General features: G+C 64.1%; 163 protein-coding genes (1 of these 163 only partly in view). 70 read left to right on the forward strand and 93 right to left on the reverse strand.

Going from position 1 to position 179,476, the window contains the following annotated elements:
• From ABCR88_RS32105 to tagH, 13 genes are all read right to left on the reverse strand, one after another.
• Position 1, reverse strand: a 1-nt sliver of a protein-coding gene (locus tag ABCR88_RS32105) for a hypothetical protein (protein WP_015637475.1). Its footprint begins 383 nt before the window's first position; a 1-nt sliver of its 384-nt coding sequence is all that appears in the window; only part of the start codon is in view: it crosses the left edge, with 1 base visible at position 1; its stop codon lies off the left edge, out of view.
• Between the two features lie 140 nt (positions 2 to 141).
• Complete coding sequence (gene tagQ, locus ABCR88_RS32110) at positions 142 to 1,071, reverse strand: type VI secretion system-associated lipoprotein TagQ (protein ID WP_011064242.1); 930 nt, start codon at positions 1,069 to 1,071, stop codon at positions 142 to 144.
• An 83-nt stretch (positions 1,072 to 1,154) separates the two neighbouring features.
• Positions 1,155 to 2,837, reverse strand: a complete 1,683-nt coding sequence (locus ABCR88_RS32115; RefSeq protein WP_350024160.1) for an SUMF1/EgtB/PvdO family nonheme iron enzyme — start codon at positions 2,835 to 2,837, stop codon at positions 1,155 to 1,157.
• A gap of 22 nt (positions 2,838 to 2,859) precedes the next feature.
• Positions 2,860 to 4,062: an ABC transporter permease gene (locus ABCR88_RS32120; RefSeq protein WP_015637478.1), complete on the reverse strand. Its 1,203-nt coding sequence runs from the start codon at positions 4,060 to 4,062 to the stop codon at positions 2,860 to 2,862.
• Positions 4,062 to 4,778 (reverse strand): ABC transporter ATP-binding protein, encoded by a 717-nt coding sequence (locus ABCR88_RS32125; protein WP_011064245.1) that lies wholly within the window; start codon positions 4,776 to 4,778, stop codon positions 4,062 to 4,064. The genes ABCR88_RS32120 and ABCR88_RS32125 overlap by 1 nt, the downstream gene beginning before the upstream one ends.
• Positions 4,778 to 7,861: a serine/threonine-protein kinase gene (locus ABCR88_RS32130; protein WP_053154566.1), complete on the reverse strand. Its 3,084-nt coding sequence runs from the start codon at positions 7,859 to 7,861 to the stop codon at positions 4,778 to 4,780. The genes ABCR88_RS32125 and ABCR88_RS32130 overlap by 1 nt, the downstream gene beginning before the upstream one ends.
• A 2-nt stretch (positions 7,862 to 7,863) precedes the next feature.
• A complete protein-coding gene (locus ABCR88_RS32135; protein ID WP_011064247.1) occupies positions 7,864 to 8,598 on the reverse strand; it encodes a protein phosphatase 2C domain-containing protein in 735 nt (244 codons plus the stop codon).
• Positions 8,599 to 9,252, reverse strand: a complete 654-nt coding sequence (gene tagF / locus ABCR88_RS32140; protein WP_011064248.1) for a type VI secretion system-associated protein TagF — start codon at positions 9,250 to 9,252, stop codon at positions 8,599 to 8,601.
• A complete protein-coding gene (gene tssM, locus ABCR88_RS32145) occupies positions 9,249 to 12,755 on the reverse strand; it encodes a type VI secretion system membrane subunit TssM (RefSeq protein ID WP_053154574.1) in 3,507 nt (1,168 codons plus the stop codon). Before tssM ends, tagF begins: the two co-directional genes overlap by 4 nt.
• A complete protein-coding gene (locus tag ABCR88_RS32150; RefSeq protein ID WP_015637481.1) occupies positions 12,752 to 14,077 on the reverse strand; it encodes a DotU family type VI secretion system protein in 1,326 nt (441 codons plus the stop codon). Before ABCR88_RS32150 ends, tssM begins: the two co-directional genes overlap by 4 nt.
• Before the next feature lie 6 nt (positions 14,078 to 14,083).
• Positions 14,084 to 15,418: a type VI secretion system baseplate subunit TssK gene (gene tssK / locus ABCR88_RS32155; RefSeq protein ID WP_011064251.1), complete on the reverse strand. Its 1,335-nt coding sequence runs from the start codon at positions 15,416 to 15,418 to the stop codon at positions 14,084 to 14,086.
• A 15-nt stretch (positions 15,419 to 15,433) separates the two neighbouring features.
• Entirely contained in the window at positions 15,434 to 15,940 is a 507-nt protein-coding gene (tssJ, locus tag ABCR88_RS32160; protein WP_041120398.1) for a type VI secretion system lipoprotein TssJ, read from the reverse strand.
• A gap of 64 nt (positions 15,941 to 16,004) precedes the next feature.
• A complete protein-coding gene (gene tagH, locus ABCR88_RS32165) occupies positions 16,005 to 17,483 on the reverse strand; it encodes a type VI secretion system-associated FHA domain protein TagH (RefSeq protein WP_350403878.1) in 1,479 nt (492 codons plus the stop codon).
• Between the two features lie 393 nt (positions 17,484 to 17,876).
• On the opposite strand from tagH, the gene tssA reads away from it, so the two are divergent.
• From tssA to ABCR88_RS32225, 12 genes are all read left to right on the forward strand, one after another.
• On the forward strand, positions 17,877 to 18,896 hold the full coding sequence (gene tssA / locus ABCR88_RS32170; RefSeq protein WP_350403879.1) for a type VI secretion system protein TssA: 1,020 nt from the start codon (positions 17,877 to 17,879) through the stop codon (positions 18,894 to 18,896).
• Positions 18,897 to 18,977: 81 nt separating this feature from the next.
• Positions 18,978 to 19,493, forward strand: coding sequence for a type VI secretion system contractile sheath small subunit (tssB, locus tag ABCR88_RS32175; protein ID WP_011064255.1), 516 nt, complete (start codon positions 18,978 to 18,980; stop codon positions 19,491 to 19,493).
• A 16-nt stretch (positions 19,494 to 19,509) separates the two neighbouring features.
• Positions 19,510 to 21,003 carry a type VI secretion system contractile sheath large subunit gene (tssC, locus tag ABCR88_RS32180; protein ID WP_011064256.1) on the forward strand — a complete coding sequence of 498 codons (1,494 nt, stop codon included), beginning with the start codon at positions 19,510 to 19,512 and terminating at the stop codon, positions 21,001 to 21,003.
• 118 nt (positions 21,004 to 21,121) lie between these two features.
• A complete protein-coding gene (locus tag ABCR88_RS32185; protein ID WP_011064257.1) occupies positions 21,122 to 21,610 on the forward strand; it encodes a type VI secretion system tube protein Hcp in 489 nt (162 codons plus the stop codon).
• A 160-nt stretch (positions 21,611 to 21,770) separates the two neighbouring features.
• The gene (gene tssE / locus ABCR88_RS32190; RefSeq protein ID WP_011064258.1) at positions 21,771 to 22,286 is read left to right on the forward strand and encodes a type VI secretion system baseplate subunit TssE; all 516 of its coding nucleotides are present in this window, start codon (positions 21,771 to 21,773) and stop codon (positions 22,284 to 22,286) included.
• Positions 22,283 to 24,142, forward strand: a complete 1,860-nt coding sequence (gene tssF, locus ABCR88_RS32195) for a type VI secretion system baseplate subunit TssF (protein ID WP_041120401.1) — start codon at positions 22,283 to 22,285, stop codon at positions 24,140 to 24,142. The genes tssE and tssF overlap by 4 nt, the downstream gene beginning before the upstream one ends.
• A complete protein-coding gene (tssG, locus tag ABCR88_RS32200; RefSeq protein ID WP_041120403.1) occupies positions 24,106 to 25,158 on the forward strand; it encodes a type VI secretion system baseplate subunit TssG in 1,053 nt (350 codons plus the stop codon). The genes tssF and tssG overlap by 37 nt, the downstream gene beginning before the upstream one ends.
• A complete protein-coding gene (gene tssH / locus ABCR88_RS32205) occupies positions 25,151 to 27,826 on the forward strand; it encodes a type VI secretion system ATPase TssH (protein ID WP_041120406.1) in 2,676 nt (891 codons plus the stop codon). Before tssG ends, tssH begins: the two co-directional genes overlap by 8 nt.
• Before the next feature lie 130 nt (positions 27,827 to 27,956).
• Positions 27,957 to 29,894: a type VI secretion system tip protein VgrG gene (locus ABCR88_RS32210; RefSeq protein ID WP_350403880.1), complete on the forward strand. Its 1,938-nt coding sequence runs from the start codon at positions 27,957 to 27,959 to the stop codon at positions 29,892 to 29,894.
• Positions 29,895 to 29,912: 18 nt separating this feature from the next.
• Positions 29,913 to 30,338, forward strand: coding sequence for a DcrB-related protein (locus ABCR88_RS32215; RefSeq protein ID WP_232643657.1), 426 nt, complete (start codon positions 29,913 to 29,915; stop codon positions 30,336 to 30,338).
• Between the two features lie 9 nt (positions 30,339 to 30,347).
• Positions 30,348 to 34,808: an RHS repeat-associated core domain-containing protein gene (locus ABCR88_RS32220; protein WP_350403881.1), complete on the forward strand. Its 4,461-nt coding sequence runs from the start codon at positions 30,348 to 30,350 to the stop codon at positions 34,806 to 34,808.
• A 15-nt stretch (positions 34,809 to 34,823) separates the two neighbouring features.
• Positions 34,824 to 35,450 (forward strand): hypothetical protein, encoded by a 627-nt coding sequence (locus tag ABCR88_RS32225; protein ID WP_350403883.1) that lies wholly within the window; start codon positions 34,824 to 34,826, stop codon positions 35,448 to 35,450.
• A gap of 19 nt (positions 35,451 to 35,469) precedes the next feature.
• Here the strand turns inward: ABCR88_RS32225 and ABCR88_RS32230 are convergent, their stop codons facing one another.
• The 7 genes from ABCR88_RS32230 to ABCR88_RS32260 form a co-directional block, all read right to left on the reverse strand.
• Complete coding sequence (locus ABCR88_RS32230) at positions 35,470 to 35,733, reverse strand: hypothetical protein (RefSeq protein ID WP_350403885.1); 264 nt, start codon at positions 35,731 to 35,733, stop codon at positions 35,470 to 35,472.
• A gap of 54 nt (positions 35,734 to 35,787) precedes the next feature.
• Complete coding sequence (locus tag ABCR88_RS32235; RefSeq protein ID WP_011064267.1) at positions 35,788 to 36,222, reverse strand: DcrB-related protein; 435 nt, start codon at positions 36,220 to 36,222, stop codon at positions 35,788 to 35,790.
• Positions 36,223 to 36,333: 111 nt separating this feature from the next.
• Positions 36,334 to 36,705, reverse strand: coding sequence for a hypothetical protein (locus ABCR88_RS32240; RefSeq protein ID WP_041120416.1), 372 nt, complete (start codon positions 36,703 to 36,705; stop codon positions 36,334 to 36,336).
• Positions 36,693 to 37,217 (reverse strand): hypothetical protein, encoded by a 525-nt coding sequence (locus tag ABCR88_RS32245; RefSeq protein ID WP_041120418.1) that lies wholly within the window; start codon positions 37,215 to 37,217, stop codon positions 36,693 to 36,695. Before ABCR88_RS32245 ends, ABCR88_RS32240 begins: the two co-directional genes overlap by 13 nt.
• A 164-nt stretch (positions 37,218 to 37,381) precedes the next feature.
• Complete coding sequence (locus ABCR88_RS32250) at positions 37,382 to 37,657, reverse strand: HU family DNA-binding protein (protein WP_011064269.1); 276 nt, start codon at positions 37,655 to 37,657, stop codon at positions 37,382 to 37,384.
• Positions 37,658 to 37,846: 189 nt separating this feature from the next.
• Positions 37,847 to 38,995, reverse strand: coding sequence for an FAD-dependent oxidoreductase (locus ABCR88_RS32255; protein WP_011064270.1), 1,149 nt, complete (start codon positions 38,993 to 38,995; stop codon positions 37,847 to 37,849).
• A gap of 42 nt (positions 38,996 to 39,037) precedes the next feature.
• Complete coding sequence (locus ABCR88_RS32260; RefSeq protein WP_011064271.1) at positions 39,038 to 39,205, reverse strand: rubredoxin; 168 nt, start codon at positions 39,203 to 39,205, stop codon at positions 39,038 to 39,040.
• 215 nt (positions 39,206 to 39,420) lie between these two features.
• Between ABCR88_RS32260 and ABCR88_RS32265 the strand changes: the two genes are divergently transcribed.
• Both ABCR88_RS32265 and ubiA read left to right on the forward strand, forming a co-directional pair.
• Positions 39,421 to 39,984: a chorismate lyase gene (locus ABCR88_RS32265; protein ID WP_161466439.1), complete on the forward strand. Its 564-nt coding sequence runs from the start codon at positions 39,421 to 39,423 to the stop codon at positions 39,982 to 39,984.
• The gene (gene ubiA, locus ABCR88_RS32270; protein WP_041120421.1) at positions 39,984 to 40,874 is read left to right on the forward strand and encodes a 4-hydroxybenzoate octaprenyltransferase; all 891 of its coding nucleotides are present in this window, start codon (positions 39,984 to 39,986) and stop codon (positions 40,872 to 40,874) included. Before ABCR88_RS32265 ends, ubiA begins: the two co-directional genes overlap by 1 nt.
• Positions 40,875 to 40,971: 97 nt before the next feature.
• On the opposite strand, the gene ABCR88_RS32275 is transcribed toward ubiA, so the two are convergent.
• Positions 40,972 to 41,355 carry a hypothetical protein gene (locus ABCR88_RS32275; protein WP_011064274.1) on the reverse strand — a complete coding sequence of 128 codons (384 nt, stop codon included), beginning with the start codon at positions 41,353 to 41,355 and terminating at the stop codon, positions 40,972 to 40,974.
• A gap of 151 nt (positions 41,356 to 41,506) precedes the next feature.
• Between ABCR88_RS32275 and phoB the strand changes: the two genes are divergently transcribed.
• The 3 genes from phoB to ABCR88_RS32290 all read left to right on the forward strand — a co-directional run bounded on the left by phoB (position 41,507) and on the right by ABCR88_RS32290 (position 45,075).
• The gene (gene phoB / locus ABCR88_RS32280; RefSeq protein WP_003177195.1) at positions 41,507 to 42,196 is read left to right on the forward strand and encodes a phosphate regulon transcriptional regulator PhoB; all 690 of its coding nucleotides are present in this window, start codon (positions 41,507 to 41,509) and stop codon (positions 42,194 to 42,196) included.
• A gap of 128 nt (positions 42,197 to 42,324) precedes the next feature.
• Positions 42,325 to 43,617, forward strand: a complete 1,293-nt coding sequence (gene phoR / locus ABCR88_RS32285; protein WP_232643850.1) for a phosphate regulon sensor histidine kinase PhoR — start codon at positions 42,325 to 42,327, stop codon at positions 43,615 to 43,617.
• A 117-nt stretch (positions 43,618 to 43,734) separates the two neighbouring features.
• Complete coding sequence (locus ABCR88_RS32290) at positions 43,735 to 45,075, forward strand: hemolysin family protein (protein WP_011064276.1); 1,341 nt, start codon at positions 43,735 to 43,737, stop codon at positions 45,073 to 45,075.
• A gap of 37 nt (positions 45,076 to 45,112) precedes the next feature.
• Here ABCR88_RS32290 and ABCR88_RS32295 read toward each other — a convergent pair whose 3' ends face one another.
• From ABCR88_RS32295 to ABCR88_RS32340, 10 genes are all read right to left on the reverse strand, one after another.
• Positions 45,113 to 46,009, reverse strand: coding sequence for a M23 family metallopeptidase (locus ABCR88_RS32295; RefSeq protein WP_015637495.1), 897 nt, complete (start codon positions 46,007 to 46,009; stop codon positions 45,113 to 45,115).
• Between the two features lie 61 nt (positions 46,010 to 46,070).
• Positions 46,071 to 46,385 carry an XRE family transcriptional regulator gene (locus ABCR88_RS32300; protein ID WP_011064278.1) on the reverse strand — a complete coding sequence of 105 codons (315 nt, stop codon included), beginning with the start codon at positions 46,383 to 46,385 and terminating at the stop codon, positions 46,071 to 46,073.
• A complete protein-coding gene (locus ABCR88_RS32305; protein WP_011064279.1) occupies positions 46,378 to 46,713 on the reverse strand; it encodes a type II toxin-antitoxin system RelE/ParE family toxin in 336 nt (111 codons plus the stop codon). The genes ABCR88_RS32300 and ABCR88_RS32305 overlap by 8 nt, the downstream gene beginning before the upstream one ends.
• A gap of 682 nt (positions 46,714 to 47,395) precedes the next feature.
• Positions 47,396 to 48,346: a response regulator gene (locus ABCR88_RS32310; protein ID WP_015637499.1), complete on the reverse strand. Its 951-nt coding sequence runs from the start codon at positions 48,344 to 48,346 to the stop codon at positions 47,396 to 47,398.
• Positions 48,347 to 48,512: 166 nt separating this feature from the next.
• The gene (gene phoU, locus ABCR88_RS32315; protein WP_015637500.1) at positions 48,513 to 49,274 is read right to left on the reverse strand and encodes a phosphate signaling complex protein PhoU; all 762 of its coding nucleotides are present in this window, start codon (positions 49,272 to 49,274) and stop codon (positions 48,513 to 48,515) included.
• 121 nt (positions 49,275 to 49,395) lie between these two features.
• Positions 49,396 to 50,229 carry a phosphate ABC transporter ATP-binding protein PstB gene (gene pstB / locus ABCR88_RS32320; protein ID WP_092317750.1) on the reverse strand — a complete coding sequence of 278 codons (834 nt, stop codon included), beginning with the start codon at positions 50,227 to 50,229 and terminating at the stop codon, positions 49,396 to 49,398.
• Positions 50,230 to 50,398: 169 nt separating this feature from the next.
• The gene (pstA, locus tag ABCR88_RS32325) at positions 50,399 to 52,069 is read right to left on the reverse strand and encodes a phosphate ABC transporter permease PstA (RefSeq protein ID WP_350403889.1); all 1,671 of its coding nucleotides are present in this window, start codon (positions 52,067 to 52,069) and stop codon (positions 50,399 to 50,401) included.
• Positions 52,070 to 52,084: 15 nt separating this feature from the next.
• Entirely contained in the window at positions 52,085 to 54,118 is a 2,034-nt protein-coding gene (locus ABCR88_RS32330; protein ID WP_232643849.1) for an ABC transporter permease subunit, read from the reverse strand.
• A 485-nt stretch (positions 54,119 to 54,603) separates the two neighbouring features.
• On the reverse strand, positions 54,604 to 55,587 hold the full coding sequence (locus ABCR88_RS32335) for a phosphate ABC transporter substrate-binding protein PstS (RefSeq protein WP_011064285.1): 984 nt from the start codon (positions 55,585 to 55,587) through the stop codon (positions 54,604 to 54,606).
• A gap of 241 nt (positions 55,588 to 55,828) precedes the next feature.
• Positions 55,829 to 57,118 (reverse strand): MFS transporter, encoded by a 1,290-nt coding sequence (locus ABCR88_RS32340; RefSeq protein ID WP_169892549.1) that lies wholly within the window; start codon positions 57,116 to 57,118, stop codon positions 55,829 to 55,831.
• A gap of 403 nt (positions 57,119 to 57,521) precedes the next feature.
• Between ABCR88_RS32340 and ABCR88_RS32345 the strand changes: the two genes are divergently transcribed.
• A complete protein-coding gene (locus ABCR88_RS32345; RefSeq protein ID WP_003229628.1) occupies positions 57,522 to 57,926 on the forward strand; it encodes an acyl-CoA thioesterase in 405 nt (134 codons plus the stop codon).
• 58 nt (positions 57,927 to 57,984) lie between these two features.
• Positions 57,985 to 58,884 carry a D-hexose-6-phosphate mutarotase gene (locus ABCR88_RS32350; RefSeq protein ID WP_041120428.1) on the forward strand — a complete coding sequence of 300 codons (900 nt, stop codon included), beginning with the start codon at positions 57,985 to 57,987 and terminating at the stop codon, positions 58,882 to 58,884.
• Between the two features lie 92 nt (positions 58,885 to 58,976).
• Here the strand turns inward: ABCR88_RS32350 and ABCR88_RS32355 are convergent, their stop codons facing one another.
• The 5 genes from ABCR88_RS32355 to ABCR88_RS32375 all read right to left on the reverse strand — a co-directional run bounded on the left by ABCR88_RS32355 (position 58,977) and on the right by ABCR88_RS32375 (position 62,814).
• Positions 58,977 to 59,513: a DUF3299 domain-containing protein gene (locus ABCR88_RS32355; RefSeq protein WP_236186808.1), complete on the reverse strand. Its 537-nt coding sequence runs from the start codon at positions 59,511 to 59,513 to the stop codon at positions 58,977 to 58,979.
• Between the two features lie 137 nt (positions 59,514 to 59,650).
• Positions 59,651 to 59,896 carry a GlsB/YeaQ/YmgE family stress response membrane protein gene (locus tag ABCR88_RS32360; RefSeq protein WP_011064289.1) on the reverse strand — a complete coding sequence of 82 codons (246 nt, stop codon included), beginning with the start codon at positions 59,894 to 59,896 and terminating at the stop codon, positions 59,651 to 59,653.
• A gap of 107 nt (positions 59,897 to 60,003) precedes the next feature.
• The gene (locus ABCR88_RS32365) at positions 60,004 to 61,086 is read right to left on the reverse strand and encodes a 5-(carboxyamino)imidazole ribonucleotide synthase (protein ID WP_350403893.1); all 1,083 of its coding nucleotides are present in this window, start codon (positions 61,084 to 61,086) and stop codon (positions 60,004 to 60,006) included.
• 11 nt (positions 61,087 to 61,097) lie between these two features.
• Positions 61,098 to 61,589 carry a 5-(carboxyamino)imidazole ribonucleotide mutase gene (gene purE, locus ABCR88_RS32370; RefSeq protein WP_011064291.1) on the reverse strand — a complete coding sequence of 164 codons (492 nt, stop codon included), beginning with the start codon at positions 61,587 to 61,589 and terminating at the stop codon, positions 61,098 to 61,100.
• A 310-nt stretch (positions 61,590 to 61,899) separates the two neighbouring features.
• Complete coding sequence (locus ABCR88_RS32375) at positions 61,900 to 62,814, reverse strand: LysR substrate-binding domain-containing protein (RefSeq protein WP_253128993.1); 915 nt, start codon at positions 62,812 to 62,814, stop codon at positions 61,900 to 61,902.
• Positions 62,815 to 62,995: 181 nt separating this feature from the next.
• On the opposite strand from ABCR88_RS32375, the gene aspA reads away from it, so the two are divergent.
• The 13 genes from aspA (at position 62,996) to ABCR88_RS32440 (ending at position 77,470) form a co-directional block, all read left to right on the forward strand.
• Entirely contained in the window at positions 62,996 to 64,420 is a 1,425-nt protein-coding gene (gene aspA / locus ABCR88_RS32380; RefSeq protein WP_041120431.1) for an aspartate ammonia-lyase, read from the forward strand.
• Between the two features lie 481 nt (positions 64,421 to 64,901).
• The gene (locus ABCR88_RS32385) at positions 64,902 to 65,258 is read left to right on the forward strand and encodes a DUF3077 domain-containing protein (protein WP_041120433.1); all 357 of its coding nucleotides are present in this window, start codon (positions 64,902 to 64,904) and stop codon (positions 65,256 to 65,258) included.
• 204 nt (positions 65,259 to 65,462) lie between these two features.
• On the forward strand, positions 65,463 to 66,188 hold the full coding sequence (locus ABCR88_RS32390; protein WP_350403896.1) for a hypothetical protein: 726 nt from the start codon (positions 65,463 to 65,465) through the stop codon (positions 66,186 to 66,188).
• Positions 66,189 to 66,286: 98 nt separating this feature from the next.
• Entirely contained in the window at positions 66,287 to 66,931 is a 645-nt protein-coding gene (locus tag ABCR88_RS32395; RefSeq protein WP_041120437.1) for a hypothetical protein, read from the forward strand.
• Between the two features lie 36 nt (positions 66,932 to 66,967).
• Positions 66,968 to 67,987 (forward strand): beta-ketoacyl-ACP synthase 3, encoded by a 1,020-nt coding sequence (locus ABCR88_RS32400; protein WP_350403898.1) that lies wholly within the window; start codon positions 66,968 to 66,970, stop codon positions 67,985 to 67,987.
• Entirely contained in the window at positions 67,987 to 68,994 is a 1,008-nt protein-coding gene (locus tag ABCR88_RS32405) for an NAD(P)-dependent oxidoreductase (protein ID WP_350403899.1), read from the forward strand. The genes ABCR88_RS32400 and ABCR88_RS32405 overlap by 1 nt, the downstream gene beginning before the upstream one ends.
• A complete protein-coding gene (locus tag ABCR88_RS32410; protein ID WP_350403900.1) occupies positions 68,991 to 69,845 on the forward strand; it encodes an MBL fold metallo-hydrolase in 855 nt (284 codons plus the stop codon). Before ABCR88_RS32405 ends, ABCR88_RS32410 begins: the two co-directional genes overlap by 4 nt.
• A complete protein-coding gene (locus ABCR88_RS32415; protein WP_350403901.1) occupies positions 69,835 to 71,193 on the forward strand; it encodes a F390 synthetase-related protein in 1,359 nt (452 codons plus the stop codon). The genes ABCR88_RS32410 and ABCR88_RS32415 overlap by 11 nt, the downstream gene beginning before the upstream one ends.
• Complete coding sequence (locus ABCR88_RS32420; RefSeq protein ID WP_350403902.1) at positions 71,181 to 72,335, forward strand: ATP-grasp domain-containing protein; 1,155 nt, start codon at positions 71,181 to 71,183, stop codon at positions 72,333 to 72,335. Before ABCR88_RS32415 ends, ABCR88_RS32420 begins: the two co-directional genes overlap by 13 nt.
• Positions 72,332 to 73,471, forward strand: coding sequence for a hypothetical protein (locus ABCR88_RS32425; protein WP_350403903.1), 1,140 nt, complete (start codon positions 72,332 to 72,334; stop codon positions 73,469 to 73,471). The genes ABCR88_RS32420 and ABCR88_RS32425 overlap by 4 nt, the downstream gene beginning before the upstream one ends.
• A complete protein-coding gene (locus ABCR88_RS32430; RefSeq protein ID WP_350403904.1) occupies positions 73,468 to 74,484 on the forward strand; it encodes an aromatic ring-hydroxylating dioxygenase subunit alpha in 1,017 nt (338 codons plus the stop codon). Before ABCR88_RS32425 ends, ABCR88_RS32430 begins: the two co-directional genes overlap by 4 nt.
• A 437-nt stretch (positions 74,485 to 74,921) precedes the next feature.
• Entirely contained in the window at positions 74,922 to 76,361 is a 1,440-nt protein-coding gene (locus ABCR88_RS32435) for an alanine/glycine:cation symporter family protein (RefSeq protein ID WP_350403905.1), read from the forward strand.
• A gap of 104 nt (positions 76,362 to 76,465) precedes the next feature.
• Positions 76,466 to 77,470, forward strand: a complete 1,005-nt coding sequence (locus ABCR88_RS32440) for an asparaginase (protein ID WP_041120451.1) — start codon at positions 76,466 to 76,468, stop codon at positions 77,468 to 77,470.
• A 72-nt stretch (positions 77,471 to 77,542) separates the two neighbouring features.
• Here ABCR88_RS32440 and ABCR88_RS32445 read toward each other — a convergent pair whose 3' ends face one another.
• On the reverse strand, positions 77,543 to 78,088 hold the full coding sequence (locus ABCR88_RS32445; protein ID WP_041120452.1) for a hypothetical protein: 546 nt from the start codon (positions 78,086 to 78,088) through the stop codon (positions 77,543 to 77,545).
• Between the two features lie 197 nt (positions 78,089 to 78,285).
• Between ABCR88_RS32445 and ABCR88_RS32450 the strand changes: the two genes are divergently transcribed.
• From ABCR88_RS32450 to ABCR88_RS32470, 5 genes are all read left to right on the forward strand, one after another.
• A complete protein-coding gene (locus ABCR88_RS32450) occupies positions 78,286 to 79,278 on the forward strand; it encodes an AraC family transcriptional regulator (RefSeq protein WP_053154648.1) in 993 nt (330 codons plus the stop codon).
• 184 nt (positions 79,279 to 79,462) lie between these two features.
• The gene (locus ABCR88_RS32455) at positions 79,463 to 81,259 is read left to right on the forward strand and encodes an ankyrin repeat domain-containing protein (protein ID WP_350404921.1); all 1,797 of its coding nucleotides are present in this window, start codon (positions 79,463 to 79,465) and stop codon (positions 81,257 to 81,259) included.
• A 100-nt stretch (positions 81,260 to 81,359) separates the two neighbouring features.
• Complete coding sequence (locus tag ABCR88_RS32460) at positions 81,360 to 83,285, forward strand: ankyrin repeat domain-containing protein (protein ID WP_350403906.1); 1,926 nt, start codon at positions 81,360 to 81,362, stop codon at positions 83,283 to 83,285.
• A 164-nt stretch (positions 83,286 to 83,449) separates the two neighbouring features.
• A complete protein-coding gene (locus tag ABCR88_RS32465) occupies positions 83,450 to 84,481 on the forward strand; it encodes a histone deacetylase family protein (protein ID WP_350403907.1) in 1,032 nt (343 codons plus the stop codon).
• 12 nt (positions 84,482 to 84,493) lie between these two features.
• The gene (locus ABCR88_RS32470) at positions 84,494 to 85,594 is read left to right on the forward strand and encodes a polyamine ABC transporter substrate-binding protein (protein WP_041120460.1); all 1,101 of its coding nucleotides are present in this window, start codon (positions 84,494 to 84,496) and stop codon (positions 85,592 to 85,594) included.
• A gap of 113 nt (positions 85,595 to 85,707) precedes the next feature.
• On the opposite strand, the gene ABCR88_RS32475 is transcribed toward ABCR88_RS32470, so the two are convergent.
• Positions 85,708 to 86,919, reverse strand: a complete 1,212-nt coding sequence (locus tag ABCR88_RS32475; RefSeq protein WP_325985369.1) for a YeeE/YedE family protein — start codon at positions 86,917 to 86,919, stop codon at positions 85,708 to 85,710.
• Between the two features lie 39 nt (positions 86,920 to 86,958).
• Entirely contained in the window at positions 86,959 to 88,509 is a 1,551-nt protein-coding gene (locus ABCR88_RS32480; protein WP_041120462.1) for a PLP-dependent aminotransferase family protein, read from the reverse strand.
• A 105-nt stretch (positions 88,510 to 88,614) separates the two neighbouring features.
• On the opposite strand from ABCR88_RS32480, the gene ABCR88_RS32485 reads away from it, so the two are divergent.
• From ABCR88_RS32485 to ABCR88_RS32495, 3 genes are read left to right on the forward strand one after another with little or no spacing between them, the layout of a single operon-like run.
• Positions 88,615 to 89,238 (forward strand): FMN-binding negative transcriptional regulator, encoded by a 624-nt coding sequence (locus ABCR88_RS32485; RefSeq protein ID WP_350403908.1) that lies wholly within the window; start codon positions 88,615 to 88,617, stop codon positions 89,236 to 89,238.
• A gap of 30 nt (positions 89,239 to 89,268) precedes the next feature.
• Positions 89,269 to 89,715: a GNAT family N-acetyltransferase gene (locus ABCR88_RS32490; protein WP_015637527.1), complete on the forward strand. Its 447-nt coding sequence runs from the start codon at positions 89,269 to 89,271 to the stop codon at positions 89,713 to 89,715.
• 19 nt (positions 89,716 to 89,734) lie between these two features.
• Positions 89,735 to 90,406: a GNAT family protein gene (locus tag ABCR88_RS32495; RefSeq protein WP_350403909.1), complete on the forward strand. Its 672-nt coding sequence runs from the start codon at positions 89,735 to 89,737 to the stop codon at positions 90,404 to 90,406.
• Between the two features lie 66 nt (positions 90,407 to 90,472).
• Here the strand turns inward: ABCR88_RS32495 and ABCR88_RS32500 are convergent, their stop codons facing one another.
• A complete protein-coding gene (locus ABCR88_RS32500) occupies positions 90,473 to 91,372 on the reverse strand; it encodes a homocysteine S-methyltransferase family protein (protein ID WP_041120467.1) in 900 nt (299 codons plus the stop codon).
• Between the two features lie 110 nt (positions 91,373 to 91,482).
• Here ABCR88_RS32500 and ABCR88_RS32505 point away from each other — a divergent pair, with 110 nt between their 5' ends.
• Both ABCR88_RS32505 and ABCR88_RS32510 read left to right on the forward strand, forming a co-directional pair.
• Positions 91,483 to 92,304: an ABC transporter substrate-binding protein gene (locus ABCR88_RS32505; protein ID WP_350403911.1), complete on the forward strand. Its 822-nt coding sequence runs from the start codon at positions 91,483 to 91,485 to the stop codon at positions 92,302 to 92,304.
• A complete protein-coding gene (locus tag ABCR88_RS32510; RefSeq protein ID WP_011064319.1) occupies positions 92,301 to 93,137 on the forward strand; it encodes an amino acid ABC transporter permease in 837 nt (278 codons plus the stop codon). Before ABCR88_RS32505 ends, ABCR88_RS32510 begins: the two co-directional genes overlap by 4 nt.
• Before the next feature lie 3 nt (positions 93,138 to 93,140).
• Here the strand turns inward: ABCR88_RS32510 and ABCR88_RS32515 are convergent, their stop codons facing one another.
• The 4 genes from ABCR88_RS32515 to ABCR88_RS32530 all read right to left on the reverse strand — a co-directional run bounded on the left by ABCR88_RS32515 (position 93,141) and on the right by ABCR88_RS32530 (position 98,149).
• On the reverse strand, positions 93,141 to 93,410 hold the full coding sequence (locus ABCR88_RS32515; RefSeq protein WP_011064320.1) for a helix-turn-helix transcriptional regulator: 270 nt from the start codon (positions 93,408 to 93,410) through the stop codon (positions 93,141 to 93,143).
• Positions 93,407 to 94,681 (reverse strand): HipA domain-containing protein, encoded by a 1,275-nt coding sequence (locus tag ABCR88_RS32520; protein ID WP_350023407.1) that lies wholly within the window; start codon positions 94,679 to 94,681, stop codon positions 93,407 to 93,409. Before ABCR88_RS32520 ends, ABCR88_RS32515 begins: the two co-directional genes overlap by 4 nt.
• A gap of 232 nt (positions 94,682 to 94,913) precedes the next feature.
• A complete protein-coding gene (gene oadA / locus ABCR88_RS32525) occupies positions 94,914 to 96,722 on the reverse strand; it encodes a sodium-extruding oxaloacetate decarboxylase subunit alpha (protein ID WP_053160502.1) in 1,809 nt (602 codons plus the stop codon).
• 11 nt (positions 96,723 to 96,733) lie between these two features.
• Complete coding sequence (locus tag ABCR88_RS32530) at positions 96,734 to 98,149, reverse strand: acetyl-CoA carboxylase biotin carboxylase subunit (protein WP_015637534.1); 1,416 nt, start codon at positions 98,147 to 98,149, stop codon at positions 96,734 to 96,736.
• Positions 98,150 to 98,339: 190 nt separating this feature from the next.
• Here ABCR88_RS32530 and ABCR88_RS32535 point away from each other — a divergent pair, with 190 nt between their 5' ends.
• Entirely contained in the window at positions 98,340 to 99,302 is a 963-nt protein-coding gene (locus ABCR88_RS32535; protein ID WP_041774538.1) for a LysR family transcriptional regulator, read from the forward strand.
• Here the strand turns inward: ABCR88_RS32535 and ABCR88_RS32540 are convergent.
• The 3 genes from ABCR88_RS32540 to ABCR88_RS32550 all read right to left on the reverse strand — a co-directional run bounded on the left by ABCR88_RS32540 (position 99,244) and on the right by ABCR88_RS32550 (position 103,540).
• A complete protein-coding gene (locus ABCR88_RS32540; RefSeq protein ID WP_081002137.1) occupies positions 99,244 to 99,456 on the reverse strand; it encodes a hypothetical protein in 213 nt (70 codons plus the stop codon). The two genes, ABCR88_RS32535 and ABCR88_RS32540, sit on opposite strands and share 59 nt — an antisense overlap.
• 185 nt (positions 99,457 to 99,641) lie before the next feature.
• A complete protein-coding gene (gene hexR / locus ABCR88_RS32545) occupies positions 99,642 to 100,508 on the reverse strand; it encodes a transcriptional regulator HexR (RefSeq protein WP_011064325.1) in 867 nt (288 codons plus the stop codon).
• A gap of 167 nt (positions 100,509 to 100,675) precedes the next feature.
• Positions 100,676 to 103,540, reverse strand: coding sequence for a GGDEF domain-containing phosphodiesterase (locus tag ABCR88_RS32550; RefSeq protein ID WP_011064326.1), 2,865 nt, complete (start codon positions 103,538 to 103,540; stop codon positions 100,676 to 100,678).
• A 247-nt stretch (positions 103,541 to 103,787) separates the two neighbouring features.
• Between ABCR88_RS32550 and uvrD the strand changes: the two genes are divergently transcribed.
• The 4 genes from uvrD to ABCR88_RS32570 all read left to right on the forward strand — a co-directional run bounded on the left by uvrD (position 103,788) and on the right by ABCR88_RS32570 (position 108,129).
• Complete coding sequence (gene uvrD / locus ABCR88_RS32555) at positions 103,788 to 105,971, forward strand: DNA helicase II (RefSeq protein WP_011064327.1); 2,184 nt, start codon at positions 103,788 to 103,790, stop codon at positions 105,969 to 105,971.
• A 117-nt stretch (positions 105,972 to 106,088) separates the two neighbouring features.
• Positions 106,089 to 106,529 (forward strand): EamA family transporter, encoded by a 441-nt coding sequence (locus tag ABCR88_RS32560; RefSeq protein WP_350404922.1) that lies wholly within the window; start codon positions 106,089 to 106,091, stop codon positions 106,527 to 106,529.
• A 180-nt stretch (positions 106,530 to 106,709) separates the two neighbouring features.
• Positions 106,710 to 107,585, forward strand: a complete 876-nt coding sequence (locus tag ABCR88_RS32565; protein WP_047290098.1) for a Tim44 domain-containing protein — start codon at positions 106,710 to 106,712, stop codon at positions 107,583 to 107,585.
• Positions 107,586 to 107,721: 136 nt separating this feature from the next.
• Positions 107,722 to 108,129 (forward strand): SMI1/KNR4 family protein, encoded by a 408-nt coding sequence (locus tag ABCR88_RS32570; protein WP_011064330.1) that lies wholly within the window; start codon positions 107,722 to 107,724, stop codon positions 108,127 to 108,129.
• Positions 108,130 to 108,200: 71 nt separating this feature from the next.
• Here ABCR88_RS32570 and ABCR88_RS32575 read toward each other — a convergent pair whose 3' ends face one another.
• Positions 108,201 to 109,964, reverse strand: a complete 1,764-nt coding sequence (locus ABCR88_RS32575; RefSeq protein ID WP_011064331.1) for a cation:proton antiporter — start codon at positions 109,962 to 109,964, stop codon at positions 108,201 to 108,203.
• A 289-nt stretch (positions 109,965 to 110,253) separates the two neighbouring features.
• Between ABCR88_RS32575 and ABCR88_RS32580 the strand changes: the two genes are divergently transcribed.
• Both ABCR88_RS32580 and ABCR88_RS32585 read left to right on the forward strand, forming a co-directional pair.
• On the forward strand, positions 110,254 to 110,739 hold the full coding sequence (locus tag ABCR88_RS32580; protein WP_011064332.1) for an acyl-CoA thioesterase: 486 nt from the start codon (positions 110,254 to 110,256) through the stop codon (positions 110,737 to 110,739).
• A gap of 254 nt (positions 110,740 to 110,993) precedes the next feature.
• Positions 110,994 to 112,406, forward strand: a complete 1,413-nt coding sequence (locus tag ABCR88_RS32585; RefSeq protein WP_350023409.1) for an APC family permease — start codon at positions 110,994 to 110,996, stop codon at positions 112,404 to 112,406.
• A gap of 7 nt (positions 112,407 to 112,413) precedes the next feature.
• Here the strand turns inward: ABCR88_RS32585 and pdxY are convergent, their stop codons facing one another.
• Entirely contained in the window at positions 112,414 to 113,286 is an 873-nt protein-coding gene (pdxY, locus tag ABCR88_RS32590) for a pyridoxal kinase PdxY (protein ID WP_325985376.1), read from the reverse strand.
• A 117-nt stretch (positions 113,287 to 113,403) separates the two neighbouring features.
• Between pdxY and ABCR88_RS32595 the strand changes: the two genes are divergently transcribed.
• The gene (locus ABCR88_RS32595) at positions 113,404 to 113,796 is read left to right on the forward strand and encodes a DUF3301 domain-containing protein (protein WP_015637540.1); all 393 of its coding nucleotides are present in this window, start codon (positions 113,404 to 113,406) and stop codon (positions 113,794 to 113,796) included.
• Positions 113,797 to 113,819: 23 nt separating this feature from the next.
• On the opposite strand, the gene ABCR88_RS32600 is transcribed toward ABCR88_RS32595, so the two are convergent.
• The 4 genes from ABCR88_RS32600 to dksA form a co-directional block, all read right to left on the reverse strand.
• The gene (locus ABCR88_RS32600) at positions 113,820 to 114,782 is read right to left on the reverse strand and encodes a CobW-like GTP-binding protein (RefSeq protein WP_325985377.1); all 963 of its coding nucleotides are present in this window, start codon (positions 114,780 to 114,782) and stop codon (positions 113,820 to 113,822) included.
• A 145-nt stretch (positions 114,783 to 114,927) separates the two neighbouring features.
• Positions 114,928 to 115,629 (reverse strand): DUF1826 domain-containing protein, encoded by a 702-nt coding sequence (locus ABCR88_RS32605; protein WP_125062485.1) that lies wholly within the window; start codon positions 115,627 to 115,629, stop codon positions 114,928 to 114,930.
• A complete protein-coding gene (zigA, locus tag ABCR88_RS32610; RefSeq protein ID WP_041120476.1) occupies positions 115,629 to 116,837 on the reverse strand; it encodes a zinc metallochaperone GTPase ZigA in 1,209 nt (402 codons plus the stop codon). The genes ABCR88_RS32605 and zigA overlap by 1 nt, the downstream gene beginning before the upstream one ends.
• A gap of 30 nt (positions 116,838 to 116,867) precedes the next feature.
• On the reverse strand, positions 116,868 to 117,272 hold the full coding sequence (gene dksA / locus ABCR88_RS32615) for an RNA polymerase-binding protein DksA (RefSeq protein WP_011064339.1): 405 nt from the start codon (positions 117,270 to 117,272) through the stop codon (positions 116,868 to 116,870).
• Positions 117,273 to 117,393: 121 nt separating this feature from the next.
• Between dksA and ABCR88_RS32620 the strand changes: the two genes are divergently transcribed.
• The gene (locus ABCR88_RS32620; RefSeq protein ID WP_015637544.1) at positions 117,394 to 117,771 is read left to right on the forward strand and encodes a hypothetical protein; all 378 of its coding nucleotides are present in this window, start codon (positions 117,394 to 117,396) and stop codon (positions 117,769 to 117,771) included.
• A 109-nt stretch (positions 117,772 to 117,880) separates the two neighbouring features.
• Here the strand turns inward: ABCR88_RS32620 and ABCR88_RS32625 are convergent, their stop codons facing one another.
• Positions 117,881 to 119,104 (reverse strand): N-acetylmuramoyl-L-alanine amidase, encoded by a 1,224-nt coding sequence (locus tag ABCR88_RS32625; RefSeq protein ID WP_350023410.1) that lies wholly within the window; start codon positions 119,102 to 119,104, stop codon positions 117,881 to 117,883.
• A 129-nt stretch (positions 119,105 to 119,233) separates the two neighbouring features.
• Here ABCR88_RS32625 and folE2 point away from each other — a divergent pair, with 129 nt between their 5' ends.
• The 8 genes from folE2 to thrS are packed head-to-tail and all read left to right on the forward strand — an operon-like array spanning position 119,234 to position 126,797.
• The gene (gene folE2 / locus ABCR88_RS32630; RefSeq protein ID WP_015637546.1) at positions 119,234 to 120,127 is read left to right on the forward strand and encodes a GTP cyclohydrolase FolE2; all 894 of its coding nucleotides are present in this window, start codon (positions 119,234 to 119,236) and stop codon (positions 120,125 to 120,127) included.
• Entirely contained in the window at positions 120,127 to 120,792 is a 666-nt protein-coding gene (locus ABCR88_RS32635) for an ATP-binding cassette domain-containing protein (protein WP_161466454.1), read from the forward strand. The genes folE2 and ABCR88_RS32635 overlap by 1 nt, the downstream gene beginning before the upstream one ends.
• Entirely contained in the window at positions 120,792 to 121,658 is an 867-nt protein-coding gene (locus ABCR88_RS32640; RefSeq protein WP_350403915.1) for a metal ABC transporter permease, read from the forward strand. Before ABCR88_RS32635 ends, ABCR88_RS32640 begins: the two co-directional genes overlap by 1 nt.
• An 11-nt stretch (positions 121,659 to 121,669) precedes the next feature.
• Complete coding sequence (locus ABCR88_RS32645) at positions 121,670 to 122,554, forward strand: metal ABC transporter substrate-binding protein (RefSeq protein ID WP_123472586.1); 885 nt, start codon at positions 121,670 to 121,672, stop codon at positions 122,552 to 122,554.
• Positions 122,551 to 122,994, forward strand: a complete 444-nt coding sequence (gene hisI, locus ABCR88_RS32650; RefSeq protein ID WP_019093405.1) for a phosphoribosyl-AMP cyclohydrolase — start codon at positions 122,551 to 122,553, stop codon at positions 122,992 to 122,994. Before ABCR88_RS32645 ends, hisI begins: the two co-directional genes overlap by 4 nt.
• Positions 122,984 to 123,544: a carbonate dehydratase gene (locus ABCR88_RS32655; RefSeq protein ID WP_011064347.1), complete on the forward strand. Its 561-nt coding sequence runs from the start codon at positions 122,984 to 122,986 to the stop codon at positions 123,542 to 123,544. The genes hisI and ABCR88_RS32655 overlap by 11 nt, the downstream gene beginning before the upstream one ends.
• A gap of 2 nt (positions 123,545 to 123,546) precedes the next feature.
• Positions 123,547 to 124,881: a dihydroorotase gene (locus ABCR88_RS32660; protein WP_015637551.1), complete on the forward strand. Its 1,335-nt coding sequence runs from the start codon at positions 123,547 to 123,549 to the stop codon at positions 124,879 to 124,881.
• A 26-nt stretch (positions 124,882 to 124,907) separates the two neighbouring features.
• Complete coding sequence (gene thrS, locus ABCR88_RS32665; protein ID WP_041120486.1) at positions 124,908 to 126,797, forward strand: threonine--tRNA ligase; 1,890 nt, start codon at positions 124,908 to 124,910, stop codon at positions 126,795 to 126,797.
• Positions 126,798 to 126,838: 41 nt separating this feature from the next.
• Here thrS and ABCR88_RS32670 read toward each other — a convergent pair whose 3' ends face one another.
• Positions 126,839 to 127,363, reverse strand: a complete 525-nt coding sequence (locus tag ABCR88_RS32670) for a DUF3617 domain-containing protein (RefSeq protein WP_011064350.1) — start codon at positions 127,361 to 127,363, stop codon at positions 126,839 to 126,841.
• A 131-nt stretch (positions 127,364 to 127,494) separates the two neighbouring features.
• Here ABCR88_RS32670 and cls point away from each other — a divergent pair, with 131 nt between their 5' ends.
• Entirely contained in the window at positions 127,495 to 128,934 is a 1,440-nt protein-coding gene (cls, locus tag ABCR88_RS32675; protein WP_015637553.1) for a cardiolipin synthase, read from the forward strand.
• Between the two features lie 9 nt (positions 128,935 to 128,943).
• Here the strand turns inward: cls and cfaB are convergent, their stop codons facing one another.
• From cfaB to ABCR88_RS32715, 8 genes are all read right to left on the reverse strand, one after another.
• Positions 128,944 to 130,131, reverse strand: a complete 1,188-nt coding sequence (gene cfaB, locus ABCR88_RS32680; RefSeq protein ID WP_015637554.1) for a C17 cyclopropane fatty acid synthase CfaB — start codon at positions 130,129 to 130,131, stop codon at positions 128,944 to 128,946.
• An 84-nt stretch (positions 130,132 to 130,215) separates the two neighbouring features.
• Positions 130,216 to 131,004 carry a DNA-binding domain-containing protein gene (locus ABCR88_RS32685; protein ID WP_350403917.1) on the reverse strand — a complete coding sequence of 263 codons (789 nt, stop codon included), beginning with the start codon at positions 131,002 to 131,004 and terminating at the stop codon, positions 130,216 to 130,218.
• Complete coding sequence (locus tag ABCR88_RS32690) at positions 130,995 to 131,840, reverse strand: DUF692 domain-containing protein (protein WP_350403918.1); 846 nt, start codon at positions 131,838 to 131,840, stop codon at positions 130,995 to 130,997. Before ABCR88_RS32690 ends, ABCR88_RS32685 begins: the two co-directional genes overlap by 10 nt.
• A gap of 65 nt (positions 131,841 to 131,905) precedes the next feature.
• The gene (locus ABCR88_RS32695) at positions 131,906 to 132,157 is read right to left on the reverse strand and encodes a membrane protein (protein ID WP_011064355.1); all 252 of its coding nucleotides are present in this window, start codon (positions 132,155 to 132,157) and stop codon (positions 131,906 to 131,908) included.
• 118 nt (positions 132,158 to 132,275) lie between these two features.
• Positions 132,276 to 134,180, reverse strand: coding sequence for a cation-translocating P-type ATPase (locus ABCR88_RS32700; protein ID WP_350403919.1), 1,905 nt, complete (start codon positions 134,178 to 134,180; stop codon positions 132,276 to 132,278).
• Positions 134,177 to 135,235: a protease modulator HflK gene (locus tag ABCR88_RS32705; RefSeq protein WP_350403920.1), complete on the reverse strand. Its 1,059-nt coding sequence runs from the start codon at positions 135,233 to 135,235 to the stop codon at positions 134,177 to 134,179. The genes ABCR88_RS32700 and ABCR88_RS32705 overlap by 4 nt, the downstream gene beginning before the upstream one ends.
• Entirely contained in the window at positions 135,232 to 136,272 is a 1,041-nt protein-coding gene (locus ABCR88_RS32710) for a protease modulator HflC (RefSeq protein WP_350403921.1), read from the reverse strand. The genes ABCR88_RS32705 and ABCR88_RS32710 overlap by 4 nt, the downstream gene beginning before the upstream one ends.
• Positions 136,269 to 138,218, reverse strand: coding sequence for a protease modulator HflK (locus ABCR88_RS32715; RefSeq protein ID WP_350403922.1), 1,950 nt, complete (start codon positions 138,216 to 138,218; stop codon positions 136,269 to 136,271). Before ABCR88_RS32715 ends, ABCR88_RS32710 begins: the two co-directional genes overlap by 4 nt.
• Before the next feature lie 246 nt (positions 138,219 to 138,464).
• On the opposite strand from ABCR88_RS32715, the gene ABCR88_RS32720 reads away from it, so the two are divergent.
• The 6 genes from ABCR88_RS32720 to ABCR88_RS32745 are packed head-to-tail and all read left to right on the forward strand — an operon-like array spanning position 138,465 to position 144,214.
• On the forward strand, positions 138,465 to 139,088 hold the full coding sequence (locus ABCR88_RS32720; RefSeq protein WP_011064360.1) for a CDP-alcohol phosphatidyltransferase family protein: 624 nt from the start codon (positions 138,465 to 138,467) through the stop codon (positions 139,086 to 139,088).
• A gap of 10 nt (positions 139,089 to 139,098) precedes the next feature.
• Positions 139,099 to 140,856, forward strand: a complete 1,758-nt coding sequence (locus tag ABCR88_RS32725) for a bifunctional alpha/beta hydrolase/class I SAM-dependent methyltransferase (protein ID WP_011064361.1) — start codon at positions 139,099 to 139,101, stop codon at positions 140,854 to 140,856.
• Positions 140,856 to 142,202: a phosphatase PAP2/dual specificity phosphatase family protein gene (locus ABCR88_RS32730; RefSeq protein ID WP_350403923.1), complete on the forward strand. Its 1,347-nt coding sequence runs from the start codon at positions 140,856 to 140,858 to the stop codon at positions 142,200 to 142,202. The genes ABCR88_RS32725 and ABCR88_RS32730 overlap by 1 nt, the downstream gene beginning before the upstream one ends.
• Positions 142,192 to 142,647 (forward strand): hypothetical protein, encoded by a 456-nt coding sequence (locus ABCR88_RS32735; RefSeq protein WP_015637562.1) that lies wholly within the window; start codon positions 142,192 to 142,194, stop codon positions 142,645 to 142,647. The genes ABCR88_RS32730 and ABCR88_RS32735 overlap by 11 nt, the downstream gene beginning before the upstream one ends.
• A 9-nt stretch (positions 142,648 to 142,656) precedes the next feature.
• Complete coding sequence (locus ABCR88_RS32740) at positions 142,657 to 143,280, forward strand: lysophospholipid acyltransferase family protein (protein ID WP_041120493.1); 624 nt, start codon at positions 142,657 to 142,659, stop codon at positions 143,278 to 143,280.
• A 1-nt stretch (position 143,281) separates the two neighbouring features.
• The gene (locus ABCR88_RS32745; RefSeq protein WP_041120494.1) at positions 143,282 to 144,214 is read left to right on the forward strand and encodes a phosphatidate cytidylyltransferase; all 933 of its coding nucleotides are present in this window, start codon (positions 143,282 to 143,284) and stop codon (positions 144,212 to 144,214) included.
• 5 nt (positions 144,215 to 144,219) lie between these two features.
• Here the strand turns inward: ABCR88_RS32745 and ABCR88_RS32750 are convergent, their stop codons facing one another.
• Positions 144,220 to 144,693, reverse strand: a complete 474-nt coding sequence (locus ABCR88_RS32750; protein WP_011064366.1) for an Lrp/AsnC family transcriptional regulator — start codon at positions 144,691 to 144,693, stop codon at positions 144,220 to 144,222.
• 144 nt (positions 144,694 to 144,837) lie between these two features.
• Here ABCR88_RS32750 and ABCR88_RS32755 point away from each other — a divergent pair, with 144 nt between their 5' ends.
• A complete protein-coding gene (locus ABCR88_RS32755) occupies positions 144,838 to 145,467 on the forward strand; it encodes a LysE family translocator (RefSeq protein WP_350403924.1) in 630 nt (209 codons plus the stop codon).
• Positions 145,468 to 145,640: 173 nt separating this feature from the next.
• Here the strand turns inward: ABCR88_RS32755 and ABCR88_RS32760 are convergent, their stop codons facing one another.
• The 6 genes from ABCR88_RS32760 to ABCR88_RS32785 form a co-directional block, all read right to left on the reverse strand.
• On the reverse strand, positions 145,641 to 147,791 hold the full coding sequence (locus ABCR88_RS32760; protein ID WP_015637565.1) for a hypothetical protein: 2,151 nt from the start codon (positions 147,789 to 147,791) through the stop codon (positions 145,641 to 145,643).
• The gene (locus ABCR88_RS32765) at positions 147,778 to 148,983 is read right to left on the reverse strand and encodes a DUF3142 domain-containing protein (protein WP_350403925.1); all 1,206 of its coding nucleotides are present in this window, start codon (positions 148,981 to 148,983) and stop codon (positions 147,778 to 147,780) included. Before ABCR88_RS32765 ends, ABCR88_RS32760 begins: the two co-directional genes overlap by 14 nt.
• Positions 148,984 to 149,199: 216 nt before the next feature.
• A complete protein-coding gene (locus tag ABCR88_RS32770; protein WP_212805812.1) occupies positions 149,200 to 151,239 on the reverse strand; it encodes a pyridoxamine 5'-phosphate oxidase family protein in 2,040 nt (679 codons plus the stop codon).
• A 23-nt stretch (positions 151,240 to 151,262) separates the two neighbouring features.
• Entirely contained in the window at positions 151,263 to 151,892 is a 630-nt protein-coding gene (locus ABCR88_RS32775) for a glutathione S-transferase (protein WP_015637568.1), read from the reverse strand.
• A gap of 126 nt (positions 151,893 to 152,018) precedes the next feature.
• A complete protein-coding gene (locus ABCR88_RS32780; RefSeq protein WP_011064372.1) occupies positions 152,019 to 152,921 on the reverse strand; it encodes a LysR family transcriptional regulator in 903 nt (300 codons plus the stop codon).
• Between the two features lie 70 nt (positions 152,922 to 152,991).
• The gene (locus tag ABCR88_RS32785) at positions 152,992 to 153,312 is read right to left on the reverse strand and encodes a hypothetical protein (protein WP_183001271.1); all 321 of its coding nucleotides are present in this window, start codon (positions 153,310 to 153,312) and stop codon (positions 152,992 to 152,994) included.
• Positions 153,313 to 153,663: 351 nt separating this feature from the next.
• Here ABCR88_RS32785 and ABCR88_RS32790 point away from each other — a divergent pair, with 351 nt between their 5' ends.
• The 3 genes from ABCR88_RS32790 to ABCR88_RS32800 all read left to right on the forward strand — a co-directional run bounded on the left by ABCR88_RS32790 (position 153,664) and on the right by ABCR88_RS32800 (position 156,025).
• Complete coding sequence (locus ABCR88_RS32790; RefSeq protein ID WP_350023424.1) at positions 153,664 to 154,890, forward strand: PAAR domain-containing protein; 1,227 nt, start codon at positions 153,664 to 153,666, stop codon at positions 154,888 to 154,890.
• A gap of 5 nt (positions 154,891 to 154,895) precedes the next feature.
• The gene (locus tag ABCR88_RS32795; RefSeq protein ID WP_011064375.1) at positions 154,896 to 155,357 is read left to right on the forward strand and encodes a hypothetical protein; all 462 of its coding nucleotides are present in this window, start codon (positions 154,896 to 154,898) and stop codon (positions 155,355 to 155,357) included.
• Between the two features lie 281 nt (positions 155,358 to 155,638).
• Positions 155,639 to 156,025 carry a hypothetical protein gene (locus tag ABCR88_RS32800; protein WP_350023425.1) on the forward strand — a complete coding sequence of 129 codons (387 nt, stop codon included), beginning with the start codon at positions 155,639 to 155,641 and terminating at the stop codon, positions 156,023 to 156,025.
• A 93-nt stretch (positions 156,026 to 156,118) separates the two neighbouring features.
• On the opposite strand, the gene glmS is transcribed toward ABCR88_RS32800, so the two are convergent.
• The 23 genes from glmS to rpmH form a co-directional block, all read right to left on the reverse strand.
• The gene (gene glmS, locus ABCR88_RS32805) at positions 156,119 to 157,951 is read right to left on the reverse strand and encodes a glutamine--fructose-6-phosphate transaminase (isomerizing) (protein ID WP_019095991.1); all 1,833 of its coding nucleotides are present in this window, start codon (positions 157,949 to 157,951) and stop codon (positions 156,119 to 156,121) included.
• Positions 157,952 to 157,961: 10 nt separating this feature from the next.
• The gene (locus ABCR88_RS32810; protein ID WP_169892547.1) at positions 157,962 to 158,732 is read right to left on the reverse strand and encodes a DeoR family transcriptional regulator; all 771 of its coding nucleotides are present in this window, start codon (positions 158,730 to 158,732) and stop codon (positions 157,962 to 157,964) included.
• 160 nt (positions 158,733 to 158,892) lie between these two features.
• Positions 158,893 to 160,260, reverse strand: coding sequence for a bifunctional UDP-N-acetylglucosamine diphosphorylase/glucosamine-1-phosphate N-acetyltransferase GlmU (gene glmU / locus ABCR88_RS32815; protein ID WP_041120503.1), 1,368 nt, complete (start codon positions 160,258 to 160,260; stop codon positions 158,893 to 158,895).
• Positions 160,261 to 160,376: 116 nt separating this feature from the next.
• On the reverse strand, positions 160,377 to 160,802 hold the full coding sequence (locus ABCR88_RS32820) for a F0F1 ATP synthase subunit epsilon (protein WP_011064380.1): 426 nt from the start codon (positions 160,800 to 160,802) through the stop codon (positions 160,377 to 160,379).
• 45 nt (positions 160,803 to 160,847) lie between these two features.
• Positions 160,848 to 162,224: a F0F1 ATP synthase subunit beta gene (gene atpD / locus ABCR88_RS32825; RefSeq protein ID WP_011064381.1), complete on the reverse strand. Its 1,377-nt coding sequence runs from the start codon at positions 162,222 to 162,224 to the stop codon at positions 160,848 to 160,850.
• A gap of 27 nt (positions 162,225 to 162,251) precedes the next feature.
• Complete coding sequence (atpG, locus tag ABCR88_RS32830) at positions 162,252 to 163,112, reverse strand: F0F1 ATP synthase subunit gamma (RefSeq protein ID WP_011064382.1); 861 nt, start codon at positions 163,110 to 163,112, stop codon at positions 162,252 to 162,254.
• Between the two features lie 50 nt (positions 163,113 to 163,162).
• Positions 163,163 to 164,707, reverse strand: coding sequence for a F0F1 ATP synthase subunit alpha (atpA, locus tag ABCR88_RS32835; RefSeq protein WP_011064383.1), 1,545 nt, complete (start codon positions 164,705 to 164,707; stop codon positions 163,163 to 163,165).
• A gap of 21 nt (positions 164,708 to 164,728) precedes the next feature.
• Positions 164,729 to 165,265: a F0F1 ATP synthase subunit delta gene (locus tag ABCR88_RS32840; protein ID WP_011064384.1), complete on the reverse strand. Its 537-nt coding sequence runs from the start codon at positions 165,263 to 165,265 to the stop codon at positions 164,729 to 164,731.
• Positions 165,266 to 165,277: 12 nt separating this feature from the next.
• On the reverse strand, positions 165,278 to 165,748 hold the full coding sequence (locus ABCR88_RS32845) for a F0F1 ATP synthase subunit B (protein WP_011064385.1): 471 nt from the start codon (positions 165,746 to 165,748) through the stop codon (positions 165,278 to 165,280).
• Between the two features lie 57 nt (positions 165,749 to 165,805).
• Entirely contained in the window at positions 165,806 to 166,063 is a 258-nt protein-coding gene (gene atpE, locus ABCR88_RS32850) for a F0F1 ATP synthase subunit C (protein ID WP_002555987.1), read from the reverse strand.
• Positions 166,064 to 166,195: 132 nt separating this feature from the next.
• The gene (gene atpB, locus ABCR88_RS32855; RefSeq protein ID WP_011064386.1) at positions 166,196 to 167,068 is read right to left on the reverse strand and encodes a F0F1 ATP synthase subunit A; all 873 of its coding nucleotides are present in this window, start codon (positions 167,066 to 167,068) and stop codon (positions 166,196 to 166,198) included.
• Positions 167,069 to 167,084: 16 nt separating this feature from the next.
• A complete protein-coding gene (locus tag ABCR88_RS32860) occupies positions 167,085 to 167,492 on the reverse strand; it encodes a F0F1 ATP synthase subunit I (protein WP_015637573.1) in 408 nt (135 codons plus the stop codon).
• Between the two features lie 148 nt (positions 167,493 to 167,640).
• Positions 167,641 to 168,513: a ParB/RepB/Spo0J family partition protein gene (locus ABCR88_RS32865; protein WP_011064387.1), complete on the reverse strand. Its 873-nt coding sequence runs from the start codon at positions 168,511 to 168,513 to the stop codon at positions 167,641 to 167,643.
• 9 nt (positions 168,514 to 168,522) lie between these two features.
• A complete protein-coding gene (locus ABCR88_RS32870) occupies positions 168,523 to 169,320 on the reverse strand; it encodes a ParA family protein (RefSeq protein ID WP_011064388.1) in 798 nt (265 codons plus the stop codon).
• A gap of 18 nt (positions 169,321 to 169,338) precedes the next feature.
• Positions 169,339 to 169,974, reverse strand: coding sequence for a 16S rRNA (guanine(527)-N(7))-methyltransferase RsmG (gene rsmG / locus ABCR88_RS32875; RefSeq protein WP_015637574.1), 636 nt, complete (start codon positions 169,972 to 169,974; stop codon positions 169,339 to 169,341).
• 5 nt (positions 169,975 to 169,979) lie between these two features.
• Positions 169,980 to 171,872, reverse strand: coding sequence for a tRNA uridine-5-carboxymethylaminomethyl(34) synthesis enzyme MnmG (gene mnmG, locus ABCR88_RS32880; RefSeq protein WP_011064390.1), 1,893 nt, complete (start codon positions 171,870 to 171,872; stop codon positions 169,980 to 169,982).
• Between the two features lie 545 nt (positions 171,873 to 172,417).
• Positions 172,418 to 173,239, reverse strand: coding sequence for a phytanoyl-CoA dioxygenase family protein (locus tag ABCR88_RS32885; protein WP_183001273.1), 822 nt, complete (start codon positions 173,237 to 173,239; stop codon positions 172,418 to 172,420).
• Positions 173,240 to 173,242: 3 nt separating this feature from the next.
• Complete coding sequence (locus ABCR88_RS32890) at positions 173,243 to 174,655, reverse strand: amino acid permease (protein WP_350403934.1); 1,413 nt, start codon at positions 174,653 to 174,655, stop codon at positions 173,243 to 173,245.
• A gap of 311 nt (positions 174,656 to 174,966) precedes the next feature.
• Entirely contained in the window at positions 174,967 to 176,337 is a 1,371-nt protein-coding gene (mnmE, locus tag ABCR88_RS32895) for a tRNA uridine-5-carboxymethylaminomethyl(34) synthesis GTPase MnmE (RefSeq protein WP_350403935.1), read from the reverse strand.
• Positions 176,338 to 176,416: 79 nt separating this feature from the next.
• Complete coding sequence (gene yidC, locus ABCR88_RS32900; protein WP_350403937.1) at positions 176,417 to 178,117, reverse strand: membrane protein insertase YidC; 1,701 nt, start codon at positions 178,115 to 178,117, stop codon at positions 176,417 to 176,419.
• Positions 178,118 to 178,119: 2 nt separating this feature from the next.
• Positions 178,120 to 178,365: a membrane protein insertion efficiency factor YidD gene (yidD, locus tag ABCR88_RS32905; RefSeq protein WP_003213574.1), complete on the reverse strand. Its 246-nt coding sequence runs from the start codon at positions 178,363 to 178,365 to the stop codon at positions 178,120 to 178,122.
• On the reverse strand, positions 178,358 to 178,759 hold the full coding sequence (gene rnpA, locus ABCR88_RS32910) for a ribonuclease P protein component (protein ID WP_026020269.1): 402 nt from the start codon (positions 178,757 to 178,759) through the stop codon (positions 178,358 to 178,360). The genes yidD and rnpA overlap by 8 nt, the downstream gene beginning before the upstream one ends.
• Before the next feature lie 16 nt (positions 178,760 to 178,775).
• Positions 178,776 to 178,910, reverse strand: a complete 135-nt coding sequence (gene rpmH, locus ABCR88_RS32915; RefSeq protein ID WP_003213577.1) for a 50S ribosomal protein L34 — start codon at positions 178,908 to 178,910, stop codon at positions 178,776 to 178,778.
• Positions 178,911 to 179,476: the final 566 nt, after the last annotated feature.

The following is a 179,476-nucleotide window of genomic DNA, read 5'->3' on the forward strand; positions in this document are numbered from 1 at the left end:
TGCACGGCGCCTCAGTGGAATTATTGGATGGCCGGCGCAGTTTAACCTGTAACTCGAAGAGCGCCAGCCGATCTGTTCGATTTCTCGGAGATCGGCTGGCGTTCAACGCTTATCGCGACATCTTGTCAGACAATCGCCAACTCAGACGTTAGGGCAAGGCACCGGTGCCCAGTCACCCAGGTCCGGGTTCTTGCACATGCTGTTGACCTGGGTCTGGCCGGTGGTCGCGACCTTGTTGCTCTCGGCCTGCTTGATCTTGGCATCCTGGATCGACCTCTCGGTGCTCACCGCTTCCTGAGGCACGGTCGGCAGCTTGGGCTGCTTGACCTTCTGTGGCTGTTTTCTCTTGCCACCGGTGGTCACCGTGGTGGTATCGGCGGTGGCGACTTTCACCACGTCGGTACGCTGCACGCCCACTTGCTGCAGATCCTGCTCGTAGGCCTGGTTGTACTTGCTCAGGTCTTCGCTGGCACGGCCGTTCACCGCGGTGATCAGGTCGTTGGACTCCTTCAGGCCGCTGACGATTTCCGCCAGGCGCTTGCGCCCTTCCACGTCATTGATGGTGTTGGCCTTGCGGGAGCTGATCAGGCTGTCGAAGGCGCGCTGGTAGCAGGTCTGGGAAGCGCGGGCATAGGCCGTGCTGCGGTCGATGTCGGCCGCGCTCTTGTTGACGTCGGCAGCGTAGGAAGCGATGCGCTGGTTGTCGTCGGCGATCTGCTTCTGGCGCTCGGTGTAGTAACCGGCTGCGCCACCGGCCAGGGCACCGCCTGCGGCACCGATGGCGGCGTTGCGGCCACGGTGGTCGCCGTCACCGGTCAGGGCACCGAGCAAAGCGCCGCCGGCAGCGCCCAGGGCAGCACCGGTGACCACCGACTTGGTCATGTCCGAATCCGTGGCGCGCAGGTGCTGCACCGGCTCGTAGCAGCTCGGGTAGTACTCGACCTTGGTGGTCGAGGCGACCTTGGACACCGGAGAGGTCGCGCAACCGGTCAATACGGTGCTGAACCCGGCGGCAACCAACAGCAGGTGACGCTTGGACGTTGAAGCAAATGGGTTGCGGGAAAAAAGCATGTTCGTGATCTCGATTAAGTTTGACCAACTCGGCGCGACGCAATGTCGTCCGAGATCCTCCAGGCTCGACAGACAGCGGCCGGTCATGACTTCTGACCGGTCGATGCGAGCAGTTCCTTCAAAATCGTCGCCGGGTCGGCTCGCCGTTGCTGGCGATAATTCCCGACATGGCGAACGAATAACGTAGCGCGCGTCACCAGGCTCTTGCCGAGCACCGGCTTGCGATTGAGCTCTTCCTTGATTCGTTGAAATTGCGCCTGGATCACCGCGTCGGTGTAACGGGTGCCCGTGGCCAGGTTGTCGATGTAGATCGCCACCGCCCCGTCCAGCGCGCTGCGGCCGTTGTCGATGGCTTCGGCGAACAGCTTGGCGCTGGGCTCGTCCTTGGCATCGATGGCCTGCTGCTGGCTCTTCTTCAGGTTGGTCAGGCGGATGTTGTAGTTGTTGATGGTCTCGGCCACCAGGGCCGACGACTGGATCAGGTTGCCGGCCGCCTCCTCGCGCTGCTGGGCGATCAGCGAGACGTTGCGCTTGAGCTCTTCGTTGACCAGCCCCAGCTCCGCCTGCAGGCGCGGGTCGACGCTGGCGGCGATGATGGCGTCCAGGCGCTTGGTGGGGTCCTGCGCGTCGTCGATGGCATCGGTCAGGGACGCCAGGCGGCCCTCCTTCTGCCACTGGGCGAACAGCTCCTTGTAGCGCGAACGGGGCGCCGACAGCGCGCCGATGGCCACCCGGAAACCGGTGGTTTCGTTGCTCTGCTCAGTGCCGTCGGCGCCAAACAGCGGGTACTCGCGGCGCATCCCGGTGAACAGCGTGCCTTCGCCTTCCAGGTAGTTGCCGCCCTTGACCACGAAACCGCCGTAGGTGCCCTGGCGGCGCCCGGCGCGCACCAGCTGGAAGGACTCCTGGACCATCTCGGCAGCGTTGCCGATCACGTCGAACAGGCCGATGGGGTTGGGCAGCTTGGTGCCGATGGGCATCAGGCGCGCGGCCTGGCCGGTACCGCCGGCCACCTGGTTGAACACTGCCCAGTCCGCCAGCGGGCCGTCGTCTTCGCTGCCCTCCACGCGCCGCGGGAACAGGCGGCCTTCCAGCTCCTGGCGGCTGACCGCCTGGCCGCCGCGGGCGGCGTATTCCCACTCCACCTCGGTGGGCAGTCGCACAAAGCCCAGGCCACCATCTTCCGAGGAACTGCCACGGCCGCTGACCGGCAGCAGGTCGCGGTGGTTCTTCATCAGCCAGGCGCTGTACACCGCGGCAAAGCGCTCGGCCTCGAAGCGCGACAGCTTGACCTTGGGCAGGCGCCCTTGCATGCCGTCCGGCGCCTCGCAGGCCGGGGCCGGCTCGCCACTGGCCAGGGACTGGGCCTGGGCCATGACCTGGGCGTACTGGCGGGCAGTGACTTCGTACTTGCCGATGAAATACAGCATTGGCTTGAGGGGCACCCCGGCGCCGCTTTTCGGCAGCGCCGGGCCAATGGTCTTGCCCCAGGCACTGGGCAGGTCCTTGAGGGTGAACTGGCCGTTGATGTAGTCCCGGCGGTAACCGGAAATGAACGACTGCTGGTAACCGCTCTCGCCCTCGCTGAAGGGGTAGCCGAGGTTCACCTCACGGTCGTCCAGGGTGCCCTGGGCCAGCACGTAGACGTAGCGGAACACCATCTCGCCGTCGCAGGGCAGCGGCAGGCTGACGTCATCCGGCAACGGCTTGGGGTTGTCCATCTTGTTCGCCGGCTCTTCGGCCCACACGGCCCCGGCCAGGGTCATGGCCAGCACGGTGCTGATCAACTTATACATCGCGAATTCCTTCACAGGCTTCTATGCGTGACACCCGCCAGCCGCCCAGCGCGGCGGCCAGGGTACTGACGCCCAGCGTCGCCAACAGGGCCAGCCCGTAATGGGCCGGCAGCAGGTGGCTGGCGTATTCGCCGGGCGCCTGCATGAACAAATGATTCAGCCCGGCCTGGGCCAGGCCATACAGGGCGCCGCTCAACAGCGCGGCAAAACCGGCGCTGTACAGCGCCTGGGCCACCACGAACAGCAGCAGCGCACCGGTGGAAAACCCCAGCAGGCGCAACACCGACAGCTCCCGGCGCTTGCGCTCCACCGCCGCCAGGGCCCCGGCGAAGATCGCCGCGAAGGCACCCGCCAGGGCCAGCCCGGCGATCACCCAGAAGACGATGGCCAGGTTGCGGCTCAAGGACTGCACCTGGGCTATGGTCTGGGCCTGGGTCGACACCAGCAGGCCACGCTCGGCGAAATACAGACGCAATGGCTCGACATCCCCCAGGTCGCGGGCGTACAGGCGAAACGCCGGGTAAACCCGCTGCCCGGCGGTTGCCTGGGCATCGCCGAGCCAGCCCAGGGCCGCCACAGCGCGTCCGTCGCGGTAATCCTCGGCGGCTTCCAGCAGCGCCAGCGGGGCGAACAGCGCGTCCCGGGCAAAGGCCTCCAGCGGCAGAACGCCCTCCACCTGGACCCGGGTCCGCTGTACCTCGCTGCGCCCCGCCACCTGCCGGCCAAAGGTCGCCTGCAACCAGTCCCCCGGCTGCACCCCAAGCTTCTCGGCGGCGGTGCGGCTGAGCAGCACGCCACTCATGCCCCGGGGCGCCGGCAAGCGCCCGAGCAAGGGGTCGCCGGCCGCGGTGGGGAGCATTTCCACGGTCAGGCCGATATCCCCCGTGCCCCGGGACAGGTCCGCGGTGGCGGCGATCTGCCGGGTACGCGGCAAGGCAAAGGCCACGTCCGGACGCTGCCCCAACTGGGCGATGAAGTCGGCGCTGAAGCGCCCGCCGCCCAGGGGAATGATCTCGCGCACCGCCGGGTCCTTTTCCAGGCGCTCGGTGAGGCTGCTCACCAGCCCGAACTTGAGCCCGAACAGCACCAGCAAGGGGGCGATCACCGCCACCAGGGCCAGCACCGAACAGGCCGACAGCCAGCTGTCGGCCCGGTAGTCCTGCCAGGCCAGTGCCGCGGTCAGGGAGGCGCGCATCAGCAGGCCTCCCCAAGCGTGGCAGTGACTCCGCCATCGGCGTCGCGCTGGCAGGCGATGCGGCGCACCTGCAAGCCGTTGGCCCGGGCCAGGGGTTCGTCGTGGGTGGCGATCACACAGCACACCCCCTGGTCCCGCGACTGCTGCACCAGCAGTTGCATCACCCGCTGGGCGTTCAAGGGGTCCAGGGCCGCTGTCGGCTCGTCCGCCAGCAATACCTGAGGGTTGTGGGCCAGGGCCCGGGCGCAGCTGACCCGCTGGCGCTGGCCCACCGACAGCGCGGCGGGTTTCTTGTGCAGCTGGTCGGCGATCTCCAGGCGCTCGGCCAGGCGCCGGGGAATGCCCTCGTCCGCCAGCCCTAGCAACTGCCGGGGCAGGCTGATATTCGCGCGCACGTCGAGAAAGCCCAGCAGGCCGCCGGTCTGCAGCACATAACCCAGGTGCCGGCTGCGCAACTGCGCCAGCGCGCTGTGGCCGTCGCCGCGCCAGATCCCGGCAATGTCGATGGCATCCCTGGCCGGGGAGAACTCGAAGCGCGCCGCCGAATCCGGGGCCAGCACCAGCGCCAGCAGGTCCAGCAGCGTGCTCTTGCCGCAACCGCTGGGGCCGACCACCGCCAGTTGATCACCGGCACGCAGTTGCAGCCTGGGGATCACCAGGCTGTAGCGTTGGCGACCCTCGCCGCGGCTCTTGTGCACCTGCGCCAGATTGAGCATCACGGCAGGGTCGACAACGGAACGCGGTACAGGGCATCACCCGGCTCGGCATCACCGAAGCGCACCCAGTTGGCCAGATCGTTATGGAAGGTTTCGTAGAGGCGGATCTTCGAATCCAGCTCGTCGATGAAGTCTTCCTGCTCGGCCACGCTCAGGGACAGCCACAGGTCCTGGGTCATGTTCAGCGACTTGCTGCGGTACGGCAGGCCTTCCAGGTATTCCCCCAGCACGCCGCCGTCGGCCAGGTTGCCGCCCTTGCGCAGGGCCGACGGGTCGCGGCTCATGTAGGCACTGGCGCTGGCGATTTCCTGGAAGAAATCCTTGGGCGAGGTCTGGGTCTTGCGCGCCGCGTCGACGATCAGTTTCAGCGACTGCTGCAAGTCGTTGAGTTGCAGCTTGGTGAGCATCACACAGACCTGGAACGCCGGCAGCGCCGGGTTGGTCAGGTCGCGGTCGGCGGTCCAGGCGCTGACCAGCTGGGGCGCCTGGCTGGCGGACTTGCGGCCGAGGAAGTCCATGTGCATGGCGTAGCCGATGGCCGCCGACTTCTGCGCGATGCTCGGCGCCGCCGCCAGCACCGGAACTTCCTGGCTCTGGTTGCTGCGCACCTGATGCACCAGGTCGGCGAACACCGTGCCGATCTCGTCGACCCGCTCGCCGAACTTGCCCACATCGCCGCCGGGCACCGGAATGTACAGGTCGCCGATCTTCGGGTTGGCGTCGGCGGTCAGCACCCGGTACTGGGTTTCCGCCTGGGCGTGGTTCTTCTTGCCGGCATCGGTACGCAGGTGCAGGGCGTAGATCTTGATCTGCTTGCCCAGGGCTGCCTGGCGCACTTCCGCCTCGTTCATCTGGGTGCGGCTGTAAGGGTCGTTCTTGCGCAGCGCCCCGGCATCGCTGACCAGCAGGATCAGGCGGCCGCCATAGCCCTTCCAGTCCATGCCCTCCACGGCCTGCATCACGCCGGCAAAGGCGTCTTCGTTGAACGAATGGCTGGAGACACTGGTGGCCTTGACCTGGCTCACCAGCTCCTGGAAGCGCTGGGGATCGCGACCCTGGTCCAGGGTCACCAGGGTCTTGGTCACGTACTCCAGGCCCGGGGTCTTGCTGGTGTTGTTGCGAAAGCCCACCAGGCCGAAGCTGACGCTGTCCAGCTCGCCGCGCTGGGCGATCTTGCTTTGCAGCTCGTGCACCACATCGCGCACCTGGTCGATGTAGGGCTGCATCGACACCGAGGTGTCCACCACCAGCACCACCGCTGTGCGGAAGGCATCGCCGGCCGCCGGAGGAGTATTGGCCGGCAGGCGCTTGCCGCTACTGTCGCTGATGCTCTGCGGGCTGTTGCCCGGGTCGATGGAAGCCACATTGAGCAACTGCACCGGCTGGCCGTTCTCGTCGAAACTCTCCTTGGAATCGAAGATCGGCAGCAGGTAGAACTGGTCCTGGGGCACCGCGCTGGCATTGGGCTCCAGGGCCAGCACCTGCTGTTCGTCCTGGGGATTCTTCTGTGCCTTGAGCAGCAGGTTCTTGGCCGCCGCAGGGTCCGCTAACAAACGCTCCAGCTCGCTGGCCTGACGCACGAACATCACCGGTGCACGACCGGAACGCTCGGTGAATTTCAGCACCAGGCTCTGCTTCCAGTCGCTGACCTGTTCGGCCGGCAACCAGCCGGCGCTGCGACCGTCACTGGCGGCCCCCAGGCGCAGCCAGGAGCGGCCGTCGAGGTTCTTGCGCTGATAGACGTAGAGCACCGAGAACGCCGGCACCGCCTGGCCTGGCGCAGCCCCAGGCTCGCTGGAGAAACTCGCCCCTGGCTTGCTCAGCACCCGCTGAAACAGGGTTTTCTTGCCCGGCATCAGCAGCGGTCGCTGGCCGCCGTCGACATCCGCGGCCACCGGCTGACTGGCCGGGGGCGCCACCACCGCAGGCGTGGTGCCGGCTGTCGAGGCGGTCTTGGGTTCTGGCGCCGGGCTGTCGCCCGACAGCCACCAGTAACCGGCGCCCGCCACTGCCAGGGCCACCGCCACGGCGACCCCGGCCAGGGCCAGCACCGGGCCGCGCCGCTGTTCGGAAGGCCCGCTGCCGGCTGGCGGCAGATTGGCCGTGCGCGGCGGCGCAGGCGGCTCCTCGGGCGGCTCGCGGCGCGGCGCCGGCCGGGGCGCCTGCTGCGGGATCTCGATGGACACCGGGGTCAGCCCGGCCAGGTCGTTGCCCTGAGGTACAGGCTGCGACGCAGCCTGGGGTGGCAGCGGCAAGGGCTGGATCAGCGTCGCTTCCACCTCGGCGGTGGCGGTCGGCAGGTTGTCCAGGGCCGCCAGCAAGGCGGCGGCATCCGGGTAGCGCTCGGCCGGGTCCTTGGCCAGCAGCTTGCGCAGGATGTGCTGGTAGCGACCGTGGTGCAGCGGCAGCTCCGGCAGCGGCTCGGTCAGGTGGGCCAGGGCCGTGGACAGCGCGTCGGTGCCGTTGTAAGGCAGCTCGCCCACCAGGATTTCATACAGCACCACCCCCAGGGCATAGAGGTCGGCGCGGCCGTCGATGTCCTGGCCACGAGCCTGTTCGGGGCTCATGTAGCTCGGGGTGCCGACGGCAAAACCGGCCTGGGTGAACTGGGTACGGTCGTCCAGGGACTTGGCGATGCCGAAGTCCGAGAGCACCGCGGTGCCGTCGGCGCGGAACAGGATGTTGGCCGGCTTCACATCGCGGTGTACCAGCCCCTGGGCATGGGCATAGCCCAGGGCCGAGGCGATCTGGCGGATATAGGTCAGGCCCTGCTCCGGGGTCAGCCCGGCGGCGATGCGCTCTTTCAGCGTGCCGTTGGGCAGGTACTCCATGGCCATGTAGTACAGCTCGCCGACATTGCCGATGTCGTGGATGGTCACGGTGTGCGGGTGCGACAGCCGCGCCAGGGTCTTGCCCTCGCGCAGGAAGCGCTCACAGAAGCTCGGGTCGGCGGCCAGCGCCGCGGCCATCACCTTGAGTGCCACCTTGCGTTCCAGGGAACGCTGGGTCGCCAGGTACACGCTGGCCATGGCGCCTTCGCCAATTTCGCCCTGGATGTCAAAGCCGGGAATCAGAATGTCCATGGTCAGTGTCCTGCGGCCTTGATCACGATGGCGGTGATGTTGTCCGGAGCGCCCCGGGTCAGGCCCAGGTGGATCAGGCTGCGCACCACGTCATTGGGCTCGCTGTGGCTGAGCACGTCACGCAGCTCAAAGTCCTCGGCGGTCTTGTTCAGGCCGTCGCTGCACAGCAGGAAGGTGTCACCGTCCTGCACCTGCAGGTCGATCTGGGACAGCTCCAGCTGGGCCTCGACGCCAATCGCCCGGGTCACGATGTTGGCCCGCGGGTGCACCCGCGCCTCGGCCTCGCTGAGCAGGCCGCTGTCCTGCAGATCCTGGACGTAGCTGTGGTCCCGGGAAATGCCTTCCAGCTGTTCGTCCCGCAACCGGTACAGGCGGCTGTCGCCGGCCCACAGGCACACGGCCCGGGCCCCGCGTACCGCCAGCAGCACCACGGTGCTGCCCATCATGGTCACCCCACGGTTGGCGGTTTCCTCGCGCACTGCGGCGTTGACCGCGGCCAGGCCGTTGCGCAGCGCGGCGACATAGTCGTCCAGGCTGTCGGCGGCCGGAACCGCCCGCAGGCTGTCGACGATCAGGCTGCTGACATAGTCCCCGGCGGCGTGCCCGCCCATACCGTCGGCCACCAGCCACAGGCCGGTCTCCGGGGCTTCGAGCCAGGCGTCTTCATTGATTTTCCGCACCATGCCGACATGGCTGTAGCTGGCGGACTGGTAGGACAGTTGCGGCGCTGAACGCATTTAGACGGCACCCTCTTGTCCGAGCAAAAATTGCGCAAATTCACTGGCCGGCGGCAGGCCCTGGCAGCGCAACAGCATTGGGCTGATGTACTGCGAACCGCGCCCCCACCAGGCACTCGATCCCGCGCAGGCCTGGGCCGCGAGTACCGCGCCCCGGGCCTGTGGATCGCTGACGTAAAACCGCTGCAGGCCGGCGTAGTGGCTGCCTTCGATCCGGCTGGCCGGGCTTGGCGCGCCCAGGGCCTGCAAGCCCTCTTCCAGGGCTTCGAAACTGGCGCCCTCTTCCAGGGTCGCCAGCAACAGCTCTTCCACCTGTTCGAACCACTGCTCCGGGCCGCCGACCAACGAAGCCAGGTCAGCCTCGGGCTCCAGCAGCGCAGCCACGGTCAGGGGGAAATAGCGCCCCACCCGGTCGATGCTCGGCATCACCACCCCGACCGCCGCCTGGGGCCCGCAGACCCCGGGGGCCAGGGCGAAGCGCCACAACGGGCTGATCAGGTATGCGTTCAGCCACTGCTCGCCCAGGGCGTTCTGGCTGGCCAGCAGCCCCGCCGCCAGCCAACTGTCCCAGGGGCCGATGAAACTCTGCGGCAGGCCACGGCTGACAAAATCGCCGCGGCTGGCCAACTTGCCGTACAGGCCCGGCGCCGTCATAGCCGCTCCGGCAGGCTGAAGCCACTGAGCACCCGGCTCTTGAACGGGTTGAAGGCGCTGCTGGCCCGCAGCTCGTAGGAAATGCTCGCACCGTCCACCCGTAGCCGCAGGTTGAAGCGGTCCGGCGAATTGGTGGCGGTCAGGTCCGACTGCTCCAGCAGGCGGAACCAGGCCCAGGGGCCATCCAGGGTGATCCCGGAACGCCCGGTGGCCGAAGGCGGCATGATCGACAGGCGCACCACGCCGATGCTCCCCGGGTTGGGCCATTGCATGGCCACCGGCCGGCTCGGGCCGTGGTCGTAGCTCAGTTGCTGGCCATCCAGATCGAGGAGGAACTGGCTGATATTGGCGTCCATCGCCACCGGTTTGAGTTCGAAACGCACGGCCGGCTGGGTACCGCCACTGGAGCGGAAGAAGGCGTCGCGAATGTTCGAAGCGCGCTGGAAGGTCTGCAGCACGCCAGGGGAAATCCCCAGCTTCTGCGCCGCGCCTGGCTGCCAGCTCCAGGTGGTGGTCGAGGTGTTGACGTAGGGCTGCAGGTACTTGCGGAAGTAGTTGTCCATCACCCCGCCGGTGCCGAAGAACTGGCCGAAGTCTTCCAGGGTCGCGTCCCGGGAGCTGCCCGGCGACATCGGATAACGGCCGCTCAGGGACTGGCGATAGACGTTCACCACTTCGCTGACCCAGGCCGCGTTCAGCTGGTTGCGCACCCCGCCCATCATGGTGTTGGTGGTGGAGCCCACCACCGACTTGACCAGCCCCTGGACCACCGGAGGCTGGCGCTCGGCGGTCAGGCTGACCCGCGCCGCAGCGGCGCTGGCCTGGTTCTTGGCCTCGCCCAGCAGCGCGTCGCCGCTGGCCCCGACCATGGCGCTGACCTGCACGTACAGGGCGTTCATGTCCGCCAGCAGGCCGTCGATGGCCGCCGGCTCGCCCTCGCCCTTGCTCACCAGGCTGTTGAGTTCGGCAAAATGCGCGCTCACCGGGTCTTCGCTGCTGGCCACGGCAGCCGGGTTGGCCGACTGTTCCTGGCCCAGCAGGGTACCCAGGCGTTGCTTGAGCTGATCCACACCGCCCTCGACCTTCTGGCCCTGGGCCGCCAGCAAGCGTTCTTCCTGTTGCAGGTCGGTTTCCTTGGCCACGGCCACCAACAGCTTCTTCAAAGGCGAAGTGGGCCCGGAAAGAATCCGCAGCACGTCGGCGGCCTGGGCCACGCTGGTGATCGGCACGAAGTCGATGTCCGCCAGCAAGGCGTCCCACTGACGCAGGTAATCCTGGAAGTACAGGCGGCGCACGTCGGCGGCAAGGCTGGCGACGTTCTGCTGGTCGGCCTGATCGCGACCCAGCACCCACTGCTCCTCCGCCAGGGTGCCTGCCTGGTTGAGGCTGGCCAGGAGGAAGCCCTGGCGGTAGCCCTTGGCGGTGAACAGCCCGCTCAGGGGCTCGCTCAACGGCTTGCCGCTCTTGCGGGTGAACACCAGCGCGGCGTCACGGCCACCGGCCTCGCTGAGGCGAAAGTCCGGCACGCCGTCCGGCAGCTTGGCGCGCTTGACCCGGTCATACACCCGCTGGGCCACCGGCAGCTGTTGCAGTTGGCGGCGCAGGTCGTCGATCAGGCGCTGGTCCAGACGCGCGTTCGGTGGATGTTTTTCGAACAGCGCCTGCAGGTGCCCGGTCAGGGCCTGACGCTGGTCCGGCGGCAGGTCGCGGGCCAAGGTGTGATCCCAGTCCAGGGTGATCCAGGCCTTGATGAAGTCCGGGTCGTAGTGCTCGCTGTCCGCCAGCATCAGGTAGGCCTTGAGCCCCTCGTAGAGGAAGTCCGAGTTGCCGCCGCTGTGCAGTTGCTCTTCGATGCGGGTCATCAGCCGTGGGGCGAACACCGCCACCAACAGCTTGCGATAGACGCTGGCGGACTCGGCTTCGAGCATGTCGCCCTGGTACAGGCCCAGGCCTTCGGCCCAGCCCGGGGCGTCGCCGGCCAGGTGGCGGGTGGCGTTGAGCAGCGGCAGCACCGCCAGCACATCGCGCTGGGCCGGGCTGAGGTTCTGCACGTCCTGGCGCACCGGGCCGACGCGCTGGTCGACCTGGGCAATGTAGGCCTGGTTGGCCCTGTAGCTGATGATCCACAAGGTGCTGACCACCAGCACCAGGGCTACGGTGCCAGCCAGGGCGCCACGGGCGATCCATTTGCGCCGGCGCTCGACCTTGGGGTTGACCCCCACCAGCCCGCGCTCGGCAAAGGCCACGGCACTGAACAGCTTCTCGATGAAGTAGCTGCGCCCGGTGCCGGTCTGCCGCGCCAGGTGCTGGCGGTCCAGGTTCATGCTCTGGGCCATGGCGCCGATCAGGCGGTCGATCGGGCTGCCTTCCTGGGTGCCGCTGGTGAAGTACACCCCGCGCAGCAGTACCCGCTCTTCGAAGGCATTGGGCTTGAACACCCCTTCCAGGAAGCTCTGCAAGGATTCCTTGAGCGCTGCGAACTGCTGCGGGAAGCCGTAGATCAGGTCGCGCCGCGCCGGGTCGCGTTCCTGCTGCAGGCGCTCCACCAGGCGCTCGTTGAGCCGCTGCTCCAGGGCCGCCAGTTCCGCCGGCAGGTGAGCCAGGGGGCTGTCACCGCTCTTGCCGTCGTCCAGGGCGAAGGTCATGCCCCAGACCTGGGCCCGCTCTTCCTTGCTCAGGGAGTCGAAGAACTCCATGAAACCCGGCACCAGATCGAGCTTGGTGAGCATCAGGTAGATCGGGAAGCGCACTCCCAGCTGGGTGTACAGCTCCTGGATCCGCAGGCGGATCGCTGCGGCGTGGGCAGCGCGCTCCGCTTCGCTGCCCAGCAGCAGGTCGGAGAGGCTGATGGCAACGAAGGCGCCATCGATCGGCCGCCGCGAGCGCTGGGTTTTCAGCAGGTCGAGAAAGCCCAGCCAGGCTGCCTTGTCCACCGTGGCATGGCTGTCCTGAGTGGTGTAGCGGCCGGCGGTATCGAGCAGCACGGCCTGGTCGGTGAACCACCAGTCGCAGTTGCGGGTGCCGCCCACGCCGCGTACGGCACCGGCGCCCAACTGGGCGGCCAGGGGGAAATGCAGGCCGGAATTGACCAGTGCGGTGGTCTTGCCGGAACCCGGCGGACCGATGATCACGTACCACGGCAGCTCGTAGAGATTGCGTCGCTCGTCACCGCCGAGCTTGGCCTTCTTCAGCAGCGCCAGGGCTTCGTCCATGCGCTGGCGCAGGGCGGCCAGTTCCTCGGCAGTGGCCACGCTGTCCGGGTCCGGCGGGGTGTCGGCGGCCAGGCTCTGCAAGACCTTGGCCGCATTCCGACGGGCCTGGATGATGCAAAACACCCGGTAGCCGATCCATAGCGCGAAGATGAAAATGATCAGCGCCCAACGCCGGCCTTCCGGTACCAGGAACTCCAGCAACGGGCCAATGAACCAGATGATCAGGCTCAGGGCGATCAGCCCCAGCAGCGGGATCACCCAGCGAATCACAAAACTGAAAAACGCCTTCACTCGACCCCCTCCGCCAATACGCTGATTTCTACCCGACGATTACGTGCCCGCCCTTCGGCGGTGGCATTGGTTGCCAGTGGCTCGGTGTCGCTGCGGCCTTCGGCGCTGAAGCGCTCCGGCTGCCCGGTCTTCGCCGCGAGGATCTGCAGCACCGATTCGGCGCGCGCCTGGGACAGCTTCCAGTTGGACGGGAAGCGCAAGGTGGCGATCGGTCGGTTGTCGCTGTGGCCGGTGATCCGCACCTGGCCCTTGACCTTGCGCACGGCGTCGGCGATGCGCAGCATCAGCGGCTGGTAGTCGTCGAGGATGCTGGCGCTGGCCGAGGCGAACAACTCGTCGCCACGGATGGTCACCACCGAACGGTCGACGGCATCTTCCACCGCCACCCGCCCGGCCTTGATGTCCTCGGCGAGGAAGCCCGCCAGGCGCGGACGCTCGACAATCTTCGGCTGGATCACCGGGCGGTCCAGGGTCTGCACCGGGATCTCGCCCAGGGCATGGATGTTCTTGAACACCGGCTCGGCGTCCGCCGCCAGTTTCAGGCGCAGGCCGAACAGCAGCGCCAGGAGCAGGGCCACGCCGATGGCGATGCCGACCCAGGGCGGCATGAACTGGGCCAGCCGGTCACGAGCCACGCTGACCCCGCGCCAGTGTGGCGACAGCTCGCGCTCGTGCTCGCCACGGGCGCTGCGGATGGTGGCCGCGGTGCGCTCGCGCAGGGCCTCGAGCTGGCTGCGACCATCGATCATCACCCGGTAGCGGCCTTCGAAACCCAGGCACATGCACAGGTACAACAGCTCCAGCAGGTACAGGCGCTCGCGCGGGCTTTGCAGGCAGTGCTCCAGCAGCTGGAAGACCTTCTCGCCGCCCCAGGCCTCGTTGTGCACGGTGATCAGCAGGCTCTGCTTGCCCCAGTCGCTGGTGCTGCCCCAGGGCGTGCTCAGCACGGCTTCATCCAGGGCAGTACAGAGCGCATAGCGCGCCAGCAGCACGTCGTTGCGCGGCACGCCGGCGGCTTCCGCGCGCTCCTCGAACTGGCGCAGGTAGGCCAGCAGTTGCGCCCGCAGGCTGGCCGGCGCCGGGTGCGCCAGGGTGCTGCGCAGCCTTGTGAGCAAGGCCAGCAGTGGGCCCGCGGCGCTTTCCAGGGGGTTCAGGCCACGGGCCTGGCCGGCCGGCAGCGGCGCCGCCGGCATGGCCAACGACGGCGCGGGCGCAGCAGCTGGGCGCCCGGGCTCGGGAGCACGGCCACCGGGGCGCGGCATGAATTGGGTACGGTCGTTGGGCGGGGACGGCTGCCCTGGCGAATCGTCGAAAGGATGCATCGCGACTTATCCTCGAATGGCCCAGAAGGCCAGGTTCAAGCCCGGGAATTCTCCCGCGACGTGGAACGCGAAGCCGCCGGAGTGAACCAGTTGTTTCCAGTGCTCGCTGCCACGGTCCAGCTCGTAGTAGGTCGAGCCTGCGTGGTACGGCAGTTGCCGCGGCGCCACCGGCAGCGGCAGCAGGCCGATGCCCGGCAGCTGCAGGTTGACCAGGTCGCGGATGTGCTCCACCGAACCCACCTTGCTCTGCTGGGCGAAGCGCCCGCGCAGGGTTTCGCCCGGCACGTCGGCACGCACCACCAGGATGAAGCTGGCGTTCTCCAGCAGGGTGCGGTCGGCCAGCATCGCCACGTGTACGCCGTAGGCTTTCTCGACGATGGGGATCGGCGTTGCCTTGCTGTCGATCAGCATCGACAGCGCTTCACGCAGGGCCTGCATCACCGGGGCGAAACTCATGGCCAGCTCATCGTGCTGGTACTGCGGGTATTGCTCAGGGCGCCGGGCGCTGTGGGTGAAGGTCGAGAACTCGCCGGCCAGGCTCACCAGCTCGCTGAACAGGCGCTCGGGGTGCAGCGGGCTGATCTGGCTCAGGTGGTTGACCAGGGGCTGGGCGCGGTTCACCAGTTGCAGGAGCATGAAGTCGGCGATTTCCGAAGCGCCCCCCGCGCCCGATGCCACCACGCGCCCGGCCAGGGCCTCGCCGCGCTGGTGCAGCAGGCCCAGCAGTTCGCTGCGAAAGGCGCTCAACGGCTTGGACGCGGCCACGTCCAGCACCGGCGGAATGTAGCTGTCGTCCAGCACCAGAGCACGATCGGCGCGTTTCTCCTTGACCCGCACCACGCCAATGGCGGCGTAGTCGCTGAGGCCGTCCTGGGCGGTGAGCAGGCGCAGGGCCCGAGAGCCCACGGCCACCGGCGCGCGGTTCTCGAACGGTGCGTTGTCGTCACGCACCTCGCGCACCTGGCTCAGGTAGCGGGCACCGCCCAGCTCTTCGCCCTCGTCCACGGTGTCCCGGGCGCCGGCGCGCTTGAGGGGCAGCGCCAGGTACACCAGGCCGTCACGCAGGTTGTCGTCGATGCACAACGGGCTGGGCGCCAGGTCGTCATGGGGAATGTTGAACGGCGTGCCGTCGGGCAGCAGGCCACGGGCGCTGACGATGGCCAGCTTGCCCTGGGCCAGCAGGCCCTGATCGATACGCAGCTCGGAGAACCCCCAGGCTCCCGTCGACAGCGGGCGGCTGCGGGCGTCGATGAGGTTTTCCAGGTAACGGTCATGCTGCTGGAAGTGCTGGGTTCCAATGAACATGCCTTCCGACCAGACCACGCGATTGTTCCAGGACATGGTTGCTCCGATTGCCTATTGGGCAGGACTGGATGGGGATGCCACGAGCTCGGCGCTGACCGCGCGGACGTCGAGGACGATCTGATATTGGTTGTTCAGGCGCTGCGCGGTGTTGACCCCGACCCGCCACAGGGCCTGGTCCACTTCGCGATAGCCCACCAGCAGGCCGACCTGACGGGTGGCCGGGTCCAGGGTGCGCTTGAGGGTGAACTGGTCGCCGGGCTTGACCAGCACTTCATCCTGGTCGATCAGGTCCGGGCCGAGGGTCGCCGGCGCCCGCTCCGCCAGGGCGAAGTAGTCGGCGCGCATGAAGGTGGCCGGATTCTTCAGCTCGAAGATCCGTACCCGCACCGGCGTGCTCTGGCCATCAGGCCCGGGGTTGAGCCCGCTGACCGCCTGGAAATGCAGCTCCACAGTCGTGGCGCCGGGCGCTTCCTTGGCCGGTTCGCCGGGAGGTGGTGTGTCCTTGGCACAGGCCGCCAGTACCAGCATGGCAACCAATGTCAGCAATCGTTGAATCATCCTGCGTCCTCAATGACGTATCAGCTGTCCGTGTATCCGTATTTTTCGGGTGTTCCAGGCGCACTCAGGAACGGCGCAGCCGGTGGGTGTGTTCTTCATAGGCGCGGCTGAACTCGCGACCGAAGAGGTCCTGGAAATCGTCCTGGGCCTCTTGGGAAATCTGTTTGTAGAGTGCAGTGAACTGCTGCCAGTTCTGCGCCTGGCGCGAGCCGCTGAACAGGTTGCCCAGGCCGCCGGGGCGAGCCATGCGGGCTTCCAGTTCAGTGGGCTCGAAGCGCCCCAGCAGGTGCTTGATGGCCGCTTCCACACCGGCCATGACCGCCAGCTGGTGGGCCCGCAGGTCATCGAAACTGTCCTGCACGGCCTGATCCGGAGCCATGAATGCCTGGTTGCTGTGGCGCAGCAGCAGGAGCATGGCCTCGTCCACATTGGGGGCGAACTTCAGCGGGTTGTTTTCCACCGGGCGGATCATCGTCTGCTGCATGCGGAACTCGCCCTTGAGGCTGCTGCGGGCACGCAACACATCGATCAGGCCCTCGACCATCAACCGGTAGCTGCGGCCCAGGCTTTCCATCTGGGCCTGGGCCTGCTGCGGCTCGATACGCAGTTGATCGAGCCCGGCCCCGCGCAGGAAGGCCTGGAGCAGATCCACCTGGGGAGCGACCGGGGCCGGCGCGGGCGTGACAACAGGAGCCAGCTCCACTTCGGAAACCACCGGTGCCACGGGCGCCTGGGCGATCGGCTGCGGCTGCGGCTGCGGCTGCGGCTGCGCGGGTTCTGCCGCGAACGGGGCCTGGTGGGCAACCGGCGCGACGGCAACCACCGGCGGGGCAATCACGGGCGGCGCACTGGGCACTGGCGCAGGGCTTGCGGGCGTCGAGCCGAACAGGTCCCAGTCCTCCGGAATCATCGCCCCGCCTTGGGGCGCCGATGGCTCAGGTGGTGCCACGGGCTGGGGCACCGCGGTGGGGGTCGGCGGGCGAAAATCGTGCTGCTCGGCCGGCACGTGGTCCGGCTGGGTGGCCGGCGGGGTCGCGCTGGGGGCGAGAAAGTCGAACAGATCGGGAAAGGTGTCCTGGGCCGAGGCACCCTGGAAGTGCGCCACCGGGGCCATGGAAATCGGTTCGATAGGGGTCGGCGACGCCGCCTGACGCCCCATCAGCGCCTCGAAACTATTGGAGCTGTCCCCGGAAAAGGGTTCAGCCCCAGGGCGGTTCAGACTGAAATCGATGCGCGCACTGATTTCATAATCGCCAATGCGAATAACCTCGCCATCTTCCAGAGGCTCGCTGCTACCCCGGCGCATACGAATACCGGCACGGACTAACTCCACACCATTAGTACTGTTATCGGTCAGATAATAACGGCCATCCTTGTATTGGATGACACAGTGCCGCGCGGAAACTAAGCGTTCGGGATCAGGAAGTACCCAGTCATTATCGGAACTGCGGCCAATTGCCATCATTCCCTGGTCCATTAGTTTTTCAGGGCATTGACCGGGGGTAATCTTGTGATAACTAGTGATAGTCAAACACAGCGACATCGCGCCTCCTTGCTGTACTTCCGCGTGCGAACCGGCGAAGGGAAAAAAGTTCCGTGAAAAAATGAAAAGTCCGCAAAAAATCCTTTAAACAGCGCCGTTCACAGCATGATCGCTCAACTTAAACTACACGCATGACAAAAGCCTTTCGTACCGCCCCGATCTGACTCGCCGGTCAAGGAACTAATAAGGCGACATAACACTGTCATGCGGGGCGAATAGCTTACCTTGACAAGGCACAACTACTACACCAAAAATGCACAACTTCTTGAACACGGATGATGGCTCACTAGTATCAACGAGTCCATATAAACCAAGAAATGTGCGCGAGTTCACAAACAAACTAGTGCATTAATTGCCTGACTGTCCTGCAGGCTGATAGGGAGATCAAACCAGGTGGATGTACCGATGTTGCTCGCCGCGGTTTCAGCAACTTCGCCTTGTGGCGAAGACCTGGAATATGACGCGGATTTCTTGCACTTGGAGCGGGCCGCACAGGGCCAGCCCGAGCGCAGCATGGGCGACTCGATCCTGCCGGCCGAGCCGCCGGACTGGCGCAGCATCCAGCAACAGAGCCTGGACCTGCTGGCGCGCAGCAAAGACCTGCGCATCACCCACTTCCTCCTGCAGAGCACCCTGGCCCTCGAAGGCCTGCCGGGCCTGGCCACCAGCCTCGAACTGATCGACGGCCTGCTCCGGGATTACTGGGCGGACCTGCATCCGCGCCTGGACGCCGACGACGACAACGACCCCACAGTGCGCATCAACGCCCTGGCCGGCCTGGCGTCCGACACCACCATCGGCCTGCTCCGCGAAGCCATCCTGACCCGTTCCCGGACCTTCGGCCCGGTGAGCCTGCGAGCCGCGCTGAACGCCGCCGGCCTGCAGCACTTTTCCGGCGAGAGCCTGGGCTCCGACCACCTGGCCGGCGCCCTGCAAGACAGCGACCCCGAACACCTGGATGCCATTCGCAGTGCCTTGAGCGCAGCCCGCTCGGCGGCCGAAAGCATCGAGAAACAGGTCAGCGAACAAGTAGGCTCGGCCAGCGGTGTAGACCTCACGGCCCTCAAGCAACCCCTGCGCCTGGCGCTGCAGGTGCTGGGCCAGCACGCCCCGCAAGGCGTGCAGAACGCGGTCGAGGAACACGCCGATGGGCCGTCCACCGAAGAGCCCGGTGCGCCCGCAGCGCCAGCCCCGGTACGGATTTCCGGCGAGATCAGCAGCCGCGAAGACGTGCTGCGCAGCCTTGACCGGCTGCTGGCCTACTACAGCCGCCACGAGCCTTCGAGCCCGTTGCCGGTGCTGCTCAACCGGGCCAAGAACCTGGTCAACGCCGACTTCGCGGCCATCGTGCGCAATCTGATTCCCGACGGCATGTCCCAATTTGAAAACCTGCGCGGCCCTGAATCCGACTAACCCCGGAACAGCCGAGCAGTATCGTCAGCGGCAACCACCGACCGACGCCAACACCGTCGCAGCAGCGACCAGGAGCACAACGTGGCGAAGCAAAGTTCTCAAAAGTTCATCGCGCGCAACCGCGCGCCCCGGGTGCAGATCGAGTACGACGTCGAACTCTACGGCGCCGAGAAAAAGGTCCAGCTGCCCTTCGTCATGGGCGTGATGGCCGACCTCGCCGGCAAGCCCGTGGAGCCCCTGGCGGCCGTGGCCGATCGCAAGTTCCTGGAAATCGACGTCGATAACTTCGACTCGCGCCTCAAGGCCATGCAGCCTCGGGTGGCCTTCCACGTGCCCAACGAACTGACCGGCGAAGGCAACCTGAGCCTGGACATCACCTTCGAGAGCATGGACGACTTCAGCCCGGCGGCCGTGGCGCGCAAGGTCGATTCGTTGAACCAGTTGCTGGAAGCCCGCACCCAGCTGGCCAACCTGCTGACCTACATGGACGGTAAGACCGGCGCCGAAGAAATCATCATGAAAGCCATCAAGGATCCGGCGTTGCTCCAGGCCCTGGCCAGTGCGCCAAAGCCTGCTGACTCCGAGCCGAACGCGTAAATCAGGACCAACGATCATGACCGAATTGATGCGTGACAATCAGGCGCAACCCGGCGCCACCGAGCAGGCCAGCGAATTCGCATCGCTGCTGCTGCAGGAATTCAAGCCCAAGACCGAGCGTGCTCGCGAAGCCGTGGAAACCGCGGTGCGGACCCTGGCCGAACAGGCCCTGGCGCAGACCGACCTGGTGTCCAACGACGCCATCAAGTCGATCGAGTCGATCATCGCCGCCATCGACGCCAAGCTCACCGCCCAGGTCAACCAGGTGATCCATCACCCGGAATTCCAGAAGCTGGAAAGCGCCTGGCGCGGCCTGCACTACCTGGTGAACAACACCGAGACCGACGAGCAGCTCAAGATCCGCGTGCTCAACATCTCCAAGCCGGAGCTGCACAAGACCCTGAAGAAATTCAAGGGCACGGCCTGGGACCAGAGCCCGCTCTTCAAGAAGATGTACGAAGAGGAATACGGCCAGTTCGGCGGCGAGCCTTACGGCTGCCTGGTGGGCGACTACTACTTCGACCAGTCGCCACCGGATGTCGAGCTGCTGGGCGAGCTGTCCAAGGTTTGCGCCGCCATGCACTCGCCGTTCATCGCCGCGGCTTCGCCGACCGTGATGGGCATGGGCTCGTGGCAGGAACTGTCGAACCCGCGCGACCTGACCAAGATCTTCACCACCCCGGAATACGCCGGCTGGCGCTCGCTGCGTGAATCGGAAGACTCGCGCTACATCGGCCTGACCATGCCGCGCTTCCTGGCGCGCCTGCCATACGGCGCCAAGACCGACCCGGTGGAAGCCTTCGCCTTCGAGGAAAACACCGACGGCGCCGACAGCTCCAAGTACACCTGGGCCAACGCCGCCTACGCCATGGCCGTGAACATCAACCGTTCGTTCAAGCATTTCGGCTGGTGCTCGCGGATCCGCGGCGTGGAGTCCGGCGGCGAGGTGGAAAACCTCCCGGCCCACACCTTCCCCACCGACGACGGTGGCGTGGACATGAAGTGCCCGACCGAGATCGCCATCTCCGACCGTCGTGAAGCGGAACTGGCGAAGAACGGCTTCATGCCACTGCTGCACAAGAAGAACACCGACTTCGCCGCCTTCATCGGCGCCCAGTCGCTGCAGAAGCCGGCCGAATACGACGACCCGGACGCCACCGCCAACGCCAACCTGGCCGCGCGCCTGCCGTACCTGTTCGCCACTTGCCGCTTCGCTCACTACTTGAAGTGCATCGTGCGCGACAAGATCGGCTCCTTCAAAGAGAAGGACGAGATGCAGCGCTGGTTGCAGGACTGGATCCTCAACTACGTCGACGGTGATCCGGCGCACTCCACCGAAACCACCAAGGCCCAGCACCCACTGGCCGCGGCGGAAGTGGTGGTCGAGGAAGTCGAAGGCAACCCCGGCTACTACAACTCGAAGTTCTTCCTGCGCCCGCACTACCAGCTCGAAGGGCTGACCGTGTCGTTGCGCCTGGTATCCAAACTGCCGTCCGCCAAGGGCGCCTAACCCATAACCGACTCAAACCTGCGGCCGCAGCCACAGGCCGCGCGAGGTCCACAGGACCTCGCGCAGCGGCGACAGAAGCTGAATCAACATCGTGGCAAGTGCCACACAGGGAGAAAACATGGCTGTTGATATTTTCATCAAGATCGGTGACATCAAGGGCGAGTCCATGGACAAAGCCCACAAGGACGAAATCGACGTGTTGAACTGGAGCTGGGGCATGTCCCAGTCCGGCAACATGCACGTTGGCGGTGGCGGCGGCGCGGGCAAGGTGAACATCCAGGACCTGTCGCTGACCAAGTACGTGGACAAGGCATCGCCGAACCTGATGATGCATTGCTCCAGCGGCAAGCACATCGACAAGGTGCGCCTGACCGTGCGCAAGGCCGGCGGCGAAAGCCAGGTCGAGTACATGATCATCGACCTGGAAGAAGTGCTGATCACTTCGCTGAGCACCGGCGGTTCGGGCAGCGATGACCGCCTGACCGAAAACATCACCCTGAACTTCGCTCAGGTGATGGTCGAGTACCAGCCGCAGAAAGCCGACGGCACCAAGGACGGCGGCCCGATCAAGTACGGCTGGAACATCCGCTCCAACACCAAGCGCTGATCCGCTTCGGTCGCCGCCCCGTGGCGGCGACCGGCCCGGCCCTCGCGTTGCGCCTGGCGCAACGCGAGGACGGTTGGCCAGGACCGCGTCCTCGTGAGTCTTTGGTTATGCCCCTTTTCGTGACGTCATGCCTGCGCAATCCGATCCTGGAGCGACCCCCTTGGTAACCGACATCGCCGCCCGCGATCGCTTGCAACCCTCCCTGCTGGATCGTCTGACCGACGATGAACCCGGCAACCTGAAAGAAAGCCCGGACAAACGCGTGCTGTCCCTGAGCCAGCTCAAGGCCTCGGTACTGCGCGACCTGGCATGGCTGCTCAACACCACTTCCCTGCTGGAAGCCGACGCGACCCTGCACACCCCCGCCGGTACTTCGGTGGTCAACTACGGCCTGCCGGCCCTGGCCGGGTACAGCGCTTCGAGCATCGATATCCCGGCCCTGGAGGCGCTGATCCACCAGGCCATCGCCACCTTTGAGCCGCGCATCCTGCGCAGCACCCTGCGGGTACGCGCACGCACCGCTCCCGGGGAAATGAACCACAACGCCCTGAGCTTCGAGATCGAAGGCGACCTCTGGGCTCAGCCGATGCCGCTGCGTCTGCTGCTGCAAACCGACATGGACCTGGAATCGGGCCACGTACGAGTGGTGCACGCCGACTCCCGGAGGCGCTCATGAACCCGCGCCTGCTGGAGCTGTACAACCAGGAACTGCACCACGTGCGCGAAAGCGCCGCGGAGTTCGCCAAGGAATTCCCGAAGATCGCCAGCCGCCTGACCCTGTCGGGCATGGACTGCGCCGACCCCTATGTCGAGCGCCTGCTGGAGGGCTTCGCCTACCTGACTGCCCGGGTGCAGCTCAAGCTCGACGCCGAGTACCCGACCTTCACCCACAACCTGCTGGAGATCGCCTACCCGCACTACCTGGCACCGACCCCGTCGATGACCGTGGTGCAGTTGCAGGCCGATCCCGACGAAGGTTCGCTGAGCAGCGGCTTCACCCTGGAGCGCGACACCAGCCTGCGCGCCGCCCTGGGCCGCGATACCCAGACCTGCTGCGAATACCGCACCGCGCACTCGGTGACCCTGTGGCCACTGCAAGTGGCCCAGGCCGAATACTTCGGCAACCCGTCGGCAGTGCTCGGGCGCCTGGCCGCCAGCGAGCCCAGGGCCAAGGCCGGGCTGCGCCTGACCCTGCGCACCGGCGCTGAACTGCCGTTCAACAGCCTGGCCCTGGACGAGTTGCCGCTGTACCTGAACGGCAATGACGAACAGCCGTTCCGCCTCTACGAACAACTGCTGGGCAACGTCTGCGCGGTGTTCGCCCGGGCCCCGGGCGGCGACTGGGTCGAGCGCCTGCCCCCGGACGCCCTGCGCTCGCGCGGTTTCGACGACCGCGACGCGGCGCTGCCGGTGGTGCCCCAGGCCTTCCAGGGCTACCGCCTGTTGCAGGAATACTTCGCCCTGCCCAACCGCTTCCTGTTCGTCGAATTCGCCCAGCTGGGGCGCGCGGTCAAGCGCTGCGCCGGCCAGGAGCTGGAGCTGATCGTGCTCTTCGAGCGCTTCGACCAGAGCCTGGAAGGCAGCGTCGGCACCGCTCAGTTCGTGCCCTTCTGCACCCCGGCGATCAACCTGTTTCCCAAGCGCCTGGACCGTATCCACCTGTCCGACCGGGTCAACGAGCACCATGTGATCGCCGACCGCACCCGACCGATGGATTTCGAGGTCCACTCGCTGACCGCCATCAGCGGCCACGGCACCGGCCCGGAACAGCCGTTCCTGCCGTTCTACGCCGTGCGCGATCCATCCCGCTACGGCCGCGACCAGTCCTACTACATCGTCCGGCGCGAGCCGCGGGTGCTGTCCAGCGACCAGCGTCGCAACGGCCCGCGCTCCACCTACATCGGCAGCGAATCCTTCGTCAGCCTGGTGGACAGCCAGCAGGCGCCCTATCGCCACGACCTGCGCCAGCTCGGGGTCAGCGCGCTGTGCACCAACCGCGACCTGCCACTGTTCATGAACACCGGCAACGGCAAGACCGACTTCACCCTGGCCGACAGCGCCCCGGTACAGGCCATCCGCTGCCTGGCGGGCCCGAGCCGGCCGCGCCCCAGCCATGCCCACGACGGCAAGGCCTGGCGCCTGATCAGCCAGCTGTCGCTGAACTACCTGTCCCTGAGCGAACAGGGCCAGGGCGCGGCGGCCCTGCGCGAACTGCTGCGGTTGTACGGCGACAGCAACGACGCGGCCCTGCAGTTGCAGATCGAGGGCCTGCGGGAAGTCAGCAGCAAGGCGGTGACCCGGCGCCTGCCGATGCCCGGGCCGATCGTCTTCGGCCGGGGCCTGGAGATCACCCTGGAGTTCGATGAAAACGCGTTCCGCGGCACCGGGGTGTTTCTGCTCGGCGCGGTATTCGAGCGCTTCCTGGCACGTTATGTGTCGATCAACAGTTTTACCGAGACGGTGATCCGTACCACCGAACGCGGCGAGATCATGCGATGGAAAGCCAAGCCCGGACGTCGTCCGACTCTTTGAATACGCTGACGGCGATGCACGCCGAGCCCTGGGAGTACGACTTCTTCCAGGCCCTGCGGCGTATCGAATGCCTGTCGCCGCAACTGCCGCGCTTCGGTCACTCCGTGCGCCTGGCGGACGATCCGCTGCGCCTGGGACAGCAGGCCGACTGCAGCTTCGCCCCGGCCACCCTGGCCTCGGTCACCCCCGGCAGCGACGGCGCCGCGACCCGCCTGGAGCAGTTCTTCTTCGGCCTCGGCGGGCCCAACGGGCCGCTGCCGCTGCACATCACCGAATACGTGCGCGAGCGCCAGCGCAACAACGCCGACAGCACCAGCAAGCGTTTTCTCGATGTGTTCCACCACCGCTTGCTGAGCCTGTTCTACCGGGCCTGGGCCGAAGCCCGGCCGACGGTGAGCCACGATCGCCCGGACGACGACTACTGGTCGGCGCGGCTGGCGGCGCTGTCGGGCCGGGGCATGCCCAGCCTGCTCAAGCAGGGTCTGATCGCCGACACCGCCAAGCTGCATTACAGCGGCCACCTGGCGGCCCAGACCCGCTACCCGGACGGCTTGCGGGCGATCATCAGCGAGTATTTCGGCCTGCCGGTGCAGATCGAGGAATACGTCGGCCAGTGGCTGGAATTGCCCGAGCGCAGCCGGGTCGGGGTGCAATCCCATCAGCTGGGGGTGGATTTCTGCCTGGGCAGCCACGTCTGGGACCGCCAGCACAAGTTCCGCATCCGCCTCGGCCCGATGAAACTGGACGACTACCTGGGAATGCTGCCCGACGGCCAGCAATTCCATGAACTGGTGGCCTGGGCCGCCGAATACCTGGGCTTCGAGCTGGACTGGGACCTGAACCTGGTCCTGCTCAAGGACGAAGTGCCCAAGCTGCAACTCAACGGCCGCCAGCGCCTGGGTTTCAACACCTGGCTCGGCCAACCCGGCAGCGATGCCAAGGATCTAATACTGGCCCGGCACTACGCCGACCTGGCCACTACCTCACGTACACCAAGGAGCACAGAGCATGGGTGAAATCAGTCGCGCGGCGCTGTTCGGCAAACTCAACAGCGTTGCCTACAAAGCCATCGAAGCCGCCACGGTCTTCTGCAAATTGCGGGGCAACCCCTATGTGGAACTGGCCCACTGGTTTCACCAGTTGCTGCAACTTACGGACTCGGACCTGCACCGCATCATCCGCCAGTTCAACCTGGAGCCGGCGCGCCTGGCCAAGGACCTGACCGAGGCCCTGGACCGCCTGCCCCGGGGCTCGACCTCGATCACCGACCTGTCGTCCCACGTCGAGGAGGCGGTGGAGCGCGGTTGGGTCTACGGCAGCCTGATGTTCGGCGAAAGCCAGGTGCGCACCGGCTACCTGGTGATCGGCATCCTCAAGACCCCGAGCCTGCGCCATGCGTTGCTGGGGCTGTCCCGCGAGTTCGACAAGATCAAGGTCGAGACCCTGTGCGAGCGCTTTGACGAATACATCGGCGACTCGCCGGAAAACGCCCTGAGCGCCAGTGACGGCTTCAGTGCCGGTGCGGTGCCCGGCGAAGCCAGCGGTGCCATGGCCCCCAGCGCCCTGGGCAAGCAGGAAGCCCTCAAGCGCTTCACCGTCGACCTCACCGAGCAGGCCCGCAGCGGCAAGCTCGACCCCATCGTCGGCCGTGACGAAGAGATCCGCCAACTGGTGGACATCCTCATGCGCCGCCGGCAGAACAACCCGATCCTCACCGGTGAAGCCGGGGTGGGCAAGACCGCGGTGGTGGAAGGTTTCGCCCTGCGCATCGTCGCCGGAGACGTGCCGCCGGCGCTCAAGGACGTTGAACTGCGCAGCCTCGACGTTGGCCTGCTGCAGGCCGGCGCCAGCATGAAGGGCGAGTTCGAACAGCGCCTGCGCCAGGTCATCGAGGACGTCCAGGCCTCGCCCAAGCCGATCATCCTGTTCATCGACGAAGCCCACACCCTGGTGGGCGCCGGTGGCGCCGCCGGCACCGGCGACGCGGCCAACCTGCTCAAGCCGGCCCTGGCCCGTGGCACTCTGCGCACCGTGGCCGCCACCACCTGGGCCGAGTACAAGAAGCACATCGAGAAAGACCCGGCCCTGACCCGGCGCTTCCAGGTGGTGCAAGTGGCCGAGCCTTCGGAAGACAAGGCGCTGCTGATGATGCGCGGCGTGGCTTCGACCATGGAACAGCACCATCAGGTGCAGATCCTCGACGAAGCCCTGGAGGCCTCGGTCAAACTGTCCCATCGCTACATTCCCGCGCGCCAGTTGCCGGACAAATCCGTCAGCCTGCTGGATACCGCTTGCGCCCGCGTCGCCATCAGCCTGCACGCCGTGCCGGCCGAGGTGGACGATAGCCGCCGGCGCATCGAGGCCCTGGAAACCGAGTTGCAGATCATCGCCCGGGAACAGGCGATTGGCGTTGCCATTGGCAATCGCCAGGTCAACAGCGAGAACCTCCTGGCTGCCGAGCGCGAGCGCCTGGCCGAGCTGGAAAGTCGCTGGGCACAAGAGAAGACCCTGGTGGACGAACTGCTGGCAACCCGCGCCCAATTGCGGGAAAACGTCGGCCTGGTGGACAGCGACGTCGGTGACGACAGCCACGGCCTGCGGGAAAAACTGGTGGACCTGCAACAGCGCCTCAGTACCCTGCAAGGCGAGACCCCGCTGATCCTGCCGACCGTGGACTACCAGGCCGTGGCCTCGGTGGTCGCCGACTGGACCGGCATTCCAGTGGGGCGCATGGCCCGCAACGAGCTGGAAACCGTGCTCAACCTGGACCAGCACCTGAAGAAACGCATCATCGGCCAGGACCACGCCCTGCAGATGATCGCCAAGCGCATCCAGACCTCCCGCGCCGGCCTCGACAACCCCAACAAGCCAATCGGCGTGTTCATGCTGGCCGGCACTTCCGGGGTGGGCAAGACCGAAACCGCCCTGGCCCTGGCCGAAGCCATGTATGGCGGTGAGCAGAACGTCATCACCATCAACATGAGCGAGTTCCAGGAAGCCCACACCGTGTCCACCCTCAAGGGCGCCCCGCCGGGCTATGTCGGCTACGGCGAAGGTGGCGTGCTCACCGAAGCGGTACGGCGCAAGCCCTACAGCGTGGTGCTGCTGGACGAAGTGGAAAAGGCCCACCCGGACGTGCACGAGATCTTCTTCCAGGTATTCGACAAGGGCGTCATGGAAGACGGCGAAGGCCGCATGATCGACTTCAAGAACACCCTGATCCTGCTCACCACCAACGCCGGCACCGAGCTGATCGCCAACGTCTGCAAGAACCCGCAGGCGGTGCCCGAGCCGGAGGAAATCGCCAAGGCCCTGCGCCAGCCACTGCTGGAGATCTTCCCGCCGGCACTGCTGGGGCGCCTGGTGACCATTCCCTACTACCCGCTGAGCGACGAGATGCTCAAGGCCATCACCCGCCTGCAACTGGGGCGGATCAAGAAGCGCGTGGAAAGCACCCACAAGGTGGATTTCGATTTCGACGACGAGGTCATCGACCTGATCGTCTCGCGCTGCACCGAGACCGAAAGCGGCGGGCGGATGATCGACGCCATCCTGACCAACAGCCTGCTGCCGGACATGAGCCGCGAGTTCCTCAACCGCATGCTCGAAGGCCGCGCCCTGGCCGGGGTGCGCATCAGCCAGCGCGACAACGAACTGCACTACGACTTCAGCGAGCCGGCCTGACCCCGCGCCCTGCGCAGGAGCCGGCTTGCCAGCGAAGCGACCGCCACGGTGATGGACCTGGCGCCTTCGCGAGCACGCTCGCTCCTGCAGGGGGCTGGCCTGGCACACCACGCATTCAACGAGACTGACGATGTTATTTCAGCAATCCACACGACTGGCACAGGTCAACTGCCCCCTGGGACCGGACGTCCTGCTGCTCAAGAGCCTGGGCGGCGGCGAGGAGCTGGGGCGGCTGTTCGACTACCAGCTGCAACTGACCTCCACTGACGCCAACATCGACCTCAACCAGTTGCTGGGCAAGCCCATGGGCCTCAGCGTACAGCTGGACGGCGGCGGCCAGCGGCACTTCCACGGCATCGTCGCGCGCTGCAGCCAGAACATCGACACCGGCCAGTTCGCCAGCTACGAGGTGACGCTGCGCCCCTGGCTGTGGCTGCTGAGCCGCACCTCCGACTGCCGGATTTTCCAGAACCTGAGCATCCCGCAGATCATCAAGCAGGTGTTCCGCGACCTGGGCTTTTCCGATTTCGAAGACGCCCTGAGCCGCCCCTACCGGGAGTGGGAGTACTGCGTGCAGTACCGCGAGACCAGCTTCGATTTCGTCAGCCGGCTGATGGAACAGGAAGGTATCTACTACTTCTTCCGCCACGAGAAGGACCGCCACGTGATGGTGCTGGCCGACGCCTATGGCGCTCACAGCAGCGTGCCCGGCTACGCCTCGGTGCCCTACTACCCGCGAGACGAGCAGCAGCGCGAGCGCGACCACATGTTCGACTGGCACCTGGCCCAGGAGGTGCAGCCCGGCTCGCTGGAGCTCAACGACTATGATTTCCAGCGCCCCAGCGCCCGGATCGACGTGCGCTCGGCCATGCCGCGGCCCCACAGCGCCGGCGACTACCCGCTCTACGACTACCCTGGCACCTACGTGCAGAGCAGCGACGGCGAGCACTATGCCCAGACCCGCATCGAGGCCCTGCAAAGCCTGCATGAGCGCATCGAGCTCAGCGGCAACGCCCGGGGGTTGGGGGTGGGCAACCTGTTCAGCCTCACCGGCTTCAGCCGCCAGGACCAGAACCGCGAATACCTGATCGTCAGCATCCGCTACTACCTGGTCCAGGAAAGCCTGGAGAGCGGCGCTGGCGGCGGCTCGGCGCAATTCGAGAGCCACCTGACCTGCATCGACGCCCAGCAGAGCTTCCGCCCCCTGGCCACCACCCACAAGCCCATGGTCCAGGGCCCGCAGACCGCGCGAGTGGTGGGCCCGGCCGGGGAAGAGATCTGGACCGACCAGTACGGCCGGGTCAAGGTGCACTTCCACTGGGACCGCCACGACCAGTCCAACGAAAACAGCTCGTGCTGGATTCGCGTGTCCCAGGCCTGGGCCGGGAAGAACTGGGGCTCGATGCAGATCCCGCGCATCGGCCAGGAAGTCATCGTCAGCTTCCTGGAAGGCGATCCCGATCGCCCGATCGTCACCGGCCGGGTCTACAACGCCGAACAGACCGTGCCCTACGACCTGCCCGCCAACGCCACCCAGAGCGGCATGAAGAGCCGTTCGAGCAAGGGCGGCAGCCCGGCCAACTTCAATGAAATCCGCATGGAAGACAAAAAGGGCGCGGAGCAGCTGTACATCCACGCCGAGCGCAACCAGGACATCGTGGTCGAGGTCAACGAAAGCCATTCGGTGGGCAACAACCGCAACAAGAGCATCGGCCACGACGAGTACGTGACCATCGGCAACAAGCGCACGCGCATCGTTCAGCACGTGGATGAGCTGACGGTGGGCGAGAAGAAGCTCGACAGCGTCGGCCAGAGCTACGTGATCGAGGTCGGCGAGCGCCTGCGCCTGGTATGCGGGGCCAGCATCCTGGAGCTCAACGCCAGCGGCCAGATCAACCTGTGCGGGGTCAACATCAGCGTGCATGCCTCGGCCGATGCCGAGATCAATACCGGTGGCGTGCTGCACCTGAACAACGGCGGCGGCCCGGGCACCACCACCGAGGGCCAGGGTGTGCAGGGCACCATCAGCGCCAAGGCCAAAGCCCCCTTTTCCGCCCCCAAAGGCTAATGAACGGACGCCCAGGCCATGACCTATCGCCTCAATGAATTGCAGTTCCAGCTGCCTGCCGGCGAACTGCAGGACGCTTCGATCAATATCCTCAAGTTCCCGGCCCTGGGCACTTCGCTGATCGTCAGCCGCAGCCTGCTGGGGGACGGCGAAACCCTGGAGAGCAACCTGGCCAGCCAGTTGCAGCGGCTGGAGCAGCAAGTCCAGGACCTGCGCTGCCAGGCTCCGCAACCGGTGCTGCTGGGCCCGGCCCAGGACATCCAGGGCCTGGAGCTGCGCAGCCAGTTCAACAAGGGCAAAGAACAGGTGTTCCAGTACCAACTGGCCCTGGTGCTGCCCGGCACCCGGCAGATGCTCGCCATGAGCTACGTCAAGGCACAGAAGCTCGGCGACGCGGAAGCCGCCCATTGGGCGCAGATCAAGAACACCCTGGTGCTGGGCTGAGGCAGGGCCATGTCTGATGCACTGTGGGCCGCACGCCTGGGCGATGGGCTGGAACACACCTCGATGATGGCCGACATTCTCGGCGGCGTGCTGGAGGTGGCGGCCAACGTTGCCATCGGCGCCCTGGCGACCATGGCAGTAGCCGCGGCAGCAGGCATCACCGTGGCCACCGGCGGCCTCGGCGCCTGTGTGCTGGGGCTGGTGGTGGGCGTCGTCGTCGGCGTGGTCATGAGCAAGACCGGAGCCGACAAGGGCCTGAGCAATTTATGCGAGGGCATCGCCAACGCCCTGTTCCCGCCCTCGATCCAGGCCACCATCGCCAGCGGCTCGAAAAAGGTCCTGACCAACAACAAGCCGGCGGCCCGCGCGGCCGGCATCGCACCGCCGACACAGATCAGCGGCGACGGCGCCGAAGAAGGCGAAGCCACCGACACCCCGTCGGCAACGCCCGAGGAAGGGCCCGGTTTCCTCGACATGGCCAAGGAATTTTTCTCGCAGATGTGGCGGCCCACCGTGGCCTCCCCGGCGCCAGGCTCCCAGACCAAGGAACTGGACCTGGTGACCTGCACCAAGCACCCGCCGATGCCGGTGCAGTATCTGGCTGAAGGCTCGGAAAAGGTCAGCATCGACGGCCAGCCGGCAGTACGCAGCGGCGACCGCAGCACCTGCGATGCCAAGGTAGTGTCGGCCGGGCCTATCTCCCCGAACGTGACCATCGGCGGTGGCTCGGTGGTGGTGCGCGAGATCCGTAGCGGCAAGACCCCGGGGGTGGGCCTGGCGGTGACCGTGCTGATGATGCTCAAGGGCGGCAAGGGCAAGTTCCTCAGCAACCTGCCGTGCATGCTGATGGCGGGGGTCAATTCCTTTGTCGTCAGCCAGGCCACCAATGCTTTGACCCAGGCCGTCGTCGCCTCGACCCACCCGGTGCATGCGGCAACCGGGGCCAAGGTGCTCGGAGCCGACGACGATCTGGATTTCACCCTGCCCGGGCTGATGCCCATCGAATGGCAACGCTTCTACAACAGCCGCGACGAACGTCGTGACGGCCTGCTCGGGGCCGGCTGGAGCTTGCCTTACGAGATCAGCGTCCAGATCGAGCCCCACCCCGAAGGTGGCGAGCGCCTGCTCTACATTGATGAGCAAGGACGCCGCATCGACATGGGCTCCATTGCCCTGGGTGCAGGAGCCTTCAGCCCCGGTGAAGGCTTGAGCGTACGACGCAACGAGAACGGACAGTTGCTGATCGAAAGCAGCGACGGTATCTACCGTCTGTTCGAGCCGCTGCCGGGCGACTCCTCGCGGCTGCGCCTGAGCCAGTTGGGGGACCGCAACGAAAACCGTCTGCACCTGGAGTACGACTCGTCCGGACGCCTCTGGCTGCTGCGTGACACCTTTGAACAGGCGCAACTCGAACTGAGCTACAGCACGCTCTGGCCCGGTCGGATTGCCCAGGTTGAACGGCTGTACCCCGACCAGCAACGGGAAGTGCTGGTCAGCTACGACTACGATGCGGCAGGAGACCTGGCACAGGTGCGCGATAGCGAAGGCCAGGTACAGCGTCGCTTCGCTTATGACGCCGGCCACCGGATGACCGAACATCAATTGGCCACCGGGCTGCGCTGCTTCTATCAATGGACACAATTTGCCGACCAGCAGTGGCGAGTGACCCGTCACTGGACCGACGAAGGCGATAGCTATCAGTACGACTATGATCTGGAGGCGGGAATCACCCAGGTCACCGACAGCCTGCAACGCCTCAGCCGCCGCCGCTGGAACAGCCAGTTGCAGATCGTCGAGTACACCGACAACCTCAACCAGACATGGGCCTTCGAATGGAACGATGAGCGCCAACTGCTCAGCGCCACCGACCCCTTGGGAGGACGCTATGCCTATAGCTACGACGAAACCGGCAACCTGATAGCCGAGACCGATCCTCTGGGGCACAGCCATTCGACCTTGTGGCTGGAGCACTGGTCGCTGCCACAGACCCTGACCGATCCCGCCGGAGAAAGCTGGCACCTGCGCTACGATCCCCGGGGCAACTGTATCGCCGAAGTAGACCCGCTGGGCCAGGTGACCCAGTACCGCCATGACGCGCACGGCCAGGTGGTGGAGATCATCGATGCCGCGGGAAGAAGCCGGAAGATGCGCTGGAACTCGTCCGGGCAACTGCTTGAACACCTGGACTGCTCGGGCTATCCAACCCGCTTCGAATACGATCGACGCGGCAACGTGAAAGCCATCATCGATGCCCTTGGCGAGCACACCCGGTTCCATTACGACTGCCAGGGACGGTTGCTGAGCAGCCAACTGACCGATGGGCGCGCCGAGCATTTTCAACGCAGCAGCAACGGCCAGCTACAGGGCTACACCGACCCTTCCGGCTACACCACGCTCTACCAGTACAACCGGCGCGGGCAGATACGCCAGCGCATCGACGCTCACGGCCGACAGGTCCGGTTCGACTATGACGCGTACGGACGGCTGCTGGCGCTCACCAACGAGAACGGCGAAAGCTATCGCTTTGCCTGGGACGCCGGCAACCGCCTGAGCGAACAGCAGGACCTCGACGGCAGTGCCAAACGCTATGGCTATGACCTGCTGAACAACGTCGTCGAACTCCAGTCCCACCCCGCCCCTTATGGCACCGGGCTGAGCGCCGTGCCCGTGCAACCTATCGCGCCGATCATCCACCGGTTCGAGCGCGATGCCGTGGGGCGGCTGCTGGCCAAAATCACAGACGATGGCCGCAGCCAATACACCTACGACCCCTTGAACCAACTGACCGCCGCCAGCTTTACCGACAACCTCGGCAACCAGCAGGCACTGAGTTTCAGCTACGACGCCCTGGGCCAATTACTCGAAGAACACACCGCGGCCGGCAGCCTGATCCATCGATACGACGAACTGGGCAATTTGACTCAGACCCAGCTACCGGACAAGCGTTGGCTCAACCGGCTCTATTACGGCAGCGGCCATCTGCACCAGATCAATCTCGATGGCCAGGTAGTCAGCGACTTTCAACGTGACCGCCTGCACCGTGAGGTGCTGCGGACCCAGGGTCAGATCAGCACTCGCAGCGAATACGACCGGTGTGGCCGCCTGCGCGCACGCCTGCAGCATTCCAGCCTGCTGGCAAACACCTTGCCAACAGCCCCGGAGCGACACCTGGAGTACGACGATAGCGATAATCTGGTGGGCCTGGCCGAGCGACATGCCACCGGGCAACATCGGCAACTGTTCCATTACGACGCGACCGGGCGAATCATTGCCAGCCAGGACGGCCTGCAGGGCCAGAAAGAAACCTTCGCCTATGACGCCGCCGCCAATTTGCTTGATGGCCCGAAGGCGGGCGCCGGGCTGGTGGTGCACAACAAATTGCTGACCTACCAGGACAAGCGCTACCGCTACGATGCCTTCGGGCGAATGATTGAAAAACGCAGTGGTCGGCGAGGCGTGCAACGTTTTGCCTACGACGCCGAACACCGGTTGATCGAAGTGCGCAATCAGACCTCCAGCGGCGAAACCCTGGTCAGGATGCGCTACGACGTCTTGGGTCGCCGCATCAGCAAGAGCGAGTACGACAGCCAGGGCAACCTTCTGGGTGAAACGCGATTCGTCTGGGATGGCCTGCGGCTGCTGCAGGAACAGCGTCATCAACAGACCAGCCTCTATGTCTATGAAGACCTGGGACATGCGCCCCTGGCGCGGGTCGACGGCCTTGGCGCGCAGCAGAAGATCCGCTACTACCACAACGACCTGAATGGCCTGCCTCAACAGCTTTGCGAGCCTGACGGCCATAGCGTCTGGCAGGCCCGCTATCAGGTCTGGGGCAACACTGTCGAAGAAATACGCGAGCCCTACTACATCGAGGAACAGAATCTCAGGTTCCAGGGCCAGTACCTGGACCGCGAGACTGGGCTGCACTTCAACACGTTCCGTTTCTACGACCCGGATATCGGGCGCTTCACCACGCCGGACCCCATCGGCCTGGCCGGAGGCTTGAACCTTTATCAGTACGCTCCCAACCCAATCGGTTGGATCGATGCGCTGGGCTGGATCTGCAAATCGGCCTACAGCGGCAGAAGGGGCACTACAAAAGCCAAAGCTGACCTCGAGAGGAACGGTTTCACTGTGGTAGGTGAAGAATTGACCATGAAGGTCAAACACCCTGTCACCCAGAAGTCCTATCGCATCAGGGCAGATATCATCGCCAAGGACAAAGCCGGCAACTACCACGTGTTCGAAGTCAAAAATGGCAGCGGCAAACTGACCAAGAACCAACAGGGATCGGGAATGTTCGACATGAGCAATCCGGCCAATACCAACGGTGGTCTGGGCGGTGGCCTGATCAAACCGTCGGGCGCTACCCAAGGCCAGTTCGAAGTTGCGACCAAAACCGCCAGAGGTACCCAGTTCGGTGGCAATGGCGCACAGCATTCGGCCACCTTCTGGCTTCTTCGCTATTGAACGAGTAATCGAGAAATGAAAGCAGACACCAAGGAATTGCGCAGCAACTTTGAAAAGGCGCTCCAGCTTTTTTTGAAGAGCGAGCTCTCGGGTTACCCCGGAGTAAAAGTCACCAAGAACAAAGTGGTGGTTGCACAGAAAGAATCGGGCGCCGTGGCGACCCTGCATTTCGAATACCTGGCCAACACCCGCGCCTACGAAATCATCATCTTCGTCGAACACCCGGCCCTGCAGGCCGAAATCGACCAGATAAACCCGCCCTACCCGTCCAACCTGGCCAATCCGAAATTTATCTACAGCTTGTCGACGGTCAGTGAAAAAGCTGCCTGCCCGCTACTGCCCGTGACAGAGCAAGGTATTGAAAATACCTGCCAGGTGATTCTGCGCCAGCTCCAGGATGTTCACCTGCCTATTCTGTTCAACCTCTTCAACGTCAGCCCCGCGCTGGTGCGCGATGTCATAGACAGGCCAAAGTATTACTCCTATCCGGTCCCACTGATTTTTATCGCCTTGAAAACCAACAAAATCAAACCGGACGAAGAAACGCTAGCGAAGATCATGAGCGAGCAGACCCTGGGCTACACCGGTCATCAAGACCTGAAAGAGTCGTTCAACAAGCAACTACTGGCAGCACTGAACTGAGCGCCTGCTGGAGGCCGGGTCAAATCGCCGAGCCGCGATTCTTGCCCGGCTTGATGATCAGCAACGCGTCCAGCTCGCGCTTTCTGGCGCGGCTGATGAACGCCAGCGCGGCCTGCAGATCCTGTTCGAACAGTTCGAAGGTCGCGCGCTCGATGGCGTAGTACTCCTCGTAGTCGACCACCCCAAGGCTCACCGGAAAGGTCAGGTAGTACTGGCCGGTGGATTCCTCGATGCCCATCGAGAACATCTCCTCGCGACTGACGAACAGATCGTTGAGCTTCATGTCGGTTCCTAGAGTTCGGCTACCGGGCAATGCGTCTCAGGGCGGGTTGACCGATCAGGCTTTCGAAGGCTGCGGCTTGAGGCTCTGCATGGCCTGTTTCCAGGCCGGCTCATGATGCACCAGGTCGTTGACCGTGGTGGTCAGGGTGGTGATCAGCACGGCCGGCTTACGCTCGATGAAGACCTGGCGCAGCATCAGCTCGCGCCCTTCGCGTTTCCAGCTGTAGTCCAGCAGCACGGCGGCATGGCCTTGCATGTCGAAGTCCCAGCGCTTGATCAGGTTGAAACCTGGCAGTTGCTGCTCGGCAGCATTCAGCTGCGCGGCGACATAATCGGCAAAGGCGGCGTCGCCCTGGCTCGGGTCGCGGCTGATGACGAAGCTGGCTTCCTGGGCACCGCCAACGGCTGGCAGCTTGAAGATATTGATGCTCTGGTCCTGCCAGGCGTCAGGAATATCGAGATCGGCTTCTTGAATGCGGTAGGTGGACAAGAGTTTGGCGTTCCATGCTGAAAGGGTGATTCGGAGAGTGGCAAATATTCAGGCAACGGCCAGCAACAATCAAGGAACCACTCGGCAACTCTGCGCAGCGGCCGTGGCCCCTCAACGCGCTTCCAGACAGGACGCGTAGGCACGGGCGAAGCCTTGATCGAACTTGAGGGCCTGGGGCTCTTCGGGGTCGATGCTGACGTTCCACAGGGCCTGCTGCGGCACGTCGTAGCGGACCCAGCCGATGATCCCGCTGCCGGAGGTTTCGTAGAACAGCTGCAAGCTCAGCTGGTCGCCATCGTCGCGGTCGATCAGCAGCTTGAGGTGCTCCGGGGTGGTGAAGTCGCGGTAGGGAAAATCGCTGCTGCGCACCAGTTCGGTGAGGTAGCCGTAGCAACCCTTGCCCGGGTTCGATTCATCCGCCAGGGCGGGCGTGGCCGCGCAGGCGATCAGCAGGCCCAGGCCTGCCAGGTTCAGGTACCGCATGATTGCCCCTTGAGGGTGAGGGTTTCGACCTGGTCGTTCATCTCGATGCGCGCCAGCACCTGGCGGTCGTGAGACTCCTGGTACTCGCTGAAATTGTTGCGCTTGAGGATGTTCAGGGTGACCCGGATATGAGCGCCGGTGCTCTGGTACTCGCTGCGTTCCGGGCCCTGGGCGGCGCCGGTGAGTTCCACCAGCTGGCCGGCGGTCTTGAGGTAAAGAAAGCGCTGGTCCACTTCCACCAGCAGGCGCGGAGCCCTGGGCGCCACGCTGTAGTCCTCGCGGGCCAGGGAATAGCCGCAGAGCCAGGCGCCGGAACTGTCGTATTTCTGGCTGTGGAACCAGCTGAGGGCCTCGCGATAGCCGATCTGCTCCAGTCGCGAGTCGTTGCCGGCAGCGGCCGATGACAGGCCAAGGCTGAACAGGCAGCCCACGACCAGGGCAACTAAACCGGGGCTTGCCAGGCCGTGCAGCAGGGCGGCCCATGAAAGGGGGCTGTCAGTGGGGCGGGTCATCCTTGGCCTTAGATCAAAAATCGAACGATCGCGCATCCTAGCCACGCCAAAGCGGCTTCGCAAGAACATCTGCGGGCAAACGGCAGGCAAAAAAATAGGCACCCGATGCGCTCGGCGTGCCTATTTCCCCTGCGTGCTTCCGCTGCCGGGAGCCCGCTCAATGCTTATGGGTTGACGCTGTCTTTCAGCGACTTGCCCGGTTTGAATGCCACGGTGTTGCTGGCCTTGATCTTTACCGGCTCGCCGGTCTGCGGGTTCTTGCCGGTGCGGGCGCCACGGTGGCGTTGCAGGAAGGTGCCAAAACCAACCAGGGTGACGCTGTCTTTGCGGTGCAGAGCCCCGGTGATCTCTTCAAGAATGGCGTTGAGCACGCGATTGGCCTGCTCTTTGGTCAGGTCCGCTTTTTCAGCAATGGCTGCGGCGAGTTCTGGTTTACGCATAGTGTGAAGCCTCTTTGACGGTTTTTTGTTGTTATGTCCGTGCTGTTCACGGGAACAGCGCCCAAGGCGCCGCAGGCTCTACGCTGCGGCAGACGGGTGTGAGGATGGCACGCGCTTGAGAGTGGCGCCAGTCTCCCCGCGACCTTTGTGAGGGCAAGAACCGGGTTATTCCGACAGAACGACCGGTATTTAAGCCAGCAGCGCAGGAAGTTCCTTGTTCAGGGCCAGTTTTTCCATCACCGCGGCCCCGGTCAGGGCGTAGCCCAGCAACTGGCCATCGGCGTTGCGGCACAGGACCTTGATGTCGGCCCCCTGCCCTTCTGCGGTCCATACGCCTTCGGCGCCACGGGGCGGCGGCGACACCACCAGGGGGCAGACCGGAGTCTTGACGGTGATCGGCATCGGCCCGTAGCTGACCGCCGTCGGCTTGCCCGCCAGGGTCTGCGCCAGCGCACGGGCGCAGCTCATCAGCGGCATCACGTACAGCAGGTTGAGACCGTCGACCTCGGCGCAATCGCCCAGGGCGTAGATATTGGCGTGGGAGGTTTTCAGCTCGCGGTCCACCACCACTCCGCGATTGACCACCAGCCCGGCGGCAGCCGCCAGGTCGATGCGCGGGCGCAGGCCAATGGCCGAGACCACCAGGTCGCAGGCGATCACCTGGCCATCGGACAGGTGGGCCTCCAGGCCGTCGGCGCTGCGCTGCAGGCGGTTGAGCACCGGGCCCAGGTGGAAGCGCGCGCCCAGGCTCTCCAGCCCGGCCTGGACCGCCGCCGCAGCGGCCGGGTGCAGCAGGGTCGGCATCACCTGCTCGCAAGGTGCCACCAGGTCCACGCTGTAGCCGCCGAGGATCAGGTCATTGGCGAACTCGCAGCCGATCAGCCCGGCGCCCAGCAGCAGCACCCGACGCTTGCCGGCCGCGGCGCTGCGAAAGCGCGCGTAGTCTTCCAGGTCATTGATGGGGAAAATCAGCTCGGATGCGTCGCCCTGCACCGGCACCCGCACGGTTTCCGCGCCCCAGGCCAGGATCAGGTCGCGATAGGCCACCGCTTCCTCGCCGATCCACAGGCGCTTGTGGCCCGGGTCGATGCCGCTGATGCGGGTGTGGGTGCGGACCTCGGCCTTGAGCTGCTCGGCCATGGCGCCGGGCTCGGCCATGCTCAGGCCGTCGGCGTCCTTGTTCTTGCCGAAGCCGGTGGACAGCATCGGCTTGGAGTAGGAACGGCCATCGTCGGCAGTGATCAACAGCAGCGGCGTCTCGCTGTCGAGCTTGCGAAACTCCCGGGCCAGGTTGTAACCCGCCAGACCCGTCCCCACGATCACTACCGGTGCGCTCATTCCCTGCTCCTTGTTATTGGTTGTTCAAGCCACAAAAATCGATCAAGCGATCTCGATCATTTCGAAATCCATCTTGCCCACGCCGCAGTCCGGGCAGAGCCAGTCCGCGGGCACATCTTCCCAACGGGTACCCGGCAAAATACCGTCGTCCGGCCAGCCTTCCGCTTCGTTGTAAATCAGGCCGCAGACCACACATTGCCACTTTTTCATTGATGCATTTCCTCAAGGGTTCAGGCTTCGCCGGTGGGTCGGTCGATGGATCGACTCTAGAAGGCCACGCTGATCAGCGTCCGGCACTGGGGTTTTTTACTGATCACTACCGGCAGATGCAAGCACGTTCGTGCCGCCGGGCGTCCTGGATCAATCAAAACCGGCGATCGCCATGCTAAGCTCGCCGCCTCATTTGCTGCCAATACTGACCCACTGTGCCGCACTCAATGCCCCCCGCCCCGGCCCCCACCTGGCTGGTGCAAAGCCGTTTGTCCCCCTTCCCCGGCGCAGCCGTTGCCAACTGGCTGTTCGATGAAGGGTCGCTGACCCGGCGCCTGACCCGGCTGTCCCATAACGCCTTCAGCGTCACCCCGCTGGTGCAAGAGTGGCAAACCCTGCGCAGCGACGAATGCGCCGCCCTGGGCCTGCCCGAACAGAGCGAAGGCTGGGTGCGCGAGGTGTATCTGCGCGGGCACGGCCAGGCCTGGGTATTCGCCCGTAGCGTCGCCGCCCGCAGCGCCCTGCTCGAAGGCGGCCTGAATATCGACGAACTGGGCAGCCGCTCCCTGGGCGAGTTGCTGTTCTGCGACCAGGCCTTTACCCGCCAGCCCATCGAAGTCTGCCGCTACCCCCGGCACTGGCTGCCCGCCGCCGTTGCCGACAACGGCCTGTGGGGCCGTCGCTCACGCTTTGACCGCGGCCCCCTGAGCCTGCTGGTGGCGGAAATCTTCCTGCCCAGCCTGTGGACCGCCATAGACGCCCGACCGGAGGCCTGCTGATGTACCTGAGCCTGCTCAAATCCCTCAATCGCCTGCACCCGCGGGCCTGGGACTTCCTGCAACTGGCGCGCATGGACAAGCCCATCGGCATCTATCTGCTGCTATGGCCAACCCTGGTGGCGCTGTGGATCGCCGCCGAGGGCCAGCCGTCCCTGAGCCATGTGCTGATCTTCACCTTCGGGGTGGTGCTGACCCGCGCCGGCGGCTGCGCCATCAACGACTTCGCCGACCGCAAGGTGGACGGCCAGGTCAAGCGCACCGACCAGCGGCCCCTGGCCACCGGCAAAGTCAGCGCCAAGGAGGCCCTGGCACTGTTCGCGGTGCTGATGGGCGCCGCCTTCCTGCTGGTGCTGTGCACCAACGCCACCACGGTCTGGCTGTCGTTCGGCGCCCTGGCCCTGGCCGCCTGCTACCCCTTCATGAAGCGCTACACCTATTACCCGCAGGTGGTGCTGGGGGCGGCGTATTCCTGGGGCATCCTGATGACCTTCACCGCGCAGAACGGCGAACTGCCGGCCAGCGCGTGGCTGCTGTACATCGCCAACCTGCTGTGGACCGTGGGCTACGACACTTACTACGCCATGACCGACCGTGACGATGACCTGAAAATCGGGGTCAAGTCGACGGCGATCCTGTTCGGCGATGCCGACCGGGTGATCATTCTCACCCTGCAGGGCTTGTCCCTGGGCTGCCTGCTGCTGGCCGGGGCACGGTTCAATCTGGGGGGCTGGTTCCACCTGGGGCTGGCGGTGGCGGCGGCGTGTTTCGCCTGGGAGTTCTGGTACACCCGCGATCGCGACCGGATGAAGTGCTTCAAGGCCTTCCTGCATAACCACTGGGCGGGCCTGGCGATCTTTGTCGGGGTGGTGCTGGACTACGCGCTGCGCTAGACCGTCAAGCAAGGCCCTGCGGGCCTTTTCGCAGCTTCGCAGGCTCGGCAGCGGCTACAAGGTGTAGCCGCTGCCGAGGGGAGAATGTCAGGCAGGATCAATCGGATTTGGCGACCTTCCAGGCGCCGTCCATCTTGCCTTCGCCGGTCATGTCACCGGCCTTCTTGTCCATCACGAAGCCGTACAGCGGCTTGCCGTCGTAGGCCCACTGCATCTTGCCGTCGTCACGCTTGATCACCGTCCACTTGCCCATGGCCTTGTCACTGCCCTCGGCCATCAGCGGCGGCCAGTTGGCAGCGCATTTGTCATTGCACATGGACTTGCCGTCGGCATCCTTGGCAAAGGTGTAGAGGGTCATGCCCTTGTGGTCCACCAGCACGCCGTCCTTGCTCATTGCCGGATCGGCGGCCATGGCGAATGTCGGCAAAGCCAGGACAGCGCCTACCAGCAGGACTTTCAACGATTGCTTGAACAGAGTCATGGAAACCTTCTTTTGTGGTTGTCAGGAATCGGACTCAAAGCTTAGTCCACGAAGCAGCACCCCGCCCCGCGACCTGAAATACTGTCACACGACTGCAATAATTCCGTTATCTAATGCGGCGCAAGACAGTTAAATGACAAGAGGTTCAAGCATGGTTGGCAGAAGCATTCTGATCGTTGACGACGAAGCGCCTATTCGCGAAATGATCGCCGTTGCGTTGGAAATGGCCGGCTATGACTGCATGGAGGCAGAGAACTCTCAGCAGGCCCATGCCATCATCGTCGACCGCAAGCCGGACCTGATCCTGCTGGACTGGATGCTGCCCGGCACTTCCGGCATCGAGCTGGCGCGGCGCCTCAAGCGCGACGAGCTGACCGGGGACATCCCGATCATCATGCTCACCGCCAAGGGTGAAGAGGACAACAAGATCCAGGGCCTGGAAGTCGGAGCCGACGACTACATCACCAAGCCGTTCTCCCCCCGCGAACTGGTGGCCCGCCTCAAGGCCGTGCTGCGCCGTGCCGGCCCTACCGATGGCGAAGCACCAATCGAAGTCGGCGGCCTGCTGCTGGACCCCATCAGCCACCGGGTGACCATCGACGGCAAGCCCGCGGAAATGGGCCCTACCGAATACCGCCTGCTGCAGTTCTTCATGACCCACCAGGAGCGTGCCTACACCCGTGGCCAGCTGCTGGACCAGGTCTGGGGTGGCAATGTGTACGTCGAGGAACGCACCGTGGACGTGCATATCCGCCGGCTGCGCAAGGCCCTGGGCGATGCCTACGAGAATCTGGTACAAACCGTGCGCGGCACCGGCTATCGTTTTTCCACCAAGGCCTGACGGCAGCGGCAAGCGACAAGCGGCACGCCGATGAGTGACCGCTTCAACACTTGCAGCTTGGAGCTGCGCCACCCTCCACGGACGTGTTTCAAGTGAATCAAAACTGGCATGGCACCCTGATTCGCCACATGCTGCTGTTGGTCACCGCCTGCCTACTGGTGGGCCTGATCAGTGGCTACTACGGCTGGAGCCTGGCCGCTGGCTTAGGGCTCTACCTGGCCTGGACCCTCAAGCAGTTGCTGCGCCTGCACGAATGGCTGCGCCTGCATCAACCCGACGAAGCGCCCCCCGACGGCTATGGCCTGTGGGGCGAGGTGTTCGACAGCATCTACCACCTGCAACGCCGCGATCAGCGGGTGCGCGGGCGCCTGCAGGCGGTGATCGACCGGGTCCAGGAGTCCACCGCGGCCCTTAAGGACGCGGTGATCATGCTCGACAGCGACGGCAACCTGGAATGGTGGAACCGCGCCGCCGAGACCCTGCTGGGGCTCAAGACGCCCCAGGACAGCGGCCAGCCGGTGACCAACCTGGTGCGCCATCCGCGCTTCAAGGAATACTTCGAGCAGGACAGCTACGCCGAGCCGCTAGAAATCCCCTCCCCGGCCAACGACCGGGTACGCATCCAGCTCTATATCACCCGCTACGGCAACAACGAGCACCTGATGCTGGTGCGCGACGTGACCCGCATCCACCAGCTGGAACAGATGCGCAAGGACTTCATCGCCAACGTCTCCCACGAGCTGCGCACGCCGCTGACGGTGATCTGCGGCTACCTGGAGACCCTGCTGGATAACGTCGAGGAAGTGAACCCGCGCTGGAGCCGCGCCCTGCAGCAGATGCAGCAGCAAGGCGGGCGCATGCAGACCCTGCTCAACGACCTGCTGTTGCTGGCCAAGCTGGAGGCCACGGACTACCCGTCGGACAACCAGCCGGTGCCCATCGACGTGCTGCTGCAATCGATCAAGAGCGACGCCCAGGCGCTGTCCGGGGAGCGCAACCAGCGCATCACCCTGGAAGCCGACGCGTCGGTGCAACTCAAGGGCAGCGAGGCGGAGTTGCGCAGCGCCTTTTCCAACCTGGTGTTCAACGCGGTGAAATACACCCCGGCCGAAGGCAATATCCGCATCCGCTGGTGGGGCGACGAACAGGGCGCGCACCTGAGCGTGCAGGACTCGGGGATCGGCATCGACAACAAGCACCTGCCGCGCCTCACCGAGCGCTTCTACCGGGTGGATTCGAGCCGCAACTCCAACACCGGCGGCACCGGCCTGGGCCTGGCCATCGTCAAGCATGTGCTGCTGCGCCACCGTGCGCGCCTGGAGATCAGCAGCGTGCTGGGCCACGGCAGCACCTTCACCTGCCATTTCGTTCCGGCCCAAGTGAAGAAAAACCGCACCCAGAGCCTGACCGACCAGCGCTGACAGCCACTCGCCCCTAGGCAATTGCCCTGTCAGCCGCTACATTGCGTAACTTGTGCCTGCCTTTCAGGCACCGCATTTCCTTCCTTTTCGAATACACGGAACCCGCAAAACTCCATCATGGACCCTTCCCCTGGTTTTACCCTCGCGTCTCTTTTCGCCGACTTCGGCATGATTCTTTTTGCTCTGATCCTGGTCCTGCTCAACGGCTTTTTCGTTGCGGCGGAGTTCGCCATGGTCAAGCTGCGCTCGACCCGGGTCGAGGCCATTGCCCACAAGAACGGCTGGCGCGGGCAGATCCTGCGCACCGTGCACAGCCAGCTCGACGCCTACCTCTCGGCCTGCCAGCTGGGCATCACCCTGGCCTCCCTGGGCCTGGGCTGGGTCGGTGAGCCGGCCTTCGCCCATCTGCTGGAGCCGCTGCTGGGCGCCCTGGGCGTGAGCTCTCCGGAAGTGATCCGCGGCGTGTCGTTCTTCACCGCGTTTTTCATCATTTCCTACCTGCACATCGTGGTCGGTGAGCTGGCGCCCAAATCCTGGGCGATCCGCAAGCCGGAGCTGCTGTCGCTGTGGACGGCGGTGCCGCTGTACCTGTTCTACTGGCTGATGTACCCGGCCATCTACCTGCTCAACGCCAGCGCCAATACCATCTTGCGCATCGCCGGGCAGGGCGAGCCCGGCCCGCACCACGAACACCACTACAGCCGCGAAGAACTCAAGCTGATCCTGCACTCCAGCCGCGGCCAGGACCCCAGCGACCAAGGCATGCGCGTACTGGCCTCGGCGGTGGAAATGGGCGAACTGGAAGTGGTGGACTGGGCCAATTCCCGGGAAGACCTGATCAGCGTCGAGTTCAACGCGCCGCTCAAGGAAATCCTCGCCCTGTTCCGCCGCCACAAGTTCAGCCGCTACCCGGTCTACGACAGCGAGCGCAACGAATTCGTCGGCCTGCTGCACATCAAGGACCTGCTGCTGGAACTGGCGGCCCTGGACCACATTCCCGAGTCGTTCAACCTGGCCGAGCTGACCCGCCCGCTGGAGCGCGTATCCCGGCACATGCCGCTGTCGCAGTTGCTGGAGCAGTTCCGCAAGGGCGGCTCGCACTTCGCCCTGGTGGAAGAAGCCGACGGCAAGGTCATTGGCTACCTGACCATGGAAGACGTGCTTGAAGTGCTGGTGGGCGATATCCAGGACGAACACCGCAAGACTGAGCGCGGCATCCTGGCCTACCAGCCGGGCAAGCTGCTGGTGCGCGGTGACACCCCGCTGTTCAAGGTGGAACGCCTGCTGGGCATCGACCTGGACCACATCGAGGCCGAAACCCTCGCCGGCCTGGTGTACGAAACCCTGAAACGGGTGCCGGAAGAGGAAGAAGTACTGGAGGTCGAAGGCCTGCGCATCATCATCAAGAAGATGAAGGGACCGAAGATCATCCTGGCCAAGGTGCTGATGCTGGATTGACGGCCCTTTCGCCGCCAAGCCGGCTCCTACGGGCAGGTTATTGGTTGCCCAGGGCAAAATTCGGCAGATCCCCCAGGGGCTGGTTGAACTGATAGGGAATTGACACCAGCCCCAACCCGGTATTGCGCTGCACCACGAAATGCAGGTGCGGCCCACTGCTGTTGCCGGTGTTGCCCGACAGCCCCAGGGCACTGCCCACCGCCACTCGCTGGCCCTCCCGCACGCTGACCGAACCCTGCTTGAGGTGCAGGTACACGCCCATGGTGCCGTCGTCGTGCAGCACCCGGACGAAATTGCCCGCCGGGTTATTGCCCCGCCCGTTCTGGGCGTTCTCGGTCTTCACCACCACCCCGCCCCGGGCGGCAATGATCGGCGTCCCCACCGGCATGGCGATATCCATCGCATAGCGGCTCTTGGGGCTGAAATGGCTGTATTGGCCATTGGCGCCCTGGGTCAGGCGAAACGGCCCGCCACGCCAGGGCAGCGGATAGCGATAGGCCTGGGTGGCGCCTGCCGGATCCCCCAGGGAATAACGGAACCTGGGGGCATAGCTCAGAGGCTGGTCGGCGCGAATCGCCGTGAGCAGCGCCAGGCGCTGCCTGCTGCGTGCCGGCAGCACCTGGCGGATCGGCTGCCCCGGAGCGCCGCTGACATTGTTCAACCCGGCAAAGCTCAACTCCACTTCCACCGGGGCATACAGGTCATTGCGCACATACACCGCATCCACCCCCCTGTGCTTCTGGATATCCAGGCGCACCTGGCGCTCAAGGTGCTCCACCATGCGGTCGCGGAACACGAACTCCTGGGCCCCCGGCGAAGGCCGGTCGCTGTAGGAGACCACGCCATGGGCGTCGATGGACTTGTACACAGTCATCGCCGCCAGCGACGTGGCGGCTAAAGACAATCCACAGAAAAACAGCAGGCGCACAAACATTCGGCAGCTTCTTGGCAGAGGGTGGAATCACGCTAGCAGCCTGATATGGAGCTTGTATGAATCAGGCGGGCGCCAAGGGTTCAATGCCGCCAGCGTCGAAGTGGATGTCCACCCCCAGTTGCGCCGCCTCGCAGAGGTTGACCAGCGCATCGAGGGAGAACTTGTTGATCTTGCCGCTGAGCACATCGTTGAGCCGGGGCTGGGTGATATTGAGGCGCCTGGCTGCCTCCTTCTGCGACACCCCCCAGGCCTGCACGGTCTTGCCCAGTTCCAGCATCAGCTTGGCCCGCAGGCGCATGTTGGCGGCCTCCTGGGGAGTGGCTTCAAGGGCATCCCAGACACTGGCAAAGCGCTGGTTGATCGGTTGGTCAGTCATGGCGTGAACCTGTTTCCTGATATCTGGCACGAGCCAGCTCGATATCCCGCGCCTCGGTCTTGCGGGTGGTCTTGCGCACCGCGTGCAACACATAAATGGCCGCGGCCCGCCGGACCACATAGAACAACCGAAACGCCCCTGAATCCTCATGGATCCTGATCTCGAAAACGCCCGGGCCAATGGTTTTCACCGACCTGCAATCGTAGGGCTGTTCACCCTGCTGCAGCAGATCCAGCTGGAAACCGGCGGCCCGACGGGCATCTTCAGGGAACGCCCTGAGATCCCGCAGCGCGCTCCCGACAAACACCACATCCTTGTGCCTGGGCATCGAACCTCTCCTGTTAATGACCAGGAACAAGGCTAATCAACACGGCCAGGACCCGCCGCGCCGGGTTGTTTCAAGGCATGGCCGCGAGGGGTGAGCAATAAAGAGCGCCACCTGAAATCTATATCCAAACAGATATAAATCAAGCGCAAAGAAATTAATCTGACGTACGGCGGAAAGTACCGAGGGGGGCGGAGCACGCCTTGTGGCTTGAGGGTTACAGCCTATGTTGCGAGTTGCTCGCTCGATAGCGGGATGACGCAGCAGCCCGCCTCGGCGGCCGGCAAAAGCCCGCAGTGGGAAAGTGTTTTCAGCAGATTTCCGCTGCCTCCCCTCACCGTAGGAACCGGTTTGCCGGCGAAGAGGCCTTCAAGCCTTGTGCTGCCCTTGCGGGCGCCTTCGCTGGCAAGCCAGCTCCTACACAGCAAGAGGGTGTTCTCGCGGCTTACGCACCTGCCGCCGCAGGAACCGGCTTGCCGGCAAAGAGGCCTTCAAGCCTTGTACTGCCCTTGTGGGCGCCTTCGCTGGCAAGCCAGCTCCTACACAGCAAGAGGGTGTTCTCGCGGCTTACGCACCTGCCACCGTAGGAGCCGGCTTGCCGGCGAAGAGGCTATCAAGCCTTGTGCTGCCCTTGCGGGCACAATCGCTGGCAAGCCAGCTCCTACAGCGAGGCGGCCGGCAAGGATCAGGCACCTGGAACGAAGTGCTTCTGGGCGGTGCCGCGGGCGATCAGGCGGGAGATGTAGTCGAGCTTCTGGGCATCCTGGTCCACGAAACGGAAAGTCAGCTGCAGCCACTCGCTGTCCGGCTTGGGTTCAAAGGCCACCACCGCATGCAGGTAGCCATTGAGCCGCGCCACTTCGGCGTTGTCGCCCTGCTCCAGGTCCAGCACCGCGCTCTCCAGCACCTGGGGCAGGCTGTCGGTGCGCTTCACCACCAGCAAGGCTTCCTTGATGCTCAGGGCCTTGATCACACACTGCTGGTTGCCGCTGGACAGCCGCAGTTGGCCCTGGCCACGACCGCCACTGACCGCTGCCGCGGGCGCCGGGGCCTTGACTGGAGGGCTGTTGAGCAAGCCGCGGGCCGGCGCTGCTGCCGCTGGAGCCGGGGCGGCGGCCGGTTTGGCGAACGGATTGACCGGAGCGGAAGCCGCCCCCACCACCGCCGGCTTGCCGCCAGTCAGGGCGCTCAGGGAGTCGTTGCCAAAGGCCGAGTTCATCTTGGTCGGCGCGCTGTTCATCAAGGTGTCGAGCTTGCCGACCTTGTTCAGCGCCTGCTTGACCTTGGTCAGCAGCTGTTCGTTGGTAAAAGGCTTGCTCACATAACCGGAAACCCCGGCCTGGATCGCCTGCACCACGTTTTCCTTGTCGCCCCGGCTGGTGACCATGATGAACGGCATGGCCTTCAGCGCATCTTGCTCGCGGCACCAGGTCAGCAGTTCAAGGCCGGACATTTCCGGCATTTCCCAGTCGCACAGGACCAGGTCGAAGGCTTCACGGGCGAGCATCGCCTGGGCCTTCTTGCCATTGATCGCGTCTTCGATCTTGATGCCAGGGAAGTAGTTGCGCAGGCACTTCTTCACCAGGTCACGAATGAACGAAGCGTCATCCACCACCAACACACTTACCTTACTCATCGACCACCCCTTTAAAAATCCCGGCAAGCATAACGCTGGCTGATGGCACTTTGCCAAAACTCTTCAGTCACGCCGGGACTTTTCGTTCGCGGGTGCTGCTTTTCAATTTCCAGGAGCACAAACAAAAACGCCCGGCCAAAAGGCCGGGCGCTCTTCTCGGGCACTCTTACTTATCGTCAGTTTCATCCAGAACATTAGCGGATTCGCCACTGGTACCTTCAACTTCCTGCTTCATGCGCTTGAGCCCCAGGTGACGAACATCGGTGCCGCGCACCAGATAAATCACCAGCTCGGAAATGTTGCGCGCGTGGTCGCCGATCCGCTCCAGCGAGCGCAGCACCCAGATAATGCTCAGAACCCGCGAGATAGAGCGTGGGTCTTCCATCATGTAGGTGGCCAGCTCACGCAGCGCGGTCTTGTATTCGCGGTCGATGATCTTGTCGTACTGGGCCACCGAAAGTGCCAGGTCGGCATCGAAGCGGGCAAAGGCGTCCAGGGCATCGCGCACCATGTTGCGCACCTGGTCGCCGATATGCCGCACTTCCACGTAGCCACGCGGGGCCTCGCCCTCTTCGCAGAGCTGGATGGCCCGGCGGGCGATCTTGGTGGCTTCGTCGCCGATGCGCTCCAGGTCGATTACCGACTTGGAGATGCTGATGATCAAACGCAGGTCCGAGGCCGCCGGTTGGCGACGGGCGAGAATGCGCAGGCATTCCTCGTCGATATTGCGTTCCATCTGGTTGATCTGGTCGTCGATCTCGCGCACCTGCTGGGCCAGGCCGGAGTCGGCCTCGATCAGCGCTGTGACCGCGTCATTGACTTGCTTCTCCACCAGCCCGCCCATGGCCAGGAGGTGGCTGCGTACTTCTTCCAGCTCGGCATTGAACTGCTGGGAGATGTGATGGGTTAAGCCTTCCTTCGAAATCATCGTGTTCGCTCCGCGAAAGTTGCAAGCTTCAAGCCGCAAGCTTCAAGCAGTTAAATAGTGATCCGGATGTCGCGCACCGCCTCTGTTGCGCCGCGTGAAACCTGCGGCTGGCAGCTGCTTTCTAGCCATAGCGCCCGGTAATGTAGTCTTCGGTCTGCTTCTTCGCCGGGTTGGTGAACAGCGTGTCGGTATCGCCGAACTCCACCAGTTTGCCCATGTACATGAAGGCGGTGTAGTCGGAAACCCGCGCCGCCTGCTGCATGTTGTGGGTCACGATGACGATGGTGAACTTGGACTTGAGCTCGTAGATCAGCTCCTCGACCTTCAGGGTCGAGATCGGGTCCAGGGCCGAGCAGGGTTCGTCCAGCAGCAGCACTTCCGGCTCCACGGCGATGGTGCGGGCAATCACCAGACGCTGCTGCTGACCGCCGGACAGGCCCAGGGCCGAATCATGCAGGCGGTCCTTGACCTCGTCCCACAGCGCCGCGCCCTTGAGCGCCCATTCCACGGCTTCGTCGAGCACGCGCTTCTTGTTGATGCCCTGGATGCGCAGGCCGTAGACCACGTTTTCATAGATGGTCTTGGGGAACGGGTTGGGCTTCTGGAACACCATGCCGACCCGGCGACGCAGCTCGGCCACGTCTTCGCCCTTGCGATAGATGTTGTTGCCGTAGAGGTTGATCGCACCCTCTACGCGGCAGCCGTCCACCAGGTCGTTCATGCGGTTGAAGGTCCGCAGCAGGGTCGACTTGCCGCAGCCGGACGGGCCGATGAAGGCGGTCACGCGCTGCTTGGGGATGTTCATGCTGACGTCGAACAGCGCTTGTTTCTCGCCGTAGAACAGGCTCAGACCGGGCACTTCGATGGCCACGGTTTCCTGTTCCAGGCTCAGGCTCTGCTTGTCGCGGCCCAGGGCGGACATGTTGATGCCATGAGTGTGTGCTTCGTGTTGCATGGGATGCTCCCTGTGCTACCAATTCGTTTGTCGTGAACCGCAGGCATCAGGCCTGCGGTGACATCATTCTGTTTGTAGGCGCCGGCTTGCCGGCGAAGAGGCCTGCAGGCCTTGTGTCGCCCTTGCGGACGCCTTCGCTGGCAAGCCAGCTCCTACACGAGCCAGCCGATCAGCTGTCCAGTGCTTTGTATTTTTCACGCAGGTGGTTACGGATCCACACCGCCGACAGGTTCAGGGTGGCGATCACCAGCACCAGCAGCAGCGCGGTGGCGTACACCAGCGGCCGCGCCGCCTCGACGTTGGGGCTCTGGAAGCCGACGTCGTAGATGTGGAAGCCCAGGTGCATGATCTTCTGGTCCAGGTGCAGGTACGGGTAGTTGCCGTCCAGCGGCAGCGACGGCGCCAGCTTCACCACACCCACCAGCATCAGCGGCGCCACTTCACCGGCAGCGCGGGCGACCGCGAGGATCATCCCGGTCATCATCGCCGGGCTGGCCATGGGCAGAACGATCTTCCACAGGGTCTCGGCCTTGGTCGCACCCAGGGCCAGGGAACCTTCGCGCACGGTGCGGGGAATCCGCGCCAGGCCTTCTTCGGTGGCCACGATCACCACTGGCACCGCCAGCAGCGCCAGGGTCAGGGAAGCCCAGAGCAGGCCCGGGGTGCCGAAGGTCGGCGCCGGCAGGGCTTCGGGGAAGAACAGACGGTCCACGGAGCCGCCCAGCACGTAGACGAAGAAGCCCAGGCCGAACACACCGTAGACGATGGCCGGAACCCCCGCCAGGTTGTTCACCGCAATGCGGATCACCCGGGTCAGGGTGTTCTGCTTGGCATATTCACGCAGGTAGACCGCTGCCAGCACGCCGAACGGGGTGACGATCATGGCCATGATCAGGGTCATCATCACGGTGCCGAAAATGGCCGGGAAAATACCGCCCTCGGTGTTGGCTTCGCGCGGGTCATCGCTGAGGAACTCCCAGACCTTGCTGAAGTAGAAACCGATCTTGGTAAAAGTGCCCATGGCGTTCGGCTGGTAGGCGTGTACCACCTTGCCCAGGCCGATCTCCACTTCCTTGCCGTTGGCATCACGGGCGGTCAGGCTGTCGCGGTTGAACTGGACGTGCAGGTCGCTCAGGCGCGCCTCGATGTCCTGGTAGCGGGCATTGAGTTCGGCGCGCTCGGCATCCATGTCGGCCTGGGCCGCGGCATCCAGCTTGCCGTCCAGCTCCAGCTTGCGGCCGTGCAGGCGGATGCGTTCCAGGCCGGCGTTGATGGCGCCGATGTCGGATTTCTCCAGGGTCTTGAGCTGGGCGGCCAGCTTGTTCACCCGGTCGATCCGCGCTTGCAGCTCGGGCCAGGCGGCTTCGCCTTCGGCGATCACCTTGCCGCTTTCCTTGACGTTGACCAGGTAGCCGTAGAAGTTGCCCCACTCACGGCGCTCGATGGCCATCAGCTCTTTGGGGTAGCTCTGGTTGGTCAGCCACTCGCCGACGATCCAGGTGAAGTCGTTGCCGTTCAGGTCACGGTTGCCGACCTTGATCAGCTCGCGGGTCATGAACTCCGGGCCCTGGTCGGGCACCGGCAGGCCGGCACTCTTCAGGCGCGCCCGGGGCACTTCTTCCTTCTGCACCACTTCACCGATGACCAGGTGGTTGGCCTGGCCCGGAACGTCGTAGTTGGCGTGCACCAGGTCGGCTGGCCAGAAGTGGCCGAGGCCACGCACGGCGATCACCGCCAGCAGGCCGATGGTCATGATGACCGCGATGGACACCGCGCCACCGCTGATCCAGACGCCGGGGGCGCCGCTCTTGAACCAGTCTTTTAGGGAGTTCTGTTTCACAGACTTCTACCTTTCTTAAAGCGACGAGTATTTCTTGCGCAGACGCTGACGGATCAGCTCGGCGAGGGTGTTCATGACGAAGGTGAACAGCAGCAGCACCAGCGCCGAGAGGAACAGCACGCGGTAGTGGCTGCCGCCGACTTCCGATTCGGGCATTTCCACCGCGACGTTGGCGGCCAGGGTGCGCAGGCCTTCGAACAGGTTCATTTCCATGACCGGGGTGTTGCCGGTGGCCATCAGTACGATCATGGTCTCGCCCACGGCGCGGCCCATGCCGATCATCAGCGCCGAGAAGATCCCCGGGCTGGCGGTGAGGATCACCACCCGAGTCATGGTCTGCCACGGCGTGGCGCCCAGGGCCAGGGAGCCCAGGGTCAGGCCCCGCGGCACGCTGAACACGGCGTCTTCGGCGATCGAGTAGATGTTCGGGATCACCGCAAAGCCCATGGCCAGGCCCACTACCAGGGCGTTGCGCTGGTCGTAGGTAATCCCCAGGTCGTGGGAGATCCACATGCGCATGTCACCACCGAAGAACCAGTTCTCCATGAACGGGCTCATGTACAGCGAGAGGAAGCCGACGAAAATGATCACCGGGATCAGGATCGCGCTTTCCCAGCCGTCCGGCACTTTCAGGCGCAGCGACTCGGGCAGGCGGCTCCAGGCGAAACCGGCCACCAGGATGCCGATCGGCAGCAGGAGCAGCAGGCTGAAGATGCCTGGCAAGTGGCCTTCGACATAGGGCGCGAGGAACAGGCCGGCGAAGAAACCGAGGATCACCGTCGGCATCGCCTCCATCAGCTCGATCACCGGCTTGACCTTGCGGCGCATGCCCGGGGCCATGAAGTAGGCGGTGTAGATCGCCGCCGCCACCGCCAATGGCGCCGCCAGCAGCATGGCGTAGAACGCCGCCTTCAGGGTGCCGAAGGTCAGGGGCGAGAGGCTCAGCTTGGGTTCGAAATCGGTGTTGGCCGCGGTGGATTGCCAGACGTATTTAGGCTCGTCGTAGTTCTCGTACCAGACCTTGCTCCACAGCGCGCTCCAGGACACTTCCGGGTGCGGGTTGTCGAGCACCAGGGGCTGCAGCTTGCCGCCGGCCTCGACGATCACCCGGTTGGCCCGTGGCGACAGACCGAACAGGCCCTGGCCGTCTACCACCTGGTCCACCAGCAGGGTGCGGTGGGCGGTGCTGTGGAACACCCCGAGCTTGCCGGCGGCGTCCAGGGCAACGAAGCCCTTGCGACGCTCTTCGGCGGTGATTTCAACAATGGGCGCAGTGCCCATCTGGAAGGTGCGGATCTGCTTCAAGCGCAGCTCGCCGTCCGGGTCGCGGGCCATGAACCACTGGGCCAGGCCGCCCTTGGATGTCCCGATGATCAGCGAGATGCCACCCACCAACTGGGTGCTGGCGGTGACTTCGGTATCGGCGTCTTCCAGCAGTTTGTAGCGACCGTTGAGGCTCTTGTCCCGCAGGCTGAAGACGTCGGCCTGGGCGCGCCCGTTGATCACGTACAGCCACTGCTGGCGCGGGTCGATGTACATGGCCTTGACCGGCTCGGTCATCTGCGGCAGCTCGATGCGGCTCTGTTCGCTGGTGACCTCGCCGGTCATCATGTTTTCTTCGCGGGTCAGCTTCAGCACATGCAACTGCGCCCCGGTAGAACCGGCGACGATCAGCGACGAATCGCTGGCATTGAGATTGACGTGCTCCAGGGCACCGCCCTGCTCGTTCAGGGTGATCGGGGTTTCGCCGTAGGGGTACTCGATGGCCGGCGAGATGGTCTTCTTGCCGTCCGGGTAGCTGACCTTGTAGGTATGACGGAACACCAGGGCCTGGCCGTTGGACAGGCCGACCACCACCAGCGGGTTGCCGGGCTGGTCCTTGCCGATGGAGGTGACGCTGGCGCCCGCCGGGATCGGCAGGTCGACCTTGCGCAGCTCGGCGCCACTGTCGATGTCGAAGAACAGCGCCTGGCCCTTGTCGGACACGCGCATGGCCACCTGGTTCTGCTCTTCCAGGGAGAACATCAGCGGCTTGCCGGCGTCCTGCATCCAGGCGGGGGTCAGAGGGTCCTTGGCGGTCAGCTCGGCGCCCTGGAACAGCGGCGCGACGACATAGGCGAGGAAGAAGAAGATCAGGGTGATAGCACCCAGTACCGCGAGGCCGCCGACAAGGACGTACCAGCGGGTCAGGCGGTCTTTGAGCGCGCGGATGCGGCGCTTGCGTTGCAGCTCAGGCGTATTGAAGTCAATGCGCTTGGGGGGAGAAGTCGTAGTCATGGTGGAGTTGGCCAGATCATTCATGCGCACACCCTAGCGATCCTGTATGACAGAAAGATGACAATGCAGTGACGCAACAAATCCGCCGCGTAGCAGAGCTGGCAGCGGACAGAAAAATGAGGTTGTAGGAGTCGGCTCGCCGGCGAACAGGGCCTTGAGCCTGAGTGCCCTTTGGGGCGCTTTCGCTGGCAAGCGGAACGCCGCCCGGCCAGCTCCTACGAGGAAGGGCCCGGGGAGCCGGACCCTTCTGCGGCGGCTTATGCGCCTTCTTTCAGGCCCAGGTCAGCCAGTGCCTTGGCGGCCACCTTGGCTGGCAGTGGGATGTAGCCGTCTTTGACGACCACTTCCTGGCCTTGTTTGGACAGGACCAGTTTCACGAACTCGGCTTCCAGCGGGGCCAGAGGCTTGTTCGGGGCCTTGTTGACGTAGACGTAGAGGAAGCGCGACAGCGGGTACTTGCCGTTCAGGGCGTTTTCTTCGGTGTCTTCGATGAAGTCGGTGCTGCCTTTCTTGGCCAGGGCCACGGTCTTCACGCTGGCGGTCTTGTAGCCGATGCCCGAGTAGCCGATGCCGTTCAGCGAGGAGCTGATGGACTGCACCACCGACGCCGAACCAGGCTGTTCGTTGACGTTAGGCTTGTAGTCGCCTTTGCACAGGGCTTCTTCCTTGAAGTAGCCGTAGGTGCCGGATACCGAGTTGCGACCGAACAGCTGAACCGGCTTGTTGGCCAGGTCGCCCTTCACGCCCAGGTCGCCCCAGGTCTTCACTTCTTCCTTGGCGCCGCACAGACGAGTCGAGGAGAAGATTGCGTCGACCTGTTCCATGGTCAGGTGCTGGATCGGGTTGTCCTTGTGCACGAACACCGCCAGGGCGTCCACGGCCACCGGGATAGCGGTTGGCTTGTAGCCGTACTTCTGCTCGAAGGCCGCCAGTTCCGTGTCCTTCATCTTGCGGCTCATCGGGCCCAGGTTGGAGGTGCCTTCGGTCAGCGCGGGTGGCGCGGTGGCGGAGCCGGCGGCCTGAATCTGAATGTTGACGTTCGGGTATTCCTTTTTGTAGTTCTCGGCCCACAGGGTCATCAGGTTCGCCAAGGTATCGGAACCGACGCTGGACAGGTTGCCCGACACACCAGTGGTCTTGGTGTAGCTCGGGATAGCAGGGTCAACAGCGGCAACCGCGTGGGCAGTCGCAACGCCAGCGGCGACAAAGGTCATTGCCGCCATCAAACGCTTCAGTTTCATGCCTTACTCCTAGCAGATAGGGTGTGTTAAGTCGGGGCCAAGTATCTGTAGGCCGTGTGAACACTCTATGTCCGGAATATGACAATTAGATGAAAGGCCAGCATCCCTGAACGGAAGCTGGCCTTTCTTTGTTCGGCGATAAAAACCTCTGTAGCCGCTGCCGCAGGCTGCGATCGACCCGCAGGGTCGCGGCGCCCTTCAGCGCACAGCAGGGCCTGCGGCAGCGGCTACAGGGTGGTGGTCAGCGGCCCTTGGCCCACAGGTACAGCCCCACCAGCAGGCCGATGCCGCAAATAATTGCAACATAATAGGCCGGACCCATGGGGCTTTCCTTGAGCAGCCAGGTCACCACCATCGGCGTGAGGCCACCGAAGATCGCGTACGCCAGATTGTAGGAAAACGACAGGCCGCTGAAGCGCACCACTGCCGGGAACGCCTTGACCATCACATAAGGCACCGCACCGATGGTGCCGACGAACAGGCCGGTCAGGGCATACAGCGGGAACAGCCACTGCGGGTTGTCCAGCAGGCCGTGATAGAAGGTCCAGGAAGTGACCAGCAACAAGGCGCTGCCGAACACGAACACCTTGCCCGCACCGAATCGGTCCGCCAGGGCACCCGAGGCCACGCAGCCCAGGCTCAGGAAGATAATGGCCAGGCTGTTGGCCTCCAGGGCGGTGATGGCCGGGAATTTATAGACCGTCTGCAGCACGGTGGGGGTCATCAGGATCACCACGATGATCCCGGCGGACAGCAGCCAGGTCAGCAGCATGGAAATCACGATCGCCCCGCGGTGATCACGCAGCACCGTGCGCAGCGGCAGTTCCTCGGCCAGGGCCTTGCGCAGTTGCAGTTCGGCGAACACCGGGGTTTCGTGGAGCAGGCGGCGCAGGTACACCGAGAACAGGCCGAACACCCCACCCAGCAGGAACGGGATCCGCCAGGCGTAATCCGCCACTTCCACCGGGGTATAGATGCTGTTGATCGCAGTGGCCACCAGCGACCCCAGGAGAATCCCGGCAGTCAGGCCCGAGGTCAGGGTGCCGCAGGCATAGCCGATATGCCGCTGGGGCACGTGTTCGGAAACGAACACCCAGGCCCCGGGCACTTCACCACCGATGGCCGCCCCCTGGATCACCCGCATCAGCAACAGCAGGATCGGCGCCCACATGCCGATCTGCGCGTAGGTCGGCAACAGGCCCATGATCAGGGTCGGCACCGCCATCATGAAGATGCTCAGGGTGAACATCTTCTTACGCCCCAGCAGGTCGCCAAAGTGGGCCATGACGATCCCGCCCAGGGGCCGCGCCAGGTAACCGGCCGCGAAGATCCCGAAGGTCTGCATCAGGCGCAGCCACTCGGGCATGTCCGCCGGGAAGAACAGCTTGCCGACCACGGTGGCAAAGAACACGAAGATGATGAAGTCGTAGAACTCCAGCGCCCCGCCCAGGGCAGACAGGGACAATGTCTTGTAGTCACTACGGGTCAGCGGACGGGCGGGTTGCGCAGGCTGCGCGGCGCTCGAGGGCACAGTGGTCATGGCAAGGGCTTCTCTTATTAGTCGGTTCTGGAAGCCGCAACAGCGCTGGTTGGGGCCTGGCAGGTTCGGCACGATAGCAAATTGTTCGAATGCGTACACAGCGGCGCACAAATGACTCACAAATTTGCGAACTGGACGGGTCGTCGCGGAGTCTATCGACCGATATACTCGCAGACCTCGAAGCGCAAAGCCGCTTCTGGCAAGGGTTGCTGTGCGAAAACGCTGCTGCGCGCCCCTGGCCCTGGCCAGCGCCAGTCGATTTCGCAGAGTTTCCCTTTAGCACGCCTTAGAAAGAACGTGACGAACGTAGTATGTTCGGGCTGAATCGTTTTTCCTGAAGACGGCTATTCACCTGAAGTACCCATGAAGCGTCACGGGTCAGAGGCCCCCCGGCATGATAGAACTCGAACAAGAAGATCCAATCCCGCAAGGCGACCTGGCCTTGCAAATCACCGCACTGCCCCGTGAAACCAACGGCTTTGGCGATATTTTCGGCGGCTGGCTGGTCGCGCAGATGGACCTGGCGGGCACCGCCATGGCCAGCCGCGTGGCCGGCGGCCGGGTGGCCACGGTGGCCATCGACCGCATGGCGTTCCTGGTGCCGGTGGCGGTGGGCGCGCAGCTGTCCTTCTACACCCAGACCCTGGAGATCGGCCGCAGCTCGATCCAGATGATGGTGGAAGTGTGGAGCGACGACCCGCTGTCCAGCGAATGGCGCAAGGTCACCGAGGCGGTGTTCGTATTCGTCGCCATCGATGGCAGTGGCCGCACCCGCTCGGTTCCGCCGCGCGCGCGCTAAACCTGATGACCGTTCTGCGGTCCATAGCAGCCCACACCTTGCGAACGAGAACAGCAGCATGCCTATGCCCCAGGTCGAAACGGTAAAACTGGATGAACTGAACTGCTGGCGCATCCGCCACGGTGACGCCGAACTGCTGGTGGCCCAGCAGGGCGCGCACATCCTCAGTTATCAAGTGGCCGGGCAACAGCCGCTGATCTGGCTCAACGACGAGGCCGTGTTCAAGCGCGGCAAGAGCATCCGCGCCGGGGTGCCGGTGTGCTGGCCCTGGTTCGGCAACTTTGCCCGCAACCCGCAGGCGGTGCAGGCCATGCGCCAAGGCACTGACCCGGCGCCGGCCCACGGCCTGGTGCGGGCCACCGACTGGGAACTGCTGGGCATCGAAAGCCAGGGCGACAGCCTGCTGGTTGAGCTGCACCTGCCCTGCCCCGCGGGTGGTTTTCCCGGCTGGCCCCATCAAGTGGAACCACGCCTGAGCATCCGCCTCGACCAGCAACTGCACATCAGCCTCAGCAGCCACAACCTGGGCACTGAAAGCGTGAGCATCAGCCAAGCGCTGCACAGCTACTTCGCGGTCAGCGATGTGCGCCAGGTGCAGGTCGAAGGCGTGGACGGGCTGAGCTACATCGAGACCCTGGAAGACTGGAAGACCAAGGTCCAGAGCGGCAGCCTGCACTTTACCGGCGAGACCGACCGCATCTACCTGAACGCCCCGACGCAGCTGGAGATCGTCGACCCGGACTGGCAACGGCGGATCCGCCTGCGCAGCGAAGGCTCGCGCACCGCGGTGATCTGGAACCCCTGGATCGACCGCGCCGCCCAATTCAGCGACATGGCCGACGACGGCTGGCAGCGCATGCTGTGCATCGAGACCGCCAACGTGATGGACGACATCATCACCCTGGCCCCGGGCGCCAGCCACACCCTGAGCGTCAGCATCAGCGCCGCCCCGCTCTGACTCCACCTGCCCCGTAGGAGCTGGCTTGCCAGCAAAGAGGCCCTCAACGGCAAGCCGGCTCCTACCGTTCAGCGGCGTTCAAATGCGCTGCTTCAGAGATCCGATTCCTGAACCACCCGCACCTTCGCCGCATCCAGGGCGTAGGCGGCATCGGCCAGGTCGTTGCTGACCTTCTCGATCTTCAGGGTGCCGGTCACCCACAGCGGCGTGTAGATGTCGTCCAGCTTCAAGCCCTTGGGAAAACGCACCAGCACCAGCTGGTTGGGCGGCGGTGGCGGCACGTGGATGCAGGCGCCCGGGTACGGCACCAGGAAGAACAGCGTGCTGCGCCCCTTGGCATCGGCTTCCAGCGGCACCGGATACCCGCCGATGCGAATCTGCTTGTCGTTCATCGCTGGTACGGTCTTGGTGGAATACATCACCGCCGGCAACCCCTTGCTCTGCTTCAGGCCGCCCTTTTCGGTGAAGGTGCCATTGGCTTCCGGGGAGTTGTGGTCGATTTCCGGCATCTGCTCCAGGGCCTTCTGGTCCGACTTGGGCATCAGCTCCAGCCAATCGGTTTCCGGCAGTTCGCCAGCCTGGGCCAGGCCGCAGCCCAGCAGAACAAAGGTCAATAGAAGACGGCGCATGTGAGGGTGGCTCGGTCAAAAGGGAAGGACGGGAAAACCCGGGCATTCTAGTACCCAGACCGTCAGATGCGTTGAAGTTTCAGATGAAGAAAAAGGCTCCCCTCCGCGCGGACGGCAGAGGGGGCTTGTAGCGTGGTTCAGCTCTTCTTGACGAAGCCGTAGATCACCAGCAGGACGATCGCGCCCACCAGTGCACCGATGAAACCGGCGCCCTGGCCAGCCTGGTAGATACCCAGCGCCTGGCCGCCATAAGTGGCCGCCAGCGAACCGCCGATACCCAGCAGGATGGTCATGATCCAGCCCATGCTGTCGTCTCCCGGTTTGAGGAAGCGCGCCAGCAGACCAACGATCAAGCCGATGAAAATGGTTCCAATAATGCCCATGGCTGTTCCTCTGTAAGGGGGGATCAAGCCAAAGCCTAGCCAGCACTTTGGCATCCTGCTATCAGAGAACGGCGGGAAACGAAGGTTCCCGCCAGCCGGAGGATTTGTTACTCGGCGATCAGCGCTTGCACCTTGATGATCTGCGCTTGCAGGGTCGCCTGATCGGCGCAGCGCAGGTTGGCGTGGCCGACCTTGCGCCCGACCTTGAAGGCCTTGCCGTAGTGATGCAAATGGCAGTCGTCAATGGCGATGACTTTGTCCACCGGCGGCACTTCGCCGATGAAGTTGATCATGGCGCTCTCGCCGACTTTGGCGGTGGAGCCCAGGGGCAGGCCGGCCACCGCCCGCAGGTGGTTTTCGAACTGGCTGCACTCGGCGCCTTCGGTGGTCCAGTGCCCGGAGTTGTGCACCCGCGGCGCGATCTCGTTGGCCTTGAGGCCGCCGTCCACTTCGAAGAACTCGAAAGCCATTACGCCCACGTAATCCAACTGCTTGAGCACCCGGCTGGAGTAGTCCTCGGCCAGGGCCTGCAACGGGTGGTCGCTGCTGGCCACCGACAGGCGCAGGATGCCGCTGTCGTGGGTGTTGTGCACCAGCGGGTAGAAACGGGTTTCACCGTCACGGGCGCGCACGGCGATCAGCGAGACTTCACCGGTGAAGGGCACGAAGCCTTCCAGCAGGCAAGGCACGCTGCCCAGTTCGGCGAAGGTGCCTTCGACGTCGGCGGCGCTGCGCAGGACCTTCTGGCCCTTGCCGTCGTAACCCAGGGTGCGGGTCTTGAGCACGGCCGGCAGGCCGATGCGCGCCACGGCGGCGTCGAGATCCGCCTGGGACTGGATGTCGGCAAACTCCGGGGTAGGAATCCCCAGGTCCTTGAACATGCTCTTCTCGAACCAGCGATCGCGGGCGATGCGCAGGGCTTCGGCGCTCGGGTAGACCGGCACGAACTGCGAGAGGAAGGCCACGGTTTCCGCCGGCACGCTCTCGAATTCGAAGGTCACCAGGTCCACTTCATCGGCCAGCTGGCGCAGGTGGTCCTGGTCGCCGTAGTCGGCCCGCAGGTGTTCACCGAGGGCGGCGGCACAGGCGTCCGGCGCCGGGTCGAGGAAAGCGAAGTTCATTCCCAGCGGAGTCCCCGCCAGGGCCAACATGCGGCCCAGCTGGCCGCCACCGATTACACCGATCTTCATCGTCAACAACCTCAGGCGACGCGCGGGTCTGGATTGTCCAGGACGCTGTCTGTCTGTTCAGCACGGAATTTTTTCAGCACCGCATGGAACTGCGGGTGCTTGGCGCCCAGGATGCTCGCCGAGAGCAGCGCCGCGTTGATCGCGCCGGCCTTGCCGATGGCCAGGGTGGCCACGGGGATGCCGGCCGGCATCTGCACGATGGACAGCAGCGAATCCACGCCCGAGAGCATCGACGACTGCACCGGCACGCCCAGCACCGGCAGGTGGGTCTTGGCCGCGCACATGCCCGGCAGGTGCGCCGCGCCGCCGGCACCGGCGATGATCACCTCGATGCCTCGCGCCTCAGCCTCATCGGCGTACTGGAACAGCAGGTCCGGGGTGCGGTGTGCGGAAACCACCTTCACCTCGTAAGGGATGCCGAGCTTTTCCAGCATATCGGCGGTGTGGCTAAGGGTGGACCAATCGGACTTGGAGCCCATGATCACGCCAACCAGTGCACTCATCGTCGTGCCTCTTCTCTCTGGGCGCCCGCAGGCGCGTCAAAAACAACAAGCCACGCGAAATGCGTGGCTTAAATTGTACGAATTATGGCCAGGCGAACCGGCCGAAGGCCGCGCAGTATACCGAAAAAGGCGCGTTAAACGCACTTTCGCCGACCATCTGCAAAACAAAGTATTTCCAGCGCAAAACCCCGGTTTTATTGACTCCAAGGTCAATCCAGCCCCCCCCCTCGCAGGCGCTGTCTTGCCAGCGAACAGGCCCACCCTGCGATCACCGCCCTCCCGGCCGACGCCTTCGCCGGCAAGCCGGCTCCTACGTGGCCGCAGCTTGCGCGGCAGCGCCTTCCAGCTTGCGCCACAGCAAGCGTACGTTGGCCTTGCGCACCAGGGCGCAGCGGTACAGGCGAATCTCCAGCGGCACATGCCATTGCGCCCCGCCGCAGACCACCAGCTCGCCCCGGGCCAGCTCGGCGCGCACGCTCAGTTGCGGCACCCAGGCAATGCCCAGGCCTTCCAGGGCCATGCTCTTGAGGCTGTCGGCCATGGCGGTCTCATAAACCGTGGTGAAACGCAGGTTGCGCTGGCGCAGCAGCAGATTCACCGAACGCCCGAGAAAGGCCCCGGCGCTGTACGCCAGCAACGGCACGCTGGCCTCGCCTTCCAGGTCGAACAGCGGCTTGCCCTGGGGGTCGGCGGCACACACCGGGAGCATCTCGGTGTGCCCCAGGTGCAGCGAGGGGAAGATTTCCGAATCCATCTGCAAGGCCGCGTCCGGGTCATAGAAGGCCAGCATCAGGTCGCAGCCGCCTTCGCGCAGGGCGTGCACCGCATCACCCACGTTGGTGGCCACCAGCCGCGTGGCGATGTTCAGCCCTTCGTTGCGCAGTTGGGCGATCCAGCGTGGGAAGAAGCCCAGCGCCAGGGAGTGGGCAGCCGCCACCTGCATCACCTCGCCCTGCCCGCCTTCCAGGTGGTGCAGGTGACGCACCACCTCGCCGAGCTGTTCGACCACGGTGCGCGCGGTCACCAGGAACAACTGCCCCGCTGCCGTCAGCTCCACCGGCGTGCGCGAGCGGTTGACCAGGGTCAGGCCCAGGGCCGCTTCCAGGCTGCGGATCCGCCGGCTGAAGGCCGGCTGGGTCACGAAACGTCGCTCGGCAGCCTGGGAAAAGCTGCGGGTGGCGGCCAGGGCACTGAAGTCCTCGAGCCATTTGCTTTCCAGATTCATCACGTCCTCCCGGACACGCACCATTTTAGGTCACACGCTCGCCGGCAACCCGGCGTCACACCGGCATTATGCCGAATATGCATAGCCCAGTGTTTAACAGCATTGGCCCAAAAAATCCCTTCGGCCTAGGATTCGCAGCGTTCCCGGCACAGACCGGGTCCCTACCGAGATGATCTCCGTCATGTCCTCCGCTGCATCTTTCCGCACAGAAAAAGACCTGCTTGGCGTACTCGAAGTACCGGCTCAAGCGTATTACGGCATCCAGACCCTGCGAGCGGTGAACAACTTCCGCCTCTCCGGCGTTCCGATTTCGCACTACCCAAAACTGGTCGTGGCCCTGGCAATGGTCAAGCAGGCAGCTGCTGACGCCAACCGCGAACTGGGTCATCTGAGCGAAGCCAAGCATGCAGCCATCAGCGAGGCCTGTGCCCGCCTGATCCGCGGCGACTTCCACGAAGAGTTCGTGGTGGACATGATTCAAGGCGGCGCTGGCACTTCGACCAACATGAATGCCAACGAAGTCATCGCCAACATCGCGCTGGAGGCCATGGGCCACAGCAAGGGCGAATACCAGTACCTGCACCCGAACAACGACGTGAACATGGCGCAGTCCACCAACGACGCCTACCCGACCGCGATCCGCCTGGGTCTGCTGCTGGGTCACGACGCGCTGCTGGCCAGCCTCGATAGCCTGATCCAGGCGTTCGCCGCCAAGGGCCAGGAATTCAGCCACGTCCTGAAGATGGGTCGTACCCAGCTGCAAGACGCCGTGCCGATGACCCTCGGCCAGGAATTCCACGCCTTCGCCACCACCCTGGGTGAAGACCTGGCTCGCCTCAAGACCCTGGCGCCGGAAGTGCTGACCGAAGTCAACCTGGGCGGCACCGCCATCGGTACCGGCATCAACGCCGACCCGCGCTACCAGCACCTGGCCGTACAACGCCTGGCCACCATCAGCGGCCAGCCGCTGGTACCGGCCGCCGACCTGATCGAAGCCACTTCCGACATGGGTGCCTTCGTGCTGTTCTCCGGCATGCTCAAGCGCACCGCGGTCAAGCTGTCGAAGATCTGCAACGACCTGCGCCTGCTGTCCAGCGGCCCACGCACCGGCATCAACGAAATCAACCTGCCAGCGCGTCAGCCCGGCAGCTCGATCATGCCCGGCAAGGTCAACCCGGTCATCCCGGAAGCGGTCAACCAAGTGGCGTTCCAGATCATCGGCAACGACCTGGCCCTGACCATCGCGGCCGAAGGCGGCCAGCTGCAACTGAACGTGATGGAGCCGCTGATCGCCTTCAAGATCTTCGACTCGATCCGCCTGCTGCAACGCGCCATGGACATGCTGCGCGAGCACTGCATCACCGGCATCACCGCCAACGAAACCCGTTGCCGCGAACTGGTGGAGCACTCCATCGGCCTGGTCACCGCGCTGAACCCGTACATCGGCTATGAAAACGCCACCCGTATCGCCCGCATCGCCCTGGAAAGTGGCCGTGGCGTACTGGAACTGGTGCGCGAAGAAGGCCTGCTGGACGACGCCATGCTCGACGACATCCTGCGTCCGGAAAACATGATTGCCCCGCGCCTGGTTCCGCTGAAAGCCTAACCGCCGCGACACCGAAACATGCAACACCGCTCACCAGGTTGAGGGACTAGACACCTCTCACCTTTTGAGGGCTTGGAGATACGTCTCCAGGCCCTTTTTTTTGCCTGGAGAAAAGCAGAGTTTGTAAGGGGATGCCGCCCCGCAACGAAGCAGAATCTCTTTGTTTTGTAGGGCAAATCCGAGAGAATCCCCCACGCCTTTGAGCGCCTTGTACCCCTTCGAACGATCAGGCAGTCTCCCTGAGCCGCTGCCAAATCAGTGGCCCGGATGTGGAAGTCTGGGATAAAGGACGTGCAGTCGTCTCATTCGAACACCCTTGCCGATGCGGCTTCGGTGAGCTCGATTTATGGCGGCTGTGCGTAGGGCACCCTCGGGTGCGCCGGTTCCTTTAGCCCGGTCTTCCACACCTGCGCACGGCTGCCACCCTCTCATGTGGAAGTGAGATCCGGCGGTTTCTTAAATTGCTAAAGGAACCAGTCCCATGAAAAAGCTCGTCCCCGATCCACCGTTATCCACCGATCATCCGCGCCGCGACCTGGAGCTAGACCGCACCAACGCCAACCTGCTGGCCGCCTTGCACGGCACCCGCCATCGCCCCTTCGGCCTGCGCGATGGCCGGGGCCATCCGCTGTTCGCCGTAGAGCCCCAGGTGAATGCCGAAGACGCCTTGATGCACGTTTCCTTACTGCTCAAATGCGCCGAAGAGGTGTCCGATGAAATCACCGAACGGGCCAGCGGCATCGAACGCGGACTGATCTGGTCCATGGTGCACTCGGTTGAAATGGCCCGCGCCGTGGTTGACGCCCTGCTCGACGGCGCCCGCCCCGGCCCCGCCTAAAACTCCGCCCCGTAGGAGCTGGCTTGCCAGCGAAGAGGCCCGCCCTGCCTTCACCGGCATCCCGGCCGACGCCTTCGCCGGCAAGCCGGCTCCTACAGGTCTTGCGAACATCGTGGGGCCCTTGTTTTAAACCAGCACAATCCATCGCCCAAGGTGGATAATCGCCCCTCCCAAACATCCGCCATCCCCGAGGCACCGCAGTCGATGGACCCGACGCACACCCAAGCCCTGCAACAGCTACGCAAGCTGATCCCCATCGGCCTGCGCCACGCCCAGGCCCTGCTGGAGCGCTGCGCAGGCGATCCGCAGCAAGCCGCCGAGCTCTACAAAGCCGAGCTGTTGCAGGTGCTGGTAGACAAATCCGGCTTGCCCCCCGAGCACGCCCAGGAATACCTGCTCAACGCCGGCTACGACCTGAATCGCGCTCTGCACGCTATAGAAGAAGCGCGCTTCACCCTGACCCAGCGCATTCTGCGCAAGCATCACCGGGACCCGGGCCAGGCCCTGGACCTGATCGCCCAGGCCCTCGAAACCGCCGAGCAGCTGCCCCGCCAGTATTGGCTGGATTTCGCGCGACTGGAGGCGCTGGCCCCGGCACCGCGCTGCTTCATGATCGTGCACGAGTGGCTGGCCTTCGAGGGCTGGGAAGGTTTCGACAGCGCCCTGCACTTTCACCTGCCCCAGGCCATCGCCCAATTGCGCCACCTGCAACTGGATACCCTGGCGGACACCCTGGAGCACGCCGATCAGCGCCAGCAGCAACTAAGAGCGGCCCACGCCGAAAGCGAAAGCCCCATCGAGTTGAGCATGCGCATCAACCAGGACCCGCTGTTCAACCGCTACCAGGACCAATTCAACCAGCAGCGGCCGCAGCTGGAGCAACACCTGTATCAATGGGTGGAGCGATACATCGAACAGTTCCCAACCTGAGCAGCGAACGGGGGCTTGCGCGCACGTCGCAGATACCCGCCCCCGAGAAATCGGTAAACTGCCGCCCTCACCGAACACGGACCTCGGATTCAGCCGCCATGGAATTGCAGTACCGCCTCACCCCGGCCCACACCGAAGCCCGGCTTGCCGAAAAACTGCCCCAGGCGCTGCTTGAGCACGACCAGTTGCAGTCGCGGATCTCCAACGCCACCTCGCGCTGGCAGGGGCGCCTGCTCGGCCCGCTGATCCTGCTGCTGTGCCTGATCGCCGCGCCCCTGGCGCTGTATTTTCCCGAGCGGCGCTTTACCCCGGAAAAGATCATCGCCCTGGTGCTCTGCGCGCTGATCTTCATCCCGCTCTGGTGGCGTTTTTCCGGGCGCCTGATCCAACGCCTACAGGCCCGCACCCGGCACCGGACACCGCTGCGCGGCCTGAACCACCGCCTGATCGAGGCCCGCCTGCGGGCCCCCTTGAAGGCTGTCGAGGGCACTTACCACCTGAGCTTCGACGACCAGGGTTTCACCCTGAGCAAGCCTCCCAGAGCCAAGAGCAGCATGACCTGGGAGCAGGTCGTGTACCTGCGTGAAGCGGCCAACTTCTATGACGTGGCCAGCGCCGAAATGCAGCGCAAAGGCCAGGCCTGCCGCATCGCCAAACACAGCGAACTGATGGACGCAGAGGAGTATCAGCAAGGGCTGCAAGCCTTTCTGAGCCAATGCCCGGTCCCGCCGTCCGCCACCTGATCAAGCCTCCCCCGACGCCCCACACACGGAATTTGCATGCACACATCAGCGTCCTCCCCCCGCCCGGCCCGCGCCCTGGCCATCCTCGGCACGGGCCATGCCCTGCCGCAACGGGTGGTCACCAGCGCCGAGCTGGACAGCCAGCTCGGCCTGGAAACCGGCAGCGTGGCGCGCATCAGCGGAGTGCAGCAGCGCCACGTCGCCGGCCCCGCGGACACTGCCGCCAGCCTCGGCGCCAGCGCCGCGCTCCAGGCCCTGCACGCGGCGGGCCTGGAGCTGGATCAGCTGGACCTGATCGTCTGCGCCAGCGGCACCATGGACCAGGGCATGCCCTGCAATGCGGCGCTGCTGCAACGGGAACTGGGCCTGGGCCAGTCAGGCATTCCGGCCATGGACATCAACGCCAGTTGCCTGGGCTGTATTGCCGCCCTGGACACCCTGTCCTGGCCGATCCAGGCCGGGCATTACCGGCGCGTGCTGCTGGTGTGCGCCGACATCGCCTCCTGCGGCCTGGACTGGCAGCAGGTGGAAGTCTGCGGCATCTTCGGCGACGGTGCGGCAGCGGTGGTGCTGGAAGCGGGCGACGGCGGCCCGAAGATCCTCGCCTCGCGCCTCAGGACCTACGCCGAAGGCGCCGCGCTGTGCCAGATCCCAGCCGGCGGTTCGCGCTTTCATCCGCGGCGCATCCAGGTGCCGTTCGAGCCCCTGACCAGTTTCACCATGCAGGGCAAAGGCGTGTTCCGCCTCGCGGCCAAGCACCTGCCCGAACTGATGGACGATTTGCTGCAGCAAGCCGCACTGTCCCTTGCGCAGATCGACTGGATCATCCCCCATCAAGCCAGCCAACAGGCCATGCAGCATGCGGCCAAACGCCTGAGCCTGGGGCCGGAGAAAGTCATCGATATCTTTGCCCGGCATGGCAATCAGGTGGCGGCGTCACTGCCCACCGCTCTGGACATCGCGGTGCGCGACGGGCGCATTCAACGCGGACAAACCCTGATGCTGATCGGCACCGGCGCGGGCCTGTCCCTCGGCGGCATGATCCTGGAGTTTTGATGAAGATCCTGGTCACCGGCGGCACCGGTTTTATCGGACGGCATCTGGTCTGGAAGCTAGCCGCCGAAGGCTGCGAGGTGCAGTTCAGCGGGCGCAACCCCGAGGCGGCGGCGCAAGTCATTGCCCACAGCCCGGCGCCCGTGCGCTGGCTACCCCTGGAGCACGGCAGCCCGTTGGCCAAACGCCTGCTGGCCGATGCCAGCCGCGAGCATGACGCCATCGTCCATTGCGCTGCGCTGTCTTCGCCCTGGGGTTCGCCCCAGGCGTTTGCCCGGGCCAACCTCGACTCCACCGCCGAGGTGATCCACGCCTGCAGCAAGAACCGCATTGCGCGGCTGGTGCATATCTCCACCCCGAGCCTGTACTTCAACTTCAGCGACCGCTTGGGTATCCGCGAAGACCAGCCGCTGCCAGCCCCGGTGAACGACTACGCCCGCAGCAAGGCCCAGGCCGAAACCCTGCTGGCAGACGCCAAGTTGCCCGAATGCGTGATCCTGCGGCCCCGGGCGGTGTTCGGCCCCTGGGACGCGACCCTGATGCCGCGCCTGCTGCGGGTGATGCAGCGCGGGGCGATTCCGCTGATGCGCGGCGGCCAGGCACAGCTGGACCTGACCTGCGTCGACAATCTGGTGCACGCCGTGTGGCTGGCGCTGACCCGGCCCCTGCCGCGCCCGCTGTGCGTCTACAACCTGAGCAACGGCACGCCCCTGGCCTTCAAGGACCTGCTGCAACAGATGGCCGAGCACTTCCGCCTGCCCCTGCGCACCCGTCGCCTGCCCTGGCCTCTGGTGCATGGCGTGGCGCGCCTGCTGGAGCTCAAGGCGCGCCTGGGCAACGGCGCCGAACCCTTGATTACCCGTTACGGCGCAGGCGTCCTGGCCTTCAGCCAGACCCTGGACATCAGCGCCATCCAGCGCGAGCTGGGCTACCGCCCGGTGATCAGCCAGGAACAGGGCATCGCCCAGCACGCCCAATGGTGGCTGGCCCAACAGAGGCAACGAGCATGAGCCGCAGCGTGAGCTTGAAGATCCTCCGGGCCGGCTGGTGCCAGCACCTGGAATGCATGGCCGACCGCGGCGGGCGCCTGGCGCCGGTGCAGTTTCCGGCGCTGTGCGGGCTGATCCAGCACCCGGACCACGGCTGGATTCTGTACGACACCGGCTACGCCGAGCACTTCTTCCAGGCCACCCGCGCCCTGCCCGAGCGCCTGTACCGCAGCGCGGTGCCGGTGCAGTTGCCGGTGGTCGAACAATTGGGCGCGCAGCTGCATGAGCTGGGCATCGGCCCGGGGGATATCCGCCATGTGATCATTTCCCACTTCCACGCCGACCATATCGCCGGGCTGCGGGATTTTGCCAATGCGCGCTTTATCGCCCTGGAAGCCGATTACCGGCATATCGACAGCCTGCGCGGCCAGCGTTGGCGCGCCACCCTTGGCGGCCATCTGCCGGGCTTGCTGCCGGACGACTTCAGCGCCCGCCTGCGCCTGGCCGAAGCCAGCCCCAGCTGTGCGCTGCCAAGCTGGATGGCGCCCTTCGAGCAGGGCCTGGACCTGTTCGGCGATGGCAGCCTGATCGGCGTGCCGTTGCCCGGGCACAGCGAAGGCCAGCTGGGTCTGTTCATCCCCGATGCCCAGGGCCGGCCGGTGTTCCTGGTGGCCGACGCCTGCTGGTCGGTGCCGGCCTGCCGCGCCGAGCGCCTGCCCGCTGCACCGGCACTGTGGTTTGCCAGCGCCGACCGTCAGCAATACGTGCGCACCTACAGCGGCCTGGGCCAGCTGATTCGCCGCGAACCGGCGGTGGCGGTGCTGCCGTCCCATTGCACCCAGGCCTGGGAGGCGTTCGCCAATGAACAGTGAGCGCCTGCTGGGCACTCTGCGCAGCATCGGTTCATTCGTGTTCAGCCGCTACGCCCTGCGCTTTCGCCGCCGTGAGCGGCTGGAAGCCTGGCAGGCCCGGCGCCTGCGGCACTTCATGGCCAAAGTCCTGCCCCGTGGCCAGCGCTTCAACGGGCTGACCCAAGACGGCCTGCACAGCTTGCCGCTCATGGACAAAGCCGCCCTGATGAGCGACTTCGCCGCCTTCAACACCCGCGCCCTGAGCCTGGAGCAGGTGTTGCCGGTGGCCCTGCAGGCCGAGCGTTCCCGGGACTTCAGCCCGACCCTGGGGGACATCACCGTGGGCCTGTCCAGCGGCACCTCGGGGGCCCAGGGGGTGTTCCTGGTCAGCAGCGTGGAACGCCAGCGCTGGGCCGGCATCCTGCTGGCGCGCACCCTGCCCCGGGCCCTGCTGCCACGGCTGCTGTGCCCCTGGCTGGCGCCGCTGCGGATCGCCTTCTTCCTGCGGGCCAACAGCCGCCTGTACACCACCCTGGCCAGCCGCCGCATCGACTTCGCCTTTCATGACCTGACCCTGGGCCTGGCCGCGTCCCTGCAACGCCTCAACCAGCAGAACCCGGACGTGCTGGTGGCCCCGGCTACGGTGCTGCGGGGGCTGGCCCAGGCGGCCCTGGCCGGGCAGCTGACGATCCGCCCACGGCACATCCTGTCGGTGGCCGAAGTGCTGGAAAGCACCGACGCCGAGCTGGTCCAGCAAGCCTTCGGGCGCAAGCCGCAGCAGATCTATCAGGCCAGCGAAGGCTTCCTCGGCTACACCTGCGAGGCCGGCACCCTGCACCTGAATGAAAGCCACCTGCACATCGAGCCGCAATGGCTGGACGCGGAACGCACGCGTTTTCAGCCGATTATCACCGACTTTTCCCGGCGTACGCAGCTGATCGTGCGTTATCGCCTCAACGACATTCTGCGGGTGGCCAGCGCGCCCTGCCCCTGTGGCCGTGCGGAGCGGGCGATTGCCGCCGTGGAAGGCCGCGCCGACGAGATCCTCTGGCTGCCGCGGCTCGACGGCCAGCAGCTGGCACCGCTCTACCCTGACGTATTGCGCCGGGCCCTGCTGATGCTGGGGGCGGAACTGGAGGAATACCAGATTCACCAGCGCGGGCTGCTCTGGCAGGCCAACCTGCGTACCTCGGGCGACTACCACGGGCTGTGCCAGCGCTTGAGCGAAGCCCTGGCCGAACTCTGCGCGCAACAAGGGCTGCAGGCGCCGCAGCTGAGCTTCGGCCACTGGCAGGCACCACCGCCACAAACAAAAAGACGGCGCCTGCTGATGCTGCAACTACCCGAGGGACTGTCATGCGTGTATTGATTCTCGGCGCCCGGGCCCCGGCCTGCCTGGAGTGGGCCCGGGCCTTTAGCCAAGCCGGCTGGACGGTGACCGTGGCCGATTCCCTGGCCCAGCCCCTGAGCCGCTTCAGCCGCGCCACCGAGCACTTCGTGCGCCTGCCGGAACCCCGCCACGACCCCGAGGCCTGGATCGAAGCCCTGGCCGGAGTCATCCGCCAGCAGGCCATCGACCTGCTGCTGCCCACCTGCGAAGAGGTGTTCTACCTGGCCCACGGCCTGGAGCGCCTGCGCCCGCTGTGCCGGGTGTTCACCAGTGATTTCGAGCTGCTGCACCGCCTGCATCACAAGGGCGACTTCGCGGCCATGACCCAGGGCTGGGCCGTGGCCGCGCCGCCGACCCGGGTGCTACATGACCCGGCCGCGTTGCAGGCCCTGGCCGCCGAGCACGATGCCCTGGTGTTCAAGCCGGCCTATTCGCGCTTCGCCTCCCAGACCCTGATCCGCCCGAGCCCGGCGCAACTGGCCAAGGTCCGACCCAGCACCGAGGCGCCCTGGGTGGCCCAGCGTTTTGTCCCCGGCCAGGAATACTGCAGCTTCAGCGTGCTGGTAGACGGCCAGTTGCGCGCCCACAGCAGCTACCAGCCGCGCTACCGGGTCGGACGCGGCTCGGGGATCTACTTCCACAGCTGCGCCCCGGCGCCGATCCGCGCCTTCCTGGAGCAGTTCGGCCAGGCCACCGGCTACACCGGGCAGGTGGGTTTTGACTTCATCGAGGACCGCCAGGGCCGCTTCCACGTGCTGGAGTGCAACCCCAGGGCCACCAGCGGCGTGCACCTGTTCGACGACCAGCGCGTGCCGTTGGTAGCGGCGCTGGGCAGCGAAGCCGACGCAACGCTGGAGGCGACCCTGGAACCGCGGATGATCGCCCTGGCCATGCTGCTTCTGGCTGCGCCGCAACGGGCCTTGAGCCGTACGTTCTGGCGCGACTACCAACAAGCCCGGGACGTGATAGTGCAGGACGGCGATCGCGGCCCGCTGACCGCACAACTGCTGAGCCTGTGCGAGATCATCGGCCGCGCCCTGACCCACCGCTGCGGGCTGCTGGCCGCCTCCACCGCCGATATCGAGTGGAACGGCCAGCCTCTGGGGGCACTGCGCCCATGAAACTGTTGCTGCCCGAGCAACTGGCCCTTGAGCCCCCGAGCGCTGGCGATAGCCACGCCCGGCAATACGTGCGCACCTGCGCCGGCGGCGCGCTGATCGGCAACGTCAGCACCGCCCTGGCCCTGCTGGACACCGGCCATCATCAGTTCCCGGTGAGCATCAACCACGGCCACGACCCTGTGGATAACTGCTACGTGGTCTCGCCGCAAACCGCCTACAGCGGCTACGCCCGGGAAGAACTGCAACGCCTGAAACGGCCCTGGCTGGCCTGGCCCTTGAAGCTGCTGACCCGGGGCGTGGACCGGTTGCTGAGCGCGGCCAAGGTCAACCGCCTGGTGCAGGTCAATAACTGGCTGCTGTCGACCAACCTCTACCCCGCCGATTGGGATGGTTCGGATTTGCCGGCGATCACCGAACTGCTGCGCCGGCAGTTTCCCGACCACGGCTTTGGCTTTCGCTCGCTCAACGACTTCAGCAACCTCGAACTGCGAAAGCGCCTGCAAGCCCTAGGCTACCTGGCGATTCCCAGCCGTCAGGTGTACCTGTTCGACGGCCGCGACGGCGAGGATTCAGCCTTCCTGCGCCACCACAACACCCGCCTGGACGCCACCCTGCTGCGCCGCAGCCCGTATACGGTGGTGCCCGGCAGTGAACTGAGCGAGGCCGACTTCCAGCGCATCGAGCAGCTGTACAACCTGCTCTACCTGGACAAATACAGCCGCCTGAACCCCCACTACAGCGCCCAGTGGCTGCAACGCGGGCAGGCCGAAGGCTGGCTGGACGTGCGTGCCCTGCGCAACGCCGAAGGGCGCATTGACGGCGCCTTGGGCTGGTACGCCAACAGCGCGCTGATCAGCACCCCCATCGTCGGCTACGACACCGCCCTGCCCCAGCGCGCCGGCCTGTATCGGCAACTGACCAGGCTGTGCCTGCAAGAGGCGGCGAAACGCCGTCAGGTGCTCAACTTCAGCTCCGGCGCCGCCGCCTTCAAGCGCCTGCGGGGCGGCGAGCCAGAGATCGAATACAGCCTGATCCACGTCGCCCACCTGACCTGGCCGCGGCGCCTGGTGTGGCAACTGATGGGCCTGCTGCTGCAACGAATCGGCGTACCGCTGATGAGGAAGCTCAAACTGTGAACAGTCACGCGGGCTGGTGGCCCGTCGCCCTGAGCCGGCAGCTGCAACGCCAACCCCTGGCCTGCACCCTGCACGGCGTACCGCTGGTGCTGTTTCGCGATGCCGACGGCGCCGCCGCCGTGCTGCCGGACCGCTGCCCCCACCGCTTTGCGCCACTGAGCGCCGGGCGGGTGCGCGACGGGCAGATCCAGTGCCCCTACCACGGTTGGCGCTTCGACCCCCAGGGCCGTTGCACTCAGCTGCCCGGCCAGGAGCAGCAGCGGTGCAGCCAGCCCTTGTTGCAGCCGCTGCACAGCTGCGAAGCCCAGGGGCTGGTGTGGGCCAGCCTCGCCAGCGAGCGGCCGAATGCCCCGCCGGTGGCCGCCGCCGAGCAGGCCCAGGCCCTGGATGTGTTCTGGATCAGCGACCGGGTGCGCTGCAGCTTGCAGGACGCTGCGGAGAACTTCCTCGACGGCTTCCACACCCACTTCGTGCATGCCGGCTGGATTCGCCACGACCGCCAGCGCCAGCGGATTCGTGCCTGGGTGCATCAGCTCGAAGACGGGGTTGAGGCGCAGTACAGCGAAGAAGGCACCCAATCTGGGCTGATATCGCGGCTGTTCGAAGGCGAGCGCGGCCTCAGCATGGGCCGCTTTCGCCTGCCGGGGCTGGCGGAAATCGAATACCGCGACCGTCAGGGCCGGCTCAACCTGCTGGTCAGCGCCTGGCTGAGCCCGGCCGCCGAGGGCGAACTGCGCCTGTTCGCGTGCATCGCCACGGCCCGCGGCCGCTTGCCGGGCTGGCTCAAGCGCGCTGTGCTGCAGCCCTTGTTCAAGGTGATCCTCAAGCAAGACCGGCAGATCCTGGAAAAAGTCAGCGCCAACCAGCAGCGCTTCGCCCAGGTGCCGCTACGCTGGCAGCGGCCCATCCCCCTGGACAGCTCGCTGGATCTGCTGGGGCCGTGGATTCGCCAGTTGCTGGAACAGGGCGAGTTGCAGGGCTTCCAGGAGCGGCATGAGGAGTTCCTGCTCTGACCCGTAGGAGCCGGCTTGCCGGCGAAGGCGGTCTCACGGGCCTCTTCGCTGGCAAGCCAGCTCCTACAGCTGGCAGGGAGATCGCGGGGAGTCCGTAGGAGGGCGGCGGGGCAAGGGGGAAAAGGCCCCGGCCCTGGGGCTTTGCGGGCCGTGAAAAGAACCGTTTCAGCCTCCCGCCCCGCCTGCCGTTCCTCGACTCGACGCGCTATATGCAGACGGCGAGCCCGCGCACCGGTATAGTGCGCCCCCTCTTCACGTGGACAGCCGTCGGTAACAAGGCTCAAACCCACGGGAAACCCGAACTAATAACAACCCGCGAATAGAGAACCGGGACGAACAATCGCCCCACCGCTTTGCCGTGCGTGCAATCAGCGGTGTAACAGAATGTTTCCGTCCGCTCTGCTTTTGCCTACACAAAAAACAGCGAGGAATAATCCATGCTCGAAGTCATCAACGACTTCCTCTCAGGGAAAGTGCTGATCGTGCTCATTGTCGGGCTCGGCAGCTACTTCACGATCCGCTCGCGTTTCGTTCAATTGCGCCACTTCCTCCACATGTTCGCGGTGTTCCGCGACAGCCTGAAAAGCAGCGGCGGCCAGCTCAGCTCGTTCCAGGCGCTGATGCTCAGCCTCGCCGGCCGGGTCGGCGCGGGCAACATTGCAGGCGTCGGCATCGCCGTGACCCTGGGCGGCCCTGGCGCGGTGTTCTGGATGTGGGTGACCGCGCTGGTCGGCATGTCCAGCAGCTTCTTCGAATGCACCCTGGCCCAGGTCTACAAACGCGCCGACGGCGACGGCCTGTACCGCGGCGGCCCGGCCTACTACATCGAGCACGGCCTGAAGCTCAAAGGCATGGCGGTGGTGTTCTCCATCCTGCTGCTGGTCACCTACGGCTTCGCCTTCATCGGCCTGCAGTCCTACACCGTGACGCACTCGCTGCAGGATGCCTTTGCCTTCGAGCCACGCCACACCGGTATCGTCCTGGCGGTACTGCTGGCCATCACCTTCATCGGCGGCATCAAGCGCATCGCTGCGGTGTCCGACCTGCTGGTCCCGATCAAGACCCTGGCCTACATCGCCGTGACCCTGTACGTGATCGGCACCCAGATCGAACAAGTGCCGGCCATGCTGGAAACCATCATCAAGAGCGCCTTCGGCCTCGACCCGGCCTTCGGCGGCCTGCTCGGCAGCGCCATCGTCATGGGCGTGAAGCGTGGCGTGTTCGCCAACGAAGCGGGCCTGGGCAGTGCGCCCAACGTCGCCGCCGTGGCCGCCGTGAAGCACCCGGGCGCCCAGGGCGTGGTCCAGGCCTTCAGCGTGTTCCTCGACACCTTCGTGATCTGCACCTGCACCGCGCTGCTGATCCTGCTGTCGGGCTTCTACACCCCGGGCTTCGAAGGCGACGGCATTGTCCTGACCCAGAACTCGCTGGCCGCCGTGGTCGGTGACTGGGGTCGCCTGTTCGTCAGCGTCGCGCTGTCGCTGTTCGTCTTCACCTGCATCCTCTACAACTACTACCTGGGCGAGAACAGCCTGCAGTTCCTCACCCGCAACCGCACCGTGCTGATGCTGTTCCGCGGCCTGGTGCTGGCGCTGGTGGTATGGGGTTCGATGCAGGACCTTTCGACCGTGTTCGCCTTCGCCGACATCACGATGACCTGCCTGGCCTTCGTCAACCTGGTGGCCCTGGCCATGCTGTTCAAGGTCGGCCTGCGGGTGATGCGCGACTACGACGAGCAGCGCCGAGCCGGCGTCGCCCAGCCGGTGTTCGACTCGCGCAAGTTCGCCGATCTGGACCTGGACCTGAAGGCCTGGCCCGCCGAACCTTCGGCCCCTGCCCAGGCCGAGCCGCAAGGCGTGCCCGCAGCGCAACGCTGACGGGTGAACGACGGGCGCATCCTCTGCACCCGTCGGTTACAGTGCGATAAATGTCGGAGCGGGCTTGCCCGCTCCCACAGGAACTCACCGTTTCGGAGAATCCCATGAACCCTTCGACCTACCCTGGCGCCCAGCACGTCATGGTGCTCTACACCGGTGGCACCATCGGCATGCAGGCCAGCGCCGACGGCTTGGCCCCGGCCTCCGGCTTCGACGTGCGGATGCGCGCCTACCTCGACAGCCAGCCCGAGTTGGTGGTGCCGGCCTGGCGCTTTCGCGAGATGGCGCCACTGATCGACAGCGCCAACATGACCCCCGACTACTGGCAGCGCCTGCGTGAAGCGGTGGTCGAAGCCGTTGAGGTGCAGGGCTGCGACAGCGTGCTGATCCTCCACGGCACCGACACCCTGGCTTACAGCGCCGCCGCCATGAGCTTCCAATTGCTGGGCCTGCGCGCGCCTGTGGTGTTCACCGGTTCGATGCTGCCGGCCGACGTGCCCGACAGCGACGCCTGGGAAAACCTCAGCGGCGCCCTGTTGGCCCTGGGCCAGGGCCTGGCGCCGGGGGTGCACCTGCACTTCCACGGCGAACTGCTGGCACCGACCCGCTGCGCGAAAATCCGCAGCTTCGGCCGGCACCCGTTCGCCGCCCTGAAGCGCAATGGCGGCGGCGCCAGGGCCGAGGCGATTCCCGCCGGGCTGGATTACCGCCAAGCCAGGCAACTGGCCAAGGTCGGCGTGCTGCCGCTGTTCCCCGGCATCGGCGCCGAGCTGCTGGACGGCGTGCTCGACAGCGGCATCCAGGCCCTGGTCCTGGAATGCTTCGGCAGCGGCACCGGTCCTAGCGACAACCCGGCGTTCCTGGCCAGTCTCAAGCGCGCACAGGAGCAAGGCATCGTGGTGGTGGCGGTGACCCAGTGCCATGAAGGCGGTGTGGAGCTGGACATCTACGAAGCCGGCAGCCGCCTGCGCGGCGTGGGCGTGCTGTCCGGTGGCGGCATGACCCGCGAAGCGGCGTTCGGCAAGCTCAATGCGCTGCTCGGTGCCGGGCTGGAAAGCGCCGAAGTGCGGCGCCTGGTGGAACTCGATCTGTGTGGCGAGTTGAGCTGAAGCTCGCGCTCGGGAGCCGGTGGCTACTGCGGTAGCTGCCGGCTCGACGGCGAGCAGAGGGTGGCTGTCAGGTTACTTTTTGACCGAGTAATCCTGGCCCCAGACCCGCACCGAACTCGAGCTCTCGATCGGCCCTTCAAACACGAACTTCTGCCGCACTGCCGCCTTGGCCGGGATGGTGACTTCGTCCGGGTTGTCGAGGCTGACAGTCAGGTTGTTGGCGTAACCGTCCTGGTCAATCGCCAGCAGGGCGCCGGTCTGCTTGAGGTTGATCAGTCGCAACTGGCTGTCGCTGCTGTTCTTGAAGCCCAGGGTAACGTTGAAGCTGTCGCCGACGGCTTCAGTCTTCAACACCTGAACGTCGACGCGGCCTTTCATTTGCTCGCGAGAGGAAATGATCGAGGCACCGTCGACGCCTTGCGCCGATTGGCGACCGTCGAGCACACCTTCGCTGACGCCGCCCAAGAGGTTCTTGCCTGCCGAAATGGCTGATGAGACGGCTGACTTGGCAGAGTCCTTGATGGTGCTTTCGCTGCCTGGCTCAGCCTCGGCCAGGCACAGCGAACTCAGGAGCAAGCCGGAGACCAGAAGCAGGGAACGCGCAGGGATGAGGGTCATACATAGTCCTTTATCGAGGTTGCTGCACCGCCACTTCAGGCGATGAATGGCAGGCAGGTTGCACCAATCAAAGCGCCAAGTCACTAGCCACACAACGCTCGGAATGCCACATCCCACCGGCCGGTAAACCACGGTCTGATCGCGGGCGGCATGCAAATTGCTCCTGTTCCCGGTCTTTCCCAGGCTGGAATCTGCGCATGCTGCACTCGCACCTCACCACCCTCAATGCGGTTTCCCTGATCCTCAACACCTTCAAGGACCATGGCCAGGACGGCGGCGCGCTGTTGGCCGGCAGCGGTATAAATCCCGCCGACCTGAGCCGCGCCGACACTCGCATCACCACCAACCAGGAAATGCTGGTGTGCGCCAACGCCGTGGCCTTGCAACGGGACATCGGCCTGGAACTGGGCCGGCGCATGCACGTTTCCTCCTACGGCATGCTCGGCTACGCCCTGCTCACCAGTGCCACCTTAGGTGACGCTTTGCGCCTGGCGCTGCGCTATCCGGCGCTGATGGGAACACTTTTCGAACTGAGCCTGGAAACCGACGGTTCGCGCATTTGGCTGACCGCCGCCGACTACCGCGAAAGCCCGGCCCTGGCCGCGTTCAATACCGAGTTCTGCCTGGTGTCGCTGAAGGTCATCTGCGACGACCTGCTGGGCCACGCCCTGCCGCTACTGGGCGCGCGCTTCGACTACCCGGCCCCGGACTATCAGCAACGCTACCGCGAACCTTTCGACTGCCCGCTGCAATTCAACGCCAGCAGCAACGCCTTCGCCTTCGACCAGCGCTGGCTGGACCAGCCCCTGCCCCTGGCGGACGTGATCACCCACCAGGCCATGGCCGAACGCTGCCGCAAGCAGAACACCGAGTTCACCGGGCGCCAGGCCTGGCTGGGGCGCATCCGCCAGTTGCTGGCGGCGCAGCTGGACGCCGCACCGGGCCTGGAAGGGCTGGCGGAACAGATGAACTGCTCGGCCCGGACCCTGCGCCGCCACCTGCGGGACCTGGGGTGCAGCTATCAGGAACTGCTGGACGAGCTGCGCTTCGAGCGCGCCAAGCAGATGCTCTGCGAAGACCAGATGCCCATCTACCGCATCGCCGAGGCCCTGGGCTTCAGCGAAACCGCGAGCTTTCGCCATGCTTTCATCCGCTGGAGCGGCGTGGCGCCGAGCCAGTTCCGGCCCTGACAAAAACCCCGGCACAACGCTGGTGATTGCATTACATTGCCGACCTTTCTACCGGCAAGGGACTGCACGCTTGAACCTATTCACAGACGCCATCGGCATTCGCGGGCTTTGCCTGGCACTGGTGCTGCTGGCTGGCGTCCCCGTCGCCCAGGCGTTCGACCTGTCCAAGATCCGCTGGTGGGAGATGCAGAGCGACATCCTCCTGGACGACCCGGAAACCGCCACGCTGCAACTCGAACCCTTTCCCCTGCCCGGGCTGGCCCAGGCGCCGGCCCGAGTGATCCTCAGCCAATACCAAGGGTTGTTCTACCTCAACGGCTATGCGGATGGGCAGTACCGGCAGCGAGTCTACAAGTCGCCGCCCTTGCCGCTGTTCGATGCCCAGGCGCTACAGGTCTGCGCGCCCGAGCAGCGACCCGTTGAGGCCACCGACAACTGGCCGCCGAGCAAGCAACTGGAAGCCGCCCTGAGCCTGACCAAGCTGAGTTTCGACTGCCAGAGCCCAGGCTGGGAGTTGAGCAATCGCTACTTGCTGGTGGACAGCCGCGATCCCCAGCGGCCGTTGCTGGCCATCGGTCAGCGCCAGGGCGAGGCACGGATCGACTTCACCCCGCAGCAACCGACCAGCCCCGAACTGCAGCAGCAATGGCTGCAAGCCCTGCAGAAGTACCCGAAGCTGCTGGAACCCTTTGACGCCAGCAGCGGCCAGCTCAGCGTCAAGCCCTATGCGCCGCCGCCCAGCGCGGAGCAGGTCTGGACAGAATTTCGCCAGTTGCACACGCAATTGCGCGATGCCAAAGACAAGGCCCCGGGCATCGCCCGGGTGGAAGAGTTCTTCAGCCGTCATGACTTTCGCGCGATCGCCCCCGAGCGCAGTAACTACCCGGGCCTGCTCAACGACATCGCCTATTGGGCCACCGAGGCCGGCCAGTTGCAGAGCGCCCGCCCCTGGCTGGCGTACGTGCTGCGTCGCGACCCGGGGCGCATGCCGACCTACCTCAATCTGGCGGACCTGGATTGGCGCCTGTACGAACAGCAGCCCGCGGACACCCGGCACCGGGGCCGGGCCATGGAGAACTATCGGCTGTATTGCGGGCTGCGCCTGCAACGCCAACTTGGGGTCCCTGCCAGGGTCACCCAACGCCTGGACCTTGAGGCACCCAGCGAACCGGCCTGCCAAAGCGCCTGGCCGCTGGTGACGGCGGTGGACCAGGGTGACGCGGGCGAAGTCCGGCGCCTGCTGGAGAACGGCCTGAGCGGCGACGTCATCGCCGCCGACGGGCGCCCGGTGCTGTTGCACGCGCTGGACAAGCCAGACCTGGACATCGCCCGGCTGTTGCTGGCCCATGGCGCCCGCCCCGACGGCCAGTACAACGGCCGAACCCAGGTGGTCCTGGCCATGCGCCGCGACCTCAAGGACAACCCCGACCTGAACCGGGCCAAGCGCCTTGGGTTCCTGTTGCAGGCCGGCGCCGCCATCGATGAGCAGGACGCCCAGGGTGGCACCGCGCTGCAGGAAATGGCGAAAAACCGCGAGGACATCGAGCGCTTCAACTGGCTGCTGCAGCACCCCCAGGACCTCGACAAACGCAGCGGGCCAGACGGCGTAACCGCGCTATTCCTGGCGCTCAAGGGAGGCAACTACGCTGCTGCCCGGCAACTGGTGGCGGCCGGTGCCAACCTCAACCTGAGCTACGGCCGCGATTTCTGCGCACAGCAGCCGATTCGCGAAAGCCTGCTGATGATCGTCGCCGAACAGGGCTCGCCCGAAGTCATCAATCCCTGGGTCAGCCAGCAAGAGAGCCTGGACATGTTCACCCTGCTGCTACAACGTGGCGCCGACCCCAACGTCGGCCGCTACTGCAAGAACAACGGCTACACCTGGCTGCTGGAGATCATGGCCCGGCGCAAGCGCGACGACATGCTCAAGGTGCTGCAAGGCTTTGCGCCGCCACCGCCGGCGACGACGTTTCGTCTTTGAGGCGTGGCGCCGAACCCGCTGCGCCCCTGAAACAAAGCCCGGCACAACAGCGCCGATTGCATTACATTGCCGGGCTTTCTATCGGCAAGGGACTGCAACGTTGAAGCTATTCTCAGGCGCCATCGCCCGGCGCATCGGCATTCGCGGGCTTGGCCTGGCGCTGACACTGCTGGCTGCCACTCCCGTGGCCCAGGCCTTCGACCTGGACCTGGCCTGGTTCAAATGGTCGGGAATGCGCCGCAACTTCGTCCTCGACTACCCGGAAACCGCCACCCTGGAGCTCAAGCCGTTCCCCCTGCCGGGCCTGGCGCGGATGCCGCTGCGGATTGTCCTGAGCCAGTACCGCGGGCTGTTCTACTTCAATGCCTATCAGGACCTGCAGTACCGGCAGCGGGTCTACAAGTCGCCGCCGATGGCTCTGTTCAGCCCTGAAGAGCTGCGGGCCTGTGTGTCCCCGGGCGATGACATCCAGGTCAACGATATCTGGCCCACAACCAACAGCCTGGTTCCCGGCATCACCCTGACGCCCCTGAGCTTCCAGTGCAAGGAGCCATCCGAGTGGCAACTTAGCGGGCGCTACCTGCTGATCGACCAGCGCGATCCGCAACATCCGCTGCTGGCCATCAGTCACCGCCAGGACCTTGGCCAGATGGAATTCACCCCGTTGCAACCCATCAGCGAGGAAACCGGGCAGCAGTGGTTGCAGGCCCTGGAGACATTCCCGCCGTGGTTCCGCCCCTTCACCCAAGGCAGCGGGCCGATCACCGTCAATGCCTTTGTGCCTGCGCCAGCCTCGACCCCGGACAGCCTGTGGAAAGAGTTCCGCGCGCTGCACGAACAACTGCGCACGGCCAAGGACAAACTGCCGGGCATCCGCGAAGTGGAAGACTTCTTCGTCACCCATGACTTTCGCAGCATCGCCACCGAGCGCCGTGAATACGCCGGCCTGCTCAACGACATCGCCTACTGGACCAGCGAAGCCGGGCAACTGCAAACCGCCCGCCCCTGGCTCAAGGAAGTGCTGCGCCGCGACCCGGGGCGCATGCCGACCTACCTCAACCTGGCGGACCTGGACTGGGCGATCTACCAACAACGCACGCAGGACAACATCCACCAGGGCCGGGCCATAGAAGGTTATCGGGTGTATTGCGGCCTGCGCCTGAAGCGCCAGATGAGCATCCCACCCCGGGTGCTGCAGCGCTTGGGCCTGAACGCCGCCAACCCCCGGGACTGCCAGGCCTTCTGGCCGCTGGTGGACGCGGTGGATGCCGGCGACCTGAGCGAAGTGCAGCGCCTGCTGGCCAGTGGCATCAGCGGCGAGGTCATGGCCGACGATGGCCGCAGCGCCTTGTTGCACGCCCTGGACGCACCGCACCTGGATATCGCCCGGCTGCTGCTGGAGCACGGCGCCCACACCAGCGGCCTGTACAACTGGACCACCCTGGCGACCCTGGCCATGCGCCGCGACCTGGGCGACAGCCCCGACCTGAGCCAGGGCGGGCGCCTGAAGTTCCTCATCGAGGCTGGCGTGGCCATCGACGAACCCGACAGCCAGGGCGTGACGCCACTGATGCAGATGGCCGAGAACAAGCGCAGCCTGCAAGGCTTCAGCTGGCTGCTGCAGTACCCGCAGAACCTCGACCTGCGCAACAAGAATGACGGCGAAACCGCACTGTACCGGGCCTTCTCGGGCAACAACTACGTGGCCATGAAGCAGTTGATAGCGGCCGGCGCCAACCTCAACCTGAGCTACGGCCGTGCCGTTTGCAACAACCAGCCCGTCGGCGAAAGCCTGCTGACCCTGGTCGCCGACAAGACCTCCGCCGACGCCCAGTCGCCCTCCGTCAGCCAGCAGGACACCCTGGAGATGTTCACCCTGCTGCTGGAGAAAGGCGCCGACCCGAATGTCGGCCAGCACTGCGAGAAAAAGGGCTACGCAATATTGCTGGAAGCCATTGCCCGGAAAAAACGCGAGGACATGCTCAAGGTCCTGCAGCGCTACGCCCCTACCCCGCCTACCAGCTGAAACCGGATGGCGCCCCGCAACGGGGCGCCATGCCTCTTTAAGGGGCGAATTTCGGTCAAACACTTTGGCCACATCAATCCCCTTTTGGCCGCTCCTGCCGTTCTCCCAAACCCCGCGCCCCGCAAGACTGTGCTCCACCGAATCAGCCTGCGGAGAACAAGAAAATGCTGACGATCTACTCGGACGATCACCACCTGCACCACGGCCGTTGCGAACTCATCGACGGGCAACTGATGCCCTGCTTCGAAATGCCTTCCCGGGCCGACCACGTGCTGGATCGGGTGAAACATCAAAACCTGGGGCCGGTAGAGGCACCCAAGGACTTCGGCCTGGAGCCCATCGAGCGCATCCACAGCCGGTCCTACCTGGACTTCTTCAAGGGCGCCTGGGCGCGCTGGGCGGCACAGGGCATCGACGGCGACCTGCTGCCCTACACCTGGCCCGCACGCACCCTGCGCAGCGTGATTCCCACCAGCCTCCATGGCCAGCTCGGCTACTACAGCTTCGACGGCGGCGCGCCGATCACCGCCGGCACCTGGCAGGCGGCCTATAGCGCGGCGCAGGTGGCGCTGACCGCCCAGGCCCATATCCAGAATGGCGCCCACAGTGCCTTCGCCCTGTGCCGGCCACCGGGACACCACGCCGCCGGCGACCTGATGGGCGGCTACTGCTACCTGAACAACGCGGCCATCGCCGCCCAGGCGTTCCTCGATCAGGGCCACAGGAAAGTCGCGATCCTCGACGTCGACTACCACCACGGCAACGGCACCCAGTCGATCTTCTATGAGCGCAGCGACGTGCTCTTCACCTCGATCCACGGCCACCCGGAAGCCGAGTTCCCGTTCTTCCTGGGCTATGCCGACGAATGCGGCGAAGGCGCCGGGGAAGGCTTCAACTTCAACTACCCACTGGCCGCCGGTAGCGGCTGGGATGCGTGGAGCGCGGCCCTGGAACAGGCCTGCAACGAAATCCAGCGCTATGGCGCGGACATCATCGTGGTGTCCCTGGGCGTGGACACCTTCAAGGACGACCCGATCTCGCAATTCAAACTCGACAGCCCGGATTACCTGGCCATGGGCAAGCGCATCGCCGCCCTCGGCAAGCCGACGCTGTTCGTCATGGAAGGCGGTTATGCGGTAGAGGAAATCGGCATCAACGCCGTCAACGTTCTCGAAGGCTTCCAAAGCGCCCAGTGAGGGATTCGCATCATGCAAAGACTCAAACGCTTAATGATCCCCGCCCTGTGCGCCAGCCTGCTGGGGACCGCCGCCCACGCCGAAGAACGCACCCTGCGGGTGTACAACTGGTTCGACTACATCACCCCCAAGGCCCTGGAAGACTTCAAGGCCCAGAACAGCCAGGTGAAGCTGGTCTACGACATCTTCGACACCAACGAAGCCCTGGAGGCCAAGCTGCTCACCGGCAACTCCGGGTATGACGTGGTGGTGCCGTCCAACGTGTTCCTGGCCAAGCAGATCGAGGCCGGGGTGTTCCAGCCCCTGGACCGTAGCAAGCTGCCCAACTGGAACCACCTGGACCCCAAGCTGATGAAGCTGATCGAGGCCAACGACCCGGGCAACAAGTTCGCCGTGCCCTACATGTACGGCACCATCCTGATCGGCTTCAACCCGGACAAGATCAAGGCCGCCTTGGGGGACAAGGCGCCGGTGGACAGCTGGGACCTGATCTTCAAGGAAGAGAACATCAGCAAGCTCAAGCAGTGCGGCGTGGCCCTGCTCGACTCGCCTTCGGAAATCCTGCCCCTGGCCTTGCAACACCTGGGCCTGGACCCCAACAGCAAGAAACCGGCGGACTATGAGAAGGCTGAAGCGCTGCTGATGAAGATCCGGCCGTACATCACCTACTTCCACTCGTCCAAGTACATGGCCGACATCGCCAATGGCGATATCTGCGTGGCGGTGGGCTACTCGGGGAGCTTCTCCCAGGCTGCCAACCGGGCCAAGGAAGCCAAGAACGGCGTGACCGTGGACATGCGCCTGCCCAAGGAAGGCGCGCCGATCTGGTTCGACATGCTGGCGATCCCCAAGGGCGCGAAGAACCCGGAAGATGCCTACACCTTCATCAACTACCTGCTGCAGCCCCAGGTGATTGCCCCGGTCAGCGACTTTGTCGGTTACCCGAACCCGAACAAGGATGCCACCGAGCTTGTGGCCCCTTCGATCCGCAATAACCCCAACCTGTATCCGACAGAAGCGGCCATGAGCACCCTGTACACGCTGCAGCCGTTGCCCCGTGATGCAGAGCGGGCGCGGACCCGGGCCTGGACCAAGATCAAGTCCGGAACCTGATCCGGCGCAAGCACACGGGCGGTGTTCTGGTGGGCGGCGAACGACGAGGACGCGGCGGGTGATAGACCGCGTCGCCGCTGTTCGCCGGCAAGCCGGCTCCTACACAGTGGCGTTTAGCAGCCGGTGAGGCGTTGGGGGCTGCGCTCTTCGGCGAAGAACCAGGGCCGCAGGCGCACGCCCACGCCATTGCCGATGAAGGCCGCCACCAGCCACAGCCAGCCATGCAGGCTGCCGGAGGCGATGCCGCTGAAGTAGGCGCCGATGTTGCAGCCATAGGCCAGGCGCGAACCGTAGCCCAGCAGCAGGCCGCCGATTACCGCCGCCACCAGGGAACGGGTGGGGATTCTCAGGTTGGGGGCAAAACGTCCCGCCAGCCCTGCCGCCAGCAAGGCACCCAGGACGATGCCGATGTCCATGACGCTGGTGATGTCCTGCCACACCGGTGCCGCCAGCGCCTTGGCATTCGCCGCGCCCTGCCAGAACACCCAACTGCCTACGTCCACCCCCAGCCCGCTGGCAACCTTGGCGCCCCAAAGGGCGAACGCCGAGGTAATGCCCCATGGGCGCCCCGCCAGGGCCAGGGTGGCGAAGTTCAGCAGAGCCAGGGCTACCGCGCCCCAGGCCAGCGGCCAAGGGCCGCGCAGCAGCCGGCGCCAGCCCTGGTGCTCGCTGGTGACCGGAGCTTCAAGGCTGCCATGACGACGCTTTTCCAGGGTCAGGGTGAGCACCGCGATCAGCGCGAACAGGCACAGGCTCAGGCCCAGCGCCGGGCCTACACCAAAACTCTGGACGATAGAGATGGGCGGCAGCGACGGCAGCGCAAACCACCAGTCGACGTGATGGGTGGCGATCAGCGAACCGCAAATGAAGAACGCCAGGGTCACCAGCATCCGCGCATTGCCGCCGCCAACGGTGAACAGGGTGCCCGAGGCGCAACCGCCGCCCAGCTGCATGCCGATGCCGAAGATGAAGGCACCGAAGATCACCGAGACACCGGCCGGCGCCACCAGCCCCACCACCGGCTGGCCGAACAGGCTGCCCGCCCCCAGCGCGGGGAAGAACAGCAGCACCGCCAGGGCCAGCATGACCATCTGCGCTCGCAGGCCGGCGCCACGCCGGTCGCGGATGAACACCCGCCAGGCCGAGGTGAAGCCGAAGGCCGCGTGGTACAGGGTCAGCCCCAGGGCAGCGCCCAGCAGCAACAGCAGCACCTGGCGGGCACCCACCTGGGCTTGCAGGAACAGAGCACCGGCCACCAGCATCAGCAAGGCGAACAGCGGGGCGCCGAACTTGCGTTCAGGCGCCAGGGAGAGGGTCTGGCTCATGGGGGTTCTCGCGCGGGAAATGCTCGCGAGTATACCGCGTCAGGCCCGCCAGGCCTGGCGCAAACGGCTTACCGCAGCCTGTATGTCGGCTTCCGGCACAGCCGCGAAGCCCAGCACCAGCCCGGCCCGCTGGTCTTCGGGCAAGGTGGTTTGCGGCAGCCAGTAGCTGCTCAGGCCGGCGACCTCGACCTCCACACTCGCGGCCTGGGCCAGCAGTTCCTGTTCCCGCGCCAGGCTGTCCACCCGCACCGTCAGGTGCAGCCCCGCCGCCACGCCGGGCAGCGGCCCGACGCCGCCGATCGCCTGCGGCCAGGCCGCCAGCAAGGTGTTGCGCCGGCTCAGGGCCGCCCGGCGCATGCGCCGGATATGCCGCTGAAAGTGCCCGGCCGCCATGAACTCGGCCATCACCGCCTGGGTACTGACCTCGGAATGGCGCACGTCCACCGCCCTGCGCTGGGCGAAGGCCTGGACCAGGGTTGGCGGCAGCACCAGGTAGCCCAGGCGCAGGGCCGGAAAGGCGACCTTGCCGAAGGTACCGACGTAGATCACCCGGCCCTGGCGGTCCAACGCCGCCAGGGGGGCCAGGGGCGCACCGCTGTAGCGGTACTCGCCGTCGTAGTCGTCCTCGATGATCCAGCCCTGGCTGCGTTCGGCCCAGGCCAGCAGCTCCAGGCGCCGGGCCAGGCTCATGATCACCCCGGTGGGGTACTGGTGGGACGGCGTGACATAGGCCAGGCGGCAGCTGTCCAGCTGCTCCAGCTGGCGGCAGTCGATGCCGTCCTGGTCCACCGCCACGCCCTGCAACTGCGCACCCGCCAGGGCGAACGCATGCCCCGCGGCGCGGTAGCCGGGGTTTTCCACAGCCACCCGGTCGCCGGGCTCCACCAGCAGCTGTGCACAAAGGCTGATGCCCTGCTGCGCGCCACTGGTGATCACAATTTGTTCAGCCGTGCAGTTCAGGCCCCGAGCGCTGCGCAGGTAGGCGGCGATCAGGCTGCGCAGCCGCGGATCGCCCGCCGAGTCCCCGTAGCACAATTGCCCGAGGTCTGGCCTGCGCCAGAAAGCCGCATTCAGCTTGGCCCAGACCTCGAACGGGAACAGATCGAAGGCTGGCACGCCAACCCGAAAAGCCCTTGGCGGCCCCTTGGGCGGGGTACTCAAATGATGGGTTTGCAGGCGCTGCCAGCCACTGCTGTGGATAACTTTACTGGATAAATCACCAGCCATTTCTGTCTGTTTTGTGGATAAACCTGTGGGTAAGCCTGTTGAAAACCCTGTGGATACTTTTGTGGATAGTTTTTTGATCGGCAATCGGGTTTCCGGCAATTGCGCCACATAGGTGCCGTCACCGACCCGCCCTTCGATAAAACCCTCGGCGTACAGCTGGTCATAGGCCCGCACCACGCTGTTGCGGGAAATCCCCAGGGCGGCGGCCAGGTCGCGGCTGGCAGGCAGGCGCGTACCACTGGCCAGGCGTCCGTCCAGCACCCGCTGTCCCAAGGCCTGGTACAGCTGGCGACTGAGGCCCTGGCGGCGGTCCAGCTCGATACCGGCCGGATTGAAGGACAACGGGGGTACGGCACTGTTCATCGAGGTTCACCTGGGCAATTGGACCCACAAAATAGACCAGAGATGGCTCTTACAACGAACCATTAGCCTGCCTAGGATGCAGCCACTCGCCAAGGATTTTTTTACATGTACCTACCCCGCGCTTTCGTCGATGAAGACCTCACCCGCCTGCAGCAACTGATCCTGGGCAGCCGCCTGGCGACCCTGGTGACCTGGGGCGCCCTGGGCCTGCAGGCCAGCCACCTGCCCCTGCTGCTGGACTCCGAACAGGGGGCCAATGGCACCCTCTACGGGCACCTGGCCAAGGCCAACCCGCAATGCGCCGAGCTGGCCAGTGGTGCCGAAGCCCTGGTGATTTTCACCGGCGAAGACGCCTACGTCAGCCCGTCGTTCTATCCGAGCAAGGCCGAACACGGCAAAGTGGTGCCGACCTGGAACTACGTGGCGGTGCACGCCTACGGCCAGCCCGAGGTATTCACCGACCCGCAGCGGCTGCTGAAGGTGGTGGAGGGCCTGACCGAGCGTCACGAAGCCGGTCGCCCACAACCGTGGAAGGTGGCCGATGCCCCGGCCGACTACCTCGACAGCATGCTGCGGGCGATTGTCGGCTTTGCCTTGCCGATCCAGCGGCTGGAAGGCAAGCGCAAGCTCAGCCAGAACCGCAGCGCCGAGGATATCGCCGGGGTGCGCGAAGGCCTCGCGGCCAGCGCCGACCTGCGCGACCAACAACTGTCGCGACTGATGAGCTAGGTTTTCGTCCAGAACAATAAAGGAGCTTTCATGCGCCAGATCCAGATCCGCCCCGTTACCGCCGCCGACCACAGCGCCTGGCTGCCCCTGTGGCAGGCCTACCTGCGCTTCTACGAGACCGAGCTGGCGGATGCCGTGACCCAGAGCACCTGGCAGCGCTTTCTCGACCCCAGCGAACCCACCCACGCGGCCCTGGCCTGGGACGGCGAGCGCGCCGTGGGCCTGGTGCATTTCATCTACCACCGCTCCAACTGGAGCATCGAGAATTCCTGCTACCTGCAGGATCTGCTGGTGACCCCCGACCAACGCGGGACCGGCGTGGGCCGCCAGCTGATCGAGTTCGTCTACGCCCAGGCCAAGCAGGACGGCTGTGCCAAGGTGCATTGGCTGACCCACGAAACCAATGCCACGGCCATCCAGTTGTATGAGCGCATCGCCGAGCGCCCGGGTTTCATCCAGTTCCGCAAACCCCTCTGAGTTGCCAAGGAGCCACTGCATGTCGATTTCACTCGCCGATTGGAAAGGCGTTCCCGCCCCCTCGGCCACCCTGCTTGCTGGGCGCTTCATCCGTTTGGAAAGGCTCGACCCGGCGCGCCATGGCGACGATCTGTTCCAGGTGCTGCAAGGCCCTGGCGCTGACCCCGTACTGTGGAACTACCTGCCTTATGGCCCCTTCCCCGAGCGCACGACGTTCGATGCCTGGCTCAGCGGCCATGCCGCCGCCAGCGACCCGTACTTCTTTACCGTGATCGACCGCGCCAGCGGCCAGGCCCAGGGCATCATCAGCCTGATGTCCATCGTCCCGGCCCAGGGCCGCATCGAGATCGGCCACGTGACCTTCGGCTCCCCCATGCAGCGTTCGCCAAAGAGCACGGAAGCGGTGTACCTGCTGGCCAAGGAAGCTTTCGCCCTGGGTTACCGACGGCTGGAGTGGAAGTGCAACAACGCCAATGAGCGCTCGCGCTATGCCGCACAGCGCTTGGGTTTCAGCTTCGAAGGGGTGTTTCGCCAGCACATGGTGGCCAAGGGACAGAACCGCGATACCGCGTGGTTCTCGATCCTGGACGGGGAATGGCCGGCAATCGCCAGGGGCTTCGAGCAGTGGCTCAGCGATGAAAACCAGAGCGGCTCGGGGCAGCTCAAGTCGCTGGCGGAGTGTCGCGGCTAAGCGGGATTTTCGCCGGCAAGCCGGCTCCTACAGACCTGTGTAGGAGCCGGCTTGCCAGCGAAGGACTCAACCGAGCTTCTGCGCCAGCACCGCAATATGCTCCGGCCCGATGCCGCAGCACCCGCCCACATGGCTGGCCCCGCGCTGGTGCCAGTCCGCCACCCATTGCAGATAACCCGGCGGGTCCAGGTCCTCGCGCAGCGGGCACAGGCCGTCGTTGGCGGTGGCATCCTCGGGTTGCGGCGGGAAGGCGTTGGCGTACACACCAATATGGATCTGCACGCCCAGGCGCTCGAAGGTCTCGCGAGCCGCATCCACCGCAGCCCCAATCACTTCCGGCTGGCTGCAGTTGAACAGCAGGGTCTGCACCCCCAGTTGCGCCGCCACCGCCGCCGCGTCAGCCACCGGCTCGCCGGAACGCAGGCGCGGCACTTCGTCGACCTCTTCATCCTTCAGGGTGAAGGACAGCCAGAACGGCTTGCCGTCCTTGGGCAATCCTGCGTGGATGGCCCGCGCTTCGGCGATCGAGCTTTGGGTTTCTGCGAGCCACAGGTCCACGAACGGTGCCAGTCCTTTAACCAGCGGGCTCAGCACTTCCTCGACCCGGGACGCATCGAACAGATCCGGGCGATAGGAGCCGAACAGCGGCGGCAATGAACCCGCCACCCGCACCGGCTTGCCGGAGGCCTCCACCGCGCGGCGCGCCAGCTCACCGGCCAGGGCCGCCAGGGCCTGGCCTTCGGCGGCAAAGCGCTCTTCACCGATGTGGAACGGCACCACGGCGTAACTGTTGCTGGTGATGACGTTGGAACCGCTGGCGATATAGGCCGCATGCACCGCCTCCACCGCCTGGGGGTCTTCGCTCAACGCCAGGGCTGACCACTCGGGCTGCCGGAACGGCGCGCCACGGCGCTGCAACTCACGACCCATACCGCCATCCAGAATTACCGTGCTAACTGCGCCCATATGCTTTTTACTCATATGCTTATGAAAATAACTCACTACCGGAGTCGTTCTTATAACTATTAAATACGCACCATTCGGTTAATAACAACTCTTTTTCAGTCAGGATTCCGATGAATTTCAAACCGCTGCTGGCCCTCGGCCTGACCGTACTTGCCGCCTCCTCCCAAGCCTTCGCCGGCGCCACCTTGGAGCGTATCGAGCAGAAAAAGGAGCTGGTCGGGGTGCTGATGGAAAGCTACCCGCCCTTCTCCTTCCTCAATGAGCAGAACCAGCTGGACGGTTTCGACGTCGACGTGGCCAAGGCCGTGGCTGACAAGCTTGGGGTCAAGTTGCGCCTGGAAACCCCGTCCTGGGACGTGATCGCCGCCGGACACTGGAGCGGACGCTACGATATCTGCATCTGCTCCATGACCCCGAGCAAGGCCCGCGCCGAGGTCTTCGACTTCCCGGTGCAGTACTACGCCTCGCCGGCGGTGATCGTGGTCAACGCCAAGGACGAGCGGATCCACGGCGCCAAGGACCTGAGCGACAAGAAGGTCGGCCTCACCGCCGCCTCCAGCTACGAGAGCTACCTGAACAAGAATCTGGTGATCGAAGGCGCTGAAGACACCCACCTGCAATATCCCTTCGAGAACGTGCAAATCGCCCCCTACGACACCGACAACGTGGCCTTCCAGGACCTCGGCCTGGGCCCGGGCGTGCGCCTGGATGCGATCCTCACCAACCTGGTCACCGCGCAACCGCGGCTGACCCAGGATGCGCGCTTCAAGCTGGCCGGCGAGGCGCTGTATGCCGAACCCAACTCGGTGGCCATCGAGAAAGGCGATGCCCAGTGGGACGCCAAGGTGCGTGAAGTCTTCGCCCAGCTGAAGCAGGACGGCACCCTGAGCAAGCTGTCGCAGAAATGGATCGGCGCCGACATCAGCCAATGACCGCCTACACGCCACCGCCGCAGCCACCACAATCGGTGGCTGCACCGTTGCTCAAGCGCCTGCTGGGCTTTCGCACCCGCCTGTACCTGACCTGGGCCGCGTTGCTGGTGCTGTTCGCCAGCTTCTTCCTGAGCTTCGAGCTGAAATTCTCGATCATCCTCGACAAGCTGCCGAACCTGCTGGGCCTGCACCTGTCCCCCAGTGGTTTCCTCCAGGGCGCGGCGCTGACCCTGTTCCTCTGCGCCTGCTCCATCGTCGCCTCGTCGCTGCTGGGCTTCGTCACCGCCCTGGCGCGGCTGTCCTCGAGCGCCGTGGCGTTCGGCATCGCCAGCTTCTACGCCTCGTTCTTTCGCGGCACGCCGCTGCTGATCCAGATCCTGCTGATCTACCTCGGCCTGCCGCAACTGGGCGTGGTGCCGGGCGCCATTACCGCCGGGATCATCGCCCTGTCGCTGAACTACGGCGCCTACCTCAGCGAGATCTTCCGCGCCGGCATCCTCGGCGTGCCCCATGGCCAGCGCCAGGCCGCCCTGGCCCTGGGCATGAGCGACAGCGTGATCTTCTGGCAGGTGACCCTGCCCCAGGCCATGCGCACCATCATTCCGCCGGCCACCAACCAGTTCATCTCGATGCTCAAGGACTCGTCGCTGATCTCGGTGATGGGGGTCTGGGAAGTGATGTTCCTGGCCCAGTCCTACGGCCGTTCCAGCTACCGCTACATCGAGATGCTCAGCACCGCAGCGCTGATCTACTGGCTGCTGTCCATCGGCCTGGAACTGATCCAGGCGCGGATGGAAAGGCATTACGGCAAGGGTTACGTTCAGCGCGGGTGAAGCTCAAGGGCGCAGGGAAACCACTCCCATCTGCAGGCCGAAAGGCTTGAACACCGCGTTGAGCGACTTGAGGGTCGGGTTGCCGTCGCCGTGTTCGATATGGATCAGGGTACGCAGGGAAATCCGGCACATCCTGGCGAACTGGCTCTGATGCAACCCGGTGACTTCAGTGCGCAGGCGCTTGACCGCATCACCAACCGACAAACGCCCAGCGGCCAGTTCCTGGCGGATGTTATCGATCAGCAGGCCGCGCTGTTCCAGGGTCGTAGTCATCGCAAACCCCACTCCTGCAGGCGTCGATCCAGGTCACGCAGGTAAATGCGCGGGTGATTCAGGGTGGCCTCGGGCAAGCCCCCGGCACTCAGCAGGTCCGGCAGGGCCCGTAGCCGTTCGGCATCTTCGCGCAGGCGCGTCAGCGCAGCATCGGGATCGATCAGCGGCTTGAGGCTGGCACACACCTGGCGCCAGTCGATATCACCCGCCACTTCCATCCGGCCGGGCCATTTGGTGCTGCGGGTAATGCCCTTGTCATCCATCACTCGCGGCGCCAGATCGTGGATCGGCGCCAACTGCACCTGGCCCTCGTGACGGATGATCCAGGTATTGCGCCCATGGTTGGCCGAGTTGCCAAGAATCTTGTTGAGCAGGTCCCGACGCAGGTAGTCGGCCACCAGCTCCGGGATCGCCGAGGCCTGCCCGGCGGTTCGCCAGAGTTCGGCCAGCAGCCCCAGGACCTTGGTGTGCCGCATGCCCAGGCTCTGGCCGGGCAACCCCGCCAGGGAATAGATGGACTCCAGCGCCAGCCGTTCCACACCCTGCCCGTGCAGGCGACGATCAAAGCGTCGCATCCACAGGCTCGGCTGCCGCTCCTCTTCCAGGGCCAGGCCTTGGGCGGGAACCGTATCGATGCCCAGCTGCTGCAGCGCCCGGTAGTAGTGGAATTCGCTTCTGAGCATGTCGCAGTCATTTGGCGTCGCCTGCTCTGGTGGGCATTTCACCAGCCAGTGGCACGCCGCCAACCTGTCTTCCAACAGCGCATCGGGGTACAGCAACCCGTCACGCCCCTGGGTCAGCAGCAGCTTCGTCGCCTCGCCAACGGCACCGGTGGCACCGCTCATTGCCGCTCCCTGTTCATGGGCGTATTCAAGAAAGCGGTTGTCGCGGGCGCTCACCTCGGCCCGGGAGAACCCCAGCAGCGGCCGTTCATTCATGGCGGCAAGGGACTCCTTGATCCGCAGATTGCCCATGGGGGCCGCGCTGGATCGGGCCAGCTGGAACAAGTCGGGGGCAATGCCGGCGGGGCGCGCGCCCACCGAGCGCTCGGCCAAAAAACGCTGCATGGTGAGCGTCGGCGCAATGTCATACAGGAACGCCGGGGCGCCCGGACTGCGCAGCAGTTCCCAGGTCAGCGGCAGACGCACACTCACCGATCCCGCCAGCGGCGTAGCAAAGGCTTCCAGATTGCCTGCCAGGTACGACTGCTCATAACCCAGACGGCAAGGGCTGGTGAAGCCCTGCTCGGGATGCTCGAAAATCAGGGTCATCGCATCGCTCCACGTCCCGGCGCGATGGACCTGTAAAGTCAGCTGTAGCATTCATTACCTGCAATTTAATGCACTTTTTGTGCGTCATTACCTCTGCGAAATGCATTGTAATGCAGATTCAGCCGATTTCTGCAGACAATAAGTGCACTAAAATACACTCAGGCAAATCGTGGACAAAAAAAGGGAGGCCGTAGCCTCCCCGAGGTAAAGCGTTGCAGATGAAGGCCTGAACTCAGCCTTCGATCTCGATCAGGATCTCGCCCGGGTTGACCCGGTCGCCCTTGGCCACATGGATCGCCACGACCTTGCCGGCAACCGCTGCCTGGACTTCGGTCTCCATCTTCATGGCTTCGGTGATCAATACCGCCTGGCCGGCCTTGACCGTGTCGCCTTCCTTGACCAGCACATCGACGATGTTGCCCGGCATGGTGGTGCTGACATGGCCCGGGGCGCTCGCCTGCTTGCGCTTGCTGCCACCACCGCCGACGAATTCGTTGAGAGGTTCGAACACCACCTCTTCCGGCATGCCGTCGATGGACAGGTAGAAGTGGCGCTTGCCTTCGGCCTTGACCCCGACGCCGGTGATGTCGACGCGGTAGGTCTCGCCGTGGACGTCGATGACGAACTCGGTGGGCACGCCTTCACCGCCCGGCTTGCTCACGCCGCCCGCTTCAGGAATCGGCAGCAGCACTTCCGGAACCAGGGTGCCGGCCTCACGCTCTTCGAGGAACTTGCGCCCGATGTCCGGGAACATGGCGTAGGTCAGCACGTCTTCTTCGGAATGCGCCAGGGCGCCGATTTCGCCACGCAGCTTGGTCATTTCCGGCTTCAGCAGGTCGGCGGGACGTACATCGATCACCTCCTCGCTGCCGATGGCCTGGCGCCGCAGTTTCTCGTCGACTTCCCCCGGAGCCTTGCCGTAGCCGCCTTGCAGGTAGAGCTTCACTTCGTTGGTGATGGTCTTGTAGCGCTCGCCAGCCAGGACGTTGAAGAACGCCTGGGTACCGACGATCTGCGAAGTCGGGGTCACCAGCGGCGGGTAGCCCAGGTCGTGACGGACCCGTGGAATCTCGGCCAGCACTTCGTTCATGCGGTTCAGGGCGCCCTGCTCTTTGAGCTGGTTGGCCAGGTTGGAAATCATCCCGCCCGGCACCTGGTTGACCTGCACCCGGGTGTCCACGGCGGTGAATTCGCTTTCGAACTGGTGGTACTTCTTGCGCACGGCGTAGAAGTACAGGCCGATTTCCTGCAGCAGTTCCAGGTCCAGGCCGGTGTCGAACTCGCTGCCTTTGAGGGCTGCGACCATGGACTCGGTACCCGGGTGGCTGGTGCCCCAGGCGAAGCTGGAGATGGCGGTGTCGATATGGTCGGCGCCGTTCTCGATGGCCTTGAGTTGGCACATCGCAGCCAGGCCGGCGGTGTCGTGGGAGTGGATGAACACCGGCAGCGACAGCTCGGCCTTCAGCGCCTTGACCAGCTCGCCGGTGGCGTAAGGGGTCAACAGGCCGGCCATGTCCTTGATCGCGATGGAGTCGCAGCCCATGGCTTCCATCTGCTTGCCCTGGGCCACGAAGGCCTCGATGGTGTGCACCGGGCTGGTGGTGTAGGCGATGGTGCCCTGGGCGTGCTTGCCGGCGGCTTTCACCGCTTCGATGGCGACCCGCAGGTTACGCACGTCGTTCATGGCGTCGAAGATGCGGAACACGTCGATGCCATTGACCGCCGCCTTGGCCACGAAGGCCCGGACCACGTCATCGCTGTAATGGCGGTAGCCCAGCAGGTTCTGGCCGCGCAGGAGCATCTGCAGGCGGGTGTTGGGCAGCGCGGCGCGCAGTTTGCGCAGGCGCTCCCAGGGGTCTTCCTTGAGGAAGCGCACGCAGGCATCGAAGGTGGCGCCGCCCCAGACTTCCAGGGACCAGTAGCCGACTTTGTCGAGCTTGTCGCAGATCGGCAGCATGTCGTCGGTGCGCATGCGGGTCGCCAGCAGCGATTGGTGGGCGTCGCGCAGGATGGTGTCGGTTACATGAATCTTCTTGGACATTGTTTTATTCCTCACAGGCCTGCGTGGGCGGCAATGGCGGCGGCGATGGCCAGGGCCAGCTCTTCGGGTTTGCGCTTGATCGAGTAGTTGGTCAGTTCCGGGTGGCTCTCAACGAAGCTGGTGTTGAACTGACCGCTGCGGAATTCCGGGTTACGCAGGATTTCCTGGTAATAGGCGGCGGTGGTCTTGACCCCTTGCAGGCGCATGTCGTCCAGGGCGCGCAGGCCACGGTCCATCGCTTCTTCCCAGGTCAGGGCCCAGACCACGAGTTTCAGGCACATGGAGTCGTAGAACGGCGGAATGGTGTAGCCGGTGTAGATCGCCGTGTCGGTGCGCACGCCCGGGCCGCCGGGGGCGTAGTAGCGGGTGATCTTGCCGAAGCTGGGCAGGAAGTTGTTCTTCGGGTCCTCGGCATTGATCCGGAACTGCAGGGCAAAGCCGCGGTGCTGGATGTCTTCCTGTTTCACCGAGAGCGGCAGGCCGGAAGCAATGCGGATCTGCTCGCGGACGATATCGATGCCGGTGATTTCTTCGGTGATGGTGTGTTCCACCTGCACCCGGGTGTTCATCTCCATGAAGTACACCTCGCCCTCGGCGAGCAGGAACTCCACGGTGCCGGCGTTCTCGTAGCCCACGGCCTTGGCCGCGCGCACCGACAGGTCGCCGATGTAGGCGCGCTGTTCCGGGGTCAGCTGCGGGCTCGGGGCGATCTCGATGAGCTTCTGGTTGCGGCGCTGGATCGAGCAGTCGCGCTCGAACAGGTGCACCACGTTGCCAAAGCTGTCACCGAGGATCTGCGCTTCGATGTGCTTGGGATTGACGATGCACTTTTCCAGGAACACTTCCGCCGAACCGAAGGCCTTGGTGGCTTCGGAAATGACCCGGGGGAAAGCCTGCTCCAGCTCTTCACGGCTGTTACAACGACGGATGCCGCGCCCGCCACCACCGGAGGTGGCCTTGAGCATCACCGGGTAGCCGATGCGGTCGCCTTCGGACAGGGCTTCGTGGATATCGGCCACGTTGCCTTCGGTGCCCGGAGTCACCGGCACGCCCGCCTTGATCATGCTGCGGCGGGCTTCGGTCTTGTCGCCCATGCGGCGGATCACTTCCGCCGACGGGCCAATGAACTTGATTCCACGTTCGGCGCAGATGTCCGCCAGTTCGGCGTTTTCCGAGAGAAACCCATAGCCGGGATGCAGCGCATCACAGCCGGTTTCCACCGCCAGGTTCACCAGTTTGCGTGGGTTCAGGTAGCCGGCCAGCGGCTCGGCGCCAATGCTGTGGGCCTCATCCGCGCGCTTTACATGCAAGGCATGGCGATCGGCGTCGGAGAAGATCGCTACCGAACGGATGCCCATTTCCGCGCAGGCACGCACGATTCGTACGGCAATCTCACCACGGTTGGCGATCAGGATCTTTTTTATCACTTGGAGGTTCCCTTGAGCCGTTGAAACAGACGACCCGCTAGACCGAGTCGGCGCGTGACCAAATGTTTCAAGTCAGTCGCAGCGACACACTAGCTCTGCAGAGGGATTAACAAAAATCAATAATTATTGGGTTGGCCATAAGTAAAGACTTATAGTCATGCCACCAGCCCTTGGCGCGAGCCCTCAAGAAATGCGCAAGTCCTTGATGAGACTGACATTGCGTCAGTTGCAGATTTTCAATGAAGTCTGCGATCTACGCTCCTACAGCCGCGCCGCCGATGAAATGTCCCTCACCCAGCCCGCGGTCAGCCTGCAGATTCGCCAGTTGGAGGAGCTGATCGGCCAGCCGCTGTTCGACTATGTGGGCAAGAAGCTCTACATGACCGAAGCCGCCGAAGCGCTGCAACGGGCCAGCCGGGACATCTTCGGGCGCCTGGAGAACCTCGACATGCAGCTCTCCGACATGCAGGGTTCGCTGCAGGGCCAGCTCAAGCTGGCGGTGGAATCCAGCGCCAAGTACTTCGTGCCGCACCTGTTCGCCGCCTTCAAGCGCCAGCACCCGGAAGTGCACCTGCAACTGACGGTGGTCAACCGCTCCCAGGTGATCCGCCGGCTCTCGGACAATCGCGACGACCTGGTGATCATGTCCATGGTGCCCCAGGACATGGAGCTGGAGTTCCTGCCCTTCCTCAACAACCCGATCGTCGCGGTGGCCCCGCCGGAGCACCCCCTGAGCCACATGGGCCCGCTGCGCCTGCAGGACCTGGAGCCCTACACGCTGGTACTGCGCGAACAGGGCTCCGGCACCCGCCTGGCCTGCGAGGAGTACTTCAAGGAGAAGCGCGTGCACTTCACCCAGATCCTCGAAGTGTCGTCGGCGGAAGCTCAGCGTGAGTGTGTGCGGGCGGGTCTGGGCGTGGCCTTGCTGACGCGCCACGCCCTGAACCTTGAGTTGGCGACCGGCGGCTTGATCGAGTTGCCGGTCGAAGAGCTGCCATTGCTTCGCAGCTGGTGCCTGGTGCAGGCCAAAGCCAAACGCCTGTCACCGGTAGCGCATGCGTTCCTGGGATTCATCCGCAGCGAACGCGTGCAGATCAGCGGGCTGGTTGAACGCTTCGACGGGAAGCCGCGGGTGCCGCCTGCCAGTAATTGACGGCCTCGAGCTCGGGGTAATCGTTGATTTGCTGTTGCAACTGACGCAGCTCGAAGCGGTGTTCGATCGCACGACGAAATTCCATGCGGCGCTGGTCTTCCTGCTGACGACGGGTCTTGACTGCGCTGTTGCTCTCTTCGTAAGGCCGGGCCATTTCGAGTCTCCCAATGCGAGTACGGAAGCTTCACGATGGACGTCGGCGGTTACGGTTTGGCGGCGGGTCGGTTACAGGACGATGAACATTCACAGCGCCTACCTATCTGTAGGAGCTGGCTTGCCAGCGAAGGCATCGGTCAGCGCGATGCACAACCCCGAGGCCTCATCACCGGCCAGAGAGACTCAGTCGTCCAGGGCTTTCACCGACTTGGGCGACAGGCGCAAGCTGCGAAGGCTGCGCTTGACGCTCTTGAGGTGGTTCACCAGGCTCGGGCCGCGGGCCATGGCCACGCCCATCGCCAGCACGTCGATCACCACCAGGTGGGCGATACGCGAGGTCAGCGGGGTGTAGATCTCGGTGTCTTCGTGCACGTCGATCGCCAGGTTGACCGTGGACAGCTCGGCCAACGGCGTCTGGCTCGGGCACAGGGTGATCAGCGAGGCGCCGCTTTCACGTACCAGGTTGGCGGTGATCAGCAGGTCCTTGGAACGACCGGACTGGGAAATGCAGATGGCGACATCGGTAGGCTTCAAGGTCACCGCCGACATCGCCTGCATGTGCGGGTCGGAATAGGCCGCTGCGGTCAGCAGCAAACGGAAGAACTTGTGCTGGGCATCCGCCGCTACCGCGCCCGAGGCACCAAAGCCGTAGAACTCCACGCGCTGGGCCTGGGACATGGCGGTCACCGCCTGCTGCAGGGCCACCGGGTCGAGCTTCTCGCGGACCTCCATCAGGGTATGCAGGGTGGTGTCGAAGATCTTCAGGCTGTAGTCGGCGACTGAATCGTCTTCATGGATCGCGAACTGGCCGAAGCTGGCCCCGGCGGCAAGGCTCTGTGCCAGCTTGAGCTTGAGGTCCTGGAAGCCGGAGCAGCCGATGGCCCGGCAGAAGCGCACGATGGTCGGTTCACTGATGCCCACGCTGTGGGCCAGGTCCGCCATGGAACTGTGCATCACGGCCGCAGGATCAAGGAGCACGTGATCGGCGACCTTGAGTTCCGATTTGCGTAACAAATGACGTGACTGGGCGATGTGCTGCAACAGGTTCAAAGGGCTGGACTCATTGTTATTGGCTGACGCCGGGGATGTAGCAAGCTTGTAGTTATACTACAGGAATCGGCTTTTTGCCCGCCCAATGCATCACGAAGTTGCCTGCCTGCCCCCCATTTTCAGCCGGGTACGACTTATGTAGCCGTTGTGGCAGGCAGCCCTGGCGGCTACCGGCTCTGGGCCTGCAACAGCAGCGCGAGGCCTTCGGCGGCCACCGGGCGGCTGATCAGGTAGCCCTGCACCTCGTCGCAGTGTTCCGCCTTGAGGAAGGCCAGTTGCGCGGGGTCTTCCACCCCTTCGGCCACCACTTTCAACGACAGCCCATGAGCCATGGCGATGATCGCCCGGGTGATCGCCGCGTCCTCACCGCCCTCGGCCAGGCCGCGAATGAAGGCCTGGTCGATCTTCACGTAATCCACCGGGATCCGTTTCAGGTAACTCAGGGACGAATAGCCAGTGCCGAAGTCGTCGATGGCCAGCTTGACCCCCAGGCCCCGCAGTTGCTGGAAGGTCGCGATGATGTGCTCGACGCTGTCCAGCAGTTGGCTTTCGGTCAGTTCCAGTTCGAGAAAATGCGGCTCCAGGCCGGTTTCTTCCAGCACCTGGCGCACCAGGCTCACCAGCTTGCCCTGGCGCAACTGATACACCGACAGGTTGACCGACACGCGAATCGGCTCCAGGCCCTGGCGTTGCCATTCGCAGGCTTGGCGGCACGCCTGGCGCAACACGAACTCGCCAATGGGGCCGATCAATCCGGTCTCTTCCGCCAGGCCGATGAAATCTCCCGGGGGCACCCGGCCCATGACGGGGTGATCCCAGCGCACCAGGGCCTCGGCGGCATTCAGACGGCCGCTGGCCAGGCACAGCTTGGGTTGGTAGAAGACCGTCAACTGGCCCTCCTCAATGGCCTTGCGCAGCTGGTTTTCCAGCTGCAGGCGCTCCAGGGTGCTGGCTTGCAGGCTCTCGGTATAGAACTGGAAATTGTTGCCGCCCAGGTGCTTGGCATGAGCCATGGCCATGTTCGCCTGGCTGATCAGGGCTGCGATCTCCCGGGCGCTGTCGGGCAGCATGCTGATGCCCATGGAAGCGCTGACCACCAGTTCATGGCCCTCGACGGTGATCGGCAGGCGCAGCTTGCTCAGCAGCCGGGTAGCGACCCGGGTCAGGCTCGACAGGCTGCCGTAAGCGTCGAACAGCACGGCGAATTCGTCCCCGGAAAGCCGGGCGATGGTGTCGGCTTCCGGCAAGGCATTGACCAGCCGCCGGGCCATCTTTTGCAGCAACTGGTCGGCCACTTCATGGCCAAGGCTGTCGTTGAGCAGCTTGAAACGGTCCAGGTTGATGTGCAGCAAGGCCAGGCTGCGGCCGCCCTGGCGCACCCGCTGATGGGCCTCGCGCAGGCGCTCGCGGAACAGCGAACGGTTGGCCAGCCCCGTGAGTTCGTCGTAATGGGTGAGGTAGCGCATGCGCTCCTCGGATTCGCGCCGTGCCGAAAGATCGGCGAAGAAGCCCACGATATGCCGGACTTTTCCTCGTTTATCACGCACGACATTCAATTGCAGCCATTGTGGGTAGAGCTCGCCGTTCTTGCGTGTCTCCACCAACTCGCCCTGCCAGCTGCCGTACTGTTCCAGGGCCTGGTGGATCAACGGGTAGTGCCGGCGCGCATCGCGGCTGCACGACAGCTCCACTACATTGCGCCCGAGCATGTCTTCGATCTGGTAGCCGGTGACCTGGCTGAAGGCCTGATTGGCGGCGATCAAGGCGTAATCGGGGTCGAGGATGACGATGCCTTCGCTGGCCGCCTCGAACACCGTGGCCGCCAGGTTGCGCTGGACCTCCAGCTCCTTGTCGGCACTGATGTCGCGACGGGTGCCGGCCATGCGCAGCACCCGGCCACTGGGGCTGCGCTCCACGGCCCGGCCACGGTCCTCGATCCACACCCAGTGGCCGGCGCCGTGGCGTACCCGGTACTCCACCTGGTAATCGTCGCTGCGGCCCTTGAGGTGCTCCACCAGGGCGCGCTTGAGCAGGGGCAGGTCTTCCGGATGCAGGCGTGGCTTGAGATGGCTGAGCATGGCCGTGACATCTTCCGGCTCCAGGCCGAACAGCTCCTTGATCTGGGTGTGATGGACCTCGTCGGTCTGCAGGTTCCAGTCCCACAGCCCCAGCTCGCTGGCGTTCAGGGCCAGGGCTAGGCGCGCCTCGCTCTTGCTCAGGGCCTGGTTGGCGGCGTCCAGCTCCAGGCTGCGCTGGGCCACTCGCTGTTCCAGCCCGGTCTGGGCTTCGCGCAGTTGCTCCTCGGCACGGCGGCGCTGCTCCACTTCCCGGGCCAGCTCGCGGTTGAGCTGATCGCTGCGGCCCTGGGCATTCTGCAGGTGCTCGATCAGGGCCTGGTTCTGAAAACGCCGCAGCAGGCCGCGCTGCATCAGGCGGTTGACCTGCCAGGCCACCACACTCAGCGACACCAGCAGGATCAGCCCGAGCCAGCCCCAGCCACGCTGCTGGTCGTCGCCGCCCCAGAACAGGTAGGCGATGGCCGGCAACAGACATGGCAAGGTGAATGAAAGGAAGGCCTGCAGGCTCACCGCGTAGGCTACGCTGGCGGAGAGGATGGCCGCACCGATGAGGCCGAAGACCCAGGCCTGCTGCAGGAAATTGTCGGTGGGCACCAGGGCGATGCCGGCGCAGGCCAGGGTCAGGCCACTGACCGCCGAGCCCAGGAGAAACATGCGTTGCCACACCGGCTGTGCCTGGCGGCTGGGAATCGCCGAATCGAAGGCCGCCACCTGGATCACCCGCAAGGCCACCAGGGCCAGCAGCCAGACCATCCACACACTGAGCAACAGATAGCGCGCCGGGCTCCATAGCAGCCAGGTGCACACCAGGCCGTTGAGCAACATGAACAAGGTAGGCAGCAACGAGCCCTGGTACAGCAGGCGCGTACGCTCCACTGCCATCTCCACGGCGTAGTGCTGGCGGATGACCCGGGGCTCCACAAAGGGCCCGGACAGGTCGGGGTTAAGTGTCATAGGCAGTGTTCTTATAATGGTTGAGCCCGAAACGTCGCCGGAGCATACACAAGCAAAGCCCCGAGCCAAACTGCTCCAGGTCATAAAATCGATAAAACCGGATGGCCCGGCTTGCACCCTGAAAGCGTCCGGGCGAGAAGCGCCAATGGCTGGGGCCTGTGACCAACCGGTCGTCATCGGCGGCTGTTTTATCGGCTAATGCAAAGCCGGGTTTGCCCGGGGTGGCGCCGCCCCCTAGAATGCCCCGATGCGCGATGATCTCTCCCTCCTGTTGAACTCCCTCAACGACGCCCAACGCCAGGCCGTAGCTGCCTCCGTGGGTCGTCAGTTGGTCCTGGCCGGTGCTGGCTCCGGCAAAACCCGTGTGCTGGTGCACCGTATCGCCTGGTTGATCCAGGTCGAGAACGCCTCACCCCACTCGATCCTGTCGGTGACCTTCACCAACAAGGCCGCAGCCGAGATGCGCCATCGCATCGAACAACTGCTGGGCATCAACCCGGCAGGCATGTGGGTCGGCACCTTCCACGGCCTGGCCCACCGCCTGCTGCGGGCCCACTGGCAGGAAGCGGGGCTGAGCCAGACCTTCCAGATCCTCGACAGCGACGACCAGCAACGCCTGGTCAAGCGGGTAATCCGCGAGCTGGGCCTGGACGAACAGCGCTGGCCGGCCCGCCAGGCCCAGTGGTTCATCAACGGGCAGAAGGACGAAGGCCTGCGCCCGCAACATATCCAGGCCAGCGGCGACCTGTTCCTGGCCACCATGCGCGGCATCTATGAGGCCTACGAGGCCGCCTGCCAGCGCGCCGGGGTCATCGACTTCTCCGAACTGCTGCTGCGCGCCCTGGACCTGTGGCGCGACCACCCGGGTTTGCTGGCGCACTACCAGAAGCGTTTCCGCCACGTGCTGGTGGACGAATTCCAGGACACCAACGCCGTGCAATACGCCTGGCTGCGGTTGCTGGCCCAGGGTGGCGACAGCCTGATGGTGGTGGGCGACGACGACCAGTCGATCTACGGCTGGCGCGGGGCGAAAATCGAGAACATCCACCAGTACTCCGCCGACTTCCCGGACACCGAAGTGATCCGCCTGGAGCAGAACTACCGCTCTACTGCCGGCATCCTCAAGGCTGCCAACGCCCTGATCGCCAACAACACCGGGCGCCTGGGCAAGGAGCTGTGGACCGACGGCGGCGACGGTGAAGCCATCAACCTGTATGCCGCCTTCAACGAGCACGATGAAGCCCGCTATGTAGTGGAAACCATCGAGAGCGCGCTGAAGACCGGCCTGGCCCGCAGCGACATCGCCATTCTCTACCGCTCCAACGCCCAGTCCCGGGTGCTGGAAGAAGCCTTGCTGCGCGAACGCATTCCGTACCGCATCTATGGCGGCCAGCGCTTCTTCGAGCGGGCGGAAATCAAGAACGCCATGGCTTACCTGCGCCTCCTGGAAGGCCGTGGCAACGACGCAGCCCTGGAGCGGGTGATCAACGTGCCAGCCCGGGGCATCGGCGAGAAGACCGTCGAAGCCATCCGCGAGCATGCGCGCCACAGCGATGTATCGATGTGGGAAGCCATGCGCCAGCTGGTGGCCAATAAGGGCCTGACCGGGCGCGCTGCAGGTGCGCTGGGGGCCTTTATCGAACTGATCGAAAACCTCGCCGCCAAGACCCTGGAAATGCCCCTGCACCTGATGACCCAGACCGTCATCGAGCAGTCGGGGCTGATTGCCTACCACGAAGCGGAAAAAGGCGAAAAAGGCCAGGCCCGGGTGGAAAACCTCGAGGAACTGGTGAGCGCCGCGCGCAACTTCGAGAACACCGAAGAGGACGAAGACCTGACGCCCCTGGCGGCATTCCTCGGCCACGCTTCCCTGGAAGCCGGCGATACCCAGGCCGACGAGCATGAAGACAGCGTGCAACTGATGACCCTGCACAGCGCCAAGGGTCTGGAGTTCCCCTACGTGTTCCTGGTGGGCATGGAAGAAGGCCTGTTCCCCCACAAGATGAGCCTGGAAGAACCCGGCCGCCTTGAGGAAGAACGCCGGCTGGCGTATGTGGGCATTACCCGGGCCATGCAAAACCTGGTGATGACCTACGCGGAAACCCGACGCCTGTACGGCAGCGAAACCTACAACAAGGTGTCGCGTTTCGTGCGCGAGGTGCCCAAAGGGCTGATTCAGGAAGTGCGGCTGTCCAACAGCGTCAGCCGGCCTTTCGGCGGCGGCCAGTCACAAAGTACCAGCAGCCTGTTCGGCGGCAGCGAAATCCCGGACACCGGCCTGAGCCTCGGCCAGGCGGTACGGCACTCGGTGTTCGGCGACGGGGTGATCCTCAATTTCGAGGGTGCCGGCGCCCAGGCCCGGGTCCAGGTCAACTTCAGCGAAGGCAGCAAGTGGCTGATGCTCGGCTATGCCAAGCTGGAAGCCATCTAACCCCACCCGACCGTAGGAGCCGGCGTGCCGGCGAATCTCACTGGCGAAGGTCGGCACCAAGGCTTCTTCGCCGGCAAGCCGGCTCCTACAGCTCAGTGCAGAAAGGGAAGCGCGAACATGGGCTCAGGCTTTTTTTCCTCCTGGACATTCTGGGCCCTGTTGTCGGCAACTTTCGCCGCGTTGACGGCGATCTTCGCCAAAGTCGGGATAGAAAACGTCAATTCAGACTTCGCCACCCTGCTGCGCACCGTGGTGGTACTGGTCAGCCTGGCCTTGATTTTGTACGCAACGGGCCAATATCAGTCCCTGGGATCGATTTCTCCCAAAAGCTACCTGTTCCTGCTGTTGTCCGGGCTGGCCACGGGCGCATCCTGGCTGTGCTATTTCCGCGCCTTGAAACTCGGCCCCGCTTCATTGGTGGCGCCGGTGGACAAGCTTAGCGTGGTGTTCGTCGCGATCATCGGCGTGTGCCTGCTGGGAGAGAAGCTCGACCTGCGGCAGTGGGGCGGAATCGGGTTGATCACCGCAGGTGTGGTGCTACTGGCACTGCGCCGCTAACGGCTTTCGGGTTGAACCAGAGCCAGGTCTGCGGGGACCAAGAACCTATCGGCGAGCATGACGCCTGGCGAAGCTGAACCGAGGCTGTCAGGCAAAAGCCCGAAACATTATGCCGCTCGCCACTGACACTTCACCTGTGCAATATGGCGCGCGTGCCATCCACAAATGGGAACCCCCTTTATGAAACGTTTTCTTAGCATCGCCATGGCGCTGTGCATCGGCCTGACGATGAGCCTCGACGCCAACGCCAAGCGCTTTGGTGGCGGCAAAAGCGTCGGCGCTGCCCCGACCCACCAAACCCGCCAGGCGGCGCCAACCGCTCCGGGCGCTCCCGCCGCTGCAGCCACCGCGGGCGCAGCCGGTGCCGCGGGCGCTGCTGCCAAGGCCGGCGGTGCTTCGCGCTGGCTCGGCCCTCTGGCCGGCATCGCTGCCGGTGGCCTGCTGGCCTCCATGTTCATGGGCGGCGGCTTCCAGGGCATGCAGATCTTCGACATCCTGATCATGGCGGTCATCGCCTTTGTGATCTTCCGCTTCATCGCCGCTCGTCGCCGCAAGCAGCAGGAGCAATACGCTCCAGCCGGCCACGCGCCGATGCAGCGCGAAGCCTTCGAGCCCCAGCAGCCTGCCGGCGGTTCGATCTTCGGTGGTTCGCCAGCGCCTGCCGCGCGTCCGGTAATCAACGCACCGGCCTGGTTCAATGAAGAGCGCTTCATTGAAGCGGCGCGCAATCACTTCCAGTCCCTGCAGCAACACTGGGACGCCAACGAAATGGACAAGATCGCCGAATTCGTGACCCCACAGATGCTGCAGTTCCTGAAACAGGAACGTGCCGATCTGGGCGACGGCTTCCAGTCCACCTACATCGACAACCTGCAAGTGCAGCTCGAAGGTGTGGATGACCGTGCCGACAAGACCATCGCCACCCTGACCTTCAGCGGTGTGTCGAAGACCTCGCGCTTCGACCAGGGCGAAGTGTTCAGCGAAAGCTGGAACATGGAACGCGCCCAGGGCGACAACCAGCCATGGCTGGTAGCAGGTATCCGCCAGAACGGCTGATTCATTCTGCTGTCACAGCTGTAAGGCAAAACCCCGACTCAGGTCGGGGTTTTGCATTTCACGATTGCACTTATAGCGAGCTACTGTATAAACCGCCGTCAAACAACCGCGCCATAGAGCTAAGAGGACCCAGGCCGTGGAAGAAGTCATCGAACAACTCCGGGAAGCCAACGAACCGGTACCCGTCCCCCTGGAACTGCCGGACGAAGATCAGCTGGTGGAAATTGAAGAACAGCTGTTCATCAATATCCCGTTCGTCTTCAAGGAGTTCCTGTTGACGGTCAGCGACGTGGTTTACGGCAGCCTGGAACCTGTGACCGTCACCGATCCGCAATCCCACACCTACCTGCCGGAAGTGGCTGCGACCGCCTGGGACATGGGCGTGCCGCGCGAGCTGATCCCGATCTGCCAGGACGGCGACGATTACTACTGCGTCGAGGAAGACGGCACCGTGGTGCTGTGGTCCGGCGAAGAAGAGCTGATCACCGAAGAATCCTGGGAATCGGTGTGGCACTGGGCGCGGGACGTCTGGCTGGAAAGCTGAGACGCCGCCGCGGCTGCGTGCACCGCGGCGACTGAAACAGCTCGCCGGCGCCCTGCCGGCGAGCGGCAAGGTCAATGCCCACTGTTGTCCTTGCTGTGGTCGAAGGTTTCGATCAGCGCCACCTGCATCCGCGTATGCACACGGATGAACCAGCGCCACAGGACCGCGGCCACCGCCGCCGCCACTACGGCGATCAACACCAGCAGTTCCAGGGTCGGCAGAATGCTCGACGAGAGCGCCGCCAGCAGCAGGAAAATCACCAGCAGCGACAGGATCGGGATCACCTCGGCGATCACCCGACGCACTCGCTGGGTATGACGCCCGGCCATTTCCGGCTTGACCCCCATCTCCGCCAGCAACATCGACAGTGCCTTGAGCTTGCGATAGGCAGCAATCAGGAACGGCAGCGAAAGCAGCAGCGCCCCGCCCCAGATCAAGGCTTTCTGCCAGCTCGGCTCACTGACCCAATCTTCCAGGTAGGTGCCAATGCGCTTGGCGAAATAGCCACCGGAAAAGAAGATCGCCACCACCAGCGCCAGGTTCACCCCCACTTGCAGCAGGATCTTGCGGATCATCGTCGCCAGCAGCGCACCCTCGCCCTGGGGCTGGATGCTGCGCAACCACTCGCCATACATGCCCAGTACCCGGCTCAGGCGCTTGGGCAGGACCCCTGCCAGCTTCAGCGATAGCGGGTCCGCGGCACGGATCAGGTAGGGCGTGAGCAAGGTGGTGATGGCGGACACCGCCACCGCTACCGGGTAGAGGAAGTCGCTGGTGACCTGCAGGGTCATGCCCAGTGCGGCGATGATGAAGGAAAATTCGCCAATCTGTGACAGGCCCATGCCTACCCGCAGTGAGGTGCGTCCATCATTGCCGGCGATAAAGGCCCCCATGCCGCAGGACAGCATCTTGCCCAGCACCACCGCCACCGTGATCACGGCAATCGGCCAGGCGTATTGCAGGAGGATCTGCGGGTCGATCATCAGGCCGATGGCGACGAAGAAGATTGCGCTGAACAGGTCGCGAACCGGTTCGATCAACCGCTCGATCTTCAGCAACTGGCGGGACTCGGCCATGATCGCACCGATCAGGAAGGCCCCCAGGACCATGCTGTACTCCAGTTTGACCACCAGCAGGCAGAAGCCGAAACACAGCCCCAGCACGGTGATCAGCAGCATCTCGTTGCTGTCGAACCTGGCCACGTAGGCCAGCAGGCGCGGCACCAGCAGGATGCCGATCACCAGCGCCACGATCATGAACAGCGAAAGCTTGCCGACGGTGGAGAACACCTCGCCGGAACTCACCGTACCGCTGACCGCGATGCTCGACAGCAAGGCGATGATGCCGATGCCGAGGATGTCCTCGACGATCAGTACGCCGAAGATCAGCTGGGCGAAGCGCTCGTTCTTCATCTTCAGGTCATTGAGCGCCTTGACGATGATGGTGGTGGAAGAAATGGCCAGGATCGCCCCGAGGAACAGCGAATCCATGGTGCTCCAGCCGAACCAGCGGCCGATCTCGTAGCCGATCCAGATCATCAAGACGATTTCCAGGAACGCCGCGATAAAGGCCGTGGCCCCGACCTTGAACAGCTTGCGCAGGCTGAATTCCAGCCCCAGGCAGAACATCAGGAAAATCACCCCCAGCTCGGCCAGGGTCTTGATGGTCTGTTCGTCGTGGATCAGCCCGAAAGGCGGAGTGTGAGGGCCGATGATGAAGCCGGCGACTATGTAGCCCAGCACGACAGGCTGCTTGAGGCGATGGAAGAGGATGGTCACCACGCCTGCGACCAGCATGATCACGGCCAGGTCCTGAATGAAGCTGATGGCATGCATGGCCGGGGCTCTCCTTGGAATGCTGGGCGGGGGTGATCGCCTAAAAAGAATGTTCTGATCAGTAGAAGGAAATATCCAAAATAGAAGCGGAAAATGCCCTGGAACGGGTGTTTTGCAGGTTAACACCGCGACTTCCGGCAGGAAGGCGGTGCAATATTAGGAAACAGATCCACCAGGGCGTGACGACGTGGCCCGGCCCGGCGTCCCGTTATCGATGGTTTGAAAACCCTTTGGAGCCAGCACCCGCAGAGGTGCTCCAGCAACCCCTGCCCAGAACCGTGAGCGTGCTATGGAACCCGGAAACGCCCAACTGTCGATGACGGTATTGATGACCCCTGACATGGCCAATTTCTCTGGCAATGTCCACGGCGGCACCTTGCTCAAGTACCTCGATGAAGTCGCCTATGCCTGCGCCAGCCGTTACGCCGGCCGCTACGTGGTGACCCTGTCGGTGGACCAGGTGATCTTCCGCGAGCCGATCCATGTCGGCGAGCTGGTGACCTTCCTGGCCTCGGTCAACTACACCGGCAACACCTCCATGGAGGTGGGCATCAAGGTGGTCACCGAGAATATCCGCGAGCGTTCGGTGCGCCACACCAACAGCTGCTTCTTCACCATGGTGGCGGTGGACGACCAGCGCAAGCCGGCCCAGGTGCCGCCGCTGCAGCCGGAAACCGCCGACGGCAAGCGACGCTTTATCCAGGCCCGGCAGCGCCGGCAGATCCGCCAGGAACTGGAGCAGCGCTACCGGGAAATCAAGGCCGACGGCCCTTGATGCTCAAGCTGCACCGCTGATTCAGCAGGGCCACGGACGGTCCTCCCCCCTCCAGAGCTTCCAGCGCTCCGCCGCCACACTCCAACACCCGCCAGCAGGCTTCTGCGGTCATCCCGAATGGCCAGATCCATCCCTTTTTGACCACATCGAGAGTTATGCCCCCAGGGCACCGCTGCCAGAATCGAAGGGCAAGGCACAAACGCACTCCCCGTCCGGGGAGCCTTCGAGCCAACGAACGCGTGAGAACAATAAAAATGCCCAGCGCCAATGCTCTCTCCAGCAGCCCCCCTGCGTCCGCCCATAACGCCAGCCTCGATGGCGGCTTCACCCACAGTGCCCAGGGCACCTCGCTGCGGCGCATCCTCGGCCTGCCGGCCCTGGTGTTCTTCGGCCTGGTGTACATGGTCCCGCTGACCGTCTTCACCACCTACGGCGTGGTCACCCAACTCACCGGCGGGCGCACCGCCGCAGCCTATGTGATCACCCTGCTGGCGATGATCTTCACCGCCCTTTCCTACAGCGTAATGGTCAAGAAATACCCCATTGCCGGCTCAGCCTATTCCTACGCCAGCCTCAGTTTCGGCCCGGGCATCGGCTTCCTTGCCGGCTGGTCGCTGCTGCTGGATTACCTGTTCCTGCCGATGATCAATTACCTGGTGATCGGCCTGTTCCTCAACCTGGCCTTCCCCGCCGTGCCGGCCTGGGTTTTCGTGGTGGCGACCATCAGCCTGGTGACGCTGCTGAACATCCGCGGCATCGGCTCGGTATCGAGCATGAGCAACCTGATCGTCTGCGCGCAGATGGTCTTCGTGGTGGTGTTCGTGGCCCTGGTGGTCCGCCAGTTGGCAGGGGCCGAGAGCCTGGACCTGAGCGCACCCTGGGTCGGCGATGGCAGCCAGGATGGGCTGTTGCCGCTGATGGCCGGGGCCGCGGTGCTGTGCCTGTCGTTCCTGGGCTTTGACGCGGTGTCGACCCTGGCCGAGGAAACCCGCGATCCGCGCCGGGACATCCCCCGGGCAATCGTCATCACCACCCTGGGCGCCGGCCTGTTGTTCATCCTGCTGGCCATGACCAGCCAGCTGGCGTTCCCCGGCAGCAGTTTCAAGGACGCCGACTCGGCGGCCAGCGAGGTCATGCTGCACGCCGGCGGACGCTTCCTGGAGATGTTCTTCACCGCCACCTATGTCGCCGGCGCCGCCGGTTCGGCTCTGGCATCCCAGGCCTCGGTATCGCGCATTCTGTTCAGCATGGGCCGTGACGGCATCCTGCCACGTCGGGTGTTCGGTACCCTGTCCGAGCGCTACAAGACCCCGGTGGTGGCCATTGTCCTGGTGTCGCTGGTGTCATTGCTGGCGGTGGTCATCGACCTCACCACCCTGGCGTCGATGATCAGCTTCGGTGCACTGGTGGCGTTCTCGGTGGTCAACCTGGCGGTGATCAAGAGTCACCTGGGCCAGGGCCAGCCGCGCAGCACCGCACGGCTCTTGCAATACGGCCTGCTGCCGTTGATCGGCTTTGCCCTGATCGCCTGGCTGTGGACCAGCCTTTCGGCCCTGACCCTGGGCATCGGCCTGGCCTGGTTCGCCCTGGGCCTGCTGTACCTGGGCCTACACACCCGGGGCTTTCGCCAGCCCGCGCCGACCGTGCAGTTTTCCGAGCAGGCCTGAGCCCGCCTCAGAAGCCGATCGGCGTGGCCTCGAAGCGCACCCGTGGGTGGGCGATGCGGTCCTGGGCGCGCACCAGCTCCAGCTCGTAACTGGCGCAGGCCTGGGTTTCCAGCAGTACTTCATGCACCGCCGCGGCGGTGAATTCGAAGGCCGCCACCAGGCTGTCCCCCAACAATACCCGGGCCAGGAACAGGCCTGAGGTCAAGTCGCCCACCCCCACCGGCTGGCGCGGGAACGCCAGTAATGGACGGCGCAGGTGCCAGCTGCCACCAGCGGTCACCAGCAGCATCTCGAAACCGTCCGCCAGCTTGCCCGGGTAGTCCAGGTGCTTGACCAGCACCGCCCGGGGGCCCTTGTCCAGCAGCGACCGGGCCATGCCCAGGCAGTCGAACAGCGATTGCGGCTTGCGCCCGCAGAAGCTGTCCAGCTCCAGCTGGTTGGGGCAGAGAAAATCCGCCATGGCCACGGCCTCGTCCAGCAGGAAGTCGCTGACTTCAGCCGGCACGCTGCAGCCCTTCTCCGGGTGGCCCATCACCGGGTCACACAAGTACAGGGCCTTGGGATTGACCGCCTTGATCCGCGCCACACCGCTGAGGATCGCCCGGCCCTGGGCCGCGCTGCCCAGGTAGCCGGACAGCACCGCGTCGCAGTTGCCCAGCTCGCCGATGGCGGCAATGCCTTCCACCAGCTCGGGAATCTGCTGTGGCGCCAGCACTTCCCCGGCCCACTGACCATACTGAGTGTGGTTGGAGAACTGCACCGTATTCAGCGGCCAGACATTCACCCCGACCCGCTGCATGGGGAATACCGCGGCACTGTTGCCGGCATGGCCGAAAACCACATGGGACTGGATCGCAAGCAGGTGGGGCGTACGTTTCATGCAGGATTTTCCATAAAACCGGTGGAATTCAAGCCGCGCAGTATGCGACTAAACGCAGCCTGTACGACAGACCGGAGTCGCAGTTAAGCTGACGCCACCTCGTTGGAGCAAACCTTCATGCTGACCCTTGGAAACATCTTTGTGCTGATGCTGCTGGCAACCGCTGCTGCCTGGCTGTGGCACAACCACGGCCTGCGCGAACGGGCCCTGGAGCGGGTCAAGCAGCACTGCGCGCGGCTCGACATCGAGTTGCTGGACGGTAACGTGGCGCTCAAGCGCATCGGTTTCGTCAAGGATGGCAATGGCCGGCGGCGCCTGGCGCGGGTCTACAACTTCGAGTTCACCGTGACTGGGGAAACCCGTCATGCCGGGACCATCACCCAGTTCGGCGCCCACAGCGCCCATATCGAGCTGGCGCCCTACCCGTTCGAAGCCAAGGAGCCCCTGCCCAGTGCCGAGGTGATCGAGCTGAGCCAGTGGCGCGAGGAACATCGCAAGTTCAAGCCGTAAGAGCGGCGTGCACGCCGTTTTTTCTACAGGCGACAGGCATCGAGACTGGCCTGCAGGACGGCAATATCCTGAGGGCTACTGAAGATCAGTTCCAGGCGCGAATCCCGGCGCCATTCGCTGGGCAGCCAGTTCAGCGGTGAATTATCCAGCCCGTTGCCCGACCGCCAGCCTTGATCACTGTGGAGCACCAGCTTGGCCCGGCGCCAGTCGAGGTTCTGCAGCCAGTGCTCGACCCGGACCAGATCGAACTGTTGGCTGGGGTGCCAGCGCCAGCCGATGCTCCAGCCATCCTCCTGGGACTGGCTGAGGCAGATCGGCAGCGCCGGATCGCTCCACACGGCCGGCAACTGGGCCAGGCCCTGGGGAATGTCCGACTGCTCCAGGGCCGCTTCGGCGCTGGCTCCCAGGCCCGGCAGCTCGGCCAGGGGCAAGGCGGCATGGCGGGTCCAGAACAAGGGAAGGTCCGGCAATTGCTCCAGCACCCGCAACCTGTCGCTGTCGCTGAGCAGTTCGTCCTTGTTCAGTACCAGCAGGCCGGCGCTGGACAGCGCATCCTGCTGCGCCCGGGGCAACGGCTTGCCAGCGGCCAGCGCCTGGGCATCCAGGACCAGCACGCAGGGTTGTACCGCCAGCACGCCCTTCCAGGGCGCCTCATTCAACTGCTTGAGCAATTGGGCCGGGTGGCCGAGGCCGGAGGGCTCGATAAACAGCCGGTCCGGCCGGGCCTTGCGCAACAGGCGGCCCAGGCCCACCTGGAACGGTGCACCGTTGACGCAGCACAGGCAGCCGCCGGCCACTTCGCCCAGGGCGATGCCATCTTCGTCGCGGGTCAGCAGGGCCGCGTCCAGGCCGATCTGGCCAAACTCGTTGATCAGCACCGCCCAGCGCTCGGCGGCCGGACGCTGGCTCAGCAGATGGCGGATCAGGCTGGTCTTGCCGGCGCCCAGGGGGCCGGCGATCACGTGGGTGGGGATGTTCTGCAGCATGGAAAGGGGTCCGGGAAACCTGTGAGGTGATGCTACGCCCTTCCCGCCCTGGGCGAAAATCCGCTCGATTCGACGCCGCTCTTCAGAGCGCTGATGGTCCTGCGGACCTCTGCCCAGGCTCGGCAAGCGGCTACACGGGCCTAGGTCAACCCAGCCAATCGAGGGTGAGGATCAGCCGGCGTTCCCCTGGCGCTGGCTGCGGCGAGCGGTGGATCAGGCCAAAGCCTTCGTTGCCGTGCCATTTCTCGCCCTTGAACAGCGCCACGTCGCCGCTGGCGATCTGCTGGATCTGTGCCGGGTCCCGTGGTTCGCCCTCGGCCTGCCCCAGTTTCCTGCGGTCCATGGCGCCTTCGCGCAGCCATTGGCTGCCGACTCCGGCGTAGGTGGTAATCAGCCGCACCGGTACATGGTCCACGTGAAACCGCGGGCACATGGCCTTGTCCAGGACCCGCAGGCGCAGCCCGACGCGCCTGGCCCCGAGCAGGCAGGCAAAAGCGCTGACCAGCCAGGCAACATCGGCGATAAAGCCTTCATAACCCTGCAGATCACTGAACCCAGAAGCCAGGCCGCGCAGATTGGGTTGCGCGTCTTCGTCGGGCAGCTCCAGGGACAGGGATTCGGCCAGCGGCTGGTCCAGGGACAGCAGCAACTCGGCGAAGTCGGCGATGTGGGCCGGCAACTGGCGCTGCCAGAGGCCGAGATTGACCTCATCCTCCAGCACCTGGGCGAGCACCGCCGGGGTGCTGCCGATGGCCTGGCGGCGAGAGACCAGCGCGGTCACGCTCGGCAGCAGCAGCCATCTGGGCGGATTGGCCAGTGGAGTCACCGGCAAGTTCAGGGTCAGCATCAGGCCGCTTCCTCGTCATGCCAGGGGCCAAAGGGATCGTTCAGCAGGCTCCAGCCCTCGACGCCGAGGGCCATTTCATCGTCATCCAGCAGGCACAGGTCGAGCTCCGCGCAAAGCCGGGTGAAGTCGATGTTCTGGCCGATGAACACCAGTTCCTGGCGGCAATCGCCGGTGGCCGCGGTCCAGTTGTGCATGATCGCCGCGGTGCCTTCTTCGTCCTGGGGCCAGTGCTGCTTGGGCACGAAGCGCCACCAGCGCCCGGCAAAGCCATGGCGCATCAGGCCACCGGCCTGGGACCAGCTGCCGGCTTCCTGGTACTTGCTGGCCAGCCAGAAGAAGCCCTTGGAGCGCAGCAGCTTGCCGTTGACCCAGGGCCGGTTGATGAAGTCGAAGAAGCGCTGGGGATGGAACGGCCGCCGCGCCCGGTAGGCGGTGGAAGCGATACCGTACTCCTCGGTTTCCGGCACATGCTCGCCGCGCAACTCCCGCAGCCAGCCCGGAGCCTGGGCCGCGCGCTCGAAATCGAAGCGCCCGGTGTTGAGGATCTTCGCCAGCGGCACCTGGCCCATGACCATGGGCACGATCTCGGCCTGGGCATTGAGGCTCTTGAGGATGGCCAGCAGTTCCTGGCGCTGGTCGCTGCTGATCAGGTCGATCTTGCTGACCAGGATCACGTCGGCGAACTCCACCTGTTCGATCAGCAGGTCGCTGATTGAACGTTCATCGTCTTCGCCCAGGGTTTCGCCCCGGGAAGCCAGGCTGTGCGCGGCCTGGTAGTCCAGCAGGAAATTCATGCCGTCGACCACCGTGACCATGGTGTCGAGCCGGGCGATATCCGCCAGGCTCTGGCCGGATTCATCGCGAAAGGTGAAGGTTTCCGCCACCGGCAGCGGCTCGGAAATCCCGGTGGATTCGATCAGCAGGTAGTCGAAGCGCCCGTCGCGGGCCAGCTTGCCCACTTCCTCCAGCAGGTCTTCGCGCAGGGTGCAGCAGATGCAGCCGTTGCTCATTTCCACCAGTTTTTCTTCGGCGCGGTTGAGGCTGACATCGCGCTGCACTTCGCTGCCATCGATGTTGATTTCGCTCATGTCGTTGACGATCACCGCCACCCGCAGGTGGTCGCGGTTGCGCAGGATGTGATTGAGCAAGGTGCTTTTGCCGGCGCCGAGAAAGCCGGACAGCACGGTAACGGGGAGACGGTCGGTCATGGGTTGTTCCTCATCAGGATCGCGGCTGGGTCAAAGCGCCCGTTGATGGCGTTCGCGCAGCTCTTGGCGTTCTTTGGCTTCGATACACAGGGTGGCGGTGGGCCGCAGCAGCAGGCGCTTGAGGCCGATGGGCTCGCCGGTGTCGCGGCACCAGCCGTATTCGCCACGGGCCAGGCGCTCCAGGGCTTCGTCGATCTTGTCCAGAAGCTTCTTTTCCCGCTCCAGCAGGCGCAGTTGCCACTGGCGCTGCTCTTCGGCACTGCCGATGTCGGCGGGGTCGCTGTGGGGTTCCTGCTCGCGCAGCTGGTCGAACTCGCCGGCAATGCGCTCCTGCAGATCACTGCGCTGGGCCAGCAGCAGCTGGCGAAAGAAGCCCTGCTGGGCTTCGTTCATGTAGTGCGTCTCGGGTTGGGCGAGAAGGTCTTGTTCAGTCATGGCGAGTCACGGGTCAGGCTGTGTTTTTATGTTATATTATAACAACACAAATTAGCCAACCTTCCCTTGCCGCCCACGACGAAGGGCGCGATGCTGCGCCCCTGTCGTCACGAGAATCGCCATGCGCCCTGTCCTGCCCACCCTGCTTTCAGGCCTGTTGCTGCTGGCTGGTCACGCCAGCGCGGCGGTGCCCAGTACCCTAGCCACCTGCACCCGCAGCGCCACCCTGCTGGCCTGCGTCGACCCGCTGGGCAACGCCTACAGCGTCGCCACGGCCGGCAGCACCACCTACCTGCGCGGCTTCGAGGTGATCGGCAAGCGCTATTGGGCGCAGACCAACAGCCGCTACGGGCAGCTGACGTTCTTCACCGGCCTGGCCTCCGACGGCGAGGCCTGGGTGGGCTACAGCCAGCGCGTGGGCTGGACCACGCGCAACCGCTTTTCCAGCTCCGGCGGCAGCCGCGGGCAGTTCACTTGCAGCCGCATCAGCGGCTGCTAGCTCCCTTTCCCGTACCGCCTGCGTAGAAGCTGGCTTGCCAGCGAAGACATCCTCAGCCACAACACTCACCGGCCTCTTCGCCGGCAAGCCGGCTCCTGCAGGTCGGCGTTCAGGCGGGGCGGTTGTTCTTGGTTTCCTGGAGCCAGGCCATGTAGCTGTTAACCGGTGGGTTTTTCTCGAAGTAGCGCTGCAGGCCGTTGAACAGGCCATCGGCAATCGCCTGCTGGTGGCGCGCGGTGACCAGGCGCTGGCTGTCGCGGCTGTTGGAGATGAAGCCGGTTTCCACCAGGATCGACGGCACGTCCGGTGACTTGAGCACCGCAAAACCGGCCTGTTCCACACGCTTCTGATGCAGGGTGGTAATGCCCGACAGGCTCTGCAGCACAGTCCCGCCCAATTGCAGGCTGGCGGCGATGGTGGCGTTCATCGACATGTCGACAATCACCCCCGCCAGCATCGGATCCTTGTCCTTGAGGTTGAGCAGCGTCGTCGCCCCCAGCAGGTCGGCGCCGTTTTCCCGCTGGGCCATCAAGCGCGCGGTGGCCGAGGTGGCGCCACCTTCGGACAGGGCGTACACCGATGCGCCGGATGCGGTAAGCCGCGGCGCGGCATCGGCATGCACCGAGATGAACATGTCGGCCTGGTGCTTGCGGGCAATCTCCACGCGTTTGCGCAGCGGCACGAAGAAATCATCGTTGCGCACCAGCTTCACGTCGAAACCCTTCTCGCGCTTGAGCCGCTTGGCCAGCAGGCGGGCGATGGCCAGCACCACATCCTTCTCCCGTTCGCCCTTGGCCCCCACGGCGCCCGGGTCCTTGCCGCCATGGCCGGGGTCTACTACCACGATGATGTCGCGCTTAGGATGGGGCTTGCCTGTCGTGGCCTCGGGCTTGGCCAGCGGCGCGGCGGCCGCAGCGATCGGCGGGGGCAGCCTGGTGGCCTTGGACAGATCCAGCACCAGCCGATGGCCCTGGCCATCCTGGGGCGGCAGGAGAAAACTGTGGAGCTGCATCGGCTCGCGCAGGTCGAGGACGATCCGCGTATCGCCTTGGCCGAAGTGCCCGGAACGAATGGCGCGGATCACCGTGTTGGCCAGGGCCAGCTGGCTGAAATCACCGCTCAGGCGCGCGCCGTTCAAGTCGATGATCAAGCGCTCCGGGGCACTCAAGCTGAAGGTCTTGTATTGCACCGGGCCGCTCAGATCGAGCACCAGCCGCAACTTTTCTGCGTCCTTCCACAATCGTGCGTTGCGGATCTGCGCGGCGCGGACACTCCAGGGAAACATCAGGGCCGTACCGGCCAACAGCAGGTTGAGCAATTGACGTCTGTGCATGGCAAATACCGCGAAAAAAGGAGCATCCCTACTCACAAGACAAGATGAACAACCGTCGAGGAAAAATTTCCCATCGAACGCATTGTTATAATATAACATGTGAAATCACTTCCCACGACGGACCTGTTCATGAACGCGCTGACTCTGCCGGATATCGCCGCGCAGGCCTCACGCCAAGCCTTGCCCCTGGAATGGGTGGGCATGTGCGGCATCGCCTTACCTGTAGTGATCAACAACCAGCCAAGCGCAGCCAAGGCCGATGCCGGTGTCAGCCTCGACGATGGCGAGGCCCGGGGCATTCACATGTCACGCCTGTATCTGGCCCTGGAAATGCTGGAACAGGAGAACCTCACCCCCGCTCTGCTCCGGCGGATCTTGCAGCGTTTTCTCGATAGCCATGAAGGCCTGGCCCACAGCGCCTACCTGCGCATTCAGTTGGATCTGCTGTTGAAACGCCCGGCCTTGGTCAGCCCGTTGGCCGGCTGGAAAAGCTACCCGCTGAGTATCGAAGCGCGGCTGAAAAACGCGATGTTCCACGTGGAACTAAAAATCGACGTGCCTTATTCCTCCACTTGCCCCTGTTCGGCGGCGCTGGCGCGGCAGTTGATCCAGCAGCAGTTCATCGAAGATTTTGCCAACCGGCCATTGCAACACGCCGACGTCCTGGCCTGGCTGGGCTCGCCCCAGGGCATCGTCGCGACGCCCCATAGCCAGCGCAGCAACGCGGCATTGCATCTGCGCCTGGATGATTTCATCGACGAATTACCGTTGATTGCCCTGATCAACGATGCGGAAAACGCCCTGGGCACCGCCGTGCAAACCGCGGTCAAGCGTGCCGACGAGCAGGCCTTCGCCCTGGCCAACGGGCAGAACCTGATGTTCTGCGAAGACGCCGCCCGCCGCTTGAACCTGGCCCTGCGTCGTTCCCCCGGAATCAACGCCTTTCAATTGCGGGTGGTGCATGCCGAAAGCCTGCATGCCCATGACGCCGTGGCCGAAAGCCGCTGGAACTGGGAGGCCTGATGATCCGCTGCGAACAGCTGCGTTGGGGCGCTCCGGGACAACCCCTGACTCCAGCCCTGGATCTGCACTTGCCCAGGGCCAGCCTGAGTGCAATCATTGGCGCCAACGGGTCGGGCAAGAGCAGCTTGTTGAAAGTCATCGCCGGGCTGCAGAAACCACTCGCGGGCAAGATCCACCTCGGCACTGCCCGAGGCGGCTTGTCCTTCTTGCCGCAGCAGCAACACCTGGATCGACAGTTCCCCATCAGCCTGGAAGAACTGGTGGCCGGCGGCTTCTGGGGCAAGCGTGAACCGGCCAGGGTCAGGGCAGAAAAGCTGCACAGGGTACTCGAAGACTGGCGCCTGAGCGGCCTGGAAAAGCGCCCGTTGATGGCCCTTTCCGGTGGTGAATTGCAACGCGCCCTGCTCGCCCGATTGAGCCTGACCGAAGCCCCCTTGCTGCTGTTGGACGAGCCCCACGCCGCCCTCGACGAAACCGGCCAGGCCCTGCTCTGGCGCCATTTATACAACTGGCACGCTCAGGGCCGGACCCTGGTTGTGGTCTGCCATGACCTGACCGCCGTGCGCCAGCACATCCCCCAGACCCTGCTGGTAAAAAGCAGTGGCTGTGTATTCGGCTCCAGCCTGGAGCTGATCGCCCCACAATCCTGCGCGCAGGTGGCTTGATGCACTTCGCCGCACATTTCTGGCAGCCGTTCAGCGAATTCATGTTCATGCGCCGGGCCCTGCTCGGCGGCCTGCTGCTGGCCTGCAGCACCGCGCCCCTGGGGGTGTTCCTGATCCTGCGACGCATGAGCCTGATCGGTGACGCCGTGGCCCACGGCATTCTCCCAGGCGCCGCCCTGGGTTTCTGGTTCGCCGGTCTCAGCCTGCCGGCCCTGACCCTCGGCGGGCTCGGCGCCGGCCTGGGCATGGCCGGGCTGGCCGCCTGGATCACCCGACGCACCGGCCTGCGGGAAGACGCCAGCATCGCCGCCATCTACCCCATTTCCCTGGCCAGCGGCGTGCTGATCCTCGGGCTGGCAGGCAAGCGCCTGGACCTCTTGCACCTGCTGTTCGGCTCGGCCCTGGCGGTGGATGGCCCAACCCTGAACGGCATGCTGCTGGTCTCGCTCTTCAGCCTGCTGGCCATGGCGCTGATCTACAAAGCCCTGCTGCTGGACACCCTAGACCCGCTGTTCCTGCACAGCGTCAGCCGCCTCGGCCCCCTGGCCCACGGCCTGTTCCTGACCCTGGTGGTGCTCAACCTGGTGATAGGTTTCCAGGCCATCGGCGCGCTGATGGTGGTGTGCCTGATGATGCTGCCGGCCGCCGCCTCGCGTTTCTGGAGCCGACGCCTGCCCGCCCTGATCGGCATCGCCGCGCTGTTTGGCTGCCTCTCGGTGTGGCTTGGCCTGCTGCTGTCGTTCCATTACTCGCTGCCCAGCGGCCCGGCCATCGTGCTGGTGGCCGGCGGCCTGTACCTGCTGTCCGTGGTGTTCGGTCCGGTGCACGGCTTGCTGCACCGCCCACCTTTGCTCACATCCCCATGAGGTGTTTCCCGATGCGCGCTCTACTCGTGCTGTTCAGCCTGCTGTTGCCTTTGTCGCTGCCTACTGCCCAGGCGGCGGACAAGCTGGCGGTGGTCACCAGCTTCAGCATCCTCGCCGACATGACCCGCCAGGTCGGCGGTGAGCATGTGCACATCAACAACCTGGTGGGTGCCGACGAGGATGCCCACACCTACGAGCCGAGCCCGGATGACGCCAAGGCCCTGCTCAAGGCCCGGCTGATCATCAAGAATGGCCTGGGTTTCGAACCCTGGCTGGACCGCCTGGTGGCCAGCACCGCCACCCAGGCCCAGGTCGTCACTGCCAGCCGCGGGGTTATTCCGCGCACCCTGGAGGAAGACGGCGAAAGCGTTCCCGACCCTCATGCCTGGCACAACCTGGCCAACAGCGAGCTCTATGTGAGCAACATCACCAAGGCGCTGATCGCTGCCGACCCGGCCCACCAGGCCGACTACCAGCGCAACAGCCAGGCCTACCTGAAACAGATCTATCGCCTGCTGGCCGAGGCCAAGGCCAAGCTCGGTTCCCTGCCCCCGGGCAACCGCAAGATCGTCACCTCCCACGACGCCTTCGGCTACCTGGGCCAGGCCTACGGTATCGACTTCATGGCGCCCCAGGGCCTGTCCACCGAGCGTGAACCTTCAGCCGCCGAAGTGGCTGCGCTGATCACCCAGATCCGCAACGCCAAGGTCAAGGCAGTGTTCATGGAGAACATCAAGGACGCCCGCCTGCTCAAGCAGATCGCCGACGAAAGCGGCGCCCATATCGGCGGCACCCTGTACTCCGATGCGCTCTCGGCCAGCGGTCCGGCCAGTACCTTCACCGGCCTGTTCGAGTACAACCTCGACACCCTGTACGAGGCCCTGAGCCGACCATGATCCGCCGCCCACCGCTGTCGCTGCTGGATCTGGAAGCCGCGCCCCAAGGCAGCCGCTGGGCCTTGACCGCAGTGCTCGACGCCCTGCCCTGGAACAGCGACGGCCTGATCGCCGCCATTGCCCAGCAGCACGACAGCGGCGAGGTGCTGATGCTGGCCTGGATGAACCGCCAGGCCCTGGGCGAAACCCTGGCCAGCGGCCAGGCCTGCTACTGGTCGCGCTCGCGTCGCTGCCTGTGGCGCAAGGGCGAAAGCTCCGGGCATCGCCAGCGCCTGATCGAAGCGCGCCTGGACTGCGACGGCGATGCCGTGCTGCTGCTAGTGGATCAGCAAGGACCGGCCTGCCACACCGGGCGCCCCAACTGTTTCTACAACGCCATTCGCGATGGCGCGGTGGAAGTCATCAGTTCCCCCTTGAAGGACTCGCGCCATGATTCGTAAAAACCCCTCCGGCGATCTGCCCGTGATCGCCGAATCCGCCTACGTCGACAAGACGGCCATCATCTGCGGCAAGGTAGTGATCGGCGACAACGTCTTCGTCGGCCCCTACGCGGTGATCCGCGCCGACGAAGTGGACGCCAGCGGCCAGATGCAAGCCATCACCATCGGCGCCAACTCGAACATCCAGGATGGCGTGGTGATCCACTCCAAATCCGGCGCGGCGGTGACCATCGGCCAGCACACTTCCATCGCCCACCGCTCCATCGTCCATGGCCCCTGCGTGGTCGGCGACCGAGTGTTCATCGGTTTCAACAGCGTGCTGTTCAACTGCGAAGTGGGCGACGGCAGCGTGGTTCGACACAACTCCGTGGTGGATGGCCGCGACCTGCCGCCGGGTTTCTACGTGCCCTCCACCACCCGCATCGGACCCAAGACCGACCTGGCGCAGTTCCCTCCCGTGAGTGTCAGCGCTTCGGAGTTTTCCGAAGACGTGGCGCGCACCAACGTCGACCTGGTGCGTGGCTACAAGGCCCTGCAGAACGAGTTTTGAGCATGAGCCGAATCCTCATCCGCAATGCCCGCCTGGTGAACGAAGGGCGCGAATTCGACGCCGATGTGCTGGTGGCGCACGGGCGCATCGACACCATCGGCAGCCTGGACCACCTCAGCGCCGAGATCGAAATCGACGCCCGCGGCCAGTGGCTGCTGCCGGGCATGATCGACGACCAGGTGCACTTTCGCGACCCCGGCGCGCCGGACAAGGGCAGCCTGTACAGCGAGTCGCGGGCGGCGGTGGCCGGTGGCATCACCAGCTTCATGGACATGCCCAACACCTCGCCGGCAACCCTGGATCTTGCCGCCCTGAACGACAAGAAGCGCCGCGCAGCGAGCGTTTCGGTGGCCAACTATGGCTTTCACTTCGGGGTCAGCAACGACAACCTCGACCTCGTCGCCGCCCTGGACCCCACGGAGGTGGCCGGGGTCAAGGTGTTCATGGGGGCCTCCACCGGCAACATGCTGGTGGACGATCCCGAGGTGCTGGACCGGCTGTTCCGCCAGGTGCCGACCCTGCTCCTGGCCCACTGCGAACACACCCCCAGCATCCAGGCCCGGCAACAGCGCTGGCTGCAACTCTATGGCGAGCAGATTCCCGCCGCGGCCCACCCGCACATCCGCGATGCCGAGGCCTGCTTTCGCTCCTCATCCCTGGCGGTGGAACTGGCGAAGAAACACGGCACCCGCCTGCACGTGCTGCACCTGACCAGCGCCCGGGAACTGGCGCTGTTCGAGGACCGGCCCCTGGCGCAAAAGCGCATCACCGCCGAGGTCTGCGTGCATCACCTGCTGTTCGATGACCGCGACTACCCGCGCCTCGGCCACCTGATCAAATGCAACCCGGCGATCAAGACCCAGGCCGATCGCGATGCCCTGCGCCAGGCCCTGAACAGCCAGCGCCTGGATGTCATCGGCACCGACCACGCGCCCCATACCTGGGAGCAGAAACAGCTGCCTTACAGCCGCGCGCCCTCCGGCCTGCCGCTGGTGCAGCATGCATTGCCAGCGCTGCTGGAACTGGTGGCCGACCGGGTGCTGCCCCTGACCACCCTGGTGGAAAAAACCAGCCACCGAGTCGCCGACCTGTTCGCCATTCCCGATCGCGGCTACCTGCGCGAAGGCTACTGGGCCGACCTGGTGCTGGTCCGCGCCGAGCCCACAGGCCTGGCCGTGGACAGCCAGCCAATCCTCGCCCACTGCGGCTGGACGCCCTTTGCCGGCCAGCGCTTTCGCCACAGCGTCAGCAGCACCCTGGTGTCGGGCCAGCTCGCCTGGCACCAGGGCCGCCTGTACGACGACTGTCAGGGCCTGCCCCTGCGCTTCACCCGTTAATAGCCCGACCCCAAGGACCACTGAAGATGATCCGCATCACCCTGCCTGATGGCGCGTGCCGTGAGTACGACCAGCCGTTGTCCGTTTTCGAGGTGGCCGCCAGCATCGGCAGCGGCCTGGCCAAGGCCGCCGTGGCCGGACGAGTGAACGGCCAACTGGTGGACTGTGACTACCTGTTGCACAGCGACGCCCGCTTGAGCATCGTCACCGCCCGCGACCCCGAGGGCCTGGAAGTACTGCGCCACTCCTGCGCGCACCTGCTGGCGATGGCGGTGAAACAGCTGTTCCCCTCGGCGCAGATGGCCATCGGCCCGGTGATCGAGGATGGCTTCTTCTACGACTTCGCCTACGAGCGCCCCTTCACCCCAGAAGACCTGGAACTGATCGAGGCGCGCATGCATAGCCTGGCCGCCACCAATCATTCGGTGCGCCGCCGGGAATTGTCCCGGGAGCAGGCCCTGCAGCATTTCGCCGACCTGGGCGAGCACTACAAGGTCGAGCTGATCCGCGACTTGCCGCCAGATGCTGTGCTGTCGCTGTACCGTCAAGGGGATTTCGAAGATTTGTGCCGTGGGCCACACCTGCGTTCCACTGGCCAACTGCGCGCCTTCAAGCTGACCAAGGTGGCCGGAGCCTACTGGCGCGGCGACGCCCGCAACGCACCGCTGCAGCGGATCTACGGCACCTGCTGGGGCACCCGCCCGGAACTGGAGGCCTACCTGTTGCGCCTGGAACAGGCGCAACAGCGCGACCACCGTAAGCTCGGCCAGCAGCTGGATCTGTTCCATTTCGACGACTGCGCGCCGGGCTCGGTGTTCTGGCACGCCAAGGGCTGGACCCTGTTCCAGGAACTGATCGGCTACATGCGCAGGCGCCAGGAACAGGCCGGCTACCAGGAAGTGAACACCCCCGACGTGATGGACCGCGGCCTCTGGGAAACCTCCGGGCACTGGCAGAACTACCGCGACCACATGTTCACCACCACCACGCAAGACCAGCGCACCTTCGCCCTCAAGCCGATGAACTGCCCCGGCGCGGTGGCGATCTTCGGGCATGGCCGCAAGAGTTACCGCGACCTGCCACTGCGCATCGCCGAGTTCGGCAAAGTCCACCGCTACGAACCTTCAGGGGCCCTGCACGGCCTGTTGCGAGTGCGCCATTTCACCCAGGACGACGCCCACATCTTCTGCACCCCGCAACAGATGCAAAGCGAATGCGCCGCCACCATTGCCCTGGTATTCGACATCTACAAGGAGTTCGGTTTCGACCAGGTGGCGGTGAAGCTTTCGACCCGCCCCGACCACCGCATCGGCAGCGATGAGGTCTGGGACCAACTGGAAAAGGCCCTGGTCGGTGCCTTGCAGAGCATGCACATCGACTACCGGATCAACCCCGGGGAAGGCGCCTTCTACGGCCCCAAGCTGGAGTTCGTGCTGCGCGACGCCATCGGTCGCGACTGGCAGTGCGGCACTCTGCAGGTGGACCTCAACCTGCCCGAGCGCTTCGCCATCAGCTACATCGACGAGCGCGGCGAACGCTGCCAGCCGGTGATGCTGCACCGGGCGTTGTTTGGTTCCCTGGAACGCTTCATCGGCATTCTCCTGGAACACCATGGCGGCGCCCTGCCCCTGTGGCTGGCACCGCAACAAGCGGTGGTGCTGAACATCAGCGAAGCCCAGGCCGACTACGCCCGGGCAATCAGCGACAGCTTGCGCCGTCACGGGCTGCGGGCCAGCGCCGACCTGCGCAACGAAAAGATCGGGTACAAGATTCGCGAACACAGCCTGCAGAAAGTGCCTTACCTGCTGGTGGTCGGGGAAAAGGAAAAGGACGGAGGCTACGTCAGCCTGCGCAGCCGAAATGGCGAAGACCTGGGCCGCCTGAGCCTGGAGCAGGCCCTGGCCCGGATGCGCTAGGCGCTGCCCGGGGCACGAGCAGCGCCAGCGTCAGCCAAAAGTCAGGAGGCGCGGGGTTTGACCGTGCCGCAGTCCTGGCCCAGCCACACGGCACGGGTGTCCATGCTGCCCTTCTGCTGCAGGCCGGTGGCATTGAAGGTGCCGGCCACGTTGGTGGTGAACTCACGATCGCTGATGAACGTGGCCACTCCATTGCCCTGGGCCTTGGGGCAACTGAAGCGGAACTTCCATTGATTGCCACTGCGTTCGGTCACCTGCTGCTGGCAACCCGACTGCGGGTCCTGCAGCGGGATGGTGTCCGACTGCACCTGGGCCGGTGTCAGGCACACCCGAATCCCCTTGCCGCCCATGGTCACACCCTGTTTCTCCAGCATCGCCCGCTGTTGCGGGGTCATCTGCTGCTGCAACTGGCCGAGAATCAGCGACAGGTCCGGCATGTTCTGGTCGTCGATCTTCATGTTGCTGCTGGTCAGCTCCCACAACCCCGGCTGCAGCATCTGCGCCTGCGCCACCACCGGAAGCGCCAACCCTGCCGCCAAGGCCCAACCCAGTAAACGAAGTTTCATCGGATGACTCCTACACAATAGTGGCCGTTAGACTTCAGCCGGGGCACGGTGTTGCATGCAGAATAAAATAGCGACATTCACCGTGGAACATGGTCTGTTAGGCATTGAATCTTCAGGAGCAAGGCTGCCCCATGGATTATTTTGGCCCGCACATCTTCGGCTATCTCATCGCACTGCTGCATTTTCTCGGGTTGATCGCCGCGATCCACGCGGTACTCACCGTCAGGACCGCCCAGGGCGCCATCGCCTGGGCCCTGTCGCTGCTGTTCATGCCCTACCTGACCCTGATTCCCTACCTGGTGTTTGGTCGCAGTACCTTCGACGCCTATATCCAGGCCCGTCGTCAGGCCAATGTGGAAATGCACAAAGCCATCAATGAGCTGAACTGGCGCCCCTGGGTGGAAGAAGCCCTAACCGCCCGCGCCTCCAAGGCCTACGCCTCGCTGCGGGCCATGCCCAAGCTGGGGCGCATGCCGTGCCTGGCCAACAATCAGGTGCGCCTGCTGGTCAACGGCGACGCCACCTTCGAAGCGATCTTCAATGCCATCCGCCGCTCCCACAAGGCGGTGCTGATCCAGTTCTTCATCATCCACGACGATGAACTGGGCCGGCGCCTGCAACGCCTGCTGCTGGAAAAGGCCGCCGAGGGCGTGTCGATCCACCTGCTCTACGACCGCATCGGCAGCCACTCCCTGCCCGCCAGCTACGTACAGACCCTGCGCGACGCCGGGGTCCAAGTGCACGCCTTCGCCACCCGCAGTGGCTGGCTCAACCGCTTCCAGGTGAACTTCCGCAATCACCGCAAGATCGTGGTGGTGGACGGCATGCTGGGGTTCGTCGGCGGGCATAACGTCGGCGACGAATACCTGGGCAAGAAGCCGCCCCTGGCGCCCTGGCGTGATACCCACGTGCAGGTCAGCGGACCGGTGGTGGCCTGCCTGCAGGAGTCCTTTGCCGAAGACTGGTTCTGGGCCGCCCGGGAACTGCCGCCGCTGATCCTCCCGGACACCTACCCGGACGACGGCGTGCTCTGCCAACTGCTGGCCAGCGGCCCGGCCGATGCCTACGAAACCTGCTCGCTGTTCTTTGTCGAGGCCATCCACGCGGCCACCGAGCGGGTGTGGATCACCAGCCCGTACTTCATTCCCGATGAGGCGGTGTTCGCAGCCCTGCGCCTGGCGGTGCTGCGGGGCGTGGATGTGCGCATCCTGCTGCCCGCCCGCCCGGACCACCGCATCGTCTATGCCGCCTCCAGCCTGTACGCCTTTGAAGCAGTGCGCGCCGGGGTGCGAGTATTCCGCTATCAGCCAGGGTTCCTGCACCAGAAGGTGGTGCTGATCGACAACGAAATCAGCGCCATTGGCAGCGCCAACCTGGACAACCGTTCGTTCCGCCTGAATTTCGAAGTGATGCTGCTGACGGTGGACGACGACTTCGCCACCGAAGTGGAACACATGTTGGAAGCCGACTTCGCCAAGGCCCGGGAAATCGCCAAGGAAGAAAGCCGCCAGACCCACCGCCTGCAACAACTGGGCATGCGGGTCGCGCGGCTGATTTCTCCGATCCTTTAAAGGCCAGGCTTATGGATGGTAGAGGTCATCCCGGGTCCAGGGCAGTTCATGGCTGCCATCGGCATGGGGCTTGACCGCCAGGATCTGGTGCAGGTTGATCCAGCCCTTGGCAAAGGCATAGGCGCAGCCCGCCAGGTACAGCCGCCAGATCCGTAGCGCCTGCTCCGGAACCTGCCTGGCGGCGGCTTCCAGATTGTCTTCCAGGCGTTCGCTCCAGTGATCCAGTGTCCGCGCGTAATGCATGCGCAGGCTCTCGACATCGACAATTTCCAGCCCCGCCTCGCTGATGAACGCCGAGATCATTGCCAGGTGCGGCAGCTCGCCATTGGGAAACACATAGCGCTCGATGAAGTCCCCGGCCCCGCGGCCCACCGGGCGGCCGTCGGTGTGCTTGGCGGTGATGCCGTGGTTCATCACCAACCCGCCCTCGCGCACGGCCCTGAACAGGGTCTGGCAGTACTCCGGCAAGTTGGCGTGGCCGACGTGCTCAAACATGCCGACACTGACCACCTTATCGAAGCGGCCATCCTGGGGCAGGTCGCGGTAATCCAGCAGTTGCAGGTCCACCAGGTCGTCCAGGCCTTCGGCGGTCACTCGCTCGCGGGCCAGGGCCAGCTGCTCCTTGCTCAAGGTGATGCCGAACACCTTGGCGCCGAACTCACGCGCGGCGTAGCGGGCCAGCCCGCCCCAGCCGCACCCGACATCCAGCAGGTAGTCCCCCGGTTGCAGGCGCAGCTTGCGGCACAGGTGGCGGAATTTGGCTTGCTGGGCCTGTTCCAGAGACTCGCTTCCGGTCTCGAAATAGGCGCAGGAATAGGCCATGTCGCTGTCGAGCCACAGTTGGTAGAAGGCGTTGGAAAGGTCGTAGTGATAGGAAATCGCGGCTGCGTCGGTCGCCTTGTCGTGCAGCGAGCGCACCGGCTGGTTGCCGTCGTCATCGTCGAGCAAGGCCTGGCTCAGTTCGTCGCAGACCCGGATGACTTCGCTGATGGAACCTTCCAGTTCCAGTTTGCCCTCGACAAAGGCGCCCCCCAAGGCATCCAGGCTAGGGTGAGTCAGCTGCGCCACCAATTGCGGGTCCTTGACCACGATCGTGACGTTGGGATCCGGCCCCAGATTGAATTCATGGCCGTCCCAGAGCCGCAGGCGTAAAGGCAAATGCAGATTCTGTAAGGCCGGTGGAAGTTGCGCGAGCATGGAAAATCCCCCCTTGTTTCAGACGTCTGAAATGAGGGTAGACCATCCTAGAAAATAGCAGGCTATCGATTTGATAGTGGTTTTCTATGATTCGCTGCGCATCACCAGGCCATCTTCGACCCACTGTTTCAACCAGGTAACCGCCTGCAGCGGGGCCCCCTCGGCATAAGTGACGGCCAGCCCGGCGCAGAGTTCCGCAAAATTCCACCGTTGCTCGATCATGCCCCGCAGTGCTGTGGCCTCTTCGGCTGGCAGGCTGCGATAACGGCAGACCCGGTCCGCTCGCCAGACCAGGCACAGCTGCTGCTGATCGAGTAAAGCACTGCGGGGGAAATCCGCCTGCTCCTTGACCGCTCGCCATTGGGCCACGCTGTTGTAGCGGCAGTCGAGCCATTGCACACAGGGCGCCAGGCGCAGTTGCAGCTGCGGCCATTGCTCGACATCCAGCCCGGCCATGGCCGCCACCGTCAGCACCTGGGCTTCGGCTGCGTCGAAGGCCAGGGTGAAGGCCCACTCCAGACGCGCCAGTTCCGCCAGGGGTGCGCCCTGCTCCAGCACCAGATGGCCCTGGATGAATTTGGCAAAGCCCTGCCCCAGCCAGCGCAGGCTGAAATGCCGGGACGGGCACTGGCGAATATAGGCCTGCGTCAGGGCCTGGAATTCTGCATCCCCCAACCAGTGCCGGATGGCCGGGAAGTCGCTGCCCATGACCTCCTGCAACCGGGCCATGTAGGCGTTGTGATAGATCGCCAGGCCGGTCTCGACATCCAGGGTCGGGCCACCGACCAGGCTGTCTTGCAGGACGGCGCAAGCCTGGGCCTGTTCGCCCAACAGATAGGCTTCAAAAGCCAGTTGCCAGTCGTTCAGGCGCATTTCTGCCTCCCGGCCAGGGTCTGTTGCCCGAGATCTCGGGCCTTGTGCAGTTCGCTGAGCAGCTCTTCCAGGGGCGGAAAATGATCGTCGCGCTCCAGCAAGGTGGCCACCGGCCCCAGGTGTTCAAGGGTACGTTGATACAGCGCCCACACGGGATCGCAGACCGGGTGGTCGTGGGTGTCGATCACGTAGTCGCCATAATCCTGATGCCCGGCCAGATGCAGTTGCCGCACGCGCTGCGCCGGCAGCGCCTGGATGAAGTGCCAGGGATCGAAACCATGGTTGCGCGAACTGACGTAGACGTTGTTCACATCCAGCAGCAGTTCGCAGCCGCTGAGCTGGCTCAAGGCGGCGAGAAATTCCCACTCGCTGAACTCGTCGGCCGCCGCCCGCACATAACTGGAGACATTCTCCAGCACCAGGGGGCGCTCCAGAATGTCCTGCACCTGACGCACTCGCCCAGCCACGTAGTGCAGGCTCTCCTCGGTGTAGGGCAGCGGCAGCAGGTCGTGCAGTTGATGGGCGTTGCCCCGGCTCCAGCACAGGTGATCGGAGATCCACGCCGGGTTTACCCGGATGGCCAGTTGCCTGAGCCGCAGCAGGTAATCCCGGTCCAGGGCATGGGGGCCGCCGATGGACAGCGACACCCCGTGCATCACGATGGGGTAGCGCTCGGCGATCGCATCCAGGTAATACAGCGCCTTGCCGCCCTGCACCATGAAGTTCTCGGACACCACTTCAAACCAGTCGACGTCCGGCGCCTCGTCGAGAATCTGCTGGTAGTAGGCACTGCGCAAACCCAGGCCATAGCCCAGGCTGGAAGAAAATTCAGACATCGCCAACTCCTTGCCAAGTGGCCGCAGTGGTTGCCAACCCCACTGCGGCAGCACTCGAACGCCGCTTACTCGCCGACTTTGCCGCCCGCTTTGTCACACGCGGCCTGGGTCATGGCCTTGAAGCCCTGGCCTTTGCAGGCGCCCATGCCCTTGCAGGCGTGATCCTTGGTCTTGCAGTCGTTCTGCCCTTTGCAGGCGTTAACGCCGTAGCAGTGCACCTGGGCATCGGCAGCAGACGCTTGAGTCACGACACCGGCAAACAGAGTGGCGGCAGCAAAAGCCAGGGCAGCGCCGGCGGCGGTTTTCTTCATGTTCATTTTTGTTTCCTCAATAGTCGCAGGGGATCGGCGGGTGCTTGTGCAATCCCGTCATAGCACTAGAGAGAGGAAGCATCCCGGCGTTACAGCCGGGATGAAAAAAACTGCGCGGCGGCGTCTACAGCTTCAACAGCGGCTCTTGGAAACGCAGCAGGCGACCGGCATTGCCCAGCACCAGCAAGGTGCTCAGGTTGTGCAGCACCGCAGCGATCATCGCCCCCGCCGCCCCCAGCCAGCCGAACGCGGCAAAGGCGACGATGGCCAGGGTCCAGCCCAGGCCGATGATCACGTTGACCTGCAAGGTCCGCCGGCATTCACGGCTCAGGCGCACGCAGGTGCCCAGGCGTCGCAGGTCGCTGCCGATCAGCACCACATCCGCCGAAGCCAGGGCGATGTCCGCACCACCGGCGCCCATGGCCACCCCCACCACCCCGGCCTTGAGAGCCAGGGAGTCGTTGATGCCGTCGCCGACCACCATCGGCCGAAAGCCCTTGTCGATCTCCTCCAGTACCCGCTCAAGCTTGTCTTGCGGCAGGGCCTGGGCCTCGACGTCGGCGATTCCCACTTCCAGCGCCAGGCTGTCGGCCACACTCTGGCGGTCACCGGTGAGCAGCAACTGCCGGCCCAACCCCAGTTCGCGCAACTCACCCAGGGCATGCCGGGCCTCGGGTTTGACGCTGTCGGCCAGCAACAGCCAACCGAGAAATTCGCCATCAAGCGCCAAGCCGGCAATCGGCCCGTCGTGCCCCGGCACCGGGCTGGTGTCGATACCCAACTGGCGGAACAGCTCCGGGCGGCCAAGGGCCGCTTCGCCCTCCTCGGTACGGGCCACCACACCCAGGCCCTGGCGTTCATGAATGTCCCCCAGTGGCCATTGCTCTTCCTGGGGCACCAGCCCTGCCAGGGCCCGGCTGACCGGGTGGCTGCTGGCCGAGCCGAGGCTGGCGGCCAGAGTGAGCAGGCTTCGCTGGTCTTTCCGGGGGCTGTCGATGGCCTGCAAACGCAAGGTGCCGTACGTCAGGGTGCCGGTCTTGTCCACGACCAGGGATGTCAGGTCCGCCAGCTCCTCGAGAAAGGCCGAACTGCGAATCAGGATGCCGTGACGCGCGGCCACAGCGATTCCGGCAATAGCGGTGGCCGGCGCCGACAGCACCAACGCGCAGGGACAGGCCGCCACCAGCACCGCGAGCATGGCTTGGGCATCGTTGGTGATGAACCAGGTCACCGCCGCCAACAGCAACACCAGCACCATGTAACTGCCGGCATAGCGCTCCAGCAAACGGGTGATGGGCGGCTTGGCGCGCTCGGCGCTTTGCATCAGGGCAATCACCTTGCCCAAGGTCGACTCCTCGCCGGTACGGGTGACCTGCACACGCAACAGCCCATCGAGATTGATTGCGCCGCCAAATATCTGCATGCCCTGAACCGCTTCCAGGGGGACCGATTCGCCAGTGATCGGCGCGGTATCCAGGCTCGCCTGACCGGACACCACCACACCATCGGCGGGCACCCGATCGCCAGCGCGTACTTCCACCAGGTCGCCGGCCTTGAGGCTGGCGTTGTCCACTTCCACGACGCTGCCATCGGTCCGTACCTGCCGCGCCAGGCTGCGGGTCAAGCGGCCCAGGGCGTCGATGGCTTCCTGGGAGCCGATCACGCTGCGCTCTTCCAGTACGTGGCCGAAGATCATGATGATCGGCAACAGGGCCGCGGTCAGCAGGTCGCCAGTGGCCCAGGCGCCGAGCATCGCCAGGGCGATCAGTTGGTCGGTAATGCCGTGCAGGCTCGGGTAACGCAGGCTGAACCAGGCCGAGCGCATTACCGGCACCGCCACCAGCAGCGAGGCGACACCCAACAGCAACTGGCTGACGCCCACCTGCCCTGGGGCCAGCCAGCGCCAGACCAGGCCAAGGGCCAGAAGCCCCAGGGCGAGCATGGCCAGGGTCAGTTGGCGGGCGGCGCTGCGTTGCTCGGCCGAGGTCAGCATGCTGGCGGGGGGCGCGGCATGGGTGGTGGCAGTCATTGTTCGGCTCCCTGAATGATCAGGCGTGAATCGTCTTTGGGATTGACCGTGGTCACCGAACCGGCCTGCCCGAGAATCTTCGGCAGGCGTTCACGGTAGATACGCAGCAGCATTTCCGGGTCGGTGCCGTTGCGCTGCGCCTGGGCCAGGCTCTGCACCGTGGCAGTCTGGGCCCGGGCCAGGGCCAGCCGTTCGCTGGCCTGGGCATGGGCCACTTGCAGGCTGCGGTCCGCCTGCTGGTTGGCGCCCTGGGTCAGTTTTTCCGCTTCGGTGCGGGCGTTGGCGACCGCCTTGTCGGCTTGCTGGCTGGCAGTGAGCACCGCGTTGAAGGCGCTGACCGCCGGGCCGGGCAAGCTCGATTGCACATCCACCCGCGTTGCCTCGACGCCAATGCCCTGGCCGCTGGTGGCCAACTGCGCCAAGCGCTGGTTGATGCTTTGCAGCAGATCGCCCCGCAGCCGCTCACGACGCTCGGCGGCCTGGTTGTCGCTACCAATCAGTTCCGGGCGCGCTACCAGGATGGTGTCCAGGTCACGGGCGGCGGTCAGGGCCACGGCACTGCGGGTCACCAACCGATCCAGGGCCGGCAGCACGTGGTCAGCCTGGAGCACATAGGCGTAGGGATCGCTGACCTTGTAGAACACCCGCACGTCCAGCTGTACCACACCGGCATCGCCAGTCAGCAGGTAACCGGACCCGGCCAGGGTGTCGTTCAAAGGCGTGGCCAGGGTGGCAACCCGGTCCCCTTCCAGAGCCGCCTCGGAACGCAGCAAACCCTCCACCCGCCGCTCCAGTACCCGGTCGGCGGCGGGCAGCAGCACCACCTGCTCAAAAGGCTGGGGCCAGGCCAAGAGCAATCCGGCACTCTGCACCCTGTCCAATTTGCCAAAGTGCAAGACCATGGCCCGGTTCTGCGGGTCGATCTGCCGCACATTGGAGAAAGCCCAGGCCAGCGCTGCCAGTACCGTCACCCCGTACAAGGCGATGAATGCCAGACGCCCGGCCTGGATCCACGGGCTGCTCAACTCATTTGTTCCACGTGGAACCTTATTCATGGTTGCGAACCAGCGGCTTTGCCCGGCAGGTTTGGCGGGCCATCCACCAGCACCCGGAAAGGCGCCGCGTCGGTGCGCAGGATCAACTTGGTGCCCGGAGTCACCACAGTACCCAGGGTGTCCAGTGAGCGCAGCAGGTTGTACAGCTGCGGGGAACTGGCGTAGGCGCGGCCATAAATCTGCGCCGCTTCAACCCGGGATTGCGCCTCGATATCCGCGGCCTTCACCGTGGCATCGGCCTGGACGATCCGCGCATCGCGTTCAGCGCCAGAGCGGATTTGCGCCGCTTCGCGCTTGCCGACGGAGGTGCGTTCCGTGGCGATGGTTTCACGCTCGGCGCGCATGCGGTCCACGGTGGCGGTCAGGGTCACCGAGGGCAGGGTCAGGCGCTCCACTCCCACCTGCACCACTCGCACTCCATAAGTGGAAAGCAATTGCTGTTCGATCTGCTTGCGCAGTTGCGCTTCGAAATCAGCGATGCGCACCTGGCTGGCATCGGTGTTCACGAGGTTGGCCAGATCGAAGCTGCTAGCGGTGGTTTCCAGGGCCGAACCGACAAAGGTGCGGATCTGCCGCGCCGCTTCGTCCGGCTGGTTCTGCACCGCCCGCATGAAACGCTGCACATTGTCCGCGTCGCCCTGGACCCGCCAGGCCACGTAGGCCTGGACGATAATCCGCAAACCGTCGCGGGTACCCACATCCTGCAAGCCACTGGACGTGGTGCGCAGGCGCAGGTCCACCGGGATCGCCGCTTCAAAAGGTGCCGGCCAGCGCCAGTTCAGGCCCGGCTCCAGCAGCACCCGCGCCGGGTTGCCGAAGCGGGTGATCACCGTGGCTTCGCCGGAGCGCACTTGCACCAGGCTCGCCGCGGCCACGGCAAACAGCACCAGTAGCACGGCCCAGCCCATGCGCCGCCAGGGGAAAGGCCCGGCCTCGGCCGGCGCCCCATGATGATGGTGGTGATGCCCGTGATGGTGGTGATGGCCGTGCCCGTGGTCGTGGCCGGCGTGATCGTGGGAATGGGAGGACTGGCTCAATGGACGGCTCCTGGCTGAGCGGCTTTACGCGGCGCCGAAGGGTCGGCCGGCAAGGTGAACGTACGCAGGTCGAGGGTCGGCGCGCTGTCGCCCCCCAGACGATGATCAAGAATCAGCAGCTTGGCCTGGCTCAGGCCCTGGCTCAGCTGGCTCAGGTACTGCTCGAGAACGAAGGCCTGCCCCGCACTGGCGTAGGCTTTCTGTTCGGCGGCAAAGCGCAGGTCGGCAGCCTGGGCCGCCGCCTGCACTTCGCGCGCATCGGCCTGGGCCTGGTCGCGGGCCACGCTGGCTTGCAACTGCGCCTGGTTGGTCTGCTCGGCAGCCGCTCCACGTTCCCGGGAAATCAGCGCCTGGGCGCCAATCTGCGCCGCTTGCACACCGTGGTAGGCATTGGCCGCGCCAGCCGGTGGATGGATGGCCTCGACTACCGTGGCGAGAATCTCCACCCCGCTGTCGAGCCGGTCCAGATCGCCCTGCACGGCCCTGCCGATGTCATCGGCCAGCCCGGTGCGGTCCTGCCCCAACAGGCCATCGAGGGTGCGCGAGGCAAAGTCGTGCACCAGCACGCGGCTGGCGGTGCTGCGGATCAGCGTCGGCACATCGCTGCTGTTGTAAGTGGCGGCCAGCGCCGCAGCGTCGCCCAGGCCGATGCGGTAGACGAAGCGCACGTCCATGTTGACGATCTGAAAGCTCTGTTGCTGGGCATTGCCGCTGGCGATCACCTGGGATTTGTCATTCACGTGGCTGGCATCCCACAGGCGGTTGGCAATGGCGGGGGCCGGGCCTTCGGCGGGGGCCGGTTGAAGCGGCTGCGAGCTTTCGCCCACGCTGGTGGCCAGCTCATGGACCACGCCGTTTTCCACCGTCAGTACCCGCCCCAGGGGCCAGGGCAGGCCCAGATGCAGGCCCGGGCCAAAGACCTGTACCGGCTTGCCGAAACGCTCGTAAATACCGCGATTTTGCATGGAAAGTTCATGAACGCCGGTCAACAGCCAACCTACCGCCAACACCACCAGCAATACCGGTACAAAGGCCCGGCGCATATAGGCGAAGGCCCAGATCTGCCGCAGATCGATGCCAAAACGGTTGTGCAATTCATGCTGCAGGCTGAGTAGGGGTTGGGGCGGCCAACGCAGCATGTCGGCAACAAAACTGTGGGCCAGAAGCCGTGGCTCCAGCTGTTCGCGCTGTGGGCTGAACAGCGACAGCACCGTGCGCAACAACAACTCGCCGGCCACCCATGCCGGCAGCAGCCCCGTCAGCACCGCCAGCCGTACTGGCCACAAGGCCGTGTCGCTGCTGAACAACAGGCACAGGGCGCTCACCAGCAGACAGATAATCGCCACCCGCAGCAGCTGCGCCAGGGCGCCGGCTTCCGGCCATTCCCCTGGGTGCTCCTGGGCCAGTTGGCGCTCCAGCACCAGCAGGGCAAACGCCAGCAGCAGAGCCAGCACCGCCACCACGCTGGCACTCAGGCCCAGGGCGGTGGCGGGCAACGACAGGTTGAACACCTGCACCACGCTATACAGGATCAGCAGCGACCAGCCACCCAGCCACAGGGTAGGCGCGCCGATCTGCTGCAACAGGCGCCGCCCGCGCAGAGTCAGGGCAGCCGCCAGCCGGCCCTGTAGCTGCCGATCCTCCCCGGCCTCGGGCGTGACAACCGGCGCCGGGGTGATCACCTCTTCGCGCCAGCGGCTGACCCAGCACGCCGATTGCAGCCCGGCCACCACCACCAGCAAGGCACACGAAAGGTTCACCAGCAGTGCCGGCCAGATGGTCAGCGCCGCAAACAGATCGACAAACACCGCCGCCACCAGCCCCGGCACCGCCAGGCCCAGCAAAGCAGCGCCCCAGCGCTGCAAACGCGCCGCATGGGACGCCGCCTGCTGAAACCGTGGCAAGGCAGCCACCTCGCCACCTTGCGTCTCAAGATCGACTTGCATACCACCCCGCCGCTCTGGTCCGGCCCTGTGGATAAACCCACGGGCCCGAAGAAATTCGAAACAATTCGTTACTATATAACGAGCCGAGTGAAATTTTTGTCCCCCGCCATGCCTTTTCATCTATTGCGTACGTCGTAGACACAGAGACAGCTGTTTGCTCATGACAAAACTTCTGATGTCAGCCCCCTGGCATTTAAGGCAATAATCCAGCCCTGCTCACCGCGTGCGACAAGGAACCGTCCCATCATGCTCTCGATTTACCAGCTCAAACCGCGCTTTCAGAACCTGCTGCGGCCGTTGGTGCAGCGCCTGTACGACAACGGCACCACGGCCAACCAGATCACTGTCCTGGCCGCCGTCATCTCGGTCCTGGTCGGCACCGTCATCGCCCTGTTCCCCGGCCATGCCTGGCTGTTCGCCCTGATTCCCCTGTGGATGATCCTGCGCATGGCGCTCAATGCCATCGACGGCATGCTGGCTCGGGAATTCGGCCAGCAATCGCGCCTGGGGGCCTACCTCAACGAACTCTGCGACGTGGTCGCCGACAGCGCCCTGATCCTGCCTTTCGCCCTGTTGCCCGGGGCCAGCCTGCTGCTGGTGCTGGCCGTGACCCTGCTGGCGCTGTTCAGTGAATACGCCGGGGTGCTCGGGCCCATGGTCGGGGCCTCGCGGCGCTACGACGGGCCCATGGGCAAGAGCGACCGCGCCTTCATCCTCGGCGTGCTGGCCACCGGCATCGCCCTGGGCTGGCTCAGCGCCCTGTGGATAAACGGCGTGCTGGCACTGGTCGCCGCACTGCTGGTCTACACCCTGATCAATCGGGTCCGCCAGGGCCTCAAAGAAGTTCAGCACAATGCTCCCTCTGCATAAGGAAATGGCTATGCGCGACGCTCAACACCAGACGTTCCGAACCCATGACGGTGTCGAACTGTTCTACCGCCACTGGCCAGCCACTGAAGTGGCCCCTGGCGAACCGCGGCAAGCGGTGATGCTGTTCCACCGCGGTCACGAACACTCCGGGCGCATTGCCCACCTGGTGGAAGAGCTGAACCTGCCCCAGTTCGATTTCTTCGCCTGGGATGCCCGTGGCCATGGCCAGTCGCCGGGCGCCCGTGGCGACAGCCCGAGCTTCGCTACCAGCGTGCGCGACGTGCAGACCTTCTGTGATCACCTGGGCAGCGCTCATGGGATCGCCGAGGAAAACATCGCCGTGGTGGCCCAGAGCGTGGGCGCGGTGATCGCGTCCACCTGGGTCCACGACTACGCGCCGCGCATCCGCTCCCTGGTGCTGGCCTCGCCGGCGTTCAAGGTCAAGCTGTACGTGCCCTTCGCCCGGCCCGGCCTGGCCCTGATGCGGCGCTTTCGTGGCAACTTCTTCGTCAACAGCTACGTCAAGGCGCGCTTCCTGAGCCACGACCCGGAGCGGGTCCGCAGCTATGACAGCGACCCGCTGATCACCAAGGCGATCTCGGTGAATGTACTGCTGGGCCTGTATGAAGCGGCAGACCGGGTGGTAGCCGACGCCCAGGCGATCCAGGTGCCGACCCAGTTGCTGATCTCCGGCTCCGACTTCGTGGTGCATCGCAAGCCCCAGGAGCAGTTCTTCGAGCGCCTGGGCAGCCTGCACAAGGAAAAGCACATCCTCCCGGGCTTCTTCCACGACACCCTGGGGGAAAAGAACCGGGCGCCGGCCATGGCCAGCATCCGTCGCTTCATCCTGCAGAATTTCGAGCGCCCGCTGAACCGCCCTGCCCTGCTGGACGCCGACCGCCTGGGCGTTACCTGCGCCGAGTCCGAAGCCCTGGCCGCGCCGCTGCCGCACAATTCCCTGCGCGACCTGTACTGGCGCGCCACCCGCGCCAGCATGCGCCTGGGCAGCCAGCTGTCGGCGGGGGTCAAGCTGGGCTTCGACACCGGTTTCGACTCCGGCAGCACCCTGGACTACGTCTACCGCAACCGCCCCACCGGGCATTCCGCACTGGGCCGGATGATCGACCAGAACTACCTGAACTCCATCGGCTGGCGCGGCATCCGCCAGCGCAAGCTGCATGTGGAAGAACTGCTGCGCCTGGCCATGGAAAAACTCCGTGAGCAAAACAGCGAAGTGCGCATCGTCGATATCGCCGCCGGCCACGGCCGCTACATCCTCGAAGCCCTGCAAGGGGTCAGCCCGCTGCCGGAGTCGATCCTGCTGCGCGACTACAGCGATATCAACGTGCGCGACGGCAGTGCGCTGATCCAGGAGAAAGGCCTGGGGGACATCGCCCGCTTCGTCAAAGGCAACGCCTTCGACCGCGAGGACCTCGCAGCCCTGGACCCGAAACCCACCCTGGCGGTGGTCTCCGGGCTCTATGAGCTGTTCGCCGACAACCAGATGGTCGGCGGCTCCCTGGCGGGCCTGGCCAGTGCCGTGGAGCCCGGCGGCTACCTGGTGTACACCGGCCAGCCGTGGCACCCGCAGCTGGAACTGATCGCCCGCGCCCTGACCAGCCACCGCGAAGGCCAGGCCTGGGTCATGCGCCGCCGCACCCAGGCGGAGATGGACCAACTGGTGGAGGCCGCCGGCTTTCGCAAGGTCACCATGCGTGTGGATGAATGGGGGATTTTCAGCGTATCCCTGGCGCAACGGGTGCAATGATGGCCGCAGGCGCCTTGCCGGCCCGGGAGCCGGGCCTGCTGAAACCCGCGGTGCTCTGGCTGCTGTTGCTGGCACCGCTGTTCTTCAGCACCTACGGCTTCGCCACCTGGGTCACCGCCCAGCGCGACGACGTCGGCAGCATGGTCTTCGACTGGGAACGGCACATGCCGTTCTGGGCCTGGACCATCGTGCCCTACTGGTCCATCGACCTGCTCTACGGCTTCTCCCTGTTGTTGCCGCGCAGCCGTGACGAGCTCAAGCGCCACGCCCTGCGCCTGCTCACCGCCCAGGTGATCGCGGTCAGTTGCTTCCTGCTCTGGCCGCTGAGCTTTACCTTCTCCCGGCCGGAACTGGACGGGGTTTTCGGCTGGCTGTTCGCGGTGCTGGCCGGCTTCGACAAGCCCTTCAACCAGGCGCCGTCGCTGCACATCGCCCTGCTGGTGGTGCTCTGGGTCTGCTACGCACGGCATACCCAGGGCTTCTGGCGCTGGCTGGTGCATGGCTGGTTCGCGCTGATCGGGGTCTCGGTGCTGAGTACTTATCAACACCACTTCATCGATGTACCCACAGGCGCCCTGGCCGGCTGGCTGTGTGTCTGGCTATGGCCGCTGGACCGTCCCAGCCCATTGTTCAGTGCCCGTGCGGCCCAGGACCCGAAGCGCCGCCAGCTGGCCCTGCGCTATGGCCTGGGTGCGGCGCTGTTCGCCGGGGCAGCCTTTGCCTGGGGCGGCGCCGCGCTGTGGCTGATCTGGCCCGGCATGGCGCTGTTGCTGGTGGCCCTGAACTACGCCCTGCTGGGTGCCGAGGGTTTCCAGAAGCGCCAGGACGGCAGCCTCAGCCCCGCTGCACGCTGGTTGCTGGCGCCTTACCTGGCGGCGGCCTGGATCAACTCGCGGCTGTGGACAAGAAAACATCCACAGCCGGACCCGGTTGTGGATAACGTCTGGCTCGGGCGCCTGCCGACACCGGCCGAGCTCAAGGACAGCCCGTTCGACGCCGTGCTCGACCTGTGCGCCGAGCTGTCCCTGGACAGCCGCGGGCTGCGGGCCTACCAGAGCCTGCCGGTGCTGGACCTGTGCGCCCCCAGTGCCGAGCAGTGCCTGGCCGCCGCCCACGCCATCGAACGCCTGCGCCAGCAAGGGCCGCTGCTGGTGTGCTGCGCCCTGGGTTATTCGCGCAGCGCCACGGCGATTGCCGCCTGGCTGCTGCACAGCGGCCGCGCAGCCACGGTGGATGCCGCCATCGTGCAGATCCAGCGGGCCCGCCCACAGATCGTCCTGCACCCCGCCCACCGCCAGGCGCTGCAAGCCCTGAGCAGCGCCGGGAGAACAGCCCATGTCCACTGAAATGCAGCTCTACAGCGTGGCCAGCCTGCTGCGCCGGGGCCGCGCCCTGGATCAGTTATCCACAGGCCTGACCCTGCTCGGCGCGCTGTATGGCCTGGGCCAGTACCTGCTGACCAGCGTCACCCTGGGCGGGCTGCTGGTCAGCCTGGCCCTGGTGCTGCTGGGGCTTGTGGAAAAGTACCTGGCGCTGCGGGTAGCCTTCGACGCCGACCTGTTTCAACGCGTGGCCGACGCCCCAACTACCCTGGAACACAGTACCCAGGCCCTGGACCAGGCCCTGAGCGCCCTTGGCCTGCAACCCGCGCAGCGCGGCGGCCGGCCCTGGGACCAACGCAGCCGCGGGGCCCTGGGCCTGCTGCGCCGCCAGGCATTACTGCTGGCAGCACAAGTGCTGGTGATACTGAGCGTGATCCTGGTCAGCCCCTGGCTGACCTTTGCCGGATAAGGAATGCCCATGTTCGAACCCCTGGTCGCCAATCTCATCACCTCCGCCGCCCGCAGCATCACCGGCGCCCGCAGCCTGTGGCTGGGCTCGGCACCGCGCGCGGTGCAGCGGATCTACTTCGCCAACCACAGCAGCCACGGCGACTTCGTACTGCTCTGGGCCTCCCTGCCGCCGGCCCTGCGCAAACTGACGCGGCCCGTGGCCGGCGCCGACTACTGGCAGAAAAGCAACCTGCGCCGCTACATCATCAATCGGGTGTTCAACGGCGTGCTGATCGACCGCGAGCGCAAGGAGGCTGTGGATAACAACCCCCTGCAACCGATGATCGATGCCCTGGAGAACGGCGACTCGCTGATCATCTTCCCGGAAGGCACGCGCAACCCCGAAGAAGGCCTGCTGCCGTTCAAGAGCGGGATCTACCACCTGGCCAAACGTTATCCACAGGTTGAGGTAATTCCGGTGTGGATCGCCAACCTCAACCGGGTCATGCCCAAGGGCCGCTTCCTGCCCCTGCCGCTGCTGTGCACCACCAGTTTCGGCGCACCCCTGACCCTGGAAGAAGACGAAAGCAAGGAACACTTCCTCGAACGCAGCCGCGCCGCGCTGCTGGCCCTGGCCCCGGAGCACGCCTGAGATGGATAAGCAGACCCTGATGTTATTCGGCGGCATCGGCGCCATTCTGGTGCTGGCCTCACTGGTCGGTTTCATCCTCCAGTGGCGCACCCGTGGCGCGCCCAACCCGGTGATCGACAACCTCAATGCGCGGATCAATGCCTGGTGGGTGATGGTGCTGGTGATCGGTATCGCCTTCTGGCTCGGCACCGCGGCGGTGATCCTGCTGTTCTATGCGGTGTCGTTCTACGCCCTGCGCGAGTTCCTCACCCTGACCCCGACCCGGCGCAGCGACTACCCGGCCCTGGTGGCGGCCTTCTACCTGGCCCTGCCCCTGCAATACCTGCTGATCTACTCCGACTGGTACGGGCTGTTCTCGATCTTCATTCCGGTCTACGTGTTCCTGCTGCTGCCGATCCTCGCATCGCTCGGTGGCGACAGCACGCACTTCCTGGAGCGTGCCTCCAAGGTCCAGTGGGGGCTGATGATCGCGGTGTTCTGCGTGTCCTTCGTGCCCGCCCTGCTGACCCTGGACATCGCCGGCTATGAAGGCCGCAACCTGCTGCTGATCGCTTACCTGGTGATCGTGGTGCAGCTCTCGGACGTGCTGCAGTACGTCTGTGGAAAACTCTTCGGCAAGCGCAAGATCGCCCCCAACCTGTCGCCGTCCAAGACCGTGGAAGGCTTTGTCGGCGGCATCCTGCTGGCTTCGATGATCGGTGGGGCGCTGTTCTGGATCACCCCGTTCAATGTCTGGCAGTCGTTCCTCATCGCCCTGCTGATCAACCTGCTGGGCTTTGCCGGCGGCATCGTCATGTCGGCGATCAAGCGCGATCGCGGGGTCAAGGACTGGGGGCACATGATCGAGGGCCACGGCGGCATGCTCGATCGCCTGGATTCGGTGTGTTTCGCCGCGCCGATCTTCTTCCACCTGGTGCGCTACTGGTGGACCTGAACCCTTCAGCCCGGTAGATGCCCCAATGGCAGGGGCCCCGGGGTTTTCACCGTGTGAATCGCGAAGTTGCTGCGGATGTCGCTGACCCCGGGGATCTTCAGCAAGTGGCCAGTCAGAAAGCGGTCATAGCCACGCAGGTCCGGGACCACCACTTGCAGCAGGAAATCCGATTCACCCGATACCAGGAACGCCGAGATCACCTCCGGCAACTGCAATACCGCCTGGCGGAAGGCTTCGGCCTCGGCATCGTTGTGTCGCTCCACCTTGACCCCGACGAACACGGTCAGCCCCAGGCCCACCTCGTCGCGGTCCAGGGTGGCCTGGTAGCCACGGATCACCCCGGCCTCTTCCAGCATGCGCACCCGGCGCAGGCAGGGTGACGGCGACAGGCCGATCTCTTCGGCCAGTTGCACGTTGCTCAGGCGACCATCGCGCTGCAGCGCGGCGAGGATCTTGCGGTCATAGGCATCAAGTTTCATGTTTGGCATATCCAGATGGTGATTCCGTTCATTAGTGGAACATTATGCCAATTTCAGCTTTCCCGTTGGTTGATTACGCAAGCACCTGCCCTGGCCTGTGGCCCTAAACTGAGCGCACCGACTCGACAACGAAGGGGGTGTAAGGTGGCGCAACTGTGGATGTATTTCCTGGCTCTGGCGGTGGTCTACCTGCTGCCCGGCCCCGACATGATCCTGCTGCTGCAAACCGGCGCCCGCCAGGGCAAGGCCCAGGCTCTGGCCACCGCGCTGGGCCTGGCCCTGTCCCGCGGCTGCCATGTGGCCCTGGCCGCGCTGGGCCTGGCGGCGCTGTTCAAGGCCGCGCCCTGGACCTTCGACCTGGTACGCCTGGCGGGCGCCGCCTACCTGTTGTGGATTGGTATCCAGTGCCTGCGGGCGAACCTGTTGCCCAACCTTGAGCCCGGCACCGCCGCAGCCACGCCCCTGCGCTGGCGCGAGACGATCCAGCGCGGCCTGTTGACCAACCTGCTGAACCCCAAGGCATTGCTGTTCTGTTCGGTACTGCTGCCGCAGTTCGTCGATCCCCAGGCCGGTGCGGTGGTCCCGCAATTCATGACCCTGGGGGTGCTGCTGGTGGCCGTGGGCGGCCTGTTCGACTGCTGCTACGCGCTGGCCGGTGCCGGGCTGGGCCGCTGGATGCAGCGCAGCCCGTCGGCGCAACGAGTGCAGCAATGGCTGTTCGGCAGCCTGCTGATCGGCTTCGCCCTGCGCCTGACGTTCGTCCAGCAGGCCTGACGGCACCTGTAGCCGCTGCCGAGCCTCGGCGAAGCTGCGCGAAGGTCCGCAGGACCTTGCCTGGCGATCCCCGGCAAAATGTTCGCCCCAGAAATCGCCGCGACCGCTGCGTCGCAGTGCCGCCCAGCTCGTACGCAGCCTGCGGCAGCGGCTACAGGATCCTGGGCACGCTTTTATGTCGCCTTGTGCGAGGACACCGCGCGGCGGCGTCGGAACAGGTAGGCCGCCCCCAACAGCAGCACGCCGGCACCGGCGCCGGCAGCCAGCCTGTGCTCGGCCACCGCGGAACGGGATGCGTCCAGCCACTGGGTCAGGTAGCGCTTGTTGGCGCTGCCGAAGTCCGGTTCCTCACAGTTCATGCCGAAGTTGCCGGCCCACTCCACAAAGGGACCGTTCTGCACATAGCGCCGGTAGTACTCGATCTCGGCATCGCTGCCCCGGGTCCAGCGCGCCGCCTTGCACAGCACCGCGGCATAGGCCTGGCTGGTGTGGGGCAGGAAGTCCGCCGCCTGGTTGCCCAGCTCGCCGGCCACGTAGCGATAGTGGTAGCGCACATCGGGTTCGGCAGTGGTGGCCTGCTGGCGCTGCACTTCGTCGGCGCTGATCAGCGGGCCGGCCTGTACCGGAGGGATTTCCAGGCTGTAGCTGCCCCACAGGCTGTGGTAGTCCGGACCCATCTCGTAGCCGAGGATCTCCATCCCCGACGCCCGTGCCAGCTTGCCCGCCTGGTAATAGGCCTCGGCTCGCCGTGTTGGCAGCCAGGCCGACTCGGCGCTGCGCCGGTACTCGCCGTAGGCCTTGGCGATAGCCTGGCGCTCGGGGGTGTAGAAGTAGCCCCAGCCCTCTTCGTAGCGGCCCTCGCGCAACAGCCGCCGGCCCAGCAGTTCGCGCACCTGGGCGGCAATCGGCAGGCTCTCGTAGTAGGCATCGGGCTGCTGGGGGACGAGCGGCGGCGCCGGAACCTGGGTGTCGACGAAATGCTTGAGTTCATCCAGGGTCAGCACCCGCTCAGCCACGGTTGCCGCGTCGTGCCAGTAAATGTCGCCACTGCGGTAGAGCAGCTCGAACGCCTGCACATAGTCGCCACGGTCCAGGGCCAGCACGGCGCTTTCGCCTTCTACCCGGCAGCCCGGCTTGAGGTCTTCGTAGTTGCCGTCGTAGTCACCGCGAAAGCCCCAGCTCTCTTCCCGGGGGAAAGCCGCGGCGGCCTTGGCATAGGCCGCGGCAGCCGCCACCTTGTCGCCGTTGCGCACGGCCATCTTGGCCCGCAGCCACCAGGCCAGGCCGCCGTCGCCGGCATGTTCGAGCAACTGCTGGGTGGTGACGAAATCGCCGTTCTGGTAATTCAGCGCCGCCAGGCGGTCGGCGTTGTCGAAAGTGCCGGCGGTGCCCTGGCTCAGCAGCTTGATCAGTTTCACCTCGGATTCCGGCCGTTCGCCGAAGGACCAGCCCAGGTGCGAGACCAGCGAAGCGGTGAGCAAGCGCGCCACCGAAGGCTGCTTGAGCTGCTCGCGCAACTGCGCGTCCGACAGGCCGCCCAACTCCCCCACCACCTGCTTCAGCGAGCTGTAGCCGACGTCCGAACCCATCAGGTTCTGGCTGGCATACAGGTCGATGGCCTCGCTCCAGTGGTTCTGGTTCTTCAGAATGCGCGCCTCTTCCCCCAGGCTGGCGATGCCCAGTTCCAGGGGGTCGCTGAAGCCGTCGATATTCAATTGGCGGGTCTGGGCGAACGCCTGGCGCGCCGCCAGCAAAGTGTCGCTGCGCCCCTGATCATCCAGCTCGTTGGCTTCTTCACTGATGGCTTGCAGGGCCCGGCCCAGGGAATAGGCGGCCCAGGTACTGCGCAGCGCCCGCTGCTCGGCGGGCAGCGCCAGCACCTTGCGGAAATACTCTGCCGCCCGCTCGTGATCCCCGGCGCTGAAGGCCACCGCGCCCGCGGTGTAGAGGTTGATCTCCGGCGGCAGGCTGGCCCCTTGCTGCTCCGCCAGGCGCGGGTCATTGAGCGTGCGCAACTGCCTGACCAGGGTTTTCTGGGCGTCGTCCAGCCCTTGCTGTTCGGCCCAGTTACGCTCCTGCACCTCATAGCTTTCAGGCAGGTTGTAATCGCGGCTGAAGCCATCCTGGACGACTGGCTTGAGCCCGACGATGGGCTTGCCCAGGCGGCTGACCTCGAACAGGAAACTGCCTTCCGGCAACTGCGCCAGTGTCTGCGGGCGATCCCCCAGCAGGCGCATGGGAAAAGTCGGGCCGCACGCCAAGGCCGGGGCCAAGGGCAGGCACAGGCTCAGGCACAGCAGGTAGCGGGATCTAGGGACGAACATGTGCAGCTCCTTGGTCAATTTTTGTACAGCGGGCCCAGCCCACGGCCCGGGTGCCGCCCGCCGCCAGACGGCCGGCCTGCTGGCGGGTCAATAGCAGCTGGCCGTCACGCAGCTCGGCGGCATAACCGCCCAGCCCGTCGAATCCGTCGCATTGGGCAACGGCCAGGGTCAGTTGTTCAGGCAAATGGCGGTCGAGATTGCCCGGGTTGTCCAAGCGGATATCGAAGAGACCGTCCTGCTCCTGCAGGCTGATGCCCAAGCGGCTGTCCAGCACGTCTCCACGGGCCACCGCGCGCAGGGTATCCAGGCTCCAGGCGCGGACATCGCCCTTGAGCGGCAGGCGAAACCAGATCAGCCCGGCCAGATGGGCCGGCGGATCATTGCGCAGGGTCTTGGCCAGTTGGCTCAGTTGCTCGGGGTCGGCCATCAGCTCCCGGCGCTGGCCCCGGCGCGCAATGGGCGCCTCGCTTTCCACCACTGGAGCCTGGGCGGCGGTGCCGGGCAGCAAGGCCACGCCGTAGGCAGGCAGGGCCAGGTAGAACGGCTTGTCGCTGACCCCAGCCCAGCGCCTGGCCCATTGTTCAGCCTGGTGCGGGTCGAACAGCCCGCGCCGGGGGTCGCTGACCGCATGCACCTGGAGCACGCTGCTGTCGACCTGAGCCAGCAGCCCGGGCAACTCGCGGCTGTCGAGCCAGGCGGGCAGAGCGGTGATGCTCAGGGCCAACTGCTGCGGCAGCACTTCGCGCAGCCGCCGCAGGAGCCCGGCATAGGCCAGCAGCCGGGCGCTGCCGGCATCGTGGTCGATCTCCAGGCCGGCCAGGGTCAGGCCCTGCCCTTGCCAGTCGGCCAGCAGTTGCTGCACCTGCTGGAGGATGTCGTCCTGGTTCAGGGACGGCAGTTGGCCATCCAGGCGCACCACCGCAATCAGCGGGCGACCGTCTTGCTTGAGCAAGGCGGCGTCGATCCGCGCCCGGCTCCAGCCGGCCTGTGGAAAAGCCTGCAGGGCCAGCACCCGGACGGTGGAAAAGTCCACCCGCGAGCCTGCCAGGGCGTCGGCGTGGGCCGAGGTCCACTGGCGTTGCCAGATATAGAGTTGCTGATCCAGCGGCGGCCCCTCTTCATGACGACAGGCATTGAGCAGCAGCCCGCAGACCAACACGGCGCAAAGACGGAGCAAAACCCGGGGGAGCATGAATCGTTGATTCCCTTTAACGCAAAAGCCCCGGAATACCGGGCGCCATACACCTGATCGACATCGCCTGTAGCCGCTACCGGGCCCGCGAGGCAGCGAAAAGAACCGCTGGGCCTTCCCCCTCACTTACAACTCGCAGCTACCGCGACAAAGCAGCCGCCAGCCTACGCAGCAGCGCGGTTGGCAGCAATCGCCGCAAGGACTTTTTTCCCGCTTCTACAGGTCCAGCACCAACGCTGGCACCAGGTTATCCACAGCCGCCGGCACCGCGCAGCAGATCAGCACCTGCCCCGGTTCCGGTAACTGTGCAGGCACCTGTGGATAATTAACCTGGCCGCTGATCAACCGGGTCTGGCAAGTGCCGCAGGAGCCGCCACGGCAACTGAATGGCGGATGCAGGCCGGCGCTTTCCGCCAGTTGCAGCAGGCTGCCGCTGGTCGGCTCCCAGGACAGCTCCCGGCCGGCCTGCTGGAACCGCACTGCCACGGCCCGGGTGGCGGCAGGCGGTTGGGCAAAGGGCACGGCCTCGGCGTCCGGCCGGCGGCGCAGGGTCGAAGGGCCGAAGGTTTCGGCATGGATCTGCCGGTCGTCGATATCCAGGTCCCGCAGGCTGTCGTACAGGCCCTGGGTAAAGGCCCCGGGGCCGCAGAGCACGAAGTCTGCGCGGTCAAGATCCAGGTCCGGTTGCGCCAGCAGCAGTTGCACGTCGATGCGCCCGCAATGATCGAAGCCAGCACCCGGCCGGGCCCCGGCTTCCGGCTGGCTGAGCAGGCGCAGCAGCCGCACTGAATCCCCAGCCTGCGCCAGCAGGGTTTGCAGCTCCTTGGCAAAGGGTTGCTCGGCAAGCGTGCGCGAACCCTGGATCAACCAGGTGGGCCGGGTATGCCGGGTGCGCAGGCCCTGGTACAGCACCTCCCGCAGCATCGACAGCAACGGTGTGATGCCGACCCCGGCCGCCAGCAGCACCAGTGGCTGTGACGACAGCGCATCGGCAGTGAAACGCCCCTGTGGGGCGCGGGCCTGCAGCAAGTCGCCGACCTTGAGTGCCTGATGCAGGTGCCGGGAAACCTGGCCCTCGCGCTTGACGCTGATACGCAGAAAGTCATCGGAAGGCGCGCTGGACAGGCTGTAGGTGCGAATCAGCGGCTGGCCGTCGAGCACGACCTGCACGGGCAGGTGCTGGCCGGGCACAAAGCTTGGGGCGCCGGCTGCATCCGCCGGTTCCAGGTAGAAGGAGCGAATGCTGCTGCTTTCGTCTTCGATCCGGGTCACCCGCAATGGCCGCCACTGCTGGCCCAGGGCCGTGGCGCGCAGCCGAGCCTCGGCTTGCGGCCAACTGCCGGTCAGCAGGCTGTTGGGGGAAAAGCCCTGCAACTGCCAACGCAGGGACAGCGCCGCCGGGCGCCGTACCAGCCGCTCCACGGTAAAGCGCCACAACCGCTCGGCGCCCTGGAAGGCCTTGACCAGCGGCCCGTCGTGGATGATTTCGGTGCGGCCGCTGAGCTGCAGCAGCTCACCGCTGGGAAAGTCGATGAACAACAAGCCGGCCCGGGGGTTGAGCAGCAGGTTGCCCAGGGTGTTGAAGTGCAGGTTGCCGGCAAAATCCGGGATGGTCAGGCAATTGCCCTCGACCCGGACGAACCCGGCCTGGCCGCCACGGTGGGACACATCCACCGAGCGCTGGCCGTCCAGGTCGACGTAGCTGGCGACAAAGAAGGTGTCGGCGCCACCGATCAGGGCGCGAGCCTCAGCATCCAGGCCGTCGCGATACTTTGCCGGCCGGCTGGCGGGGTCGCTCAAGGGCACCTGCTGCAGCTCGCGCTGCTGGATGTATTGCGGGCAATTGCCGAACGCCTGTTGCACCCTCACGCTGAAGCCGTGACGGTCCACAGCACTGACCCGGCCATTGAGGCGGTTGCGCCGCCGGGTGTGCAGTTCAATGCCCAGCAAGCCCAGGGCCGCACCTTCCTGCAACTGCACGGGGTCGTCGGCGGCAGGCAGGCTGCCCAGGCGCAGCCGGGTCGCCTCGGGGGCCTGGGCGAAACCGGGCGGGCCTTCGAGAATGCTCGCCCAGGGGTTGCCCTGGGCATCCACCGCGCCTACCAGGATGAACGGCAGCTGCCCGTAGAACTGCCGGTGCTGATCCGGCATCGCCTGGCGGATCACCTTGGTGCCAAAGGCCTCCATGCGCTCGGCCACTCCGGCCCGGGCCTGCAACTGCCGCTCGCCGGCATGCCAGGGGGAACTGCTGCTCATGGTGCTGCCTCCGCAGGTGCGCCTCAGGCGCTTTTGAGCCCCGCCGCCGTGGACGGCATGGGCACGAAGCCCGGCAAGGCCTCGATCCGCGCCAGCCAGGCCCGCACGTTGGGATAATCGGCCAGGGACACGTTGCCCTCCGGCGCGTGGGCGATATAGCTGTAGCCGGCGACGTCAGCGATGGTCGCCTGTTCACCCACCAGGAACGGCCGGTTCGCCAGTTCCTGGTCCATGACCTTGAGCAGGCCGTGGGCGCGGGCAATGACCTCCTCGGCATTGAAGGTGGCGCCGAACACCGTGATCAGTCGCGCCGCCGCCGGACCGAAGGCGATCGGCCCCGCCGCCACCGACAACCAGCGCTGTACCTGCGCCGCGCCCACCGGGTCGGTGGGCAACCAGCGGCCGCTGCCATAGCGTTGCGCCAGGTACACCAGGATCGCGTTGGAGTCCGCCAGCACCGTGCCCTGGTCATCGATCACCGGTACTTGGCCAAAGGCGTTGAGGGCCAGGAATTCGGGCTGCTTGTGGGCACCCTGGGCCAGGTCGACAAAGATGGTTTCGGTAGGCAGGTCCAGCAGCGACAGCATCAGCTCGACGCGGTGAGCGTGGCCGGACCGGGGAAAGTTGTAGAACTTGATGGGAAGCAGGGACATGCTCGACTCCGCAGGCTGGGACGCGGTCGAAGGGCCGCGCTGGCAGGGCCATCTTGGTCCATGACGCAAAACAACAGAATCACCAGAAATCGCAATCCGGCATTTCAGCCAGCGCAATAAAGCTGATCAAGTATTGAGCGATGGATGCTCGCGCAGGGCCTGCACGGCGAAATCGACAAAGCTGCGTACCCGCGCCGGCGCCTTGCGACCGCCCTGGTACACCACGTGGATCGGCAAGGGCGGCAGCTCGAAATCCGCCAACACGATCTGCAACTGGCCGGCAGCGACCTGATCGGCCACCTGATAGGACAGCACCCGGGTCAGGCCCAGCCCCAGGCAGGCGGCACTGATGGCGGCCTGGTTGGCGCTCACCAGCAGCCGCGGTTCCGGGCGCAGGCTCAGAGCGCGCCCGGCGTCGTTGAATTGCCAGTGGCGCGCCTGGCCGGTGGAGGATGGCGCAATCAGCGGAGCCTGGCGCAGGTCGTCGGGGTGCTGGGGGCAACCATGGGCCGCCAGGAATCCGGGGGCTGCACAGACCACCCGGCGCACCTGGCCTACTCGGATGCTGTGCTGGCCGCTGTCCGGCAATTCGCCGATGCGCACCGCCACATCGATGCCTTCATCCACCATGTTCGCCACTCGGTCCACCAGCAAGGCGTTGATGCTGACCTGTGGATAACGTTGCAGGTAGCGCACCAGCAGCGGGGTGACGAACAGATCGCCGAACAGCACCGGCGCAGTCAGGCTCAGTTGCCCCCGTGGCTGGGCGTGGATGCCGGCGGCCGAGGCCTCGGCATCCTGCACCTCGGCGAGAATGCGTCGGCAGTCCTCCAGATAACGTTGCCCGGCTTCGCTCAGGTGCACCTTGCGGGTGGTGCGTACCAGCAACTGGGTGCCGATGCGCTGTTCGAGGGCTGCCACGGCCCGGGTGACGCTGGCCGCCGACAGGTTAAGGCGCCGCGCAGCCGCGGCGAACCCCTGCTCCTGGGCGACACAGACGAACACCTGCATTTCCTGAAACCTGTCCATGTCTTATCTCACCTGGCGGCGCCTGCCCGACAGGCGCCCCGCACGCGCAGCATAATCCACGGCCACGACGTCAGGGAGCGCACCAGGTCTGCACCTCGTGCTTGTCGAATCCGGGGCAACGGTTGGTTCTGGCAATCAACCGGTAAGGTTGGTCTTGGGCGTAGGAAAAATAGAAGTAGTACTGCTGATCTTCACCGTATAGCCAATAGGAAGAGGAACCCTGGTTGATCAGGGTCGGTTCAAAGGTCCAGATGGACGATTCAGCAGGAATGAAATTGGCCCGGTCCATCAGCAGCAAGAGGCTGTTGGAGAGCACTGGGGTCAGGACTCCCAGCCCCAGGACAGCCACCATCAGAACGATCATCCATCCATGAATCAGGCGAAGTGTCATTGGTTTTCCATTAGCGCGCTAAAAAATTCCGGCCTGTGCACAAGTCGGGATTCGCCGGGGCGTCCACTGGCACTCGCAGTGGATTCGCAGAACCAAAACTGTCGCACAAAAATAACGCTCTGATTTCAATTGTTTTTCGAAGATCCAACGCGGACAGGCGAGCAAGGACAAGGGTGCACCCCAGCCGTTTGGTTCCTTCCCGCCGGCGGCGTGAAGCGCGAGTGGTCCCCTGTGACGACAGACTGCCTTCCAGCTCTTGCCGCGCCCCCGGTTACTCTTTGATAATCCGCCGCTCGGGCCACCCACTGGCCCCAGGGAAGATGCGTATCGCATCGCAGGCGGAGTCTCAGCATGGATGTACAGGCCGCAGCGCGGTTGGGCGACGACATCGCCCATGGATTCGGAGTTGCTGCCATGCTCGCCGGCGCGGTCGCAGGCGCTCTCATTGGCGCGGCCATCATTGCGGCGACCGCGGCAACAGGCGGCCTGGCGGTGGTGATCCTGGCGGGTTCGGTCGCCGCCGGTGGCCTGTCGATGTTCCAGCTGGTGAAGGGGCTGTCGACCATCTTCGATCTGCCCGAGCCAACCACCGGTGAACTCATAAGGGGCAGTCCCAACGTATTCGTCAACTTGCGCAATGCCATGCGTGCCGGCGAGGACGTGTCCAGTTCCTGTACCGGCTTTCCCGTGGCGCATCCCCCCTGGCCCTTCCCGGTCACCATCGCCGAAGGCAGCGCTACCGTGTATATCAACGGCAAGCCGGCGGCGCGACTGAGCAGCAAGATGACCTGCGGCGCGCATATCAAGTCGGGTAGCCCGAACACCTTCATCGGCGGTCCGATGCTGCAGGTGGAATTCGTGCTGGATATCGAGGGCTGGCTGCATACCGGCCTGGAGGCGCTGGGCCTGGTCGCCGCCGCCGGCGCGCTGGTGCTGGCCGCCATGGCCGGCCTCGCGGCCCTGCTGACCACCGTGGCGGTGGGGGCCGCGATCTATGGCGGCATGGAGTTGCTGGGCCAGCTCGGCGACCGGCTCGGCCCGGGCTACCGCGACCTGCTGCAAGGTATCGCCGGCCTGGCGCTGCTCGGCGCCGGGCCGAAAATGGCCAAGTTGAGCGCCGAACGCAATGCCGCGCGACTGGCCAACCAGTCGCAGGTGCTCGAGGTGCGCACGGCCGCCCAGGTCAACGAGGCGATGGTCGCCGAGGGCAACTTGCCGGCTTGGCTGGAAGGCACCCAGGTCAAGACCGAAATAGTGCCACCGGGAAGGCAATACCAGATGGTCGTCGCCAAGGGCCAGGCCGAAGCCATCATGCAGGGCAAGCCAGCCTTCGGAGGTTTCGCCGCCCCCGAGCCGATTCCCAGCCAGGCCTACGCTCGGGATAAACTGGTGATCCTCGATCGATTCAAGACAGACGTATCCCATGTGATCACCGTCGAAACCACCGCACCGCAAAAGATTCACAGTGGTATCACCGGCCCGCTGGAGAACTACAAGGGCGGCGTGCAGCAGGTGGAGTTCGTCGGTGACAGGAATCTGAAAATTGTCGGCACGCCTGGTGTGCTGCCTGTGGAGTGAAAGTTGTGATTAGTGATTTCGAGCGGATCCGCGAAGACGGCAAGGTCATCGACGAAAACATGACGGTGGACCAGATGATCGCCCTCGGGTGGTCTCCTTGCCGGGTCGTCGAGGCTCGCTGGCGCTGGCAGGAACAGCTCCTGAGCGTGGTCAACAGCCGCGGCCTGCTGGCGATCGTGGTGCCGGATCGGCAACACCTGGCCATCCTGTGGAACGATGACGATACGGGCGTGGCCGCAACCCTCTACGTGGTCTCCGGTGACCGCCAGCAACAGATCAGGATTGCCGACCAGTTACTGATCAATGGCCAGCTCGAGGCAGGTATCTACAGCTGGTTCGAACAGTTCCCGCAGGTTTCGCCCAGCATCTTTACCTGCATGTTCAGCCGTCAACGTGACCAGGCAATGTTCAGGGTGGATATCGACGCGTCGACTGGCGACATTGTTTCGATACAGCATTCACGCTGAGCGCTATTCAGCGCCGCCACGCCTGAGCGACGAGCGCTGCAGGCAGGCAAAGGGAAATAACAAAGAGGGGAGCCCGGCTGGGCTCCCCTCTTGCTGTGTCAGCTTCGATGATCCAGGACCATCACTTGAGTGATAGTGAAGATTAAAGACTGTCTCGCCGGCCCAAGAAAATATCGCCCCGAATGCTGTCGCGGAATTGTTTCCTACTGATGCTGGCAGCGGCATGGCGCTGAGATGGGCTTGCCAATTTGGCAACCCATCACAGTAGAGAGAGGCCTGATATGCCCACTTTGAATCCTGCAATCACGCTGGTCGGCAACCTTGACCAATTCAACCATGATGGTTTCGAGATCGACGCCATGAACTTCCTCTTCGATCGCCTTGATCGTGGCAACCTGACGGTGGATGGCGAGCCCCTGTACATTGGCAATCAAGCTGTCCATCACTACACCTGGCGCGACAAACAACGTAACCGCACCTGCTCAATGTTCTACACGTATGGCAATACCCCGAGCAGTCATCTTTCGGTTTATGGCCTGGGCAAACACGTTGGTGACAACGACAAGGAATACGCGCTCTACACCTGGATCGACAAGAAAGAACAGTTGTACACCCTGGCCCCAACCCGCAGCGATTCACGCTTTCGCTCACTGCTAGCGCCCAATTGAGCCGGCGGCCATGTGACCTGCCCCATGCAACAAGGCGCTCATGTGGAGCGCCTTGTTGCAAGAGCGAGCACCTGGACGGTCACTGTGGATAACTCACTCCACGGTCACCGACTTGGCGAGGTTGCGCGGCTGGTCGACGTCGGTGCCCTTGAGCACGGCCACGTAGTAGGACAGCAGCTGCAGCGGGATGGTGTAGAGGATCGGCGAGAGAATGTCGTGGATGTGCGGCATCTGGATCACGTGGGTGCCTTCGCCATTGGTCATGCCGGCCTGCTCGTCGGCGAACACGATCAGCTCGCCGCCACGGGCGCGCACTTCCTGCAGGTTGGACTTGAGCTTTTCCAGCAGCTCGTTGTTCGGTGCCACGGTAACCACCGGCATGTCGTTATCCACAAGCGCCAGGGGGCCGTGCTTGAGCTCGCCGGCCGGATAGGCTTCGGCGTGGATGTAGGAAATCTCCTTGAGCTTGAGCGAGCCTTCCATCGCCACCGGGTACTGGGCACCACGGCCGAGGAACAGGGTGTGGTGCTTGTCGGCAAACAGCTCGGCCGTTTTTTCCACCACGCCATCCATGGCCAGGGCTTCGCCCAGGCGGATCGGCAGGCGACGCAGCTCTTCCACCAGCTCGGCTTCCACGCCGGCAGCCAGGGTGCCACGTACCTGGCCCAGGGACAGGGTCAGCAGCAGCAGGCCCACCAGTTGGGTGGTGAAGGCCTTGGTGGAGGCCACGCCGATCTCGCGACCGGCCTGGGTCAGCAGGGTCAGATCGGATTCACGCACCAGGGAGCTGATGCCGACGTTGCAGATCGCCAGGCTGGCGAGGAAGCCCAGCTCTTTGGCATTGCGCAGAGCGGCCAACGTGTCGGCGGTTTCGCCGGACTGGGAGATGGTCACGAACAGGGTGTCGGGCTGCACCACTACCTTGCGGTAGCGGAACTCGCTGGCCACTTCCACCTGGCAGGGGATGCCGGCCAGTTCTTCCAGCCAGTAACGGGCGACCATGCCGGCATGGTAGCTGGTGCCGCAGGCGACGATCTGCACATTGCGCACCTTGGCGAACAGCTCGGCGGCTTGCGGACCGAAGGCCTGGACCAGTACCTGGTTGGCACTCAGGCGGCCTTCCAGGGTGCGCTGCACCACGGATGGCTGCTCGTGGATTTCCTTGAGCATGAAGTGGCGGAACTCGCCCTTCTCTGCCGCTTCGGCGCCATCGCGGTACTGCACCGCTTCGCGTTCCACGGCCTTGCCGTTGATATCCCAGATCTGCACGCTGTCGCGGCGGATTTCGGCGATATCACCTTCTTCCAGGTACATGAAGCGGTCGGTGACCTGGCGCAGGGCCAACTGGTCGGAGGCGAGGAAGTTTTCCCCCAGGCCCAGGCCGATCACCAGCGGGCTGCCGCTGCGGGCCGCAACCAGGCGGTCCGGCTGGCTGGCGCTGATCACGGCCAGGCCGTAGGCACCATGCAGCTCCTTGACGGTGGCCTTGAGGGCCTTGGTGAGGTCTCCCAGGTCCTTGAGCTTGTGGTTCAGCAAGTGGGCGATGACTTCGGTGTCGGTGTCCGAAGTGAACTCGTAACCCAGGGCGCCGAGCTGAGCGCGCAAGGCTTCGTGGTTCTCGATGATGCCGTTGTGCACGATCGCCAGGTCGCCGGAGAAATGCGGGTGGGCATTACGTTCGCATGGCGCACCGTGGGTGGCCCAACGGGTGTGGGCGATGCCCAGGCGGCCGACCAGCGGCTCACTGGCCAGGGCCTGCTCCAGTTCGCTGACCTTGCCCGGGCGCCGCATGCGCTCCAGCTTGCCGGCATTGGTATAGACCGCCACACCGGCGCTGTCGTAGCCGCGGTATTCGAGGCGCTTGAGGCCTTCCAGCAAAATGGCGGTGATATTGCGTTCAGCAACGGCGCCAACAATTCCACACATGGTTTCTCTCCTAGCTGACAGCCGCGCAAATCAGAGTTATGCCGCGGGCCTGGATCTGGTCGCGGACCTCTAAGGGCAGGCGATCATCGGTAATAAGGGTATGGACGCTGCTCCACGGCAGTTCCAGGTTGGGAATCTTGCGGCCGATCTTGTCGGATTCGACCATCACCACCACTTCCCGGGCCACTTCGGCCATGACCCGGCTCAAACCCAGCAGTTCGTTGAAGGTGGTAGTGCCACGGGCCAGATCGATGCCATCGGCACCGATAAACAGCTGGTCGAAGTCGTATGAGCGTAGAACCTGCTCGGCCACCTGGCCCTGGAAGGACTCGGAATGCGGGTCCCAGGTGCCGCCGGTCATCAACAGCACCGGCTCGTGCTCCAGCTCGCTCAGGGCGTTGGCTACATTCAGCGAGTTGGTCATGACCACCAGGCCAGGCTGCAGGCCCAACTCGGGGATCATCGCGGCGGTGGTGCTGCCACTGTCGATGATGATCCGGGCATGCTCACGGATACGCTGCACCGCAGCGCGGGCAATGGCCTGCTTGTAGAGGGATACGGGCTGGCCAATATCGCTGACCAGTTCCTGGGGCATGGTGATCGCTCCACCGTAACGGCGCAGCAGCAAGCCATTGCTCTCCAGGGCGGCCAGGTCCTTTCGAATCGTAACTTCAGAGGTTTCGAAACGCTTGGCCAACTCGTCGACGCTCACTTCGCCCTGTTCATTGAGCAAGGCGAGGATATTGTGGCGACGTTGAGGTGTGTTGCGTTTTGACATGATGGCTTTAAGTTTCGATTCGAAAGATAACGGAAGCAATAAAAACCCAAGATCGAAACTTCGTCAAGCGCGCAGGTGAAAAAAATCGCCGGCATGCCGGCTCCTACAGATGGGTGTAAGAGCCAGCTTGCCGGCGAACAGGGTTCCGCGGTTGTGGATAACCTCAGTCCTTCTTGATCTTCTCCGGCCGTTTCCAGCCGTCGATGTTCTTCTGCCGGGCGCGGCCGACCGCCAGTTGAGCCGGGGCCACATCCTGGGTGATGGTGGAACCGGCAGCCGTGGTGGCGCCGGAGGAGATATCCACAGGTGCTACCAACGAGTTGTTGGAGCCGATGAACACGTCTTCGCCCATGATCGTCTTGTGCTTGTTCACCCCATCGTAGTTGCAGGTGATGGTGCCGGCGCCAATGTTGGTGCGCGCGCCGATCACCGCGTCGCCCAGGTAGGTCAGGTGGCCGGCCTTGGCACCCTGGCCCAGGTGGGCATTCTTCAGTTCGACGAAGTTACCCACATGAGCCCTGGCCTCCAGCACGGTACCGGGACGCAGCCGGGCGAACGGACCGGCATCGCTGCCCTCGCCCATCACCGCGCCATCGAGGTGGCTGTTGGCCTTGATCACCGCGCCCTTGCGCAAGGTGCTGTCCTTGATCACGCAGTTGGGGCCGATCACCACGTCGTCCTCGATCACTACCCGGCCTTCGAGAATCACGTTGATGTCGATCAGCACATCACGGCCAACGGTGACTTCGCCACGCACATCAAAACGTGCCGGGTCGCGCAAGGTCACGCCCTGGGCCATCAACCGGCGGCCGGCACGCAACTGATAGTGCCGCTCCAGCTCGGCCAGTTGCTTGCGGTCGTTGGCGCCCTGCACTTCCATGGCGTCGTGGGGCTGCTCGGTGGCGACGATCAGGCCGTCGCTGACCGCCATGGCGATCACGTCGGTGAGGTAGTACTCGCCCTGGGCGTTGTTGTTGGACAGCCGGCCGGTCCAGTCGCCCAGGCGCTTGCCGGGCACTGCGAGAATGCCGGTGTTGCCTTCGGTGATGGCGCGTGTGGCTTCGTCAGCATCCTTCTGCTCGACAATGGCGACGACTTTGCCGTCGGCATCACGAACGATGCGCCCGTAGCCGGTCGGGTCGTCCAGCTCGACGGTGAGCAGGCCCAGTTGCTCCGGCCCCACCTGCTTGAGCAGGCGCTGCAGGGTCTCGACTTCGATCAGCGGTACGTCGCCATAGAGGATCAGCACGGTGTCGGCGCTAATGAAGGGCACCGCCTGGGCCACGGCATGGCCGGTACCCAGTTGCTTGTCCTGCAGCACGAAATTCAGGTCGTCGGCGGCCAGCCGCTCGCGCACCGCATCGGCACCGTGGCCGATCACCACGTGGATGCGCTGTGGATCGAGTTGCCGGGCGCTGTGGATAACATGCCCGAGCATGGAGTTGCCGGCGACCGGGTGAAGAACCTTGGGCAACGCCGAACGCATGCGGGTGCCCTGGCCTGCGGCGAGGATAACGATTTCGAGAGACATGACTGGCTACCAATCCTGGAAGGTCAGACTGCGACCAAGAGGGGGGGTGAATGGCGGAAAATAAAAAGGGTAGCCGAGGCTACCCTTTTTAATCAATCACACAGAAAGCCTGCGACTTAGCCGCCGAACTTCTTGCGGATCTGCTGGACGGTACGCAGCTGAGCTGCGGCCTCGGCCAGACGTGCAGCAGCAGAACCGTAGTCGAAATCTGCGCCTTTTTCATTCAGGGCCTTCTCAGCAGCCTTGACGGCTTCCTGAGCGGAGGCTTCGTCCAGGTCGGCAGCACGTTGCACGGTGTCGGCAAGAACCTTGACCATGTTCGGCTGAACCTCGAGGAAACCACCGGAGATGTAGAACACCTCGGCTTCCCCGCCCTGCTTGATCAAGCGGATCGGACCTGGCTTCAGGTTGGTGATCAGCGGTGCGTGACCCAGAGCGATACCAAGATCACCCAGTTCACCGTGCGCAACCACCATCTCCACCAGACCGGAGAAGATTTCCCCTTCCGCGCTGACGATATCGCAATGGACTGTCATAGCCATCTGCTTGCCTCAACCTAAATTAGCGCCCGTTACCGGGCGCCGGGATTACAGTTTCTTGGCTTTCTCGATCGCTTCGTCGATGCCGCCGACCATGTAGAACGCTTGTTCTGGCAGGTGGTCGTAGTCACCGTTGAGGATGCCTTTGAAGCCAGCGATGGTGTCTTTCAGGGAAACGTATTTGCCTGGAGAACCAGTGAAGACTTCAGCCACGAAGAACGGCTGCGACAAGAAGCGCTGGATCTTACGAGCGCGGGATACCAACTGCTTGTCGGTTTCCGACAGCTCGTCCATACCCAGGATCGCAATGATGTCCTTCAGCTCTTTGTAACGCTGCAGTACGTACTGAACACCGCGAGCGGTTTCGTAGTGCTCGTTGCCGATCACGTTCGGGTCCAGCTGACGGGAAGTCGAGTCCAGTGGGTCTACCGCTGGGTAAATACCCAGGGAAGCGATGTCACGGGACAGAACGACGGTGGCGTCCAAGTGGGCGAAGGTAGTCGCTGGCGACGGGTCGGTCAAGTCGTCCGCAGGTACGTATACCGCTTGGATCGAGGTGATCGAGCCTTGCTTGGTCGAAGTGATACGTTCTTGCAGAACGCCCATCTCTTCAGCCAGGGTCGGCTGGTAGCCTACTGCGGAAGGCATACGGCCCAGCAGTGCGGATACTTCGGTACCGGCCAGGGTGTAACGGTAGATGTTGTCGACGAACAGCAGAACGTCGTTACCTTCGTCACGGAACTTCTCGGCCATGGTCAGGCCGGTCAGGGCTACGCGCAGACGGTTTCCCGGCGGCTCGTTCATCTGGCCGTAGACCAGTGCCACTTTGTCCAGAACGTTGGAGTCCTTCATCTCGTGGTAGAAGTCGTTACCCTCACGAGTACGCTCACCCACACCGGCGAACACGGAATAACCGCTGTGCTCGATAGCGATGTTACGGATCAGTTCCATCATGTTTACGGTCTTGCCGACACCGGCACCACCGAACAGACCGACTTTACCGCCCTTGGCGAACGGGCAAACCAGGTCAATTACCTTGATCCCGGTTTCCAGCAGGTCGTTGCCGCCTGCCTGTTCTGCGAAGGAAGGTGCTGGACGGTGGATGCCCCAACGCTCTTCTTCACCGATAGGACCGGCTTCGTCGATTGGGTTGCCCAGTACGTCCATGATCCGGCCCAGGGTCGCTTTACCGACCGGTACGGAGATGGCTGCGCCAGTGTTGTTGACGTCCAGACCGCGCTTCAAGCCTTCGGTGGAGCCCATCGCAATGGTACGCACCACGCCGTCGCCCAGCTGCTGCTGAACTTCCAGAGTGGTTTCGGCGCCTTGAACCTTCAAGGCGTCGTAGATGCTCGGTACGCTGTCGCGTGGAAATTCCACGTCGATAACGGCGCCGATGATTTGAACGATACGTCCGCTACTCATAGCTGGATCCTCTGAATATTTGAACCGTTAAACCGCGGCAGCGCCGCCGACGATTTCCGAGATCTCTTGGGTGATCGCAGCCTGACGCGCCTTGTTGTAGATCAGCTGCAAATCGCTGATCAAATCACCGGCGTTGTCGGTAGCGTTCTTCATTGCGATCATCCGCGCCGCTTGTTCAGCTGCGTTGTTCTCGACCACCGCCTGGTAGACCTGCGACTCCACGTAACGGACCATCAAGCCGTCCAGCAGCTCCTTGGCATCCGGTTCGTAGAGGTAGTCCCAGTGGTGCTTGAGTTCTTGATCCGGGGTTGCCTCCAGTGGAATCAACTGCTCCACGGTCGGCTGCTGGGTCATGGTGTTGATGAACTTGTTGGATACCACGGACAGGCGGTCAATCCGGCCTTCCAGGTACGCATCCAGCATCACCTTGACGCTGCCGATCAGATCATTGATCGACGGCTCTTCACCCAGATGGCTGATAGCTGCAACGACGTTACCGCCGAAGTTGCGGAAGAAGGCCGCACCCTTGCTACCAACCACACACAGATCGATCTCGACGCCTTGTTCGCGGTTTACCGCCATGTCCTTGACCAGGGCCTTGAACAGGTTGGTGTTCAAGCCACCACACAGACCACGGTCACTGCTCACCACAACGTAACCGACGCGCTTGATAGCACGGTCGATCATGAACGGGTGACGATATTCCGGGTTGGCGTTGGCCAGATGACCAATAACCTGGCGGATGCGCTCCGCATAAGGACGGCTAGCAGCCATGCGCATTTGTGCCTTGCGCATTTTGCTGACCGCCACTTTTTCCATGGCGCTGGTAATTTTTTGCGTGCTTTTGATGCTCGCAATCTTACTGCGAATCTCTTTTGCGCCTGCCATGTAACACCTATCAGGTTAGCAAGCGGGAGCCTTGCGGCTCCCGCTGCGGCTTACCAGGTTTGGGTGGCTTTGAACTTCTCGATACCGGCTTTCAGGCCAGCGTCGATTTCGTCATTGAAGTCACCCTTCACGTTGATCTTCGCCATCAGGTCGGCGTGATCGCGGTTGAAGTAAGCAATCATGGCCTGTTCGAAGCTACCAACTTTGGCAATCTCGACGTCCGTCAGGAAGCCACGTTCAGCGGCATACAGGGACAAGGACATGTCGGCGATGGACATCGGCGCATATTGCTTCTGCTTCATCAGCTCGGTAACGCGCTGACCATGCTCAAGTTGCTTACGGGTCGCTTCGTCCAGGTCAGAAGCGAACTGGGCGAATGCCGCCAGTTCACGGTACTGAGCCAGAGCGGTACGGATACCACCGGACAGCTTCTTGATGATCTTGGTCTGAGCGGCACCACCCACACGGGATACCGAAACACCGGCGTTCACAGCAGGACGGATCCCGGAGTTGAACATGGCCGATTCCAGGAAGATCTGACCGTCGGTGATGGAAATCACGTTGGTCGGAACGAACGCGGAAACGTCGCCAGCCTGGGTTTCGATGATCGGCAGAGCGGTCAGGGAACCGGTCTTGCCAGTCACTGCGCCGTTGGTGAACTTCTCTACGTACTCTTCGGAAACGCGGGATGCGCGCTCCAGCAGACGGGAGTGGAGATAGAACACGTCGCCTGGGTAAGCTTCACGGCCTGGTGGACGGCGCAGCAGCAGGGAAATCTGGCGGTAAGCCACTGCTTGCTTGGACAGATCGTCATAAACGATCAGCGCGTCTTCACCGCGGTCGCGGAAGTATTCGCCCATGGTGCAACCGGAGTACGGAGCCAGGAATTGCAGTGCTGCAGATTCCGAAGCGCTCGCTGCAACGATGATGGTGTTAGCCAGTGCACCGTTTTCTTCCAGCTTGCGAACCACGTTGGCGATGGTCGATTGCTTCTGACCGATAGCCACGTAGACGCAGAAAATGCCGCTGTCTTTCTGGTTGATGATCGCGTCGATCGCCAGAGCGGTCTTACCGATCTGACGGTCACCGATGATCAGCTCACGCTGGCCACGGCCGACTGGGATCATGGCATCGACAGCCTTGTAGCCAGTCTGTACAGGCTGGTCTACCGACTTACGCCAGATCACGCCTGGAGCAACTTTCTCGACCGCGTCGGTCTCGGTGTTGTTCAGCGGACCTTTGCCGTCAACTGGGTTACCCAGTGCGTCGACTACGCGACCCAGCAGTTCCTTACCAACCGGAACCTCCAGGATGCGGCCAGTGCACTTGGCGCTCATGCCTTCAGCCAGACTGGTGTACGCGCCCAATACAACGGCACCTACGGAGTCTTGCTCCAGGTTGAGGGCCATACCGTAGACGCCGCCCGGAAACTCGATCATCTCGCCGTACATAACGTCGGCCAGACCGTGAATCCGCACGATGCCGTCAGATACGCTGACGACAGTGCCTTCGTTACGGGCTTGGGAGGTCACATCGAGCTTTTCGATGCGGCCCTTGATAATTTCACTTATTTCGGAAGGATTGAGTTGCTGCATTGCTCTGCTGCCCCTTCAAACTCAAGATTTCAATGCTTCGGCAAGGTTCGCGAGTTTGCCGCGAATCGAGCCATCGATAACCAGGTCGCCGGCGCGGATTACGACGCCACCAATAAGGCTGGCATCCTCCGCAGCGTGCAGTCGCACTTCCCGGCCGAGCCGTGCACTGAGAACCTTGGCGAGTTTGTCTTGCTGTTCTTGGTTCAATGCGAACGCACTGGTCACATCCACATCCACCGATTTCTCTTGCTCGGCCTTGTACAGGTCGAACAGAGCGGAGATCTCCGGCAACAGCAGGAGACGGTCGTTTTCGGCGGCAACGTGAATGAAATTCTGTGCCTGTGCATCAAACTTGTCGCCACACACTTCGATAAAAGTGCTGGCCTTTTCTGCGCTCGTCAGTCGCGGGGCCTTAAGCACGCGCTGCATGGTGTCATCTTGTGACACCGCTGCAGCCAGGCCGAGCATGGCTGACCAAGAGGCCAGCTGCTGGTGGGCCTGAGCGTGCTCGAAGGCCGCCTTAGCGTAAGGTCGGGCCAACGTGGTCAGTTCTGCCATGATCGCCCTCGCTTAAATTTCAGCAGCCAGTTTGTTAACCAGCTCTGCGTGCGCGTTTTGATCGATTGTGGCACCCAGGATCTTCTCTGCGCCGTTGACTGCCAGGCTGCCCAGTTGGGCGCGCAGCGCGTCTTTGACGCCGTTCAGTTCCTGTTCGATCTCGGCCTGAGCCTGAGCCTTCACACGTTCAGCTTCGACACGAGCCTGTTCACGGGCTTCGTCGACGATCTGAGAACCGCGCTTCTTGGCTTGCTCAATGATTTCAGCTGCCTGAGCTTTAGCTTCGCGCAGTTGCTGACCCGCTTTATCTTGGGCCAGTTCCAGGTCACGAGCTGCTCGGCTGGCAGCGTCCAGTCCATCCGCGATCTTCTTTTGACGTTCGTGCAGAGCTGCAATGACCGGAGGCCAAATGAACTTCATGCAGAACAATACAAAAATTAAGAACGCAACGGACTGGCCAATCAGGGTTGCATTAATGTTCACGCCAACACCTCGCTCGTTCGTTGTCCGTCACACCAATCAACTCGAAGAATCGAGTGATTAGCCAGCGAGTTGACCAACGAAGGGGTTTGCGAAGGTGAAGAACAAAGCGATACCAACACCGATCATGGTTACGGCGTCGAGCAGACCGGCAACGATGAACATTTTAACTTGCAGCATTGGAACCATTTCTGGCTGACGCGCTGCGCCTTCCAGGAACTTGCCGCCCAGCAGGCCGAAACCAATTGCGGTACCCAGTGCGCCCAGGCCGATCAACAGTGCAACAGCGATAGCGGTTAGACCAACTACAGTTTCCATCTTTCCTCCCGACTTTTACGTCGTATGGTTTAGGTTTTTTAGATTAAAGCGGTAAAACAAATCGTTTCATTGACCCGAGACGGGCCCCCTCTCGCCGCAACGAGAGGGACATCAGACTAGTCGAGACTGGTCTTAATGGTTCTCTTCGTGCGCCATCGACAGGTAGACGATGGTCAGCATCATGAAGATAAAGGCCTGCAGGGTGATGATCAGGATGTGGAACACAGCCCACGCCCATTGCAGAACTACACCCATGCCGCTGAGCCACAGCAGGCCGCTGCCGAACATCACAGCGATCAGGATGAACACCAGTTCGCCGGCATACATGTTGCCGAACAGACGCAGTGCCAACGAGATCGGCTTGGCAACCAGGGTCACGAATTCAAGCAGGAAGTTCACCGGAATCAGCAGCGCCTGAACCAGGATGTTCTTGCTGCCGAACGGGTGCAGGGTCAGTTCGCCGATGAAGCCGCCGATGCCCTTGACCTTGATGCTGTAGAAAATGATCAGCGCAAACACCGACAGGGCCATGCCCAGGGTGGCGTTCGGGTCAGTGGTGGATACGGCACGGAACGGAATGTGCTGGTCGCCGGAGATCAACATGGCCAGTTGTGGAATCCAGTCCACCGGTACCAGGTCGATGGCGTTCATCAGGAACACCCAGACGAAAATGGTCAGAGCCAACGGTGCGATCACCGGGCTGCGGCCGTGGAAACTGTCCTTCACGCTGCCATCGACGAAGCCAACCATGACTTCAACGAAGTTCTGCAAAGCGCCCGGCACGCCGGAAGTCGCCTTCTTGGCCGCCATGCGGAACAGAAGAATGAAGATCACACCCAGTGCGACAGACCAGCCGAGGGTATCGACGTGGAATGCCCAGAAGCCCATTTCCTTGGCTTCTGCTGCGGAGTGGGCAAAGCCCCAGCTCCCATTGGGTAGCTGACCGAAGGTCAGGTTCTGCAAGTGGTGCTGGATATAGCCCGAAGCGGTTGTTTCTGCTGACATGGTTGCCTCAAACGCCCTAAGGTCTCGAAAGTCTTGTTCTCATTAGCAGGGGAGCGAACCAGCTGACCAGTTGGGTCAGCACGAAGACGCCGAATACAGCCAGCGGCGCCAATGGCTTCACACCTGCAAACGTCAGTGCAAACAGCACCGCCGTCAAAATCAGTTTGCCCGCCTCACCGGCATAAAAAGACCGGACGATGGCTTGGGCCGCTCGGGCGCCGGAAAACCGAAATGCCCTATGAGCGAAATACACATTGGGTAGCAAGGCTATCAGTCCTCCGCAAAGGCCTGAGTATCCGGCTACGACTCCACGCCATTGCCAGAGCGCCAGAGCGGCTATCAGTAAAATGATCAACTGAGCCAGTAAAACCGGAAAAACCGCCAAGCGATGAAACGGCAAGCGGTTTGGCGTGCGGGTTTCCATCGCTCTTGCTCCTCAAGGGTCGGCTGCCAGAATTCATTAACTTGGCATAATTTGTGCCGACAAAATGCGCGCAGAGTATAGGGGCGGTTCAGCCCCTATTCAACTGCCGGGTAGTGATTTCCGACTGCGCGCTACATAAGGAAATGTTTCAGCGGATGTGAGCGAGGACGCCTTGCAGCTCATCCAAGGAATTGTAGCCGATCACCAGCTGACCTTTACCCTTCTTGCCGTGGCGAATCTGCACCGCAGAGCCCAGGCGCTCGGCCAGACGCTGCTCGAGACGGGCGATATCCGGGTCTGGCTTGACCGGTTCAGCAGGTTCCTGTTTGCCGCTCAGCCACTGGCGAACCAGGGCCTCGGTCTGGCGCACGGTGAGGCCCCGTGCGACAACGTGTCGCGCCCCTTCAACCTGTTGATTTTCCGGCAATCCGAGCAATGCACGGGCATGACCCATTTCCAGGTCGCCGTGGGACAGCATGGTCTTGATCACCTCAGGCAAGGCGATCAGGCGCAGCAGGTTGGCCACGCTGACGCGGGACTTGCCCACGGCTTCGGCGACCTGTTGCTGAGTCAGCTGGAATTCCTGCTGCAGGCGCTGCAGGGCCACCGCCTCCTCGATGGGGTTGAGGTCTTCACGCTGGATGTTCTCGATCAGAGCCATGGCGATAGCGGTTTCATCCGGCACATCGCGGACCATCGCCGGGATGGTTTCCTGACCAGCCTGCTGGCTGGCGCGCCAGCGGCGCTCGCCGGCAATGATCTCGAAACGACCACCACCGATGGGCCGGACCACGATCGGCTGCATCACGCCCTGGCTCTTGATCGAATTCGCCAGTTCTTCCAGCGCTTGCGGGTCCATGTCCCGACGCGGCTGGTACTTGCCGCGCTGGATCAGGTCCAGGGGCAGGTGTTGCAGCTCACGCTGGTCGGCCTGCACCGCTTGTTCTTCCAGTGCGCTGACAGTCGGACCACTCAACAGTGCATCCAGTCCACGTCCGAGACCTCTTTTCTTGACGGCCATGGGGATTCCTTAAGTTGGCTGGGCGGCTGCGACGCGCGATTGTTTACGTTGCCGGCGAACCATCTCGCCCGCCAGGGCCAGGTAGGCCAGCGCGCCACGGGATTGTTTGTCGTACGCCAACGCCGGCATACCGTAGCTCGGCGCTTCGGCCAAACGGATGTTGCGCGGAATCACGGTGTCATACAGCTGATCGCCGAAGTGTTCCTTGAGCTGCGCGGAAACATCGTTCATCAGGCTCAGGCGCGGGTCGAACATGGTGCGCAGCAAGCCTTCGATCTTCAGCTCCGGGTTGAGCAGTTCGGCGATGCGCTTGATGTTATCCACAAGGTCGCTCAAACCTTCCAACGCGTAGTACTCGCACTGCATGGGGATAATGACCCCATCGGCGGCGACCAGGGCGTTGAGGGTGAGCATCGACAGCGACGGCGGGCAGTCGATCAGGATGTAGTCGTAGTTTTCACGGATTGGCGCCAGGGCGCTGCGCAGACGGCTTTCCTTCATCTGCATTTCCAGCAGCACCACCTCCGCGGCCGTCAGGTCGCGGTTGGCCGGCAGCAACTGGTAACCGCCGTGCTCGGAGAAATGCATGGCCTGGGCCAGGTCGCACTCACCGATCAGCAGGTCATAGACCGAGTTTTCCAAACCGTGTTTATCCACACCGCTACCCATGGTGGCGTTGCCCTGTGGATCAAGATCGATCAACAGCACCCGGCGCTTGGTCGCTACCAGGGATGCTGCGAGGTTGATGCAGGTGGTGGTCTTGCCCACGCCACCTTTCTGGTTCGCTATCGCGAATACCTTAGCCATTCTTGCTTGTGTTCCCAATCATGCCGTGCGGCGCAGTATCAGCAGATGGCGTTGGCCTTGGCAACCGGGTACGGCCAAGGCGTGTTCGCTATCGAGGTGGAAGTCTGCCGGCAATGCTAACAGCTCATCCGAGGGATGGACGCCCTTCATTGCCAGCCAGCGTGTATCGCGGTCGCCCAGGTGGCGGGTCCAGCTGGTGAAGTTCTCCATGCTGCTGAACGCCCGGGAAATGATCCCGTTGAAAGGCTGCTCAGGGGTGAAGGCTTCGACCCGACTGTGGATAACTTGCAGGTTTTCGAGCTTGAGTTCGAGTTTGACCTGGGTCAGGAAGCGGGTTTTCTTGCCGTTGCTGTCCAGACAGGTGACTTGCGACTCGGGAAACAGGATCGCCAGCGGGATGCCAGGCATGCCGCCACCGCTGCCGACGTCCAGCCAGCGGCCATTTTCGATGAACGACATCACGCTCAGGCTATCGAGCAGATGGCGGGAGACCATTTCATCGGGATCGCGCACCGCAGTGAGGTTGTAGGCCTTGTTCCACTTGATCAACAGGGCCAGGTAACCCAGCAACAATTGGTGCTGCGTCGGGCTCAGCTCGACGCCGAGCTGGCGAGCGCCTGTGGATAACTCATCCGCGTGTTGTGGGGTGACCATAGAACTCAAGCGCTTTGCTCCAACTGACGGCCCGCGCCGCGTTTTTTCAAGTGAATCATCAACAGGGAGATCGCTGCCGGGGTCACACCGGGAATCCGCGAGGCCTGGCCCAGGGTTTCCGGGCGGGTCGCGCCGAGCTTGCTCTGGATTTCCTTCGACAGGCCGGAAATACCGCTGTAATCGATATCCACAGGCAATTTGGTGTCTTCACTGGCGCGCAGGCGAGCAATTTCGTCCTGCTGGCGATCGATGTAGCCGGCGTACTTGGTCTTGATCTCGACCTGTTCGGCGACCTGCGGATCTTCAGCGCCCTGCCCGGTCACTTCGACCAGACCAGCGTAGTCGATTTCCGGACGGCTCAGCAGGTTCAGCAGGTTGTATTCGTGGGTCAGCGGCGTGCCGAATTTTTGTGCAATGGCATCACCCTGCTCGGTACCCGGACGAACCCAGGTGGACTTCAAACGTTGTTCTTCCTGGGCAATGCCTTCGCGTTTCTTGCAGAAAGCGGCCCAGCGCACGTCATCCACCAGCCCCAGTTCGCGACCTTTTTCGGTCAGACGCAGGTCGGCGTTGTCTTCACGCAGGATCAACCGATATTCCGCCCGGGACGTGAACATCCGGTACGGTTCCTGGGTGCCCAGGGTAATCAGGTCATCCACCAGTACCCCGATATAGGCCTCGTCGCGACGCGGGCACCAGCTGTCTTTGCCCTGAGCACGCAGTGCCGCGTTGGCCCCGGCCAGCAAACCTTGGGCACCGGCTTCTTCATAGCCGGTGGTGCCATTGATCTGGCCTGCGAAGAACAGGCCACCGATGACTTTGGTTTCCAGGCTGTACTTCAAGTCCCGCGGGTCGAAGTAGTCGTACTCGATGGCATAGCCCGGGCGCACGATATGGGCGTTTTCCATGCCGCGAATCGACTGCACGATCTGCAATTGCACGTCGAATGGCAGGGAGGTGGATATCCCGTTCGGGTACAGCTCGTGGGTGGTCAGGCCTTCGGGCTCGATGAAGACTTGGTGGCTTTCCTTGTCGGCAAAGCGATGGATCTTGTCTTCGATCGACGGGCAGTAACGCGGGCCAATACCTTCGATCACCCCGGAGTACATTGGCGAACGGTCGAGGTTCGAAGCAATGATTTCGTGGGTGCGGGCGTTGGTGTGGGTAATCCAGCAACTGACTTGCGGTGGATGCTGCTCTTTCGACCCCAGGAACGACATCACGGGAATCGGGGTATCGCCGGGTTGCTCGGTCATTACCGAGAAATCCACAGAACGGCCATCAATACGCGGCGGTGTGCCGGTTTTCAGGCGGCCGACACGCAGAGGCAGTTCCCGAAGTCGTTGCGCCAGGGCAATCGAGGGCGGATCACCTGCACGACCGCCGGAGTAGTTCTGCATACCGATGTGGATAAGTCCGCCGAGGAAGGTACCGGTGGTCAACACCACGGATTCGGCGAAGAAACGCAGGCCCATCTGGGTCACAACACCACGGACCTGATCCTGTTCAACGATCAGGTCGTCAGCCGCCTGTTGAAATATCCACAGGTTGGGCTGGTTTTCCAGAATCTCGCGTACAGCTGCCTTATACAGAATGCGGTCGGCCTGGGCGCGGGTAGCGCGCACGGCAGGGCCTTTGCGGCTGTTCAACACGCGAAACTGGATGCCGCCCTTATCTGTAGCCATGGCCATCGCGCCGCCCAGGGCATCGATTTCCTTGACCAGGTGGCTCTTGCCAATACCGCCGATCGCGGGATTGCAGCTCATGGCACCGAGGGTTTCCACGTTATGCGTCAGCAACAGGGTTTTTGCCCCCATGCGTGCTGATGCAAGTGCTGCCTCGGTACCGGCATGACCGCCGCCGATGACGATCACTTCAAAACGGGAAGGGAAATCCACCACGCACCTCGTGCCTGCTTCAAGTAGGAGTAATTAGGAGTAGTTGTCGGGTTGGTTTTTGGACCAAGGCGGCAAGTATAGGGACTTCGACCTTTCTAAAGAACCCTTTGCACAAAATTTAACCAGCTGTGGATGACTGGCGGACAATAGAAATTAAAGGAGAGAGATTTATTAAAACCTTGTTTTTATGTTTATTCTTATACAGCACCCTATCTGTGGATAGATTGCTGTATCCCTTTATTTACAATGTGTACAGAGATTTTAAAGTCTGTGGTTAGGTGGCAATGAGGCCCTTGGATAACCGGTTTAAGCCTGTGGATGAATGGGGTGGTTATCCACAGGGGTGGTTTTCCTCAGTTTTGGAGCCCGGTTATCAACTGAGCTGAAGGGCAGTTATTCACAGGGCTTAATCCACAGAAAAACCTGCTTTCCACTGATAGACGCCCACAGCTACCCCCTTCGCCCAGGGCAAAGAACGAAAATGGAAGCTGGATAACGCGAAAAGACAGGCCGCGAGCGCGACCTGCCGGTGGATAAATGACCGTTCAGGCCAGGTCGCGAGGCCACAAACGTGGAAACAGCTCATGTTCCAGAGCGGCGCCGGCGGCCAACTGTTCGACCAGGCCGGGGAATTCCGGTGAGGTTCGCCATGGTCTCGGGGCATGGCGCATGTCTTCTCCGAGAAAACGCAGGGAAAATGCCCGCCGTCGTCTATTTCCGCCTACACCGCCGGCCCCATGCAGGGTCAGCATGTGGAAAAACACTGCGTCGCCGGGCTGCAGTTCCCAGCCCAGAATGTTCCATGCTGGACGATCGGCCTCGATGTCCGGAAGATCAGCCAGGCTGCCCTCGGGGAACCACCTGGCCTGGTTGTCGAGAAAGGTTCGCGGCATCAGCCAGGGCCCCAGGTGCGAGCCGGCAATGAACTCCAGGGTCGATTCCCGGGCCACCGGGTCCACCGGCATCCACATGCTGCAGTTCTGACGGCCTTCGACGTTGTAGTACGGCTGGTCCTGGTGCCAGGGCGTGCGTTGCCGGGTATTGGGTTCCTTGACCAGCAGGTGGTCGTGATACAGGCGAGCCTGATCGCTGCCCATCAGTTGCGCAGCCACATGGCCAACCCGGCTCTGGAAGATGAACTGCCTATAGGCCGGGTTCTCTTGCCAGTTGCAGAAGTCCTCGAAGAACCAGCCAGGGTCGTCCGGACGGCTGGCGACCTTGGCCCGTTCGCTGGGAAACGTCAGGTTGTGCTCGATCCCCCGCTCCAGCAGGCCGACTTCATCGCTGCTGAACAGTTGGCGAATGCACACAGCGCCATCGCGCTGGAAGGCTTCAATGGTTGTAGGCGGCAACTCGAACGATCCCATGTGTTATCCCTTTTCCTGAGTTCCGATACCGGGCTCGGCGGCGGCCGAGCCGGTGCTATCCGGTTTAATCCATATCCAATAGGCCAGCGACAGCAGCGCCAACCAGCCCAGCCCCACATACAGAGCCAGGCGCGTATCGGCAAATGCGCCCAGCACACCGAAGATGAACAACATGAAAACCACGGCACAGGCCTGACCCGCAGTGCCCAGGGGCACCGGGAACTTCAGTTCGTGGATTTCCCTGGCACTCATGCCACGACGCATGGCCATTTGTGACAGCAGGATCATCAGCCAGACCCAGACCACGGAAAAGGTCACCAGCGAGGCAAAGATCAGGAATAGTTCCTGCGGGATCCAGTAGTTGAGCAGCACCCCCAGCAGCAATGCCACCGACATGACCAACACCGTCATCCAGGGCACGCCGAAGCGGGAGGTCCTGGCGAACACTGCCGGCGCCTGCCCGATCGCCGCCATGCCATACATCATTCGCCCGGCACTGAAGATATCGCTGTTGATGGCCGAGACCACGGCGGAAATCACTACGATATTCAGCACCGTGGCCGCCGAACTGATCCCCAGGCTGCTGAAGATCTGCACGAACGGGCTGCCATGGCTACCGATGCTCGACCAGGGCGCCAGGGTCAACAGAATCAGCAAGGTCAGTACGTAGAAGATCAGGATCCGCAGCGGTACCGAGTTGATGGCCTTGGGGATCATGCGCTGCGGGTCCTTGGCTTCGCCGGCGGTGATGCCGATGACTTCGATCCCACCAAAGGCGAACATGACGATGGTGAAGGAGGCGATCATGCCCTCCACGCCATTGGGGAAAAAACCGCCGTATTCCCAGAGATTGGCCAGTCCTCCCCGGCTTTGTTCCTCCCCAAGCTGGATGCCGAAGAACAGCAGGGTAAAGCCGCCGACGATCATGGCCACAATGGCGCCAACCTTGAGCAGCGACAGCCAGAATTCCAGCTCGCCGAACACCTTTACGCTGCACAGGTTCAAGGCGCCAATGCCCAGGACAATGCTCAGCACCCAGATCCAGCGAGGAGTATCGGGAAACCACAGGCCCATGTAGACGCCGAATGCGGTGACGTCAGCCAGGCATACCATGAGCATGGAAAAGGCGTAGCTCCAACCGGTGAGAAACCCCGCAAAACGTCCCAGATAACTGCTGGCGTAATGTCCGAAAGAGCCTGAAACAGGAGTCCTGACTGCCATCTCTCCCAGGGCGCGCATGGTTAGGTAGATGGCTGCGCCGCCAATCAGATAGGCCAGCAGAACCGAAGGCCCCGCCCGTTGAATGGCGGCCGCCGAACCGTAGAACAAGCCTGTGCCGATGGCTGAGCCCAGGGCGATGAAGCGGATGTGCCGGGTGCTCAGGCCACGCTGTAGAACAGTGCCCGCGTCAGCCATTTCAGCTCCTTGAATGCAGGTTCATGAAGACCAGCCGGCTTCCAACCGTCGGCCCAGGCGATGCATGCCGGGGGATTTCCCGATATGTATAAACCTGTACAAAAAAGGGATGCAAATAGGGAACCAAGTCGGCTTTTACGCGAACTTCTGCGATATGACGGCTATCGACTGATTAACTGGGGGATAAAGCGGTGATTTTCAGGCAGGCGCTGTTACTCAATGTCGCAGCGGGCTTGGATGGGGGATAAAGGTAACGCCCGCAGACGGTACCCCGGAGGGAGTTGTCCACAGGCGCTTGCTCGGAAGGATGATTACTTGCCGATGCAGAAGCTGGAGAAGATCCGCCCCAGCAGGTCATCGGAACTGAAGGCTCCGGTGATTTCCCCCAGCGATTGCTGGGCCTGGCGTAAGTCCTCGGCCAGCAGTTCGCCGGCACCTGCCAGGGTCAACTGTGCCCGGCCATGTTCCAGGGCGGCACTGGCGTAGCGCAATGCCTCCAAGTGCCGGCGGCGCGCACTGAAGCTGCTTTCGGATGTCTGTTCATAGCCCATGCAGGCTTTCAGGTGGTCCCGCAGCAGTTCCAGCCCGCTACCCGCGGCCATGGCACTGAGGCTGATGGTGACATGGCCATCGTCACAGGTTTCCAGGGCAATGGGTTCACCGGTCAGATCGGCCTTGTTGCGAATCAGCGTGACCTTGGCCGGGTCTGGCCGTTGTTCGAGAAATTCCGGCCACAGGGCGAAGGGGTCAGCTGCTTCCGCCGCGGTGGCGTCCACCACTAGCAACACCCGGTCGGCCTCGCTGATGGCCTTGAGGGCCCGTTCGACACCGATCTTTTCCACCTGGTCCTCGGTGTCCCGCAGACCTGCGGTGTCCACCACGTGCAACGGCATGCCGTCGATGTGGATATGTTCGCGCAGGATGTCCCGAGTGGTGCCGGCGATATCGGTGACGATGGCAGCTTCGCGCCCGGCCAGGGCGTTGAGCAGGCTGGATTTGCCGGCATTTGGGCGCCCGGCGATCACCACGGTCATGCCATCGCGCAGCAAGGCGCCCTGCCCGGCTTCACGCAGTACTGTGGATAACTCGTCACGCACTGCATCGAGCATGCTCAGCACATGGCCATCGGCAAGGAAGTCGATTTCTTCCTCAGGAAAATCGATCGCCGCTTCGACATAGATCCGCAGGGCGATCAGTTGCTCGGTCAAGTTATGCACACGTTGGGAGAACGCCCCCTGCAACGAACGCAGGGCGTTGCGCGCAGCTTGTGCCGAACTGGCCTCGATCAGGTCGGCAATGGCTTCGGCCTGGGCCAGGTCTAGTTTGTCGTTGAGGAACGCACGCTCGCTGAACTCCCCCGGCCGAGCCAGCCGGCAGCCCAGTTCCAGGCAGCGCTGCAGCAGCATGTCGAGAACAATCGGGCCGCCGTGGCCCTGCAGTTCCAGCACATCTTCACCGGTGAAGGAGTTCGGCCCGGGGAAATACAGGGCAATGCCCTCATCCAGGACTTCTTCTTGCTCACTGAGAAACGGCCCGTAATGGGCAAACCGCGGCTTCAGCTCACGGCCGCTGATGGCTTTGGCTGCCGCGCCCACCAGGGGCCCGGAAATCCGTACGATACCCACGCCGCCGCGGCCCTGGGCGGTAGCAATGGCAGCGATGGTTTCACGAGGGACATTCATAAGCCGACATCCAGACAAAAGTGACAGATAGCAAAACGCCCCACTAGGGGGCGTCTTGTGTGGTTATCCACAGCGTAGGTCAGGCAGCTGCTTTCTTGGTAGCCGCTTCGATCTTACGAGTGATGTACCACTGTTGAGCGATCGACAGGCAGTTGTTCACTACCCAGTACAGCACCAGACCAGCCGGGAACCACAGGAAGAAGAAGGTGAAGATGATCGGCATCATTTTCATCACCTTGGCCTGCATCGGATCCGGAGGCGTCGGGTTCAGCTGCTGCTGGATGAACATGGTGGCGCCCATGATGATCGGCAGGATGAAGAACGGATCCTTGATCGACAGGTCGGTAATCCACAGCATGAACGGTGCCTGGCGCATTTCCACGCTTTCCAGGAGTACCCAGTACAGGGACAGGAAGACCGGCATCTGCACCAGGATCGGCAAGCAGCCGCCCAGCGGATTGATCTTCTCTTTCTTGTACAGCTCCATCATCGCCTGGGACATTTTCTGACGATCGTCGCCGAATTTTTCCTTCAGCGCGGCCAGTTTCGGAGCCACTGCACGCATGCGTGCCATGGACTTGTAGCTGGCAGCCGACAGTGGGAAGAAGATCCCCTTGATCAGCATGGTCAGGAAGATGATCGACCAGCCCCAGTTACCCACCAGGCTGTGGATATGTTGCAGCAGCCAGAAGATCGGCTGGGCAATGAACCACAGGAAGCCGTAGTCCACGGTCAGTTCCAGGCCTGGGGACAACTCTTTCAGCACGGCCTGGCTTTTCGGGCCGGCGTAAAGAATGGCGCTGGTTTCAGCCTTGGCACCCGGCGCAACGGTCATCGAAGGGCCGGTGTAGCCGATGATGTAGTTGCCTTTGCTGTCTTTACGCGCCAGAACCTGGTTGTTCTCGCCTTTTGGCGGAATCCAGGCGGTTACGAAGTAGTGCTGCAGCCAGGCTACCCAGCCACCCTGAACATTTTCAGTGATGGGTGCCTTGGATTTGTCCTCGTTCACCTTGTCCATGTCTTTCATGGACACTTTTTTGTACGGCTCGGAACTTGTCCACAGGGCGGCGCCCAGGTAAGTCGCGGTGCCGGTGGCGGTGCTGGAGGATGGATCGGAACTGGCGTCGCGCTTGAGCTGGGCGAACATCGCACCGGTCCAGGGCTGCGCGCTTTCGTTATCGATCAGGTAGGAAACGGTGATGTCATACAGGCCACGCTTCAGGGTGAAGCGCTTGATGTAGTTGACACCGTCCTTGCTGAACTTCAGGTCGACGACCAATTGGTCCTGACCTTCAGCCAATTGATAACTTTTCTTCTCTGCCGAGTAGATTGGGCGACCGGCCGGGCTTGCGTCCGGGCCGTTGCTGCCAATCAAGCCACTTTGTGCCAGATAAGTCCGCTCGTTGCCGTTATCGAACAGCTGGAACGGGATTTCCGGGTGGTCCTGACGACGTGGATACAGTGGCAAACGCAGTTGCGCGATATCCCCACCTTGTGGATCGACAGCCAGGTCGAGCACATCCGTTTTGATCTGAATGAGATCTTTGCTTGCCGCTACAGGCGCTTCAGCGGGTGCGGTGGTGTCGCTTGCCGCGCGCGGAATGTCGTCGTTGGCAGCGGAAGTGCCTGTTGGCGCATCCGGCAAGCCCGGGGCGGTCGTGCTGGAAGCAACATTCTGAGTCGGCAGGGCAGCTTGGCCATAATCCTGGTTCCATTTAAGAACCATGACATAGGACACGATTGCCAGGGCGACGATCAGGATCGTGCGTTTGATATCCATGATTACTCGGCCATCGAAGAAGAACGGGAGGTAGGGATAGGTGGAACCGGGTCATAACCACCGGGATTCCACGGATGACAGCGACCTAAACGACGAAAGGTCAGCCAGCCACCGCGCAGAAGGCCATGATTTTCGATGGCTTCCAACGCGTAGCAGGAACAACTGGGGTAGAAACGACAGTGATTGGCCATCAGAGGACTAATGGCATAGCGGTAAAACTGGATCGGAACGAGTGCCAGTTTACGCATCGGGACTGTCTACCCCTACAGTTTCGGAGTTGGCTGCTGGTACCGGCTTGTTGCGTGCCAGGCGTTTCCAGAGTTTGCCGAAATGCTGAATCAATTCGGGGTTTTCTACATCGCCCAAACCTTTGCGCGCGACGATAACGATATCCCATCCGACCAGTGAGTCCTGGTGGAGACGAAACGATTCGCGCATCAGACGCTTGAGGCGATTGCGCTCAACGGAGAGTTTTACGCTCTTTTTCCCGATCACGAGCCCCAGACGGGGATGATCAAGATCGTTGTTGCGCGCAAGGAGCAGGAGATTTTTCCCCGGAACCTTGCCGGTAGGGGAGTCAAAGACCGCCTTGAAGTGCCGGGGAGTAAGCAGACGCTTTTCCCGACTGAAGTCCTGACTCACCTCCAGTGCCGGATTATCAAACTGCCAGACGCGCACGACCTTTGGCGCGACGACGCGACAGGACGGCACGACCGTTCTTGGTAGCCATGCGAGCACGGAAACCGTGGGTACGAGCGCGTTTGATAGTGCTTGGTTGGAAAGTACGTTTCATGTCGTGTTACCTGGTTCGTCCACAACGGGCCGGAATGGCCCCCGTTTTAAGAGATCGGCGATTCTAGAGAAAGCAAGCCTCTAGGTCAATTTCCAACCAGCTTTTCCTTTATCTATGTATGTCCGGGTACGGGGTTGTGAGCCAGGGTCGGCTAGATATAAAAATAAAGAAGGAAAGTATTTAAAGCTTTTCTGTAAAGCTTATAAAGACTAGGGACGGCCTCATCTGTGGATAACTGACTCAAGCCCTTCTAGTCCGTACTGTACAGAGAATGACAACACGGTTGAGAAACGGTGTCCTGCCTGTGCTGCGCCATCGGAAAACCTGTGTGTGGAACCGTCGGTTATCCACAGGCGAGTTACCCACAGAGTTTCGCCCCGAGTTGTGCAATGGCCTCAAGTGGGGTTATCCACAGAGCTTATGCACATACCGCTGGTCGTGTTTATTCGGGGTAAGGCGTTGATTCTTAGTGTCCTGAGGACACGCTACATGTGGATAAGTGGGCGGCTGATCGCTACAATGGCCGCTTGTTTTTGCCTCACCGGCTTTCAACTTAGGGGATATCC

The sequence above is a fragment of the Pseudomonas sp. W17 genome, assembly GCF_040268305.1.
Taxonomy (GTDB): Bacteria; Pseudomonadota; Gammaproteobacteria; order Pseudomonadales; family Pseudomonadaceae; genus Aquipseudomonas; species Aquipseudomonas protegens.

Excerpts from the sequence above, each read along its gene's own strand:
- tagQ (WP_011064242.1), bottom strand. The coding sequence starts at position 1,071 with ATGCTTTTTTCCCGCAACCCATTTGCTTCAACGTCCAAGCGTCACCTG.
- ABCR88_RS32115 (WP_350024160.1), bottom strand. The coding sequence starts at position 2,837 with ATGACCCTGGCCGGGGCCGTGTGGGCCGAAGAGCCGGCGAACAAGATG.
- ABCR88_RS32120 (WP_015637478.1), bottom strand. The coding sequence starts at position 4,062 with ATGCGCGCCTCCCTGACCGCGGCACTGGCCTGGCAGGACTACCGGGCC.
- ABCR88_RS32125 (WP_011064245.1), bottom strand. The coding sequence starts at position 4,778 with ATGCTCAATCTGGCGCAGGTGCACAAGAGCCGCGGCGAGGGTCGCCAA.
- ABCR88_RS32130 (WP_053154566.1), bottom strand. The coding sequence starts at position 7,861 with ATGGACATTCTGATTCCCGGCTTTGACATCCAGGGCGAAATTGGCGAA.
- ABCR88_RS32135 (WP_011064247.1), bottom strand. The coding sequence starts at position 8,598 with ATGCGTTCAGCGCCGCAACTGTCCTACCAGTCCGCCAGCTACAGCCAT.
- tagF (WP_011064248.1), bottom strand. The coding sequence starts at position 9,252 with ATGACGGCGCCGGGCCTGTACGGCAAGTTGGCCAGCCGCGGCGATTTT.
- ABCR88_RS32150 (WP_015637481.1), bottom strand. The coding sequence starts at position 14,077 with ATGCATCCTTTCGACGATTCGCCAGGGCAGCCGTCCCCGCCCAACGAC.
- tssK (WP_011064251.1), bottom strand. The coding sequence starts at position 15,418 with ATGTCCTGGAACAATCGCGTGGTCTGGTCGGAAGGCATGTTCATTGGA.
- tssJ (WP_041120398.1), bottom strand. The coding sequence starts at position 15,940 with ATGATTCAACGATTGCTGACATTGGTTGCCATGCTGGTACTGGCGGCC.
- tagH (WP_350403878.1), bottom strand. The coding sequence starts at position 17,483 with ATGTCGCTGTGTTTGACTATCACTAGTTATCACAAGATTACCCCCGGT.
- tssC (WP_011064256.1), top strand. The coding sequence starts at position 19,510 with ATGACCGAATTGATGCGTGACAATCAGGCGCAACCCGGCGCCACCGAG.
- ABCR88_RS32185 (WP_011064257.1), top strand. The coding sequence starts at position 21,122 with ATGGCTGTTGATATTTTCATCAAGATCGGTGACATCAAGGGCGAGTCC.
- tssF (WP_041120401.1), top strand. The coding sequence starts at position 22,283 with ATGAACCCGCGCCTGCTGGAGCTGTACAACCAGGAACTGCACCACGTG.
- tssG (WP_041120403.1), top strand. The coding sequence starts at position 24,106 with ATGGAAAGCCAAGCCCGGACGTCGTCCGACTCTTTGAATACGCTGACG.
- tssH (WP_041120406.1), top strand. The coding sequence starts at position 25,151 with ATGGGTGAAATCAGTCGCGCGGCGCTGTTCGGCAAACTCAACAGCGTT.
- ABCR88_RS32210 (WP_350403880.1), top strand. The coding sequence starts at position 27,957 with ATGTTATTTCAGCAATCCACACGACTGGCACAGGTCAACTGCCCCCTG.
- ABCR88_RS32215 (WP_232643657.1), top strand. The coding sequence starts at position 29,913 with ATGACCTATCGCCTCAATGAATTGCAGTTCCAGCTGCCTGCCGGCGAA.
- ABCR88_RS32220 (WP_350403881.1), top strand. The coding sequence starts at position 30,348 with ATGTCTGATGCACTGTGGGCCGCACGCCTGGGCGATGGGCTGGAACAC.
- ABCR88_RS32225 (WP_350403883.1), top strand. The coding sequence starts at position 34,824 with ATGAAAGCAGACACCAAGGAATTGCGCAGCAACTTTGAAAAGGCGCTC.
- ABCR88_RS32230 (WP_350403885.1), bottom strand. The coding sequence starts at position 35,733 with ATGAAGCTCAACGATCTGTTCGTCAGTCGCGAGGAGATGTTCTCGATG.
- ABCR88_RS32240 (WP_041120416.1), bottom strand. The coding sequence starts at position 36,705 with ATGCGGTACCTGAACCTGGCAGGCCTGGGCCTGCTGATCGCCTGCGCG.
- ABCR88_RS32245 (WP_041120418.1), bottom strand. The coding sequence starts at position 37,217 with ATGACCCGCCCCACTGACAGCCCCCTTTCATGGGCCGCCCTGCTGCAC.
- ABCR88_RS32250 (WP_011064269.1), bottom strand. The coding sequence starts at position 37,657 with ATGCGTAAACCAGAACTCGCCGCAGCCATTGCTGAAAAAGCGGACCTG.
- ABCR88_RS32255 (WP_011064270.1), bottom strand. The coding sequence starts at position 38,995 with ATGAGCGCACCGGTAGTGATCGTGGGGACGGGTCTGGCGGGTTACAAC.
- ABCR88_RS32260 (WP_011064271.1), bottom strand. The coding sequence starts at position 39,205 with ATGAAAAAGTGGCAATGTGTGGTCTGCGGCCTGATTTACAACGAAGCG.
- ubiA (WP_041120421.1), top strand. The coding sequence starts at position 39,984 with ATGTACCTGAGCCTGCTCAAATCCCTCAATCGCCTGCACCCGCGGGCC.
- ABCR88_RS32275 (WP_011064274.1), bottom strand. The coding sequence starts at position 41,355 with ATGACTCTGTTCAAGCAATCGTTGAAAGTCCTGCTGGTAGGCGCTGTC.
- phoB (WP_003177195.1), top strand. The coding sequence starts at position 41,507 with ATGGTTGGCAGAAGCATTCTGATCGTTGACGACGAAGCGCCTATTCGC.
- phoR (WP_232643850.1), top strand. The coding sequence starts at position 42,325 with ATGCTGCTGTTGGTCACCGCCTGCCTACTGGTGGGCCTGATCAGTGGC.
- ABCR88_RS32290 (WP_011064276.1), top strand. The coding sequence starts at position 43,735 with ATGGACCCTTCCCCTGGTTTTACCCTCGCGTCTCTTTTCGCCGACTTC.
- ABCR88_RS32295 (WP_015637495.1), bottom strand. The coding sequence starts at position 46,009 with ATGTTTGTGCGCCTGCTGTTTTTCTGTGGATTGTCTTTAGCCGCCACG.
- ABCR88_RS32300 (WP_011064278.1), bottom strand. The coding sequence starts at position 46,385 with ATGACTGACCAACCGATCAACCAGCGCTTTGCCAGTGTCTGGGATGCC.
- ABCR88_RS32305 (WP_011064279.1), bottom strand. The coding sequence starts at position 46,713 with ATGCCCAGGCACAAGGATGTGGTGTTTGTCGGGAGCGCGCTGCGGGAT.
- ABCR88_RS32310 (WP_015637499.1), bottom strand. The coding sequence starts at position 48,346 with ATGAGTAAGGTAAGTGTGTTGGTGGTGGATGACGCTTCGTTCATTCGT.
- phoU (WP_015637500.1), bottom strand. The coding sequence starts at position 49,274 with ATGATTTCGAAGGAAGGCTTAACCCATCACATCTCCCAGCAGTTCAAT.
- pstB (WP_092317750.1), bottom strand. The coding sequence starts at position 50,229 with ATGCAACACGAAGCACACACTCATGGCATCAACATGTCCGCCCTGGGC.
- ABCR88_RS32330 (WP_232643849.1), bottom strand. The coding sequence starts at position 54,118 with ATGCAGGACGCCGGCAAGCCGCTGATGTTCTCCCTGGAAGAGCAGAAC.
- ABCR88_RS32335 (WP_011064285.1), bottom strand. The coding sequence starts at position 55,587 with ATGAAACTGAAGCGTTTGATGGCGGCAATGACCTTTGTCGCCGCTGGC.
- ABCR88_RS32345 (WP_003229628.1), top strand. The coding sequence starts at position 57,522 with ATGATAGAACTCGAACAAGAAGATCCAATCCCGCAAGGCGACCTGGCC.
- ABCR88_RS32350 (WP_041120428.1), top strand. The coding sequence starts at position 57,985 with ATGCCTATGCCCCAGGTCGAAACGGTAAAACTGGATGAACTGAACTGC.
- ABCR88_RS32355 (WP_236186808.1), bottom strand. The coding sequence starts at position 59,513 with ATGCGCCGTCTTCTATTGACCTTTGTTCTGCTGGGCTGCGGCCTGGCC.
- ABCR88_RS32360 (WP_011064289.1), bottom strand. The coding sequence starts at position 59,896 with ATGGGCATTATTGGAACCATTTTCATCGGCTTGATCGTTGGTCTGCTG.
- ABCR88_RS32365 (WP_350403893.1), bottom strand. The coding sequence starts at position 61,086 with ATGAAGATCGGTGTAATCGGTGGCGGCCAGCTGGGCCGCATGTTGGCC.
- purE (WP_011064291.1), bottom strand. The coding sequence starts at position 61,589 with ATGAGTGCACTGGTTGGCGTGATCATGGGCTCCAAGTCCGATTGGTCC.
- ABCR88_RS32375 (WP_253128993.1), bottom strand. The coding sequence starts at position 62,814 with ATGAATCTGGAAAGCAAATGGCTCGAGGACTTCAGTGCCCTGGCCGCC.
- aspA (WP_041120431.1), top strand. The coding sequence starts at position 62,996 with ATGTCCTCCGCTGCATCTTTCCGCACAGAAAAAGACCTGCTTGGCGTA.
- ABCR88_RS32385 (WP_041120433.1), top strand. The coding sequence starts at position 64,902 with ATGAAAAAGCTCGTCCCCGATCCACCGTTATCCACCGATCATCCGCGC.
- ABCR88_RS32390 (WP_350403896.1), top strand. The coding sequence starts at position 65,463 with ATGGACCCGACGCACACCCAAGCCCTGCAACAGCTACGCAAGCTGATC.
- ABCR88_RS32395 (WP_041120437.1), top strand. The coding sequence starts at position 66,287 with ATGGAATTGCAGTACCGCCTCACCCCGGCCCACACCGAAGCCCGGCTT.
- ABCR88_RS32400 (WP_350403898.1), top strand. The coding sequence starts at position 66,968 with ATGCACACATCAGCGTCCTCCCCCCGCCCGGCCCGCGCCCTGGCCATC.
- ABCR88_RS32405 (WP_350403899.1), top strand. The coding sequence starts at position 67,987 with ATGAAGATCCTGGTCACCGGCGGCACCGGTTTTATCGGACGGCATCTG.
- ABCR88_RS32410 (WP_350403900.1), top strand. The coding sequence starts at position 68,991 with ATGAGCCGCAGCGTGAGCTTGAAGATCCTCCGGGCCGGCTGGTGCCAG.
- ABCR88_RS32415 (WP_350403901.1), top strand. The coding sequence starts at position 69,835 with ATGAACAGTGAGCGCCTGCTGGGCACTCTGCGCAGCATCGGTTCATTC.
- ABCR88_RS32420 (WP_350403902.1), top strand. The coding sequence starts at position 71,181 with ATGCGTGTATTGATTCTCGGCGCCCGGGCCCCGGCCTGCCTGGAGTGG.
- ABCR88_RS32425 (WP_350403903.1), top strand. The coding sequence starts at position 72,332 with ATGAAACTGTTGCTGCCCGAGCAACTGGCCCTTGAGCCCCCGAGCGCT.
- ABCR88_RS32435 (WP_350403905.1), top strand. The coding sequence starts at position 74,922 with ATGCTCGAAGTCATCAACGACTTCCTCTCAGGGAAAGTGCTGATCGTG.
- ABCR88_RS32440 (WP_041120451.1), top strand. The coding sequence starts at position 76,466 with ATGAACCCTTCGACCTACCCTGGCGCCCAGCACGTCATGGTGCTCTAC.
- ABCR88_RS32445 (WP_041120452.1), bottom strand. The coding sequence starts at position 78,088 with ATGACCCTCATCCCTGCGCGTTCCCTGCTTCTGGTCTCCGGCTTGCTC.
- ABCR88_RS32450 (WP_053154648.1), top strand. The coding sequence starts at position 78,286 with ATGCTGCACTCGCACCTCACCACCCTCAATGCGGTTTCCCTGATCCTC.
- ABCR88_RS32455 (WP_350404921.1), top strand. The coding sequence starts at position 79,463 with ATGCAGAGCGACATCCTCCTGGACGACCCGGAAACCGCCACGCTGCAA.
- ABCR88_RS32465 (WP_350403907.1), top strand. The coding sequence starts at position 83,450 with ATGCTGACGATCTACTCGGACGATCACCACCTGCACCACGGCCGTTGC.
- ABCR88_RS32470 (WP_041120460.1), top strand. The coding sequence starts at position 84,494 with ATGCAAAGACTCAAACGCTTAATGATCCCCGCCCTGTGCGCCAGCCTG.
- ABCR88_RS32475 (WP_325985369.1), bottom strand. The coding sequence starts at position 86,919 with ATGAGCCAGACCCTCTCCCTGGCGCCTGAACGCAAGTTCGGCGCCCCG.
- ABCR88_RS32480 (WP_041120462.1), bottom strand. The coding sequence starts at position 88,509 with ATGAACAGTGCCGTACCCCCGTTGTCCTTCAATCCGGCCGGTATCGAG.
- ABCR88_RS32485 (WP_350403908.1), top strand. The coding sequence starts at position 88,615 with ATGTACCTACCCCGCGCTTTCGTCGATGAAGACCTCACCCGCCTGCAG.
- ABCR88_RS32490 (WP_015637527.1), top strand. The coding sequence starts at position 89,269 with ATGCGCCAGATCCAGATCCGCCCCGTTACCGCCGCCGACCACAGCGCC.
- ABCR88_RS32495 (WP_350403909.1), top strand. The coding sequence starts at position 89,735 with ATGTCGATTTCACTCGCCGATTGGAAAGGCGTTCCCGCCCCCTCGGCC.
- ABCR88_RS32500 (WP_041120467.1), bottom strand. The coding sequence starts at position 91,372 with ATGGGCGCAGTTAGCACGGTAATTCTGGATGGCGGTATGGGTCGTGAG.
- ABCR88_RS32505 (WP_350403911.1), top strand. The coding sequence starts at position 91,483 with ATGAATTTCAAACCGCTGCTGGCCCTCGGCCTGACCGTACTTGCCGCC.
- ABCR88_RS32510 (WP_011064319.1), top strand. The coding sequence starts at position 92,301 with ATGACCGCCTACACGCCACCGCCGCAGCCACCACAATCGGTGGCTGCA.
- ABCR88_RS32515 (WP_011064320.1), bottom strand. The coding sequence starts at position 93,410 with ATGACTACGACCCTGGAACAGCGCGGCCTGCTGATCGATAACATCCGC.
- ABCR88_RS32520 (WP_350023407.1), bottom strand. The coding sequence starts at position 94,681 with ATGACCCTGATTTTCGAGCATCCCGAGCAGGGCTTCACCAGCCCTTGC.
- oadA (WP_053160502.1), bottom strand. The coding sequence starts at position 96,722 with ATGTCCAAGAAGATTCATGTAACCGACACCATCCTGCGCGACGCCCAC.
- ABCR88_RS32535 (WP_041774538.1), top strand. The coding sequence starts at position 98,340 with ATGCGCAAGTCCTTGATGAGACTGACATTGCGTCAGTTGCAGATTTTC.
- ABCR88_RS32540 (WP_081002137.1), bottom strand. The coding sequence starts at position 99,456 with ATGGCCCGGCCTTACGAAGAGAGCAACAGCGCAGTCAAGACCCGTCGT.
- ABCR88_RS32550 (WP_011064326.1), bottom strand. The coding sequence starts at position 103,540 with ATGACACTTAACCCCGACCTGTCCGGGCCCTTTGTGGAGCCCCGGGTC.
- uvrD (WP_011064327.1), top strand. The coding sequence starts at position 103,788 with ATGCGCGATGATCTCTCCCTCCTGTTGAACTCCCTCAACGACGCCCAA.
- ABCR88_RS32560 (WP_350404922.1), top strand. The coding sequence starts at position 106,089 with ATGGGCTCAGGCTTTTTTTCCTCCTGGACATTCTGGGCCCTGTTGTCG.
- ABCR88_RS32565 (WP_047290098.1), top strand. The coding sequence starts at position 106,710 with ATGAAACGTTTTCTTAGCATCGCCATGGCGCTGTGCATCGGCCTGACG.
- ABCR88_RS32575 (WP_011064331.1), bottom strand. The coding sequence starts at position 109,964 with ATGCATGCCATCAGCTTCATTCAGGACCTGGCCGTGATCATGCTGGTC.
- ABCR88_RS32580 (WP_011064332.1), top strand. The coding sequence starts at position 110,254 with ATGGAACCCGGAAACGCCCAACTGTCGATGACGGTATTGATGACCCCT.
- ABCR88_RS32585 (WP_350023409.1), top strand. The coding sequence starts at position 110,994 with ATGCCCAGCGCCAATGCTCTCTCCAGCAGCCCCCCTGCGTCCGCCCAT.
- pdxY (WP_325985376.1), bottom strand. The coding sequence starts at position 113,286 with ATGAAACGTACGCCCCACCTGCTTGCGATCCAGTCCCATGTGGTTTTC.
- ABCR88_RS32595 (WP_015637540.1), top strand. The coding sequence starts at position 113,404 with ATGCTGACCCTTGGAAACATCTTTGTGCTGATGCTGCTGGCAACCGCT.
- ABCR88_RS32600 (WP_325985377.1), bottom strand. The coding sequence starts at position 114,782 with ATGCTGCAGAACATCCCCACCCACGTGATCGCCGGCCCCCTGGGCGCC.
- ABCR88_RS32605 (WP_125062485.1), bottom strand. The coding sequence starts at position 115,629 with ATGCTGACCCTGAACTTGCCGGTGACTCCACTGGCCAATCCGCCCAGA.
- zigA (WP_041120476.1), bottom strand. The coding sequence starts at position 116,837 with ATGACCGACCGTCTCCCCGTTACCGTGCTGTCCGGCTTTCTCGGCGCC.
- dksA (WP_011064339.1), bottom strand. The coding sequence starts at position 117,272 with ATGACTGAACAAGACCTTCTCGCCCAACCCGAGACGCACTACATGAAC.
- ABCR88_RS32620 (WP_015637544.1), top strand. The coding sequence starts at position 117,394 with ATGCGCCCTGTCCTGCCCACCCTGCTTTCAGGCCTGTTGCTGCTGGCT.
- ABCR88_RS32625 (WP_350023410.1), bottom strand. The coding sequence starts at position 119,104 with ATGCACAGACGTCAATTGCTCAACCTGCTGTTGGCCGGTACGGCCCTG.
- folE2 (WP_015637546.1), top strand. The coding sequence starts at position 119,234 with ATGAACGCGCTGACTCTGCCGGATATCGCCGCGCAGGCCTCACGCCAA.
- ABCR88_RS32635 (WP_161466454.1), top strand. The coding sequence starts at position 120,127 with ATGATCCGCTGCGAACAGCTGCGTTGGGGCGCTCCGGGACAACCCCTG.
- ABCR88_RS32640 (WP_350403915.1), top strand. The coding sequence starts at position 120,792 with ATGCACTTCGCCGCACATTTCTGGCAGCCGTTCAGCGAATTCATGTTC.
- ABCR88_RS32645 (WP_123472586.1), top strand. The coding sequence starts at position 121,670 with ATGCGCGCTCTACTCGTGCTGTTCAGCCTGCTGTTGCCTTTGTCGCTG.
- hisI (WP_019093405.1), top strand. The coding sequence starts at position 122,551 with ATGATCCGCCGCCCACCGCTGTCGCTGCTGGATCTGGAAGCCGCGCCC.
- ABCR88_RS32655 (WP_011064347.1), top strand. The coding sequence starts at position 122,984 with ATGATTCGTAAAAACCCCTCCGGCGATCTGCCCGTGATCGCCGAATCC.
- ABCR88_RS32660 (WP_015637551.1), top strand. The coding sequence starts at position 123,547 with ATGAGCCGAATCCTCATCCGCAATGCCCGCCTGGTGAACGAAGGGCGC.
- thrS (WP_041120486.1), top strand. The coding sequence starts at position 124,908 with ATGATCCGCATCACCCTGCCTGATGGCGCGTGCCGTGAGTACGACCAG.
- ABCR88_RS32670 (WP_011064350.1), bottom strand. The coding sequence starts at position 127,363 with ATGAAACTTCGTTTACTGGGTTGGGCCTTGGCGGCAGGGTTGGCGCTT.
- cls (WP_015637553.1), top strand. The coding sequence starts at position 127,495 with ATGGATTATTTTGGCCCGCACATCTTCGGCTATCTCATCGCACTGCTG.
- cfaB (WP_015637554.1), bottom strand. The coding sequence starts at position 130,131 with ATGCTCGCGCAACTTCCACCGGCCTTACAGAATCTGCATTTGCCTTTA.
- ABCR88_RS32685 (WP_350403917.1), bottom strand. The coding sequence starts at position 131,004 with ATGCGCCTGAACGACTGGCAACTGGCTTTTGAAGCCTATCTGTTGGGC.
- ABCR88_RS32690 (WP_350403918.1), bottom strand. The coding sequence starts at position 131,840 with ATGTCTGAATTTTCTTCCAGCCTGGGCTATGGCCTGGGTTTGCGCAGT.
- ABCR88_RS32695 (WP_011064355.1), bottom strand. The coding sequence starts at position 132,157 with ATGAACATGAAGAAAACCGCCGCCGGCGCTGCCCTGGCTTTTGCTGCC.
- ABCR88_RS32700 (WP_350403919.1), bottom strand. The coding sequence starts at position 134,180 with ATGACTGCCACCACCCATGCCGCGCCCCCCGCCAGCATGCTGACCTCG.
- ABCR88_RS32705 (WP_350403920.1), bottom strand. The coding sequence starts at position 135,235 with ATGAATAAGGTTCCACGTGGAACAAATGAGTTGAGCAGCCCGTGGATC.
- ABCR88_RS32715 (WP_350403922.1), bottom strand. The coding sequence starts at position 138,218 with ATGCAAGTCGATCTTGAGACGCAAGGTGGCGAGGTGGCTGCCTTGCCA.
- ABCR88_RS32720 (WP_011064360.1), top strand. The coding sequence starts at position 138,465 with ATGCTCTCGATTTACCAGCTCAAACCGCGCTTTCAGAACCTGCTGCGG.
- ABCR88_RS32725 (WP_011064361.1), top strand. The coding sequence starts at position 139,099 with ATGCGCGACGCTCAACACCAGACGTTCCGAACCCATGACGGTGTCGAA.
- ABCR88_RS32730 (WP_350403923.1), top strand. The coding sequence starts at position 140,856 with ATGGCCGCAGGCGCCTTGCCGGCCCGGGAGCCGGGCCTGCTGAAACCC.
- ABCR88_RS32735 (WP_015637562.1), top strand. The coding sequence starts at position 142,192 with ATGTCCACTGAAATGCAGCTCTACAGCGTGGCCAGCCTGCTGCGCCGG.
- ABCR88_RS32740 (WP_041120493.1), top strand. The coding sequence starts at position 142,657 with ATGTTCGAACCCCTGGTCGCCAATCTCATCACCTCCGCCGCCCGCAGC.
- ABCR88_RS32745 (WP_041120494.1), top strand. The coding sequence starts at position 143,282 with ATGGATAAGCAGACCCTGATGTTATTCGGCGGCATCGGCGCCATTCTG.
- ABCR88_RS32750 (WP_011064366.1), bottom strand. The coding sequence starts at position 144,693 with ATGAAACTTGATGCCTATGACCGCAAGATCCTCGCCGCGCTGCAGCGC.
- ABCR88_RS32760 (WP_015637565.1), bottom strand. The coding sequence starts at position 147,791 with ATGTTCGTCCCTAGATCCCGCTACCTGCTGTGCCTGAGCCTGTGCCTG.
- ABCR88_RS32765 (WP_350403925.1), bottom strand. The coding sequence starts at position 148,983 with ATGCTCCCCCGGGTTTTGCTCCGTCTTTGCGCCGTGTTGGTCTGCGGG.
- ABCR88_RS32770 (WP_212805812.1), bottom strand. The coding sequence starts at position 151,239 with ATGAGCAGCAGTTCCCCCTGGCATGCCGGCGAGCGGCAGTTGCAGGCC.
- ABCR88_RS32775 (WP_015637568.1), bottom strand. The coding sequence starts at position 151,892 with ATGTCCCTGCTTCCCATCAAGTTCTACAACTTTCCCCGGTCCGGCCAC.
- ABCR88_RS32780 (WP_011064372.1), bottom strand. The coding sequence starts at position 152,921 with ATGGACAGGTTTCAGGAAATGCAGGTGTTCGTCTGTGTCGCCCAGGAG.
- ABCR88_RS32785 (WP_183001271.1), bottom strand. The coding sequence starts at position 153,312 with ATGACACTTCGCCTGATTCATGGATGGATGATCGTTCTGATGGTGGCT.
- ABCR88_RS32790 (WP_350023424.1), top strand. The coding sequence starts at position 153,664 with ATGGATGTACAGGCCGCAGCGCGGTTGGGCGACGACATCGCCCATGGA.
- ABCR88_RS32800 (WP_350023425.1), top strand. The coding sequence starts at position 155,639 with ATGCCCACTTTGAATCCTGCAATCACGCTGGTCGGCAACCTTGACCAA.
- glmS (WP_019095991.1), bottom strand. The coding sequence starts at position 157,951 with ATGTGTGGAATTGTTGGCGCCGTTGCTGAACGCAATATCACCGCCATT.
- glmU (WP_041120503.1), bottom strand. The coding sequence starts at position 160,260 with ATGTCTCTCGAAATCGTTATCCTCGCCGCAGGCCAGGGCACCCGCATG.
- ABCR88_RS32820 (WP_011064380.1), bottom strand. The coding sequence starts at position 160,802 with ATGGCTATGACAGTCCATTGCGATATCGTCAGCGCGGAAGGGGAAATC.
- atpD (WP_011064381.1), bottom strand. The coding sequence starts at position 162,224 with ATGAGTAGCGGACGTATCGTTCAAATCATCGGCGCCGTTATCGACGTG.
- atpG (WP_011064382.1), bottom strand. The coding sequence starts at position 163,112 with ATGGCAGGCGCAAAAGAGATTCGCAGTAAGATTGCGAGCATCAAAAGC.
- atpA (WP_011064383.1), bottom strand. The coding sequence starts at position 164,707 with ATGCAGCAACTCAATCCTTCCGAAATAAGTGAAATTATCAAGGGCCGC.
- ABCR88_RS32840 (WP_011064384.1), bottom strand. The coding sequence starts at position 165,265 with ATGGCAGAACTGACCACGTTGGCCCGACCTTACGCTAAGGCGGCCTTC.
- atpE (WP_002555987.1), bottom strand. The coding sequence starts at position 166,063 with ATGGAAACTGTAGTTGGTCTAACCGCTATCGCTGTTGCACTGTTGATC.
- atpB (WP_011064386.1), bottom strand. The coding sequence starts at position 167,068 with ATGTCAGCAGAAACAACCGCTTCGGGCTATATCCAGCACCACTTGCAG.
- ABCR88_RS32860 (WP_015637573.1), bottom strand. The coding sequence starts at position 167,492 with ATGGAAACCCGCACGCCAAACCGCTTGCCGTTTCATCGCTTGGCGGTT.
- ABCR88_RS32865 (WP_011064387.1), bottom strand. The coding sequence starts at position 168,513 with ATGGCCGTCAAGAAAAGAGGTCTCGGACGTGGACTGGATGCACTGTTG.
- ABCR88_RS32870 (WP_011064388.1), bottom strand. The coding sequence starts at position 169,320 with ATGGCTAAGGTATTCGCGATAGCGAACCAGAAAGGTGGCGTGGGCAAG.
- rsmG (WP_015637574.1), bottom strand. The coding sequence starts at position 169,974 with ATGGTCACCCCACAACACGCGGATGAGTTATCCACAGGCGCTCGCCAG.
- ABCR88_RS32885 (WP_183001273.1), bottom strand. The coding sequence starts at position 173,239 with ATGGGATCGTTCGAGTTGCCGCCTACAACCATTGAAGCCTTCCAGCGC.
- ABCR88_RS32890 (WP_350403934.1), bottom strand. The coding sequence starts at position 174,655 with ATGGCTGACGCGGGCACTGTTCTACAGCGTGGCCTGAGCACCCGGCAC.
- mnmE (WP_350403935.1), bottom strand. The coding sequence starts at position 176,337 with ATGAATGTCCCTCGTGAAACCATCGCTGCCATTGCTACCGCCCAGGGC.
- yidC (WP_350403937.1), bottom strand. The coding sequence starts at position 178,117 with ATGGATATCAAACGCACGATCCTGATCGTCGCCCTGGCAATCGTGTCC.
- yidD (WP_003213574.1), bottom strand. The coding sequence starts at position 178,365 with ATGCGTAAACTGGCACTCGTTCCGATCCAGTTTTACCGCTATGCCATT.
- rpmH (WP_003213577.1), bottom strand. The coding sequence starts at position 178,910 with ATGAAACGTACTTTCCAACCAAGCACTATCAAACGCGCTCGTACCCAC.